This is a genomic window from Mesonia maritima, assembly GCF_042433895.1.
Classification (GTDB): Bacteria; Bacteroidota; Bacteroidia; order Flavobacteriales; family Flavobacteriaceae; genus Mesonia; species Mesonia maritima.
This window is the reverse complement of sequence record NZ_JBHLUA010000005.1, coordinates 1-213,304: the sequence shown is the minus strand read 5'-3', so window position 1 is coordinate 213,304 and position 213,304 is coordinate 1. Positions and strand designations below refer to the sequence as shown.

The following is a 213,304-nucleotide window of genomic DNA, read 5'->3' as shown; positions in this document are numbered from 1 at the left end:
TCTGCTGTTACCGTTCGACTTGCATGTGTTAGGCCTGCCGCTAGCGTTCATCCTGAGCCAGGATCAAACTCTTCATCGTTGTTTCATTATAATTTTACAATACTCTACAACAACTTTGGAATTTTCATACTTATTTCGAAAAATAAGCACGACTCAAAATTTTACTATTTAGCCTTAATCTAATTCTGTCAATTCAATATCTCAATGAACTTATCTAATCCAAATTTTCAATTCAGAAAATCTGTCTTTTCGTTAAAACAAAAGGAGTCGAACCTCTTAAACAATCCTCTCAAATCGTCCGCCGCCAGGCGCTTTACTTCAATACTTCCTTAGAACTCTAACCGCCTCTCTGCGATTGCGGGTGCAAATGTAATACTTATTTTTATTTCAACAAGCTTTTTGTTTTATTTTTTTAAAAGTTTTTTTTAACCCCTCTAAAACAAAAAATCACCCTTTCTATGAACTTCTACAACAACCGCTCAGCGCAATTGCGGGTGCAAATATACAACTTGTTTAAAGTTCTGTGCAAGCTTTTTTAAAGAAAATTTAAATAATCTTAAAGATAAAATTTAACCGATTTATAATCAAATAAATAAGAGTTTAATTTTTTATTAAAAAATGAAAATGATTTTATTTTTATACTTTTAGATAAAAAACATGAATTATCCTTGGCATCTTTACTTAATGGGATTAATGTATATTGTAGCTGGTTTTTTTCACTTTATTAAACCGAAAGCTTATATGAGAATTATACCCCGCTACCTTCCATCTCATAAATTGCTAGTATATATTAGTGGAATTATAGAAATAGTATTAGGAATTGCAGTTTGCTTTAAACTCACAAAAAATATAGCCATAATTGGGTTAACATTTATGTTACTCGTTTTCCTTTTAGTTCATATTTATATGTTAAGTTCAGAAAAAGCAGGATTGAATCTTCCAAAATGGCTTTTGTGGTTTCGGCTATTGCTTCAATTTGTTTTAATTTGGTGGGCGCTTTTCTATTTACAATATTAATTTATGAGTGATTTATTTGCGAGAAAAATAGAAATGGAATATGCTGAAGTTTTTCATTATCCTGAATTTTTCAGTAAAAAGGAAGCTGATAATTATTTTAAAAACCTTCAGAAAAATATTCCGTGGCAACAAGATACTATTAAAGTTTTTGGAAAAACACATTTACAACCACGCTTAACCGCATTTTTTGCTTCAAATAATTTAAACTACTCCTATTCTAATATCACGATGAAACCTCATCATTTTTCAGAAAAACTAAAAGAGATAAAACATAAAATTGAAACTGAAACTCAACATTATTTCACAAGTTGTTTGGCCAATCTTTACCGTGACGGAAAAGACAGCAATGGTTGGCATGCCGATGATGAAAAAGAATTAGGTAAAAATCCGGTGATTGCTTCGGTTAGTTTTGGCACAGAACGTGTTTTTAAATTCAGAAAAAAAGAAGATCATAAAATTCAGCATAAAATGATTTTAGAGCACGGAAGTCTTTTAATTATGAAAGGCGAAACCCAGCATTTTTGGCAACACCAAATTCCTAAAACTCAAAAAAAGATCGGCGAAAGAATAAATTTAACTTTTCGAAATATTATATGAGCACAAAAAATTTCACTCCACGAGAATTAGATAGAATTATAGAAATGGCTTGGGAAGATAGGACTCCTTTTGAAGCGATTGAATTTCAATTCGGAACTTCAGAAAAAGAAGTCATTAAAATTATGCAAACGCAATTGAAACCTTCCAGTTTTAAAATGTGGCGAAAACGCGTTCAAGGAAGAGCAACTAAACATGTAAAATTGCGAAAAAATGTTAGCGGAACCTTTAAATCTTCGCGACAAAAACATATTTCTCAAAATAAAATCGCTAAACGTTAAATACTAATTTTTCAAAATTTCGGATAACTACAAAAATTAAAATATGCGTACTACTTTCTTAATCATAATTACGTTCGTTTTTTCATCGTTACTGAATGCGCAAGAAAATTTTATTGCGAATGATTTACGCGTTAACAAATTTGTAGAAGGAACGTTGCTAAAGCCAAAAAATACTGAAAATCCACCTTTGGTTATTTTTATAAACGAATCTGGACCTACTAATAGAGACGGAAACCAATTGTTGACCAAAAATAATTCCATTAAAAAACTTGCCGAAGCTTTAGCTGAAAATAATATCGCTAGTTTTCGGTATGACAAACGCACACTAAAAATTTCAGAATTAAATATAAAAGAGCGTGAATTACGTTTCGATCAATTTATAGACGATGCAAAAAGCGTTATCGATTATTTTAAAAAGAAAAATAGTTTTGCTGAAATAATTATCGCAGGTCACGAGCAAGGTTCATTAATAGGAATGATCGCAGCCAAAGGAAATGTAGATAAATTTATTAGCATTGCCGGAGCAGCTAACCCAATAGACGAACAACTTTTAGCACAAATTAAATTGCAAGCGCCCGGTTTGTATAATGATGCTGAAAAAGCTTTTTCAGATTTAAAAAAACACGGAAGAACTCGCAATTACAACAACGCTTTACGTTCAATTTTTAGACCAGACGCGCAAGCTTTTATGGCAAGTTGGATGAACTATAATCCTTCTGAAGAAATAAAAAAACTAAACATTCCTATTTTATTAATTCACGGAAGCGAAGATTTACAAGTGAATCCAGAAGCCATTAAAGAATTAGAAAAAGCTTCGCCTTCAGCAAAAGGAAACTTGATTAAAAATATGAATCATGTTTTTAGAATAATTGAAGAAAATGACGATTTAACCAATCAAAAAACCTACAATCAACCTAACCTTCCTATTGCTGAAGAATTAGTTTCTGCTATCACTTCTTTTATAAAAAGCTAGCGATCCTTTCATTATTTCTATATTTGCCATTCAAACAAAGAAATGAAATGGATTACAAAATCGTATTCTCAGATATAGATGGCACATTGCTAAATAAAGAAAGAGAATTATCTCCGGAAACAATTCAAGCCATAAAAAAATATAAAGATGAAATTCCCTTTGTATTAATTTCCGCTCGAATGCCTTCAGCGATGTTTCACTTACAGAAACAATTAGGAATTGAAAATCAACCCATAATTTGCTACAACGGCGGTTATGTGTTAGTCGATAATTCTATTATTAGTTCTACGGCAATCGATGTTTCTACTATAAAAAATATAGCCGATTTCAATCAGCAAACAAAAGTACATTTAAGCCTTTATCACGCCGATGAATGGCACGTTCCAGAATACGACTATTGGGCAAAACGCGAAGAAAACAACACAAAAGTCACTCCAAGCGTTACAAAAGTGAATAAAGTAATAGACGATTGGAACAAACGCGAACTCGGAGCGCACAAAATAATGTGCATGGGCGAAGAAAATGATGTGGAAAAAATGTATAATCATTTGCAAGAAAACTACGGAAACGATTTGCATTTATACCGCTCAAAATCTACTTACATTGAAATCGCGAATAAAAATATCTCTAAGCTCACCGCGATAAATCATTTATTAGAAAACCACTTTAATTTATCGTTAGAAGAAAGTATTGCTTTTGGTGATAATTATAATGATGTTGAAATGATAAATGGCGTAGGAATGGGAATTGCCGTTGGAAATGCGCGCGACGAAGTAAAAGAAGTTGCCAACAAAATTACCGATAAAAGTATTGAAAACGGAGTCGCAAAAAGTCTTCACCAAATATTTAACGCTTAAAATTTTATGGAAAACTCTCCTTATTTCAGCAACGATGCAATTGTATTTGGACTGCTAATGATTTTATTAGCCTTTGTATTTTATACTTCATCCATAAAAAAAGGCTTCTGGAAAAAGTTTTACAAATTCGTTCCCGCTTTATTAATGTGTTATTTACTTCCTGCGATTTTAAATTCCACCGGAATAATTAGCACCGAAAATTCGCAACTTTATTTTGTAGCTAGCCGATATCTTTTACCAGCTTCTTTAGTTTTAATGACATTGAGCATCGATTTAAAAGCGATTTTTAATTTAGGTCCCAAAGCGCTTATTATGTTTTTTACCGGAACGGTTGGTATTGTTATCGGCGGTCCGTTAGCCATTTTAATAATTTCTGTTTTCTCACCGGAAACTGTTGGCGGCGCTGGACCCGATGCTACGTGGCGCGGTTTGGCAACACTCGCCGGAAGTTGGATTGGCGGTGGTGCAAACCAAGCGGCAATGCTTGAAATTTTTAAATACAACCCTGAAAAATACGGCGGAATGGTTTTCGTAGATATTGTTGTTGCCAATATTTGGATGGCAATAATTCTACTCGGTATCGGAAGAACAAAAGCTATCGATAAGTGGCTGAAAGCCGATTCTTCAGCGATCACGAAATTGAAAAATAAAGTATCTGATTATACTGAAAGTATTTCCAAAAAACCTTCTTTAGCCGATTATATGATAATGCTGGGAATCGGTTTAGGCGCAACTGGGATTGCTCATTGGGGAGCCGATGGAATTTCAGCTTTTTTAACCTCTAATTTTGAAGTTTTTAATGATAAATCTTCCGCGTTAACTTCATTTACTTCCACATTTTTCTGGATGATAAGTATTGCTACTTTTATCGGGATTTTACTTTCTTTCACCAAAGCCAGACAATATGAAGGTGCCGGAGCGAGTAAAATAGGAAGTGTTTTTATTTACATTCTCGTAGCTACAATTGGTATGAAAATGGATTTAACGATGATTTTCGATAATCCCGGCTTAATTGCAATTGGTTTAGTTTGGATGTCCATTCACGCCGGTTTACTTATTTTGGTAGCAAAATTAATTAAAGCACCTTATTTTTTCTTAGCCGTGGGAAGTCAAGCCAATGTGGGCGGCGCTGCTTCTGCTCCTGTTGTAGCTTCAGCATTTCATCCATCGCTTACTACCGTTGGTGTTTTATTAGCGGTTTTAGGTTACGTTGTTGGGACTTGGTCTGCTTACGCTTGCGCAATTTTAATGGAAATTGCTTCGGCGAGTTAGTTTAATTTATCTGAAAAAGTTTCATCTTTGCATCCTTATTTTATTTCTATGAAAAAGATCCTATTTATAATTTCTATTTTTTGTCTTATTTCCTGCGGAAAAGACGCAAATTTTACCTTAACCGGAAAAGTTGATGGTTTAAAAAAAGGAACGCTTTACCTGCAACGTTTAAATGATACGATTGTTGAAGATATCGATTCTATTGAAATTAATGGTGATAGCGATTATGAACTTCAGGCAAAATTAAAAGAACCTGAACTTCTTTTTTTATATCTCGATAAAGTTGATGGACAGAAAAATGATGATATTATTGAATTTTTTGCGGAAGAAGGAGAAATGGAAATTAATACTTCTTTGAAAAATTTCACCACAGGTGCGAAAATTACCGGTTCTAAAAATCAAGAAAAGTTCGATGAATATAATGCGATTATGAAAAAGTTCAATAATCAACATTTAGATCTTATCAAAGAAAATTTTGAAGCGCAAAAAGAAAATAATGAAGAAGAGGTTTTAATCACAAACAAAAAGTATGAAAGCCTTTTACGAAGAAAATATTTGTACACCGTAAATTTTGCGATTACTAATAAAGATTTAGAGGTTGCTCCTTTTTTAGCTATTTCAGAAGTTTTTGATGCGAACATAAAATATTTAGATACTATTTATAATTCGCTTAATAAAGATGTAAGAAAATCACGCTACGGGAAACAATTAAAAGATCTTTTAAAAGAACGTAAAAAATTAGAAAAACTTGATAAAAAAGTTGAAAAGCAAAAGAAATAAGTTTGCTTAAAAAGTTGATTGCTACTAAAAAAGGCTTGCTAAAATTAGCAAGCCTTTTATTTTATCAGATTATTGTTAGAATCTTAAAGCGTATTCAACTTTTCAATTAAACCTGTTGCTTTTTGCTCTAATTCTCTATTGAGTTGCTGAAGGTGTTTTCCTCTATTTTCTTGAGAACGATCATTTATTTTTACAATCATTTCATCATAAGTTGCTACTGCTTCATCTACAATTTCATCAATCGTTTTAGGGTCAGCTTTTGGATTTGCCATTTGGTGAATGTAAGCGGCTTCAATAATATCGCCCATTACATAGTTTAAATCTCTTTTTAAATGCTTAATGCTTGCCATAGTTTTACTAAAAATTATTCGGCAAAATTACACTAAATTTCAGTATAAAAAGGGAAAATCTAAACTTTTAATTAATTAACTCAGGTAACGCCACGAGCTATGAGGTATTCTAAGGAAAACCTCTTCATTTTGAAAGCAAACTTCTAAATAATAAACGCTTTGGCGATGCATATAAATTAAAATCAGCAAATTACTCTGCTTGCAATTCTTTTACCTTTTGAAGGGCTTTTTCCATATGGTCTGAAGAACTTAAATTATGAAATTTAAATTGAATAATTCCTTTTTTATCAACCACAAACGTATCGCGACCAGGAATTATTCCTAATAAATGACCTTTAACGCCAAATTTTTGCCGGATATCTTCGGTGGGATCTGAAAGAAAAGTAAAAGGTAAATTGTATTTCTCGCTAAATTTCTGGTGCGATTCTACCGAATCTGAACTTATCCCAATTACTTCTGCTCCCAGTTTTTGAAACTCTTTATAATGATCTCTAAAACTACAGGCTTCTTTGGTACAACCGGGTGTGAAATTTTTAGGATAGAAATAAATCACTAAAATATTCTCACCAACTTTTTTATCAGATTTAAATAAATTTCCGTGGTGATCGGTTAAGGTAAAATTCGGTATTCTATCTCCAACTTTTAATTCCATAAATTATCCGCTATAAGTTACAAAATTTCTAGGCGTTTCATATAAAGTTACTTGTAAGTCCAAATCTAAAGCCAATTTTTTTCGTAATTTTTCCCAAATAACCACAGAAATATTTTCAGCAGTCGGGTTTAGATTTTTAAAATCTTCAACTTCAATATTTAAATTTTTATGATCAAAAGCTGTTTCAATTTCTTCAGCAATTAATTCTTTTAAATATTTCATATCGATTACAAACCCGGTTTCAGGATTAATTTCTCCCGTAACTGAAACAATTAATTCGTAATTATGGCCGTGATAATGAGGATTACTGCATTTCCCAAATACTTCTTCATTTTTTTCATCACTCCAATCTTTTCTATGCAAACGGTGTGCCGCATTAAAATGAGCTTTTCTATTTACCGTAACTTTTTTGCTCATTTACGAAATGGTTTGGTAATGTTTATCGAAAATTATTTTAAACCAAGCGGTATATTTTTCAGGATGTTCTACTAAATCTTTTTTCACCAATTCAGGATGCATCCATTTCCAATCGGCAACTTCATCAGGGTTAATAGCTGGTTTTCCATTATAATTTCCTACCAAAATATAATCGAATTCATGTTCGCTTAAGCCATTTTCAAAAGGAGCTTTATAAATAAAAGAAATCGTTTCTTCCAAATCGGTGGTAAAACCCATTTCTTCCATTAAGCGTCTTTTTCCTGCTTCAATATTAGTTTCATTTTCGCGTTGGTGACTGCAACAGGTATTTGTCCATAAACCTGGCGAATGATATTTTCCTAAAGCGCGTTGCTGAAGCATCATTTCCCCCTTTTCATTATATACAAAAACCGAAAATGCACGATGAAGAAGCGCTTTTTCATGCGCTTCAATTTTTTCCATTAAGCCAATTTGCTCATCGTTTTCATTAACCAGAATAACTTTTTCTTCCATAGAACTCAAAAGTACAAAAAAGGGAGACATTTCATAGAAATATGACAAAACCATCTTATAAATTTTCTAAACAGACTTCAACTTGAAAACTTTGAACAAGCTCTTAAAAAGAATACATTTGCAAAATGAAATTGAAAGACGAAATAAATAAAAGAAGAACCTTCGGTATTGTTTCTCACCCAGATGCCGGAAAAACAACGTTAACAGAAAAGTTATTACTTTTTGGAGGTGCCATTCAAGAAGCCGGTGCTGTAAAATCTAACAAAGTAAAAAAAGGAGCCACAAGTGACTTTATGGAAATTGAGCGCCAACGTGGAATTTCGGTAGCAACTTCTGTTCTTGCTTTTGAATATAAAGACATTAAAATAAATATTCTCGATACGCCGGGACACAAAGATTTTGCTGAAGATACGTTTAGAACATTAACCGCGGTAGATAGCGTAATTGTTGTGATTGATGTTGCCAAAGGTGTTGAGGAACAAACTGAAAAATTAGTAGAGGTTTGTAGAATGCGAAACATCCCGATGATTGTTTTTATCAATAAATTAGATCGAGAAGGAAAAGATGCGTTCGATTTATTAGATGAAATTGAACAAAAATTGAATCTTACCGTAACGCCTTTAAGTTATCCTATTGGAATGGGTTACGATTTCAAAGGAATTTACAATATTTGGGAACAAAATGTAAATCTTTTTACCGGCGATCCACGTAAAGATATTGAAGATACCGTTGAAATTTCAGATTTAAATACGCCAGAATTAGATGAATTAATCGGTTCAGATTCAGCAAACGATTTACGGGAAGAATTAGAATTAGCTCAAGGCGTGTATCCTAAATTCGATCAGCAAGCGTATAAAGAAGGTAGACTACAACCAGTATTTTTTGGTTCTGCATTAAATAATTTCGGTGTTCGTGAATTGTTAGATTGTTTTATCAGCATCGCTCCTGCTCCACTTCCAAAAGAAAGTGAAGAACGAACCGTAAAACCTACTGAAGAAAAGTTCACTGGTTTTGTGTTTAAAATTCACGCGAATATGGATCCAAAACACCGTGACCGTTTAGCGTTCGTAAAAATTGTTTCAGGTAAATTTGAAAGAAATGTACCTTATTTACATGTTCGTCACAATAAAAAATTGAGATTTAGCAGTCCGAATGCTTTTTTCGCTGAAAAGAAAGAAATTGTAGATGTTTCTTACCCAGGCGACATTGTTGGTTTGCACGACACCGGAAACTTTAAAATTGGTGATACCTTAACGGAAGGAGAAGAAATTCATTACCGTGGGATTCCTAACTTCTCACCCGAGCATTTTAGATATATTAATAATGCTGACCCGATGAAATCTAAACAATTGGAAAAAGGAATCGACCAATTAATGGATGAAGGTGTTGCACAATTATTCCGACTGGAATTAAATAACCGAAAAATAATCGGAACCGTTGGTGCTCTACAATACGAAGTAATTCAATACCGATTAGAACACGAATATGGCGCAAAATGTACGTATGAAAATTTAAATGTTCATAAAGCCTGCTGGATAGAACCTGAAGATGAAAAAAGTGATGGATTTCAAGATTTTAAACGGGTAAAAGCAAAATTTTTGGCAAAAGATAAACGAGGACAATTAGTATTTTTAGCTGATTCACAATTCTCATTACAAATGACGCAACAGAAATATAAAACTATTAAATTTCATTTTACTTCGGAATTTTAACAATATTACTTTTACAAATAAAAAATCCGAAGTTTTTGCTTCGGATTTATTTTTGGAGAATTTATTTTACAATAATTTGCTTCGTCTCAAACCCCTTTTCGGTTTCTAATCTAACTAAATAAACTCCATTTAAATTTATTACTCTATATTCGTTTTTTTCAGTAGGCATAAATTCTCTTACGAGTTTTCCCTGTAAATTATAAATGGAAATAGCTTTTAAAAATAAATTAGAGTCATTTTTTATGGTGAAATAATCTTTTACAGGATTTGGATATAAAGCTATAGCAAATTTATTAGATTTTTTTAAACTCAATTGTTGATTGTTGTAAACTGCGAAATCCCCATTGTTAAGCATTAAAATTAAGCTTTGAGAACCATTTGAATTATTGGTTATTGTATAAGCTATTGGTGTATTGATATGGTTTGTAAAAAAAGAAAAATAATTCTGTTCAAAATTCTGGTTCTCTTCTTTATTACATTCTATTAAAGTTTGATTCCATTCTTCCATTAGAAATTCGTTATTACCCACATATTGAATTTCTTCAAAAGAATCTAATACATTGCAAACCTGTGTATATAATATATCACCATTAAACCACAAATTTATTTCATCTAACGCAGAATCTGCATTATCATCTTGCGGAATAGAAATATTATTATTAGAAATTGTAAGTTCTTCTAAATGCCAAGTACTTTCCGCTAAACCTTGCTGTTGTGCAGAAGCAAAAAAACAAACGGAAAATAGAAATAAGGGAATTAAATTTTTCAAAATATTTTTTAAAATATGTCTAAATAATTATGTTAAAATACATAAAAAAATCCGAAGCTAAAAACTTCGGATTTTTTTTATGAATACTTTTAATAATTATGCTTGACCGGTAGGTCCAAAATTTAAGGGCATATTGGGTTTATCGTAATCTTTAATTTCACCATGCGCTTGTTCAAATTTATAAATATTTCCACCTAAAGCTTTTAGCAAACGCTTTGCATGCTGTGGCGTTAAAATAATTCTAGATTTAACTTTGCTTTTTGGCGCGCCCGGCATAATATTTACAAAATCCACTACAAACTCTGAAGCAGAATGATTAATGATGGCAAGGTTACTATATTCGCCCTGCGCAGTTGCTTCATCTAATTCAATATTAAGTTGCTTTTGTTTTGACTTTTTATTTTTTTCTTCACTCATAAAAATAAGTTTTATACGTAATATAGAAAAAAACGCCGTGATTTTCATCACAGCGTTTTAAATATTTAGTTATAATTTACTTCTTGTTTTTCTTCCATCATTTCTTCGAATTCTTCTTTAGAACCTACGATAATATCATCGTATTCACGCATTCCCGTTCCTGCCGGAATTTTATGACCTACAATTACATTTTCTTTAAGTCCTTCTAGCGTATCAACTTTTCCGCTAACCGCCGCTTCATTAAGCACTTTGGTAGTTTCCTGGAAGGAAGCCGCAGAAATAAATGATTTGGTTTGAAGTGAAGCTCTCGTTATACCTTGTAAAATTGGTGTCGCTGTAGCTGGTTGAGCATCTCTTGCTGTTGCAAGCGCTTTATCTTCTCTACGTAAGATTGAATTTTCATCTCTCAACTCACGGGCAGTTACAATTTTACCAGGTTTTAAGTTTTCACTATTGCCAGCATCTTCGATTACTTTCATTCCGAAAATATCATCATTTTCTTCGATGAAATCTGATTTATGAACCAATTGATTTTCTAAGAAAATAGTATCTCCCGGATCTTGAATTTTAACTTTACGCATCATTTGTCTTACAACAACTTCAAAATGCTTGTCGTTAATTTTCACCCCTTGTAATCGATATACTTCCTGAACTTCATTTACTAAATACTGTTGAACCGCACTTGGCCCTTTAATATTCAAGATATCTTCTGGCGTAATTGATCCGTCAGAAAGTGGCATTCCTGCACGAACATAATCGTTTTCTTGAACTAAGATTTGGTTTGAAAGTTTTACTAAATACTTCTTAACCTCACCTAATTTAGATTCTACGATGATTTCGCGGTTACCACGTTTAATTTTTCCGAAAGAAACAACTCCATCAATTTCACTTACTACAGCTGGATTTGAAGGATTACGTGCTTCGAATAATTCGGTTACACGAGGAAGACCTCCGGTAATATCTCCGGCTTTAGATGATTTACGAGGAATTTTTACTAAAATCTTACCGATCTTAATTTTCTCACTATCGTCTACCATTAAGTGAGCTCCAACAGGTAAGTTATACGAACGAATTACTTCGTCACCTTTACCCATAATTAATAATGTTGGAATCTTTTTCTTATTTCTTGATTCAGAAATTACTTTCTCTTGGAAACCGGTTTGTTCATCAGTTTCAACTTGATAAGTAACTCCTTGTTCAATATTTTCGAATTTAATTTTTCCTGCAAATTCAGAAATAATTACTCCGTTATAAGGATCCCACTGACAAACTGTTGTTCCTTCTTTTATTTTATCACCAGGTTTCACAAATAATTGCGCTCCGTAAGGAATTACATTATTACTTAATACAATTCCAGTTTTTGGATCAACTATTTTAATTTCAGATGTTCTTGAAATTACGATTTCTGCTTCGTTCCCTTCAGCATTTTCACCTTTTACAGTTTTTAAATCGTCGATTTCAGCAACACCATCAAACTTGGCCACAACTTTATTTTCTTCTGAAATGTTTCCGGCAATACCACCTACGTGGAACGTACGAAGTGTAAGCTGTGTTCCTGGCTCACCAATAGATTGAGCGGCAACAACTCCTACTGCTTCTCCTCGCTGAACTGTTTTCCCAGTGGCAAGGTTTCTACCGTAACATTTTACACAAATTCCTTTTTTAGCTTCACAGGTTAATGCTGAACGAACTTCTACAGCATCTAAAGCAGAGTTTTCAACTTTAGAAACGATTTTTTCATCAATTTCATCTCCCGCTTCCGCAAAAACTTCTTGTGAAATTGGATCGATAATATCGTTTAACGCCGTTCTACCTAAGATACGTTCTCCTAACGATTCAACTTCTTCTTCATTTTTCTTTAAGGCTTTAATTTCGATACCTCGTAATGTTCCACAATCTTCTTCACCTACAATTACATCTTGAGAAACATCTACTAGACGACGTGTTAAATAACCAGCATCGGCAGTTTTTAATGCGGTATCGGCAAGACCTTTACGCGCACCGTGAGTTGAAATAAAGTATTCAAGAATTGAAAGTCCTTCTTTAAAGTTAGAAAGAATTGGGTTTTCAATAATTTCTCCACCTCCAGAATTCGATTTTTTAGGTTTCGCCATTAATCCACGCATACCGGTTAACTGACGAATTTGTTCTTTCGAACCACGCGCTCCGGAATCAAGCATCATATAAACCGAGTTGAATCCTTGCTGATCTTCTCGAATTCGCTTCATCGCTAATTCGGTAAGGTTAGCATTAGTAGCTGTCCAAATATCAATTACCTGATTGTAACGCTCGTTGTTGGTAATAAGACCCATATTATAATTGGCCATAATACCTTCAACTTGTTCGTTAGCTTCATCGATCATTTCGTATTTCTCTTTAGGAATGATAATATCTCCTAGTGAGAATGAAAGACCACCTCTAAAGGCAAAACCATATCCTAAACTTTTAATTTTATCTAGGAATTCACCTGTTTCTGGTACGCTGGTTACTTTTAAGATTCTACCAATAATATCTCTTAAAGTTTTCTTTGTTAAAACCTCATTTATATAACCTGCTTGTTCTGGAACTTCTTCGTTGAATAGAACTCTACCAACCGTAGTTTCGATAATTTGAGTTACTAATTCACCCTTATCATTGAAATCTTTCGCACGTACTTTAATCATCGCGTTTAAGTCAACACGTTTTTCGTTGTACGCAATATTTACTTCTTCAAAAGAATAGAACGTTAAACCTTCACCCTTCATTGGTTTTTCCGGAGTAGATTTTCTCATCTTGGTCATATAATATAAACCAAGTACCATATCTTGAGAAGGTACTGTTACCGGAGAACCGTTAGCGGGATTTAGAATATTATGAGAAGCCAGCATTAATAACTGTGCTTCTAAAATAGCTTCAGGACCTAAAGGTAAGTGAACCGCCATTTGGTCACCATCGAAATCGGCGTTAAATGCAGTACAAACCAATGGGTGTAACTGAATTGCTTTCCCTTCGATTAATTTAGGTTGAAAAGCTTGAATTCCTAAACGGTGAAGCGTTGGAGCACGGTTTAGTAATACAGGATGTCCTTTTAAAACATTTTCTAAAATATCCCAAACTACCGGCTCTTTTTTATCGATTATTTTCTTTGCAGATTTAACCGTTTTCACAATTCCTCTTTCAATTAATTTTCTAATTACAAAAGGCTTGTAAAGTTCCGCAGCCATATTTTTTGGAAGACCACATTCATATAATTTCATTTCCGGTCCTACAACAATTACTGAACGCGCTGAATAATCTACACGTTTACCCAATAAGTTCTGACGGAAACGTCCTTGTTTTCCTTTTAAGGAATCTGAAAGTGATTTTAACGGACGGTTAGAATCTGTTTTTACTGCTGAAGATTTTCTGGTATTATCAAATAATGAATCTACCGACTCTTGAAGCATACGTTTTTCGTTACGTAAAATTACTTCAGGAGCTTTAATCTCCATTAATCTTTTAAGACGGTTGTTACGAATAATTACACGTCTGTAAAGATCATTTAAATCTGAAGTCGCAAAACGACCGCCATCTAATGGGACTAATGGACGTAATTCTGGTGGAATTACCGGAACTACTTTCATAATCATCCACGATGGCTTATTTTCTTTATCTTTGTTAGCATCACGGAAAGCTTCAACAACTTGTAAACGTTTTAGCGCTTCAGTTTTACGTTGTTTTGAAGTTTCGTTATTTGCTTTATGTCTTAATTCATAAGAAAGTTCATCTAAATCTAAACGATTTAAGATTTCAATTAGACATTCAGCTCCCATTTTAGCGATAAACTTATTTGGGTCTGAATCTTCTAAGTACATATTTTCCTGCGGAAGACTATCTAGAACGTTTAAATATTCTTCTTCAGTTAAGAAATCCATTTTCTTTAATGGCTCTCCTTCTTCATTTTTTGCTATACCTGCTTGGATTACTACGTAACGTTCGTAGTAAATAATCATATCTAGTTTCTTAGAAGGTATTCCTAATAAATATCCAATTTTATTTGGAAGAGAACGGAAATACCAAATATGTGCAACAGGAACCACTAAATTGATGTGACCTACACGATCTCTACGCACTTTCTTTTCGGTTACTTCTACTCCACAACGATCACATACAATTCCTTTATATCGAATTCTTTTATATTTACCGCAAGCACATTCGTAGTCTTTTACAGGACCAAAAATACGTTCACAAAACAGTCCGTCGCGTTCTGGTTTATGAGTACGGTAATTAATAGTTTCAGGCTTTAATACCTCTCCTCTCGATTCAGCCAATATCGATTCTGGGGAAGCTAAGCCTATAGAGATTTTATTAAATCTCTTTTGTGTATTCTTATCATTATTTCTTGCCATAATAAATGGTACTAAAGAATTATTCTAAAATTTAGCGATAACTTTTTATCTCCGGCTATAGCTATACAGCCGGAGATAAAGTTATTACTCTTCAAGTTTTATGTCTAATCCAAGACCTTTCAATTCGTGCATTAACACGTTAAAAGATTCTGGTAAGCCAGGTTCTGGCATTGGTTCACCTTTTACGATAGATTCGTAAGTTTTTGCTCTACCGATTACATCATCGGACTTAACAGTTAAGATTTCACGAAGTGTAGCAGAAGCTCCATAAGCCTCAAGTGCCCAAACTTCCATCTCACCAAATCGCTGACCTCCGAACTGAGCTTTACCTCCTAAAGGTTGTTGGGTAATTAATGAATAAGGACCAATAGAACGCGCGTGCATTTTATCTTCAATCATGTGTCCTAGCTTCAACATATAAATTACACCAACTGTTGCAGGTTGATCGAATTGATCTCCAGTTCCACCGTCATATAAATAAGTATGACCGTATCTTGGAATTCCAGCTTCATCAGTTAAATCATTAATTTGGTCGATTGTTGCTCCATCAAAAATTGGAGTCGCATACTTTTTACCAAGTTTTTGACCTGCCCAACCTAATACGGTTTCGTAAATCTGACCAATGTTCATACGTGATGGTACACCTAGTGGATTTAATACGATATCTACAGGAGTTCCATCTTCTAAGAATGGCATATCTTCTTGACGAACAATACGAGCAACAATACCCTTGTTACCGTGACGTCCTGCCATTTTATCTCCAACTTTAAGTTTACGTTTTTTAGCAATGTAAACTTTTGCAAGTTTGATGATTCCTGAAGGAAGTTCATCTCCAACTGTAATGGTGAATTTCTCTCTTCTTAAATTACCTTGAAGATCGTTTTCCTTAATTTTATAATTATGAATTAAATCTGCAACTAATGAATTTAGATGATCATCTGTTGTCCACGTGCCTTGCGTAAGGTGTGTATAATCATCAACAGAATTTAACATTTTTAAAGTGTACTTTTTACCTTTTGGTAAAACATCTTCACCTAAATCATTCTTAACACCTTGAGCCGTTTTACCACCAATAATCGCAAAAAGTTTATCGATTAATTCCGTTTTTAAAGCTTCAAACTTTACACGGTAACTATCTTCTAGTTTTGCGATTTCTTCTTTATCTTGCGCGCGTTTACGCTTATCTTTTACTGCTCTGGCAAAAAGTTTTTTGTTAATTACAACACCTTCTAACGATGGTGAAGCTTTTAAAGAAGCATCTTTTACATCTCCAGCTTTATCACCGAAAATTGCACGAAGTAATTTTTCTTCTGGTGTTGGATCAGATTCTCCTTTAGGTGTAATCTTACCAATTAAAATATCACCTGGTTTTACTTCAGCTCCAATTCTAATCATTCCGTGTTCGTCAAGATCTTTTGTAGCATCTTCAGAAACATTCGGAATATCATTAGTCAATTCTTCGTTACCTAATTTGGTATCTCTAACTTCTAATGAATATTCGTCGATATGAATAGAGGTGAAAATATCTTCACGTACAACTTTTTCAGAAATTACAATCGCATCCTCAAAGTTATACCCTTTCCAAGGCATAAACGCAACTTTCATATTACGACCTAAAGCTAACTCTCCAGCTTCGGTTGCATAACCTTGACAAAGAACCTGTCCTTTTTTAACGCGATCTCCTACTCTCACAATCGGTTTTAAGTTAACAGAAGTACCTTGGTTGGTTTTTCTGAACTTAATAAGATCATAAGTTTTAGAATCTGAATCGAAACTTACCATTCTTTCTTCCTCGGTACGATCGTACTTAATGGTAATTTGTCTTGCATCTACATATTCTACTGTTCCGTCTCCTTCAGCATTCATCAATACACGAGAATCAGAAGCAACTTGACGCTCTAGACCTGTTCCAACAATTGGAGAATCAACACGTAACAAAGGTACTGCCTGACGCATCATGTTTGATCCCATCAACGCACGGTTCGCATCATCATGTTCTAAGAACGGAATTAATGAAGCCGAAATTGAAGAAATTTGGTTTGGTGCTACATCGGTAAAATGAACCTCTTTAGGATCTACAACCGGGAAGTCACCTTCCATTCTTGCAATAACTTTATCGGTATCAATTGTCCCATCATCTTTAGAAGGAATATTCGCTTGAGCGATTAACTTTCCTTCTTCTTCTTCAGCAGAGAAATAAACCGGTTCGTTTTCTAAATCTAATTTTCCGTTTTCAACTTTACGGTAAGGCGTTTCAATAAAGCCCATTCCGTTTACCTTCGCATATACCGAAAGAGAAGAAATTAAACCAATGTTTGGTCCCTCTGGTGTTTCAATAGGACAAAGTCTTCCATAGTGAGTATAGTGAACATCACGAACTTCGAATCCTGCTCTTTCTCTAGATAAACCTCCAGGTCCTAATGCAGAAAGACGACGTTTGTGCGTGATTTCCGCTAGCGGGTTGGTTTGATCCATAAATTGAGATAACTGGTTGGTACCAAAAAACGAATTAATTACGGAAGAAAGTGTCTTCGCGTTAATCAAATCGATTGGAGTAAATACCTCGTTATCTCTTACATTCATTCGTTCACGAATAGTTCTCGCCATACGTGCAAGACCTACACCAAATTGCTGAGATAATTGCTCTCCTACTGTTCTAACACGACGGTTAGAAAGGTGATCAATATCATCAATCTCCGCTTTTGAGTTAATTAACTCAATTAAATATTTTATAATGGTAATAATATCTTCTTTGGTAAGCACTTGCTTATCCATTTCGATATTAAGACCAAGTTTTTTATTCATACGGTAACGACCAACTTCACCTAAATTATAACGTTGATCTGAGAAGAATAATTTATCGATAATTCCTCTTGCTGTTTCCTCATCTGGCGGCTCAGCGTTACGTAACTGTCTGTAAATATGCTCTACAGCTTCTTTTTCTGAATTGGTTGGATCTTTTTGCAATGTATTGTGAATAATTGCATAATCTCCTGTAGAGTTATCCTCTTTATGAAGAAGAATTGTTTTCGTTCCGGTTTCTAAAATTTCTTCGATGTGATCTTTTTCTAATTCAGTATCACGATCAAGAACGATTTCATTACGTTCAATAGAAACCACTTCTCCGGTATCTTCATCTACAAAATCTTCATACCACGTATTAAGAACACGAGCAGCAAGCTTACGTCCTAATACTTTTTTAAGACCGGATTTTGAAACTTTAACCTCTTCAGCAAGGTCAAATATTTCAAGAATATCTTTATCTCTTTCAAATCCAATTGCACGGAAAAGTGTAGTTACCGGCAATTTTTTCTTACGATCGATATAGGCGTACATTACACTATTGATATCGGTCGCAAATTCAATCCAAGATCCTTTAAAAGGAATTACTCGGGCTGAATATAATTTTGTTCCATTAGCATGGAACGACTGTCCAAAGAAAACTCCTGGTGAACGGTGCAACTGCGAAACCACTACTCGTTCTGCTCCATTTATACAAAAAGTTCCACTTGGCGTCATATAAGGAATAGTACCCAAGTAAACATCCTGCACGATAGTTTCAAAATCTTCGTGTTCAGGATCTGTACAATAAAGCTTAAGTCTTGCTTTAAGCGGTACGCTATAGGTTAATCCTCGTTCAATACATTCTTGAATTGAGTAGCGTGGAGGATCAACAAAATAATCTAAAAACTCTAATACGAATTGGTTACGGGTGTCCGTAATTGGGAAATTTTCTTTGAAGGTATTATAAAGTCCTTCATTTCCCCTTTCTTCTGATTTGGTTTCTAATTGAAAGAAATCCTGAAATGATTTTATCTGGATATCGAGAAAATCCGGATAATCAGGTCTGTTCTTTACAGAAGAGAAATTCAATCTTTCAGTTTGCGTTTCTAACATCTATGGACGGAATTTGAGGTTTTCAAAACACTGAAAAACCAGGGTTCTGAAAGCATAATTAACTTATATAAAATGTGTGTAAATACACGTTGCGCATAAATACGCAAAATGGTTTAGACCTTCAGGAGTACTTCCTGAGGTCTAAACCTAAATAATATTGCTTGGTAAGCTTACTTAAGCTCAACCTCAGCTCCTGCTTCTTCTAACTGTGATTTAAGTGCTTCAGCTTCGTCTTTTGCAACTCCTTCTTTAACTGGTTTTGGAGCTCCGTCTACTAATTCTTTAGCATCTTTAAGTCCTAGACCTGTAAGTTCTTTAACAAGTTTTACAACTGCTAATTTAGAACCACCTGGAGCTTTAAGAATTACGTCGAATTCTGTTTGCTCTTCAGCTTCTTCACCTCCACCGGCAGCAGCGCCACCAGCAACAGCTACTGCAGCAGCTGCAGGCTCTATACCATATTCTTCTTTTAAAATATCAGCTAACTCATTAACTTCTTTTACTGTTAAGTTAACTAATTGTTCTGCGAAATCTTTTAAATCTGCCATTTTCTATCGTTTTAAAATGTGTAATTTAATTTATAATTGTTAAAAAGTGCGTACGTAATTTATGCTTCTTTTTCAGAAAGCGTTTTTAAGATACCTGAAAGTTTACTTCCACCAGACTTAAGTGCTGAAATAACATTTTTAGTTGGTGATTGAAGTAATCCAATAATATCTCCGATAACCTCTTCTTTAGATTTGATGTTAGATAATGCTTCTAAATAATCATCTCCAACATAAATAGCTTCATCTATAAAAGCTCCTTTAAGAAGTGGTTTTTCGTTTTTCTTTCTAAACTCTTTAATTACTTTAGCTGGCGCATTACCAGTTTCAGCAATCATAATAGAGGTATTGCCTTTTAAAGTTGATGGTAACTCACCGAAATCTTTTTCGGCTGCTTCCATCGCTTTTGCTAACAAAGTATTTTTAACTACCGATAACTTCACATTAGCTTTGAAACAAGCTCTACGTAAATTAGAAGTTGTTCCTGCATCTAAACCAGAAATATCTGCTAAATAAATCGTTGAAGTGTCAGCTAACTGGGCAGTTAAATCTTTTATTACTTGTGATTTTTCTTCTCTTGTCATAATAACTTAATTATTGCTCAGTAAACTTTTTAGTGTCAATTGCCACACTCGGGCTCATGGTACTAGACATATGAATGCTCTTTATGTAAATACCTTTTGCAGCCTGAGGCTTCAACTTTACTAGCGTAGTTAATAATTCTCTTGCGTTACCTGCGATTTTCTCTGCGTCGAATGATGCTTTACCAATTGCCGCGTGTACAATTCCGGTTTTATCAACTTTAAAGTCAATTTTACCAGCTTTTACATCAGAAACAGCTTTAGAAATATCCATTGTTACTGTTCCTGTTTTTGGGTTAGGCATTAAACCTCTAGGTCCTAAAATTCTACCTAATGGTCCTAATTTACCCATTACGCTTGGCATGGTAATAATTACATCTACATCTGTCCAACCTCCTTTAATTTTTTCGAGGTACTCATCTAATCCTACGTAATCTGCTCCTGCATCTTTAGCTTCTTGTTCTTTATCTGGAGTTACAAGTGCTAATACCTTTACATCTTTACCTGTTCCGTGTGGTAATGTAACTACACCTCTAACCATTTGGTTAGCTTTACGCGGGTCTACATTTAAACGAACTGCTAAATCTACGGAAGGATCAAAATTTACGTTAGATATATCTTTTACTAAAGCAGAAGCTTCTGCAACGGTATATAATTTAGAATTATCTACTTTTGCTTGCACTTCCTTTTGCTTTTTTGTCAACTTTGCCATTCTTAATTTCTTTTTGGATTAAAACGGTGCATCACCTTTGATAGTTACTCCCATTGAACGAGCTGTACCTGCAACCATTTTCATAGCTGATTCTACAGTAAATGCATTTAAGTCTTGCATTTTATCTTCGGCGATAGCTCTTACTTGATCCCAAGAAACACTAGCTATTTTCTTACGGTTAGGTTCACCTGATCCCTTCTTAGTTTTAGCTGCTTCTAATATTTGAACGGCCGCGGGTGGAGTTTTTATAACAAAGTCGAAAGACTTATCTTTATAAACTGTAATCACAACCGGCAATACTTTTCCTGCCTTATCTTGAGTACGACCATTGAATTGCTTACAGAATTCCATGATATTTACTCCGGCAGCACCTAAAGCAGGTCCAACTGGTGGTGAAGGATTAGCCGCACCTCCGCGTACTTGTAGTTTTACAACCTTACTTACTTCTTTTGCCATTTTTTAATTTTTAATTTGAATTATTTTTAAAAGTGGAAGCATTAAGAATAATTCTAATTATATAAGCGTAACAACTTAAACTTTCTCTACTTGCATGTAACTAAGCTCTAACGGTGTTTTTCTTCCGAAAATCTTAACCATTACCTCAAGCTTACGTTTCTCTTCATTTACTTTTTCTACAGTACCATTAAAACCATTAAAAGGACCATCGATCACTTTTATCGTTTCACCTACCGTATAAGGAATAGCAACATTATCAGTCTTCACAGACAACTCATCAACTTTCCCTAGCATTCTGTTAACTTCAGATTTCCTTAAGGGAACAGGATCTCCTCCTTTTGTTTCACCAAGAAATCCAATTACTCCATTTATTCCTTTTATGATGTGAGGAATTTCTCCTCCTAAATTCGCCTTTACCATAACGTAACCTGGAAAATAAACACGTTCTTTATTTATTTTTTTCCCGTTACGAATTTGAATAACTTTCTCTGTAGGAACTAATATATCTTCTACATAATCTTCAAGACCCTGATGAGCTATTTCTTTCTCAATATAGTCTTTGATTTTATTTTCCTGACCGCTAACAGAGCGGACTACATACCATTTTTTCAATTTATCTTCAGCCATTGCAATTAAGTTTTAGGATTTTACCCAGATGAAGTATTCTTCGACTAACTCACCGAAAACCGTGTCTACTCCCCAAATTGCTAAAGAAAAAATAATTGAAAACACAAGAACTAAAACCGATAATCTTTGCGCTTCAGCAAATGAAGGCCAAGTTACGTGGTTTTTTAATTCATCGTATGATTGTGATATATAATTTACAATTCCTGCCATCGTTATTCTGTATTTGCACGGGTTGAGAGGCTCGAACTCCCGACACCTGGTTTTGGAGACCAGTGCTCTACCAACTGAGCTAAACCCGTAGATACAAGTCAAGGTATTCCGTTCTCACGGAACACCTTAACTTTGGTATATTAATTGACTATTTTTTTAGTCTAAAATTTCAGTAACCTGTCCAGCACCTACTGTTCTACCTCCTTCACGAATCGCGAAACGTAAACCTACATTCATCGCAATTGTTTGGATAAGCTCTACAGTAATTGTTAAGTTATCACCTGGCATTACCATTTCTACTCCATCAGGAAGATTAATCGTACCTGTTACATCAGTAGTACGTACGTAAAACTGGGGGCGGTAGTTATTATGGAATGGTGTGTGACGACCACCTTCTTCTTTTTTCAAGATATAAACCTCTGCTTTAAATTTAGCGTGAGGAGTTACAGAACCTGGCTTACAGATAACCATACCTCTTGAAATTTGAGATTTCTCAATACCTCTTAACAAGATACCAACGTTATCTCCAGCTTCACCTCTATCAAGAATCTTACGGAACATCTCAACCCCTGTAATTGTAGAGGTTAATTTCTCAGCTCCCATTCCGATAATTTCTACAGGATCTCCAGTATTAGCTACACCAGTTTCAATACGACCAGTTGCAACTGTACCACGTCCAGTAATTGAGAATACATCTTCGATAGGCATTAAGAATTCCTTATCAACATCACGTTGAGGCAATTCAATCCACTCATCTACTGCTTCCATAAGATCTAAAACAGTTTTAGACCATTTTTCTTCACCTTCTAAAGCACCTAAAGCTGACCCAGAAATTACAGGAGCATTATCTCCATCATACTCGTAGAAAGAAAGTAAATCTCTAACTTCCATTTCAACAAGCTCTAATAATTCCTCATCATCTACTAAGTCTACTTTATTCAAGAAAGTAACAATTCTAGGAATACCTACCTGACGACCTAATAAGATATGCTCACGAGTTTGTGGCATTGGACCATCTGTAGCCGCAACTACAAGAATAGCACCGTCCATCTGAGCAGCACCAGTAACCATATTCTTCACATAATCGGCGTGACCTGGACAGTCAACGTGCGCATAGTGACGATTTGCAGTTTGGTATTCTACGTGAGAAGAGTTAATTGTAATACCTCTTTCTTTTTCTTCCGGAGCATTATCAATTTGATCAAATGCACTAGCTTCTGAATATCCAGCATCAGCCATTACTTTTGTAATTGCTGCTGTTAAAGTCGTTTTTCCGTGATCTACGTGTCCAATCGTACCAATATTCAAGTGCGGTTTGGAACGATCATAAGTTTCCTTTGCCATAATTAATACTTATTTAATCTTAGTTATATATTAGTGTTCAATTTTATTCAATACAAAAAACCTAAAGCTCAAGAGAGCCAGGTTTTTAAACTATCTGCAACGAAATCACTCCTTCAAAATAGAGCCAACGACGAGATTTGAACTCGTGACCTCTTCCTTACCAAGGAAACGCTCTACCCCTGAGCTACGTCGGCGTAAAACTCTTAAACTCTCTAAAGAATTTAAAGAGCGGGAGACCGGGTTCGAACCGGCGACATTCAGCTTGGAAGGCTGACGCTCTACCAACTGAGCTACTCCCGCATTACCTGGAATTATATTCCGTAAATTAATGAATCACCGCGCTAATGCTCAGCGACCTTAAAGCGTTAACTTTAATACAATTTCTATTTAAGAAATTATTGTGGGGAGAGCAGGATTCGAACCTGCGAAGTCTAAAGACAACAGATTTACAGTCTGTCCTCGTTGGCCGCTTGAGTATCTCCCCAAATTTGATTATTCATCAATCAAATCAAAATTTCATAGAACAGAGCCGATGGAGGGACTCGAACCCACGACCTGCTGATTACAAATCAGCTGCTCTAGCCAGCTGAGCTACATCGGCTTTTTAGTTCAACTTTTCACTAAAAAAAGCCCGTTATCGATAACGGACTGCAAATATAAGACTGTTTATTATTTCTACAAAACTTTTTTATTTTTTTTTCAAAAAAAGTTTTCTAAGCGTAGGCTCTTATCTTCTCTTTTCGCTTTTGAAGCTGTCTAAGAAGTGTGTTAACTCCCTCATCTACACCTTCTTCAAATTTTTTATTCGTTTTTTTAACTACTAATTCATTTCCTGGAACACTTATTAAAATTTCTGTTATTTTATTTTCCGGCTCATTGGTATTCTCCAATTTTAGGAATACATCAGCATAAATAATCTTATCGAAACGGTTTTCAAGCTTATTCAATTTTTGCTCTACAAAATTGATTAATTTTTGGTCTGCATTGAAATTTACGGATTGAACAGTTACTTTCATAAAATTTAGTGTTTAGTTAATATTCAGGTTAAGGTTAATTTTTATTCCGCGGGTGTGAATTTTTATATACTTTACTTAAAGCTGCCATGCTATTATGTGTGTACACTTGCGTGGAAGCTAAACTAGCGTGACCTAACAACACTTTTACATCATTTAAATTTGCTCCTTCATCAAGCAGATGCGTCGCAAAGGTGTGTCTAATAATATGTGGACTCCTTTTTGTTTTAGTTGAAACCTTACTAAAATAATTTGTTATGGTTCGGTAAACAAGCGTCTCATATATTTTAGAACCTTTGCTGGTTATTAATAAGAACGTTTCATCTTCAATTTTATTGAGTTCATTTCGCTTTTTTATATATTTTTTTAGGGTTTCAATTACAAAAGGAAGTAAGGGAAGAATTCTTTCTTTGTTTCTTTTTCCTAAAATTTTTACAGTCTCTTGAGCAATGGAAATATTCTGGAGTTTTATATTTATTAATTCTGCACGTCGCATCCCCGTTGTATAAAGCAACTCGATGATAAGTTTATCACGTAAGGCTTCAAAATTATCTTCATTTAATAAGGCTAAACCTTCTTCTAACTCTTTTTGAGAAAACGGAACTTGAATTTTCTTTTCGGTTTTTAATGCTTTGTGTTTTGCTAAAGGTGTTTGTTCAATTTGATGCGTTCTCAGCAAAAATTTATAATATGCTTTTAAGGAAGATATCTTTCGATTTATACTTCGGCTATTAATTCCTTTTTCAGATAAGTGAATAACCCAAGAACGGATAATAGAATAATTTACTGTGGTTAAATCTTGAACTTCAAAATTAGCTTGAACAAATTTAGCAAAATTTTCGAGGTCTTTTTGATAGGCGAGAATGGTATGTTCGGAATATTTTTTTTCGAACCGAAGGTATTCTATGAATTGAGAAAATGGCATAAAAAAACTGTTGACTAACAAAGTTACTAAACTTTATCAATCAACAGTTATCTATTTCTCAACTCCTTAATTAGATGTTTTCTTGATCTCTTAAGTGCTGAATGTACTGCGCTTTCTGAACCTTTGCTCTTTTTGCTACAGAAGGCTTCGTAAAAGTTTGGCGCTCACGTAACTGACGCATTGTTTTTGTACGGTCGAATTTACGTTTAAAACGCTTTAACGCTCGTTCTATGTTTTCTCCGTCTTTAACTGGTATAACTAACATGTGTTCATCACCTCCTTTCTTTTGCAATTGCAAGCGGCAAAAATAATACTAATTTTCAAATTTGCAACTTGACTCTAAATTATTTTTCATAAAACTAAAACAGCTCGTGTTCAGGCAATTAAAGACGAGCTGTTAAAAAATATTCCTGAAAAATTACTTTGTTGATTATCATTTTAGCGATAAAAATTGCCAATTTTCGCTAAAAAAATAATCTAAAAAATTACTTCGCCGCTGGTTTGTATTCTTTTTTGTCGATTATCATTTTAGCGATAATTTCTCTCAAAATTTCAGAAGTTCCTCCGCCGATAGGTCCTAAACGACTATCGCGTAACATTCTTGCTAACGGATAATCTTCCATATAACCATAACCGCCTAAAAATTGAAGGCAATCGTAAATGGCTTGATCGGCAATTTTAGTCGACATTAATTTAGACATACTCGCTTCTTTCACAACATATTCGCCTTCATTTAAACGCTTTGCTATCGAGTAGTTAAACTCTTTACACATTTCCACTTCACTAGCAATATCTGCAGCTTTGTGACGTAAAGCCTGAAATTTATCGATGGTTTTACCAAAAGCCGTACGATCTGCCATATATTCTAACGCGTATTTTAAAGCATATTCTGCTCTCGCGTGGGAATTAATTCCCATAATTAAACGCTCTAATGCAAAATGTTGCATTATATATGGAAAACCTTGCCCTTCTTCGCCCATTAAATTTTCAGCAGGAACCTCAACATCCGTAAACGCTATTTCTGCAGTATCTGAAGCGCGCCAACCTAATTTATCTAATTTTGTTGCTGAAATTCCTTTCATATCTCTATCGAGAACAAAGATGCTCATTCCTTTATTTCCTAATTCAGGATTAGTTTTTGCAGCTACTACCAAATAATCTGAATAAACACCATTAGTTATAAATGTTTTTGAACCATTTATAATGTATTTATCGCCTTTTTTAATTGCAGTACTTTTCATTCCCGCAACATCTGAACCGCCAAAAGGCTCGGTTATACAAAGACAACCAATTTTTTCACCCGTAATACTTGGCGCTAAATATTTCTCTTTAATTCTATGGTCACCTTCTTTGTTAAGGTGCGTCATTGCTAAATATGCGTGCGCCCACATTGCAGCTGCAAAACCGCCTGAATTTATTTTTTGAAGTTCTTCTAAGAAAATAACCGTGTAGAAAATATCTAAATCTAAACCGCCGTATTCTTCAGGATAATTAAGACCGAAATAGCCCATTTCTCCGAATTTCTCCCAGATGAAACGTTCTATGGTGCCGGTTTTTTCCCATTTATCTATATGAGGAACGACTTCCTTTTGAAGAAATTCCTGAAGGCTTTTTCTAAAAAGCTCGTGTTCTTCTGTAAAATACATGCTGTTCATTATTTTTCTTTTAAGCGATTATTTATTGAAACTGAAAATATAATAATTTTCCGTTTTATATTGTCAATTTCTACTTGATTTGCAAATATAATTTTATTCTATCTATTTTATGGCTTGGAAAGTCATCTATTTTTGCCAATTCCTCAAAAGTATCGATTCCTTCATTTAAAATTCGATAATCAATAATTTCCCTTGCAAGCTCATAATTAAAATAGATTATTTCTGAAAGCTGAATAAGTGTAGCTTTATTAATATCGATTTTTTGAATCTCTGGCGGATTTTTAACTGTAAATTTCTCTAAGACTTTTTGCTCGGTTTTATAATCTAAACCATAAATATCTTTTAATTGAATATCATCTACAAAACCACCTATTTTAGTTCGGTAGCGAATAATTCTCGTAGAATACGCCTCTCCTATTCCATTAATTTTTTGTAATTCTTTTTTAGTTGCAGAATTTAAATCTTTTTTCTCCCTGAAAGAAAGTTCTGTTTTTTCAGCAGTCTTTGTTTTTTCTCTCTTTCGTTTTTCTATTACCCAATCTGGAAATTTGAAATAAGGAGAAATTTCATTTAATAAAGAATCTGAAACGCCGGTTACTTTTTTAAAATCAGCTTTAGAATTTATCCATTTATCTTTTTCGCGGAATTCATGCAAACGATCAATTTCTGCTGGAGTCATTCCTAAAACGTAGCCTTTATAATCAGTAATGAAATTGGGGTTGAAAGGATAAATTTTATACGTTTCCTTTTCTTTCTTCTTCAACTTTAAAGAATCAATATAATGCTGAAAGGAAACCAACGAATCTTCATTAGTTGAAAATATATTAAAACTGGAAGAATTATTTACATAATACATTCCGTAGAATAAAATGAGAATAATAATTACCAATAAAAAAATCCCATTTCGCTGACTTTTGTTGAAAGCAAAATGGGATTTTCTATAATTCATACTTTATTTTTTAAGACATCTTTGTAGCCTTTTCTTTTTTAAACAATTCTCCGTTTTTAAGTTTTTTGAAGTATTCTTTTAAATCTTCTCTAACTTCACCAGACATTATGTAAAGTCCAATAATATTAGGGAATGACATCGCGAGAATCATCATATCTGAAAAATCTAAAACAGCTCCTAAACTAATAGAAGAACCTACTACAACGAAAATACAGAAAATTAATTTATACAACATTTCCGATTTTTTACTCTTTCCGAATAAATACGTCCACGCTCTCATTCCGTAGTAAGACCAAGAAATCATCGTTGAAAAAGCAAATAAGAAAACCGCTGCTGCAAGTACATAAGGGAACCAAGAAATTACACTCGCAAATGCTGCAGAAGTTAATTCTACACCACCAACTCCTTCAACTTCGTGCATTCCGGTAAAAATTAATACCAACGCCGTAAGTGTACAAACAACTACGGTATCGATAAATGGCTCTAGTAAAGCAACAAAACCTTCTGATGGCGGATGATTTGTTTTCGCCGCACTATGCGCAATTGCCGCTGAACCAACACCCGCTTCGTTTGAAAACGCTGCACGTTGGAAACCTACAATTAACACACCTAAAATTCCTCCTTTTAAAGCATTTGGAGAGAAAGCTCCATTAAAGATCGCTGAAAATGCTGGACCAATATTTTCAATATTAAAAGCAATTACAGTTAACGAACCTAAAACGTAAACAATTGCCATAAAAGGAACTACTTTTCCAGTTACTTTTGCAATACTGTTAATTCCACCGATAATTACGACTCCAACTAATACTGCTACAACTAATCCGAAAAGAAATCCGTTTCCTTCTAGCATTGGAAATTGACCTGATAAAATTTCAAACGATTGGTTAGATTGGAACATATTTCCACCACCAAAAGAAGCTCCTACACCTAAAATCGCGAAGAAACCTGCAAGAAATTTACCAAGACCTTTCATGTTACGTTTTTCTAATCCGTAACGTAAATAATTCATCGGTCCACCAAAAATTCTTCCTTCAGCATCTATAAATCTATATTTTACCCCTAAAGTACATTCAACGAATTTAGAAGACATACCAAGTAAACCGGCAATAATCATCCAAAAAGTTGCTCCGGCTCCACCAAGTGAAATAGCTACGGCAACTCCCGCAATATTCCCTAAACCAACGGTTGCAGAAACTGCAGTTGCTAAAGCTTGAAAGTGAGTAATTGTTCCCGGTGCATTTGGATCGTCATATTTTCCTTTTGCTAAATCTAAAGAGTGTCTAAATCCGCGAATATTAATAAAGCCCATTCTTAACGTAAAGAAGAATGCTCCTAAAATTAACCAAACCACAATAAATGGAATTGCGTTTTTCTTGAGGTCTCCATTTGGGTGTGTTAAGGGTACAGGATTTTCATATTTAATTTCAGCTAAATAATGCGCTCCTTGTTCAATAACATCTTCGGTATTGTTCGGGTTAAAAATTACACCACCTTCTTTTACTAAATATTTTAATTCTCCTCCGGCTAACGCATAAACGGTTTCTTCTTCACCCGTATCTTTAGAAACAATTGCTATTTCTTCCCCTTTACTAACTTTAGAACCTTCTGGTTTTAACCAGCGTTTTAAGGTAGAAACACTTTCGGTTTTCGCGGTCCATTCTGGAATAGGAACTAATTTTTCTTCAGCATATACTACAGGATCATAAATTCCTAGTGCGGCAAAAGGATCCCAAAATAAAATTGCTCCCATATTTTCCACAATAGGAGCAAAAAAGCCGTTAAAATTTTCTGTGATCGATTCTGCTTCAATTCGATAAGACTTTGTAATGGTATTTTGATTGGCATCGGTAATCACCACATCATAAGGAACTCCTTCTATTAAACCTGTGGCTTTATTCGATTTTAAGGAGGTCTCAGGATTAGTCCATTTATAAGTATAAGGTGGAACTCCTCCGGTCACTTTTAAATCAATAAATCCGTCATTAATTAAACTAGATGGATTTCCTAACTCAGCTTCTACCTCTAATTCCTGATTATTGTTTTCATTTTCTTGGCCGTAAAGACCGATAATTGCTGCAAATAATAGCAGTGTTGAAAGTAAATACTTCCTCCTCATAAGTTACCTTTATTTTGTTACAATTGAATATTTAAGTTAATTGATGGCCCAATATCTTAAAAAATTGGGCTTTTTCAAAGAGTTAGAGGTTAAAATGTAAAGAAGATGTTAAAAAATCGGATATTTGTATTATAAATCAAAAACTGAGGTTCGTTTTGTGTACACCAAATCTTTTAAACGTAACCAAAACGCTAAGGTTAAATAGAAGGCGAAACCAATACCAAAAGTGGCAAAAGAAAGATAAATAAAAAAAAGACGTACACTTTTTACGCGCATTCCTAAACGATCGGCTAATCGTGAACTTACGTAAAAACCATTCCGCTCAAAATAATAGCGAATTCGATACACCAATTTTAGCATAACACAAAAATAGCTTAATCCCTCGTTTTCTGCAAGAGCGAAAGTCCTAATTTACAATGTAAACAACGATTTTTGTCGCAGTAATTTGGTTTAAGTTGTAATAAAGCTTGTGATTCTAAAGCATTTGTCGCGGTTTTCTTTCTAAGTGAATTAAACTTTTTTATAACTGAATTTTTCTCAGCAGGAAGTTCTCGCATCAACTCAACAAGTTCTTCAGAATTATTTTTCCCTATATATTTCTGATAACAAAATTTAAGCGGAACAAGCGTATTTATAATTACTAAATTGATGAAATTTTTAGAAACTTTTTTCGATTTCTCTTTACTTTCTTTCCCGAAAGAATAATGTGATTTCCAATACGCTGAAGTTTCCACTTCTAAGAGCTGATAAATTTTATCTAAAGAATTTTCTTGAATAATTTTACTGAATAAATGCTGTGCGTTTCCATAGAACATTGCTAATTGCGATAAACGGATGGTAGGAAAATTAGACGGTCGCAATCTAAAATATTCCACTTGTATATGCGAATGTTTTTTTAAATGAAATTTTCGCTTTAAATATTTATATTCTTTTCGAAGTTGGTTATAATACGCATCTTCTTTTTCTTCTTCTAACATATTTGCCTGACCAAAAAAGATCGCTTCTAACTGAAAAACATCCTCAGTTTTTTGAACTGCTGAAAACGGAATACTTCCCGCCATTTCCAAAAAAGCATTTCCGTTTTTATTTAAGCCGAAGTTTTTGGCCAATAACTGGAATAAAACCGCTTCCCAATTGGTGTTACTTTCGGCAAGCAATTTTAAAATTCGCTCCGATTTTTCTTCCAAGCGTTCTATAAAAAGGCGCTCTAACCAATGCTGAAGTAAAAAATCTGGAAATTCATGAAACTCATTTTCACAATTTATCCACCTATAATTACTTTGCAATAAATTTTTATAATTGGAAATAAATTTAGGCGGAACATAATTTTTCAGTTCTAAACAAGGAATTTCAGTATTATTTTTTCTGTAAATTTCAACATCATGTTTCCAAACCACGTGCAAAATCACATTATCATAATTTGTATCTTTTTCATGATGATGCGCATACCAATCGCTCGATTTTAAATGAATTTCTACATTTCCTGCCCAAACTTGTTCGTCAATTTTTAGTTTGGCGTTAAAAAAATCTGGACCCGATTCACTTTCATTATGTTGCCCGACCGATAAAAGCTGAATATTTTCTCCGGCACTCGTTTCAGCATTCAAAAAATCGAACTTTTTAAACTTCCAACAGTAATGTAAAAAAGCTTCTTGCATTAATTTTTGATTAATGCTTTTACCTGCGGAAGAATTTTTGTCACCCAACGCTTATACATTTCACCGCTTGGATGCAAACCGTCATCGGCTACTAAAGTAGAATCAGTTTCGGCTTCCAGAGAAATATCGGTTATGTTATAAAATGGAATACCAAAATCTCGACAAGTTGCTTTACAAACTTTATTAAATTCAGCTACTTCTTTACTAATATTTTGCTTATCAGATTTGAGACCAAAAGGCGTGACACCATAATCGGGAATGCTTAGCACAAAAACGCCTTCCTTTCCGAATTTGGAATGGGTAATGGCTTCTTCTAAAATTCGCTCTAATTCTTCCTGATAAGTTTCAATAGATTTTCCTTGATATTGATTGTTTACACCGATTAACACCGAAACTAAATCGTATTTTTCATTACTTAATTCCTTATTCATCGCCGAAAGTAATTCGTCGGTTCGCCAACCGGTTTTGGCTATTATTTTTGGAGATTGAATTGAAAAGCCATCTTCCCGCAAGGCTTCAGCTAACTGAATCGGCCAGCGTTTTTCTTCGGCTACACGTTCGCCAATAGTATAAGAATCACCTAAGGCTAAATAACTTAACGATTTTTTATTTTCTGAAATTTCTGAAATCGACCCGCAACTCGAGAAAAAAATTATTGCGAAAGCCAATAAAAGCCAATTCTTCATCTTAAAATTTTAAAAAGTGAAAACTAAAGTTACTTATTTTGGCGGAAACAAGACTGGCAATTTATATTCCATTTTATTTTCTGGTAAACCTAAAGTCTTTTACAAGTAAAATAAAATTACCAGTAATTTTCTAAAAATCGTTAAATATTAAAAACAAAAAAATCCCACCGAAATTTCGATAGGATTTTTAATTAATTTTTAGTTTGCGTTAGTCTAAAAATCCTTGTTTTTTCATCCATTCGTCATTATAGATTTTTCCGACATAACGACTTCCGTGATCGTGAAATAATACCACCACAACATCATCTTTTTTGAAATGTTCTTTTAGTTGCAATAAACCTTTCATCGCGGCTCCTGCAGAATTTCCTAAAAACATTCCTTCTTCTTTTGCTAAACGTCGTGTATAAACCGCCGCATCTTTATCGGTTACTTTGGTGAACCCATCGATGATATCAAAATTCACATTTTTTGGAAGAATATCTTCGCCAATTCCTTCGGTTACGTAAGGATAAATTTCATTTTCATCAAACTCGCCCGTTTCGTGATATTTTTTAAAAACTGAACCATACGTATCGATTCCCCAAATTTTAATGTTGGGATTCTTTTCTTTTAAATATTTCCCGACACCGGAAATCGTTCCGCCGGTTCCAACACCAACCACAAAATGAGTGATTTTCCCGTCGGTTTGTTCCCAAATTTCGGGTCCGGTACTTTCGTAATGCGCTTTTGCATTCGATAAATTATCATACTGATTTACATACCAAGAATTTGGTGTTTCTTCAGCTAAACGTTTTGAAGTTGAGTAATATGATCTTGGATCTTCGGGTTCTACATCGGTTGGGCAAACTATAACTTCGCTTCCAACAGCCCGTAAAATATCAATTTTCTCTTTACTTTGTTTATCGGCAATTACGCAAACCATTTTGTAGCCTTTAATAATCGCGGCTAAAGCTAAGCCCATTCCCGTATTTCCTGAAGTTCCTTCTATGATTGTTCCACCGGGTTTTATGAGTCCTTCTTTTTCGGCATCTTCAATCATTTTTACCGCCATACGATCTTTTACCGAATTCCCCGGATTAAAGGTTTCATATTTAGCAAGTACTAAAGCAGGAATATCTTCAACGAGTTTATTAATTTTCACCAGCGGCGTGTTTCCGATAGTTCCTAAAATATTTTCTTTATAATCCATAGTTATTTTTTTCGTGTGCTGAAAATAGAGCTGCAAATATAGAAAAGTAATTTAGGATAACAGAATTCGGGTTAGCGATGGAAACTGCATCTTTTTTTATTAAAACGGAAAAAAATACACAAGCTTCTATTAACTATAAAATTTGAGTGGGTTTTTTGTTTTCATCTATCGCTACAAAAGTAAATTCACCGGAAACTGCCTTCTCTCGATGATCTTCATACATTTGTTCAATAAAAATATCTACCCTTACTTTTATGCTTGTATTTCCTAGATAAGTTACTCGACCTGATAGTTCTACAATAGTTCCGGCTGGAATTGGTTTTTTAAAATCGATACGATCACTACTTACTGTTACCATAGGTTGACGACTAAAACGTGTAGCAGTTATAAAAGCCGTTTCGTCCATTAATTGCATTGCAGTACCACCAAAAAGTGTATCGTAATGATTTGTGGTACTTGGAAAAACTGCTTTAAAAATTGTAGTTTTTGATTTTTTTATTTTCTCTTCTAATGTCATTTTTGAATTTTTATTCAAATCGAATTGATTTTGCTGGTGTTATTTTAGTAATAATATATGAAGGAATAAGCAACATTAATAAACATAATAATAGCGTCCCGAAATTGATTAAAAGTACATACTCCCAATTGATGTAAACCGGAGCTTCGGTAACGTAATACGTTTCTGGATTTAGCGGAATGAGCTTAAAATATTTTTGTAAAAAAAGCAACCCAAGGCCGATTAAATTTCCCCAAAAAAGTCCTTTAATAATGAGGTAACCGGCATTGTAAAGAAATATTTTCCGGACGCTCCAATCGGTGCTTCCGAGCGCTTTTAGCATGCCGATCATTTGGGTTCGTTCAAGAATTAAAACGAGTAATGCGGTAATCATATTAATTCCGGAAACGATAATCATAATCCCAATAATAAGGGCAATATTAAAATCGAATAAAGAAAGCCATTCAAAAATTGAAGGATAAGCTTGCTTTATGGTTTTAGCATCAAGAAAGGAATCAATATGTTGGTAAACTTCGCCGCCTTTCTCATCTATTTGTGTGAAATCGTCTATAAAAACTTCAAAATTACCGACTTCATTTTTTTCCCATTTATTAAGATTTTTTATTTGATTGATGTCTGCGATGAGATAAGTTTCATCAAATTCTTGAAATCCTGAATTAAAAATACCTGAAATGATAAAATCTCTAGGTCGAGGACGTTCTTGATAACCATCGTTCATAAAATAGACAATCACTTTATCACCTAATTGAAATCCTAGACGATTTGCTAAATAGTGTGAAATCAAAATTTCTTTGCTGTAGCCTTTTTTGTTATAAGTCGGCAACTTCCCTTCTACTAAATATTCTTCTAAGTAATCCCAACGATAATCTGGCCCAACGCCTTTCACCACAATTCCTTCAAAATCTGTTTCGGTTCGAATAACACCATATTTTGTAGCTACGGCTTGAATGTGATTTATGCCTTCAACTTCATTAAATTCAGGATAAAAATCTTGATCGGTAGAAATCGGAACCATCGAAATTTGCGAATTGTTATTATCTAAATTCCCGATGGAAATATGCCCGTTAAAAGCGGCAATTTTATCTCTAATCTTTTGTTGAAGACCAACGCCGGTGGCAACCGAAACGAGCATCATAATCACGCCAATAGCAATTGCGGTAACCGCAATTTTTATTATTGGTGCCGAAATACTACTTTTATAATCTTTTGCGCTGATGAGGCGTTTAGAAATAAAAAATTCGAAATTCAAAAGTGATTATGTTTTACACGTTGTTCAAAAATACATTTTTTATTCTGGTTTTGGCTATCGTTTCGTGCCAAGCGCAAACAAAAAAAGAAAATAAATCGGCTAATTTTTCAAAAAAAGCTAAAAAAATTATAGTTGGTGCCAATCAAACCGAAGCCTATTTGCCATTACTGAATAGAAAAAATGTCGCTATTGTGGGCAACCAAACCTCGGTAATCTTTAAAGAAAATGGCGATTATACGCATTTGGTAGATTCACTTTTAAAACGGAATGTAAACATTCAAAAAGTTTTTTCTCCTGAACACGGCTTTCGCGGAAAGGCAGATGCCGGCGAAAAAGTAGTTGATGGTATCGATAAAAAAACCGGACTTCCGCTTGTTTCGCTCTACGGAAGTAATAAAAAGCCAAGTGCAGAACAATTAAAAGGAATTGATTTTTTAATTTTTGATATTCAAGATGTTGGCGTTCGTTTTTACACCTATATTTCTACTCTTCATTATGTCATGGAAGCCTGCGCTGAAGAAAGTATTCCAGTGTTAATTTTAGATCGACCAAACCCGAATGGACATTATATTGACGGACCGATTTTAGAAAAAGAATATAAAAGTTTTGTTGGGATGCATCCGGTACCGATTGTCCACGGAATGACGATTGGCGAATATGCACAAATGATTAATGGTGAAAAATGGTTGAAAAATGAAGCAATTTGTGATTTAATGGTCATAAAAATGAAAAATTACGCTCATCAAAAAACTTATTCATTACCCATAAAACCTTCTCCTAATTTACCGAATGATCAAGCGATTAACCTCTACCCGAGTTTATGTTTTTTTGAAGGAACAAACGTAAATGCCGGTCGCGGAACCGATTTACAATTTCAAGTATTTGGATCTCCAGATTTACCAGCTTCATTTTTTGAGTATAGCTATATTCCAAAACCAAATGAAGGCGCAAAATATCCTAAAAATGAAGGGCAAACTTGCTACGGAATGAATTTATCTTCTGCAGAAAAATTTTCAGCAATTAATTTATCGTGGTTACTAAAAGCTTACGAACACACTACAAATAAGAAAGAATTCTTTAATAATTTCTTTGAAAAATTGGCGGGAACAGCAAAACTTCAGCAACAGATTGAAGCCGGAATGAGTGAAAAAGAAATTAAAGCCACTTGGAAAAATGGCTTGGAGAATTACCTAGAAATGCGGAAAAAATACCTGCTATATTAATTTTATATTAATTCACGTTAGGCTACGCAACTATTCTTAACTTTGGATATCTTCAAATAAAAGACACCATGAAAATAAAATACTGGGCAATATTTTTCAATTTATTGCTTGTTACTTGTTAACCCGAAATTGAAAACAACAAACGTGTTTTAATTGAAGGAAAAGTTGTTAATTCAACAGGAGAACCTATTTCTGATATTAGTATAACCAGCTTTATTGAGAACCAAAAATTAGGAGAAGATTTTACGAATAGTAATGGGGAATTTTCTTTCGCGTCGTTTGAAAGTTTTGATGGTGATTATAAAATTAAAGTTAACTCCTATACTTCAGATTATTCTTCAGCAACTATTCAGCGTGCTTATGTGGATACACCACAAAAAGAAATCTATCAACTCGGTCAAATTGAATTAAAACCGCTAAGTTTTCTCAATTTAAAAATCACAAAAACTTCTTCTGAAGATCATCAATTAAACTGGCGATTACAGTATTTTATTACGCAATGCAGATACACTTTTGATTTTACTTCACTAGAACCTAATTCACTTTATTGTTTTGAAGCACGATCTTATGATTTTACACAAAACGCTGCTGAACCCGATTTTTCCAAACGTTTTAAAACTTTACGGGATGTAAGTGTGAAGTTTCTATATAAAATTGATGACGGAAATGAGCAAACTATTGAAATACCAATGAACGAAAAAACTGTAGATTATGAATTCACCTATTAATATTTTCATTTTTGTAGTTTTTTTCGGGATTTCAGCTCATTTATTTTCACAGGAAGAAAATAATAAATTCCCACAAGACGATCATTACATAGTTTTTAAATTTGGATATACTCAGCCTATTGCTGTAGGAGATAATTTTGCGAGCAAGACTTTTACGAACATTACCGGCATTGATGCAGAAGTTTTTTTCAATTTATCAGACGGGCAATTTCTACTAGGGTTACATTACGGAAACACCTATAATAGGATAAAAAATAATGAATTAGTAGGTGGACAAAATAAGACAAATACTTTTTTTATAGGTCCCTTACTAGGATATCAATTTTATCCCAGAAACGATTTTAGGTTTATGATTAGCGCAGGAGTCGGGGCGGTTAAGTATAAAAATTTTCTAAATGATGATTTTAGAATTGTTGCAGATACCGGGACAACCGTATGGTTTAATCCTGAATTTAGCTATCATTTTTGGAAAGTACTTGGCGTTTATTTCTCGCCTAATTTTAGAAAAGATTTTCTATCGATTGAAGCACCGGAACCAATTCAAGGTTTCTTTAATTCAACAAATTACATTAATCTCAAGTTAGGAATTCGCTTGTTACTATAAAATTTAAGGCAAACGTTTTTTCATTTCTTCTACAATATTATAAGCAGCTGGACAAATGGCAACATTTTTTAAAGTTAAATGTGAAATCTGCTGAAATTTTTTTCGATCGGTATGTGGGAATTCTGCGCAAGCTTTTGGTCGTACATCATAAATTAAACATTTATTATCGTGCCCTAAAAATGTACACGGAACTTGCTGCAACACATAATCATTTTCTTCATCAATTCGCAAATATTCATCTATAAACGCTTGCGGTTTCATTTTTAAAAATTTCGCAATACGTTCAATATCTTTATTCGTAAATAATGGTCCGGTAGTTTTACAACAATTCGCGCAGTCTAAACAATCGGTTCGCTCAAACTCATCGTCGTGCAATTCCTGCATTAACACATCTAAATTTTTAGGAGGCTTCTTTTTTAGCTTCGAAAAAAACTTTTTATTCGACTTATGTTTATCTTTGGCAAGTGCCGGCAACTGTGCAAGAAATTCTTCCATAGGGCAAAGATAACAATTAGAAACCGATTTATATTTTGAACTCACCCGACATTTTTGGCAAAGCCGTAGCCGATTATTTTCATAATAACGACCCGAAAAATATTACGGTAATTTCTGAAGATTTTGACGATGATGAAATTCCAACCGATTATTTATTCAGAAATTTTGAGCAAATGCCAACTTTAGAACAAAAAGCTCTCGAATTAGCTAGCGGAAAAATACTCGATGTGGGTTGTTGCGCGGGAAGCCACGCATTGTATCTTCAAGAAAAAGGAAAAAATGTAAAAGCGATTGATATTTCACCAAAAGCTATAGAAATTGCTCGCTTACGCGGAATTAAAAATGCTGAAGTAGAAAATTTTTTCAACCTAAATAATCAACTACTTCAGGACAAGTCCACGAGATATTCTACGGAAAATCCTTTAAAATTTGAAGGCAAGTCTCTTGATAATAAATCCTTTGGCGGTACAAATGAAAAATTTGATACGATTCTTATGTTAATGAACGGAATCGGTATTGTAGGAAAATTAAAAAACCTCACCGAATTTTTCACTCACTTAAAAACAATTTTATCGGCTAACGGAAAAGTTTTGTTAGATTCTTCTGACTTAAATTATTTATTCGATCGTGACGAAGATGGCGGAATTTGGGTAAACCCCGAAGAATATTATGGCGAGTTAACATATCAATTAACCTATAAAGGCGAAACCTCAACTCCATTCGATTGGCTTTATATCGATTTTGAATCTTTACAATTGGCAGCAGAAATGAATGGTTTTTCGTGTTCGTTAATTCAAAAAGGAGAACATTACGATTATTTAGCAATGCTAAAACTTTCCTAAAAACGCTTTTTTATAAAACGATTTCCTGTTAGTTTGATAAACTAATTCAACTAAAATTCTACTTATGAAACAAATTAAATACACTTTTTATCTTTTAAGTCTAATTCTATTTATAGGTTGTAGCAGTGATGATAGTGGGGATTCAAGTGGGATTCCCGATAATGATTTAGGTTTAGGGCAATCTGCTCACGATTTATTAGCGAACGACATTTTTTCGACTATGGAAATTGAAGTAGTTTATCCTGAAGGTTTTCAGCCGGAAAATGAAAGTTTACAAAATTTAAAAAGCTTTTTGCAGCAACGCACCTACAAAACTTCTATTGATATAAATACGCGGGAAATTGAATTAAATTCTGAAGGTCCATATAGCATTGAACAAATTCGTTCTATCGAAAATAATGTACGAACTTCTTTTAATACCGAAGATAAAATTAGCGTTTTTATAATATTCGCTAACGGAAAAAAACAAGGTGATGAAGGTACGAGCAATACCTTAGGAACTGCTTACCAAAATACTTCTATAGTTATTTTTCAAGAAACCATTATTAGTTTTACAAACGCTCCCGGCGCGCCAAGTAAAACCAGTATAGAAACCACTACTTTAACACACGAATTCGGACATCTCTTAGGTTTAGTTGGAATTGGTTCTGAACAACAAAATGAACACGAAGATCCAAATGCTGAAGCTCATTGTATAACAGAGAATTGCTTAATGCGAGCTGAAGCAGAATTTTCTAGCGGAATTATGGGAATGTTTGGGGATAATATTCCAGATTTAGGCAGCGAATGCATTCTAGATTTACAAGCTAACGGCGGAAGGTAATTTCCGGTTTAAAACTTATTATTCAACTTTTTTAAAAGCGAATTAATGAAAATTAGTTCGCTTTTTTTCCATCAATGTAAGTCGCTAAAACTTTTACATTAGGAATATCTTTTTCGGGAATCGTCATAATATCACGATCTAACACAACAAAATCGGCATATTTTCCTACTTCAATACTGCCTTTTTCTTTTTCTTCAAAATTTGCGTAAGCTGCCCAAATTGTCATTCCGCGTAAAGCTTCTTCTCTACTCAAGGCTTGCGATTTTTGAAAACCATCTTCTGGATAACCCGAAGTATCTTTTCGACTAATAGCCGCGTAAAAAGTAAGTAACGGATTTACATTTTCAATTGGGAAATCGGTTCCTAAGGCTATTTTTCCTGTTTGTTTCAATAAGCGTTTGTAAGCATAAGCATTTTTTAAACGTTCTTTCCCTAATCTTAAATTTGCCCAATACATATCGCTTGTCGCGTGCGTCGGTTGAACTGAAGGAAAAATATTATTACTGAAATACTTAAAATCTGGTTCATCTATAATTTGTGCGTGTTCTATGCGCCATCTTCGGTCGTTTTGCTTTTTCAGCACAGAATCATACGTTCTTAAAACCATTGCATTTGCAGAATCACCAATAGCGTGCATATTCATCTGAAAGTCAGACTTACTAATTTTTCCGGCTAAGGTTTTAAATTTCTTCGGATTAATTAACAACGAGCCGAAATGTTTATCTTTATCTGTATACGATTTTTTTAACGCCGCGCCACGAGATCCTAACGCACCATCTGCATAAACTTTAAATGAGCGAACATTTAATTTAGGCGTTTTATAAATTCCTTTCTTTAAATAATATTCTACATTTTTAGAAGAGTTAGCCACCATCGCATAAATTCGCATATTCAATTCATTGGCTTTTTGTAAAGAATCTATTAATTCAATGGTTTCGCGTTCTAAACCGGCATCATCGACGGTGGTTAAACCGTAATCTAAACAAATTTTTTCTGCTGCTTTTAAAGCTGAAATTTTTTCTTTTGGTGTAGGATTTGGAATTATTTTATTCATCAGCGTCATCGCGTTATCAATTAAAACACCCGTTAATTTTCCATTTTCCTGAATAATTTCTCCGCCTTCAATTTTGGTTTGTGTAGAAATTCCTGCTTTTTGAAGCGCAATTTTATTTGCTAATAAAACGTGGCCATCGATTCTATTAATGATTATTGGCGTGTTTGGAAATAATCTATTTAGCGTATCATTGGTAGGGAATTCTTGTTTTTCCCAATCGTTTTGATCCCAACCTCTACCGGTAATAAAATTTGAATTATTTTTCTTCTGAAATGTTTGTATTCGTTCTACAACTTCAGCAAAACTTTTTGTTCCTGTGAGATCAACTTTTTGTTGCTGCAAACCCAATCCATAAAAATGTGCATGCGCGTCTATAAAACCCGGGAAAACAAATTTCCCGTCAACATCATAAGTTTTTTCGGGTGTATAACGTAATTCTAATTTTCCGAATTCTCCTATTTCAAGAATTTTTCCATCATTTACTACAAAGGATTGCCGAATTGAAAAATTTTCATCTACCGTATAAATTTTTGCGTTCATCACCAGTAAATCGACTTCCTTTTTCTCTTTACATGCAAAAAGAAAAAAACCGACTAATATTAAGAGTAAAATTCGTTTCATATATTTTAATTTATGTAAAAATAAAAAAAGCGCTGAAGCTAACTTCAACGCTTTTAAGAAATGTGATTTTTTATTACCAATCGAATTGATACGTTGCGCCGGCAAGAACTTGAATATCTTGTACCGAATACCCCATCCAACGTTGGTAATTACCTTCGAGTAAATTATTTCCGCGTAAAAAGAAACCTAATCGGTTATTTAATTGGTAGCCAACATTTAGGTTTAAATCTACAAAACCATCTAAGGTAACGGTACTTGTTTCATTAATTGAAGTCGTGTTGTAACTAAATAAATCTTTTCGTTCCCCTACATAAAATAGACTTGCGCCGGCGTTCCATTTTTCGGTGATTTGATAATCTGCGATAAGCGAACCTTGCAATTGTGGTAAATTCCAAGCTTCACTTTCAGAATCTACGCTATAGGTGTTTAAGGTAGCATTTACTTTAATTTGTAAATCATCTTTTACCGCCATTTGTAATTCTCCAAAAACGCCAAAAGTTGTTAAATCGTCATAGGCTAAACCAAAGGAATTAAAATATTCAAAATTGTTCGCTTCCGCGGAAGCTTGATATGAATTATGAATAAAAAATGCTCTGTTTTTTTCAGCTGAATAATCGGCTCTAATATCGTAACTGATATTATCGGTGAATTTTCCTTTTCCTCCTACAAAAATATTGTATTGTTTATCGGTTGGCGCAATAGTTAAAGTCGGAGAAATAAATGGATTTTTTTGCGCAAAATTATAGTAGGTATTTTGCTTCAATTCTCCTTCTACTCCAGCATAAGCGATGAAATAATCACCGGCAATTCTGTAGCTTCCTGTGACTTTTGGATAGACAAAAAATTTGTTTTTATCATTTTCAGCATCCATACTGTAAACTGCTTGCGCTCCAACATCAAAAGAAATATCGCCCGCAGTTAATTGAATACTCGGATGAATTCCTAAATTTAAAAAACTGTATTTTTTTTCAGCAGGATTATACAGCGATTGGTCAAATTTTCCGCTTACATAATCTACAGAAAATTCGGTGTTGAAAAAACTTTCTTCTCCTACCGGAAATTGAAATTCCGGAGTTACCAATAAATGATTTTCTCCGCTACTGTAATTATCACCAAAGCGACGATAAGTTAATTCTCCTTTATCGAAAACGCCTTGTTCTACATCTATATTTGCGCCAACATTTACCGCGTAAAATGTATGTTGCGGATCGATGCTAGCATAATCTCCATCGGTAATCGGCAAATAATTTGGCGCGCCGTACCAATTATAAACTTGATGTTCTAGACCTAAATCTGCTCCCCACGTAAAACCACGCGCTTGGCTGTCGTAAGAAAGATCTAAATCGGTATTATAAAATTTATCATCTAAAACCGCATTTTCGATTCCGCCTTGTGATGAATTATGATTGAAGCCAATCCCGAATTCTTGATTGTTTTGTAAATAAACGGTGCTGTAAAATTCAGCGATTATATTTCCATAATTTCCGAAACCTAAAGCCGCGTAATTATTGTACAAATAAGGTCTCGCTTTTTGTTGAACTCCCGCCGCTTTACCTTTTGCTGGTGTAAAAGTAGAGGCTACCGGAAATGAAAAAATATCGTAGGTAACTTGTTTCTTTTTTCGTTCTAACGAATCATTTATCTTGGGCGTTTGTTTCACCTTAAACGCGTCACTAACCGACGGCGAATAAGGTTTTACAATAATGAGTCTTTCAGTATCGATTTCATTGTCTTCTTCATCTTTTTGAGCAAAAAGTGTTGCTGAAGTTAGACAAAAAGTCACTAAAAAAATGGATTTATAAAATGAAGTAAATTGCATAGAATAACAATTAAATGTTCAAAAATTGGGGTTTAGTTTTGTTCAGCATCAACAGAAGCGTTTGTTTTGGCTTCTTCTTCTTTAATACGTGCTAATTCGGTTTTCGCTTCGGAAACAATTTCCGGATAATCGGAAACACTCTTAATTATATTTTCGAGAATTACCGTAGCTTGATAAGGATCTTCTAAATCATAATAATTTTTAGACATCAGTAATAATCCTTTTAAAGAGAATTTTTTATACCCTGAATATTCTTTGGCGATCACTTGGACAGATTTATTTGAAACTTCGTAATTTCCGTCTTTTCGCTTAAAGTAAGCATCGTAATATTGTGCTTCTGCGGCTAAGGCTCCTTTCGCTATTCTTAAAACTTCGGCATAAGCTTTTTTAGCGCGTTCTTCATTTCCGGTTTGCATAGCAGCACGTGCAATAAATACTTGCGCATCACTTTTAACGTCATCTTCAATTTTGGTATCGGCTAAAACTTTTTCAGCATAAGTAATGGTTTGTTGATAATTTTCTTGCTGATAATAAGCTTTCATTAAATTAGATCGCGCAAAAGTGATATTCTGTGGAAAATCGGCTTCACTTTCTAAACGTTTTAAAACCGGAATGGCTTCCTGATAATTTTCCTTCTCTAATAAAATTTGTGATAAACGCGCTAAAGCTTGCTCTGTAAATTCGCTTCGTGGTTGTTCAATTGCATAACGATAATGTGGAATCGCATCGGTTTTATCGCCATTTTTATATTGCAATTGCGCTAAATAAAAATGTGACGCTAACGCGTGTAAACCATTCGGGAAATCATTTAAATATTTTTTGAATCCTTTTATTGCCGCATCGCTGTTGTTATTGATGAATTTCTGTTCAGCGGCTTCAAAAGTTGCGTTATCAATATCTGAATCGGCTACTTCCACAAAATCTAAGGTACTTACCCAAGAAGCGTATTCATCGGTTCTGCCAAGATCTACATAAATTCCTCGGGCAGTTTTTACGGCTTGCGATGCTTCTTCTGTATTTGGATAATCTGCAACTACTTTTTTAAATTTCGCGAGCGCTTCGTTGCTTTGATCGTTGTTATAATAAATTAGACCTTGTTTTAGTAAAGCTTTTGAAACGAACGAACTCATTGGCACGTTATTAACCAAATTCTGATAAGCACCTAAAGCTTTTTCGGGCTGATTTTCAGCCACGTAAGTATTTCCTAATTCATATAAAGCATCGTCACGATAAATAGATTTTGGATACCGGTTTAGAAAACTTTTTAAATCTTCAATTTTACGATCGTTTTTATCGACAAATCCGTAGCTGATTGCTTTTTGGAAATAGGCATAATCGCTATCGATTCCTTCCATTTTAATGGCTTCATTGTAAGATTCCATCGCAGTCCAATAATCGCTAGTTGCAAAATAGCTGTCGCCTAAACGCAAATACGCATCATTTAATTGCGCTTTATTATTTTTTGAATTTGCTGTGCTGGTATAATTTTTAAAATTAGTTACCGCGTTGGCATATTCACGTTTTTTAAAATACGCATAACCAATATTATAATCGATATCTTTATATTCTGAAGTGCTTTTTGCAGCGCTCATTCCTTTAAATTCTTTGTAACCGATAAGCGCTTCTTGATAGTCTTCTAAATTATACGAAGTTTCGGCTTTCCAAAACGTTGCTTTTGCTGTAAACGTTTGGTCGTTACGCTCTGAAAGTGATTTGTTAAACATAGCGAGCGCATCTTGATATTTTCCTTCATTATATAATTCTACACCGCGATAATAAGCTACTTTTTGATAAACAATTTTATCTTTATATTGATTGCTTCCTTCTAATAAATCGAGCGCTTTTTTGTAATTTTTCGAAGTAATATAAGAATCGACCAACAATGCAGAAATAGTTTCCTTTTCTTTTGAATTGGGATATTTATCTAAAAAGTCGGTTAATACTTCAGGAATACTTTTATAGTTATTACCGATTTCGTAGCTCAATTTGGCATAATTTAATGCGGCATCTTCCTGAATTTTTTTATCAAAATCCATTTCAGAAGCATTTTTAAACGCGTTTAAAGCTTGCTGTTTTTGGTCTAATTTTACGTAAGATTCAGCTAAATGATAATACGCGTTTTGCGCTACAAAATTTTGACCGCCAATTATTTTATTGAATTCTGAAATAGCGTTTTGGTATTCGCCTTGTTTATAATACGCATAACCAAGTTGGTAATAATCGGTATTGTTCCATTTCCCCTGTTTTCCTTGGTATTCTTTTAAATACGGAATTGCTTCTTCGTATTGTTTTAAATTGAAATAACTTTCCCCAATAATTTTATTTAATTCTGAACGCTCTACTCTATTTGAACGCTCTAATTGTTCTTTTGCCAACTCGATAGCTTTTTCGAACTTTCCGAGTTTAAAATTCATATCACTCTGAAAGTAAGACAGGTTTTTATTGTTTCTACCATCGGTTTTTACTTCTTCAAACATTTGGTTGGCTTCATCGTATTCATCGCCTTCGTAAGCGATAAATCCTAAATAATATTTTGCCTGCGAACCGTATTCTTGCGAATCTCTAACGCGATTAAAATATTTTTTGGCTTCCTCTTTTTGTCCGTTTTTAAAAGCTGCGTAACCGTTGTTAAAATAAAATTCTTGTAATTCGGCTTTGGAAAGTGAATTTTGGTCAACTTCTGCATACCATTTTTTAGCGTACGCATAATCGCCATTTTCAAAATAATAATTTGCTACATTGATATAAGCTGAATTTCTTCTGGTACTTGTAGGATAATTTTGAACAAATTCTTGCATTAATTCATCTGCATTCGGCTGGTTTAAGCGAACCGCACAATTTGCGATATAATACGCACAATCTGATTCTACCGTTTTAGCATCTTCACTATTTTTTACTTCTTTAAATAGTTTTTGAGCAGCTTTATATTGCTGATTATTATAGAGTTTTACCGCGCGATTATATTCAACTAAATCGTTGGTATATTGTGCAGATTCTTGCGCAAACCCTGAAAAATTAAACACTACTAAAAATAATAGTGCAAAACTGATTTTTTGTACCATAAAAACAAATCGATTTATTTTAACAAATCAAATATAAATTAATCTACCTTCTCATAACGCAACAAAGTTGTGATAATTATGTTAATTGAAAAGGGGGTGTTTATTTTTTTCAATCAACTTTCAAAAAAATAAATTTGAAATTAGTCATGTTGTTTTGAGTTTAAAAATAATAAAGTACCTTTAAACCTTAAAAGTTTAATTATGGCAGAAACCGTTCTAGCGCTAAGCAATGCTGCAATTTATCAGCGGGAAAGTTTAATTCTTTCTGAAGTTGATGTGGAAGTGAAAAAAGGTGATTTTGTGTATCTTATCGGGAAAACCGGAACTGGAAAAAGTAGCTTTATGAAAACACTGTACGGTGATATTCCGTTAAAAGAAGGCGAAGGAAGTATTGTTGGTTTTGATCTGCGAAAATTAAAAGAGAAAAAAATACCTTACCTCCGCAGAAAACTTGGTGTTGTTTTTCAGGATTTTAAATTATTAAATGATAGAACGGTAAAAGATAATTTAATATTCGTTTTACGCGCAACGGGTTGGAAAGACAAATCTGAAATGAACCATAGAATTGATAAGGTGCTGGATAAAGTGGGGATGAAAACCAAAAACTTTAAATATCCGTATCAACTTTCTGGTGGGGAACAACAACGTATAGCCATTGCTCGCGCGTTATTAAACGATCCGGAATTAATTCTTGCCGACGAGCCGACGGGAAATCTCGACCCGCAAACTTCTGTTGAAGTAATGGAGGTTTTACAGGAAATAAATAAAAACGGCAATACTATTTTAATGGCAACACACGATTATGCTCTGCTTTTAAAATACCCTTCTAAAACTTTAAAGTGTGACGGTCAAAAAGTTTTTGAAGTCATACAGAAAAGTGCTTAAAATGAAAATTTTCTATGGATGTTTTATGCCTTGGTTATTATGATAAATTTTCAAGATTTTTTATTGGTATAAAAAACGAGTTAGAAAAAAACAATCCTGATCTTCATTTTCATATTGCAAGCATTTATTTAAGTGGCTTTCTCTATTCTTATTTTCGAGGAATTTCGTCTTCTGCATTATCATTTAAGGCTTGGTATCTTACTTTTCTTCACCGAAAAAAGTATCAAAAAATAATTTCTTCTGGAAAATATTATAAAGAATTCGACCTTAATAAGCTTGTAAAATTATATGCTACTAATAATAGGAAAAATTACTTACTTCTTTCTTTAGCTTATATTGATATTTTAGAAAAGAAATTAGAAAAAGTAGATTTATTATTACTTATTGGAGACTTAAGACTTCCGGTAGAAATAGCTAAAATTTTAGCGCAAAGAAATAATATCCCTACATATTATATTGAACAAGGTCCTTATCATACAACTTTTTTTGATAAAAAAGGTGTGAATGCTAATGCATCGATAAGAGGTTTTAAAATTTATAATAAAGAGGATCTTAAGGAAAAAGAAAAATTTGTAGCGAGTTTTATGAATCGAGATAAGAATGAAAAATATGCTCGATCACCATTTTATCGCGGTATCGATTATGTGGTAGAATTCTTATTTAAACATACTTTTATTTTGCCTCCAGATTTAAAAATTGATAATCCGGTGCTTAATTTTCATTCTAAAAAATTAAGGTCAAAATGTATTCATTCAACTGATAAGAAAATTGAAAAGTATGTTTTTTTATTAATTTGTCAAGTTCCTTTTGATGTAAATATGACGCATCATAGTCCGTTTTACAAAAATCATTTTCAACTATTAAAAGATGTTCATATAAATTTGCCTGAAAACTGTAGTTTAGTAGTAAGAGAACATCCTGTTTATAAGAAAAAATATGGGAAGGAGTTTTATGAATACATTTTAGAGAATAAAAATATTTCGCTAGATATTCATACAAATTTTCAAGAGGCTCTCCAGACTTCAGAAGTAATAATTGTAAATAATTCTACAGTAGGAATAGAAGCAATTGCGCAAGGTAAAACTGTCATAACCTTAGCAAATTCTTATTACGATAGTAGTAATATTTGTTTAAAATTAGAAAAAAAGGAAAATTTAAAATTGTTACTGCAAGAATCTTTATCATATAAAATTAATAATCAAAATATTACAAACTTTTTATATGAATTTTTTAAAAATTGTCTTATAAAAGGTTTTATCACTAATAAAAATTTACAAGCTGCAAAAAAAATAGCCATTAAACTTACTCATGGTTTTACCACTTAACTAAAATATCATGCCATTTTTTTCTGTTGTTATTCCATTATTTAATAAAGAAAATCATATTTATGATACGCTAACTTATATTCTGAATCAAACTTTTCCTGATTTTGAAGTTATTGTTGTAAATGACGGGTCTACGGATAATAGTTCGAATATTGTAGAGAATTTTTCAGATAGCAGAATTCGCTTGTTTCATCAAGAAAATCAAGGAGCTTCGGTAGCGAGAAATTTTGGTATTTCTAGAGCACAAAGTAAATATATTGCTTTAATCGATGCCGATGATATTTGGTATTCTACCCATTTAGAAGAATTTTACAAGAGTATTCAAACATATCCTAACGCTGCGGTTTTTTGTAATGCTTATCAATTAAAATTGAGTGAAAGTTTTACCCAAAACGCCTCTTATAATTTGCAGAATTTAAAGGAAATTCAACTAGTAGAAGATTATTTTAAAGCAAGTATGCTTCATCCCTTAATTATGACCTCGGGTGTGGCTTTTACAAAAAAAGATTTTCTGGAAGTTGGATGTTTTAAACCTGAAATAATCTCTGGCCAAGATATTGATTTATGGATCCGTTTTGCTTTACAAAAGACGATTGTTTTTAATCCTAAAATCACTGCTTGCTATGACAGAACTGTACCAAATAGTTTATCTAAAAAACACCTTAGAAAGGTAAAATATGAGTTTTTAAATAGTTATAAAACTGAAGAAAAAACTAATCCTTCCTTTAAAAAATATTTAGATATAAATCGGTATTCAGTAGCTATACAATGTAAATATTATAATGATAGAGAAGTTTTCAACCTTTTAAAAAATGAAATAGATTACAGCTCACTTAATAAAAAACAGGTTATTTTATTGAATACGCCTTCCTTTTTAGTTCGATATCTTAAAAAATTTCATTCCTATTTAATTAAAAAGAATATTCATTTAACGACTTTTAAAAGTTAAAAAGTCTTTATAATCTCTAATATAATCTTCTTCCTTATAAATTTCAGAAACTAGCGCGAGACAAACAGCTCCAGAAGAAAAATTCTCGAGTTCACGCCAAATTCCCTGCGGAATAAAAAGTGCTTTATCGGGTTTATTTAAACTTATAATTTTTCTTTCATTTCCGTCGTCTAAAACAACATCGAAACTTCCGCTTAACGCAATTAATGATTGCTGTAGATTTATATGAGCGTGACCCCCACGTGTAGCGTCACTTGGAACATCGTAGAGGTAATAAACTCGTTCAATTTTATATGGTAAAACTTCTTTTTCTATAACCGATAGATTTCCTCTACCGTCTGGATCAGAAATTTTGGGTATTTTAATTTCTTGTATATCGTTTAAAGTTTTTTTCATGTCGATAAAATTTCGTCCCATTGTTGGGCGATTAAATCTAAACTTAAATGTTTTACGCTAGCTTTTGCATTTTCTTTGCAAGTTAAATAAAGTTTTTCGTCTTTAATCATTTGATTCATTGCAGAAGCGAGTTTCGCAGAATTGTGATTTTCAACTAAAAGTCCATTTTTTTTATGCTGAATTATTTCTCCAGGTCCACTTTCGCAATCTACCGAAATTACAGGAGTTCCAACTGAAAGTGATTCGATTAAAACACGTGGAAAACCTTCATATTTACTGGTTAAAACGGTAAATTTTGCTTGCTTTAAATACGGATAAACTTGTGGCGTGTAACTTACAAATTCTACATTTTGGATTAATTCTAAAGCTTTAACTTTAGACTGAAGAAAACTTAAATCTGGACCGCTACCTAAAAGTTTCAATTTAATATTTAACGCCGGAAGCTCAGATTCTGCATAGGCTTCCAGAAGTAAACTAATATTTTTAACTTCGTCTACTAACCTTCCAAGAAACAAAATATAATTTCCTTCTATATTGAGGTTTCCTTTTTCTAAACTTTCAATAGGATTATAGATTGTAAAAGCTTTTTCAGTATTAAATTTTTCAGAAATTCTTTTTTCAATAGACTTAGAAACCGCAACAATTTTACTGACTTTTTCTACAATTTGATTGGAAGCATATTTGCTTAGCCACGATTTATTTTCAGCAAAATAATTTTCTATAAAATAACTTCTTACAACATAAATAAGACGCTGATTTTTATAAATATAATTAAGGTAATAAAGTTCTTTTAGTGGATTGTTTTTTACTCTATTATCAATTATATAATCGAATTTTTGCTGAAGCAAGTACTTTCTTAATACATTGAATCTCAAAAATCGACTAACAATAGTGTTACTTTTCCTTTTCTTTTCGCCAAGATTGAGCAATTTCCCTTTAAAATTGTAAGATATTTTGTCGGTAAGAATAGCTAAATGTACTTCATAACCTAATTTATCTAGCATTTGCGTTAATAAAGCGGTAGATCGTTCTGCTCCTCCTTCTGCTAACGAAATCGATACAATGCATATCTTTTTTTTAGGAGAAAAATTTGCCATTAGTTTTATAGTAAAATATCTTTATCTTGCCAAAGATAACACATTATATGAAGATTTTATTAGTTGGCGAATATAGTAGACTCCACAATTCTCTAAAGGAAGGTTTACAAAAACTTGGTCACGAAGTAACTATAATTGCTACCGGCGATTACTTTAAAAATTTTCCGGCAGATATAAAACTTTCACGAAAATATGATACCGGTTTTTTAAAGAAAATTAAGGTGTTATTCTTTATTTTATTCAGAATTGATATTACCCAACAAGCAATTACAAATCAATTTTTTAAGCACAAAAATAATCTTATTGGTTATGATGCTGTTCAATTAATAAATGAGCGCCCGTTTAATATCATGGGAAAGAACGCTTACCTCATAATCGATTTTTTGAAGAAGAACAATAAAACAGTGCATCTTTTAGCCTGCGGAACCGATTATATAAGCGTGAAATTTGCTCTCGATAAAAAATACAGGTATTCCATTTTGACTCCTTATTTTAATGGAAAAATTAATAAAAGCGCTTACCGGAATATTTTAAATTATACTTCTGAAAAAAGCTTTCAGCATCATCAAGAAGTATTTAAAAAAATTGATTCGGTAACAGCCTCAGATATCGATTATGTTTTACCCTATCAAAATCATTCAAAATTTTTAGGTTTAATTCCGAACCCGATTAATACTGAAAAATTAAAATTTATACCCTTTACTAAGCTCGAGAAGATTATCATATTTCACGGAATTAACCGAAATAATTATTATAAAAAAGGAAACGATATTTTTGAAAAAGCGCTTCAAAAAATTAAAGAAAAATATAGCAATAAGGTAGAGATTCTAAGCGTTAGCAATTTACCTTATTCAGAATATATTGAAAAATATAATCAAGCGCATGTTTTATTAGATCAAATTTACGCTTACGATCAAGGTTACAACGCTTTAGAAGCAATGGCAAAAGGAAAAGTAGTTTTTACCGGAGCTGAAAAAGAATTTCTAAAATATTATAATTTACAGGAAAATGAAGTTTGTATAAATGCGCTACCAGATATAAATTATTTAATTGAAAAGTTGTCTTGGTTAATTGAAAATCCTTCAGAAATTAAAAAAATTGGAGAAAACGCAAGAAAATTTATTGAAGAACATCACGATTATAAAAAAATTGCTTCAAAATATATAGACATATGGATGACAAATTGAAGCAAATAAATCTATTTATTCCCGGAGCGGCAAAATCTGGTACAACTTCTTTACATAGCTTATTAGACTTGCATCCTGAAATTAATATGTCAACAAATAAGGAACCTCACTTCTTTACTTTTCCGAAAGAAAAATTTAAAAATAGCGAGGAATATTTGGCTAATTTCGACTTTTCAAAAAAATACTCTTATCGAGGAGAATCGAGTACAGGCTATTTTTATTTTAAAAATTTTAAAGAAAATATAAAAGCTGCGGCTCACCCGAATTCTAAATTCATTTTAATATTTAGAAACCCTATTGATAGAACTTTTTCGCATTACAATTATTTAAAAAGTTTAGGTAGTGAAGATTTAGATCTAAAAGCTGCTGTTTTAAAAGATCACCAAAAAGAACCAACTCCAGACGATTTACTACCAGAACTTATTGTGAAAAATTATTACCAGTATAGTTTATATGGAAAATGGCTTACTGAGTTTTACAAGCATTTTAAAGCTGAAAACATAAAAGTTATTCTATTTGAAGATCTTAAAGAAAATCCGCTAAAGACAGTTAATAGTTGCCTTCGGTTTTTGAAACTTGAAGAAGTAACTGAAATTCCTGAAATAAAATCGAATAAAACGGTAAAAATCCTATTTCCTAAACTTTACAGAAGCATTAGAATTTTTGCTTTCAACAAAAGTAAGTTTAGAGATGGTGTTAAATTTTTACTACCTGTAAAATTCAGAAGAAAATATAAGAAAAAAATTACTGAGGTTTTTCTCAACTTAATGAAAACAAATAAAAGTCTACCAAAAGCTACTGAAACCGAACGAAAATGGTTATATAATCTTTATAAAAATGATGTAAAGCAATTAAAAAAGATTACCGGAATAAGCTATAATCAATGGAAAGATTTTAACGAAGATTAATGAATTTTTTTAAAACTTCCATATTATCCGGAATAAATAACGTCATAACAATGGCATTAGGTTTAGTGACCAATAATTTCATCGCGCGGTTTGCCGGTGCTGAAGGATTTGCCATTATTGGTCAACTTAAAGATTTCTTGAAAATCAGTTTATCTTTAGGTCAATTAGGATTCGATAAGGGAATTATTAAATATACTTCAGTTCATAAAAATTCTAATAAAAAACTGGCAAACTATCTGAGTACCATTTTTATTAGTCAACTAGCAATTGCCGGTTTCATTGCCTTAATCACCATTATTTTTAATCAAGAACTTCTAACTTATTTAACAGGTTTAAAAAACTACTATAATTATTTCGTTTTAATTGGTTTAAGCATTCTTCCAATGGTATTTTACACCTCTGGAATGTCTGTATTAAATGGTCTGCACGAAATTAAAAAGTTTACTTTAATTTCTATAGTGGCAAATATAATTGGATCTACAGTTGCGATATTGCTTATTTATAAATACGAACTAAAAGGTGTCTTAATTAATCTAGCCTTATTTCAATTTATAAATTTTTCTATATTTATATTATTTGTTCTTAGAAAACCATTTAAGACAAATTGGTTTAAAAATAAATTTCATAAAAAAGAATTTCGGGATCTTACACGCTTTTCGTTAATGAGTATTTGTGGAGTTTTAGTACTTTCTATAACATTAATCGCTATACGAAAATACCTGACTACATATTTAGGATTGGAATATACCGGTTATTGGGAAGGACTTTGGCGACTTTCAACCATTTTTACTACTATGCTTACTTCAGCATTCGGGTTTTATTTACTTCCTACTTTTTCTAAACTTTATACCAAACATTTACGAAAAGAAATTTTTAATATCTGGAAACTAACCATTCCCATTTCTATTCTAGCAGGAATTCTACTTATTATACTCAGAGAATTCGTAATTACGTTGGTATATACCAAAGAATTTTTAATTATTTCGAGCTTACTAATTTTTCAAGTTCTAGGTGATATTATTAAAATTAACAGCTGGATTCTGGGAAATCTAATCTTAGCAAAAGTTCATGTAAAAACCTTTATTAGCGTACAAATTTGCTGGAGTGTTGTGTTTTTTACATTAAGTATAGTTTTAACGCAACAACTTGGTTTTATTGGTATTGCCGTAGCATATTTAATTACCTATTTGCTTCATTTTATCTTTATGAATTTATACTTCAGAAAATTATTATGGAGAAAATTACCACGCATTTAATACTGAAATAACTTTTTTCACCTGATTATTAGTCATCACAGAACTCATCGGTAAACTCACAACCTCTTGATGAATTGCTTCCGTAACAGGAAAAGAAAAATCAGAAAATTCGGGAAAAGCCTTTTGTTTATGTGGCGGGAGTGGATAGTGAATTAAAAAACCTATCCCATTTTCTTGTAAATATTCACAGAATTCTTTTCTATTTTTTACCCGAACTACAAACAAATGAAAAACATGATTTTTACTTCCATTCCAAAATGGCAACTGAATTTTTTCATTTTTAATTTCCGTTAAATAACGATTAGCAACTGCTCTTCGCTGTTTGTTATCTTTTTCTAAATAAGGCAATTTTTCGGATAAAAAACCAGCTTGTAATTCATCTAGACGTGAATTTACACCTATAAAATCGTTTACGTATTTTGAAGAAGTACCGTAATTTCGAAGTTTAGAAACTATTTCAGCTAACACCTTATCGTTTGTAGTTATCGTGCCGCCATCGCCTAAAGCACCTAAATTTTTACTAGGGTAAAAACTAAATCCGGCAGCATCGGCTAAACTTCCCGCTTTGTTACCATTTTCATCTTCTGCTCCATGAGCTTGAGCAGCGTCGGCGATTAAAAGTAAATTATTTTCATCTGCAATTCTTCGTAAGCTTTTCATATCGGCTAATTGACCATATAAATGTGTCACCAAAATAGATTTTATTGAAGCATTTAGATGCTCCTCTACTTCTAACGGATCTAAATTAAAAGTATCTTCATCCGGTTCTACCAATACTGGTTCCAGTCCAGCAAGTTTAATGGCTAGGATAGTCGCTATATAGGTATTGGCAGCAACAATAACTTTATCTCCTTCTTGCAACTTTCCTAATTCTATATAAGCTTTTAAAATTAAAGTCAAGGCATCTAAGCCATTCCCTACGCCTATACAATGATTCACTCCGCAATACTTAGCAAAAGCTTCCTCAAATTCTTTTACAGCATTCCCCAATACATAATAACCAGAATCTAAAAATTTTTGAAAACTTTCTTTAAAAGCTTTTTCGTAAGGCTTATTAATTTTATGAAGGTCTAGAAATGGAATCATGACTATAAATAAATATCTTGTAAACGTTCAAAATTACTCGTTTTCAGTTCATAAAACTCATGCGCGACACTTCTTGCGCCGAAACATTCTTTCCAATACGATAAACCTTTATTCAGTTTTAAGCCTTGTTGTTCGTTAGAAGTGCCAAAATCGAAGTAGTTTTTGTGTTTGAATTCTTTTTCTATTAAATGCTGGAATAAAAAATCTAGTGTTCCTAATTCTTGTTTTTGATGATTTGCTGAAATATATTGTACGTGAGCTACATTTTCAGTTTCAAAAATAGTCGCTCCGCCCACAATTTTTTCATTCAAATACACATTAAACTGATGAATGTCTTTCGGAAATTTTTCTGCTAATAATTTTATTTCTTCTTCAGAATGAACTGGTTTTGCATTATGAGTTTGCTCTAAATTTGGAGTTAGAATTTCATTCCAGAAATTACTAAATTGAGATTCCTTTTTTATGATTAAGCCATTTTTCTTTGCTTTTTTTACGCCTTCTAATCGGTTCGATTGAATTTTTTGTGGATTTTTAAGCTGAATTGCTGAAGAAATATCACATCTAACTCGTTCAGCTTTTAGTAGAAATAATAAGTATGTAATTTCATCTGCGGGATAGGTTACATAAATCTGAGGAATTAATTTTAACTGCAAAGTTTCAATATCATTTTCCTTTAAAAATTGAAGAATCGACTGAAAAACTAAAAGCACTTTTTCAAATTTTATTTTTTTCGATAAAATAAGTCCGCCATAAGTTAAGCCTTGATGCGAATAGAGTTTATTCTCCACTTTGTTAGCTGGCAATAAAGCTAATAATTTTTCACCTTCGTAGATCATCAACGAAAAATCTTGAAAACTATCTTGATGATAATCCATAAAATCACGATCAAAAAGAAACGTTGCGTTTTTAGCTTGTTTTACAAAAGTATTCCAATCATTTTTACTAGTTGATCGATATTTTTCTACTACGATTTCTGTCATCAGGTTAATCTCTTATATCTATTAAAAATAATTTTTAATTTCAATTATCAATTATTTTATTCTTTTTTGGTAGTACTCCTCTATTTTTAATAAATAATGCAATTACAAAAATTATCATAAATTCAAACGGATAACTATATTGACTATTGGTACCATATGTAACCATAGCTTGTAGAAAAGAAGGAACAACCACCATAGTTGATAAAATAAAAATCAAGGTTATTTTTCTTTTATAAACCGCAACTATACAAGAAAATAGAAATATTGCTCCAAAAACAAAATATAATCCGCAAAGAATATTTTTTTGAACTTGCCAGATTTGCATGAAAATTTTCTTAGCCCAAGTAAAACGAAATAATTCCGGATTCCATCGAATACAAGGTTTCCAAAAATCCACCCACGAACGGAAAATCACTTGTTTTGCATATTCTAGAGGATTGGCTTTAATGGTGGCTTTGGCATATTTTCCTAATTCATGAGTGAATTCTGGAAAGGTAAGTCCGTATTTATCAAAAACATGACCTTCGCCATAAGCATTCCAGATACTCATAGCGACATCTCGTTCTTCGGCAATAGTTTTATCCCTATATTTTGCATATGGTTGGGAAATCCATTGAAATTCTTCAGGAGCTTTTTCAGCAAAATACACACAATTCTGAGTAAGGTTTAAGCCTAAATAAGTTGTTGAAACAAAGTAGCCTGTAGTAATTTTATTTACATAAGACCAACCAAAATAAAAGAGTAATGGAAATAACAATAAAATTAATTTTTTATTAATTAAGTTTCTTAAACTGAAACTTTTGAGCGTGAAAAGTCCATAGATTAAAAATGGTAAGTAAGCAAAAAATGGTTTAACCAATACCATAAGTCCTAAAATGGCCCCAATAAAAAATTCGGTCTTATAGCTTTTATTATTTTCATATTTCGGTTTAGTTATTAAATAAAGTACGACAGTCATTAAAAAAAATGCAAAACTTTCAACTAAAATAGAGGTTTCATAAAAAAATACACTTAAGATAGACTGCATTAATAAAATAATACAAAAGCTAGTTTTTTTATTAAATTTTAAATTTAAAAGTATTTTGTATTGAAATAATGCTCCAATACTCCCTAGTACAAACTGAATAATAACAATTAATTTTAAACGTAAAAAGCCCATAATCATCAGCAATGGATAACCTGGACTGCGTTTACCATCATAATTTTCAAAAGAAAAATTAACCAAATGAGAAGCCATCTTGTAAAAACCCCCTGAATTAGGAAACGTACTCGCAGCCGGATAAAAGACAACAAACATAATAACCCGAGCCAGAAGACCAATTACCAATAAGTAAATTAAGTTATGATCTTCAAAAAATCTTTTCTTTAAAGAATTAAAGTTACTCTTCATAACCATCATAATTTAAGGGTTCTTTATCTGACAGCGATTCATTAAATTAATTATACTCATATATAAACATAACGTTTGATTCTTAGATTTAAAACAAATACACAATTTAATATCTAACACATATTTAGATTCGTTTGCAAAAATATTTTACTATTTTCTATTGAAAATTATTACATATTTTTTATAGGAAGTCAACCAATACTTTTTCAAGAAACACAAAACCGTAAAAATCATTAAAAATTCAAAAGGAAAACTAAAACGAGCATTAGTACCATAGGTCACTAAAGCTTGCAAAATCGAAGCAGAAAAAACAACCATTATCATTACGAATTCTGATGTGATTTTTTTACTTTGTAAAGCTTGAATTGAATAAAACGGAATTAAAAACAAAAAAATTACTCTAAAAAACCATAATAAACATTCTTGAAAATACCAAATAGCTAAAAATAATTTGTTACCATATTTGAAATTAAATTCGTGGTAATTCCAATAAATTTGAGGTTTCCAAAAATCTAACCAAGAATAAAAGACTACTTGATATAAATAATCTTTTGGGTTTTCCTTTATTGTTAATTTTGCAAATTTTCCTAATTCATTAGAAAAGTCATTAAAATTTAAATTGTATTTATCATAAGCTCCATCTTCGTAAGCATACCAAATAGTCATCGCTAGATTCTTTCCTTCTTGCTTAGATTTTTCTCTATATTTCACGTAAGGTTCGCTAATCCAGTTATATCTATCCGGCCCTTTTTCAGCAAAACGAACACAATTTTGCGCCATATTTAAGCCTAAAAAAGTTGTAGATACAAAATAACCGGTATTTAATTTATTTACGTAAGACCAGCCAAAATAAGCTATTAAAGGAAATAATAGCAAAATGAGTTTTTTATTTATTATTTTTTTTATTTTAAAGTCTCTTAAAATAAACAGTGCGTAAAATAAGAAAGGTAAAAAGGCATAAAATGGTTTTACTAAAGTGAGCAATCCTAGTAAAAACCCTGTAACCATTTCAGTTTTATAGTTGGTAGGTTTATCGTAAAATTTTATAAATCTATAGATTATCAAAGAGATTAAAAAAAGTACTAAACTTTCTACCAAAATTGCAGTTTCAAAAAAAATGACATTTAAGAGTGTACTCATGAAAACACTTATCCCAAAACTGAATTTCTCTGAAAATTTTAATTTCAACAATGATTTATACCACAAAATAGAAGTTAAAATCCCTAATAAAAATTGATAAAAAACTACTGCATATAAATTCCCGAATCCTAAAGTGATTAATAGTGGATAACCCGGACTCCTTTTTCCTGAATAGCCCGAAAGATTAAAATCCATAATTCGTTCAGCTAAGGTTATGTAGCCTGAACTATCTGGAAAAATGGTAATATGAGTATAAAACCCTAGGAAAATTAGAAGCCTTACCAAAAATCCAATTCCTACTAAATAATAAAGATATTTTTTACCGGTATCTGACATACAATTTTATAATCTGAAATGGGACCATAGCAAATTCATTTGACTTTATTTTTGTATTTTCTTTTTCAACCCATTCATATAAAGGAACTTCCATCGTTTTTTCTTCAAAGTGAGCATCGTTTTTTCGATAACGCAGCAATAATTCTACATCAAATAACCAGCGTGTATAAAAAGGATTCTCGAATAATTTTTTTGCTAAGGAAGTTTCTATAATTTTCGCGCCACATTGTGTGTCATATATCGGGATCTTCAAAACAAACTGACTAATAATTGTAGCAAAAATTCTCCCTAAATAATGCCGCAATAAGGAGCGTTTCACTTTATTACCCAAAAGTTTAATTCGCGTTCCCATAATGAATTTAATTTCATCTCGACGCAAAATTATTTCAAGCAATTTTGTCATTTCAGAAATCGGCGTGGCTAAATCTGCATCTAAATAACCCAAGTAATTATAGTTGTTATTAGCTGTTAAGACTCCATTACGAATACTTTCTGCTTTTCCTAAATTCTTAGCATTTGCTAATACATTTACATTTTCAAATTTTACTGAAAATTCCTCTAAAATTAAACGGGTATTGTCGGCACTAAAATCATCTATCAACAAGAAATCAATGTCGCCGTATGCACGAAACGCTTTTTCAAATTCCTTTATGTTTATGCGATTTTCTTCATTGTAAAAAGGAATTATAAATAAAACTTTATTGTTTTGGATCATAAACTACATTACTAAGTAGAATAAAAATTATAAGAAAATTTTCACTTTTTCAAAGATAGAATTTTTAACATCCGAATAACACTTACAAATAAAAAAATCCCGAACAACTGCTCGGGATTTTTAAAATTGAAAATTTATTTTCTTAAATAATCTTATTACGCTTACGTTCGTTTTCAGTAAGATAAACTTTTCGAATTCGTAAGTGATTTGGAGTCACCTCAACATATTCATCTTTCTGAATATATTCTAAGGCTTCTTCTAAACTGAATTTAATTGCCGGAACAATTTTCGCTTTATCATCTGCTCCAGAAGAACGTACGTTCGAAAGTTTTTTAGTTTTGGTAATATTTACCGTCATATCATCTTGACGAGAGTTTTCACCAATTACTTGTCCTTCGTAAATATCTTCACCCGGATCTACGAAAAATTTTCCGCGATCTTGTAATTTATCAATTGAATAAGGAATTGCGGTTCCTTTTTCCATAGAAACTAACGAACCGTTTAAACGCTGTGGAATATCTCCTTTTAAAGGTTGATATTCTTTAAAACGGTGCGCCATAATTGCTTCTCCTGCAGTTGCTGTAAGCAATTGGTTACGTAAACCGATAATTCCGCGTGACGGTATCATAAATTGACAAACCATTCGATCGCCACGAGCTTCCATACTTAGCATTTCACCTTTTCGCATAGTTACCATTTCTACGGCTTTTCCTGAAACGTCTTCCGGTAAATCAATGGTTAACTCTTCAACAGGTTCACATTTTACGCCATCTATTTCACGTATAATAACTTGCGGCTGACCGATTTGTAATTCGTAACCTTCTCTTCTCATCGTTTCAATTAAAACTGATAAGTGAAGTACGCCACGACCAAATACATTAAATTTATCTGCGCTGTCGGTTTCTTCTACACGAAGTGCTAAATTCTTTTCTAATTCTTTAAAAAGACGATCTTTAATATGTCGTGAAGTCACAAACTTCCCGTCTTTTCCAAAGAAAGGCGAATCGTTAATGGTGAATAACATACTCATTGTCGGCTCATCAATCGCAATGGTTTTTAAACCTTCAGGGTTTTCGATATCAGCAATCGTATCACCAATCTCGAAACCTTCTAAACCAACAATCGCACAAATATCTCCGGCTATAACTTCTTCTACTTTTCTTCTTCCTAAACCTTCAAAAACGTGCAATTCTTTAATTTTCGCTTTTTTGATGCTTTTATCGCGTTTTACTAACGAAACTTGCATTCCTTCTTTTAGAATTCCACGTTGTAATCTTCCGATTGCAATACGACCTGTAAACGATGAAAAGTCTAATGAAGTAATTAACATTTGCGGTGTTCCTTCAGAATCTACTTTAGGACCCGGAATATGTTCGATAACCATATCTAATAATGGCTCGATATTTTTGGTTTCATTTTTCCAATCGTCGCTCATCCAGTTATTTTTAGCTGAACCGTAAACGGTTGGAAAATCTAACTGCCATTCTTCTGCGCCAAGCTCAAACATTAAGTCAAAAACTTTTTCGTGAACTTCGTCTGGAGTACAGTTTTCTTTATCTACTTTATTGATAACCACGCAAGGTTTTAAACCTAAATCGATTGCTTTTTGAAGTACAAAACGCGTTTGTGGCATTGGTCCTTCAAAAGCATCAACTAATAGTAAAACTCCGTCTGCCATGTTTAAAACACGCTCTACTTCTCCACCAAAATCGGCGTGACCAGGAGTATCAATAATATTAATTTTTGTGTCTTTGTAGGTTACCGATACGTTTTTGGAAGTAATGGTAATTCCACGTTCGCGCTCTAAATCGTTATTATCTAAAATAAGATCTCCTGTGTTTTCGTTGTCACGAAACAGGCGGCAGTGGTACATAATTTTATCAACCAAAGTAGTTTTACCGTGGTCAACGTGTGCAATAATTGCGATATTTCTTATAGCTGTCATAAAAGCCTTATTTAAAAGGCTGCAAATGTAGGCTTTATTTTCTGTTTACAATACTATATTTTTTATTTTCTGAAAATGATTTACACAAATTTATTTTCGAACTTAAAAAGATAACTATTATTTGATTTTCAATTTATTACATCAAAATTTTTTAAGCCTTTTTGAAGAAGTAACAGCTTTTTATATATTTGCACGTGGTATATTTTGAAATATTTAAATTCTATGAATAAATACGTAAAGAAAATTCCTACTAAAATTTTACGAATAATTCCTATTTCAATCGCTATAATAGCTTTACTTGTAAGACAAGCTGAATTTTTTTCGCATATGACAATGTTAGTAATCACACTTGCCTTAATCCCACTTCCTCTAGTTGTTTTATTTGAATTAAAGAGAAGAAGAAAAACTGAAGTAACCGAATTTTAAATTTACTATCTTAAATAATGAAAAGAGCTATTTATATAATTGGAGGAATGTTTTTAATTTTATTCTTGTTAGTTATTTTCTTTATTTATAGATATAATTTATTTTATGGTGAAACTACTTTCCAAAAATCTGTAATGCTTGGCTGTATTCAAAAAACTAACAAGAAAATAAATAATACGGATGCTAAAAAATTTGCGAATGCTATGCAGATTATTTATTCGATAACTATACCGAAGAAGAAATTCAAGATAATATAGATGAAATAGTACTAAGAAATGTTGAACAACTTAAAGAATGTAATACTGCACATCAACAAACTATTATTATTAAAAATTAATTCAATTTAGATTATTTTTTCTCTAGTTTTCTTATAAGTTTCCCAATTGAACTTTTCTAAAAACTCAATTCCTTTTTCTGCCCCTAGTAAAAATAACTCTTTTTGTCGCGCTTGCTTCATATCAAAATTTAGCCAATTAAAATCTTCATCGGCTTCGATATTGCAAATTAGTTGTTTATAATCTGGATTTCGATGAATAAAATCATAATCATGAATTTGCCGCATCGTACTTATGATTGCCCAAGAATAACTAAAAAACGAATCGGTTTCGCTATAACTTTTTCGGTAGGTGCTTAATCGAACGCCAAACGTGGGTCGCGAAGGAACGCCCGGACGATGAAAAATATTTATCGGAAAGTTAGATAACAAACCGCCATCTACAAATTTTACCGAAGGCGGAATTTCACCGTAATATCCTGCCATTTCTTGCCACAATTTAGTGGCGTTTTCCCCGGAATTCGGAATATTTTTTTTCACATAAGGTTCGTAGAAAAAAGGAATAGACATCGAAGCTCTTACAAATTCTGCGGGAGAAACATTTTCAACATTTTGCCAATACAAATCTGCCATTCGCGGCAAATCTACTTTAGTATGCGTAGTAATTTCAGAAGTGATTATTGCTAATCGCGCCGGGGTTATAATTGCGTTTTCATCAATTCTATTTTTTAAAGTTGAAGTCGATTTTCGATGATCGTATAAATCTTTTAAATTGAAAATTTTATGTTGCTCCAACATTTTCTTGAACCAATTTTCGAAGCTGTTACCCGGATTTAGACCTAATTTATTTTTTATAGAATGGTAAATTTTGCATCCGTTCCAAAGCAAATCCCAAAAAAGACCGGTTTTTCCTTCAATTCTTTTCTGAATTAATTTTTTAATTCCGCTTGGTCCATCTACAAAATCAAATAAGTTTTTTTCGCTTAAAATCGTTAAAATTGAAATCGCTACCGGGTCGCCAATTTTCTTTACAGAAGCCATTAATAATGTACTAATTGCCCCAGCTGAAGTTCCGCCTAAACTATAAAACCGAATTCCGGCTTGTTCTAAAATATAGACGTAACCTACCAAACCAATTCCTAAAACGCCGCCGCCTTCTTGAACTAAATCTACATATTGATTACCTTCTTCATCTACAATATCAGAAAAAATCTTACCTTCTTCCCTTAGTTTTCGAGCTCTTTGAACAAGTTCTGTAAGCTGCTCACCTTCTAAAAATTCTTTTGCCATTTTTTAAAAATATTTCCCTAGTAAATCGACCAATATTCCGGCAAATTTTTCTGAATTTTCTACAATTTTATTTACCTTATTATTTCTAGAAGTACTTGATTTTACAATTTTCATCAGTTCAGAAAAACGTTCAACATCAGCTTTTTCAGGAAAAATTTCTTGAATTTCTTTAGTGGTTAAACTAGTAATTGAAGCTAATTTTATAGCTAATGCTGCATCGGTTTTTTCAGCGGCGCTTATGGAAGCTTTTGCTACTTTTTTATCAAAATCTTCCCAATCAATTTTTGTAGTTTTCTTTGCCATAATACTATAATTTAGCTAAAATTTCTTCTAATTTTTCTTTATACGCTTCAATTTTCTCTTCTGCTTCTTGCGCAGTTTCTGCTCCGCTTAAAAGTTGTTCGGTTAACTGTTCGGTTTCATTTAAAAATTCTTCATTTTCATCTTCAGAAATCCCAACCATATTCATGTAACGTCGTCTGTTTTCTTCTACTTTAGAAGCGGAATATAAATAGGAAGTCAGACTTTGATTTATACTTTTTGCGTTAGAATATTTTGCTCGAATGGTACTTGTTAACTTATTTTCCAGTTGATTTAAAGGCGTGATTAATTCTTGATATTTTAAATTGATTTGTTGCTGAAGTTTTGGCGCAGTTCTCACAATAAATTGCAATCGGTCTTCTTCATTGCCTGAAGTTACAACTTGCTGCCAGACATTTTCTATAGCAGGTTCTTTAAAAAAATTCGTGGCAAATAACGGAAGCCATTCGTTATCTATAAATTCTCGAACTTCTTCACGTTCATTTTTAAAAAATAAATGTATCAGATTAAGATGTGAATTTTCTAAAGCTTGAAGCTCATTTCCTAAACTCTGTGACAATTCTGGAGCTTCTTTTGGTACGCTTACGCAGGAGTTCAAGAAAAAAATTGCTAGAAAAAAACCGAGATATTTCATACCTTTTATTTAAGGATTTAAGATAATAAAAAATCAGCTGAAGAAAGGTTTAGAGCATCCTAAAAAATTGGTGCCTTTTGTAAATAATGTATCTTTGTATTTCAAAAATATATGCTATGAATCTTAAACAAATTCCGCAATTAAAACATACAAATTCTGGTAACTTTTTTCTTTTAGCTGGTCCGTGTGCCATAGAAAATGAAGATATGGCTTTACGTATCGCAGAACGTGTGGTAGAAATTACCGACAAACTTGAAATTCCTTATATTTTTAAAGGAAGTTTTAAAAAAGCTAACCGAAGTAGAATAGATAGTTTTACTGGAATTGGTGATGAAAAAGCATTAAAAATTCTTCGGAAAGTTTCAGAAACCTTTAATATTCCAACTGTCACTGATATTCACGAAAGCAGTGATGCGCAACTCGCTGCAGAATATGTAGATGTTTTGCAAATTCCTGCATTTTTAGTCCGCCAAACCGATTTGGTAGTTGCCGCAGCAGAAACCGGAAAAGTAGTTAACTTGAAAAAAGGACAATTTATGAGTCCTGAAAGTATGAAACACGCGGTTAAAAAAGTAACCGATTGTAATAATGAACAAGTTATGGTTACCGATCGCGGGACGATGTTCGGTTATCAAGATATGATAGTAGATTTCCGAGGTATTCCTACCATGCGTGAATTTGCGCCTACTGTTTTAGACGTAACGCATTCCTTACAACAACCTAACCAAAGTAGCGGTGTTACTGGTGGAAGACCCGATATGATTGAAACGATTGCTCGCGCAGGCGTGGTAAATAACGTTGATGGTTTATTTATTGAAACACATTTTGATCCTGCAAACGCAAAAAGTGACGGTGCCAATATGCTTGATCTTCAATATTTAGAAAAACTTTTGAGTAATTTGGTAGCAATTCGTAAAACGGTAAATAGTTTTTAATTCTTATTCTTTACCATCCACAAAATCTTGCAAGTAGGCGAAACGTGGGGTTAATTTTCCGTTGAAAGTCATTTTTGCACGTGCTAATACTCCGTCGCGATCATTATTATAAAATGAGGGAATTACGTGTTCTAAAAACATTTCACCAAAACCTTCACTCGCGTCTTTAGGCAATTCGCAAGGCAAATTATCTACAGCCATTACGGTAATTGCGTTTTCAGCATCGTAAGCTACTTCTTTTTCCGTTTGTGGATCATAGCCATAAAATGGATTTTCGATGGTTGAAGGACGAATTGTTGAAGCTACCGGCCCATCAATATCGCAACTTACATCTGCGATTAAATTTATGTTGAATTCCGGTTTCTTTGCATCTTCGCGTGTAAATAAATATGGCGCTCCATCTCCATAAAAATGACCGGCGATAAACATATCTGAAACTTCTGCAAAACGCATAAAGTCAGATTCATATTCTTCAGGATGGTTATAGAAATCGTATTTATCGACAGATTTTTGATCTTTTCTTTTGTTGTAATCTAACACATCTATTTGGCAGAATACGGGTTCTTCAAAATTATTTACTAAATAATCTTGGACGTTTATTTCTTTAATTTCTAAATGTTCTAAAATTTCTTTTGCTCCGTTGGCTACTTTTCCGCTACCGGTTAAAAGAATTTTTATTGATGGTAATTTTATTTTCTTAAGCTCTTTCACTACACTTTTATAATCTGCCAGAGTTTCAACTTTTGGTAAATCGAATAATTTATCGCGAAGCCCTAAAGCTCTGAAACCGTTGTAAGCACCTACAATTCCTGCATAACGTCCAAAACCTATTAATCTGTTTCCTTTAGGATCTGTAATGGTTTCATGATCGTATAATTCTATATTTTTCTTTAAAATTGCTTGTAAAAGCTCTCGGTTATAGGGTTGTTTTTTGATGGTGTGAGAAAAGAAAAAATATTTTTTATTAGGGATTAATGCTGAAATAGGAACTTCTTTTACGCCCAATAAAACATCGCAGTCTGACAAATCTTCAGTAACCGTGAAACCCTCTTTTCTATAAGCTTCGTCTGAAAATATTCGGATTGGTGATGATTCTACGATTACTTCTGTTTTGGGGAATTTTTGAACTAATTCGCTTAATTTTTCGGGTGAGAAAACGACTCTTCTATCGGGTGGAGTTTTTCTTTCTTTAATTATTCCTAATTTCATACAAATGGTATAGCTTTTGAAGTTAGATTACTGTGTAAATATATGATTTTCTTTGTAGCTTTGCACTTGCGTTAGGGATAGAAGTGAAAATCCCGGAATCTCGGTAGAGATGAGGAATTGTAACGGATAGCCCGCCGGATGCTTGAAAAAGCAGACGGAACGCCCAAAATTTTTTAAAAGTTCTTTTTTTACTGGGGTCGATTTGGTTTTGACAGCGAGTCTAATTGAATGGTAAGCACGCCGAGCGCTGGGATATAGCTCGTAAATCTCATATTTCAGACTTTTTTAAACGGCGAGAATAACTACGCCTTGGCTGCGTAATCTGAATTATAGTAGGATACCTTAGTCCCTGTAAGACAGGGAGCCAAGATGTCTCGTGAGCGCCTTGATTTACGGCACTCACAGTTGAGGCACCGATAAAGTAAATATAGAAACTGCAGGGTCTTGATGCAGTTTTGAAATTTAAGTGAGAATACGTGTAAGATTGGTGGTTTTCGGCCGGTCTTGCATCGACAACCAAACGAAGACTAAGCGTGTAGAAAGCTATTGAATTGCTTGTTTGGACGGGAGTTCGAGTCTCCCCGACTCCACTATAGAAAACGCCACTATTTTAAAATAGTGGCGTTTTTTGTTTAAAATCACTTCATATTTATTAAACTATTAGAAATCACGCTTTATAATAATTTTCTAAAACCGTGCAATTTGAAATCATTTTTTCTACTTTAGAAAACTCATAATTTTTAACTAATAAATTATATGAAAAAAATTACTCTACTATTTCTTTCCTTGCTTGTATTTTCAAGCGGATTATTATACGCAACCGACGAAATCACTTTTAAACTCGAGAAAAAACAAAAATTAATCGGCACATTTTCCGGCGATATTAATCAAGAGTTTTCTGTGCACATGATTATTTTTAAAGATAAAAATAAGGATGACTACCGTATTAAACCTTTTTTTATAGATCAGAATCAACAAATTAAGGCTTTAGACGAAGTAAGTTTTATGGAAGAACCAACTATTGTTTCTTATCATTTTGAACAAGAAAGTTCAAACTTATCGCTCTTAGTTAGCGCCGAAGGTGAAGATGAAAACGAACTGCATATTATTGACATCAATACGCAAAATAACTTTCAAAAACGTAGTAAGCAGCCTTTTAAAAATAGTTATTTGATAGTTCGCTTAACTGATAAAAGTATTTTAATAAATAGAGAAGATGATAACCCGGAATTAAAATTAGTAACGATTAAAAACAGTGATACAAGTTCTGAAGTTAATTATAATTTTGAAGGCGAAAATTTAGAAGATTTCGAAACTATTTTTGACAAGAAACCGGAAGTCATAAACACAAAAGAGTTTGTAGAAAACGGATCTGTGAACGAGTCTAAATTATACTTCAGTAATAATAAACTTGTTTTTGACTATACCTCTGAAGACATTTATAAAACGCTTCAATTAAATCCAGATAAAAAAGAAGAACCTCATTTTCAAAATATTGAAATTAGTGGTTTTGATAAAGTAAAAGACGTAAACTCTTACATTTATAAAGACAAAAGCTTTCTATTTATAAACGATAAAGAAGATATTAGTTTACAATCTTATGATGTTAATACGGGTAGTAAATTGATGGATAATAGCCTTAGAAAAAGTTTACAAAATACTATTGATAAAGATATTTTAGACGATTTCATTAAAGATTCTTCACGTAATCGTAATGGTTTAACAGGAACAGTAAATACTACCGAAGATAAAAAAATGCTTGTTACCATAGATTATGTAGATACTCGTACTTATAATTATAACTACAATTGGTGGTTCCATCATTGGTTTATACATCAACAAATGATGTTTCAACAGCAAATGATGCAACAACATCAACAAATGCAAATGATGAATTACGGTCCTAATGTTTCTTCTTATTCTGATAATGAAAATATTTATACCAAGAAAGAACATAAATCAATTCAACTTTTAATTGATACAGACTTTTCAGTTTCTACAGATGAAGCCAAACCAGAGCGAAAGAAAATAGATAAAGAAATTTATATTAAGCCTTTAGACGATAATAGAAAAATTAAAGAAGCTACACTAGCTTTTACTCAGAACTCAACGCGCTACCTCTATTATTCTAAAGAAACCGATTCTTTTCACATTAAAAGTGAAAATTTAAAAGAGTAAAAAAAAGCCCTTCAAATTTTGAAGGGCTTTTTAATAAAATGAATAACTCCATTTCTTAATTCGTATATTTAATTAAGTACTTTTTCAATAATAATTAATTTTGCAGATCGATTAATTCTAGCAATGCTATTCCCATTTCATCTACTATATTTCCTGAGTTAGAAAGTATAAAAATGCCTTTTTGATTGGTTTCATCTAAAGCTATAAAGCTTGAAAATCCATAGGTTGCTCCATTATGCCATACAATTTCATTTGCGTTAAATTGCATTAAATGCCAGCCTAAAGCAGTTTCTTGATTTCTTCTTTTATGTATTTTAGCTAAAATATCTTTTAAATTATTAGCGTTTATTCCTAGATTAGCTTTTAAATAACTCATCATATCTTTTGCTGTAGATCGAATCGCCCCAGCACCTTCGAGCGTTTTAAAATCCCAATGTGGGGTTAATTGCCCTTCAATATTATAGCCTTTTAGAAAGTTTTTTTGTTGAACTTCTGATAATTTAATCTCAGTATTATTCATACCTAATTCTTCTGTAATATATTTCTTCACAAGTTCTTTATAAGTCATTTTAGAATGTGTAGCTAAAATTTCTCCTAATAAACCCATTCCTAAGTTAGAATATTCATAGTTTGACGTTCCTACTTTTACAGTTTGTAAATAATCGTAAAGGTTTTCTAAACTATAATTAGCATAAGGATTTAACGGATTTTTTATTGTTTTTTCTAAATTTTCCGGGAGTCTTGGTAAACCTGAAGTATGTGTTGCAAGATCTTCTAAGGTAATTTCTTTTCCGTTTGGCTTGATGAGTTTTGGAATTGAATCTGGTAAATAGTTCGATATTGGATCGTCATAATTCATCTCTCCATTTTCTACCATTATTGCTAAAATAGTAGCGGTAAAGGTTTTGGTGACAGAACCAATTTCGTAAATGGAATTTATGTTGAAAGCATCACTATTTTTATTTTTTCCGAACTTTAAAAATTTTTCTTCTCCATTATCATAAATACCAATAATTAAACTGGAATTTTTATTTTTTTCAACATAAGGCGCTGCAATTTCTTCAATGGTGGTCGATTTGGTAATTTCAGGATAATTAATTTTAGTCGCTTCAGGCGAATAAAGACTTAAACCGAGAATTTCATTTTTATCACTAAAGGTAAAACTGATTACCAACTCTTCGGCATTTATTTCAAAAACTACCAGCACATCTATTTCATAAGGACTTTTAATTTCTGAAGATTTCCGATTCACGATTTTACCTAAATCAGTATAGAGTCCGCTGAACATTTGAGTGGTGGTTGTTTCATTAAAAACCGTTCCCAAATGATCAGAAAAATCTTTTCTAATCGCTTGGTAATTCTGCTGATTATAATTTTCAATTAAATCGTTTATTATTTTATTAAATTCTGAATTTATCTCTTGAGCATTTACTTTATTTGAAGAAAATAAGAGCATAAAAGCAACAGCAAGGAGGAGAAAATATTTTTTTTTCATTACAGTAAAATTTAGATTATAAACATAATGACTAAATTTTAATCATAATGTTACAAATCATTAGATTATTATGAAAAAAGCCCCAGAATAAAAATTATTCTGAGGCTTTGTATGTAGTTATAATTTTTTAATTACTTAACGGTATCTTTTTTATCATATTCCCATTGAGTGATTCCGCCTTCTAAATCATAGATTTTTTTAAAACCTGCTTTCTTTAAAATTTCTGCGCATTTTTCACTTCTTCCGCCAGAATGACAATAAACCGCAACAGGCTTATTTTTATCTAAACTTTCTAATTTTTCTAAGAAATTTTCATCGTAGACAATATTTTGAGCTCCTATTAAATGACCAGATTCAAATTCTTTTTCAGTTCTAACATCTACTAATTGGGTTTTTTCTTGTTGCATTAATTCTTCCATTTCATCGGAAGAAACCATTTGAATAGTAGATAAATCTTCTTGTTGTTTTTCTTTACAACCCACAACAAAAATTAGCAATATTAAAAAACAAGTTAACTTTTTAATCATTCTTAAGAAGTTTGTTTTTCGCCTTCCCATTTTGAAAATCCTCCTATTAAATTATAGGTATTTTCAAAACCCATTTGATTTAAAATTTGACAAGCTTGTGAACTTCTTCCTCCGGAACGGCAATAAATGTAATAATTTTTAGATTTATCAAGTTTTTCAACTTCATCCATAAAAACTTGTGGTTGCTGAATATCGATTAGTTTTGCGTCTTTTATATATCCCTCGTCATATTCTTCTGGTGTTCTAACGTCTAATATTTCAGCATTTTCATCAGTAGAAATTAATTTTCTCCACTCTTCTTGATTGATATCTTTCATAAGTATATTTTTCTATATAGATACAAAAGTAAAATATTTAAATTATTTTATGCTACAACCTATTGCTTTTGTGGTTTTAGGTTTTACTTCTTTTCCGTTTAACAAAGCATCTACAGCATTTTGCACGAAATGTTGATTTACGGCGCTTTCATCTTGATAATTATCGTCTATCGCACCAATATATCGAACTATCGCTTCACCATTTTCCTTTTCTAAAATATAAACGTGAGGGGTTTTGGTGGCGCCAAATTTAGGATAAACTTGTTGTCCTTCATCTATTAAATAGGGAAATGTAAAACCTTTTTGGCGTGCACGAAGTTGCATATTTGCAAAACTATCTTCTTCGTTTTTTGTGGGATCGTTAGGGTTTATGGCAATAACGGGGTAACCTTTGTTTTTGAATTTTTTATCGAGCTTAATAATTCGGTCTTCATAAGCTTTTGCATACGGACAATGATTGGTCGTAAAAGTAACTATAAATCCTTTGGCATTGGGGAAATCGGAAAGCGAGAGCATTTTCCCATCAATATTTTTTAAACTGAAGTCTTCAGCTACATCACCAATTTTGTAACCATTTTCAGAAGAATTGGAGTTTTCATTTTCGTCGAATACAGTATTAAAGCTAAAAGCTGTAATTACAACTACTACAGCTGAGGTGGTAAGTATTTTTAGGGTTCTCATAAGCTACATCATTTGTTCTACTTCATCTAATAACTCTTCATAATTTCTAAACGGTCTCGCTATAAATTTAGAATTATCGTTTTTATATATTTTGGTTGCGGGAATCGCGCCTTGCCAATTTTTATCAACTTTAGGAATCCAGGCGTTACTATTGGGATCGTCCAGTAAAATCACCTTTTCCTTTATATTGTGTTTTTGCAGAAATGGCTTTAACTGCGATTCTTTCATATTTGGTAAATCGAGACTCACTAAAATTAATTCAATGTTTTTTTCTTCACTCAATTTCAATAAATATGGTAATTCTTCTACACAAGGTTTACACCAAGTTGCCCAAAAATTCACCACATAAAGTTTGTCGTCTTTTTTATGAAGAAAACTTTCTAATTCAGAAAAATTATAAGTTTCGATGCTAAAGTCTTCGTTTTGTTTTTTCTTCTCACTATCGGACTTACAATTTACCAATGTAAAAAGCAGCATTAAACTCCACAAAATTTTCATTCTTAGTCGCTATTTAAAGACTAAAATTAATTAATATTTTGTCTCGGAAGTAGCTTTTAACAGGAGTTTAATCTTTATCTGCTTTTAGACTATATCAATTTAAAACAAAAAGGAAATATTAACATTCATTTAATAAAAACAAGCAGAAATTGAATTACATTTGTACATACAAATATTGTTTATACAATGAAGATTGAAGAAATTTTAAAAACCAGCGCAAAATTATCTGACCAGAAGAAACTTGTTATTCTTTTACAAATAATTGCTAACGAGTCTTCTTCGCAAATAAATTCGGCTTTAAAGCCTTTTGAAGTTTCGATACAACAATTTAATGTATTGCGAATTTTAAGAGGTCAAAAAGGAAAACCGGCCAACTTGCAAACTATTCAAGATCGAATGGTAAATAAAATGAGTAACACTACGCGACTTGTAGATAAATTAATTGAGAAGAATTTAGTAGATCGATGCATTTGTGAAGAAAACAGGAGAAAAGTAGAAATTTTCATCACCGAAAAAGGACTGAAATTATTAGCGGAAATCGACCCGTTAATTGAAGATAAAGAAAAAGAGATCACACAAAATCTTAACCAAAACGAAATCACACAACTCAACAGTTTACTAGAAAAATTAAACGATAAATAATTATGGAAAAATATTTAGAAAACCTCAACTGGAGATACGCCACAAAACGTTACGACGAAAGCAAAAAGTTAAGTGAAGAAAATTTAGAAAACCTAAAAGAAGCGTTGCGCTTGTCGGCTTCATCTTACGGTTTACAGCCCTACAAAATTTTGGTAATCGAAGATGAAGAAATAAGAAAAAAACTTCGGAAAGAAGCTTGGGATCAACCGCAAATTACAGAAGCTTCCCAATTGCTAATTTTCGCCGCTTATACTGAATTTAATCAGGAACATTTAGATAAATTTATTTCTAACACGGCGAAAACAAGAAGAATGGAAGAAAAAGAGCTGGAAGGTTATAAAAACATGATCGAAAATACCACTTTACAACTTCCAAAAGAGCAACAACAAATTTGGGCAGCAAAACAAGCGTACATCGCATTAGGAAATTTATTGAGTGCCGCTGCAACATTTAGAATTGACGCCAGCCCAATGGAAGGTTTTAGCGCAGAAGGTTTCGATAAAATTTTAAACCTAAAAGAAAAAGGTTTAACAACTGCTGTAATTGCTGCTGTAGGTTACCGCAGTATGGAAGATGATTATCAACACTTAGCGAAAGTAAGAAAATCGAAAGAAGAATTATTCACAACTATTTAAATAAACAAAAAATGAAAACAACAATTTTAAAAGGCTTTGGAGCTACCGCATTAATTTTTGCATTAATTGCTTTTAAATCAAACACAGTGGAAAAGAAAAAAATCGATGTAAACGAAAGTAAAGTTGAATGGACCGGAGAAAAACTCACAGGTTCTCATAACGGAACTATTCAATTTAAAGATGGTTATTTACTTATGGACGGTGAAAAAATTACAGGCGGAAAATTCACTATCGATATGAGCACAATTACGGTAACCGATCTTTCAGGAGAAGGAAAACAAAAATTAGAAGGTCACTTAAATTCTGATGATTTCTTTGGCGTAAATAATTATGATACTGCAACTTTAGAGATTAAAAACGCTGCTAAAAAAGGAAATGTTTACGGAATTACCGGAGATCTTACCATTAAAGGAAAAACAAACCCAATTACATTCGACCTTAAAATGGAAGGAGATTCAGCAACAACAACCTTAACTGTAGATCGTACAAAATACGGAATTCGTTATGGATCAGGAAGTTTCTTCGATAATTTAGGAGACAACACGATTTATGATGAATTTAAATTAGACGTTTCGTTAAAGTTCTAATTGAATCGACTATTAATAGAATTCAACTAAAACTGCTTCAAAGTCAAGTTAAACCTTGTACTTTTGGAGCAGTTTTTTAATTTATAGCATGGAAGAAATTTTAGTAATCGATAATTACGACTCGTTTGTGTACAATTTGGTACATTATTTAGAAGCTTTCGATAAACACGTAACGGTCGTGAGAAACGATAAAATCTCGTTAGATGACATTGAGGATTTCCAGAAGATTATTCTTTCGCCCGGTCCCGGCGTTCCGCGAGAAACTAAAAATTTAATTTCCATTATAAAAAAATACGGCGCCACAAAATCTATTTTAGGAGTTTGCTTAGGTCAGCAAGCAATTGCAGAAGCCTACGGCGGAAAACTTGAAAATTTAGAAAGCGTTTATCACGGTGTTGCTTCAAGGTTACACGTAAAAGTTTCAGATGAAGAACTTTTTAAAAATTTACCTGCGCAATTTTCAGTAGGACGCTATCATTCTTGGGTTGCTTCTCAAAAATTACCCGATTGTCTTGAAGTTACTGCAACCGATGAAAACGGAATTGTAATGGCGTTACGACACAGATTTTTTGATGTAAAAGGCGTTCAATTTCATCCAGAATCTATTCTTACAGAATTCGGTAAAGAACTTATAGAAAACTGGCTTACTTCAACTTCCGTAAAAAAGCAAGTTTTATGAAAATGAGCGATTCAAAATATATAAAAGAAGCGCTAGAATTTCATGAATTTGAATTCGGAAAATTTTATTTCTTCAAAAGATTTATTGTCGCTGAAATTGCTGACGACGTAACTTATACCTGGGAAAATGCCAAAGAGGTTTTAGCAGTTGTAGATTCTATTTACCCGCAAGATTTTGCTCCGTATTATGTTTCTAACAAAATTAACAGCTATGCCATAGATCCTACCATTTGGGTTAATGTACGTCGTTCTCATAGAAAAGTAAAAGCCTATTTTATTATTGAAAAAACACGTATGGCTAAACTAAATTTTCTCTTCGAACAAAAATTCTTTGAAGGCGTGATAAAAAAATTTCCAAGTTTAGAAGATGCAATTGAATGCATTAAAAATTCTTAACAGGATTTTACAATCTCGTTAGTAAAAATTAATTCAACTTCTATTTATCTTTAAATAAAAAAATTATGGGAGGAATTGAAGACAACCACAAAAAGAGAAAAGATTCTGATAAACCTTTAAATGAAATTGGGAATCGAAACGAGAAAACCAACAAAGTAGATTACAATGAAAAGACGATAAAAAAACAGGAAAACAAAAAATAATTCTTTTCAAGAAATTCATAAAAAGCTTCAATTCGTTGGAGCTTTTTTTATTTCAACAACCTATAAATATTAGTTAATCATTCAAATTATACCTCAAAAAAACTGTATTTTAAAGAAATAATCAAATTTCAATAAAAATGGATCAGGAAAAATTAGATCAAATGCGATCTACACTTAACAAACTAGAAGACATTAAAAACAGTCAAGAAAGTATTATCGATAAAATAAATCATGTAATTACCGATTTATTTCAGCATCCCGATAAAGAATTAGAAAAAACAATGGACAAAGCGCATCAAAAAGCTTCAGACAATGTCGATGCAATTCGTGAAGCGATGGAAGATTATGAAATGCGCATAAATAAATTAGAAAATCAATAAACAAGCATCTTCATAGAATTTAATCTTTTACATTAAAATTAACTTTATTGCTTTCTTCAAAACTTAACTTTAAATAAAAAAGTTGCAGGATGGAATATCTTAATAGAGAAAAGATAGAAGATTTAGAAAAATTATTTCGCGTAAACCTAATTAACAGTTTAAGCGGTTACAAATCGGCTAACTTAATTGCCACAAAATCTAAAGATGAAATTACGAACGTGGCAATTTTTAGTTCGGTTATACATTTAGGAAGCAATCCGCCCTTGCTCGGTTTTATTTTACGACCCACTTCTGTCGACAGAAACACCTACGATAATTTGGTTTCTACGCAGCAATTTACGGTAAATCACGTCCATAAAGATATTATAGAAGAAGCACATCATACTTCCGCAAAATACGACGGAACCGTTTCTGAATTCAACAAAACCAATTTAACTGAAGAATATAAAAAGAACTTTTACCCGCCATTTGTAAAAGAAGCAAAAATTCAAATCGGTTGTAAAATGGTCAATTATTATTTCATAAAAGAAAACGACTGCCGACTTATAATTGGAGAAATAGAACATCTTTTTTTCGATGAAAACATTCAGCAAGAAGACGGTTGGCTTAATCTCGAAAAAGCAGAAAGTGTTGCCATAAATGGTTTAGATGGTTATGCAGAAACACATCTTTTAGACCGCTTTGCTTACGCGCGACCCGATGAAAAAGTTACTTCTATTTCGAACGAAAAAAAATAGCACTTCAATATTAAAGTAAACCACAGAATATTTAAATCTTGATTATCCAGTTGTAGTAAAAAATGCCTGAAAAACAAAAGCAATCCTGTAATGTAGTTTGGTTTAGAAACGATTTGCGAATTCATGATAATTCATCGCTCACCAATGCAATGAAAACTTCTAAAAAAGTAATTGCGGTTTATTGTTTCGACCCAAGAAATTTTGAAGAAACTGAATTCGGCTTTAAAAAAACAGAGAAATTTAGAGCGCAATTTTTACTAGAAACCGTAAAAAACCTTCAGCAGAATTTAAAAGAAAAGCTGAATGTAGATTTATTTTTATATCACGATTATCCTGAAAAAGTTTTTAAATCTTTAGCTGAAAAATATTCAATTGAAGAAATTTTTCTACAAAAAGAGTGGACGCAAGAAGAAATCTATATTCAGCAAAAAGTTGCAGAAATTCTACCGAAAGTAAAATTTAAGGAAAGCTATAATCAGTTTTTATTTCACCCGGAAGATATTCCGTACGAGAATTTTCAAAACATTCCTGAAGTATTTACCAACTTTAGAAAAAAATGCGAATATCACGTAAATGTCCGTCCGCCAGAAAGTTTACCTCAACCTCAAGATGAAAATTTTCTCGGAGAAAACACAACTACAATTCCAACCTTAGAAAATTTAAGTTTACAAAATTTTCAAATAGATTCGCGAAGCGCTTTTACGTTTAAAGGTGGCGAAGATGAAGCGCTAAAAAGAATTCAGCATTATTTTTGGAAAACGTGTCAACTGCAACATTATAAAGAAACGCGCAACCAACTTTTAGGAGCAGATTACAGTTCTAAACTTTCGGCTTGGTTAGCAAACGGAAGTATTTCAGCAAAAACAATTTATTGGGAAGTTAAAAAATTTGAAAAGCAAATTGAAAAAAATGACAGTACGTATTGGTTAATTTTCGAATTAATTTGGCGCGATTTTTTTAAATATATTTCCTTAAAACACGGCAATAAAATTTTTCAGCTCAGCGGAATTTTAAACAAAAAACTCGATTGGAATTACGATAAAAAAACGCTCCAAAATTGGATTAACGGAGAAACAAAAGAGCCTTTTGTAAATGCAAATATGAAAGAAATTGCCACAACTGGTTTTATGAGCAATCGCGGCAGGCAAAATGTAAACAGTTTTTGGGCGAAAGAATTAAAACAAGATTGGCGAATTGGCGCCGCGTATTTTGAAAGTTTATTGGTCGATTATGATGTCCACAGCAATTGGGGAAACTGGATGTATAATAGTGGCGTGGGTAACGATCCACGCGATCGAAAATTTAATATTCAAAGTCAAGCAAAACGCTACGATCCTAACCAGAAATATCAACAAACTTGGTTAGGCGGACAAAAAGAATTGTTTTAATATGAAAAAACTTCGGCTTCTCCTTGGCGATCAACTAAACCACAAACATTCTTGGTTTTCTTCAACCGATAAAAATACCATTTATTTTTTAGCAGAAATGCGTCAAGAAACCGATTATGTAACGCATCACATTCAGAAAATTGTAGCGTTTTTTGCTTCAATGCGGAATTTTTATCAGCACTTAAAAGAAAAAGGACATCAAGTAATTTATTATGAAATTGATGCTAAAGAAAACAAACAAGATTTAGTTGAAAATCTTCAGCAACTCATCAATAAATATGAAATTGAAAAGTTTGAATATCAATTGCCCGATGAATATCGTTTAGATGAACAACTTAAAGATTTCTGTACCGATTTAGAAATTGAAACTGAAGTTTTCGACACCGAACATTTTTATACTTCCCGAACCGATTTAACTGAATTTTACAAAGGAAAAAAAGAAATGACCATGGAATATTTTTACCGCGATATGCGAAAAAAATATTCTATTTTAATGCAAAATGAAAAAAATCCTGAAGGCGGAAAATGGAATTTCGATAAAAGCAATCGCAAAAAATGGAAAGGAAAACCGGAGATTCCACACGAAAAAGGTTTTAGAAAAGATGTGTCAACAATCGTGAAACAAATTGAAGCGCAAAAAATTAAAACCATTGGAGCGATTCAAGAAAAAAATTTTAACTGGCCAACTTCTCGTCCCGATTCTCTAAAAGTACTGAATTATTTTTGTAAAAACCTTCTACCCTATTTTGGCGATTATCAAGATGCGATGCATACCGAACAATTTTATCTTTTTCATTCCCGGCTTTCTTTCGCGATGAATTCTAAAATGCTTTCGCCTCAAGAAGTGATCGAAAAAGTAATTAATACGTATCATGAAAATAAAGAAGAAATCGATATTTCTCAAGTTGAAGGTTTTGTTCGGCAAATTTTAGGTTGGCGTGAGTATATGCGCGGAATTTATTGGAAAGAAATGCCGGGTTACCGAAGAAGTAACAAACTGGATAATCAAAATTCATTGCCTGATTTTTATTGGAATGCTAACACAAAAATGAATTGTTTGCATCACGCTATCAAGCAAAGTTTAGAGGAAGCTTACGCGCATCACATTCAGCGATTAATGATCACGGGGAATTTTGCTTTACTCACGCAAGTACATCCCGACGAAGTTGACGCTTGGTATTTAGGAATTTATATTGACGCGATACAATGGGTAGAAATGCCCAACACCCGCGGAATGAGCCAATTTGCCGATGGTGGAATTGTCGCTACAAAACCCTATGTTTCCAGTGGAAGTTACATTAATAAAATGAGCAATTATTGTAAAGACTGTCATTATAATGTCAATAAAAAAGAAGGCGAAAACGCTTGTCCATTCAATTCACTTTACTGGAATTTTCTAGCGGAAAAAAGAGCGCATTTTAAAGATAATCAACGAATGAATATGATGATGAGCGTACTTGACAAAATGAATAGTGAAACCTTAAAGAAACATCAAAAAAGAGCACAAAAAATTATCGAAAATCCAAATCATTATTAAAACTTAGTTAATTCAGCGTTAAAGAATATCGTGGCAAAAAGCGATTTTACTACTTTTATTTCGACTAATCAAAACAAAAATTGTCATGAGAGATTTAATTTGGCTTATTGTCGTAATTCTTATTATTGGTTGGCTAATCGGGTATTTTGGTTTTGGCGAAGCGGTAGGAAGTTTAATTCATATTCTTTTAGTTCTTGCCATTATCGGAATTCTTTATAGATTAGCAACAGGTAGAAGACCTTAAATTTATAATTAACTAAAATCAAAAATTATGAAAAAATTATTTTTAATCCTATTTTGTATGGGAACGTTAGCTACAACTTTTACAAGCTGTAGAGAAGAAAGCACAGGTGATAAAGTTGAAGATGCTGCAGAAGACGTTGCAGATGATGTAGAAGATGCAGTAGATTAATTTCTATCGCTTTATAATCAAATCATAAACCTCTTGAGAATATCAAGAGGTTTTTTTATTTTTAACGCTCAAATCTTTTTTCATGAAAAGTAAATCGCTATTGCTTTTGTGTTGTCTTTCTTTATTTATTTTTAGTTGTAAGAATAAATCAACTCCTTCTTCCGAAGCGGAAGAAAAAACTCCCCAAAAAGAAAATATTCTACAAAAAGTTGCAAACGCCCACGGAATAGAAAACTGGTCTAAAATTAAAGAACTTCAATACACATTTAACGTAGATCGAGATAGTAGTCATTATGAACGTTCGTGGAAATGGCAACCGAAAGAAAATAAAGTTGAAATGCTTAGTTCTACCGATACGGTAAGTTACACCAGAACAACGATGGATAGTTTGGCTACAAAAGCAGATCAAGCTTTTATAAATGATAAATACTGGTTGCTTTTTCCTTATCAATTAGTTTGGGACGAAGGTTTTTCGCATTCCGTAAAAAAAGATATCTCGGCGCCCATAAGTCAACAAAAGCTTGCTGAAATTACTATTGAATATAACAATGAAAAAGGCTATACGCCGGGCGATACTTATAAAATTTATGTGGATAAAAACTATATAATTCAAGAATGGGCTTTTTATCCAAAAGGAAAAAACGAACCAGCTTTAGTAAGTACGTGGGAAGATTACCAAACGTTAAACGGATTAAAAATTGCGAAAATGCATAAAAATGAATCGGGCTCTTTTAAACTTTACTTTTCAAATCTTGAAATACAATAATTCATTCTAAAACCAACTCACTTATTATTCCTAAATTTGTAGGAAATCTATTTTTGAAGATTATAAAATGACAACAGCTACATACGAAAACACTTTGGCTTTCGCTAAAGAACAAGATCAAAACGACCCTTTACACAAATTCAGAAAAGAATTTCATATTCCTACTGATAAAAACGGGAAAGAACACGTTTATCTCTGCGGAAATTCACTTGGCTTACAACCAAAAAACACCCAAAAATATATTCAAGAAGAATTAAATGATTGGAGCAAATTTGGTGTAGAAGGTCACACCGAAGCAAAACACCCTTGGATGCCTTACCACGAATTTTTAACCGAAAAAATGGCAAAAATTGTTGGTGCAAAACCAAGTGAAGTGGTAATGATGAATACGCTTACTACCAATCTTCATTTAATGATGGTTTCGTTTTACAGACCAACTTCAAAAAAATATAAAATTGTTATCGAGAGTGACGCGTTTCCTTCAGATAAATATGCAGTAGAATCGCAATTAGATTTTCACGGATTTGATAAAAAAGAAGGTTTAATTTTATGGAAGCCAAGAAAAGGTGAAGAACTTTGCCGTTTTGAAGATCTTGAAAAAATTATGGAAGAACACGGCGATGAAATTGCTTTATTACTCATCGGTTCTACAAATTATTACACAGGTCAATCATTTCCTATAAAAAAAATAACTGAACTCGGTCATCAACACAATGCTAAAGTAGGAATTGATCTTGCGCACGGTGCGGGAAATATTCAACCAAATTTGCACGAAAACGGACCCGATTTTGCGGTTTGGTGTTCGTATAAATATTTAAATAGCGGTCCAGGAAGTTTGGGCGGCTGTTTTGTCCACGAGCGTCACGCTAACGATTCTAACTTAAAACGTTTTGCGGGTTGGTGGGGACATAACAAGCAAACTCGTTTTAATATGCGCCAAGAATTTGATCCAATTCCCGGGGCTGAAGGTTGGCAATTAAGTAATCCACCAATTTTATCGATGGCGGCAATTCGAGCTTCCTTAGATTTATTTGATGAAGCCGGATTTGATAACATCAGAAAAAAATCGGTTGAATTAACTGGATATTTAGAATTTCTGCTGCAAGAAATTGAAGGCGATCAAATTGAAATTATCACGCCTAGAAATCCTGAAGAAAGAGGTTGCCAACTTTCTATAAAAGTTAAAAATGCTAATAAAGAATTATTCAATAAGTTAATGAATGCCGGCGTAATAGCTGACTGGCGAGAACCTAACGTGATTAGAATTGCCCCTGCTCCTATTTATAATTCTTATGAAGATGTCTATAATATGGTTTCAATTTTAAAAGAATTACTCTAATGGAAAAGCAAGAAAAAATCTTAATTATTGGCGCAGGTTTATGTGGTTCTTTACTTGCATTACGATTAGCACAACGAGGCTATGAAATTGATTTAGTTGAAAAAAGACCAGATTTAAGAAAAACCGATATCGCAGCCGGCAGATCTATAAACCTAGCTTTTTCAAACCGCGGAATTAAAGCTATGAAATTAGTCGGTTTAGAGAAAAAAGCACTCGATATTTGTATTCCGATGAATGGGAGAATGATTCACAATACTGAAAGTGAAACTTTTTTATCACCTTACAGTGGTTTAGAAGAAGAATATATAAATTCCATTTCCAGAACAGATCTTAACGCGTTGTTACTTGATGAAGCTGAAAAAATGCCTAACGTAACAATTAGCTTTAATAAAGAATGTAAAAAAGTTAATTTAAAAGAAGGAAGCGCAGAATTTCAAGATTATAATACCAAAGAAAAAATTACCAAAACCGGTTCAATTGTTATTGGTACCGATGGCGCAGGTTCTTCTTTACGAAAAAGTATGATGGAAGACCACGGATTTTTATTCAGTTTTAGTCAAGATTATTTGCAACATGGCTATAAAGAGTTATCCATTTTAGCTGATAAAAACGGCGATTTTCAACTTTATAAAAACGCTTTACATATTTGGCCGAGAGGAGAAAATATGGTAATTGCGTTACCAAATTTAGATGGAAGCTTTACCGTAACGCTTTTCCTTTCTTATGAAGAAGGCGAATACAACTTCAAAAATTTAACTTCAGCAGAAAAAGTAGAAGAATATTTTGAAAAAAATTATCCCGATGCCTTAAAACTAATGCCAAATTTAGCTGAAGAGTTTTTTGAAAACCCCACCGGACCGTTAGGAACCGTAAAATGTTCACCTTGGCATAGCTACGGAAAAACACTTTTAATGGGTGATGCCGCGCACGCGATTGTTCCATTTTATGGACAAGGAATGAACGCTTCTTTTGAAGATGTAGTGGTTTTCGATGAAATTTTGAATAATCATACCGGCGATTGGAACGAAACTTTTAAACGCTACCAAAAAGAGCGTAAAAAAGATACCGACGCCATCGCAGATTTAGCGATCGATAATTTTTACGAAATGAAAGAACACACTGCAGCGCCAATTTTTCAGCAAAAAAGAAAATTAGAAACCGCCTTGGAAGAAGAATTTCCGGCAGAATATTCTTCAAAATATCGCTTGGTAACTTTTCAAGAAGAAATCGGTTATCAAGAAGCGATGCAACGTGGTCGAGCACAAGATAAAGCAATGTTGAAATTAATTGCCGAAGGTAAAATTTCAGACGATATTTCAATGAAAGAAAAATTAAAACTAGTAAAAAAAGAAACGCAACATATTTTAGAAAACGACGAATTAACTTCGTTGTAAAAAACAAGATTTAGTTTTACTATTTTTTTGTAGTAAACTACCTCGTGGCAAGCCCACGAGGCATTTGCTAGAAACAAATTTTCAATTTCAAGGCAAGCCTTAAGGTATTAAACCCTTTGGTAGCGCCAATCAACTAAAACCAAAAGAATGACAAATCAAGAAATAGCAGAAATTTTAGACCAAGCTGCCAGGCAGGCAAAACCTACCAAACAAATGGCAGAAGCGCACAAAGTTTCACTAGATGCAGCTTATGATATTCAACGAATTTCCATCGGAAAAAGAATAGATCGCGGAGAACAAGTAACCGGTTTTAAACTTGGTTTTACCAGCCGTGCAAAAATGGAACAAATGGGCGTTCACGACCTTATTTGGGGAATTTTAACTGACGAAATGAAAATTAATCCTGATGAAGAAGTAGATTTAAATCGCTGGATTCATCCACGTGCCGAACCGGAAATCGCTTTCAGAATTAGTAAAGACATTGAAGAGTCAATCAGTTTAAACGACATTCCTAATTATATCGATAAAATGGCTCCGGCCTTAGAAATTATTGATTCTCGCTATGAGAATTTTAAATTTTCGTTGGAAGATGTGGTGGCAGATAATTGCTCTTCTACCGGTTATGTAATTGGCGATTGGCAAGATTTAAAAACTGAAATTAGCGATCTTTCTATCGATTTAAATATTAATAAAGAAGCCGTTCAACAAGGAAAAACAGCCGCTATTTTAAACAATCCCCTTCAATCTGTTGTAGAATTAAGTAGATTGGCTTCCAAAGCAGATTTAGTAGTTAAAAAAGGACAGGTAGTGTTAGCTGGCGCGGCAACGGCTGCTGTTTACCTTGATAAAAACCAAACTATTGAAGCAAATATTGAAGCGTTAGGAAGCGTTTCATTCAAAACAAAATAATTTTGAGAACTGAAAAAAATAACTCTCAAATCTAGTATATAAAAACCGAAGTATGAGTACAGGAAAAGTAATTGAAGGAAAAGCAAAACCAAGAGGAAAATTTCCGCACGTAAAACGCGTAGGCGATTTTATCTATGTTTCAGGAACGAGCTCAAGAAGACCCGATAATTCTTTTGAAGGTGTTGAAGTTGATGAGTTTGGAACCACAAATCTTGACATCCGTAAACAAACCGCCGCGGTATTAGAAAATATTGACAGTATTTTAAAAGAAGAAGGCGCGAGTCTAAAAGATGTAGTCGATGTCACTACTTTTCTGGTTAATATGAACGATTTTAAAGGCTATAATGAAACCTATGGAGAATTTTTTGAACCAGAAACCGGCCCAACAAGAACAACTGTAGCGGTTCATCAATTGCCTCATCCGCATTTATTAATTGAAATAAAAGCTATTGCCTATAAAAAACAAGCTTACGCCGGACATTAATTTTTCTACGTAAGAAAATATATAAAATCCCGTAGGAAATTTTCTTACGGGATTTTTTTAATAGAACTGTTTCCAAATAAAATTCACGACTTCCGTAGAATAATTAAACGGAATTATATATAGCAAGCACAGAAAATGGAAAAAAGAAAAAATTCCTACTAATATAAAATTCATTTTATTTCTATAACCTATAATAAACGAGCTTAAAATTAGAATTGATATAATAGTAATTATCAAAAATCGATTAGGAACAATGTAATAACCTCCACTACAAAGTTTAGGCTGAAAAATTACGGGAAATAAAATTGAACCAATACCTGCCAAAAAAGTTATCCATACACTATCAAATAAAACCTGGTTTTCTGACTTCCTTCTTAAATAGAAAAGCCACAACAAAATAAAAACATATACAAGTAACGTTGCATAAATTGACGCTGAATAAATTTCATTCAGAAAATAAAAATCTGCAATGAATGTTAATAAAATAGTGAGTAGAATTATTAGAAAAGACGCTAATAAATTTACTTTTAACCAATATAAAAAATGAATTAAAAAATCTTTCATCTTCTAAAAATAAAAAAATTCTAATTAGCATAAGTAATTAGAAACTTACTACTTTCAACTATTGAAATTAATGAATTATAAAATGAAGCATCATAATTCATGAAATTCTATATTTGTAAAAAACGAACACAAAATGCAACGCATTAAAAATTATATAAACGGAAAATTTCAAGAACCTAAAGCTGATAATTGGCTAGATAATTACAATCCATCAAATGGCGAGGTTTACAGTAAAATTCCGAATAGCGATGAAAAAGATATAGAAGAAGCTGTAATTGCTGCAAAAAAAGCTTTTCCGGCTTGGTCAAATTCAACTTTAGAAGATCGGAGTCAAGTGTTGCATAAAATTGCCGATGGAATTGAAAAACGTTTAGTCGAGTTAGCCGAAGCCGAATCTAAAGACAACGGGAAACCACTTTCGCTCGCCTTAACCGTAGATATTCCACGTGCAATGAGCAACTTCCGTTTTTATGCCAACGCATTAACCCAATTTTCCAGCGAAGCGCACGAATCGGTAGGAAAAAACACCATAAATTTTACCTTGCGAAAACCACTAGGCATCGTCGGTTGTATTTCTCCTTGGAATCTCCCACTCTATTTGTTCAGTTGGAAAATTGCACCCGCTTTAGCCGCAGGAAATTGCGTCGTAGCAAAACCTAGCGAAGTTACGCCAATGACGGCTTTTTTATTAGGTGAAATTTGCCAAGAAGCTGGTTTGCCTGAAGGTGTTTTAAATATTGTTCACGGGTTAGGCGCAAATTGTGGACAAGCAATTGTAGAACATCCACAAGTAAAAGCAATTTCATTTACTGGCGGAACAAAAACCGGCGAACATATTGCTCGAACTGCCGCGCCAATGTTTAAAAAATTATCCTTAGAATTAGGCGGAAAAAACCCAAACCTCATCTTTGCCGATTGCAATTATGAAAAAATGCTGAAAACTACAGTAAAATCTTCTTTTGCCAATCAAGGCCAAATCTGTTTATGCGGATCACGAATTTTTGTGGAAGAAAAAATCTATGAAAAGTTTAAAGAAGATTTTGTCGCTGAAGTAAAAAAATTAAAAATAGGAATTCCTTCTGATGCAAAAACCGATATTGGCGCGTTAGTTTCCAAAGAACATTTAGAAAAAGTAAAAAAATACATCGACGAAGCTCCTTCTCAAGACGCAAAAATTTTATGTGGCGGAAATTTGGTAGAAATTAAAAATCACGAAAAAGGGTATTATTTAGAACCTACGGTTATTGAGGTGAAATCGAATCATTGTAAATTAAATCAAGAAGAAATTTTTGGTCCGGTTGTTACGATTATGCCTTTTAAAACTGAAAACCAAGCCTTAGAGTTTGCGAATGATGTTCGGTATGGTTTATCTTCCACGATTTGGACCTCGAATATAGATCGCGCAATGCGTTTAAGCAATTCTATTGAAGCTGGAATTGTTTGGGTAAATACGTGGTTAAATAGAGATTTAAGAACACCATTTGGCGGTGCAAAAGATAGTGGCGTAGGTCGCGAAGGCGGTTTTGAAGCGCTCAAATTTTTTACAGAACCAAAAAATGTTTGCATTAGTTACGAAGCTTACTAAAATTTAAAAAGATGAAAAGAAAATTACGCATAAACGGTCATTCACATTTATTGCCTTATCCAGAAGAAATTCCGCAATTCATGAAAGACAAAGAAATTTTCTGGGTAGATGAAGAGCGAAAATTTATGCTTCAAAAAAATTGGCGAAGACCCGTAACCGATTCCAGCTTTTTCCTAAAAGAGAAATTGGAATGGATGGAGCGTTTTGAAATAGATCACGCAGTTGTTTTAAACCTTTCGCAACTTTATGGAAACGGACTTCGCGTGGAAGAAATGAAAAAAGCCTTGCGTTTTCAAAATGATTTTAATGCAAAAGTTCAGCACGATCATCCTTCAAAATTCACTTGTGGTTTTGTAGTTCACCCGGGATTTGTACAAAGTGCGTTATGGGAAATTGAGCGTTGTGTAGAAGAATTAGATATGCGTTTATTGTGTTTACCAACACATTATATGGATACTATCGGAACTTGGCGTTGCATTTTTGATGAAGAAAATGAGCCGATTTTCGAAATGGCAAGCAAATATAATTTAGCTGTAGAAATTCATCCCTACGATGGCGAGAAGTTCATAAATCTTGAAAATACCGCTTGGCGTTTTCATTTAATTTGGATGTTAGCGCAATGTGCAGATGCTTATCATTTTTTAACTTTAAACGGCTATCCAGACAAATTTCCGAATATGCGTGTTTGTTTTGCACACGGCGGACAATTAGCGCAAATTAATTTAGGGAGAAGAATTCAAGGGTTTGATGGACGACCCGATTTATTTAAAGGAAAAACACATCCTAGAAAATCGGTTGGTCATAAAAATATTTTCTTCGATACATTAGTTCACGATACCGGTTCTTTAAAATTATTGGTAGAGAATCAGAAACCACGACAAATAATTATGGGCTTAGACGATCCCTATCCATTAGGCGAAATGGAAAATGAGCCACAATCATCTTACCCAGGAAAAATTTTAGATTTAGCGGTTGATCGAAATATTATTACGCCTGAGCAATATGATGATATTTGGGAAAATAACGTTATAAAATGGCTGTGTGGCGATGATAAAGCGGAAGAAGAAAAATTATTAAATCGAATTTTATCCTAATGAATTTTTTACCCGAAGAAATTGAAACCTACGCTGAAAATCATTCGCAAAAAGAGCCGGAATTACTAGCGAAATTAAGTCGCGAAACGCATCAAAAAGTTTTACAACCCAGAATGTTGAGCGAACACTTTCAAGGAAGAGTGTTGAGTATGATTTCAAAATTAATTCAACCAAAAACTATTTTAGAAATTGGGACTTATACTGGTTACTCCGCTTTATGTTTAGCGGAAGGAATGCAAAAAAACGGAAAACTAATTACGATTGATAAAAATGAAGAATTAGAAGATTTTCAGAAAAAATATTTTGACCAATCGGAATGGAAAAATCAAATTCAGCAAAAAGTTGGTAACGCGCTAAATATTATTCCGAAGCTAGAAGAAAAATTCGATTTGGTTTTTATTGATGCCGACAAACAAAATTATCCTAACTATTTTGAATTAATTCTACCGAAAATGAACAGTGGCGGTATTATTCTTTCTGACAATGTGTTATGGAGTGGAAAAGTTGTAAAACCGCTTAAAGATAACGATAAAGACACCGCGGCTCTTTTACATTATAATAAACTAATTAATGAAGATGAGCGCGTAGAAAGTGTTTTACTTCCTATTCGAGATGGATTAACCTTAACAAGAGTAAAGTAAACTACCTCGGCGTAAGCCAACGAAGAATCTGTTAGGAATAATAAATAGAAACAAATTTTCAATTTCAAGGCAAGTCTAGGGATGTTAAACCCTTCGGTGGCGCCAATAAATTACATTTCTTCAATAGGATCTTCAGGATTATTTCTGAAATGGTTTTTATCTCGTACAAAATGCTGAACAATGTAGTAGCAAATCACTGCGCAAATAACTCCAATTATTGCACCAGCAAACAAATCACTCGGGTAGTGAACACCTACATAAATTCGACTTGAAGCAAATAAAAGTGGCCAAAGATATAAAACATAAATCCATTTGAATCGATGGCGTAAAACCAAGACTATAAAAGTAGTTATTGCTGTGGAAGTTGAAGTATGCCCAGAAACAAAACTATAATAGGTTGGCTCTTGAAGAATTCTAATAATATCTTGTAATTCTACTACATTGTTGGGTCTCACTCTGGCCACGGAAGCTTTTATTAAACGAGTTAAGCCAAAAGTCATTAAAAAACTTAGCAAATAACCGCCTAAAACAATTAACGCCGATTTCTTGGAATAAGCTTTAACAATTAAAAATACAATTAAAATATATAACGGAATCCAAGTTTCTTCTTGCGTAATTTGAATCCAAAAAGCATCGAAACGCTCAAGGCCTAAACCGTTCAGATAAATAAATAATTCTCTATCCCACTCTTTTAACTGTTCAAACATTAAGGCTTACGCTTTATAGAACCGGTAATTTCTTCGATATCATCTTTTACTTTGCTTACTTCTTCTTTAATATCTTTTCCGCCGCCATGTTCAATATGACGTTCAGCACTTTTACTGATCTCAGATTTAATATCGTTTGTAGCATTTTTTAAGGTTCTCATGCCTTTTCCCAATCCTCTTGCAATTTCAGGGATTTTATCTGCACCAAATACCATCACCAAAATAAAGATAATGAAAGCTACTTCTGGTGTTCCTATAAAAAGTGGAAGAATTATCATAAAGCAAATATAACTAGTTAAATAATCATAAAAAAAGCTGACTCGTTAAAGTCAGCTTAAAAATATATGTTAATTTTTTTAATTTAGTCTTTTGCTTGATTTTCTTTGAATTTTTCAAAATCATTTGGCGTATCTTCTTGTGGCCAGTTGTTGTTTGCCGTATTTACATCAGCAGTTTCCATGTCTGGATCTACCGTAACTTTTACAAGTTCTTTGTCGGTCGCCATTACTCTACTTACTTCAGCATCATTTTTTCTCCAAATTTGTGCAGGATATGTTACACGCTCGGTAGAACCATCTTTATATTCATATTCAACAATTAATGGCATTACTAATCCGCCTGGTTTTTCGAAGGTAATTTCGTAGAAATGATTAGGTACTTTCATGGAAGCACGCTCTGTTTCAGAAAAATTATCCATCATATATTCTTTTAATGTGGGTGCATTTTCTAGCGGACTTTTATTTTTCATTTCTTCCTTAAACTCTTCGCTTCCTTCTTCAACTACATAAACCGCATCTACTTGACTTGGATCTGAAACGCCGTAACGCGCTAAAATTTCTTTTCCTTTTGCCGTTGGCTCGTCGGTTACAAAATAAGATTTTACATCTTTTACCCCAATATCTACATAATCTGTGGTGTAGAACCAACCTCTCCAGAACCAATCTAAATCTACCGAAGAAGCATCTTCCATTGTTCTAAAGAAATCTTCTGGTGTTGGGTGTTTAAACATCCATCTACGTGAATAAGTTTTAAATGCGTAATCGAAAATTTCTTTCCCCATTACTGTTTCACGCAAAATATTTAAAGCCGTTGCGGGTTTTCCGTAGGCGTTATTTCCTAATTGATAAACATTTTCAGGATTACTCATAATTGGAGCGATATGATCTTGGCTTCCTTTCATATAGCTCGTAATTTTTGTAGGCTCTCCTCGTCGAGAAGGGTAATTATCTAGCGGAGCAATTGCTTCGGGATATTTTTTTCCGAATTCTTGTTCTGCCATATATTCTACAAAACTATTTAAGCCTTCGTCCATCCAACCCCATTGACGCTCGTCACTATTTACAATCATCGGAAAGAAATTATGCCCAACTTCATGAATAATTACGCTAATCATTCCGAATTTAGTTCTATCGGTATACGTTCCGTCTTCATTTGGTCTTCCGTAATTCCAGCAAATCATTGGGTATTCCATTCCTTGATTTTTGGCGTGGACAGAAATTGCTTTATGATAAGGATAATCGAATGTATGAGCACTATACGATTTTAACGTATGCGCAACTGCTTTTGTTGAATACTCTTCCCAAAGTGGATTTCCTTCTTTTGGATACAAGGAAACTGCCATTACTTCACGATCACCAATTTTTACATTTTGCATATCCCAGATATATTTTCTAGAACTGGTAAAAGCAAAATCACGTACCATTTCTGCTTCAAACTCCCAAGTTTTGGTTTCGTTTGAGAAATCCTTTTCAGCTTCTATAGCTTCTTCTTCGGTTACAATTAAAACTGGCTTATCGAACGATTCTTTCGCTTGTTCATAACGATTCATCATTTTTTTAGAAAAAACATCTTTTCTATTCTGAAGTTTTCCGGTTGCGTCTAAAATATGATCGGCAGGAACAGTTATTTTTACTTTATAATCTCCAAATGGAAGCGCAAACTCTCCGCTTCCCCAAAATTGTTGATTTTGCCAACCTTCTACATCGTTATAAACTGCCATTCTCGGAAAAAACTGAGCGATTACATAGGCGTAATTTCCATCTTCAGGAAAATATTCATAACCTGATCTTCCGCGATTTACTACGTGATCGTTAATATTATACCACCATTTTATAGAAAATTCAAAATCATCTCCGCTTTCTAAAGGTTCTGGTAAATCTACACGCATCATGGTTTGGTGAATGGTATATTTAAGCGGTTTTCCTTTTTTAGAAACTTCTTCAATATTAAATCCACCGTCAAAAGGTTCAGTCATATGATCTGAAACAAAACTATCGGGTCTGCTTATCGGCGCCATTCCGTTTCCGTTTCGCAAAGGAGATTTACTGTCTTTTGCTCGAACATTTTGGTCTAATTGAACCCACAAATACGTTAATTCTTCAGGGGAATTATTGGTATAGGTGATGGTTTCGTAACCTGAAAGTTTTTGTTCCTTATCATTTAAAGTAACTTCCATTTCATAATCTGCGGTATTTTGGTAATACGCAGGTCCCGGAGCTCCCGATGCCGTTCTATACTGATTTGGAGTAGAAAACTCTTGATATAATTGCTGAAATTTATTTTGATTTACGTGTCCTTTTTCAGGTTCTTTGGCTGTTTCTTCTTCTTTTTCTTGAGCGAAAACTGCTAAAGAAAATAAAGCGAACAATAGATTTACACTAATTTTAAATTTACTCATGAGGTTGATTCTATTATAAATTTATATTTAAAAACTGATGCTTCCTTCCGTGTTATCTTTAAGAAGCATTTTACTTTTGGTTTCGCTACCTTTAGTTATGTGAACTAAATTTTTTTGTTCTTCAAATAAATCTAATAATAACGAATTTGAAACCGAGATGGTTTTAAATTCGTTTACATTAGGAATTTCAAAATAACAAATTATGAGATCATCTTCATAGCGTTTTCCGATGAAATTCATTTTTAATTCCTGATTTTCAATAGAAAACTTCAATTTCTCACTAAAATATCTAGTAATATATTTGTTAACTCGTGGATTTTTTTCGCCTTTAATTAAAGCTAAATCTTTACTATAGCGCTTTTGCAATAAATTTTGAAAATCGTCTACAAATATGCGCGTGATAATTTGCAAACTCTTTTGCTCTGAAGCATAATTTACTTCGGTTACGCTTAAATAAAATTTATGCGCAGAAGTAAAAGCCATAGTTGGCAAAATAAGAAGTAAGAAAATAAATTTTTGAATTTTCATGCGCTATTGCTTGTTTTTCAACTTTCTATATATTTGACTACAATTTTAGCCAACCGTTTAAAAGGTTTGCAATAATACACAAAATCTATCTTGAACGTAAAGGAAATTAGTTAGTCTTCCCAGTTTTTGAACTTTTTATAAGCATTAGCTTCAGCTCTAAAAAATTCGACTAGCGCTAATTTATCGTTTTCAACCAATGTTTTATAAGATTTATCTTTCATAGTGAATAAAATAAAATCTTCATGGTATTCTTCGGGAATTTCTAATTCTTTGCTATAGAAACTCGGCGGAAATTGATGCAACCCCTTTTGAAGCCAACGTTGCTCTATTTCATAATCGCGCTGTCTGTAAAGCATCGCTAATCTACCTGAAATAAGATTGATGATATGATCTACAGAAACTAAACCGGCGCCGGTAGTTGCAGTATGAATTCTTCGTTGCGCTGTAGTTAATTTTGGAGCTGGCAGAGGCAAGCCTACCGATCGCGGATCAAAAACGAAAGTTTCCATTTTTCCGGAATCTTTGTTTAAATCTCCGGTTAAATCGATACTACTTATGTTAACTTCGTTTAGCTGATTAATTTCTAAGAACAGAAAAATTTTATTTACTTCATTTCGAAGCATTTTTTGAGTAACCGTAACTTGATAAGGTTGATATTGAACCGAGGAAAATATAATTTTATCTCCTTCTTTTGCTTCAATCTTAAAACGTCCATCAACTAAATTCGTGCTTCCTATTTCTTGCGTTAGATTGACGATATTTACTTGCGTAGTTTCTATGGAATCGGCATAAATTATTCCTCTAAATTCTTGACCTAAGCAAACCATACTATTAAATAATATGAAAAGGAAGAAATATTTCTGAAGGTTTACTCCCATTTTTTGAAACTAAAATACGCTTGTTTTTTGCTCGTTAAATATTCAATAAATTCAAGTTTATTTGCCGTGGCTACAAATGTTTTAAAAGCGCTATCTTCTGCACAAAAATAAAGGAAATCATCAATATATTTTTCAGGAATAGTTAAATCGCTTACCAAAAATTTAATCGAGACCATATTTTTTGCTTTATAAACAAGCGCATCGAGTTCTGCATATTCTTTCATACGTTTTAGCATAGCTAATCTTCCCGATAAAGCATCGATTAACAATCCTACAGGACCGCCGCTTTGCGCGGTATATAATCTTCTATCTTCCACACTCATTATTGGTGCGGGATTTTGCAAACCAACTGAAGTAGGATCGAAAACATAAACATTCATATTTGCTGCGTCTCTTTTAAGGTCACCCGTTAAATCAATATTACTAATTTTCACTTCGTTAAGTTGATTTACTTCTAAGAACAGAAAAATTTTATTCTCTTCATTTTGAAGCATTTTTTGAGTAACGGTAATTTGATAAGGTTGATATTGAACTGAAGAAAATACAATTTCATCACCTTCTTTTGCTTCAATTTGAAAACGACCATCGGTTAAATTCGTGCTTCCTGTTTCCTGCGTTAAATTGACGATATTTACTTGCGTAGTTTCAATAGAATCGGCATAAATTATTCCTTTAAAAAATTCTTCTTGCGAAAAGCCGAAAGCTGAAATAAATAGAAAAAAGAAAACGTAAATGTGTTTCATAAACTGAATATCTTACCTAAAAGACGATTTCAATTTATGGCTGTTGCATTTTATAGCTTTTGCTTTTTTCAATTAAAAACTCAATCAATTTTAGTTCGTTCCCTTTTTGTAACATTTCGTTGGTGAGCCCATTTTCTTCAGCATAATAAATGAAGTCGTTTATATTCTCGCGTTTAATGTTTAGATTTTCGCGAAAAAATTCATCGTTATACATTTTTCTAACTTCAACATCTACATCTTCTTTGTGCTGCGGTTGTTTTTTATCTTGATAAAATAAACCTCTAAAAATATTCGCAAAATTTAATCCGTTGGTGAGGTACGATTTATCCATCGCAACATTTTCAACTTTAGAATATTTATCGGGACGAAACTCGTAGTCTGTGGTATGAACCATTTTTTCAGAACTTTGTTCAATATAATTTACCTTAGTAGTTTTTATTTTCTGAACATCTACCGAAACATCTCCCGATAAGTTATAAGGTCTTACGGTAACTTCTTCCAATTCAGTTATCGCTTCGTTTACGGTAATAGACATTTTTTTATTTTTTATAATACTCTCATCTACAATCACCGTGAATTCTTGATATTGTAAAGCTGAAAAAATAAGTTTATCATTCTCTTTTACTGGCAACATAAATTCTCCGTATTTATTGGTAATTGTGCCTTCCATACTATTAATGTTATAGACATTAATTCCTTCCGCGGTCATATCGGCTTCCACATTTACTTTTCCTTCAATAAGAACACGGTTTTGGGTTTGTGCAAAAACAGATACGCTGAACAATAAAACACTTAGAATTGTAAGAAATCTTTTCATGATTGAATTTTTAGTTAAATTACCAATAACTTATCTTATAAAAAACCTAAAACGCGTGTAAACTTTTGTTAAAGAAAAGCTTTACAATAAATTTACAAAAAATACCATTATGAACTGCATAATTGCCAGCACATCGACCGTTCACGGAAGTGATTATTTGGCCTATTTAAAAGAGCCTTTACTTGAATTATTTAAAAATGTGAATGAAATTTTATTTATTCCATTTGCTCGACCGGGCGGAATATCGCACGAAAAATATACCGAAAAAGCTAAAAAAGGTTTGGCTTTTCTGAACAAAGAAGTTGTGGGTTTACACGAAAAAGAAAATTTTAAAAAAGCTATTGAAGAAGCCGAAGCAATTTTTACCGGCGGCGGAAATACGTTTGTATTAGTTTCTCAACTTTATACGCACGATCTTATAAAACCCCTACAAAATGTAATTTCTAACGGAATTCCTTATCTAGGAACCAGCGCGGGAAGCAACATTTGCGGAAAAAACATGCGAACCACCAACGATATGCCAATTGTGTATCCGCCAAACTTCAATACCCTAGAAATATTACCGTTCAATATTAATGCACATTATCTAGATCCCGATCCAACTTCAACGCACAAAGGCGAAACACGCGAAACCAGAATTAAAGAATTCCATTCGTACAATGCAATTCCGGTGGTTGGTTTACGGGAAGGAAGTTGGTTAAAAGTTACCGATGACGATATTATTTTGAAAGGAGAATTAAAAGCAAGAATTTTTGAATGTGAAGAAAGCCCGTATGAAATTGCTCCTGAAACTTCTTTAAAAGACCTTCATTAATGGATTATCAAGCCATACTAAATGTAATTGAAAAAGAGCTCGAAAATTTTCATCCCGGCGGAAAAGTCCCAGATTATATTCCCGAGCTTTCTTCGGTTTCGCCCGATAAATTCGGAATGCATCTTTACGGAATAAGCGGTGGTCATTATTGTTTTGGAGATAGCGAAGAAAAATTTTCAATACAGAGTATTTCTAAAGTTTTCACTTTAGCGCTAGCAAAAAAAATTGGTAAAAAAATTTGGCGCCGTGTAGATGTCGAGCCTTCTGGAGATCCATTTAATTCGCTTACGCAGTTAGAGAAAGAAAAAGGAATTCCTAGAAATCCTTTTATTAACGCAGGTTCGTTAGTAGTTGCCGATATATTAATTACGCATTTAGAAAACCCTAAAAAAGATTTACTGGATTTTGTTCGGTTAATTACAAACGACCAAAGCATTGAGTATGATTTTGCCGTAGCGGCTTCAGAAAAAAAACACGGTTATCGAAACATCGCGTTGGTAAATTATATGAAAGCCTTAGGAAATATAGACAATGATGTAGATGAAATATTAGATTTTTATTTTCACCAATGTTCAATTAGCATGTCCACTAAGCAACTAGCAAAAGCATTTATGATTTTTGCCAATGAAGGAAGAATTCTAGAAACCAACGAACGGGTTTTAAAACCCAATAGCGTAAAACGGATAAACGCAATTATGCAGACTTGCGGATTTTACGATGAAGCAGGCGAATTTAGTTTTCGAGTAGGCTTGCCGGGAAAAAGTGGTGTTGGTGGTGGAATTGTAGCTTTGCATCCGCAACAATATTCTGTAGCTGTTTGGAGTCCGTTATTAAATGAAAAAGGAAATTCAGAAAAAGGAATGCGCGCGTTAGAAGAACTCACCACACTCACCGGATTATCAATATTTTAAAACAAAAAAAGCTCGTTAAAATTAACGAGCTTTTTTAGAGCGGGAGACCGGGTTCGAACCGGCGACATTCAGCTTGGAAGGCTGACGCTCTACCAACTGAGCTACTCCCGCATTGCGAAAGCAAATATAAAACTTCTTCTTTTTCTTTTCCAAATAAAAAGCTAATTTTTATTAAAAAGCTCGAAAAGCAACCTAAAAGCCTATGGAGATTTAAGAAATAAGTTCTATTTTTAGCTTTTATTCAACACCAAAAGAATCAACATAATTATGAGCAATAAAAGCGGAAAAATACAAGATATAATCGATAGAAAATTTCTAGAAGAACGCAAAGTTTTTCTATGGGGAGAAGTTGATGATAAAAGTGCAAAACACGTGATGGAGCGTTTGCTTTATTTAGATGCTGAAGGGAAAAAGGATATTGAATTTTTCATTAACAGTCCGGGAGGTTATGTTACGGCAGGTTTTTCGATTTACGACACGATGCGTTCTTTAAAAAGTGACGTTTCTACTATTTGTACAGGTTTAGCCGCGTCTATGGGGTCAATTTTACTTTCAGCAGGAACAAAAGGAAAACGTTTTATTCAGCCTCACGCGAAAGTAATGATTCACCAACCTAGTGGGGGAGCGAGAGGACAAGCTTCTAATATTGAAATTCAGGCGCAAGAAATTTTGAAAACCAAAGAATTAAGTGCTAAAATTCTTGCTGAAAACTGCGGACAATCGGTTGAAAAAGTAATGAAAGATTTCAACAGAGATTATTGGATGGATGCACAAGAATCACTGGATTACGGAATTGTAGACGAAATTTATAAAAAATAAACTCCGATGGAAAAACCTATAAAGCATAAAGAAAATCACACCAATGGTTTGTTTTATATGGAAGATGAGAACGGAATTATCTGTGAACTCACGTATGTAAAAAAAGATAATAATGTTCTTGTTATAGATCATACCCAAACAAAACCGGAATTGGAAGGGAAAGGTTTGGCCTCGAAATTATTGGATCATACTGTAAATTACGCACGTGCAAACGGTTTTAAAATTGATCCACTTTGTCCGTTTGCTGAAGTGAAATTTGATGAAATTGAAGCGTACCAAGACGTAAGAATCTAATGAAATTAGAAAGTATAAAACAAGTTTCAGTAGAAGATATTTTACCGATACGGCAAGAAGTACTCCGCCCCGGAAAGGCTGTTGAAACTTGTTTTTTTGAAAATGATAAAGCTGAAGAAAGTGTTCATTTCGGCTATTTTTTAGATGAAAAAATTGCGGGAATCGCTTCTGTTTTAAAAGACAGCTCACAAGAATTCGCTGAAAAAAATCAATTTCGATTACGAGGAATGGCAGTTCTTCCTTCTTATAGAAATTATGCTATTGGTAAAAAACTTCTTCAGCATTCAGAAAAATATTGCATCGAAAAAAATGCAGATTTGCTTTGGTTTAACGCACGTGAGAAAATAGTTCCGTTTTATAAAAAATATGCCTTTCAGATAAAAGGTTCAATTTTTGAAATTCCCACGGTAGGACCGCATCAACTCATGGTTAAATTTTTTAAATAAATGAAGCGAGAAGAATTTATAAAATCGTCGGTAGCATTTTCGATGCTAAGTTTGTTGCCTATAAATTCTATAGCTTCAGTGTTTAATTCTACAACAGAATTTCCGGAAAATGAATTATTAGGAATCGCCCGTCCGGTTTTAAAAGGAGATGGTTTTTCATTGAGAGAAGAAGCGGCTTCTGCGTTTGAAAAAATGAAAGAAAAAGCTGCAAATGAAGGAATAGATATAAAAGTAGTTTCAAGCTACCGAAGCTTTGCGCATCAAAAAAGAATTTGGCAGCGAAAATATAAACGCTACATCGACCAAAATTTATCCCCTGAAGTTGCCATTTCAAAAATAATCGCCTATTCTACAATTCCGGGAACTTCTCGCCACCATTGGGGAACTGAGATTGATATTATTGATGGAAACAGTAAACATCCAAAACATGTACTTCAGCCTAAAAACTTTTATGAAAACGGTCCGTATACTAAGCTAAAAAATTGGATGGATAAAAATAGTGAAGAATTTGGCTTTCACCTTGTTTATACAAATAATGAAGACAGAAAAGGTTTTAAACACGAACCTTGGCATTTTTCGTATAAACCAACATCGCAACACATGCTAAAAGAATATTTAAAATTGAATATAAAAGAAAAATTAAAGCACTTAAATTTAATTGGAAGTGAGCATTTTTCAGATACATTTATTCAACAATATATTCAAGAAAACATTTGTTCGATAAACCCTGCACTTTTACCCTAACAAATAATAATTCTAAATTAATTTTAGCATAAAATTATAATTTTAAGTAATTTAAGTTTATATTTTTACGCCAAATTTTTTCTATGTCCAAAAAAGCCCTTTTACTTATCTTAGACGGTTGGGGGATTACACAAAACCCAGAAGTTTCGGCAATAGCAAAAGCAAAAACTCCCTTTGTAGATTTTTTGTTGGAAAATTATCCGAACGCTCAACTTTGCACCGACGGAATGAATGTGGGTTTACCTGACGGACAAATGGGAAATAGTGAAGTTGGTCATATGAATCTTGGCGCAGGAAGAATTGTTTATCAAGATTTAGCCAAAATTAATAAAGCTGTAGAAAATGATTCGCTTGGCAGTGAACCTGTTTTAGAGCAAGCGTTTAATTATGCTAAAACAAATAATAAACCTATTCATTTTTTAGGTTTAACTAGTAACGGCGGGGTTCATTCGCATATTACTCATTTAAAAGGTCTGTTGAAAGCTGCAAATGAATTCGGAATTACTGAAAAATATGTGCACGCCTTTACAGATGGTCGTGATGTCGACCCAAAATCGGGTAAAGGTTTTATTCAAGAATTAAACAAGACACTTCAAGAAACCAACGGAAAGTTAGCTTCCGTAATTGGACGCTACTTTGCAATGGATAGAGATAAACGCTGGGAAAGAACGCAAAAAGCATACGATTTATTAGTTCACGGAAAAGGTGAAAAAACCAAAAATGCGGTAGAAGCGATTCAAAAAAGTTATGATAATAATGTAACTGATGAATTTTTGGAACCTTTAACCATGGTAGAAGATGACAAGCCTGTAGCTAATATTAAAAAAGGAGATGTGGTTATTTTCTTTAATTTTAGAACAGATCGTGGTCGTCAACTTACGCAGGTACTTTCTCAGGAAGATGTTGTAGAATATGAGATGAAAAAAATTCCATTGTATTTTGTTACCTTAACAACCTACGACGAAACTTTCACAAACATAAATGTAGTTTTCAGAAAAGATAATATAAAAGCTACTTTAGGGGAAGTTTTAGAATATACGGGAAAAACTCAATTAAGAGCTGCTGAAACTGAAAAATATCCACACGTAACTTTTTTCTTTTCCGGCGGAAGAGAAAAACCTTTTAAAGGTGAAAAAAGAATTTTAGTTCACTCTCCAAAAGTACCCACTTACGATTTACAACCGGAAATGAGCGCAGTAGAATTAACCGATAAATTAATTCCGGAAATTGAGAATGAAGAATTCGATTTTTTCTGTATAAATTATGCAAATCCAGATATGGTTGGGCATACAGGAAATTTTGAAGCTGCGGTAAAAGCCTGTGAGACTGTAGATTCTTGTGTAAAAAGAATTGTAGAAGCGGCTCAAGAAAATTATCAAATTCTTATTTTAGCCGATCACGGAAATAGTGAAAAAATGATAAATGAAGACGGAAGCCCAAATACTGCGCACACTACAAATCCTGTCCCTGTAATTTTAGTCGATAAAAACCGACAAAAGATTAATAATGGCATTTTAGGAGATGTTGCTCCTACTCTATTAGAACTTATGGATATAGAAAAGCCAGAATTAATGACTCAAAAATCACTTTTATAATGAAAAAATTCACTATCTTGTTGGTAATCTTTGCGTTATCAAGCAATATATTTCAACTAAAAGCACAAGAAAAAGACAGTTTAACACCAAATAATAAAAAATATACTGGCGTAATAACTAAAGAGGATTTTGAAGAAGGATATACAAAAAGTTGGTTTGTAAAAGCTTATGAAAATTATAAACCAAATGAAGAAATATTAAATCAGTTAAAAGAACCAATACAAAATTATACAATTAAAGCTTTTATGGGAACTTGGTGCCCCGATAGTAGAAGAGAAACACCAAAATTATTTAAATTGCTCGATTTAGCTGAATTTAATCGAGATAATTTAACGGTGTATGCAATGGATAGAAAGAAATCTACTGAAGAAAATTATGAGAAAAATTTAAATGTGCATCATGTTCCAACTATTATATTTTTCAATAAAGACGGAAAAGAAGTAAATAGATTTGTAGAGTTTCCTCAAGAAACATTTGAAGAAGATATTCTAAAAATTGTTTCAGAAGAAGAATATAAAAACCCCTACGAAGAGTAAAACCCTATTGGAAACCGTAGATAATAAAAGTTAATGATTATACCCAAATCAAAAGAAGAAATTGAATTAATGCGCGAAAGCGCTCTTATAGTATCAAAAACATTAGGAATGCTCGCCAAGGAAGTAAAACCTGGCGTTACCACATTGCATCTTGATAAATTAGCCGAAGAGTTTATTAGAGATCATGAAGCCGTTCCTGCATTTTTAGGATTATATGATTTCCCGAATTCTCTATGTATGAGCCCAAATGCTCAAGTTGTACATGGAATACCCAACGAGAAACCGCTAGAAGATGGCGATATAATTTCTATTGACTGCGGAACAATAAAAAATGGGTTTTACGGTGATCACGCCTATACTTTTGAAGTAGGAGAAGTTAATGAAGAAACTAAAAAACTCCTACAAGTCACCAAAGAATCACTTTACGAAGGGATTCGACAATTTAAAATAGGAAACCGCGTGGGTGATGTTGGGTTTGCAATTCAACAGCACGCTGAGAACCACGGTTACGGTGTTGTTCGAGAACTTGTTGGTCATGGCTTAGGCAAAACCATGCACGAAGATCCAGAAATGCCAAATTATGGCAAAAGAGGTCGAGGCAAAAAATTTGTAGAAGGTATGGTTGTGGCGATTGAGCCGATGATTAATCAAGGAACCAAACGAATAAAACAACTTCGTGATGGATGGACCATTCTCACACAAGATGGTAAACCCAGCGCACATTTTGAACATGATGTGGCTTTGGTAGATGGTAGCCCCCAATTGCTATCTACCTTTGATTATATTTATGAATCATTGGGAATTAAAAGCGAAGAAGAAAATGAGTTTAAAAAAGTATGAGTCATTCTATGAGAACAATAACCTAGTTGAAGAGTGGCGATTTTATTATGAAGACAACTGGGAAAAAGGATATGAACTAGCATTATCTAACAAAGGTCGGGTAATGAACTATGTGAAAAGTAAAAATGGTTCTATCTTAAAAGGAAGTCAGATAAACGGTTACAAAGTAGTTAATACACGATTAAAATCTGACAAGCGTCAAAATTTTTATGTACACAAATTAATTGCAAAGGCTTTCTTAGATAAGCCTGAAGATGCAATTTTTGTAATTCATAAAAATTACGATAAGCTCGACAATAACCTTAGTAATTTAGCTTGGGTTAACCGTAAACAATGGGAAGATCACCAAAATAAGAACCCCAAGGTGATTGCCAAAAGAACAAGCGGACAAAGAACTTACACGAAGCTTACCTATGCTGAAGCCACAATTTTAAAAAGAAAACTTCTAGACCCAAATAGAAGAACTCGTTTAAAAGTATTGGCTAAACAATTTGGTGTTTCAGAAATGCAACTTCACCGTATAAAAACTGGTGAAAATTGGGGCGATATTAAAGTATGATCAAGAAAATTTTCAAAAAATTTCTTAATACTATTCCCCGTCCTCTGCTTATTAAAGCAAGCTATTATATAAAGCCGGCTTTGGCGTTTGCTTTACGAGGAAAAAAATACACAGATCCCATAGATGGCAAAAGCTATAAAAAGTTTTTGCCTTATGGGTATCAAAAAACCCGTGAGAATGTCTTGGCGCCAGGAACTCTTTCCTTGGAGCGTCATAGATTATTATGGGTTTATTTAGAACGTGAAACCGACTTTTTTACTTCAACTAAAAAAATACTCCATTTTGCTCCGGAACAAGCATTTTATAAGCGTTTTAAAAAATTACAAAACTTAGATTATACGACTACAGACCTTAATTCACCATTAGCTGATGTAAAAGCAGATATTTGTAATCTTCCATTTAAAGATAATACATACGATGTAATATTTTGTAATCACGTTTTAGAGCATATTCCTGATGATACAAAGGCGACGAAAGAGCTTTATAGGGTTTTAGCTCCAAACGGAATGGCTATTTTGCAAGTTCCGCAGGATTTAGATAGAGAAAAAACATTTCAAGATGATTCAATAACAGATCCTAAAGAACGAGCAAAAGTTTTTGGTCAATATGATCACGTGAGAATTTATGGGAGAGATTATTTTCAAAAATTAAAATCGGTAGGTTTTGAAGTTGAAGCGATAGATTATACTAAAAAATTATCGGTTTCAGAAATTGATAAATTCCGTTTGGCAAAAGGAGAAATTCTTCCTGTTTGCTATAAGCGCTAACTTATTTTTCCAATAAATTCTTTTCAAAACCCGTGCTAGTAAAAGTTTTTAAATTTCCATTATCGTCGTAAATGAAATAAGCTTCAATTTCTGGGAGTTTTTCAACTAATAGAATACTTTTTTCTGAACCCATTGCCATAAAAGCTGTTGCATAACCATCGGCTTCAGCGCAAGTTTTTGCAAGAACAGACGCGCTTAAAATGTCGCTTTTTTCTGAAAAACCGGTTTTTGGATTAATGGTATGCACAAATCGCTGTCCTGTTACGGAATCTATTCTAAACTTTCTATAATTACCTGAAGTTGCCAGCGCTGTATTGTTTAAACTTACAATTTTAGCGATGCTTCGCTCGGTTTCGTCTTGCTGCGGATCGTCTATTCCTACTCTCCATAATTGCTCGTTTTCCAGATTTTTACCCGATGCTCTAATTTCTCCGCCTACTTCAACTAAATAATTTTTCACCTTTTCATTTTCAAACATCTTAGACAATCTGTCTACTGCGTAGCCTTTTCCAATAGCATTAAATTCTAGATAAATTTGCGGATTTTCCTTCTTAATGTAATTATTTTCGGTTAAATTTATTTTTTCTAAACCTACATAATTCATTAATGAATCGTGTGTCTTTTCTGTAGGAAGTGAAATTTTATCGGCTCCGAATCCATAAAAATTAACCAAATTACCCACTGTAGGATCGAAATAACCTTTTGTTTTTTTATTAATTTTTTTTGAAAGTTGAAAAACCTCTCTAAACATATGATCAACTTGAATAGTGGAGTCTCCTTTATTTATTTTTGAAATATCTGAATTGGCTAAATAGGTGCTCATCGATTTATTTACCGCTTCAAAAACCGAATCGACTTTAGTTTCGACATCAAAATCTATAGTTGAAAAATATTTAATATGAAAAGTGGTTCCTAACGCATTTCCCGAAACGGTGGTTACTTCACTTTTATCTTCAGTACAAGAAAAAATAAGTGCGGTAAGAAAAAGTGTAAAGATTATTTTTTTCATAAATTAAATTTCTTTTAAACCTTTATAATTAATTACATAATCTTCGGCATCATTTACCGGCTGATCATAATCAGTTGAGTTTGCAATTCCAACTCCGGCATAATAGGTTTTGGCATTAAATTTTTGCGCGTGATCTTTTATGGTATTCATAAATTTGAGATCAAATATTTCAGGGTTTTCAGGATATTTAATTGCGCGCACAATTATAAAATGGAGCTTTTTATTTTTTAAAGCGACAAATTGCGGATCTTTTTTAAGCTTACTATTTACCGCAAGAAATTCAAAATCATCTTCTTGTAATTTCTTACCAACGGTGTTCATTGCAAGATTATGCAAGGTTTGTTCATCAAGTTCTGCCATAGCACAAAAATACAAATTCGTTTATTAGTTTCAATTAAAACAAAAAATATAAAATTTACATCCATTTACATTGTGACGACGCTTATTTGCAGATCAATTAATAAAAAAAGCCGATGAAAATTCATCGGCTTTTTTTATTAATTGATATTTATTTAATTCTATCCTCCAAAATCATCAAATCTGATATTTTCATCAGGAATTCCGAAGTCTTCTCCCATTTTTTGAACAGCTTTGTTCATTAATGGTGGACCACAGAAATACAATTCAATTTCTTCTGGCTCGTCGTGCTTAGATAAATAATTATCGATTACCACATTGTGAACGAAACCGACAAATCCATCTCCTTCTTCATCGTGAATATCTTTTTTAACTTTCCAATTATCTTCTTCCATTGGTTCAGATAACGCCATATAGAATTTAAAGTTCGGAAATTCACGTTCTAATTCTCTAAAATGTTCGATATAAAACAATTCTCTTTTTGAACGACCACCATACCAATACGTAACTTTTCTTCCCGTTTGAAGTGTTTTAAATAAATGATATAAGTGTGATCGCATTGGTGCCATTCCTGCTCCACCTCCTACATATAACATTTCTGCTTCGCTAGGATTGATAAAGAATTCACCATAAGGACCGGAAATTGTAACTTTATCTCCTTTCTTTCTAGAGAAAATATAAGATGAAGCAATTCCAGGATTTACATCCATCCATGTATTTTTAGCACGATCCCAAGGCGGAGTTGCAATACGAACATTTAGCATAACTTCGCGGCCTTCAGCAGGATAAGAAGCCATCGAATAAGCTCTTTCCACTGTTTCAGGATTTTTCATTACTAATGGCCATAATTTAAAATTATCCCATTCTTTCTTAAATTTATCTGGCTCTCCAGGATGTTCTTCTGGATGCGCTTTAATATCGATATCTTCAAACTTGATTTCGCATTTAGGAACTTCAATTTGTATATAACCACCAGCTTTGTAGTCCATATCTTCTGGAAGTTCAACTACAAATTCTTTAATAAAAGAAGCAACATTCCAATTTCGAACAACGGTAGCTTCCCATTTTTTAATTCCGAATACTTCTTCTGGAATTTCAATATCCATATCTTGCTTCACCTTAACTTGGCAACCTAAACGCCATCCTTCAGCAATTTCTTTACGTGTAAAATGAGGCTCTTCTGTTGGTAAAATTGTTCCACCACCTTCTTTTACGATACATTTACATTGAATACAGGTTCCACCTCCACCACAAGCGGATGGTAAAAACAATTTGTTATCTCCTAAGGTTGATAATAGTGTTCCACCAGAACCAACTTCTAAATCTTTTTCCCCATTTACATTAATTTTTACCGGTCCAGAAGGTATAAGTTTGGCTTTTGCGCCTAAAAGAACTCCAACCAATAAAAGTATTAAGGCTAAAAATACAATTACACTTGCAACTACTACTGTCATAATGCTTTGTTTTCGACTATAATTTGATTCCCATAAAACTCATAAAACCAATTGCCATCAACCCAGTGATGATAAATGTTATTCCTAATCCTTTTAATGGAGCGGGAACGTTTGAGTATGCTATTTTTTCTCTAATGGCTGCAATGGCTAAAATGGCTAAGAACCATCCGATACCGCTTCCAAAACCGTAAGTTACTGCTTCGCCAATTCCATCGAAATTCTTTTGTTGCATAAATAAAGAACCTCCTAAAATTGCACAGTTTACGGCAATAAGTGGTAAGAATATTCCTAAAGCACCGTATAAAGCCGGAGCAAACTTTTCTACAACCATTTCAACAAGTTGCACCATTGAGGCGATTACTGCGATAAACATGATGAAACTTAAAAAGCTTAAATCTACATCAGCATAAGCAGGATCTAACCATTGTAATGCGCCTGGTCTTAATAAATATTGATCCATTAAAAAGTTAATAGGAACTGTGATCGCTAATACGAAAATTACAGCTGCTCCTAAACCAACCGCTGTTTTAACGGTTTTAGAAACTGCTAAATAAGAACACATTCCTAAGAAGTATGCGAAAATCATGTTTTCAATAAAAATACTTCGAACAAATAAGTTTAAATACTCTTGCATAATTTATAATTTTAAGCAGTTTCTATGCTTCTTCGATTAATTTTCTATTTCTTGAACGTTGCACCCAAATGATTACGCCTACAATAATTAATGCCATTGGGGCAAGTAACATTAAACCGTTATTTTCATAACCTAACGAATATAACCCAGTAGATTCTGCTAAGGTTGCGCCTTTGTGGCCTAATACTTCAAATCCGAATAATTTACCTGAACCTAACAATTCTCTAAAAAAGGCTACAATAATTAAAATTAAACCGTAACCAGCAGCGTTTCCGATACCATCTAAAAATGATTTGTAAACTCCGTTTCCTAAAGCAAAAGCTTCTAAACGTCCCATTACAATACAGTTAGTAATAATTAAACCAACAAATACGGAAAGTTGTTTACTAACATCATAAGCGTAGGCTTTTAAAACTTGATCTACAAGAATTACCAAAGCTGCTACGACTACTAATTGAACGATAATCCTAATTCGGCTAGGAATCAAATTCCGCATCATGGAAATAATCATATTACTAAAAGCCATTACCACCATTACTGCTAACGACATTACAATTGCAGCTTGTAATTGAACAGTAATTGCTAATGCTGAACAAATTCCTAACACCTGAACGGTAATTGGGTTATCATCATTTAAAGGATCTGATAATAACTTTCTATTTTGTTTCGATAAAAAATGTTCTTTCTCTTCTGAGTTAGAGAGAAAAAGAATCATTTCTTTTTTCTTTGCTTCTTTTGCTGAAGCTTGATCTGTGTTATTTTCTTTAGCCATAAAAATTTTATTTTACTGCTACTTTCATATCAGTTTGTTCTTCAAAATAAGGTAAATAATGTTTCAATCGTTCTGAAATCATATTTGTTACCCCGTCACCTGTAATAGTAGCGCCTGAAATTGCATCTACAGCATTATCATCTTTATCGTTACCACCACCGTAACCTTTTACTACAGAAACGCCAACTAAATTCCCTGCACTATCAAAGATTTTTTCATCTTCAAAACGTTGCTGAAACCACGCTTTTGTAATCTCTCCACCTAAACCGGTAGTTTCTCCTTTATGATCAAAAACTACACCTTTTACGGTATTCACATCATCTTTTAAAGATATATATCCCCAAATCGCATCCCAAAGACCACTTCCTCTTAAAGGAATAATATAGTATTTTTCACCTTCAACTTCGGCTACATATAAAGGGTAAATTTGCTTATCTACAGGTCGCTTTAATTCTTTCGCTAAATCCACTTTAAAAGCGTCTACACTTTCATCTGCAGTTCCATCTGCTCTTAAAGCGATTTCTTGCTTTATGTACTTGTCAAAATTTTCTTTCGCTTCTGCACGTTCTACTTCTACACCTACTGTTCGTAAGATATTCTGCATCTTTTCTTGACGAACATTTTCATTCTGTATAGGTTGTAAAGATGTAGCGGTAAAAGCTAATACTGATGCCACTACCAAAACCATTACAATAGCAAAAATGAATGTGTATGCGTTACTATTTCTATTCATTATATAGCTGTTTTTACTTGTGCTTTAACTCTTTTCTTACGCTTATTAATGTTAGCTTGAATTACATAATGATCGATTGTTGGAGAAAAAACATTCATTAATAAGATTGCTAACATAATTCCTTCAGGATAGGCAGGATTAAAAATTCTAATCATAACTGCAAAAAACCCTATCAAAAATCCGTAAATCCACTTTCCTTTAAACGTTTGCGCTGCGGAAACAGGATCGGTTGCCATAAATACAATTCCGAAGGCTAAACCACCAATAATTAAGTGATTGTACCAAGGGAAATTCATTAAATCGTTATCTGGAAATGAACCTCCTAATAAATTAAATATAAAGGCCATACAAGCTGCTCCAATAAAACCGCTTACGATAATTCTCCAACTTCCTACTTTAGTTAGAATTAGTAATAATGCTCCAGCCAAAATACAAATCGTAGAGGTTTCTGCAATTGAACCCGGTATTAAACCTGAAAACATATCCATTGAAGAATAAGGAACATCGTTACCAGCAGCTAATTTCCCTAAAATCGTTTCTCCGGAAACCGCATCTAATTCATAAGCGTTACTTACCCAAACTGAGTTTCCAGACATATAGGTAGGATATGCAAAAAATGCAAAAGCTCTTGCTGTTAATGCAGGGTTTAAAATGTTCATTCCTGTCCCTCCAAAAGCTTCTTTCCCGATTAAAACGGCAAAAACTACAGAAACTGCAACCATCCATAAAGGAATGTCGACTGGCATAATCATAGGAATTAGTAAACCGGTTACTAAATAACCTTCGTTTACTTCGTGACCTCTAAAAACCGCAAAGGCAAATTCAATTCCCAAACCAACTCCGTAAGAAACTGCAATCATCGGAACTATTTTCATAGCACCGTGACCAATTGCTTCCCAAAAACCAACTTGATCTTGAATTTGATGTAAATATTGGTAACCCGTGTTCCACATTCCGAAGATAAGAGCCGGAATTAATGCGATTACCACAGTAATCATTACCCTTTTTAAATCTACCGCATCTCTAACGTGTGCTCCTTTTTTTGTGGTATGATTTGGCACAAATAAAAAAGTATCTAACGCATTGATTGCGGGAGCGAATTTTTCGTATTTTTTTCCTTTGGAAAATGGCTCTTTTATTCTATCGAGCCGTTGGCGTATCCACTTCATAATATATGATGATCCTTTTATCCTACTTCAGTAATCATTAAATCTAAACCTAAGCGAATAATTTCTTGCGCTTCGATTTTTGAGGTATTCACATAATCTACTAATGCAAAATCTTCTGGAATAACTTCATATATCCCTAGATTTTCCATTTTCTCGATGTTTCCGGTCATACAAGCTTTCAAAAGTTGCATCGGATAAATATTTAAAGGCATTACTTCTTCCATTTCACCGGTTACCACTAATGCTCTTTCTTCTCCGTTTAAATTGGTATTAACCTCGTATTTTTTGTTTGGGAACATCCACGAAAGCGACGTTCGAGACATCGATGGAATTCCGTTATACGTAAAAGGCAACCAACCAAACATTCTGTAATTATTTCCTTCAGGAATTAAGGTTAATGTATTATCGTAAAAACTTACGTATTGGTTGTTTGAAAGTTGCAACCCGGTTAATACATCTCCCGAAATAATACGTGTTTCTTCATCGTTTACCGTTCCGATTAAATCAGAAATATTGGCACCGATAAAGGTTTTGTAATATTTTCTATCTTTTGCAGCGCTTCCGGCAACAGCGATTGTGCGTTCTGCTCGATATTGACCTGTTAGAAAAACATTCCCGATAATTGAAACATCTTCCGCTCCCAGTGTCCAAACACGATCACCCATATTAATAGGCTCGGTTTCTTGAATATGAACCCCTACATTTCCTGCAGGATGCGGTCCAGAAACGCTTAATAATTCAACTCCCTGAATATCTTTCAAAAAAGATGAAGAACCTTTCTTTACGGCTAAATAGACTTTTCCAGAGGTTAATTTTTTTAAAGCATTGATTCCTTCTTGAAAAGCGTCTTTTTTATCTTTCAGAATAAATTCTAAATCTGCCGCTAATGGAGCAGAATTAAAAGCTGAAATATAAATTGCTTTCGGCTCATCTTCAGGATCTGCAACGATATCGTAAGGTCTTTGCTTTAAAAATGCTCCACAACCACTTTCAAAAACACGTTTTTTCACTTCTTCATTACTTGCCGAAGAAGCGTTCATTTTCCCGTAGTCTTTATAGTTGTTTTCTGGATCTGCTTCAATAACAACTTCTAGAATTCTTCGCTTATCACCACGAACAATTTCTTTAAGCGTTCCACTTACCGGAGCGGTAAAACGAACATCTTCGTTGTATTTTGAATAGAAAATTTCTTCACCGGCAAGAATTTTAGTACCTTCTTTTTTAATAAGCATTTTAGGTACCACCGAGTGAAAATCTGGAGGTTTTATCGCAAAGGTCTTAGATCGAGGAGCTTCAACAAGTACTTGCTCTGCTTCACCCTTGAGTCGCAAATCAAGACCTTTTTTAACTTTAATGTCTTTTGACATAATATTATTATCAGTTAATATTCGCGGTTGCAAATTTAGTAATTAAATCATCATGTTTTAGCGAACTCAAATCGAAGTTATTTATTTATATTAATTCTAAATAAACTTCTTCTATTCAACTAAAATGAAAGTGATTTTAACTAGAGATTTTGTGTATATTTAACCCGAATTTTTTAGTGAACTTATGCGATATTTTTTAGCTCTTTTTTTACTTGCGTGCTTTTCTAATCTTGAAGCACAAGTCTACGAAACTACTCCACCGGAATACATTAGAACGATTGAATTTCAAGGCGAATCTGAATTTAGCGGAACGCCAATTATTCAATTAGGTTCTCCAATTACAATCGAATTTGACGATTTAGTGGGCGATGAAGCCGATTATTATTACACAATTGAGCATTATAATTTTGACTGGACTCCTTCGAATTTATCGAAAAATGAATATATGGATGGTTTTGATGATCTTCGAATTTTAAATTATCAGAACTCGTTTAACACGCTTCAAATTTATTCGCATTACCGATTAACTATTCCGAATAGAAATACACGCGGTTTAAAAGTTAGCGGAAATTATATGTTGCGCATCTTTAATGAAAATGACGAATTGGTTTTCTCGCGCAAATTTATGGTTTATGAAGATATTGCAATTGTAAGAGCACAAGTAAAACGATCTCGCGACTTAAAATTTATTGACACCAAACAGGTTATTAATTTTTCAGTAGATGGCACCGATAATTTGGTGTTTAGAAATCCCGATAAAAATTTAAAAACTTTATTGATTAAGAATAACAACCTTTCGAATTCTATTTACGATTTAAAACCGCAATATTCGTTGGGCAACGAGTTTATTTACAGATACGACCAACCTGCAGCATTTTGGGGCGGAAATGAATATTTAAATTTCGACAATAAAGATGTTCGTTCTGCGACAATGAATATTAGAAGTATTCAATTAATCGATATTTACAACACCTATTTATATACCGATGGCGTTCGTGCTTTTGAACCTTACACCTATAATCCTGATATTAACGGACATTTTGTAGTGCGAACGCTGCAAGGAGAAGATCCTGATATTGAAGCTGAATATACGTGGGTTCATTTTGGACTTCAAAATTTTCAAGACTTAAACGGCGGCGAACTTCACATTTACGGGAATTTTAATAATTTCACTTTAGATGAATCTACCAAACTAACGTATAATTCAAAAAAAGAAATTTACGAAACGAAGCGTTTATTTAAACAAGGGTTTTACAATTATAAATATGTATTACTTCAAAAAGACGGTACAATTGACGAAGGTTTTATAAGCGGAAATTTCGACGAAACCGAAAACCAATATACCGTATTGGTTTATTACCGCGACATTGGTGGTAGATACGATAGAATAATTGGTGTTGGAAGCGCTAATAGCCGAAATATTTCTAATTAAATTTAGATGAAACGCGATAGATATGATCGGAAATTTAGAGGAAAAGTTTGCCTGAATTGTGAAACTAACTTAGACCTCAGCGATCGGTATTGCCCAAATTGCGGTCAATTAAATTCTACCAAGAAACTTTCTTTCAACGACTTTTTTTATGAATTCTTCGGAAGCATTTTCGCTTACGATTCTCGACTTTATCGAACGTTAAATGTTTTAATTTTTAGACCTGGAAGAATTTCAACAGAATATATTCAAGGAAAACGTGCTCGTTACGCAAACCCATTTCGATTTTATTTAAGTGTTTCTATTATATTTTTTATTCTCTACGGACTTGTAAATCAATTTTCAACAGAAAATTTATCGCCTGTACAATTTCAACGAGATAAAGAAGAAAACACTATTACTGAAGTTGATTCTACCGACTTAAAACCTGAAAGTGAAATAACCCATTTAGACTTTTTCAAACGTAGTTTAGAAAAAATAGAAATATATAATTCCTACTCGAAAAAACACCCCGAAACATTCGTACACGAAGCGTTAAAAGATTTAAAACACGAAAATAATTTTTACAATCAATGGCTCTATAAACGCGTATTGGTTATTGAAGAAATTACAGAAAACCCTACAGCCTTTATTAATTACGTAATGGGCAAATTACCTTTTGTGATTTTCTTTTTCATTCCTGTTTTTACGTTGGTTCTTTGGCTAACTTATGGAAGGCTAAATTTCACCTATATGGAACATTTAGTATTCTCGTTTCACACCCAAACAATGCTTTTCTTTATGATGACGTTTGGGTTGATTTTAACATCGCTATTTAGTACAGCTTTTATTAGAAGTGTGGTAATTTTATTGTTCCTTTTTTACCTTTACAAGGCGTTAAGAAATTTCTACAAACAGAAAAGGTGGAAAACAATACTTAAATTCGTGTTTTTGAATGTTATATTTATTATCTTAGCTTTTATTACGACCATATTGGAAGTAATATTTTCATTAGTGATTTATTAATATATGATTCAACAGGTTACAAGAGGCATAAAAATTTCAGTTAAAACTAGTTTTCAAGGGACGTTCTTGAAAAACTACAAAATTCATTTTGCCTTTGGTTACCATATTACTATAGAAAACCAAAGCAATGATTCCGTGCAGTTAAATTCTCGTTTCTGGAAAATTAAAGACGCGCTTAGCAAGGATGAAATTGTAAAAGGCGAAGGCGTTATCGGGAAAAAACCAGTTTTAAAACCCGGTGAATCACATACCTATAGTAGTGGCTGTTTGTTAACTTCACCATTTGGTGCCATGAGCGGTCATTATAGTATGATTAATTTTACTTCCACTCGAAAATTTCGTGTGGCTATACCGAGTTTTAAATTAAGCGCTCCTTTCGCGTTGAATTAATTTATTAAAAATATTCTTTATAATCTTTATTTTTAAGTAAATCTCTATAACGCATTTCTACGCGATTTTCTGAATATATAAGTTGGGTAATACTAGTTGTTTTTAACAAACCGCGATCGATAATTAAGCCTAAATTTTTATCTTCCTTTTTCGTATTTTGATGAAAATCCCACATTACATCGGGATCTTCCACTTCAGTGCTTTTTTCTTCTAAGAAATCTTTAAACCATTCCTCTCTAGCCTTTTTCATTTCTTCATCATACGTCATCGAAGCAGACCAAATATGGGGTTCATTTTCCAACTTATTAAAATAAACTTTCGTTTCATCCCAAATTAATTCATAAACCTCAAGTCCGGCTTTCCACACAATCATAATCATGGTAAAAGGCTCAATTCCTTCAAAATTATAGCTTTCAGATTTATTTAAAACATCATCGGCTAAGAGAAATTCTTTTACTACCACACCTCGACTTGTCGTGTAAGACTCTTTTCGTTGATGCGGTTTAAAAGCTCCATTCATTAAACAGATTAATCGTTTTTTTCCACTTGCGCCTATCCAAGTTCCTCCGGCCACCTCATCTTTTGGGTAAAGCAACTTTACACCCTTTTCTTCTACAACTTTTGGCGGAAGCGTTTTTCGGTTGGCAGATTCGTCTCGATTAGAAGTAACCACAAAGCCTTTTTCTTCTTTTAAAAGTGGAATAAACGTAATTGTACACATATTGTATTTGCTAAGATTTTCCGTATTATATTTAACTTCACACAATTTAATAAAACCTTAGTCAAATACGAAAGTGCAGTTGGTTAATTTTCTCTATCTTTACGGAAAATAAATTAAAAACGTTAAAATATTATAAAATTATGGGGAAAGGATTTTTTCACGTTCCGCCGGCGGTTAACGAACCAGTAAAAAGTTACGCGCCCGGAACCCCGGAAAGAGAAGAAGTTTTATTGACATATAAAGATTTGTATAACACAAAAGTAGATGTTCCTTTATATATAGGTTCCGAGGAAATTAGAACTAAAAAAACAGCGACCATGCATCCGCCACACGATCATCAACATGATTTAGGCGTTTATCATTTAGCTGAAAAAAAACACATTGAAAAAGCAATTTCTGAAGCTTTAGAAGCTCGCAAGAAATGGGCTAAATTAGAATGGGAACAACGCGCAGCTGTTTTCTTAAAAGCAGCTGATTTAATTTCTGGACCTTACCGTTACAAATTAAATGCGGCGACCATGATAGGTCAATCTAAAAATATTTATCAAGCTGAAATTGATTCGGCTTGTGAAATTGCAGATTTTCTACGTTTCAATGTAGAATATATGTCTGAAATTTATGACGATCAGCCAGAGTCTGACGAAAGCGCGTGGAACCGTGTAGAGCATAGACCACTTGAAGGTTTTGTTTACGCCGTTACGCCATTTAACTTTACTGCAATTGCAGGGAATTTACCTTCTGCTCCTGCTTTAATGGGAAATGTTGCTATTTGGAAACCAAGTGACAGTCAGGTATTTTCAGCTAAAATTTTAATGGATGTTTTTCAAGAAGCTGGCGTTCCTTCAGGAGTTATTAATATGGTAATGGGCGATCCTGAAATGATTACCGATACGGTATTAAAAAGTCCGGATTTCGCAGGAATTCACTACACAGGAAGTACTGAAGTTTTTAAAAATATTTGGACGAAAATTGGAAACAATATTCATACCTATAAAACGTACCCAAGAATTGTAGGAGAAACCGGAGGTAAAGATTTTATTATCGCGCATCCTACTTCAATTCCTAAGCAAGTTTCTACAGCTATTTCTAGAGGTGCTTTTGAATATCAAGGACAAAAATGTAGTGCGGCTTCTAGAGTTTACCTACCAAAAAGTCTTTGGCCAACGATTAGAGAACAAATTGAAGAAGATATTGCTTCCTTTAAAATGGGTTCTCCTGAAGATATGAGCAATTTTATTAACGCGGTAATTCATGAACGCTCGTTCGATAAATTGGCGAAGTATATAGATCAGGCTAAAAAAGATAAAAAAGCGGAAGTAATTATTGGAGGAAACTACGATAAATCGAAAGGTTATTTTGTAGAACCTACTGTAATTTTAACTACAGATCCGCATTATACTACTATGGAAACTGAATTATTTGGCCCTGTAGTTACGATTTATGTATATGATGATAACAAATGGGAAGAAACTTTAGAAATACTAGATAATACAAGTCCATTTGCATTAACAGGAGCTGTATTTTCTCAAGATCGCTATGCGGCAGCACAAGCTACCGATAGATTGCAAAATTCTGCAGGTAACTTCTACATTAATGATAAACCTACCGGAGCTGTTGTGGGAAGACAACCTTTTGGTGGCGCAAGATCTAGTGGAACAAACGACAAAGCAGGTTCTAAATTAAACTTGCAACGTTGGGTATCACAACGGTTAATTAAAGAAACTTTTGTTCCGGCAACCGATTACAGATATCCTTTTATGGGTGAGTAATTTTGTTGAAAAATTAGTTGAATAAAAAAATCCTCGTAATGTTACGAGGATTTTTTTTAGCCTTTATATTTCATAGGTAAGTGAACTACTTTTTTTGTATCGAAAAATTCTTCATCAAAATAATCTGATAATTCATAAATTTTTGCGGTCTGGTATTTTGCTAATTCTTCAGAAAGATCGCCACCTTTTAAATAGAGAATTCCGTTTTTAAGTTCGTGTTCGCTTTTCTTTTTTATTTTTCCTTTTACCCAACGTACAAAAGTTTCCATTTGTGCTACTGCTCTGCTCACAATAAAATCGTATTGTTCATCGATTTCTTCAACTCTACAATTTGACGTTTTTACATTTTGCAATTCAAGACCTTCGGCAACTTCATTTACAACTTTTATTTTTTTTCCGATACTATCGACTAAATGAAAATTAGTTTCAGGAAAAAGAATTGCTAATGGAATTCCCGGGAATCCACCTCCAGTACCAACATCTAATATGGAACTTCCCGGTTTAAATGATTGAACTTTTGCAATCCCCAAGGAATGAAGAACGTGACGAAGGTAAATTTCATCGATATCTTTTCTGGAAACCACATTAATTTTAAGATTCCAATCTTTATATAAATCTTTTAACTTTTTAAATTGAAGTTGTTGCGCTTCGGTTAAATCGGGGAAATATTTTTCTATCTCTTGCAAAGCAATTTGTTTTTAGGCAAAAATAGGATATTCAGCTAAAAAATAGAACAAGTTTAATCTTCTTCTTTTTGTTTTGCAAGTTCTTTTTGTTTTGCCAATTCTTTTTGGCGTCTAATGATTTCTTGGTGACTTAATTCTCCTCTAAAATTTCGCTCTCGTTCATCTAAATCTTTAAAAACCTCATCACGACCATACATTGTAATTACATCATTTATTTTAACCATCGTTTTCCCGATAGGCGCTCCAATATAATCTTCACCTTCACGTTCGATCCCTAAAACATTTATTCCTTCTTTCCGCAGTTCTAATTCTTGTAAAGTTTTATTAGCCAACCAACTATCTTCTCTAACTTTTAATTCTGAAATTTGGTATTCGCCAGAAAGGTGCAAAATCGCAGCATAATCTTTCACATCAATATCGGTATATTTCGTTAAGGCTTTGTCAATTATTCTAGATAGCCAACGATTTACAAAATCACTTTGGATTGCCCACCACAAAGCTGTTAACCCGACTACAATAAAAATTACACTGTATAGTAACGAATTATTACTATCGGGAATTAAAAATGTTAGCATTAATGAGGAAATGGTAGTGACGATTCCCGCATTTCCTACCAACATTAAAATATAAATAATTCTTCTTCGTACAGGATGATTAATTACTTTTTCTGACTCTTGTGTGGTAAAACCGGTTCCTGTATAGACCGAACGTGCTTGAAATTTAGCTGCTTCTGTAGACAAACCGGTATGCATTAACGCAATGGCAGCAACTTTAGTAATAAGTGCTGAAATGGTAATGATTACAAATAGTGAAATAGCGGCTATCATAGATTACAATTTAATACTGAAAACTTCGTTTAAAGAATGATATAAATCACTTCTTCAAAAAAATCTTTTACCTAATTTTGTGGTTAATGTAAACTTTTTTTGAATTATTTCGTACATTAAGAAAAAGAAAAATAGTTCAGTTGGTAAGTTTTAAGGAATTCTGATAAAAGAAGCTTATTAATTATTAAATTTGAACTTTTACCTCATTAAGCAAATGAAAGAACATACTATAAGATTTTCGAGAGTAGATTCAGCTAAATTTTTTAGGACATTAAATAAACGCGTTAATACTTATTTTAAAGATAACGACCTTTCCCGAACCGGGAATTGGAAATTACACCTCAAGACTATTGTAATGTTTTCACTTTTCCTAACGCCATATTTTTTAATTTTAACGTTAGATATTTCGCAATGGTGGATGCTTCTTCTTACCATAGTTATGGGAGTTGGCATGGCCGGAGTTGGAATGAATGTGATGCACGACGGAAATCACGGTTCCTATTCTTCAAAAAAATGGGTGAATAAAATTATGGGCGGAAGCATGTACATTCTTGCAGGAAACGTTTATAATTGGCAAGTGCAACACAACGTTCTTCACCATACGTATACAAATATTCATGGACACGATGAAGATTTAGAAGCGGGAAGAATTATCCGTTTTAGTGAACATTCTAAATGGCGAAAATTCCATAAATTTCAGCATTATTATTCTGTTTTTCTTTATGGTTTACTCACCTTTAATTGGGTACTCACAACAGATTTTAAACAAACAAGACGCTATTTAAAAAAGAAATTAGCCTACGGAAAGTTACCAAGTCCGCTAAAACAATGGAGTACTTTAGCGGTAACAAAAGCTTTATATATTGCTATTTGGATTATAATTCCTATGCTCATTCTAAGTATTGCTTGGTGGAAAATTCTACTTGGCTTTTTCATCATGCATTATACCGCGGGAATTATTTTAAGTATCATTTTTCAATTAGCGCACGTGGTAAAAGAAACTGAAATGCCACTACCCGATGAAAAAGGCTCAATGAAAAATACATGGGCAATTCACCAATTATTTACTACCGTTAATTTTTCAACCAAAAACAGAATTGTAAATTGGTTTACCGGCGGATTAAATCATCAAGTTGAACATCATATTTTTCCGAATATAAGTCATATTCACTACCATAAAATATCAAAAATTGTACGTGAAACCGCACAAGAATTCAACTTACCGTACAACGAGTATAAAACAACACGATCTGCCATTATCGCTCATTTTCAACATTTAAAAGAAATGGGAAGTAAACCGGCAATTTCACTATAAAATAACCTCAACATTTCATGCAACTACAATTATCTGACCGAATAAATAATCTTGAAACTTCCGCAACCCTAGCAATGGCAGCAAAAGCCAGAGCTTTAAAAGCTGAAGGAAAAGATATTATTAGTTTAAGTTTAGGTGAACCTGATTTTAATACGCCCGATTTTATTAAAGACGCGGCTATTCAAGCAATAAATGATAATTACAATTCATATACGCCGGTCGACGGTTATGTTGAGTTAAAAGAAGCGATTATTGAAAAATTTAAACGCGATAATAATCTAACCTACGATTTATCACAAATAGTTGTTTCCACAGGGGCTAAACAATCTTTAGCAAATGTGGCGCTAGTTTGTATAAATCCAGGAGATGAAGTTATTTTACCTTGCCCATATTGGGTAAGTTATCGTGATATTGTAAAAATTGCTGAAGGTGTTCCGGTAGAAGTAAAAACTTCTATTGAAAATGATTTTAAAATGACACCCGAACAATTGGAAAATGCGATTACGCCAAAAACTAAAATGCTTTGGTTTAGCTCACCTTGTAATCCTAGTGGTTCTTCTTACAGTGAAAAAGAATTAAGAGCTTTAGCCGATGTTTTAAAAAAACACCCAAATATTGTAGTGGTCAGTGATGAGATTTATGAGCATATAAATTTCGTCGGGAAACATGCTTCAATGGCACAATTCGAAGATATGTATGATCGAACTGTAACTGTAAATGGTGTTTCCAAAGCCTTTGCGATGACAGGTTGGCGAATAGGATATATTGGAGCTCCAACAGCAATTGCCCGAGCTTGTACAAAAATGCAAGGACAAATTACAAGTGGAGCAAATTGCATTGCGCAACGTGCCGTAATTACTGCTTTAAAAGCACCGGTTAGTAAAATTCAATTTATGATCGATAAATTCAAAGAACGTCGATCGCTAATTTTAGATTTACTTAATGAAGTTGAAGGATTTAAATGTAATCGACCAGAAGGTGCATTTTACGTATTCCCAAATGTTTCAGCTTTTTTCGGAAAAACTTTTAAAGGAAGAAAAATTGAAAATGCGACCGATTTATCGATGTATTTATTAGAAGAAGCACACGTTGCAACGGTAACTGGAGAAGCTTTTGGAAATGAGGATTGTCTGCGATTATCGTATGCCGCAAGTGAAACCGAAATTAAAGAAGCTGTAAAACGAATAAAAGAAGCTTTACAATAAAATTCAAAAAAATATTTGAATTAAAATAAAAGTCCTGATGAAAGTCAGGACTTTTTTATTTTCTATCTATTTCTCCAAAAGAAAGGCGTTAATAAAATTAAAACCGTAAATAATTCTAAACGACCAATTAACATTAAAAACGCACACCACCATTTTCCGGGCGCTGGCAAAGCATCAAAATTATTTACTGGACTTAACGCACCAAATGCCGGACCGATATTCCCTAACGAGGAAGCCGCTCCACCTATAGCTGTAGGAAAATCTAGCCCTAAATAAGCTAATACAATGGCGCCAATAATAAACGCGAGCATATAAAGGATAAAAAAGCCAAGAATATTAAATACAATATTTTCACGAATCATTTTTCCGTTGAAACGAACCGGTAATATCGCGTTAGGATGTAGCGCTCTTTTAAATTCCGTAATTCCGTTTCGAATCATAATAATATGACGTACAACTTTTACACCTCCAGCGGTTGAACCTGCAGAACCGCCGAGAAAAAACATTCCGAAGAAAAAAATCGTTAAAAAGGGTGTCCACATAGTGAAATCGGCAGAAACAAAACCTGTAGTTGTAATGACCGACAATACTTGAAAAAGTGCATGCCGAAAGGCACTTTCAGCTTCTCCTAAAACCATCGGGTGTTTTATCGAACTTAATCCTACATCGGCTTCAAAATAAATTAATAGCGAAGCGATTACAGTAAAAGAACCTATAAAAATTGCGTACCATTTAAATTCTTCATCTCTCAATAGGCGACCAAATTTTCCTTTAAAAGCAAAATAACTCATCACAAAATTCATTCCCGCTAAAAACATAAAGAGAATGATAATGTATTGTATTAATGGCTGATCATTCCAATACGCAATACTCGCATTTTTAGTTGAAAAACCGCCCGTAGAAAGTGTGCTTAACGCATGATTTACCGCATCGAAAAAATCCATTCCGGCGACTTTCAATAAAATTGTTTCAGCAAAAGTATAACCTACATAAATAAACCATAATCTTTTTGCGGTATCGGCAATTCTCGGTTTTAATTTATCTGCACTTGGTCCCGGAGCTTCGGCGGCGAAAAGTTGCATACCACCTATTCCTAACATTGGTAAAATTGCAACAGCTAGAACGATAATTCCCATTCCGCCAATCCAATGGGTTAAGCTTCTCCACAATAAAATTCCTTTGGGAATAACTTCAATATCGTTTAGAATAGTTGCGCCGGTTGTAGTGTAACCCGACATGGTTTCAAAAAAAGCATCGGTTACTTCAGGAATTGCTTCAGAAAATAAATACGGAAGCATTCCGCTTACCGCCATAAAAATCCACCCTAATGAAACGATAAGATAACCTTCGCGTTGCTTCATTAGTTTTTGGTGATTTCGCGTCACAAACATTAATAAAACTCCAGAAAACATGGTAGTTAACGAAGCTGCTGTAATTTGCATTGTTACGCCATCTTGGTAATACCAACTAACTAAAGCCGCAATAAGCATAAAACCGCCATTACAAAGTAACAGCAATCCCATAATATGAATAATGATGCGAAAATTTAGTTTGGGCATTATAAAAAGAGTTTTTCAACTTTTCTGATAGATCGCGGAAGACAACAAACCACCACGCGATCGCCAGGTTGAATTAAAAAATCACCTAATGCGATTACTCCTTCTCCTTCTCGAATAACTCCACCGATAATTGCAGAACGCGGTAAATCTATATTGATAATTTTTTTGTTGGCAACTTTAGAATTTTTATGGACGATAAACTCTAAAAGTTCAGCATTCATATTATTTAGTTTTGTCATCGCTACAACGTCACCTTTTCTGATGTAACGAAAAATATTATTTGCCGCGAGTAATTTTTTGTTGATAAGCGTATTAATCCCGATAGAATGACTTAACTGAAAATAGTCCATATTTTCTACCAACGAAATGGTTTTTCGAACACTTTTCGATTTTGCTACCAAACAGGAAATAATGTTTGTTTCAGAATTTCCCGTAAGCGCGATAAACGCATCCATGTCATGAATGTTCTCTTCTTCCATGAGTTCAACATTTCTTCCGTCGCCATTAATTACCAACACTTTTGGAAGTTCATCAGCAAGTTCGTAGGCTTTCTCACGATCGGTTTCAATAAGTTTTACATTGAATTTCGCTTCGCTTAAATCTTTTGCAGTTCGTCGACCGATTTTACTTCCGCCGAGAATCATTACGGTTTTTATTTCCTGCTTAACTTTTCCGGTAAGTTTATATAATTCTTCTACACCATCTTCCGTAGTAATAAAATACACTTGGTCGCCTTCTTTAAACTGCGTATCTCCGCGGGGAATTAACGTGTATTGTGTTCCATATCGTTGAATTGCGATCGGCACAAAATGAAGTTCGGGGAAAATTTCAGCAGCTTCTTGAACAGTTTTCCGAACAAAAGAAGCATTTCTAGAAAGTTTAAAACCTACCATTGTTAACGCTCCTTCATCAAACTGAAAGGTATCGTTAAACGCAGATTGATTCAGTAAAAGTTCAATTTCTTTTGCCGCTAAAGCTTCAGGAGAAATTAATTCATCTATCCCAAATTTTTTAAAGCCAATCTCACTTTTATGTTCAAGAAATTCGGTATTAGAAATTCTGGCAACCGTTCTTTTTGCGCCTAATTGTTTAGCTAAAACACAAACGGTAATATTAGTGGTTTCGCTAGAAGTTACACTAATCACGAGGTCTGAGCCTTTAACTTGAGAATCGTTCAGAATTTTTATAGAAGTTGCGTCGCCTTTTATAGTTTGGATATCTAAATGCGTATCGGCATACTCAAGATTTTTCTTATTATTATCTATTAAGGTAATATCTTGAGATTCAAAAGAAAGTAATTTTGCTAAATGAAAACCGACTTCACCAGCGCCCGCAATAATAATCTTCATAATAAAGATGAAATTTTCAACAGCGACAAAGATAGGTTATTTTAATAGAATTAGATAAGTAACTAAACTGCAATTTTTTAGCTCTAAATCTAGAATCTAGACTATAAAATGTATCTTTGCGAAAAATTTTGCAATGGCGAAAAAGGTTATTCCTTACAAAGACTCTAAGCTTACAAAGAAGAAGCAAGTAGAGCAAATGTTCGATAATATTTCTGAAAATTACGACGGCTTAAACCGTGTAATTTCCTTTGGAATTGATACTTCTTGGCGAAAAAAAGTTATAAAATTAGTAACTGATACCTACCCGAAAAATGCGCTAGATATCGCTACTGGAACGGGAGATTTGGCGATTAGTTTAGCCGAAGCAGGAATTGAAGAAGTGGTCGGTTTAGATATTTCTCAAGGAATGCTGAATATCGGGAAAGAAAAAATCGCGAAAAAGAACCTTACAAAAAAAATTGAAATGGTTCAAGGAGATTCTGAAGCGTTACCATTTGGCGACAATACTTTTGATGCAATTACCGTAGCGTTTGGCGTTCGGAATTTCGAAAATCTTGAAAAAGGTTTAGCTGAAATTCGTCGCGTATTAAAACCTACCGGTGTTTTTGTGGTTTTAGAAACCTCGGTTCCTTCCAAAACTCCTTATAAACAAGGTTACAATTTATATTCAAAATTTATTCTTCCGGTAATTGGTAAGTTATTTTCAAAAGACAAAGTTGCTTACAAATATTTAAGTGATAGTGCTGCTGTTTTTCCATACGGAAAAAAGTTCAACAATATTTTACAAAAAGTTGGGTTTACTAGTATAGAAGATAAGCCACAAACGCTTGGCGTAGCAACAATTTATACAGCATCAAAATAAGTGTATGAAAAGAATATTTTTTATTTTAAGTTTTTTTATAACGCTGCAAGGTATTCACGCACAAGGATTTTTTAGAGACGGATCGAAAATTAGAAACCTAGATAATTTTGACAAACAACGTTGGTCTTGGGGTTATTTTTTAGGTACAAATATGTACGATTTTAAATTTGACTATAAAGATAGAACTCAAGATATTCTTGTTGAAAAAAGTATAGGTTTCAACGTCGGTTTAATAGGAAATTTACGAATTAACAATTATATAGATTTACGTTTAGAACCTGGGGTAATGTTTGCCAATAGAAATTTAACCTTTCCCGACATTCCTGAAGATAATTTTCGAGAAGTAAAATCTACTTACGTTCATGTTCCACTTTTAGTGAAATTTTCAACAAAGCGTTTAAATAACTTTAAACCTTTTGTAGTTGGCGGTGTTTCAACTTCTATTAACTTATCGAGTAATGAAGACAACCCAGACGATAACAGCGTTGGTGAATTTAGAATGAATACCAACACGTATTATTATGAAGTAGGCTTCGGAATAGATTTTTACCTCTTCTATTTTAAATTTACGCCTTCAATTCGAGCGATTTTCGCAATAAACGATGAATTAAAAAGAGACGTAGATCCGAATAGCCCATATACTGGAAATATTGATAAAATGGCAACGCGTGGAGTTTTCATCAATTTTACTTTTCAATAATTTTACAATTAACTATTTCGTTTAAATTCACTTAAAAGAATAGCGGTTGCGGTGGCTACATTTAAACTTTCAGTTTTTTGGTTTTCGCCAAACTGCGGAATGCTTATTTTTTGAGAAATTAAACGTTCGATTGCTGAAGAAATTCCGTTTGCTTCATTTCCTAAAACCACAATTCCTTTAGGAGAAAAAGATTTTTTGTAAATATTTTCGCCATTCATAAATGCGCCATAAACCGGTAAATTCGATTTTTCAATAAATGTTTTTAAATCGGTATAAATAATATTAACACGTGCAATTGAACCCATTGTTGCTTGCACTACTTTCGGGTTATAGCAATCTACCGTATCTTGAGAACAAATTAAATGAGAAACGCCAAACCAATCGCACAATCTAATAATGGTTCCTAAATTTCCCGGATCACGAATTCCATCTAAAGCAACTGCAAAATCTAAATCGGCAGAAATTGTATGCTGCGGAATTTTAAATAACGCGAGAGCAGTTTGCGGTGTAGAAAGATTCGATATTTTTTTTAATATTTCCGGCGAAATAATTTCCAGTTTATCTTTGGCGGTAAAAAACATATCAACTTCAGAAAAAATCATTTCCAATTCAAAATCAGATTTCAAAAGCTCTTTTATTACTTTTATTCCTTCAGCCACAAAAAGATTATTTTTATTGCGGTACTTTTTTTGCGATAGGCTGTTTATTAACTTTATTTGGCTTTTGCTAATCATAAAATGATGTATTTTTGACTCGAAAATTTTCCTATTTGAGAACTGTTGCTACAAAAATATCATTAATTCTTTTGGTAGGAATTATATTTGGATGTAATGCGGTAAAAAGAGTTGATGAAGATGAACATTTACTCGCAGAACATACAATTTTCGAGAACGATAAAGAAATTTCTAAAAAAGAAGTTTACGATCAACTCGCGCAACGGCCCAATGTAAAGTTGCCGCTTATTAATGTTCCGCTGCGATTGCATATTTACAACATCGCAAAACCCCAACCCGATTCTGCTTTTTACGCTTGGCTTCATCGAAAACCGAAACGAGAAGAACGACTCATAAATTTTTTATCTAAAAAACAAGTGGAACGTTTAGGGAACAGTTATGTAAGTTTTAATGAATTTTTAAAGGAAACCGGTGAAGCACCTGTTATTTTAAATGAAGAAAAAGCTGAAAAATCTGCCATACAATTAAAAGCTTGGTATTGGAATAATGGTTGGTTTAATGCTGAAACCGATTATAAAATCACGAAACAGGAAAACAAACACGCCACAGTAGATTATTTTGTAAACACGCATCAGCCTTATATTTTAGATTCAATTGAATCTCGAATTTCTTCAAAAGACGCAGATTCTATTTATCGAAAAAACCAAAAAGAAAGTTTAGTAATTTCTGGAGAACAATTTAAAACCGCCAATTTTGAAGATGAACGGGAACGCATTACAAGTCTTTTCAGAAATAACGGACTCTATCATTTTGAACAAGATTACATTTCTTTTGATGCCGATACCATAAACACTAATCACAAAGTAAATATTGATTTAGTAATTTCAGATCGCGAAATTCAGAAGCAAGATACAAGTTATACTGTTCCGTTTAAAATTCACTCAATAAGTGAAGTTAATATTTTTACCGATTACGAATACGCCAACCGAAACAGACCTTTAACAGATTCTGCACAAGTAAATAATTATAATTTGTACAGTTTCGATGAAATGAAATACCAACCTGAGGTAATTACCGATGCGGTTTTCATAAAAAAAGGAAACGTTTACCGAGATAAAGATCGCTCGCTTACCTATAAACGGATGGGCGAATTACGCACATTTAAATACCCGACAATTCAATATATGCCAGATCCTCGGGATACAACGGGAACAAAATTAATTAGTAATATTTTTTTAACGCCAAAACCAAAATTTGGAGTCACTTATAATTTTGATGTTTCGCGGAGTAATATTCAAGATTTCGGAATTGGTTTTGGAGGTTCACTTTTAATTAGAAATGTATTTGGCGGCGCCGAAATTTTTGAAGTCGCAGGACGTACGAGTATTGGTTCATCAAAAGATGCAGCCGATAGCGAAGACCGTTTTTTTAATATTTCTGAAGTTGGAGCCGATGTAAACTTAACTTTTCCTGAAATTGCATTCCTATTTAATACCGACGGAATAATTCCTAAATCGATGTCGCCGTTTACCACATTAAGTGTAGGAGTTAGCACGCAAAATAATATTGGGTTAGACAAACAAAACGTTACCGGAAAATATTCGTATCGCTGGTATCCTTCAGATGAGTTAACGCATCGTTTTGAATTATTGGATTTACAATACGTGCGAAACCTCAACTCCGGAAATTATTTTAATGTTTACCGAAATTCTTACAGTAGACTAAATGAAGTTGCACAAAATAATCGTGATCAAGTAAATCCTAATTATTTCGAAGCGCCAGATCCTTCGAGTACCGATGAACCCGATTTATCAATTCCCTCGGGAACAAAAGCATTTATTAATGATTTCAATAACAATACTTTTTCCTTAAGCCGCGAAGAAAATAGAATTACAAGAAATATAATTGAACGTCGAAATAGACTTACGGAAGACAACCTTATTGTCGCTTCAAATTTTAATTTTATAAAAAACACGAGAGAAAATATTTATGATGAAGAATTCTCTCAATTCCGATTTAAAATTGAAGGCGCCGGAAATACCTTATCGCTATTAGCTCCCTTATTAAATCTTGAAAAAAACAGTCAAGGAAATTATAACTTATTCGGTGTACAATTTTCTCAATACGTGAAACTGGAAACCGATTTTATAAAACATTGGGATTTAGGACAAAAAAACATTTTTGCCATTCGAGCATTAGGCGGAATTGCAGTTCCCTACGGAAATTCTAACAGTATTCCATTTGCGCGTAGTTTTTTTGCAGGCGGTGCAAATGACAATCGCGGTTGGCAAGCTTACGATTTAGGTCCCGGAAGCAGCGGTGGCGTGAACGAATTTAATGAAGCGAATATGAAAATTACTTTTAACACCGAATACCGCTTCAATCTTTTTGGTGCGCTAAATAGTGCTGTTTTTATAGATGTAGGAAATATTTGGAACATTTGGGATAACGTAGAAGATGAAGCTTCCGTTTTTTCATCATTTTCAGATTTAAAAGAATTATCTATTAGTTCTGGTTTTGGTTTGCGCTACGATCTCGATTTTTTTGTTATTCGCTTAGATGTAGGCTTTAAAACCTATAATCCTGCTGCTTCAGACAAACAATGGTTCAGAAATTATAACTTCGGAAACGCTGTTTATAATGTTGGTATTAATTATCCCTTCTAAGCAGTTTTATTTTATTAATTTTGTAACCTAAATATTAAATTCAGAGCATGAGTCACAATATAAAACCCGGCGTAGCTACCGGAAAGGAAGTTCAAGAAATTTTCAACCACGCAAAAGAAAATAATTATGCTTTACCGGCAGTAAACGTAGTGGGTTCAGATAGTATAAATGCTGTTTTAGAAACCGCTGCAGAATTAAATTCACCTGTAATAATTCAGTTTTCAAACGGTGGCGCTAATTTTAACGCAGGAAAAGGCTTAGATAATACAAATCAAAAAGCAGCAATTTTAGGCGGTGTTGCAGGAGCAAAACACATTCATACGTTAGCTGAAGCTTACGGAGCTACTGTAATTTTGCATACAGACCATTGCGCGAAAAAATTATTACCGTGGATTGATGGCTTATTAACTGAAGGAGAAAAATATTTTAAAGAAACTGGAAAACCACTTTACAGTTCACATATGATTGATTTAAGTGAAGAACCGCTTGAAGAAAACATCGAAATCTGTAAAGAATATTTAGCTCGCATGAGCAAAATGGGGATGACGTTAGAAATAGAGTTAGGAATTACCGGTGGTGAAGAAGATGGCGTAGATAATACCGATGTAGATTCTTCTAAACTTTACACGCAACCCGAAGAAGTAGCTTACGCTTATGAAGAATTAAGTAAAGTAAGCGATCAGTTTACCATTGCGGCAGCTTTTGGAAATGTTCACGGGGTTTATAAACCCGGAAATGTAAAATTAACTCCAAAAATTCTAAAAAATTCTCAGGAATATATTACTGAAAAATATGGCGTAGAACATAATCATATCGATTTTGTTTTTCACGGCGGGAGCGGTTCTACCGTAGAAGAAATTCGCGAAGCAATTGGCTATGGCGTTATTAAAATGAATATCGACACCGATTTGCAATATGCGTTTTTAGAAGGTGTTCGCGATTATATGAAAGAATATAAAGATTATTTAGAAACCCAGATCGGGAATCCCGATGGTGAAGACGCACCGAATAAAAAATATTACGATCCAAGAAAATGGTTACGAGAAGGTGAACAAACTTTTAAAGCAAGATTAAAGAAAGCTTTTGAAGATCTTAACAACGTAAACACTTTATAATTTTCTCGTATTTACTTATCAATTAGTATTATTAAACACCACATATTATGGCTGCTTGGTTTAAAAGAACAAAAAAAGGAATACAAACTGCAACGGAAGATAAAAAAGATGTACCTAAAGGTTTATGGTACAAATCACCTACAGGAAAAATTGTTGATGCAGAACAATTAGAAAAAAACTTTTACGTAAGCCCTGAAGATGGTTATCACGTAAGAATTGGGAGCAACGAGTATTTCGAAATTTTATTCGACGATAACAAGTACAAAGAGCTTGATAAAAATTTATCAGCTAAAGATCCGCTTAAATTCGAAGATAAAAAGAAATATCCAGATCGTTTAAAAGAAGCGCAAGATAAAACAGGTTTAAAAGACGCTATTAGAACTGCGGTAGGAAAATCGAAAGGAAAAGAGTTAGTGATCGCCTGTATGGATTTTAGATTTATCGGAGGTTCTATGGGTTCTGTAGTTGGTGAAAAAATTGCCCGTGCTGCAGATTATTCCTTGAAGAATAAAGTTCCATTTATGATTATTTCAAAATCTGGAGGTGCCAGAATGATGGAAGCTGTACTTTCCTTAATGCAATTGGCTAAAACTTCCGTAAAATTAGCACAATTAAGCGATGCGGGAATTCCGTATATTTCGTTATGTACAGATCCAACAACCGGAGGGACAACCGCTTCTTTTGCTATGTTAGGCGATATTAATATTTCTGAACCTGGAGCTTTAATTGGTTTTGCGGGTCCTCGTGTAGTTCGTGACACCACCGGAAAAGAATTACCTGATGGTTTCCAAACAGCAGAATTTTTAGAAGAACACGGCTTTTTAGATTTTATTACGCCTAGAAAAGAATTGAAAAATAAAGTAAATCTTTATTTAGATCTTATTCAAAATCAAGAATTAAGAGCTTAAAATAAGTAAGTTTACACCTATTCAACTATAAAATAAGCTGCAGACAGCAGCTTATTTTATATTACTTGTAATTTAAAAATAGTTGATTGGACACTACTAATTTATTTTTTTCTTTAGAAAAATAGTGACGCCCAATCCCAAAAAATCACCGGTCATTTTAAAATTTCCGCGCGTGGGTTTTGACTCCTCCAAATTACCGAACTGATACTCCCCTTTTAAATAGGGAACTAAAGATTTTTTATAGACAAATCCAATTTGATACAATACTTTTTCAGAGATAATATAAAGGCCCGGACCAATTCGTAAACTTGGATAAATAAAGAAACCAGAAGTATTCTCGTATAATACAAAAACTTGTCGTTCTTCCTTCAAAAATTCATCCCCATAACTATAAGATAATTCTGTACCTCCTTTACTTATTAAGGTAAAATCAAATCCCCCATTAGTATAGAAAAAGAGACTATTACCCAATTGAATTTTTTTCTCAGTTAATATAGGGATAGTAAATAATAATTTCCCATAATTCTTTGGTCACTAAGTAAAATAAGTATAGCCATAATTTTCCGGTAAATCTCTCTCTAAAATACCAAATCTCAAATTATAGAAAGGAGCTAAATCCAGATAAATACCTGAACGAAAAATCCATTCCTTTTGGTGATTAAAAATATATTCAAAACCAATTCGACCAGTCAAAACTGGTTGACTTTCTAAGTCATAAGAACCAAATTGCCGTTCAACAACTCCAGCACGGTAAAGCGTTCCGCTTAAATGATAACCCCAATGTTTAAATCCTTTAAATTTAGGAAGGTCGTTGCGTGGGGATTGAGCCCAAGTAACCTGAAAAAAAATAGCAAGCAAAATACTTACCCTTAGCTTAAGACCTCCTACCACGATAATATTTTAATTGAATTGGAAAATTATGGGTTTCTTCAAATGCTATTAAAAGAGCTTGTGAGTTAAAACCACTTCTTTCTTCTATATTATTCAATTCTTCTTCGTCGAGATAATTGTATTCTTCCATAAAATCATCTTCATGCGTCTCAACTTGTGCTTCTAGCATTTGAACATTTGTCTCATATTCTTCAATCGATGGGAAAGACATCATAGTAACGGTTTGGGTTGAATTTACTATTGCAGAAGAAAAGTTATTTCCAGTATTTAAATTAAAAGTAACCAATTTCACCGAATTTGGGCTTAAATTAAATTCAAATGCCGATTCATCATTTGCCTCCAATTCATCTTCCCTAGAACAGGAAATAAAAACAATTGTAAACATAAACAAGCTCATTCCAAATTTTAAAACATTTTTCATAATTAAAACAGTAATAAATATTAATTACCAAAAACCACGAATTAAGGTCACTATGATTTGGCTTGCAGATTCTCTGCTTAACGCCCTACTTATTTTTAATTTAAATTTTAAAGGTTTTTAAATGAATAAAACCCCTAAGCGGAACTGCACGAAACCAAAAAATAAGTTAAAATAAAAAATTTGTTAAATATATATAATATATCACTACAAAAAGCATAAAGTGTAAATTATTAACAAAAAATAAAGTAAATTTTTATTTATACCTTATTCAAAATCAAGAATTAAGAGCTTAACAAAGAATTATAAATCATAAGAAAAAAAGGCTATCTAATAAGGTAGATAGCCTTTTTTATTTTTGTTTAAAATGAAATTAAGCCTAAAAGATTTAATGATATTGTAAAAATAGTATTTTCTAAACTTGAGAAAGTCTCACCATAGCGTGGGCAAAGAAGTTTACACCAGTAAAAAAATCAATAAATTTTGATAACAATAGAACTAATTTGCTCGAAGATTCTTAATTTCTTCTCTTAAAAAAGCTATTTCTTTGTCTTTATCGTCTATTATTTTTTCATAAAGTGCTCTGGTAGTGATATATAAACCTTCAATTACTTTTTGATCAAGGTCGTCTTCTGTGTCTAATAATGTGATGGTCTTTTTAGTATGTTCTACGAGCAAATCGTGCATACTAACTTCTAAGATATCGGCAATGGCTTTTAATCGCTGGGTTGAAATATTTATTAACTCATTTTCTATTTTCGCATAATTACTTTGCGAAATGTACAGTTGCATTGCCATATATTCTTGTGAATAGCCTAACTCTTGCCTAAATTTCCTGATACATTTGCCAGTTCCAGTCATTATATAACTAATTTCAGTTACTAAGTTACTATTTTTGATTTAAAAAAAATCATTTTTATACAGTTTTAAGAATATGTTTGCTGGAATATTAATTTAAAACAATTTTTAAAATGAAAACAAAATTTTTAATTATTTTAGCTGTTATTGGTTTATTAATTGGTTGTTCAAAGGATGAAAGTCCGTTTACAGAAAACCCTGAAAACTCAATAATACTTGAAAATGAAGAAAGTCTTAATTCTTCAAACATTACTTATTCTACGACCTCTCAATGGGAATTAGCCGCAAATCCATCAAACCCATTAGATTACGTAGGAGCAGAACACAACCAAGCTCTTGAGAGTTTTAGAAACAATATCTATGTTACAGAATCTTTAGATGATGTTTATAAAGTAGTAGAAATTCATTTTAATGAAAAATATCCTGAATCCGGCAATTTTGCTTCTGTAGATTTTCTTGAACCCGTTATTAATGAAGCCATGAATGATTACGAAAATGGTTTTGAAGATTATATTGAGCAATTAGAAATTTCTTCTCTTCAAAAGTCAAAACTTGTAGAAATATTTTCTATAATAGATAATTATGATGGTTATAACGCTGAATCATTAATTAATGAAATAAAAAATGTAGAAAATGAAATGTTAAGGATACCATTAGAAGAAAAGTCTGTTGTTTTAATTGCTGGATCAGTAAGCAGGTTTTCTATGTTGTATTGGGATGCTCAATACCCTGTTACTCAAGGATGGAAATTAAGAAAGTGGCTTACAGTTACTGCTGATGTAATAGGTGGTGTAGCAGGAGCAGTTGCAGGAAGTTCAACAGTTATTGGTGGTATAGCAGGCGGTATTAAAGGTGCAGGTGCTGCGAGTGCCGCATTTGATAAAGCATGGGACGTATTGTCAAAATAAAATAAGTATTAAATACTATGAAAAAAATCCTTATTCCTTTTTTTTTGAGTTTGACGGTTTTTGCTCAGGACGAAAACAGCAAGAAATCCGAAAACGGTACTGTAGCACTTACTGCAAATGCGGGTTTAGCTTTGGCAGATGATCATTATGGTCAAGCTTTTAATTTTGAAGTAACCAAAAGTTTTCAGGATAGTAGCCTAACCTTAGGTTTAAACTTTAGCTATGCTGATATTCAAAGAGAAAACGAAACAGATTACAATATTTTTAAATACGCGTTGTTAGCAGGGACAGAATTTGCTAAAAGCAAGACCTTTAAATTTAATATAATTTACGGTCTTTCATTATTACAATTTGAAAATTATGATAAGGAAGATACTGCTATAGGTGTAGATGCAGGTATATCAATGTCTTATAATTTAACAGGCCCACTTTATTTTAATTTAGGTGCTGCAACAACTTTTAATAAAGAAACCAACATTTTTATGCAGTCTTTTCTTGGGTTCAAGGTTGTCTTTTAAAAAAACATTAATTTAAGAAGGCTGCTCTTTTAAGGTAGCCTTTTTTTAGTTTAACCTTTATCAATCCAAAAGTAAATTACTTTTTATCGTTTTTATGATCATCCTGAACTACCTCATCACGATAACGACAACAGGGATGAACACTATTATAAGCTTCATCTGTTGCTATCATATCTTCCACATCGTGACCAACCGCTATAATACTTTTTTTAATATCTTCTAAACTGGTTTTTTTCTGGTTATAAATTAGTTTTAATTCGTGTGTTTCAACATTCCAGTCGGCTATTTTTACTCCTTTTGCCTTTATACTTGCTTTTTCTATTCGCTCTTTACACATTTGGCAAACGCCATCTACTTGTAAAGTGGCTTTAGCATTTCTATTTTGAGCTGCACAGAATGTTGTGGTTAATACAAATATGAATAAGAATAAATTTTTCATTTTTTAAATTTATAAGTTAAAATTAATTAATTCGATACCGTAAACCGGCATAATATAAACTTCCAAAAATTGGACCGTATACGAATGTACTATCAAAATTTGAACCAAATGGATTTTCAGCTCCTAAAATCGGGTTAGATTGCCGAACATTTGTAATGTTTTCTCCTCCAATATAAACTTCAAATTTTGGTGAAAAAACCTTCGTAATCTGAGCATTTACTGTATTTACTTCAGGTGAATATTCTCCTAATTGATATTGTGGAGCATTACTTGCTGTTGATGCAAAACGTTGTTTACCCAGCCAATTATAAGTGACATCAAATTTCCAGCGACTATTATTTTTTACAGGTGTTGCATAAGAAGCATTTGCGAAAAAACGATGTTGTGCTGTTAGGGGTTTTATTTTTTCTCCGGTTTGATATTTAGTTTTTACATTATAATATTTATAGGCAAGACGGGTATCAAATCCTTTTAGAAGATTATAATTCAATTCAGTCTGAAAGCTATTGGCAAAACTTTCATTTTTTAAATTATAAAAGCTGATTTCTCTTGGGTTTTCCCAATCTACCACCACTTGGTTTTGAAAATCTGTTCGGTAAAAATCAAAGGCTATATCTCCTTTTTGTCCGAATAAATTAAAACCTTGCAGGTATGAAACACCGTAATTCCATGCAATTTCAGGATCTAAACCGTAAATTTCACCTTCATTACTTTCCACAATATTAATTGTTCTTGCGGTAGCAAATAAATTCTGATTTTCAGCAAAAATATTAGCCGAACGTTTTCCGCGACCAAAAGAAGCTCTAAAAGCAGATTTTCCCCAAGGTGTATAACGCATGTGAAATCTTGGTGTTACAAATAATCCTAACCGATTGTGATTATCTATTCTAGCTCCCGCAGTTAAATTTAGTTTTTCCAAGTTATCAAATTGATATTCAAAAAATCCTCCCACAGAATTATCTATTCGTTCAAAATTCTGCGTTTGCAACAATTCATCATAAGCATCGTATGTAAAACTAATTCCGGTTTTAATTTTATGTCTAGAGTCGCTAATGATAGAATTGTAAATAAGATTAGAATACACACTATTGTGTTCAATATTATATCTTCTTAATCCGAAATAAGAATCTTGTTGATGACCACTTACTGCAAATTGAACACCTAAAGTTTGCCACGGTAAATCTGGATTTACATAACCTAATTTCCCGGAAATATCGTAGCGTCTGGTTTCTATCTCGCTTCCCCAAGTATTTGTTGTTAATTTATCGGTTTCTGGATCAAAATTTAATTCGCCTGTTTGTTTATAATCATCTAAAAAACGAAGATTAATAAAGCCCACTAAACCATTTTCATTATCGGTATACTGCCAACGATTCATTACATTTATTTGTTCGTACAAAGGCATATCTAGAAAACCATCATTATTTACATCGTGTTTTTCTTGATGCATATTTCCATGTACATATAAACCTGTACTCCACTTTTTACTAACATTGGTATTGTAATGTACATTTCCTTCTACTCTCGTGCTGCTAGCGCCATATAAGTTAACAAAAAGCTTATCATCTTTTAAGGGCTTTTGAAGTTCTGCATTAATTTGCCCGGCAATACTTTCGTAACCATTTACTACGCTTCCGGCGCCTTTAGTGATTTGTATACTTTCTACCCAAGTTCCCGGTGTAAACGATAACCCATAAGCTTGCGCAGCACCGCGGACTGTTGGAATATTTTCCATCGCTATTAAAATGTACGGACTTGTTAAGCCTAACATTTTTATTTGACGTGTTCCTGAAATGGCATCTGCAAAGTTTACATCAATAGAGGGATTGGTTTCAAAACTTTCCGACAAATTACAGCAAGCTGCTTTTAATAATTCATCGCTACTAACGTTTATTGTATTTTGTGCCTCAAGATAAGAACGAGAAGTAGCTTGTTTTCGTGAGACTACTTTCACCTCATCTAACGAACTTTTTGGCGTTAACTTATGGATTATTTTTTTAGAAGGATTTTTTACACTTATCGTATCGGTTTCAAATCCTACATAACTAATCACCAATTTCTGATAATCTTTTTTATAAGGAATTGAAAATTTTCCGTCAAAATCGGTTACCGTTCCCACATCGGTATTTAACCAATAAACATTGGCTCCTAATAAAGGTAAGGATTTATTTTCGTCATTTTTTTCGAATAGGGTTCCTTCAACTTTTTCTTGTGAAAAACTCATTAAAGAAACACTAAGAAATAATATATTAAAAAGGTATTTCATATTCAATGTTTATAAAATATTGTTGAACTGAATTGTATAGCACTGCAACAATTCTTTCAAATAAATCATACTAATCATCTACAAAAAGTAAATGCAAACATTAAATAAGAAAGACTTGATAATACTGAAGTAAATTCTTTTGAGAAAGTAAAGGCGGCTCGTAGAGAACAAGTTTTTTTTCTTGATTATTTTTTCTCAAAAAACCACTAAAAACTTGGGTTGCAGTTATTACCTGCTTTTTGTGAAGTTTTATTTTTTCAGACCCATATTTTTTAAGGCCTAAATTTTCGTGTCCATAAATAACATCACTAGTTTTTTTACAACAATTTTCAGCAACTTTTTGTGAGTGTTCTTTTTCAGCATGCAGAGTTGTGCAAGTTGTTTTTTTGCATTGTTTTAATTCCACAAAAATACTCGTCTCTATTAGAGAGTCACCACAAAAGCGCTTATTAACTGTAAATGAACTTGTAGAGACAAGCACACAAACAGCCAAAATTGAAACTAAAACAGTACGTAGCCAATTATTTTTCACGGGGTAAAAGTAATAAATAAATACAACTGTTTAAAATGCTAATCTTATTATTTATAACTTGCTAGCCATAAAAAATGTAACTTATTTAAAGTAATAATTAGAAAAATAAATACTATATTTGCCGCTCGATAGAAAAACTATCTATACATAATAATCATTGAAATAATATTGGAATGTATTTAACAAAAGAAGAAAAAGAACAATTGTTCGAAAAACACGGTAAAGGTAAAAACGATACCGGTTCAGCAGAAGGGCAAATCGCATTATTTACAAAACGAATTGCACACATTTCTGATCACTTAAAAAACAATAAAAAAGACTTCAATTCAGAAAGATCTCTTGTAGCTCTAGTAGGAAAAAGAAGAAGCCTTCTTGATTATCTTATGAAAAAAGACATTATAAGATATCGTGAGATTGTAAAAGAATTAGGATTAAGAAAATAAGAAATTAGGGGCTTTTATGCCCCTTTTTTTTGTTATAAATGTCACCCTTAGCAAAAGGGTAGTTTTTCATTGGTCACCTACAACACTACACAACAACACAACGACCATTGTTTAATTAGATTAAAAAAATTATGATTCCACAAACATTTAAAGAGGTTATCGATTTAGGAGATGGAAGAACCATTTCACTCGAAACCGGAAAATTAGCAAAACAAGCCCACGGGTCTGTTGTTGTACAAATGGGTGACGCTATGTTGCTTTGTACGGTTGTATCTTCTTACAAACCGAGCACGATGGATTTCTTTCCATTAACGGTAGATTACCGCGAAAAATTTGCTGCAGCAGGAAGATATCCTGGCGGATTTTTTAAGAGAGAAGCCAGACCAAGTAACGAAGAAATTTTAACCATGCGTTTGGTAGACCGTGTTTTGCGTCCACTTTTTCCAAGCGATTACAGGTTCGAAACACAAGTAATGATTCAGCTAATGTCGCATGATGATGAAGTTATGCCAGACGCTTTAGCCGGGTTAGCCGCTTCAGCAGCAATTCAGTTATCAGATATTCCATTTGAATATCCTATTTCTGAAGTTCGTGTAGCACGCGTAAATGGTGAATTCATTATTAATCCTAGTCGTTCGCAAGTAGAAGAAGCCGATATCGATATGATGGTTGGTGCTTCAGAAGATAGTGTTTCTATGGTTGAAGGAGAAATGGATGAAATTTCTGAAGAAGAAATGGCAGAAGCTATCAAGTTTGCTCACGAAGCGATTAAAAAGCAATGTGAAGCTCAACGTAAATTAGCAGAAGCTTTCGGAAAAAAAGAAACACGTGAATACGAAAAAGAACGTAATGATGAAGCTATTGAACAAAAAGTACATGAAGCTGCTTATCAAAAAGTTTATGACATCGCTAAAGGCGGTCACGGAAAAAAAGAACGCAGCGACGCTTTTTCAAATTTAAAAGAAGAAGTACAAGCTTTATTTTCAGAAGAAGAATTAGAAGAAAATGGCGACTTAGTTAAAAAATATTACGCAAAAACTCAAAAAGCAGCCATTCGCGACTTAACTTTAAAAGAAGGAATTCGTCTAGATGGAAGAAAAACCGATGAAGTTCGTCCAATTTGGTGCGAAGTAGATTATTTACCTTCTACACACGGTTCTTCAATTTTCACAAGAGGAGAAACACAAGCTTTAGCAACCGTAACTTTAGGAACTTCAAGAGAAGCCAATCAAGTAGATTTACCAACTTACCAAGGTGAGGAAACATTTTATTTACACTACAACTTCCCTCCTTTTTCAACTGGAGAAGCTTACCCAATTAGAGGAACTTCAAGAAGAGAAATTGGTCACGGAAACTTAGCGCAACGTGCGTTAAAAGGAATGATTCCAGAAGATTGTCCTTATACTGTTCGTGTAGTTTCAGAAGTATTAGAATCTAACGGTTCATCTTCCATGGCAACGGTTTGTGCAGGAACTATGGGATTAATGGATGCTGGTATTCAATTAAAAAAGCCGGTTTCTGGTATCGCGATGGGATTAATTTCTCAAGGTGATGATTATGCTGTTCTTTCTGATATTTTAGGAGATGAAGATGCTTTAGGAGATATGGACTTCAAAGTAACCGGTACCGAAGATGGAATTACCGCTTGCCAAATGGATATTAAAATTAAAGGACTTTCTTACGAAATTTTAGTAAACGCGCTAAAACAAGCAAGAGAAGGAAGACTCCATATTTTAGGAAAAATAACCGATACGATTGCTGAACCAAATAAGCAAGTTAAAGCCCACGCGCCAAAAATTATTACCAGAAGAATTCCTGGTGAATATATTGGAGCGCTTATTGGTCCTGGCGGAAAAGTAATTCAAGAATTACAGAAAACTACAGGAACCGAAATCGTAATTAATGAAGACCCTGAAACTGAACAAGGAATTGTAGAAATTTTAGGAACCAGTCAAGAAGGAATCGATAAAGTTCTTGCTAAAATAGATTCAATTACATTTAAGCCAGAAAAAGGAAGCGTTTACGAAGTAAAAGTAATTAAGCTTTTAGATTTTGGAGCCGTTGTAGAATATGTTGAAGCTCCAGGAAATGAAGTATTGTTACATATTTCTGAACTAGCTTGGGAACGCACAAATAATGTTACCGATGTTCTAAAGCTTGGTGATGTTATTGATGTTAAGTATTTTGGAGTAGATCCAAAAACTAGAAAAGAAAAAGTTTCTAGAAAAGCCTTACTTCCAAGACCACCAAGAGAAGACAAAAAAGATTCTTCTAAAGAAAATAATGATAAAAAAGAGTAGTTTTTTAAACTCTTTTAAATTTTCAAAAAAGCCCTGATTTATTTATCAGGGCTTTTTTTATTTCAACACATTAACAATTCTTTAACTGACAGACTTGCGAGAAGTTGACGCTTTGTCACATTTCTAAAAAATTACTAAAATCTCAAAAATCAGTATCCTATAGGTATTTTATTAAAAAAATGTAAAACACACAGCTAAAACACTTCATAATTGTTAAATTGTTGATTCACTAAAAACCAACAACTTTATAAGCTATTTCTGCATAGAACTTGCACCTTATAGAGTAGAAAAATTAAACTGATAATCAATAAATTGAAAAAATGAAAGTATTAGTTATTGGAGCAGGAAATATGGGATTAACCTATTCTGAAGGAATGGCCAAATCACCATTGCTTAGTAAACATAACCTAAGAATTTATGATACTGATCCAGAAAAAATTTTAGCCTTAGAAGAAGTTTCACATTTCGATGTATACGATAAGTTAGAAGATTGTTTACCAAATGCAGATGTTGTTTTCATCGCGGTAAAACCTTATCATAGTGACGATCTTTTTGAAGAATTAAAACCTATGATTAACGATCAACAAATATTTGTGTCGTTAATGGCAGGAGTAACCATAGACTCTATTAAAGAACGTCTTGGAGCTAAAAAAGTAGTACGAACGATGCCTAATCTCCCCGCACAAGTGGGTAAAGGCGTTACGTCTTATACTGAATCTGAAGACGTATCGAAAGTAGAATTAATTATGATTCGTAGTCTTTTAGATACAACAGGAGAATCTATTCACGTAGATGGTGAAAACTTTATCGATGCATCCACAGGAATCTCAGGAAGTGGACCCGCTTATGTATTTTATTTTATGCAATCTATGCTGGAAGCTGCCTTAAAAATGGGCTTCTCAGATTACGATTCTAAAGTTCTTGTAAGCAATACATTTGAAGGAGCGGTAGAATTATTTAATAAGTCTGACCTTTCTCCAGAATCTTGGATGGATCGTGTAGCCTCTAAAGGAGGAACCACAAGAGCCGCTTTAGACTCTATGGAAGATAACAACGTAAAAGAATTAATTAAAGATGCGGCTTACGCAGCATTTGACCGAGCAGTTGAGCTTGGAGAAAAATAAATTAACCAACAAAACCAAATTATGCCAATTAAAAGAATTGTAGTAAAAGTTGGTACCAATGTATTAACCAACAAAGATAACAGAATTTTAGGTCCTGTTTTAAAAGAATTAGTACGCCAGATTGCCGTTCTATATGAACGCGACATTATGGTGGTATTAGTATCTTCAGGTTCAGCAATTGCAGGAAAAGAAGTGTTAGGCGAATGTTCTATCGAAGATAAGTCTACGAGAAGACAAGTTTATTCTTCTGTCGGGCAACCTAGAATGATGCGTCATTATTATAGTATTTTCCATGATTACGGAATGCGTTGCGCTCAGGTTTTAGCGACAAAACGTGATTTTACGCCTGGAAAATACAGAGAAAATATGATTAACTGTTACGAAGGTCTTCTTTCTGAAGGAATTATTCCAATCGCCAATGAAGACGACGCTGTTTCTTTAACAATGTCTATGTTCTCAGATAATGATGAATTAGCGAGTTTAGTTGCTGAATTAATCGATGCGGATCGATTAATTATTTTAACGGATACAGACGGACTTTATACAGGTCACCCAGACGATGAAAATTCAGAAAAATTAGATGAAGTAAAAGTCACCCAAAACGTTGAAAAATACGTTCAAGCTTCTGACAAAAAAGAAGGTGAAGGTCGTGGCGGAATGGAGTCTAAATTAAAAATTGCCAAAGGCACGGCAGGAAAAGACATACCTACTTATATCGCAAACGGAAAAAGAGAAAATGTAATTGTAGACATTATTAACGATATGGATGTAGGAACTAAATTTATTTCATAAAAAATTAAGTTTAATTTTAAAAACAACACATGAAACTTTTAAGTTCAAAAATAAAAGATCAAGTACTCGAATCGATGATGAAAATTATTGATCGGGAACGCGACAATATTATAAAAGAAAATAAAAAAGATCTCGAAGCTTTTAATCGTGACGATCAAGCGCTTTATGACCGATTAGTGGTAAATGAAGCAAAAGTTGACGGAATGATTCAAGCCATAAAAGAGGTGAAAGAACAAGACGATCCAGTTGGAAACGAGATTTCTGATATCACCTTAGATAGCGGTTTAAAAATTACCAATAGAACTGCTCCCTTCGGAACGATTATGATTATTTATGAATCTCGTCCAGATGTAACTATTGAAGCGGCTGTTCTTGCTTTTAAAGCTAATAACAAAATTTTACTGAAAGGTGGAAAAGAAGCCATTAACAGTAATTTAATTTTAGAAAAATGTTGGCACGAAGCTCTAGAAGAAAACGGCTTATCGAAAGATTGGATTAAACTACTCCATTTAAAACGTGAAGAAACCCAAGATTTCTTAAAAAATCCTACTGAAAAATTAGATTTAATTGTTCCTCGTGGAAGCGAGCGTCTTATTAAATTTGTAAAAGATAATGCGACTTGCGCAGTTTTAATTAGCGGTAGAGGAAATAATTTCTTATATGTTTCTAAAGATGCCGATTGGGAAAAAGCTGTAAAAGTTATCGTTAATGCAAAAACCGATAAAATTTCTGGTTGTAATGCATTAGATAAAGTCTTAATTGACAAAAATATCCCGAATTATGAAGCCAAATTAAAAGAGCTTCAAGAAGTGATGAAGAAAGTAAATGTGGATATTTTAGTTGATGAAAAAGTTGGAAAAACTCTTGCTGATGAAGAAAAAATTCCAAATGAAGACACATGGTACGAAGAGTTTTTAGCCCTTAAAATTTTATTAGCTGAAGTTGACGGACTTGACCAAGCTATTGAAATGATTAACAAATATTCTGGTGGTCACTCCGCTTCTATTCTAACGGAAAATAAAGAAAAAGCTTCTAAATTTATGGAGCAAGTAGATAGTGCGGCAGTTTACCATAACGCTTCTACTCGATTTACGGACGGTGGGCAAATGGGCGTTGGCGCAGAATTGGCAATTAGTACCGATAAACTCCACCACCGCGGTCCATTAGGATTAAAACAATTAGTGACCAATAAATATTATGTATTTGGTGACGGTCATATAAGAGAATAATTTCCTAAATTCAACAAATTAAAAAAACCTGTTTTCTAATTGGAAACAGGTTTTTTTTGTAAAAGAAAAAGCCGTTTTGCAACGACTTTTTCACCCCAAATAATAAAAATGTTTAACTAAAAATAAACAACTAACAATTTTCAACTGAATTAAATTCAAAGTTCAACTGAAAATATATGGAACAGGATTTTTCTCTTGTCCTGTATTTTCTTTTTGCAAAGGTTTAAATTCAATTACTTCTTCTGTAGAACATTTTAAAGAGTTACTCAGTATAACTAAAAACTCCTTTTCAGAATAAAGATGCTCTACTTTACCGCAACATGTACTTACTTTTAAAGGAAAACCTAACCGCACAATTAACTCTTCATCTATCGCTCCTAAAAAAGCAGCCAATTCTCGTTCTTCCCTTATTTCAATTCTTTCAATCTCATTTTTAAGGTGAATATCGAGATATAAAGGATATTCCACCGTTAAACAAGTTCTATCTTCCTCTTGACAATTTTTATAGGCATTCATCAAACCAGAAAGATTTATAGCTGCAAGTTCTGAAACTCCTTTTTCAACTATTTCTTTACTTTCAAAAGACCAGTGCATTAAAAGAGAATTGAATAAGCTTGTTCTCATATTATCCTTTTAACTGATCAAGTTACATAAATAAAACAACAGTAATTAAAAAACTCCTACCAAAAGATTAATTTTTTTCTAAATTTACTGCGAAAATAAAATTGGAGATGGCAAAAAATTTAAATGACAACGTATGCAAAGAATCAATTTTCGCAAAGATTTACGATACTTATTCAGATCATATATATAATTTTTTGTACTTCAAATTCGGAGAGCGTTTAAATCCTGAAGATAAAATGCAGGAAGCTTTCATTAAACTTTGGAAGAATTGTAAAAAAGTTCCGCCAGAGAAAGCCAAGAGTTTTCTATTTACCGTGGCAAACAATTTAATGCTGAATGAAGCCAAGCATGAAAAAGTGGTTTTAAAATATCAAAAACAAAAACGAGCGAATGTAGATAATCAAGATCCGCAGTTTTTGTTAGAAGAAGAGCAATACCTAAAAAAATATGAAAAAGCTTTAGCTTCACTTACTGAAGCTCAACGAACTGCATTTTTAATGAATCGTGTTGAAGGAAAAAAACATAAAGAAATTGCTGAAGAATTGGGAATTTCACGAAAAGCTGTAGAAAAAAGAATCTACTCTGCCCTTAAAAAACTTAGAAAAGATATTAAAGAATTGTAAACAAGGGTAGGAAAAAAAGAGAGTTAATTGTTTTAGAAGCAGAGAAAGAAAAGAAATGAACAAAGAGAAACTTATACAAAAATGGTTAGATAACGAGCTGAACGAAGCCGAATTTAACCAATTGCAACAATTAGAGGAGTTTCAAGATTATAAAAAAATCGCTGAAACCGCTAAGCAATTTAAAGCGCCTAACTTCGATAAAAAAGAAAGTTTTGCAGCTATTAAATCTAAATTGGTGCAACCTAAAACCAAAACTTCTTGGACAAAACATATTGCAAGAATAGCCGCCATATTTGTTATTGGTTTTGCTACTTATTTTGCGATTACGTATAATTCTGCTACAGAAATTCAAACAATGGCAGGCGTTACTGAAGAAATAACCTTACCCGATGAATCACATATTGAATTAAACGCGGCTTCAACATTATCTTACAATAAATCAAATTGGGAAGACAAGCGTTTAATCAACTTAAAAGGTGAAGCATATTTTGAAGTAGCAAAAGGAAAAACATTTACCGTAGAAACTTCTTTAGGAAATATTAGCGTTTTAGGAACCAAATTTAATATTAGACAACGCGGAGATTTTTTAGAAGTTACCTGCTATGAAGGTCTGGTAAAAGTTGTTACTCCTTTCGAAGAACTTAAATTACCCGTAGGAGAAAGTTTTCAGTTAATCGGAAAAACCAGTTTAAAGCAATCTATTTCCAGCGCAAAACCAAGTTGGCTAGAAGGCGTGAGCAGTTTTAGAAGTGTTCCTTTACAACAAGTTATAGAAGAATTAGAACACCAATACAACATTACTATTACGCTAAAAAAACTTACTTTTGATACAGATGAGTTGTTTACCGGAAGCTTTGTACATAATGATTTAAAAACGGCATTAAAATCGATTACCGTTCCTTTTAATCTTACGTATGAGCAAAACAACACTACTGTAATCTTAAGTGAACGTGAGTAAAAAATTAGGCTGTATACTTTTTATTTTTATTTTTTCATGGGGAAGCGTTTCTGCGCAATCTCAAGAAAAAAAAATTCCACTAACGCAAGTATTGCAGCAAATTGAAACACGTTTTAATATTAAATTCTCGTACGCCAATAGAGATGTAAAATCTTTTCAAGTCGTTCCGCCACCAGCAGATTTATCGTTTAATGAAACGATGAGCTATTTAAATAATCAAACCGATTTACTTTTTCAGGCAATCGATAGTAATATTATTGCTATTCAAAAAAAAAAGAAAAAACCTTTCAAACAGATTGAAAAGCTAGAAGAAGTAATGCTCAGCAACTATCTGGCGAAAGGAATCAACAAAAAAAATAATGGCGTTTTTGAAATTAATTATAAAAACTTCGGAATTCTTCCCGGCTTAATTGAACCTGACGCCTTACAGACTTTACAAGCTTTACCTGGTGTAGAAAGCGTAAATGAAACGGTTTCTAACATCAACGTTCGTGGTGGAACGAATGACCAAAATTTAATTCTTTGGGATGGAATTAGAATGTATCAATACGGGCATTTTTTTGGGTTAATTTCTTCCTTTAATCCGTATCAAACCAAAAAAGTTACGCTTATAAAAAACGGAACCAATCCCGCATACGGAAATAGTGTTTCTAGTGTAGTTTCTATGGAAACCGAAGAAAACCTCAACAAAGATTTTTATGCGGAAACCGGAATAAATTTTTTAAGCACGCACGGTTTTATCGATACGCCTCTAGGAAAAAAATCTTCTATTCAAGCTTCGGCTCGCGTTTCTATTAATGGTTTTTTTATTACGCCGACCTATTACAAATATTTCGATCGCGCTTTTCAAGATACCGAAATTACTTCTACTTCGGCACAAACTTTAAATACCGATCAAAAATTCAATTTTCACGATGCTAGCTTACGTTGGCTATACAATTTTTCATCGCAAGATAAACTTCGTGTGAATTTAATTTATACTTCTAACGATTTGCAATTCAATGAAAACGCTTTTATTGGCGGTGAAGTCGTTTCCAGAGAAAGTGGTTTATCACAAAAAAGTATCGGTTTTGGTGTTTTTCACAACAGAACGTGGAGCAATTCTTTTGAAACTTCTACGCAATTTTATTATTCAAATTATAATTTAGAAGGAGAAAACGCCAATATTTTTCAAGAACAACGTGTACTTCAAGAAAATAATATAGCTGAAGTTGGACTCAAATTAAATAGCTTGCTCAATTTCAATAAATATTTTCAATTTCAAAACGGTTACGAATTTATTGGCACAAATGTTACCGATACCGAAAATCTCACCAATCCCGTTATTTCTGATGAAGACAAAGAGAAGTTAAATACGCACGCTTTATTTACTTCCATAAAATATCGGTCCGATAATAAACAAACTAGAGTCGAAGCCGGTGCACGAATTAATTATTTCGATAAGTTTAATTTATTTTTAGCTGAACCCAGAATTAGTTTCAATCAGCAATTTTTAGATTTTTTCACCTTAGAAATTTTAGGAGAATTAAAAAGCCAAACTACAACACAAGTTATCGATTTTCAAACCGATTTTTTAGGCATTGAAAAACGGAGATGGCAATTGGCAAATCAGCAAGACATTCCTATTTTAAAAAGTAAACAATTATCGCTCGGGTTACGCTATTACCGAAATAAATGGTTGTTAAGTGCGGAAGCTTATGCGAAAAATGTGAGCGATATTTCCTCCCAAAGTCAAGGTTTTCAGAATCAATATCAATATGCGCAAATTATTGGCGATTATACCATTCGCGGGATCGATTTTTTGGTTAACAAACGCTTTGACAATTTGAGTGCCTGGGTAAGTTATTCGCTTACCAATAATAATTATGAATTTGGGGAATTAAGCACAACTAAATTTCCGAATAATGTTGAAATTGTAAATTCACTTTCTGTGGCAGCTTCATATAATTTTAATCAATTTAAATTTTCTGCAGGAATAAATTGGCGCTCTGGAAAACCATTTACGCCTTTAACCCAAAATGGAATTGAAAATAATATTTTTGAATTTGAAAACGCTAACAGTAGCAATCTTAAAAATTACCTTCGCGTAGATATTTCAGCTAGTAAAGAATTCAGTTTAACTGATAAACTTAACGCTTATATGGGTGTTTCCATTTGGAATTTACTCGATAGAGAAAATATTATAAACGCCTATTACGAGCGCTCTTCAACAAACAAAATAGAATTAGTTAAACAACAAGCACTTGGCTTAACGCCTAATTTTGTGTTCCGCGTAAAATTTTAAATTTTCCGTAAGACCTCTTTTTAAAGGAAGATTTTTTCAGTTTAAATATCTATCTTCGAACACAGAAAAATTTCTAATGAATAACTTTTGGCGAAAAATTGTAAACAAGTTCATCTTAACTCAGGACGATTTAAGAGACGATGCAAGCGTTTCTGAATTCAGGTTTGCAAAGGCGTTTCGTAAACTCAAAATTTCGCTTTTACAACTCGCTAAAGAAATTGTATTTATTACCTGCGGAATTTTTGCAGCAGCATTCGGTTTAGAAAGTTTTTTATTACCCAATAATTTTATTGATGGTGGCGCAACCGGGATCGCTTTATTATCTTCTGGATTAACAGATTTACCACTTCATTGGTTAATTTTAATTGTAAATATTCCCTTTGTAATTTTAGGTTTTAATATTGTAGGAAAACAATTTGCGGTGAAAACCGCTCTTGCAATATGCGTTTTGGCCTTGGTAATTGCAAATGTTCATTTTCCTGAAGTTACCGACGATAAATTATTAGTAGCTGTTTTTGGCGGATTTTTCTTGGGCGCGGGAATTGGTTTTTCTGTAAGAGGCGGAGCCGTAATCGACGGAACCGAAGTCCTTGCTATTTATTTAAGTAGAAAATTTGGCGTTACCATCGGCGATATTATTATTGCGATTAACGTAATTATTTTCTCTACCGCGGCTTGGTTACTTTCTATTGAAGCGGCTTTATATTCTATGATCACTTATTTTGCCGCTTCCAAAACACTCGATTTTGTTGTTGAAGGAATTGAAGAATATATTGCCGTAAATATTGTATCGGTTCATAGTGAAGAAATACGAAAAATGATTATTGAAAAAATGCGACGTGGCGTTACGATTTATAAAGGAGAACGCGGTGTAAAGCATTTAGAAGGCGACGACAGAATTGATGTAATTTACACGGTAATCACTCGTTTAGAACTCAACCGTTTAAATACCGAAATCTTAAAAATAGATTCGAATGCGTTTGTGGTAATGACGCCCGTAAAAGACACAAAAGGCGGAATGATAAAACGCCGTCCTTTGCATTAAAATACTTCTTATTTACATTTGCTCAGGAACATCAATTCCTAATAAACTGAAAGCACTTTTTATAGTATTGGCTACTGTTTTTGCTAACTGAACTCTAAAGATTTTTTCTTCGGAATCATCCACGCCTAAAATTGAAATATTTTGATAGAATGAATTAAATACTTTCACTAGCTCGTAGGTATAATTCGCAATTAACGCCGGACTATGTTGTGCTGCAGCTTGTTGAACAATTTCTGGGTAAAGTGCTAATTGTTTAATGAGTTCGCGCTCTTTTTCGTGTAATTTGTAGCTTTCAATATCTTGTTGATAATCGAAAGTTGCCTTACGTAAAATCGATTGAATTCGCGCGTAGGTATATTGAATAAACGGACCGGTATTTCCTTGAAAATCTACCGATTCTTCTGGATTAAATAAAATGCGTTTTTTAGGATCTACTTTTAAAATATAATATTTTAAGGCTCCTAAACCGATTGTTTTATAAAGCGCTTCTTTTTCTTCTTTAGAATAGCCTTCCAGTTTTCCTAATTCTTCTGAAATTTCTTTAGCAGTTTGGGTCATTTCAGTCATCAAATCATCGGCATCTACTACAGTTCCTTCGCGGCTTTTCATTTTTCCACTAGGTAAATCTACCATTCCATAACTTAAATGATACAGATGATTTGCCCATTCATAACCCAACTTTTTCAAGATTAAGAACAAAACTTTAAAATGATAATCTTGTTCGTTTCCAACCGTATAAACCATTCCGTTGATGTCAAAATCTTTTACACGTTGTATAGCCGTTCCGATATCTTGTGTCATATAAACAGCGGTTCCATCGGCACGCAACACAATTTTTTCATCCAAACCATCATCGGTTAAATCTATCCAAACGCTGCCATCGTCTTTTCGGTAAAAAACACCTTTTTCTAGTCCGTCGTTAACGACTTCTTTTCCTAATAAATAGGTATTGCTTTCGTAATAATTTTTGTCGAAATCTACGCCCAATTCTCGATAGGTTTCTTTAAAACCATCGTAAACCCATTGATTCATTTTTTTCCAAAGCGCAACTACTTCTTCATCGCCGGCTTCCCATTGCAAAAGCATTTTTTTTGCTTCTAGCAATAAAGGCGCTTCTTGCTTGGCATCATCTTCAGTAACACCTTGCTTTTTTAATTCCTCAATTTGGGTTTTATATTCTTTATCAAATTTTACATAGTAATTTCCGACAAGTTTATCTCCTTTTAAACCTGTAGATTCTGGCGTTTCTCCTTCACCAAATTTTTGCCACGCCAACATACTTTTACAAATATGAATTCCACGATCGTTAATAATTTGCGTTTTGTAAACGGTATTTCCGGCAGCTTTTAAAATTTCAGCTACTGAATAACCTAATAAATTATTTCTTATATGTCCTAAATGAAGCGGTTTGTTAGTGTTTGGCGAAGAATATTCTACCATAATTTTTGGCGAATTTTCATCAGATTTTACGCTTCCATAAGTAGCATCATCTTTTATAAGATTAAAACTTTTCAGAAAATAAGCATCGCTCAATACGATATTCAGAAAACCTTTTACCACATTAAAATTTGCAACCTCAGCTACATTTTCTTTTAAATGATTTCCAATAGCTTCGCCCAACGCAACAGGATTGGTTTTCACTTGCCGCAACATCGGGAAAACCACCACGGTAATATCGCCTTCAAATTCTTTGCGCGTGGCTTGAAATTCTACTTCTTCAATGCTAACTGAATGTAATTTTTCTACGGCTTCTTTTACTTTTTGCGTAAGGATTTCTTGAATATTCATTGCTAAAAAATTTGAAGCACAAAGATAATTTAAAATTTAGAGTTGCCTAACTTCCGCGGAAGCTTTCCTTATAAAAGCTCGGTTTTCAACAAATATTTTCAAGAAAACAGTTATTTTTAATAAAAAAAGAAATGCTACTGAATGTTTCCTATAATAATGCTGAAATAAAAGAGAAAATTAACACTGAAGTCGGTAAAGCCTTCACCTTGGTTGAACGAATAAAAATGGACGGAATCGGTAGCGGTAAACTTTTTATTACCACCACAAGTATCGAAATTCATAACCTTTTAATTCTGGATAAATACATTAATACTTGCGGAATTGAAATGCGGCCCGACGGTATTATTGTAACGTTTAGATCGCTTTTAGAAACCTACGCTTTAATAATTCCGTATTACAAATTAAAACTTTACAAAGGTCGGGCCGAAGAATATTCAATTTATCGCGATAACTATTTTATTAAAATAAAAGCAGATACAAAAAACGTTCATAATTTCATGAAAAAGTTACTCGATTATAAAGCTGAACATTGGACTTCTAGAGAAAACAATTTATAAACATTTCAGCCTTTATAAGCGTTTCTTTTAACTGCCGAATAACATTCATTTAAACAAAACCTTACTTTCAGCAATAGATTTCAAATCATATTTGCCGCAAAAACAAATGGATTTATTTATTTATGTTTTTGCCGCATTATTTTCGGTAATTAATCCTTTAGGAACCGTTCCTGTCTTCGTGGGTTTAACTAAAGAAGATCCCGCAGCCGAGCGTTCGCGCACTTCTTTGCTCGCTGCCATTAATACGTTTGTAATATTATCAATCGCTTTTTTCACTGGGAAATATATTTTAAATTTCTTTGGAATTAGCATTGAATCCTTAAGAATTGCTGGCGGATTAATTATTGTTTCTTCAGGTTTTGCTTTGCTTACCGGTTCGTTTAATAAACACAAAGGAATGGATCGCGAAAAAGTAAAAAACGATGTAAAAGAACGCGATGGTGTTTCGCTTACGCCATTAGCAATTCCAATGTTAGCAGGACCAGGCTCAATTTCTTTGTTAATTGGTTTACAGGAAGAATACGGAATTATTACCGAACGTTTAGTAATTGTTGGCGCGATTGCCGCAGTTTGTATCGCTACTTTTTTAATGCTGAAAAGTGCTCATTTTATTGTAAAATATTTAGGTGCTTCAGGAATTAATGCGATTTCTCGTATAATCGGTTTTATTGTTATCGCTATCGGGATCGAATATATTAGTTCTTCGGTAATGACGGTTTTAGGAATTGCTTTTGCTTAATTAGCGTTTTTTAAAAGCCAAACCGGAAACGAAGCACAAAATCCCAAAGGCAATCATAGAAAACGACTGAATATTATCATATTCCGGAGCTATTTTTTCTGAACCATTTTTCAATGAAATATGTGGAAACAAAACCGTATAAATTCCGTAGCCAATTAAACCTAATCCAACAACAAGTAAAGCGATTTTAAGCGTATTTTTCATTTTCTGCGGTAAACTTCAAATTTGTATTGAAAGATATATATTTTAACCGTAACTTCAAGTAAAATTCTGTTATGAAAATTTTACTGACCGGCGCTAACGGATATATTGGAATGCGTTTGCTTCCGCTTTTATTAGAAATGAATCATGAAGTGGTTTGCGCTGTAAGAAGCGCCGACAGACTTTCTGTAGATGAGGATGTTAGAAAAGAAATTGAAATCGTAGAAATTGATTTCTTAGAGTCGGTAGATAAAACTATTTTACCAAAAGATATTGATGCGGCGTATTATTTAATTCATTCGATGACGGCTTCTACTTCAGATTTTGATGAAAAAGAAGCGCAAGCCGCTAAAAATTTTAATGAATATGTAGCAGATCTCAATTTGAAACAAGTCATTTTCCTAACAGGAATGATCAATGAAAATAATACTTCTAAACATTTAAGTTCCCGCGAAAAAGTAGGAACAATTTTAAGTGAAGGAAATTTTCACCTCACCTGTTTACAAGCCGGAATTATTGTCGGTTCAGGCAGTTCTTCTTTTGAAATTATTCGCGATCTCTGCGAAAAATTACCCTTTATGATAACTCCACGTTGGGTAAATACCAAAACGCAACCCATCGCAATTAAAAATGTATTGCAGTTTTTAACTGGTGTTTTAGGTAATGAAAAATGTTATGATGAAAATTTCGACATCGGCGGTCCCGAAGTATTGACTTATAAAAAAATGATGCTTCAATATTCACAGATTAGGAATTTGAGTCTCCATATTATAGGTGTTCCGTTTTTATCGCCAAAATTATCTTCCTATTGGTTATATTTTGTGACTTCCACTTCGTATAAACTCGCTTCAAATTTAGTCGATAGTATGAAAGTAGAAGTGATTTCTAAAGATAATAGATTACAAAAAATGCTCGAGATAAATCCCATTTCTTATGCAGAAGCGATTAAATTAGCATTCGATAAAATTGAACAAAATCAAGTAGTTTCCAGTTGGAAAGATTCAAAAGTAAGTGGCCGTTTTACGAACGATTTAAACAAATATGTAAAAGTTCCCACGCATGGATGTCTGTTAGATAAGCAACAACAAAAAGCTGAAAATCCCGAAAAATCTTTAGAAAAAATTTGGAGTATTGGCGGCAGAAATGGCTGGTATTACGCCAATTCCCTTTGGAAATTTAGAGGTTTTCTAGACAAACTTTTTGGCGGTGTTGGTCTGCGACGCGGACGAACACACATTAACCGAATTAACACCGGTGATTCGCTCGATTTTTGGCGCGTCTTGTTAGCCGATAAAGAAAAAAAACGTTTGCTTTTATTTGCTGAAATGCGCATTCCCGGCGAAGCTTGGTTAGAATTCTGCATCGATAAAAAAGGAATTGTTCACCAAACAGCAACCTTTAGACCTCGCGGACTTTCGGGTAGGTTATATTGGTATAGTATGCTTCCGTTTCATTATTTTATTTTTAGAGGAATGTTGAATGAAATTGCGAAAGCTTAATGGTAAAAAAGCTTGTTAATTACATACAAAGCCAAAAACTACTAAGTTTATCCATCTTAATTATTTGTAGTTTTTCAGTTTACATTTTTATTCAACCGGAAAATTTTTACACACAAATTGAAAGTTATTCTATTGTAATTCGAGAATATTTCGGCAGTTTTTATTTATGGTTAGGATTATTAGCCGTTTTATTTTTAATAATTATCGCCTTCTCTCCTATCGGAAAACTTCGACTGGGCAGTAAAACTCCAGAATACAAAACTTTTTCTTGGTTAGCAATGCTTTACAGCGCAGGAATGGGCGCGGGAATTTTATTACGTGCCGTACAAGAACCGGTTTTTATGCAGCAAAATCCGCCGATTTCTACGGAAAACTCAGCTGAAATTATTTCGTTAGAATATACATTTTATCAATGGGGATTTACCGCTTGGGCGTTTTATGGATTTTTCGCTTTGGTGATTGGCTATTATTTATTTGTTCGAAAAAAATCAGTTTTATTAAGTTCGGCTTTTAAACATTCAGAAACCAGCTATATTTTAAAAAGTGTAGACTTACTCACTATTTTAACGACCGTTGTAGGAATTGTCGCTGCAATTGGTTTAGGAACAACACAAATTAAAGGCGGAATTCAACATTTATTTCAGTTTAACCAGCAATATTATCTTGAATTTGAGGTGACTTTTTTAATTTTTTTATTCGGATTTCTTTCGGCTTATCGAGGCATAAAAAAAGGAATTCAGCAAATTTCGAATATCAATATTTATGTAACCTTAATTCTACTTTTTTTCATTTTTTTTCAAAGTGATATGATACATATTCTGAAGAATTTCGGACTTGCTTTCTATCATTATGTTGTAGATTTTATTCCGTTGAGTTTAGCCTTAGGAAAATACAATCCGGGAGAAAATTTTTTAACCGATTGGACCTATTATTATTGGGCGTTTTGGTTAGCTTGGGCGCCTTTTACCGGAATATTTATCGCCAGAATTTCACGCGGAAGAACCATTAAACAAATGATTTTAGGATCACTTTTTATTCCGTCACTCGGAAGCTTTTTTTGGTTTAGCGTTTTCGGGACTTCTTCTTTTCAGCTTATTGAAAAAATGACCAATTACAATAACGAATTCGGCAATGTATTCACTTCAATTTTTGTATTCTTAGAAAACTATCCGTTCGCAACCATAACTTCAGTAATCACGATTATTTTATTGATCGGTTTTTTAGTAACCTCAGTAGATTCGGCAATTTATGTATTAAGTATGTTTACCGATAAAGGAAAAGAAAACCCAAAAAAATCACATCGATTTATTTGGGCTTTTTTATTGTTTTTGTGTACTGAAGCAATTTTATTACTCGGAACGTTTAGTGCGGCAAAAAATGTACTTACGGCGATGCAAAAGTTATTGATTATTACTTCGCTTCCGTTTGCGTTGCTTAGCGTTTTAATTGCCGTAGGATTGATAAAAGATTATCGAGAAAATAAAAATTAATCTTCTTTTGGTAAAAACACTTCTGCCATCATACAACGAGCGCTTCCGCCACCAAGCGTTTCAATAGTATGTAAATCACTACTTAAAATTTCACAATGCTTTTCGATTTTAGCCACTTGATCTGTAGTTAAACTTTGATGTGCTCTTTCGCTCATCACTAAAAATTTCTTTTGAAAAGCTCCTTCTACTTGCAACATATTTCCAGCAAATTCATGCATTTGCTCTTCAGAAATCGTTATGATTTCTTTATTATCGTCTTGCAGACTTTTTACTACCGCTTTTCGCTGCTTTTTATCGTCTATCGTGTCTAAACAAATCACCGCAAAATCTTCAGCTAAACACATCATTACATTTGTGTGATAAATTGCTTTGCGTTCTCCGTTTACCGTTTGATTTGCGGTAAAAATAATGGGCATATATTCAAACTCTTCGCAGAATTCTATGAGCAATTGCTCGTCTGCTCGTGCCGACAATGCGCAATAGGCTTTTTCATTGGCACGATCTAACAATAAACTCCCGGTTCCTTCTAGATAAACTTCTTCCTCTTCAGCCTCAGTATAATCTACAATATTTTTAATTGTAAAACCTTTTTCTTCTAAGGTAGCTAAAATATCTTCTCTACGTTCTCGACGTCTGTTTTTAGCGAACATCGGGTATAAAGCTACATTTCCATTTTCGTGGAAAGAAACCCAATTATTCGGAAAAATAGAATCTGGTGTGTTATTTTCTTTTAGATCATCTATAACAACAACATTTACTCCCACATTTTGAAGTTTTGAAACAAAGGCATCAAATTCTTCCTGCGCTTTTTTGGTAATCGCATCTACTTCGCCATCAATATTTTTCTGAAAATAATTGTTGATTGCGGTTTCTTCGTTCATTCTGAAAGCAACCGGACGAATCATTAAAATAGTATTGGTGATTTGTTTCATTTTCTTCTTTTTAAATTTTGATGTGATTCTGAAATAATTTCAGCAGAAAGCCAGTAAAATTTATTCTCTAATTAAGGGTAACGTTGAACAACGTAAAAGTCCTTCTTGTTTAGCGATTTCAGCGTAAGGAACTTCTTCTACAGTAATTCCGTTTTCACGCAACCACGTATTTAAACGTGTAAAATTTTTCTCAGAAATTACTACATCTTCAGCAATTGAAAAAACATTGCTGTTCATATTATACATTTCTTCCTTCGTAATCTCGAAGACGTTTTCCTTTCCGAAGAAATTTACCAACCATTCATATTCCTCTTTCTCTAGAAATCCGTTTTTATGAATAATGGCTTTATTTTTTCCAACGGGTTGAAAACAACAATCTAAATGCAAAGCGTTGTTTTTCGCGTCGTCATTATCTTTTCTTAGGTTAAAAGATTTTACTTTTTTATGCGGAAATAATTCTTGTATAGCTTCAACAGCTTTTGTATTTGTTCTCGCTGTAATGTAATTTGAATAGTCTTCACCGCGATATGTTCCGACGAAAATATAATCGCCATGCGGCATGACATCGCCCCCTTCTACGTGAACTTCGTCTGGAAATTTCACTACATTTTCCTGTTTCACTTGATTGATTACATGCTGAATTGCATCTATTTCACGTTCACGATCGGGTAAAATATTGGCTTTAATGAATTTATCTTCAATCACAAAACCGATATCTCGCGTAAAAATCTGATTGTATTCTTCAATCACTTTTGGACGATAGACTTCTACATCATATTTTTTTAAAACCTCTTCCACCGCCTTCATCTCTTTAACCATATCTTTTTCCTCTGGATAAGTTCCAGCTTTTATATGTTCTGCAGACTTAGGGTCGTACGCATCTTCTAATTCAGGTTGTTCGCCAATCTCTCTCGCAATACCTAAAATCACAGCTTTTAAGCGTGAAGTTTCGTTGTTTATATGAAGTGAAAGCATTTGTTTATTTTTTTGCAAATATAAAAAAGCTTCATATCTCTATGAAGCTTTTTTATAGATTGATAATGAATAAAATTATCTATTATTAATGTCTTTAAATTCTCTATGGTTTTCTCCAATGTAAACCTGACGAGGACGTCCAATTGGTTCTTTACGTAAACGCATTTCTCTCCATTGTGCGATCCACCCTGGTAATCTTCCTAAAGCGAACATTACAGTAAACATTTCAGTAGGAATGCCTAAAGCTCTGTAAATTATTCCAGAGTAGAAATCTACGTTTGGATATAATTTTCTATCTACAAAGTAGCTGTCTTCTAAAGCTTCTTTCTCTAATCCTTTTGCGATATCTAATACTGGATCTTCAATACCAAGGCTATTTAAAACATCATCTGCTGATTTTTTAATGATTTTAGCTCGTGGATCGAAATTTTTGTACACACGGTGACCGAAGCCCATTAAGCGGAACGGATCTTCCTTGTCTTTCGCTTTTTGCATGTATTTTTTTGTATCGCCACCATCTTGTTTAATTCCTTCCAACATTTCAATCACCGCTTGATTTGCACCACCGTGAAGTGGACCCCAAAGTGCAGAAATACCGGCAGAAATAGAAGCAAATAATCCTGCGTGAGAAGAACCAACTATTCTTACCGTAGAGGTAGAACAATTTTGCTCGTGATCCGCGTGAAGAATTAATAATTTATTTAAAGCTTCTGATACTACTTTATTTACCTCATAGTTTTCAGAAGGTTTTTTAAACATCATTTTTAAGATGTTATCTACATAAGTAAGAGAACTATCACCATAATCTAATGGTTGACCGTTTCTTTTTCGAAGTGTCCAAGCAACAAGAACCGGGAATTTAGCCAGTAACTTAATAATTGCGTTGTACATATCTTCTTCAGAATCTACATTTACAGCGCTTGGATTAAAAGCGATTAATGCACTTGTTAAAGAAGAAAGAACTCCCATTGGGTGAGCAGATTTTGGAAAACCGTCTAGGATCTTCTTCATCTCTTCATCTACATGAGATTCTTTTTTAATATCAGCATATAATTTATCTAGCTGTTGTTGGGTTGGTAGTTCACCGAAAATTAATAAATATGCTACTTCTAAAAAACTTGCTTTTTCAGCTAAATCTTCAATTGCATAACCTCTATAACGAAGAATTCCTTCTTCACCATTTAAAAAGGTAATCGCACTTTCACAAGAACCGGTATTCTTAAAACCGGGATCTAGTGTAATTAAACCTCCAGATTCTCCGCGAAGCTTTTTGATATCGATTGCAATTTCTTTCTCTGTTCCTTCTACGACAGGAAATTCATATTTTTTCCCGTCAATTTCTATAGTAGCGCTTTTTGACATGTGTATATTTTGAGTTTTAATTTTTTTAAGTGTCGCTAATTTACAAAAATTACTGTTAAATTGAAGTTAACAAGCTGTTGAAATTTCAGCAGAAAGCCCCGATTAACGTTAAGGTTTTCTAATAAAACCATTAAAAAAATTTATGATATAAAAAAAGCACAAACCGAAGTTGTGCTTTTTAAAATTTAAAAATATATTCTATTTATATTTTGAACGCATCACGTTGCGGATAATAAGCAATATCACCTAATTGTTCTTCAATACGTAATAATTGATTGTATTTTGCCATACGATCACTTCTGGAAGCTGAACCGGTTTTAATTTGACCTGTATTTAAGGCAACCGCTAAATCTGCAATCGTATTATCTTCAGTTTCTCCAGAACGATGTGACATTACAGAAGTATAACCCGCATTGTGAGCCATATTTACTGCCGCGATTGTTTCAGAAAGTGTCCCGATTTGGTTTACTTTAATTAAAATTGAATTGGCAACTTTATTTTTGATTCCTTTTTGAAGACGTTCTACATTGGTTACAAATAAATCGTCGCCGACTAATTGAACTTTGCGTCCTAATTTTTCAGTTAAATATTGCCAACCGTCCCAATCGTTTTCGTCCATTCCATCTTCAATAGAAATGATGGGGTAATTATCGGCAAGTTCAGCTAAATAATCTGCTTGTTCTTGACTGTTTCTAATTTTTCCTTGTTCTCCTTCAAAAATGGAATAATCATATTTTCCATCTTTATAGAATTCTGCGGCGGCACAATCTAAAGCAATCATAATTTCTTTTCCGAATTTATAACCAGCTTCTTCTACGGCTAATTTTATAGAATCGAGCGCATCTTCAGTTCCGTTTAATGTAGGTGCAAAACCGCCTTCATCTCCCACAGCAGTGCTTAAATTTCGTTTTTTTAATACCTTTTTTAGATAATGAAAAATTTCGCTTCCCATTTGCAATGCTTCGGAAAAACTTTCAGCTTTTACCGGCATTATCATAAATTCTTGAAAAGCGATTGGTGCATCAGAATGTGAACCGCCGTTGATAATATTCATCATAGGAACAGGTAACGTTTTTGCACTTACGCCACCAATATATCTGTAAAGTGGTAAATTTAATTCACCTGCTGCCGCTTTTGCTACTGCTAAGGAAACTCCTAAAATAGCATTTGCTCCTAAATTAGATTTATTTGGAGTTCCATCCAGTTCTAACATTAAGTTATCAATACTTTCCTGTTCAAAAACGGAATGGCCTAATAATTTTTCAGCAATAATACTGTTTACATTTTCTACAGCTTTTTTTACGCCTTTTCCCATATAGGCATTTCCGCCATCGCGTAATTCTACTGCCTCGTGTTCTCCGGTTGAAGCTCCTGAAGGAACTGCCGCTCTTCCTAGAAAACCATTTTCTGTAATAACATCAACTTCTACTGTTGGATTTCCTCTTGAATCAAAAATTTGTCGTGCGTGAATATCTATGATTAAACTCATAATTTTGGTATATTAAATGGATCGCAAGATACAAATTAACTGAATTATAGTTTGCGCTTGCTTGTTAGTTTAAATTTAAAAACCCTTGAAGTTAATCAAGGGTTAGGAATTTTAAGATTTTGTTTTCTCTATATTCTGAATAAAATCATCGAATAGATAACTGGCATCGTGCGGCCCCGGACTTGCTTCGGGGTGATACTGAACAGAAAAACAGTTTTTATTTTTCATTCGTAATCCTGCAACCGTATGATCGTTTAAATGCGTGTGTGTTATTTCAACTTCTTTATTGTTTTCCAGATTTTCTCTACTCACAGCAAAACCATGATTTTGAGAAGTAATTTCTCCTCTTCCAGTTAGCAAATTTTTAATCGGGTGATTAATTCCTCGGTGACCGTGGTGCATTTTATAAGTAGAAATTCCGTTGGCTAAAGCAATAATTTGATGTCCTAAACAGATTCCGAATAAGGGTTTATCTTCTTCAATTATTTTTTTTGCTAATTGAATTGCTTCCGTTAAAGGTTCCGGATCTCCAGGACCATTTGACAAGAAATAACCATCTGGATTAAATTCACTCATTTGCTCATAAGTAGCATTATAAGGAAACACTTTTATGGAGCAATCGCGTTTTGCTAAATTTCTTAAAATATTGGTTTTAATTCCAATATCTAAGGCTGCAATTTTATACTTCGCGTTTTCATCACCAAAGAAATAAGGTTCTTTCGTGGAAACTTTTGAAGCTAACTCAAGTCCTGCCATATCAGGGATTAAAGCTAATTCTTTCTTCAGTCCTTCAATATCATCAACTTTCGTTGAAATAGCTGCATTCATTGCTCCATTTTTTCTAATATATGAAACCAATGCGCGTGTGTCTACATCAGAAATAGCTAAGAGATTATATTTTTTAAGAAATTCTTCTAACGAAAGATCTGATTTAACTCTTGAATAATTATAACTGAAATTCTTACAGATTAAACCTGCAATTTTAATATTGTCGGATTCTATTTCTTCACTAAATGTACCGTAATTTCCGATGTGTGCATTGGTCGTAATCATTAATTGACCATAATAGGAAGGATCGGTAAATATTTCTTGGTAACCGGTCATTCCGGTATTAAAACAAACTTCTCCAAAAGAAGTTCCTTCTTGGTTACCAACAACTTTTCCGTGGAAAATAGTTCCATCTTCTAGTAATAGAATTGCTTTTTTTCGAACGTTATATTTCATGGTAGATGTAAAATTATACGATAAATTAAAAAAAAAGGATAAACTTTAAAAGCTTATCCTTTTTTTACAAAATTATTCAATAAGAAAATTTATTCTATTCATCATCTTTTGATGATTTTTCTTCTTTAGTTTCTGTAGAAGTTTCATTAGCTGTAGCGGTAGATTCAGATTTACTCTTTTTTCCACCTCTTCGGCTACGACGCGTAGATTTTTTCTTCGTAGAATCAGTATTATAAATTTCGTTGAAATCTACTAATTCAATAAGTGCCATCTCTGCGTTATCTCCAAGTCTGTTTCCTAATTTAATAATACGTGTGTAACCTCCTGGACGATCTCCTACTTTTGGAGCTACTTCTCTAAAAAGTTCACTCACAGCATATTTATCACGAAGTTTAGAAAAAACTAGTCTTCTGTTATGTGTGGTATCTACTTTAGATTTTGTTACTAGAGGTTCTACAAATTGCTTTAAAGCTTTTGCTTTAGCAAGTGTAGTATTAATACGTTTATGTTGAATTAAAGAAGCTGACATGTTAGCAAGCATTGCTTTTCTATGCGCAGTCTTTCTACTTAAATGATTAAATTTCTTTCCGTGTCTCATGACTTTTTATTTAACATCATCTTGCTTCCGAACCCTTTCGGGGAGCAAAATATGATGAATTAATCTTTATCTAATTTGTATTTTGAAAGATCCATTCCGAAATTTAATCCTTTAACGTTTACTAATTCTTCTAGTTCAGTTAAAGATTTTTTTCCGAAGTTACGGAACTTCATCAAGTCGTTTTTATTATACGATACTAAGTCTCCTAAAGTATCTACTTCTGCAGCTTTTAAACAGTTTAATGCTCTTACTGAAAGATCTAAATCGACTAATTTAGTTTTCAATAATTGTCTCATGTGAAGAGATTCTTCATCATAAGTTTCTGTTTGTGCAATTTCATCTGCCTCTAATGTTATTCTTTCATCAGAGAATAACATAAAGTGGTGAATCAATATTTTTGCTGCTTCAGTTAAAGCGTCTTTAGGATGTATAGAACCATCGGTAATGATTTCGAAAACTAATTTTTCATAATCGGTTTTCTGCTCTACACGAAAGTTTTCTATACTATACTTTACATTTTTTATTGGTGTGTAAATAGAATCTGTAAAGATAGTACCTAAAGCAGCATTAGATTTTTTGTTTTCTTCAGCAGGAACATAACCACGACCTTTGTCAATAGTAAGTTCCATATTAAAATTTACACTTTTTTCTAAGTTGCAAAGTACTAAATCTGGATTTAGTACTTGGAAACCTGAAATAAACTTTTGTAAATCTCCAGCTGTTATTTGTTCTTTACCAGACAATGAAGCGGTAACGGTTTCGTTATCTACTTCTTCAATTTGTCTTTTAAATCGAACTTGCTTGAGGTTCAAAATAATCTCTGTTACATCTTCAACTACGCCAGCGATGGTAGAAAATTCGTGATCTACACCTTCGATTCTAACGGATGTAATCGCAAATCCTTCTAAAGAAGACAACAGAACTCTTCGCAAAGCGTTACCAACAGTCAATCCATAACCAGGTTCTAAAGGGCGGAATTCAAATTTCCCTTCAAACTCTGTTGAATCGATCATGATAACTTTATCGGGCTTCTGAAAATTAAGTATTGCCATATTGTGAGTCTGTCTGTTAAAATTATTTCGAATATAATTCGACGATAAATTGTTCGTTTATGTTTTCTGGAATTTGAATTCTAGAAGGAGTGCTTACAAAAGTTCCTTCTTTTTTATCGTTATTCCAAGTAATCCATTCGTATACACTATTGGCATTCTCTAAAGAACTTTGAATTGCCGTTAATGATTTTGATTTTTCTCTTACTCCAACAACATCTCCTTCTTTTAACTGGTAAGATGGAATATTTACAATTTCTCCATTTACAGTAATATGTCTATGAGAAACTAATTGTCTCGCTCCTCTTCTAGAAGGAGATAATCCCATTCTAAAAGCTACATTATCTAAACGAGATTCACATAATTGTAGTAAAACCTCACCGGTAATTCCTTGAGCACGGGTTGCTTTCTTAAACATGTTTCTGAATTGACGCTCTAAAATACCATAAGTATATTTAGCTTTCTGCTTTTCCATAAGCTGAACAGCGTATTCAGATTTTTTACCTCTTCTTCTATTGTTTCCGTGTTGACCAGGAGGATAATTTCTTTTTTCAAAAGACTTATCGTCTCCAAAAATAGCTTCACCGAATTTACGGGCTATTTTAGTTTTTGGACCAGTATATCTTGCCATTTAATTTAATTTTTAAAAGGTGATTATGAATTAAGGTCTAATTTATTAATCCTTCGATAATCGTAATACCTTTTAGTTTATACGTTTACTTATACTCTTCGTCTTTTCGGAGGACGACATCCGTTGTGTGGAATTGGAGTGATATCGATAATTTCTGTTACTTCAACACCACCATTGTGGATAGATCGAATTGCAGATTCTCTACCATTTCCAGGTCCTTTCACAAAGACTTTTACTTTTCTCAACCCTGCTTCTTGCGCTACTTTTGTAGCATCTTCCGCAGCTAATTGAGCAGCGTAAGGAGTGTTCTTTTTACTTCCTCTAAAGCCCATCTTCCCGGCTGAAGACCAAGAAATAACATCTCCATTTTTATTTGTCAAACAAACAATGATATTGTTGAAAGAAGCAGTAATATGCGCTTCTCCAAAAGAATCAACGTTTACTTTACGTTTTTTTGTTGTCGATTTTGCCATAATTACTTATTATTTAGTTGCTTTCTTCTTGTTAGCAACTGTTTTTCTTCTTCCTTTACGCGTTCTAGAGTTATTCTTAGTACGTTGACCTCTTAATGGAAGTCCTGTTCTATGACGAATTCCTCGGTAACAACCAATATCCATTAAACGCTTAATGCTTAATTGAACTTCAGAACGAAGCTCTCCTTCGATTGTGTAATTACCTACAGCTTCACGGATTCTACCAATCTCATCGTCTGTCCAATCAGAAACCTTTGTACTTTCATCTACTTTGGCATTTTTAAGGATTTCTTGAGCCCTGCTTTTGCCAATTCCGAAGATATAGGTCAATGCTATAACTCCTCGCTTTTGTTTTGGTATATCAACACCTGCAATTCTTGCCATAATTAGCCTTGTCTTTGTTTAAATCTAGGATTCTTTTTGTTAATAACGTAAAGTCTACCTTTTCTGCGTACAATTTTGCAGTCGGCGCTTCGTTTTTTTACTGATGCTCTTACTTTCATCTTTATAATTTTTTCTAATAAAATGTAACGTATTTATGTACGTTAGCAGTTTTTTTTAAATTTTTTCGGATTGCAAAAGTAATGAAAAAATTCTAAATAACTACATTTTAATGATTTATTAGTATCTATATGTAATTCGAGCCTTTGTTAAATCGTAAGGACTCATTTCTAATTTCACTTTATCTCCTGGTAAAAGTTTAATATAGTGCATACGCATTTTACCAGAAATATGTGCTGTCACCACGTGACCATTTTCTAATTCTACTCTAAACATTGCGTTAGATAATGCTTCGATTATCGTTCCGTCTTGTTCTATCGCGGGTTGTTTTGCCATAATTAAGCTACTGCTTTTCGATTTCTACCAGTTTTCATTAATCCGTCGTAATGTCTATTCAATAAATATGAATTGACTTGTTGCATTGTATCGATCGCTACACCTACCATAATTAATAATGAGGTTCCTCCAAAGAATAACGCCCAACCTTGCTGAACTCCAATAGATACAATAATAGCCGGAAATATTGCAATTAAAGCTAAGAAAACAGAACCTGGTAAAGTTATTTGAGACATAATTCTATCTAAATATTCAGCTGTTTCTGTTCCTGGTCTAATTCCTGGTATAAAACCTCCGCTACGTTTTAAATCATCGGCCATTTTATTTGTAGGAACCGTAATCGCAGTATAAAAATAAGTGAATATGATAATTAATAATGCGAAAACAAGGTTATACCAAAAGCCGAATATATTATTAAAAGCCCCTGCAATTCCTTGAGCTGTTTCAGAATCTGAAAGACCAGCTAAAGCGGCAGGAATAAACATTATTGCTTGCGCGAAAATAATAGGCATTACTCCTGATGCATTAAGCTTTAAAGGAATAAACTGTCGAGCGCCACCAAAAATATTTTTTTCATAACCTCCAGCTGCATTTCTTCTTGCATACTGAACAGGAATTTGACGAACCGCCATTACAAGCATTACTGAACCAAAAATAATAGCAAACCAAATTACAAGTTCGATAAGAATCATGATCATTCCTCCGTTAGATTCTGACACTCTTGAAACCCATTCTTGTAAAAATGCTTGTGGTAAAGTAGCGATAATCCCAACCATAATTAAAAGTGAGATACCATTACCAATACCTTTATCTGTAATACGTTCACCTAACCACATAGCAAATATAGTACCTGTAGTTAAAATGATTACAGATGAAACAATAAACGACAGAGAATCGCCCATTAAAAATGCGCTTTGCGGTAAAGTTGAAAATAAATTATAAATATAACCTGGTCCTTGAACCAAGGTAATCGCAATAGTTAACCAACGTGTGATTTGATTAATTTTCTTTCTTCCGCTTTCTCCCTCTTTTTGAAGTTTTTGAAGATAAGGAACCGCAATACCCATTAATTGCACCACAATCGATGCAGAAATGTATGGCATAATTCCTAATGCAAATATAGATGCGTTTGCAAAAGCTCCTCCTGTAAATGCATTAAGTAAACCTAAAAGACCACCATCGGTTTGAGTTGATAAATCAGCTAATTGCGCTGCATCAATACCGGGAAGTACAATTTGAGTTCCAAATCTATACACTAATAAGAGCCCAAGCGTAACTAAAATACGATTTTTGAGCTCTTCTATCTTCCAAATGTTTTTTATTGTTTCAATAAATTTCATGCTAATTTCATTATAAGGTTACTGCTTCTCCTCCTGCAGCCTCAATAGCTTCTTTAGCAGAGGCAGTAAATTTATGAGCAGATACCTTTAATTTTGTTTTAAGTTCTCCTCTTCCTAAAATTTTAACAAGCTCATTTTTTCTAGCTAAACGATTTTCTACCAATGTATCGAAATCTACAGTATCTTTTATTTTACCATTATCAGCTAATTGCTGAAGAGTATCTAAATTAATACCTTGATATTCTTTACGGTTGATATTATTAAAACCGAATTTAGGAACTCGTCTTTGAAGTGGCATTTGACCTCCTTCAAAACCGATTTTCTTAGAGTAACCTGAACGAGATTTAGCACCTTTATGTCCACGAGTAGAAGTTCCACCTTTTCCAGATCCTTCTCCACGCCCAATGCGCTTACTGTTTCCTCGTACTGAACCTTCTGCAGGTTTTAAGTTATATAATTCCATTGCTTATCTTATTTTGTTTCTTCTACAGAAACTAAATGTTTCACTTTGTTTACCATTCCAAGGATATTAGGGGTATCGTTATGCTCAACGCTTTGCCCTATTTTTCTCAATCCTAATGCTTCTAGAGTAAGCTTTTGGTTTTTAGTACGATTAATCGCACTTCTTACTTTAGTTACTTTTATCTTTCCCATGTTTCCTTGAATTATTATCCGTTAAAAACCTTATCTAATGAAATACCTCTTTGCTTAGCAACAGTATCTGCACTACGCAATTGAAGAAGAGCATCGAAAGTTGCTTTCACTACGTTGTGAGGGTTAGAAGATCCTTGGTTTTTAGACAATACGTCATGTACTCCAACAGATTCTAATACTGAACGAATAGCACCACCAGCAATTACTCCAGTACCAGTTGAAGCAGGTATTAACAATACTCTTGCTCCTCCAAATTTACCTTTTTGCTCGTGAGGCAACGTTCCTTTATGTAAAGGAATACGAACTAAATTCTTCTTTGCGTCTTCTACTGCTTTTGCAATAGCCTCTGCAACTTCTTTAGATTTACCTAAACCTTGACCTACAACACCATTTTCATCTCCTACAACTACAATAGCAGAAAATCCAAAAGCTCTACCACCTTTTGTAACTTTAGTTACACGTTGTACTCCAACTAAACGATCTTTTAAGTCTAAGCCACTCGGCTTTACACGTTCTACGTTTTTATAATCTTGATACATATCTTTTTAGAATTTAAGTCCTCCTTCGCGAGCACCTTCTGCTAATGATTTAACTCTACCGTGATATAAATACCCACCTCTATCGAAAGTTATTGTATTGATACCATTTTGCGTTGCTTTTTCAGCAATTAATTTCCCAACGGCTGTAGCAACATCAGATTTTGTTCCTTCTGCGCTAATGCCTTTATCTCTAGAAGAAGCAGCTACCAATGTTTTTCCTTCAACATCATCTATAATTTGAGCATAAATTTCTTTATTACTTCTAAATACAGATAATCTAGGTCTTTCTGAGGTACCGGTAAGATCCTTACGGATTCTTCTTCTAATTTTATTTCTTCTTTTTACTTTTGAAAATGCCATAACTACACTTTATTAAGCTGATTTACCTGCTTTTCTTCGTAATTGCTCTCCTACAAACTTGATTCCTTTTCCTTTGTAAGGTTCAGGTTTACGGAAGCCTCGAATTTTCGCAGCAACTTGTCCTACTAATTGCTTATCGTGAGAAGTTAATTTAACGACTGGGTTTTTACCTTTCTCACTTATGGTTTCTACCTTAACTTCAGGAGCCAAATCTACCACAATGTTATGAGAATAACCAATTGCTAAATCTAATTTCTGCCCTTGGTTTGTCGCTCTGTAACCAACACCTACTAATTCAAGTTGTTTTGTATATCCTTGAGATACACCTTGAATCATATTGTTAATTAAAGCTCTATATAACCCATGCTTAGCTTTAAAAGCCTTTTTTTCTGAAGGTCTTTCTAATACTATAGTATCGTCTTCAACTTGAATATCGATATCGCTGAACTCTTGTGTTAGCTCTCCTAATTTTCCTTTAACCGTTACGATTCCATCTTTAACGCTTACATTAACGCCTTCTGGAATGGTTACGGGACTTTTACCTATTCTTGACATTGTTTTCGTCTTTTAAGTATTAGTAAACGTAGCAAAGTACTTCACCACCAACTTTTTCTTTACGAGCTTGCTTATCTGTCATTACTCCGTGAGAAGTAGAAACAATAGCAACTCCTAAACCGTTAAGAATTCGTGGTAATTCTTCTGCACCTGCGTATTTACGTAAACCAGGTTTACTTATTCGTTGAATTTCTTTAATTACAGACTCTTTAGTTTCTTTATCATACTTAAGAGCTATTTTAATGCTACCTTGAGCGGTCTCATCTTCAAATTTGTAACTAAGAATGTATCCTTGATCGAATAATATCTTTGTAATTTGTTTCTTCAAATTAGAAGCAGGAACTTCCACCACTCTGTGATTTGCTGCTACCGCATTTCTAATTCTTGTTAAATAATCTGCAATAGGATCTGTATTCATCTATCTTAATTTATGGTTGTGGTTTTCATAATGAACCTTCAACCTATTTATAATTTACCAACTGGCTTTTTTAACTCCAGGGATTAATCCTTTATTTGCCATCTCTCTGAACATTACACGAGAAATTCCAAATTGTCTCATATACCCTTTAGGTCTACCTGTTAATTTACAACGATTGTGTAAACGAACCGGAGAAGAATTTTTTGGTAATTTTTGTAATGCTTCATAGTCTCCAGCTTCTTTTAAAGCTTTTCTCTTTTCAGCATACTTGTCTACCAATTTTTGTCTTTTTACCTCACGGGCTTTCATTGATTCTTTAGCCATAATTAATTCTTTTTAAAAGGTAATCCTAGTTCAGTTAACAATGATTTTGCTTCCTTATCAGTATTAGCGGTAGTAACAAATGTAATATCCATCCCGTTAATTCTGTTCACTCTATCGATATTGATTTCTGGGAAAATAATTTGTTCTGTTACCCCTAAATTATAATTTCCTCTTCCATCAAAACCTGTAGCGTTAATTCCATTAAAATCACGTACTCTAGGAAGTGCCGCTGTAATTAAACGGTCTAAAAATTCGTACATACGTTCTCCGCGAAGAGTAACTTTTGCACCAATTGGCATTCCTTTACGTAATTTAAATGAAGCAACATCTTTTTTAGATATAGTTGATACCGCTTTTTGACCAGTAATTGTAGATAATTCTTCTACAGCGTGGTCAATAAGTTTTTTATCAGCTACTGCAGCCCCAACACCTCTACTAAGAACTATCTTAGTAAGTTTCGGAACCTCCATTTTATTTTCGTAGCTAAATTCTTCTGTAAGAGCTGAAATGACCTTGTCTTTATACTCTTGTTTAAGTCTTGGTACGTAACTCATAACTAAATTACTTCATTAGATTTTTTAGAAAATCTCACTTTTTTATCGCCTTCCATTTTATACCCAACACGAGTTGTGTTTCCATCTTTATCAACTAAAGATAAGTTTGAGATATGAATTGGAGCTTCTTTCTTCGCTATTCCTCCCTGTGGATTAGATGCACTTGGTTTCTCATGTTTAGAGATCATATTTACACCTTCCACAATTGCTTTATTCTTTTCAATTAATACTGTTTGAACTTTGCCTTCTTGACCTTTATGATCTCCAGCTATTACTTTAACAGTATCTCCTGATTTTATTTTAAGCTTTGCCATCTTAATCTGTATTAAAGCACTTCTGGTGCTAATGATACAATCTTCATAAATTGTTTATCACGAAGTTCTCTTGCTACAGGACCAAATACACGTGTACCTCTCATTTCTCCGGTTGGGTTCAACAGAACACAAGCGTTATCATCGAAACGGATGTACGAACCGTCTGGTCTGCGTACTTCTTTTTTGGTACGAACAACAACTGCTGTTGAAACTGCACCTTTTTTAATGTTCCCATTAGGTGTAGCTTCTTTTACGCTGACAACAATTTTGTCTCCAACAGAAGCGTATCTCTTTTTTGTACCTCCTAATACACGAATTGCTAAAACTTCTTTAGCGCCGGTATTGTCTGCTACTCTTAATCTAGACTCTTGTTGTACCATAATTACTTCGCTCTTTCAATTATTTCTACTAATCTCCAACTTTTAGTTTTACTTAAAGGTCGTGTTTCCATGATCTTTACAGTATCCCCTTCGTTGCAGTCATTTTTCTCGTCGTGTGCTACGTATTTTTTCGTTTTCAAAACGAATTTTCCATACATAGGGTGTTTCATTTTCTTTACTTCAGAAACAACAATAGATTTCTCCATTCTGTTACTAGTAACAACACCTATACGTTCTTTTCTTAAGTTTCTTTTTTCCATCTTACTTCAGCAGAATTATTCTAATTCTCTTTTTGTCAGTTCTGTTGCTAATCGCGCATTAGTCCTTCTTACAGTTCTTAACTGCGCAGGATTATCTAAAGGCGTAATTGCATGAGCCATCTTTAAATCTGTGTAAGTTTGCTTTGTTTTAGCAATTTCTTCTTGCAATTCAGCTACCGATAATTTTTCTATTTCTGATTGTTTCATAATTTCAAAAATTATTCTTGATAATCCCTAGCTACAATAAATTTAGTTCTCACAGGAAGTTTTTGTGCTGCAAGGCGTAAAGCTTCTTTTGCTGTTGCCAACGACACACCTCCTAATTCAAAAAGGATTCTTCCTGGTTTCACTACTGCTGCCCAATATTCTACGTTACCTTTACCTTTACCCATACGAACCTCAAGAGGTTTTTTAGTAATTGGCTTGTCTGGGAAAATTTTAATCCAAAGTGAACCTTCCCTTTTCATATAACGAGTTGCAGCAATACGTGCTGCTTCTATTTGTCTTGCAGTAACAAAACTAGAATCTAACGATTTGATCCCGAACGTTCCGTTTGAAAGTCTATGCCCTCTTTGAGCGTTTCCTTTCATACGGCCTTTTTGCTGCTTACGGTATTTTGTTCTTTTAGGCTGTAACATTTCTTTTTCTTTAAAAAATTACTTTCTACGACGTGATTTGTTACCACCTCGTCCAGATCCAGATTTTCCTCCTTGCTTTTTAGATAAACCAACAAGCGGAGAAAGCTCTCTTTTTCCGTACACCTCACCTTTCATGATCCACACTTTAACACCCAATCTACCATAAGTAGTATGAGCTTCAACTAAAGCGTAATCAATATCGGCTCTAAAGGTTGATAATGGAATTCTCCCATCTTTATATCCTTCTGAACGCGCCATCTCAGCACCATTTAAACGGCCTGAAATCTGAATTTTTATTCCTTCTGCGTTCATTCGCATTGCAGCAGCAATAGCCATTTTAATTGCACGACGATAAGAAATACGATTTTCTATTTGTCTTGCAACACTCGCTGCCACTAGATGAGCGTCTAATTCAGGTCTTTTAATTTCAAAAATATTAACCTGAACTTCCTTACCTGTAATCTTTTTAAGCTCTTCTTTTAACTTGTCTACCTCCTGGCCGCCTTTACCAATAATAATGCCCGGACGAGCGGTGGTGATAGTAACGGTTACAAGTTTAAGCGTACGCTCAATGATTACTCTAGATACACTAGCTTTTGAAAGACGTGCATGGATATACTTTCTAATCTTATCATCTTCGGCAAGTTTATTACCGTAATCATCTCCTCCGTACCAGTTAGATTCCCATCCTTTAATGATACCAAGTCTGTTTCCGATTGGATTTGTTTTTTGTCCCATACTCCTACTTAGCTTTGTGTATTGTTTTTAGAATCTAACACCAATGTAACATGGTTAGATCTTTTTCTAATTCTATGTGCTCTTCCTTGTGGAGCAGGACGAAGTCTTTTTAACATACTTCCACCATCCACACGAATTTCTTTAATAAACAGCTCAGCTTCTTCAACACTAGCATCTTCATTTTTCATTTGCCAGTTAGCAATTGCTGAAAGCAACAACTTTTCTAATCTACCCGATGCTTCTTTAGAGCTGAATTTTAAAATTTGAAGCGCTTTCTCTACACCTTCACCTCTTACCAAATCTGCGACTAAACGCATTTTTCTTGGTGAAGTAGGGCAGTTATTTAGCTTTGCAAAAGCTATTTGCTTTTTAGCCTCTTTTATTTGCTCTGCTCTTTCTCTTTTACGAACTCCCATAGCTTCAATTATTTTTTACCTTTATTTTTTGCACCAGCGTGACCTCTAAAAGATCTTGTTGGTGAAAATTCTCCTAATTTATGACCCACCATGTTCTCGGTTACATATACAGGAACAAATTGTTTCCCGTTATGAACACCGATTGTTTGCCCAACAAAATCTGGAGTTATCATAGAAGCTCGTGACCAAGTTTTGATTACAGACTTCTTTCCAGACTCAACATTCTGAGCAACTTTTTTCTCTAATTTATAGTGAACGTAAGGTCCTTTTTTTAATGAACGTGCCATATCTTAATTATTTCTTTCTACGTTCTACAATATACTTATTACTCGATTTGGTTTTAGAACGAGTTCTGAAACCTTTTGCAGGAAGACCTTTTCTTGATCTTGGATGACCTCCAGAAGCACGACCTTCTCCACCACCCATTGGGTGATCAACAGGGTTCATAACTACTGGTCTAGTTCTAGGTCTTCTACCTAACCAACGTTTTCTACCCGCCTTACCTGAAATCATTAACTGATGATCACTGTTAGAAACAGCACCAATAGTCGCCATACATTCAGCTAAAATCATACGAGTTTCCCCCGATGGTAATTTAATTGTAGCGTATTTTCCTTCTCTTGCCATTAATTGAGCAAAAGCTCCAGCACTTCTTGCCATAACCGCTCCTTGACCAGGACGCAATTCAACACAAGAAACCACTGTTCCTAATGGAATTTGAGATAATGGCATTGCATTACCAATTTCTGTTGCAATATCTGACTTACCAGATACAAGATTCTGCCCTACCTGAAGCCCATTTTGAGCAATCACGTAACGCTTTTCTCCATCCTGATAATTCAATAACGCAATGAAAGCTGTTCTGTTTGGATCGTACTCTATTGAAGCTACGGTTCCAGGAACACCTTGCTTATCACGTTTAAAATCGATAACACGGTAACGTTTCTTATGACCTCCACCTAAATAGCGCATGGTCATTTTTCCTTGACTGTTTCTACCTCCAGATCTTTTTTTCGGAGCGAGTAAACTCTTCTCCGGCTTATCAGTTGTAATAGCGTCATACCCATTCACAACTCTAAATCGCTGACCAGGAGTAATTGGTTTTAATTTTCTAACCGACATTTCTACTTCTTCTCTTAAAGATTAGTATATAAATCTATAGTTTCTCCTTCCGCCACCTGTACAATTGCTTTTTTATAAGCGTTTGTTTTACCAGTAACAATCCCAGTTTTCGTATAACGACTCTTGCGATTTGGACGGACATTCATTGTACGAACTTTTTCAACTGAAACACCATAAGCAGACTCAACTGCGTCTTTTATTTCAATCTTGTTCGCCTTATTATCTACTACAAATGCAAAACGATTATTTATTTCACTGTCATTGGTAGCTTTTTCCGTAATAATAGGTTTTCTTAAGATACTCATAATGCTTATTTACTCAAATTCGATTCAATTCCTTCTAAAGCACCTTCCAAAAGAACAACATTTTTAGCGTTAAGTATTTTGTAAGTACTTAATTCTGAATTAGTTATGACTTCTGAGGTCTTTAAATTGCGTGATGACAAATATACATTTTTATTTGACTCACCCAACACGATTAATGATTTTTTACTTTCAATACCTAAACCTTTTAAAACATCAATGAAGTTTTTTGTTTTAGGAGTATCAAAATTAAAATCTTCAACAACAACGATAGCGTTATCTTTAGCCTTTTGACTTAAAGCTGATTTTCTCGCTAAACGTTTAAGATTTTTATTTAATTTGAAACCGTAATTTCTTGGACGTGGTCCAAAAACACGACCTCCACCTTTGAAGATTGGAGATTTAATACTACCAGCTCTCGCGGTACCGGTTCCTTTTTGTTTTTTAATCTTTCTAGTACTACCTTTTATTTCAGCACGCTCTTTTGCTTTGTGAGTTCCTTGACGTTGATTGGCAAGGTACTGTTTCACATCAAGGTAAACAGCGTGATCATTAGGTTCTATTCCAAAAACAGCATCAGAAAGGTCTGCCTTTCTTCCTGTTTCTTTTCCTTTAATATCTAATACTGCTACTTTCATTACTTCTGTATAGTTACGTAAGCGTTTTTGTGACCTGGAACACATCCTTTCACCACAAGTAGATTTTTATCTGCTACTACCTTTAACACTTTTAGATTTTGTACTTTCACTTTCTCTCCGCCCATTTGACCTGCCATACGCATACCTTTAAATATACGCGCAGGATATGAGGCAGCACCCACAGAACCAGGAGCTCTCAACATGCTTTGTTGACCGTGTGTTTTAGAAGAACCTCTAAAACCGTGTCTTTTAACAACACCTTGAAAACCTTTTCCTTTAGATGTTCCCGATACATCGACAAATTCACCTTCAGCAAAATGTTCTACTGTAATTTCATCACCTAATTTGTGATCCCCATCAAAACCTTGAAATTCGACAACTTTACGTTTGGCAGCAGTACCAGCTTTCTTAAAGTGACCTTTAGCAGCATTTACAGTACTTTTGTCTGTTTTGTCATCGAAACCAAGTTGAAGTGCTTCATACCCGTCAACCTCGTTGGTTCTGACTTGGGTAATTACGCATGGCCCAGCTTGAATAACGGTACAAGGAATGTTTTTTCCGTTCTCGTCAAAAATGCTGGTCATACCTATTTTTTTTCCTATTAACCCAGACATATTTATTAATTATTAATTAAACTTATTTACTTAAAAAAAGGGTTAGAAAAATACTCTAACCCTAACCCTATGTATTTTTCTTTTCCGTTTTTCCCTTGCTCGCAGCTTGGGACATGTGATTGAATTTAAAATCCAGTAAGTGATTAAACTTTAATCTCAACTTCTACTCCACTTGGCAATTCAAGCTTCATTAACGCATCAATTGTTTTTGAAGATGAGCTATAAATATCAAGTAATCTCTTATAAGAACTTAATTGAAATTGCTCTCTTGCTTTTTTATTTACGTGTGGAGAACGAAGTACTGTAAAAATCTTTTTGTGAGTTGGTAGAGGGATTGGACCTGTAACTACCGCTCCTGTTGTTTTTACAGTTTTTACAATTTTTTCAGCAGATTTATCTACCAAGTTATAATCGTAAGATTTTAATTTTATTCTAATTTTCTGACTCATGTTCCTTGTTATTAATCGTTAGCTCCTTTAGCTGCTTTAATTACTTCTTCTGATATGTTTGAAGGAGTTTCAGCATAGTGAGAAAATTCCATTGTAGAAGTTGCACGACCTGAAGAAAGCGTTCTTAAGGTTGTTACGTATCCAAACATTTCTGCTAATGGCACATCTGCTTTAATAACTTTTGCACCAGATCTGTCTGACATACTGTTTACTTGCCCTCTTCTTTTGTTAAGGTCACCTACAATATCTCCCATATTTTCTTCAGGAGTTACTACTTCATTCTTCATAATTGGCTCTAAGATTACTGCTCCAGCTTTTTTAGCAGCAGCTTTGAATCCCATTTTTGCAGCCAACTCGAATGATAATTGATCTGAATCTACCGGGTGAAAAGATCCATCTTTTAATGTCACTTTTAAGGTATCCATATAGAAACCAGCTAAAGGTCCATTTTTCATAGCTTGTTCAAATCCTTTCTGAACAGAAGGAATGAATTCTTTTGGAATACGACCACCTTTAATTTCATCTACGAATTGAAGTCCTTTTCCTTCGAAATCTTCATCTACAGGACCCATTTCGAATACAATGTCTGCGAATTTACCACGACCACCAGATTGTTTTTTATAAACTTCTCTGTGTTCAGCGTTTTTAGTTACCGCTTCTTTATATTCTACTTGTGGTTCACCTTCGTTAACTTCAACTTTAAATTCTCGTTTTAAACGATCTACAAGAATCTCGATATGAAGCTCTCCCATTCCTGAAATCACTGTTTGACCTGAAGCCTCATCAGTTTTTACTTGGAATGTTGGATCTTCTTCAGCTAATTTAGCTAAAGCCATACCCATTTTATCAACATCTGCTTTAGTTTTTGGCTCAACCGCGATACCAATTACTGGCTCAGGAAAAGTCATAGATTCTAAAACAATAGGATGATTCATATCTGTTAACGTATCTCCCGTTTTAATATCTTTAAAACCAACAGCCGCTCCAATATCTCCAGCTTCAATTTTATCAATCGGCTCCTGTTTATTAGAGTGCATTTGATACATTCTAGAAATACGTTCTTTCTTACCAGAACGGTTATTAAGAACATAAGAACCTGCTTCTAAAGCACCTGAATAAGTTCTAAAAAATGCTAAACGACCAACGAAGGGATCTGTAGCAATTTTAAATGCTAAAGCAGAGAACGGAGAATCTACGTGAGGTTTACGAGATTCCTCCTCACCTGTTTCCGGATTTGTACCGACGATAGCTTCAACATCTACAGGAGAAGGCAAATAACGCATCACAGCATCAAGCATCGCCTGAACACCTTTATTTTTAAATGCAGAACCGCACATCATTGGAATAATAGACATATCAATTGTTGCCGCTCTTAACGCTGCAATAATCTCATCTGGAGTAATTGAATTTTCATCTTCAAAGAACTTTTCCATCAAGGCTTCATCATACTCAGCAACAGCTTCAACAAGCTCAGCACGGTATTTATTAACCTCGTCCATTAATTCTTCAGGAATATCAATCTCTTCATAAGTCATTCCGTGATCTTCTTCATTCCAAATAATTGCTTTTTTGGAAATAAGATCAACAACTCCTTTAAAGTCTATTTCATCACCGATTGGAACTTGTAATGGCACTGGGTTTCCACCTAGCATTTCTCTAACTTGTTTACACACATTAAAGAAGTCAGCTCCCTGACGGTCCATTTTATTCACAAATCCTAAACGTGGTACTTTATATTTATCAGCCTGTCTCCAAACGGTTTCAGACTGGGGCTCAACACCATCTACAGCACTAAACAATGCAACCACACCATCTAAAACACGAAGCGAACGCTCTACCTCTACGGTAAAATCAACGTGACCCGGAGTATCAATAATATTTACTGTAAACTCCTGATCTCTATACATCCACTTGCAATGAGTAGCAGCAGAAGTAATTGTAATACCTCTTTCCTGCTCTTGCTCCATCCAGTCCATTGTTGCAGCACCATCGTGAACTTCCCCTATTTTATGACTGATTCCAGTATAATAAAGGATACGCTCTGTTGTGGTAGTTTTACCAGCATCAATATGCGCTGCAATTCCTATATTTCTTGTAAATTTTAAATCTCTTTGTGCCATTTTATTTAGAATCTAAAGTGTGAGAATGCTTTATTGGCTTCTGCCATTTTATGTGTATCTACACGCTTCTTAACCGCAGCTCCTTCTTCTTTCGCAGCAGCTAAAACTTCCGCAGCTAATTTTGCCGCCATAGCTTTTTCATTACGTTTACGAGCGAATGATATTAACCACTTCATTGCGGTAGAAACTTTTCTATCTGGTCTAATCTGCATCGGAATCTGAAAAGTAGCTCCACCTACACGTCTACTTCTCACTTCTACGTGAGGCATAACGTTAGATAACGCATCTTTCCAAATTTCTAAACCAGTTTTTTCATCGTCTTCTTTTTTCTCTTCTACGATATCTATTGCATCATAAAAGATTTTAAAAGCAACAGATTTTTTACCATCCCACATCATCATGTTAACAAAACGCGTCACTAACTGATCATTAAACTTTGGATCTGGTAAAAGAGGTCTCTTTTTTGCCTGTCTTTTTCTCATGTCTTCTCTTTAAAAGTTGTTAATTACTTCTTAGGGCGTTTTGCTCCGTATTTAGATCTACGTTGTGTTCTTCCTTCAACACCCGCGGTATCTAACGCACCACGAACAATATGATATCTAACACCTGGTAAATCTTTTACCCTTCCACCTCTTACCAATACTATCGAGTGCTCTTGCAGATTGTGTCCTTCTCCAGGGATGTAAGCGTTCACCTCTTTACCATTTGTCAACCTTACCCTTGCAACTTTACGCATCGCTGAGTTTGGTTTTTTAGGCGTAGTGGTGTAAACACGCGTACACACTCCTCGTCTCTGAGGACACGAATCTAAAGCAGCCGATTTACTCTTCTTGGTCATTTTGGCTCTTCCTTTTCGTACTAATTGTGAAATTGTTGGCATAATTTCTTTTACACTATAATTACATTAAATAATAAATACCCTAATTTTAGGGTTTGCAAATGTAGAAATTTATTTAAAGTATTCAAATTATAATTAATTAATTTTCAGCAATGTTTAAAATTATTTGTTTCTTTCCGCAAGAATTCAGATTTAACCACGTTTAGATTTAAGATATTTTTGTGTTTTGAAAAAGCTCCTTTCTTCATTATTCATTATTCTTTCCTTCTTATTATATACTCAAAAAATAATAGGGCAAGAATTATATTTATCTATTAAGGGAAGTTCTAAAGAAGAAACCAGCGAAATAGATTCGATTGCTTACCAACCAAAACACGATAACTTTAATAGTTTACTTAAAGAAACTGACTCTTTATTTTATTTTATTCAAAAACAAGGTTACGTAAATGCCACCCGAAATAAATTAAAAAAAGAAAACGATTCAACTTTTACGACTCGATTTAGTCTAGGTAAAAAAATTAAAACCATAAAAATTTTCTACGACGACCAAAAGATCACAAAATCGATATTAGAAAAAATCTCATCAGACATTCATTCAAATTATTTTGTGATTCCATTTAAAGGAATAGAAAAAAAACTTCAATTTTTAAATAAAGAAATTGCAGATCAAGGAAAACCTTTTTACAGTTTTCAACTTTCAGAATTAAGAATTGAAAAAAATGAACTCAGCGCGTTTTTAAAATCTAACACTTCTCAAAACCGAACTATTGACTCCATCGCAATTAAAGGTTATGAAAAATTTCCTCGATCTTTCATAAAGAATTTTTTACGTATAAAAAAAGGAAAGGTTTTTAATAAATCGGAAATTGATAAAAAAATTAAACGCTTAAGTAATCTACGATTCGTAAACTCAATTCGCGATCCTGAGGTACTTTTTACAAAAGACACCACTACTTTATATTTTTACCTCGAAAAAAGAAACAGCAATATTTTTGATGGATTTCTCGGTTTTGCCACAAATGAAGAAACCAACAACTTAGAAGTCAATGGATTTCTTAACCTTCAACTCATTAATAATTTAAATTTTGGGGAAAGTTTAAATATTGAATACAAAAGTGACGGAAATAAACAGCAACGATTTCGAGTTCAAGCGATTTTACCATATTTATTCAACACCCCTTTTGGTACGGAACTAGAATTAGAATTATTCAGAAAAGATTCAACATTCACCACAAGCGACCAAAGCGCAAAACTTACCTATCAATTAAATTCACAAATTATCCTAAAAGCAGGTTATAAAGGAAGCACTTCAAATTATTTATTAGAAGATGCGCCAGTTACCGGAACCGTAAATGAAGATTTTAATGCAAATTATTTTTTAGTCGGTGGAACATTTCAAGACCTAAACGATTATCAACAAATTATTCCGATTAAATCATATTTAAATATTGAAACAAATTTCGGAAAAAGAGAAAGGGAATCTAACTCTACAAACCAAGTAAGAATACAAAGTCGGGGATTTTATAATTTTTTCCTAAACAATAGAAATATAATTTACTTCGGAAACGAAACGGGATATTTGAATTCCGACGATTATCTTACCAATGAATTATTTCGTTTTGGAGGAATTCAAAATTTACGTGGTTTCCAAGAAAACGGACTTTTTGCATCTTTTTATAGTGCATTTCAAACGGAATATCGCTATCTTTTATCACCTACCCTTTATATGCATTCTATTATTGACTTCGCAACTTTACAAAATAAAGTAATAGAAAGCAATTCGAATAATCTCTACGGAATAGGATTCGGATTAGCGCTTAAAACACAAGCCGGACTTTTAAAATTAAACTTCGCAAACGGAAAAACTGAAGAGCAAAATTTCGAATTCAGAAATACAAAAATTCACTTAAGTTTAAGTGCCTTTTTTTGATATTACAATGCTCACAACTAACGATCTCGTAAAAAAAAAGTAAATTTTACTACAAAATAGTTGTGTAATTAACTTTTAATTAGGATTTTTGGCTTTGGCTAATTCAAATAAATTATAAAAATGAGAACAAAGTTTAGTGGAATTTTAACGCTGTTACTAGCGTTTGTCGTGCAAATATCCTTTGCACAAGAAAAAACAGTTACCGGTACGGTAACAGATCCGGACGGATTACCCTTACCCGGTGTTAACATTGTAATTGAAGACACTTCAACCGGAACACAAACAGATTTTGATGGAAATTACAGCATTCAAGTTTCAGAAGGAGAAACTTTAGTATTTTCTTATGTTGGTTTTGTAAAACAAGAGATTAAAGTCGGAAATTCGAACTCATATAATGTTAGCATGAGTTCTGACAACACTTTGGATGAAGTCGTAGTTCAAGCATATAGAACTTCTTCTGAGAAAAAGTCAAATATTGCTTCATCTACAGTAACTTCTTCAACCATCGAAAATAGACCGAATGCTAACGTTATTCAAACTTTGCAAGGCCAAGTTGCAGGTTTAAATATACAGACTGGCTCCGGTCAGCCAGGGGCGAACAGTACTGTAATCTTAAGAGGGGCAGGCTCTATCAATGGGTCTATAGAACCTCTTTATATAATAGACGGGGTGCCGCAAAACGGTGATAATTTTAGAAGTTTAAACCCTAATGAAATTGCTAGTGTATCAGTATTAAAAGATGCTGGTGCTACTGCGATTTATGGTAACAGAGGTGCAAATGGTGTTATAATCGTTGAAACAAAACGCGGGAGTTACAACTCTTCTTTAGAAATTAACTATATTGGAGCAACTGGATTTACCGAACTACAAGGGAATGACTATGATTTAATGAACTCTCAGCAGTTATTGACATTAGAAAATAAAAGAGGTTTAGGACTTGGAGCTACACTTACCGAAGAGGAGATAGCTAATTATGAGGTTAACACGGATTGGAATGATTATTTTTTTCGAACTGGTATTAGTCAAAGCCACACTTTAAACCTAAGTTCAGGTTCTAAGAACCTAGCTTCGTTTACTTCACTAGGTTATTTTAATCAGGAAGGAATTCTTAAAACAACCGACTTAAACCGGTTCACTTTTAGAAATAATCTACAAGGCAAATCTGACAATGATAAATTTAATTACTCAACTAATTTAACTATCAACTGGTCAAGAAGAAATGAAGCGACAAATGTCGGTACTGGAGGAGTAAATCAAAATTATGTTTTAGGAGCAAATAATAGTGCGCCATACCTTTCTCCATCATTATATGAAAATAGTGATCAGTTGTTCTCTCTCTACCAGGAAGACGGAACGCTGTTATATACTCCTTTAATGCTTATTGATAAACTTAATAATTTTTCAAATCAGTATGATGAATTGAAATCTATTGCTAATATTTCAGGAAGCTATAAAATTACTGATAATATAACTGCATCAGCCAACCTTGGTTTAGATTATACTCAGACTGTTAGAAACGTTTTTCAATCTTCGGGAGCATTTAACTCTTTATTGTTTCTTGAATCTGACCAAGAATTTGGCGGGCTTGATGCTAATAGCATGTCTAGACAATTAATTGCTAATGTGAATTCACAACTCAAGTATGAAAATACTTTTAACCAGAAACATAATGTAGAGTTAAGTTTATTTACTGAATATGTAAAAGCGCACTTACGAGGTTTTGGTTTTACTCAAAATGGATTAAACCCAAAAACATCTGCACCTTATGCAGGAACCGGTTATATAGGATATGATAATACGCCGTACTATGTCCCTGATGTCAATGCAAATAAAGTAGATTCAGGATTATTTTCTTATTTCGCATATGGTGACTATGATTATAACTCTATGTTTGGTCTTAGCGGAACAGTAAGACGAGATGCTTCATATAGATTCAACACTACAAATAGATGGGGAACCTTCTGGTCAGTTGCAGGACGTTGGAATATATCTGAAATGGATTTTATGGATAACTCTGCTTTTAACATGTTGAAATTAAGAGCTTCTTATGGTAAAACTGGAAATCAAAACATTGCTGGCGAAAGTTTGTTTACATTACCAAATGCAACACGAGAACTTTATTCAGCAACTACAGGATACAATAACCAAAATACTATTGGCATTAGCCAATTAGGAGTGGCAACACTGAAATGGGAAGAAATCTACCAAGCAAATATTGGTTTAGATTTTGAAGTTTTTGATCGAAGATTGAGAGGTAGTGTAGATGTATATGAAAAAAGAACCGAAGACCTTTATCAAGGCGTTCAAATTTCAGCGATAAATGCGATTACTTCAATTAATAAAAATTTCGGAACTCTTAAGAATACAGGTATTGAATTTAATATAAATGCAGATGTTATTAAAACGGAAGACTTTCGACTAACTTTAAAAGCCAACGGGGCATATAATAAGAATAAAATTGAAGACATGCCTGGCCCTGACGGAAATAGTTGGGATGGTGAATCTCTCACAATTAATCAGGAAGGTAAAATGTTAAATGAATATTATGCAATACCTTATGCAGGTGTAAATCCAACTAATGGAAACTTACTGTTTTATGATATTAATGGTAATTTAACAGAGAACCCAGATCCTACAGCTGATAGACGATTTACAGGAAAAAATCTTTTTCCAAGTATGCAAGGCGGGTTTGGTTTTGACTTAGATTATAAAAACTTTTTTGTATCTTCTTTATTCACATATGTAACAGATGTTTGGAGATATGATTATGATTATTCGGGTCTAATTGACAGAAGTAATATTGGAGTTTTTAATCTTTCAAATGACATCCAGAGAGCATGGACTCCTGAAAATACTAGAACCGATATTCCTAGTCTATCTGCTACAAATATTGGGTTAGATACGAATAGTGATAGATTTTTAAAAGATGCTTCCTATGTCAGAATGCGTTATCTAACATTAGGTTATAATTTTACACCAGAGATATTAAAAGACACTTTCTTTGGCCAAGCAAGAATATATGTTCAAGGTGAAAATCTAGTAACATGGACAAAATGGAGAGGTTGGGATGCTGAAAGTAACAGAGCTTCTGATCAATACCAGTATCCAACGCCACGAATTTATACTTTAGGAATAGAATTAAAATTTTAAAAAAATTATGAAAAAAATACTTATTTTTATAATAGGAATCTCACTATTCTCTTGTCAAGATGCTATTGACATAGAACAAGCTGGGGAGTTAACAGAAGATGTTGCTATCGAGAATGTAACAGATATGCAAAATAACCTTAATTTTGTATATAGTGCAGTAAATAATTCAACTCAAATTTCTCTTTCCTCTATTTGGACAGATGAAGTTGGAATTGGTTTTGCAAATGGCGGTCAAGGATTAGATGGAGATTATTTATTTCAGATGAACGCTGGATCTAATTTTGCGAGTGGTATATGGAATAGTTCTTATGATCTTATTAATTTTGCCAACAGGCTTATTAAAAGTTCCGAATCAATTTCTCCTGAAGAGGGAGAAGAAGAACAAGCTTATCTTAATATTCTTGCTCAAGCAAGAGCATTAAGAGCTTGGGCACATTTTCAGCTTTTAACGTATTTTTCAGAAGACATTACAGATGACAATTCTGCAGGGGTCTTATTAGTGGATTTTGTTCCAAAAACTAATGATAATTTACCAAGAAGTTCTACAGGAGAAGTTTTTGATTTTATCATAAAAGATTTAGATTTCGCAGAAACAAATCTCTCTGAAACTATGACCAATCCAATCTATTTATCTCAAGATTTCATAACAGCATTTAGAGCAAGAATGGCTCTTTACAGAGAAAATTACACGGAAGCACAGGGATATGCTCAACAATTAATTGATCAAATTCCTTTATCACAACCAAGTACTTATAGAGATATTTGGAGAGATGAAGCTGCAGGTGAAGTCATTTTTAAACTCGAGAGAACAACAAATGATGGTCGTATTGCAAGTTTATGGCAATCAGTAAGTAATAGAATTGATGGCTCATCGTTTTATGAAGTTGGTCGAGCTTTATTTAATTTACTTGATGAAAATGATGTACGTTACGATGTTCTAATTGGTGATGAGTCTATAGTAGATCCTACTTATTTTGCTAGTAATAACTATTTAGAAAGTGATATTTTATTGATTAATAAATATCCTGGCTCTGAAGGATTAAATAGATTAAATGACTTAAAAATATTCAGAGTTTCTGAAATGTATTTTATTAAAGCTGAAGCTCAAATAAATAACGAAAATCTTTCTGAAGCAGCTTCTACAATCCAAGAAATACGCGAAGCACGCTATACATCAAACACTCCCTCTTTACCTAGCTATTCAAATTCAACTGAAGCTTGGGCTGATTTACTAGAAGAAAGGAGAATTGAGTTAGCATTTGAAGGACACCGTTACATTGATTTAAGAAGAATAGGACCTAAAGCAAATGTTACTGTAGACCGTGACCCTAAGGATTGCGATTTCAGTGGAATTTGCTCTATACCTAATAATGATTATAGATTTATTTTACCAATTCCGGCTACTGAGATACAAGCGAATGATGAATTATCTCAAGATGACCAAAATCCTGGATATTAAAAAAAAACTTATGAAAAAAATAATTTTATTACTACCGATACTTATCATAATATTTTCTTGTGAGCAAGACAAATTGATATATAATGGAGATGATTTTGTAGGGTTTCGATTGACCTCTAATCAATACAGTGTCATAGAATCAAGAGAAGGAGCTTTAACTTTAGCTCTTTCTAGTGAAGCAAAATCTGATTTGACAATTAATTTAGAAGTTAATGACAGTACAGCTGTAAGAGATATGGATTATACTATACCTAATTCTGTTGTTATTCCAAGTGGTCAAAAATCTGTAGAAATTCCAATTACAACTGTTAATGATGAGGACGAAAATGGTTTAAGAGTTTTTGAATTAATAATTACTTCCGTTTCTGATTCAAATATTAAAATAGGAATAGAAGATGAAGGATCATATTCTAAAGTAGTACGTATTATTGATGATGACTGTCCAACACGCTATGTTGATTTTATTGGCAATATTAGAGTAAAAGATTCTGATAGCGGTTCTACAGTGGAAGGGACTGCTGATGCTACACAAGATGGTGAATGTGACTTATTAGTGATTAATGCTCATCTTCTTCCCAGTCTATCTGAACAAGATTCTAATAAACAATTTGCATTAGAATTATTTCCCGCACCAGGAACAGAAGGAAAATTTGGTGATGTAAATGTTCCTCAAACTATTGTTTTAAGAGATGCTCAAGAAGACTTTGAAATCGAAGATGGAGTATTTGTTAACTTGGATTTGGCTTATTCAGGTTCTGGAACTTACAATGCTGAAGAAGGTATTATAGAAATTCAATATGATGCTGTTGCTATAAATCAAAGTTCAGGTGAGCCAATAGGTAATTTTTGGAATGGCACCACTACTATTACAACCAACAATCAGTAATTACTATATTACAAGAAAAATAAATAAAGAAAGGTTGGTTAAAACTAGCCTTTCTTTATTTATTTTCTTATTTTTAATTAAAACTTAAAAAAATGAAAAAGAAAATTATTTTAATTATAATACTAAATATATCATTTTTTGGCTTTTCTCAAACAGCAATACAAAAAAAAGAAATAGTTTCAAAGTATAGTTCAGAAAAAATAAATGAGATTAAAGCATTTATGAAAAAGGAAGCCAAAGAAAATGAAACTAAAATAAATAAATTAATAAATTCAGGGAAAGCAAAAAGAAAGATAACATTAAAAAATGGTAATACTGCTACCTTAAGAAGCATAGTAAAAGATAGCATACCCATTTATTACACTCTCCATAATGCCGATGCAGCTAAATCTACTAGAACCTATTTCCTTAATTCGGGAGGTGCGCTAAATTTAGACTTGGATGGTCAAAATATGACCGTTGGGGTATGGGATGAAGAAACTGTTCTAGAAACGCATCAAGCTTTTATCAAAAATGGAACATCAAGGATTTCAATAGAAGAACCTGGCACAACGGATGGTTTTCATGCTACTCATGTAGCAGGAACTATCGCAGCTAGTGGAGAATTCAATAGTCAAGCAAAAGGAATGGCTCCAGAATGTAATATTTTAAGCTATGATTGGAATAATGACGATTTCGAAGTTCTAAGTGAGGGAGGCAACGGATTATTGATTTCTAATCATTCCTACGGAACCCCGGTGTCAGAAAGCCCAGCTTGGTATATGGGTGCATATTCTTCTGCCTCTAGATCATGGGATCAAATAACTAGAACTGAACAATACCTTTTAACAGTAATAGCAGCTGGTAATGACGGTAATGTAACAAACCCTTCACCTTTGCAAACTGGTTATGATAAACTTACGGGAAATGCAGTATCTAAAAATAATCTAGTTGTAGCTAATGCTTTTGATGCTCCTATTGGACAATCTACTGGGACCATCATTGGTGAAGTAAATATTAATCCTTCTAGTAGTCAAGGACCAACAGATGATGGTAGAATTAAACCTGATATTACTGGAAATGGAACAGATCTTCTATCAACTGCTAACTTCTCTAATAGTTCTTATGATAAGAGTTCAGGAACCTCAATGGCCAGCCCTAACGTAGCAGGAACACTTATCTTACTCCAACAATATTACAATAGATTAAATGGTAATTTTATGTATGCTTCTACTTTGAAAGGTTTAGCCTGTCATACTGCGGATGATATTTTAATCGATGGACCAGATGCAATATCTGGATGGGGATTATTAAATGCTTTAAAAGCTGCTAATACCATCACTAAAGATTTTAGTGGAAATGGATCATCAATAATTCAGGAAAATACAATGACAAATAGTAATATTCTCGAATTTGAAGTTCAGGCATCTGGAACTGAAAATTTAGAAGCTACAATTTGTTGGACAGATATTCCAGGTACTGCAACTACTTCTTTAAATTCTAATACACCTGCGTTAGTAAACGATTTAGATATAAGGATAATTAAAAATAGTAATAACACAGAATATTTCCCATGGAAATTAAATTTGGCTAATTTAAATTCTCCTGCAATTAAAGGGGATAATAACGTTGACAATGTAGAGAAAGTAAGTGTAGATAATGCTAATGGAGGTGATACTTATACAATCAGAGTTAGTCATAAAGGTAACTTGACTGGAGGTTTTCAAACTTATAGCTTAATTGTTACTGGAATAGATGCTACCGCTTCAACTATAGGTTCTAAAAAGAATCAATTTTCTATCTGGCCAAACCCGGCTGATAACTCTGTGAACTTTACAAGTCCAAATGGATTTACAGATGCGACAATTGAAATTTATGATTTAAATGGTCGTATTGTAAAAACGTTTAATGATATTAACACTAGTAAAACTTTCTCTGGAGATTTAACAGGAATGGCTGCCGGAGTTTATGTTGCTAAATTAAATGATGGTATCAACGGAACTATTCAAAAAAGAATCATAAAGAAATAAATCTTTTTTTAGAAATAAATTGAAGGGCAATCATATGATTGCCCTTTTTTAATTTAATTTTGTCATATGAAAAATATCATTTACGGAATACATAGTACTGCTGAAGCTTTAAAACAAGAGGAATCGATAGATAAACTTTTCGTTCAGAAAAATTTATCAAGTCAAAACGCTAAAGAAGTAGTGAGATTGGCAAAAGAAAAAAAAGTTCAAGTTTCTTATGTGCCTATTGAAAAGCTAAACAAACTTACGCAGGAAAATCATCAGGGTATTGTCGCAAAAATATCTCCTATTCAGCTTTATTCAATCGAAAATCTTGTAGAAAGTGCTTTCAAAAAGACCTCATCTCCCCTATTCCTTCTTTTAGATCAAGTTTCTGATGTTCGAAATTTAGGTGCAATTATTAGAACCGCGGAGTGTACAGGTGTAAATGGAATTATCCTTTCAAAACAAGGAAGCGCTGCGCTGAATGATCAAACCGTAAAAACTTCAACAGGTGCTATTTTTAATGTTCCAATTTGTAAAGTAGATCACCTTAAAGACGCTATATTTTTTCTTTCATCTTATGATGTTAAAACAATTGCAGCTACTGAAAAAAGTAATGATTTAATTTATGATGTAGATCTAAAAGGTGCGATTGCACTAATTATGGGAAGTGAAGGAAAAGGAATTACTCCTTCCATTTTAAAAATGGTAAATCATCGTGCTAAACTACCTTTACTTGGCGATATTGAATCTTTAAACGTATCTGTGGCTTGTGGAGCTATTTTATTTGAAGCTGTAAGACAGCGCCTATAATTTATTTTTTTCCGGCTTCTCCTTATTATTTTTTACTGTATAATTTAACTGAATAGAATTATTTGCATTTTCTTCCGAGTCTAAATCTTCATTATTTTCTAATTCCGAAGAAGGCACAAAATTTCCATTTTCATCGAAATGTTTCATAAATTCATCTTCCTCTTCATCATATTCTTTTTTCTGCCACGAATAAATAGGTTTTGGAAGTTGATAATTTTTATAGAAAATCGCTAACAATATTCCTGATAAAAATCCGGAAAGATGCCCTTCCCACGACATAGTTTTATCGATTGGGAACATTCCCCAAACTAAACTTCCATACACAAACACCACAATAAGTGAAAGTGCGGTCAATCGGTAATTTTTAGACCAAATTCCTTTAAAAAATAAAAAGCTAGTTAATAAATAGACTACTCCACTTGCGCCGAAATGAACTGAATTTCCTCTACCTAATAACCAAGTTAATAATCCGGTAAATAAAGTTCCATATAATAAAACTTTCCAAGAAATTTTTTCATAGAAATAAAAAAGTGCGGTGGAAAGTATTAAAAGTGGAATTGTGTTACTATATAAATGCTCAATATTAGCGTGAATTAACGGACTAAAAATTATTCCGCGTAAACCGATTAAATCTCGAGGCTGAATTCCTAAATAATTAAAATTAAAACCAAACCGAACTTCTAACCAAAAGACAATCCAAATTATTATCACAAATAATAGTGGATAAGCAATTGTTGATGATTTAAATTCTAATTTTTTCATAGTGAAATATTATAATTTTCTTTTCAAATTCTTATCCAAAATTCCTTATAATGCAAAATTGTCACACACAAATTTTATCTTTGTTTTATGAATAAACCATTAGCCGAACGCCTTAGACCGCAAAACCTGGAAAGCTATCTTAGCCAACAACATTTGGTTGGTAAAAACGGTTCACTTTACAGTCAAATAAAAAACGGAATAATTCCTTCATTAATATTTTGGGGTCCTCCGGGTGTGGGAAAAACGACCTTAGCGAATATCATCGCGAATGAATCTGATCGTCCTTTTTTCACCTTAAGTGCGATAAGTAGCGGCGTAAAAGATGTTCGCGAAGTAATTGAAAAGGCAAAAAAACAAGATGGATTATTCACTACGAAAAATCCAATTTTATTTATTGATGAAATTCATCGTTTCAGTAAATCACAGCAAGATTCTCTGTTGGGTGCGGTAGAAAAAGGATGGATTACGTTGATTGGCGCAACCACAGAAAACCCCAGTTTTGAAGTTATTCCCGCATTGCTTTCACGCTGTCAGGTTTATGTTTTAAATGAATTCAGTAAAGATGATTTGCTAGCGTTGTTAAAAAAGGCGATTGACGAAGATGAAATTATTTCGAAAAAGAAAATCGAGCTGAAAGAAACCGATTCTTTACTACGAATTAGTGGCGGAGATGCTCGAAAATTACTGAATATTTTTGAATTGCTCATTACTTCAGAAACTGAGGATGAAATTAGTATTACCAATGATTTAGTTGAACAAAAAGTTCAGCAAAACACGGTTCGTTATGATAAAACCGGCGAGCAGCATTATGACATTATTTCCGCTTTTATAAAATCTATCCGTGGAAGCGACCCAAACGCTGCGGTTTATTGGTTAGCAAGAATGATTGAAGGTGGCGAGGATGTAAAATTTATTGCCAGAAGACTCCTCATTTTAGCTAGTGAAGATATTGGAAATGCAAATCCTACCGCTATAATTATGGCCAATAATACTTTTCAAGCGGTTACCACTATTGGTTATCCGGAAGCGCGAATAATTTTGAGCCAATGTGCAATTTACTTAGCTACTTCTCCAAAAAGCAATGCGAGTTATATGGCAATAAATAAAGCGCAAAAATTGGTAAAGCAAACCGGAGATCTTTCGGTTCCATTATCAATTAGAAATGCGCCGACAAAACTCATGAAAGAGCTGAACTACGGAAAAGATTATAAATACGCGCACAACTATGAAGATGGTTTTGTTGAACACGAATTTTTACCGAAAGAAATTGAAGGACATACACTTTACGAACCCGGAAATAATAAACGGGAACAATCCATTAGGGATTTTTTAAAAAGCAAATGGAAGAAATATAAATATTAATCTACTCCTTTTCTGGTAAACTCTATATGTTTTAATTGTTCACTTTCTTTGTCGAAATATTCTACTAGTAAATTTCCAGCATCTGTAAAAGTAGCAGTTCCGTTAATTTCATCGGAATTATAAAGAATTGTATTGGTATTGGTGTAATGTAAATGTGCTATTCTTTTTCCGCTATTTTTCTCTTTAAGTAAAAAACCTGCACTTATTGCTTCAATTTCATAAGGAGTTTCTCCTCGCATAAAAGTAAAATGACTGGCTTTATCTAATGCTGTCGACTTTTCAGGTGTTTTACTTTTAGCTGCATTTCTTTTTTCGTAAAAACCTTGTTTTCCGTTGTATCTATGAACGTAACTACCAAAAGATTCAAAGGCTTCTTTTAAAGCATCTTTATATGCCTTTTCAAAATCTTTGAGTTTACTAGAAGCTACAAGTGATTTAAAAATTACATTTCCTTCGCAATCTTTTAAAATTAATTGTGTTTCAGTTTTCATTGAAAAAAACTCCATTGGAGTTCCGGTAACATCGGCGTATAATCCTAAACAACGATCTAGTTCTAACCCGGAAAGTTTTGGATCGGTTTCTATGTAAGTCTCAAAACCACGCTGATTTAATAAATGTTTGGTGAGTGAATTCAATAAGAATTTATTTTTTTCATTTCCCAGAAAATCATAATCTAACGGCACAACCACATATTGGTAATCATCTAATTGATTGGTGTTTTGCGCATTTATTTTATTAATTATACTGAATAATATAAAACTAATTAAAACTATTTTTTTCATGGTATTGAATTAGAATATCGTGGTTAATTTTTTTAAAGTATTAATCGCTGTTCGCGAACTATGTTCTAAATAATTTGGCGTAAAATAGATGGTTTTCATTCCTATTTTTTCGGCTCCTTCAATATCGGCTTCCAGATTATCACCAATCATCACACTCTTTACATTTTCAGTATTTGCTTTTTTTAAGGCTTTTTCAAAAATAATAGGATGGGGTTTTTTTACACCCGCGTTTTCTGAAGTAGTAACTGTTTCAAAATAATGATCGATTTGAGCATTTTTCATTTTTAAATGCTGAACTTCCTCAAAACCATTGGTGATAATATGTAATCGGTATTTTTCAGCTAAATAATCGAGTGTTGAAATCGCGTCTTCAAAAAGGTGATTATTATCGGGCAAATGAAGAATGTAATCATCAGCCAACTTCTCAATAAGTTGTGTAGATGATTTATAGTTTAAAGCTTCAAAAGTTTCTGAAATTCGCTTAAACCGTAAATCTTCTTTCGTGATTTTATCTTCTCTGTAAAGTTTCCAATACGATTCATTTAACGGAACATAAATTTTCAGAAAATCTGTTATATTCAAATCCACTTCATTTTTCAGCAAAATTTTTTCAAACGCTAGAGCAGAATTTCTTTCAAAATCCCAAAGTGTATGATCTAAGTCAAAAAATATATCGGTTATATTAGTCATCTTTATTTAAACGATAAATGAGTTCTAAATATTTTTCATTGTCTTGTTCGTCTTCAAAATCTGAATTTTTAAAAATCAACACAAGATTCCCTCCTACTTTTTGAACTTCTTCTTTTATATTTTCCAGCGTGGTTTTTACTTCAAAATAAGATAATTTCTCCAACACTTGACTGTTAAATGCTATCGGCTCAATTACCAACGGCGAAATTCTTTCAAAATTAATATCGTAAAATAAAAATGGCGTACAAGTTCCTGCTCGAAATCCGATTACATCGTTAAATGCCATTGAAAAATCTCTTGCAATTTCCAACTTATCGAAATTATTGTAAAGTTCTGGCAAATTTAAATCGTAATCATTAATTAATGTTGCTTTTAGCGGTCGATTTACGATTGCTTCCCATCGTTTTTTTTCAGTTCGTAAAACTTTTAAGCTTCTAATCGCTTCATAACCCGGAATTAAACCAATATTCCCATAATCTGCCATCGATTTAATTAGGGCATGATATTTTGTTTTATGATAACTTATATTCTTGTTGTAAATGGAATAATTACTAAGCTGAAAAAAGAAATTCCATTTTAAATTTTCTTGTTTAGAGTACGCTATTAAATCATCATAAATATCGAACGGATCTTTTTGCAAATATGACAAGACTTTAATCCGCTCAATAAAACCATTTAAATTAAACTGAAAAAAATCACGCAAACTTGCGCCAATACTTCTAACAATTCCTTTTTTCTTATATTTAAAAGCCTGTGAAACGGCTAATACATTTTTATTCTGAAAATTTTTATGCGGAAAATTAACCTCAGGAAATCGTTCTTTCAATAAAGCTTTAAACTTAAAAGCCCAAATATCTACCAAAGGTTTATCGACAATGTCTTCTTTCACCAAAAAACTTTCTGAAGAAGGATAACGCCCGTTTTCATCTTTTACGTGCGGAAGATATTCTTCATATCTACTCAATAAATAGAAAGAAGCTGAAAAAATATCGAAGGGTAAATCGCTGTGTTCTGAAACACGGAAAAAACAAACGGTTTCCTCCCACTCGGTTAGTTTTATTTCGGTATCGCTAAACCCTTGTTCTAATAATAATTCGGTTTGCTGAATGAAAAGCTCATTTCCCATTTTTTGCTTTCCGTAGGAAAGTTTCATGCCTTCATGCGCGATAAACTCTTCAATTTTAGAAGTGAATTTTATTTCTAACCCAAGAATACGCGTACAAATTTGCTTAAACGTATAGTTTATTCTCGGCGTAAGGGTTTTGGTATAAATTAACAACATAAAATTGACCGCTTATAAAATTCCTTCATCAGCGAAGCTAAAGTATGATTTTTGGGTTACAATAAGATGATCTAAAACTTTAATATCTAAACTTTCTCCGCCATGAATTAATTTCTGCGTTAATTGCTTATCTGCTTGACTAGGTTTTAGTGTTCCTGAAGGATGATTATGCACTAAAATTATTGCCGTAGCACCTAACTCTAACGCACTTTTAAACACTAAACGGGCATCTACCAAAGTACCGGTAATTCCGCCTTTACTTAGTTGGGATTTTTGTAAGATTTTATTAGAATTATCTAAATAAATTATCCAAAATTCTTCGTGCGGTAAATCGCCTAAAATAGGTTGCATTACTTCAAAAACACTTTGGCTAGAGGTTATTTTTTTCTGAATGCTTACTTCTTCTCCACCGCGTCTTCTTCCTAATTCCATAGCCGCGACTATAGAAATAGCTTTAGCTTCGCCAATTCCTTTAAATTTTACCAATTGTTTTACAGAACGTTTTCCTAAATCGTTTAATTTATTATCTGAAGTCGATAAAATACGTTTAGAAAGTTCTACAGCACTTTCCGATCTATTTCCTGAACCGATAAGAATAGCTATAAGTTCTGCATCGCTTAATGCTAATTTACCTTTTTGTAAAAGCTTTTCGCGAGGTCGATCACCTTCTGCCCAGTTTTTTATTGAAAAAGAACTTTTCTGTTCTTCCATGGAAATTGTTTTCTTAAAGGTAACCATTTTCGAAAAAAGGAAATCGACTTATATCCAATCTTTTAATTTATCGAAATCCAATCCGCCGTAATTCCCACTGCTCATTAAAACAACTACGCTATTAACGAAACTGTCTTCTTTTAAATATTCCTGAAATAAATGTGCGTTTACGTAAACTTTTAAATTAGGATGCTCAAAAGCTTCTTGAATTTCTTCTTCTGAAAGTGATTCTAATTGTTTTATATCTAATGCTTCTGGCGAATAAAATACGATTGCTTCATCTGCATCGTCTAAGCTTCCTTTGTATTGTTTTAAAAAGTCTTTGGTTAAACTACTATAAGTATGCAATTCTAAACAAGCGATTATTCTATGTTTGTCTGGAAATTGTTTTCGAACTGCAGTAGTTGTTGCTTTTACTTTTGATGGACTATGAGCGTAATCTTTATAAACTATAGTTCCGCGTCGATCAACAATTTTTTCCAGTCTTTTTGAAGCGCCTTTAAAACTTGCAATGGCTTCGTAGAAATCTACCTCATCAATTCCCATATGTTGACAAACCCATTTCGCGCCGGCTAAATTGTTTAAGTTATGTTGACCAAAAATTTCAATAGGCATTTCACCTTCTGGTGTTTCCAAATAGGTAATTCCATCGTTTATTGAATATTCCGGGGTTTTGTAAGCGTGTTTTCTAGTCGGTTTGGTAGCGGCTTCTGCAATTTCTTTAACGAGCGCGTCTTCTTCATTATAAACTAAAATGCTTCCATTTACCATTTCTTCCGTAAAAATCTTGAATTGATCTACGTAATTTTCAAAACTCGGAAATACATTTACGTGATCCCACGCAATTCCACTAATTAAAGCAATATTAGGTTGGTAAAGATGAAATTTTGGTCGTCTGTCAATAGCAGAAGAAAGATATTCATCGCCTTCTAGCAACATAAAATCATTCTCTTTTGTAAGATGAACCATATTATCGAAGCCGTCTAATTGCGCGCCAACCATAAAATCTACTTCTTTTCCGTGATAATGTAACACGTGCAAAATCATTGAAGTGATAGTGGTTTTTCCATGCGAACCCGCGATAACGACACGTGTTTTATCTTTACTCTGTTCGTATAGAAATTCGGGGTAAGAATAAATGGTAAGATTTTTTTCTTGTGCTCTTAATAGTTCGGGATTATCTTCTTTGGCATGCATTCCTAAAATTACCGCATCTAAATCATCGGTTATTTTCTCTGGAAACCAGCCCATTTTTTCGGGTAACAAACCTGCTTTATCCAACCTACTTTTTGAAGGTTCAAAAATAGTATCGTCGCTTCCTGTAATTTGATCTCCTTTTTCCTTTAAGGCCAGTGCTAAATTGTGCATAGCGCTTCCACCAATAGCTATAAAATGTATTTTCATAGTTACAAATATAAGAGGTTGCTTTTGAATGAACTTACATCGCCTGAATTTTTGTCTTTTCTTCGAATGCTTTTTCAAAATCATTATTTAGTTCTAAAGACTTATTAATCCATTTTTCAGCTTGCTTTTTATCGCCTAAATTTTTGTAGAGTTGCGCTTTTCTATAAAAAGCATAATGCAACGGAACGCCATCTACCGGAGAGAAGTTTTTAATGTATTGTTGTAAATAAAAAATTCCGCGTTGATTTTGAATATTATATTCCGCAGCGACTTTTCCCGTTAAATAATTTAATTGATTTCTATTAAAATTTTGACAACCGATCGCGGTTTTTTCAGCATCTAAATTATCTATTTTATGTAAGGAAAAATTTTGCAAATCTTGCTGACAGGCTTCTGCGTTATTTAATTCCATTGCTTTTAAATAGTAGCTTCGTGCAATTTTGGATTGGTTATCGTGTTCTGCAATATATCCTTTCGCAAAATAACCGTTTATCGGACTAATTTCTAATAATTGATCTGCATAAGTGGTAGCGGTTTCAAAACTTCCGCCGATAAAACCGGGCAATTTCACGTACAATTCAACTAATGCCCAACGCGCTTCGATATGATTTTTATCTAATTCTGCTGCTCTTTTAAAGTATTTTTTGATGTCTGAAATATAAAATGCTGCTTCAATTTTCGTCACCGATAAAGCTTTAAGTCCTAAAGTTCCGCCATATTTAAAATTCAAATTGGCATTTTCCGGAAATCGCTCTACCAATTCTTCGTAAATTTCTAGAGCTTCATCTAAGTTTTCTTGATAAACTGCGATATCTGCTAAATATTCCTGTGCTTTATAATAATTGGTATCGTTTTTTTCTACTTCAACTAAATAAAATTTTGCCTTCGTTAATTTTTCTTGCTGAAAGTAGGCTTGCCCTTTTTCAAAATTAGATTGACTGAAAACGCAAATAGGGAATAATAAAAGGAACAGAATTTTCTTCATAGATGGATAATATAGTTCTAAAAAGGCAAAAATAATGCCCCAATCTATATAAATCATAAAGATTTGATAAAATCATTATCTTTAACAAAAACCAAGACATATGAAATTTCGCTTCTTATCTTGCATTTTATGTATGCTGGCTACTCAATTTATATTCAGTCAGCAAAAATTTGAAAAATTATGAAGTAGGCAAGTAAAATTTCAGAAATATATTCAATCTATCAAGAAAAAGTATAAGTAGAATTAATCCTCTTCCGGAGGATAATTTTCTAAAGCTTTTTCTGCAATCTCTCTAAAAAATTCACTTCGCTCTTGCGGTGACCAATTTTCGTTGAAGCGGCTTTCGACTACCGCTTGCCAAAATAATTCGTTGGTTACAGCATCTGCAAAATCTATGGTAATACTTAAGAAAAGTTGATCTCCACCGACCGGAATTCCGCCAGACACGCCACCGCCAACTGCTCCGCCTCCACCGCCGAGACCGATCCCAATAGATGAATTGCTTGCTTTGTTAAAAGGTTCAGCAAAAATATTTATTTTAAAATCAGGAGTTTCACTTTTATTGAAGTTGTTTTCTTGTAAAACCGTATCTAACGCAGCAATCATACGATCTTGATCTAATTCGCTTAAACCAGACTCCATATCGGCATAAAATCCGTAGGTATTAAATTTCGAAAAATCGACCTCTTGATCGTAATCAAAATAAGCTTTTGTCCCGCCACAAGAAATAAGTAAAAAGGCTAAAATTATTCCTATATATATTTTCATTTTTCTATAATTTTCACCTAAAATTACTAAAAACAAAAACAGCTTAATCTTTTATAACCAATTCTTAACATTTAAAATTTATCTTCAGGATCTTTATTTAAATTTTTCCATAATTTATCCTTCAATTCCTGAATACCTTGTTGTGCTACGGAAGAAATAAACATATACGGAAGTCCTTTAAATTCTTCTTTTAGTTGCATATTCAATTCTTCTTTTAATTCGGCATCGAGCATATCACTTTTTGAAATTGCGATAAATCGATCTTTATCCAACAATTCAGGATTGTAGCGTCGAAGTTCATCTAAGAGAATTTCATACTGCTTTTTAATATTATCTGCATCACAAGGAATAAGAAATAATAGAGTTGAATTTCTTTCGATATGGCGTAAAAATCGATATCCTAAACCTTTTCCTTCGGCGGCGCCTTCAATAATTCCAGGAATATCTGCCATTACAAAAGTTTGGAAGTCACGATATTTTACAATTCCTAAATTTGGTTTTAATGTAGTGAATTCATAATTAGCTATTTTTGGCTTTGCAGCTGTAATTACTGAAAGTAACGTAGATTTTCCTGCATTGGGAAAACCAACTAAGCCAACATCTGCCAAGACTTTTAATTCTAAGGTGATATCGCGTTCTTCGCCTTCTATTCCGGGTTGTGAATAACGAGGCGTTTGATGCGTGGAAGTTTTAAAGTGCCAGTTTCCACGACCGCCCATTCCGCCTTTGGCAATAATTATTTCTTGATCGTGTTCGGTAATCTCATCGATAATCTCGTTTGTATCCGTATCGCGAACTACCGTACCTAATGGAACGTCGATATAAGCATCTTCTCCATCGGCTCCGGTGCTTCGCTGCTTACCACCATCTTTACCATGTTCCGCCTTTATGTGGCGTTTAAAATTGAACTCATATAATGTCCAAAGGTTTTCGTTTCCCCGTAAAATTACGTGTCCGCCACGACCACCATCACCACCATCTGGACCGCCTTTTTCAATATATTTTTCACGGTGTAAATGCGCCGAACCTTTTCCGCCTTTTCCGGAAGAAACGTGCAGTTTTACGTAATCTATAAAATTTCCTTCTTTCATTATCTATACTTATTCGCTATTCAAATAAATTGAATATCTGCGTTTTATAATTGATCTATTACTTTGCTTAAGCGTTGGGTAATTTCGTCGATACTTCCTACACCATCGACACCAAAGTATTTATCTTGTGCTTGATAATAGGACTTTAATATAGCGGTCTCTTCGTAATAAACTTTTATTCTATTTCTAATTACGCCTTCATCGGCATCGTCTTTTCTCCCTGAAGTTTTACCACGTTCAAGCAATCTTTTTACCAAAATTTCGTCTTCTACTTCTAAGGCGATCATCGCATTTACGCTAGTATTTTTACTAACTAACAATTCATCTAATGCTTTGGCTTGCGCTGAAGTTCTAGGAAAACCGTCGAAAATAATTCCTTTTGCATTCGGGTGTTTTTCAACCTCATCATTTAGCATGTCGATTGTCACCTCATCTGGCACTAATTGACCTTTATCGATAAACAATTTTGCCTTTTTACCGAGTTCGGTTTCATTTTTTATATTATAACGAAAAACATCTCCGGTAGAAATGTGTACCAAGTCGTATTTTTGTTTTAAAATTTCGGCTTGCGTTCCTTTTCCGGCTCCCGGAGGGCCAAACAATACAATGTTTGTCATGTTAATTTTCTTTAAGTTGATATATTTCTGGTAAATTTCTTCCTAATCCGTTGTAATCTAAGCCAAATCCTACAATAAATTTATTGGGAATTTCTAAGCCGATATAATCAATTTTATGGGCTTTTTGATAGGCTTCCGGTTTAAAAAATAAGGTAGCGATTTTATAATTGGCTACGGCTTCTTTTTCTAAAATTTTAACGATTTCTGAAATGGTATTTCCGGTATCTACAATATCTTCTACTACGATAACGGTTTTCCCTTTCAGGTTTTCTACTCCGATTAAATTCTGAATTTTACCGGTAGTTTTAGTTCCTTCGTAAGATATTAATTTGGTGAATTCTACTTCACAATTGCCTTGAAATCGTTTGGTGAGTTCGGCGGTAAATAAATATGCGCCATTTAAAACTCCCAAAAAAACAGGTTGCTTTGCTGCTAAATCTTCATTTATTTTTTCAGCGACTTTTTCGATAGTATTTTCAATTTCTTGAGCAGAAAGAAAAGGTTTAAACGTTAAGTCATGAAGTTGTAGCATTCTTTTTTATTTTTTAATAATTTGCAAAGATAAGGAATACAGATTTAAAGCCTATTATTTCGGTAATTCTCTTGGAAAGATTTATTTTTGTGGAATTCTGTTTTGCGCTAGGGGTAGCAGCGGCATCCTTTTGTGTAGTTTTTACGGAACAAAAGATATAGCGAATAACCCGACCCGAAAGGGAAGCGCCCAAAAATTATAAAGATAAATTTATGCATAATTACTTTTCATCAGCTTTTAAATTAGGAATTTTAGGCGGCGGACAATTAGGAAAAATGATGTTGTACGACACGAGAAAATACGACATCCAAACCTATGTGGTAGACCCAAATCCGGAAGCGCCTTGTAAAATTGCTTGCAATCATTTTGAAAAAGGTGATTTAATGGATTTTGATACCGTCGTGAATTTTGGAAGAAAAGTAGATTTACTGACGTTTGAGATTGAAACGGTAAATGTTGAAGCGTTAGAACAATTAGAAAAAGAAGGGAAAAAAGTATTTCCTTCGGCTGAAACATTACGTAAAATTCAGGATAAAGGAGTTCAAAAAGAGTTTTATAAAGCTAATGATATTCCGACAGCTCAATTTGTGAAATATGAAACAAAAGCTGAATTAACCGAAGCAATTATTAGAAAAGAGCGGCAATTTCCGTTTGTTTGGAAAAGCACCACCGGCGGTTATGACGGCAAAGGCGTTCGTGTAATTAAAGAGCAAGAAGATTTAATTCCTGTTGAAGAAGTCCCTTGCATTGTTGAAGAAATGATTCGGTTTAAAAACGAATTGGCGGTAATTGTTGCCAGAAGCGTTTCGGGTGAAGTAAAAACTTATCCGGTTGTAGAAATGGAATTCCATCCGGAAGCAAATCAAGTTGAATATGTAATTTGCCCTGCAAGAATTGAAGCTAAAGTTGCTCAAAAAGCACGCGAAGTAGCTACCAAAGTTTCACGAACGTTTGAACATGTTGGTTTATTGGCGGTAGAATTATTTCAAACCCAAGACGATGAAATTTTGGTAAATGAAGTTGCTCCACGACCTCACAACAGCGGTCATTATAGTATTGAAGCAAGTTTCACGAATCAATTTGAACAACATTTACGAGCGATTTTAGATCTTCCGCTAGGAAATACCGATAGTAAAGTCGGTGGCGTAATGGTGAATTTGGTAGGCGACGAAAATCACGAAGGAAATGTCTATTACCAAAACATCGAAAAAATTATGCAGATGGATGGCGTAACGCCTCATATCTACGGAAAAAAACAAACGCGTCCGTTTCGAAAAATGGGTCACGTAACGATTGTAAATAAAGATTTAAGTGAAGCTCGAAAAATTGCTGAGAAAGTTAAAAATGAAATTAAAGTAATTAGTAGAGATTAGCAAAATAAATTTTAGTACTGAATAAAAGCGTTTTTTTTAAATCAAGCTAAAGGTTAAAAACCGATAACAAAAAACTAAAACATATGAGTAAAGTTGGCGTAATTATGGGAAGCACGAGCGATTTACCTGTAATGCAAGAAGCAATCGATATTTTAAGAGGATTTGATTTAGAAGTTGAAGTCGATATTGTTTCGGCGCATCGCACTCCAGAAAAATTATTTGACTACGGAAAAAATGCACACGAGCGCGGAATTAACGTAATTATTGCCGGCGCCGGTGGCGCTGCGCATCTTCCGGGAATGGTAGCTTCTCTTTCGCCACTTCCTGTAATTGGCGTTCCGGTGAAATCGAGAAATTCTATCGATGGTTGGGATTCTGTTCTTTCTATTTTACAAATGCCAGGTGGCGTTCCTGTTGCGACTGTTGCGTTAGACGGTGCAAAAAATGCGGGAATTCTTGCTGCGCAAATTATTGGCGCTTCCGATAAATGTGTTCGTGATAAAATATTAGTTTATAAAGAAGGATTGAAAGAAAAAGTAATAAAAGGCGCTGAAGAAGTGCGGAAAAAATAGTCCTTTTTTAATATTTATAATTTTTAAAACCTACTCAAAATGAGTAGGTTTTTTCATTTTAACATACAGTTTTCAGAAAAAAAATTGCATCTTTAAAACAGTTATTTTTAAGGTTTACAGTTATGTGCAAAAATCGTCTTCTTTTTGGGCTGTTGGTAGTTTTATATTTTCCGCTTTCAGCTCAAACGCTGTCTGGAATAATTCTTTCTAATGAAACTGAAAAAGGTATTCCAAATGCTACGGTCGAAATTTCTCAGAATTACGGTGTCATCACAAATCAAAACGGAAATTTCGAAATTGAGGTAGATAAATTTTCGTCAACTGATTCTTTACGTTTTTCTTCACTAGGTTATCAATCTTTAAAAATTGCAATAAAAGATTTTAAAAAAGACACAATTATTCATCTGAATAAAAAAGTTGATCAGTTAGACGATGTCTATTTAGTTAATAAAAATATTGAAGCACAAAAAATTATAGAGAAGGCAAAACAAAATATCAATAAAAATTACAGCTTAGATTCCCTAGAATTTAAGATTAGACATAAGCTGACAGAAAAATATATTTTTAATGATTTCGATTTAAAATTGAAGAAAATAAATCTAATTCCTAAAAGCCAACGCGTAAAATTTACTACCGATATCAAAAAGATAATTGATGAAATTAAGAATACCGAACACATATTAGAAAAATTTAATAGTTTTAGCTACAAACAATTTCCTCATTCCAAACCCAAAATAGAGCGGATTGAAGAAAGTTATAGCGTTACTAAACATAATCCTACGCTCGTGAATTCCTGGTATTATGCCTTAGATAAAGTAATAAAAAGTTATATTGATATTAATAAAGAATATCAAGTAAAATCTGGGATTATTTCATTTGATAGAGATTATAAATTACAAGTAGATAGTACGAAGCTTTATTATCAACTTACTTGGCCAAAACAATATTTTTTAAATCCTGCCGAATATGATTTTTTAAAAAATTCTGAAGATTATTCTTTCGAAATTAAAGAAGTTATTCAATTTAATGAAAACTGGTACTACCAAATAGCGTTTAAACCGAATAAAGCGAAAGCGAAATTTCAAGGAACTTTATACATCTCAACTTCAGATTATGGAATTTTAAAAGGCGAATATGAATTAGGGGAAGGCGAAAAATTAAGTTCATTCAATTTAAAATTTCCTATAGGTGCGAAATTAGAAGAAAATATAGCTTCAGGGAGTTTTATGTATACAAAATTAACTTCAGGCAAATATTCTCCCAAATATTATTTAAAAAAAACAGGTGAATATAATTATCTCCACAGAGATTATCGTTTAAAATTAAAAGATTCAAATTGGTTAACGCCGAGTAAAAAAATCACTTCAAATTTGCTAATCGACGGGCAAAAAATCACAGAAAATCAATATTATTTTTCAGATAAAGATTAAAGCCTATCGAATTTTCAGATAAAATTCGATAGGGAATTCAATCAAAGTTTTAACGTTCATTTTTAATAATTCTAAGGAGTTAACAATTTGAGGCTTTGTATCTTTACAATCCTAAAATTGAAACGATTTATGAGTCAAGAAAATCCATTATTGCAGGAATTCGACACTGCACCTTTTTCAAAAATAAAGACCGAACATTATAAACCCGCTATTGAAGAAGCCATAAAAATAGCACGCGAAGAGATTCAACAAATTACAGCTACCGAAGAAACACCAACATTTGAAAACACAATTGTGGCGTTAGAACATTCTGGTGAAAAATTAAGTCGCGTGGCAGGAATTTTCTTTAATATTAATTCTGCTGAAACGAATGATGAAATTCAAAAAATCGCGCAAGAAGTGTCGCCTTGGTTAAGCGAATTTAATAATGATTTACTGCTGAATGAAGCACTTTTTAAACGCGTAAAACACGTTTTTGATGAGCGAAAAAAACTCGATCTAACTGAAGAACAAAAAACCTTACTCGATAAACATTACAAAGCTTTTAGTAGAAACGGTGCTAATTTATCGGAAGATAAAAAGAACGAACTCCGAAAAATTGATTTAGAACTCGCAAAACTTTCATTGACTTTTGGTGAAAACGTCTTAGCAGAAACCAATCGCTACGAATTGCATGTTACCGATAAAAATGAATTAGACGGGCTTCCGGAAAGTGAACTTGAAAACGCCGAAGAATTAGCGAAAAAGAAAGGAAAAGAAGGTTATATTTTTACGCTTCATTTCCCGAGTTATATTCCGTTTATGAAATACGCTAAAAATCGTGAACTACGAAAAAAATTAGCGATTGCTTTTGGCGCTAAAGCTTTTCAGAATGATAAATATGATAATCAAGAAATTGTTTTAAAAATCGCTAAACTTCGTCATCAACGAGCAAATTTACTTGGTTTTAAAACCCACGCCCATTTCGTTTTAGAAGAACGTATGGCAAAAAGTCCTGAAAAAGTAAATGAATTTTTAGAAGAAATGCTGGAAAAAGCAAAACCAGCAGCCGAAAAAGAATTTCAAGAACTCGAAAATTTTGCGAAAGAACTTGACGGAATCGACCGATTGGAGAAATGGGATAGCGCGTATTATTCGGAAAAATTGAAACAGAAATTATTTCAACTGGATGATGAACAACTAAAGCCTTATTTTAAACTCGACAATGTAATTCACGGTGTATTTTTAATTGCAAAAAAACTTTACGGAATTCATTTTAAAGAAGTTTTTAACGTTGATAAATATCACGATGAAGTAAAAACTTATGAGATTTACGATGAAAATGGCGACTACCAAGCACTTTTTTATGCCGATTTTCATCCGCGAGAAGGAAAGCGAAACGGCGCTTGGATGACCATTTACAAAGAGCAACAGGTAAAAGATGGCAAAAATGAGCGTCCGCATGTTTCTAACGTTTGCAATTTCACGCGCCCGACTTCCAAAAAACCTTCGTTACTTACATTTAATGAAGTTACGACTTTGTTCCACGAATTTGGTCACGCACTTCATGGAATTCTAGCAAATTCTACTTATTCCAGTTTGTCTGGACCTTCTGTTTATTGGGATTTTGTGGAACTTCCGAGTCAATTAATGGAAAATTGGTGTTACGAAAAAGAAGCCTTAGAACTTTTTGCGCGTCATTACGAAACCGATGAAGTAATCCCGATGGAATTAATCGAAAAAATAAAAAAATCAGCTAATTTTCACGAAGGAATGCAAACCGTTCGTCAAATAAGTTTTGGAATGTTAGATATGGCTTGGCACGCCGCCGATCCGACTTCAATAAATGATGTAAAAAAACACGAATTAGAAGCCTTTGAAGCTACACGACTTTATCCCGATGTACCGGAAAATTGTATGAGTACTTCTTTCGGGCATATTTTTCAGGGTGGTTATTCTGCTGGATATTATTCTTATAAATGGGCAGAAGTTCTAGATGCTGATGCATTTGCTTATTTTAAAGAAAAAGGAATTTTTAGCGAAGAAGTGGCTACGAAATTTAAAGAAAATGTGTTAACCAAAGGTGGAACTGAAGATCCAATGGTTTTATATAAACGCTTCCGTGGAAAAGAACCCGATGCAGACGCTTTACTAAAACGCGCCGGTTTAATTTAATTGGGTTTTCTTTAAGAAAAAAGGCTGTCTAAAAAAATAAGTTTTCGTCAACCTGAACTCGTTTCAGGTTCTCATTAAAAATTGTTAAGTAACAAGATGAGATTCTGAAATAAATTCAGAATGACATTTTTCAATACTTTCTAGACAGCCTTTCTAATTTTAAATTAAGGTCGCTCTGCTGAAGCGTCTCTTGCTAAGTCGGCTTCATCTTCTTTTTGCTCTAATTGCGAATCGAAATAATATAATGATTCTTGCGTAGCTTTTGCACCGCCCGCAATTTTTAATTTATCTAATAAATCTAGTACAAGCGCTTCTTCTTCAATTTGTTCTTTTACAAACCATTGACCAAAATTCCATGTTGCCCAATCTTTTTCTTCTTGCGCTAACGAAACGATTTCGTAAATAGCGTTGGTGTTATCAATTTCATGTTGAAATATTTTCTCAAAACAATCCTGTAAATTTTTAGGATCTTCGCTTGGCGCTTCAATAGCTGAAATTGTTGCTCTCCCTCCACGCTCCATAATGTATTGCATTACTTTCATCATGTGGTTGCGTTCTTCTTGCGAATGACGAAATAAAAAGTTAGCAATACCGGCAAAACCTTCGCTATCTGCCCAAGCTCCATACGCTAAATAAACTTGCGCCGCGTTTGCTTCCTTGGTAAGTTGCTTATTAAGAATTTTCTCAATTTTCTTAGATAATCTATTTGTTTCCATAACTAAATTTTAGCTTCAAGATACTTAAAAGATTATCTATTTTCAATTAAAATTTACTTAATCTTATTCGGGTTTTGTTTTACAAAAGAAGCCCAACCGCTATAATTTTTTCCGCTTTCTACACGACCTTGATTATAAAAATGACAAACCGCGGCTGCCAATCCATCGGTAGAATCTAAGTTTTTGGGAAGTGATTTTAGTTTTAACATACTTTGCAACATTCTGGCAACTTGTTCTTTACTTGCATTTCCGTTTCCGGTGATGGCCATTTTTATTTTTTTGGGAGAATACTCGGTTACCGGAACTTCGCGACTTAAACCGGCGGCCATCGCAACGCCTTGCGCTCTACCGAGCTTCAACATCGATTGAACATTTTTTCCGAAGAAGGGAGCTTCAATCGCAATTTCGTCTGGGTGAAAGGTTTCAATTAATTCAACAGTGCGTTCAAAAATGAGTTTCAGTTTTACGTAATGATCGGTATATTTTTTCAGCATTAACTCATTTAGCTGCATAAATTCCATTTGCTTTCCGACCACTTTTATGAGTCCGTAACCCATAACGGTAGTTCCGGGATCTATTCCGAGGAAAATTTTTTCGTTTACTGATGTATTTCTATTCTGATTCAATTTGAAGTGGTAATTTAAAGTTGGTCGCGACTGGGATTCCTCTTTTTCGAGCCGGATAAATTTTTGGTAGTGTAATAACCGATGAATCTAACCAAGTTCTGAATTGCGGCAGTTTTTCAATTAATGTTTGGTTCATCGTTACTGAATCTAGCGAGGGTTTTCCTTTGGCTGAAATTGATAAATGTAAAACCAATTTTTCTTGAATGGAATCGTTTACAATTACTGTTTTTTGGGCTAAAAAAGTATAAATATGCGATGAAAAAGTTTTCTCGAAACAATGTTGACGTTCTTGATCTGAATATTGCTCGCAACTTGCAAAAGCAGGATAGGTTTCGATTTCATTCCAGTTGATTTCTTTTACTTCTTCCTGAAAAATATCGTCTGAGCAAACCCGTTTGGTTTCGAAGTTTTTACAGCTTATTAGCAATATCGCAAAAATGCCTAAGGTGATTCTAGCCATAGCGTAAATGTACGTAAATCACTCCAAAACTAGCGAAAATTCCTTTTTTAATCGGTTTTTGAATCGGAAAAGTGAATTTCCTTTTTTAAATCTTGCGCTCTTCGTTCAGCTAAAATTGTGTAAACTTCAGCTCTGGGATGTTTCTCGAATTTTTTCAGGAATAATTCGTAATAATTTAAGCGTGTTTTTAACTCTTTATAATAATTATCGGCTGATACCGCTAATTCAAACTGAGAACGGATTTTCTTAGGATTTTCTTCCAACGCAAGTTTAAAATAATTGATGGCTTTTTTATAATCCTTTTTCATTTTATAAGTTAAGCCTAACGATTGATAATGTTCATCTAAAGGCGTTTTCGAGAGCAATAACGCCATTAATAAATGTTTTTCAGCTTCATTATAATTTTCTAATAAGTTGTAGAGCTTTCCTAATTGTAGATGAACTTTTGCATTATCAGGATTAATTTTTATGACTTCAAGAAATCGATCTATAGCTTTTCGATAGTTTTTAATTTGATAATAACTGTAGCCTAATTTTTCGTATAAAAATTCTGAACCTTCTCCTTTTTCGTTTAATTCTTCAAAAACGCTTATCGCCTCTCTATATTTTTGCTGCGTATAAAAATTTTGCGCTCGCAAACTTAACATTTTACTGTTATCGGGATTTTCATTTAAAGCAATTAAGCTAAGCGAATCCACCACATTATATTTCTTATTTTTAAATTGATGTACAGCGATTTTGTAAAGTGCTTTCTGATGAGTAGCGTCGTAACGTAGCACTTTTTGAAAATAATTTTGCGCTTGTTTGTTTTCTAATTTTTGATTGTTTAAACCACGTTGATAATAAAAATCTGGATTGGTAGGAAATCGTTTAATTAATTCTGCAAACAAACTGTCTGACCTTTTATAATTTTTAGTTCTGTATAATAATTTCCCGTAACGCGCAGCGGCGATTACTAATTTTTTATCGAGCGCTAAAGCTTTTTTATAATGAATAATGGCTTTCGATAAATTTCCTCTAGCTTCTTGCGCTTGCGCAATTTTCTGATGAATTTTAGAAGTTAACTGTGATTCTTTTTCATATAAATTAATGGCTTCTTGATATTTTCCAATTTGGTATAAACTATCGGCATCACGAAGCGCCGAATGCTGAGCTTCGGCGCTTAAGGCTAAAAAAATAAATAATATTTTTAAACTAAACTTCATTTACTTTTCTACTTGAAAAATAATAGGAAGCGTATAAACTACCGAAACAGGTTTTCCGTCAACTTCACCAGGTTTCATTTGCGGTAATTGGTTAATTGCTTTTTCTGCTTCTTCACTTAATTCGGGTTTTGCAGCTCTAGCTTTTACCGTTTTAATTTTTCCGTTTTCATCAATTGTAAATTTTACATAAATGCGATTAGTTCCGTCTTGCGCATAAGGTTTTACTTTTTTGGTATCAAATTTAGAATTTACAAATTCAGATACTTTTTCTGCCATACATTTTTTTGCGGCTTCTCCTTCTAAACCTTCACAGCCTGGAAAAATAGGAATAGTTTCAACTTCGGAAAAAGGAATTCCTTCGTTTTGGATTGATGATGATTTTTCAAAATCAAATACTTTTTGATTTTCACCATCAGTAATTACCAATTTATGCATATTCGAATCTTCAATTATCTTTTTTGACAACTCTCTTAAACGTCTGTTTTCATCATCTGTTAAATTATTAATATCTCCTACTTCGATTACACCATAATTTTCAGTTTCGTTGGGTAACAGCAACTCTGGTAATTCTGGTGAAGTTGGTGGAGTGGGTGGAATTGGTGGTTTTTCCACACTTTCGACATCTTGATTCTTTTCTACATTATCTTCAGAACAAGAAACATAAGTCAACATTCCTAATATTAAAGGAATTAGTAAAAAATATTTGAGTTTTGCGCATTTTGATGATTTTGATTTTTGTAACATAACGATTCGTTTTTTGATTAATGAATGATTAAAAAATTGATTGATGAATGATATTTTCTCCGTATTGAAAATGGAATTCAACAGATTTTCATAATAATTTCGGGTTGATGAAAGCCGCGAAACTTCTTTATCTGCAATGAATTCGTGAAGAATTTTAAGTTGATGTTGATAACCGTAAACAGCAGGATGAAACCAAAAAATAATTTTTAAAAGTTCCATAAAAAGCAAATCGAACGTGTGATTTTGTTTTACGTGCACTAATTCGTGTTGAAGAATTTGTTCTTTTTCTGCCGATTGAATGTTTTCACCTATAAAAATTTGATTTAGAAATGTAAAAGCAAGTCGGCTATTCGGGATTTGCCAATATGAAATTTTCTGAAAAATAGTTATGGTTCCTTTCTCTTTAAATTTTCTAAACGCTAGAATTTTTCTTACCAATAAAAAAATGCTAAATGCTATACCTAAAATATATATACCAATTAAAATATGTAAAAAATTAAGTGAAGACCAGAAAGTTTCACGTTCTACTATAGTAGTTTCGGGAAGTTTTTCAGCAGAAAAATTTCCTATAAAAACACTTGGTAAATGAATAACGGCTTGGGAAATTTTAATTTTCTCCTGAAAAAAATCAAACGAAAGAAACGGAAGTATCAAAGCTAAAACAGGCGTGAATAATAAATAAAATCGATTAGTTTGAAAAAATGTTTCCCGCTTAAAGAACAGCAAATAAGCTGCGAAAAATAAGAATAAAAATACCGTAAATTGAATGATATAATTCTCCATAACTATTCCTTTTTATTAATTTCTTTTAAAATTTCTTCCAGCTCTTTTAGACTTACATCATTCTTTTTTACAAAAAAGGATAGCATACTTTTCATAGAACCATCAAAATAATTATTCATTAATTTGGTTAAGGAAAATTTACTATAGCGTTCTTTTTCAATCAGCGGAAAATAAATATGACCTCGTCCTTGTTTTTTGTAACCCACAAAACCTTTGCTTTCTAAAATTCTAACAATGGTAGAAATGGTGTTATAAGCCGGTTTAGGTTCGGGAATTTCATCGATAAGCATTGCTACATTGGCGTGTTTTAATTTCCACAACAATTGCATGACTTCCTCTTCTGCTTTGGTTAATTCTTTCATTTTTCAACTAAGAGTTTAGTTTTACTATTCAAATATAACTAAAATTATAGTTTAAACTAATAAATTAGTTATAAATTAATTCAAAATAACCTACATTAGTCATAAAAAAATGGATATCGTATTAGTAATTATTGGCGCTTTACTTTGTATCACAGGAATTATAGGAAGCATTTTACCCGTTCTCCCCGGTCCGCCAATTAGTTGGTTAGGACTTTTAGTTCTTCACTTAACAAATGGTGTAAAAATGAATTATACTTTGCTAGGAATTACCTTAGCTGTTGCCATTTTAATTTTTGTTTTAGATTATATAATTCCCGCTGCAGGCACAAAACGTTTTGGCGGAAGTAAAGCCGGGGCAATCGGAACAACTGTCGGGTTGGTTGTCGGAATTTTTATTCCCATTCCGCTGGGGATATTAATTGGTCCGTTTGTAGGTGCTTTTATTGGTGAATTATTTTTTAATAAGAGTAATTCTAAAGTTGCTTTAAAAGCAGCGTTCGGTTCATTTATCGGCTTTTTGGCTTCTACATTTATGAAGTTTTTCGCCGCTTGTATTTATCTGGGAATTTTTATTTATGTAACTTTCGAATATCGTGAAGCATTATTTTAAACTAACAAAATATGAATTTAATTGAAATTGCAGAAAAACTAAAAGAAGCTGAAAATTCTAAAAGACCTTGCGCTCCAATTCGAGAACATTTGACTGAAAAAGATTTAGATTCGGCTTATAAAATTCAGCAACTAAATATTGAAAAAGAAGTAAAAAACGGAAAAAAAATTGTCGGTAAAAAAATAGGATTAACTTCTTTAAAAGTTCAAGAACAATTAGGAGTAAATCAACCTGACTTTGGAATTTTATTAGATTCCATGGAAATTCCTGCTAATGAAGAAGTCGATTTCAGCAAATTTATGCAACCCAAAGTGGAAGCTGAAATAGCGTTTATACTTAAAAATGATTTAATAGGAACTAATAATACTATTGCCGATATTGAAAAAGCAATCGATTACGCCGTAATGGCAATTGAAGTTGTGGGAAGCAGAATAGAAAATTGGAACATTAAAATTACCGATACAATTGCAGATAACGCTTCTTCAAGTCATTTCTTATTAGGTACGCAACGCGTGGCTTTAGATCAATTAGACCTTATTAATAATAAAATGGAACTTTATATTAATGAAGAAAAAGTTTCTGAAGGCGATGGAACTTCTTGTTTAGGAAATCCTTTAAAAGCGGTAGTTTGGTTAGCGAATAAAATGGCATCGATTAACAATCCGCTTCGCAAAGGAGAAATTATACTTTCCGGAGCATTAGGTCCGATGGCTGAATTTAAAAAAGGTGATGTAATTTCAGCAAGTATTGAAGGTTTAGGTGATCTTCAATTTTCAACAAAATAATTAATTCTGAAAAAATAAAAAGTAGAATGGTGATTAAAGCCATTCTACTTTATGTTCGATAGGTTCTCTTTTTCCTTCTGGTAATTCTTCATCGAAATATCCCATATAGAAAAAGCCTAAGCATTTTTCTCCTTCAGCTAAATTGAAAAATTCATCTGCATATTTTATTAACGAAGGTGAACTCCAATACGAGCCAATTTTTAAATCGGTAGCTACTAACCACATATTTTGTACAGCCATAGCGGTTGAAGCAATTTCTTCCCATTCTGGTAAGCGTTCTTTCTCGTCTCGCTTCATGCAAATTGCAATTACGCAGGCAGATTGTTCGAATTTCTGAGTTATTTTATTCTTTTTAAAAGCTGAAAAATTATTAGTCGTTTCTTCATATTTATCAGCTAAAAATTCACCGAATTCTAATTTCTTCTCTTGTAAAACTTTGAAACGCCAAGGCTCGGTTTTTTTATGCGTAGGAGCCCAATTTGCAGCTTCTAAAATTTTAATGATATCATTTTCTGAAATAGGTTTATCATTATATTGTACAGGAAAAACCGACCTGCGTTTTTCTATAATATCTTCTATCATACTAAACTTTAAATACTTTTAAAATTACTTGTTTAATTCGCTCTCTATCATCATCTGTTAAATTTGAACCAGATGGCAAACACAAACCATTTTCAAATAAATTCTCTGCAACATTTCCTCCATAATAAGGAGCATTTTTAAATACCGGTTGTAAATGCATAGGCTTCCACAACGGTCTGCATTCTATATTTTCTTCTTCCATCGCTAGTCGAAGTTGTTCTCTGTCAACTCCATTTGTTTTTTCTTTATCAATTAAAATTGCAGATAACCAATGATTAGAGTAAAAATCTTCATTAGGTTCTTTAAAAACAGTTACCCCTTCTATATTAGAAAATAATTCTTGATAGAACAAATTCATTTTTCTTCTTAATTGAATATGTTCATCTAAAACTAACATTTGTCCACGTCCAATTCCCGCAGAAATATTACTCAATCTATAATTATATCCGATTTCACTATGTTGGTAATGCGGCGCGTTATCTCTTGCTTGCGTAGCATAGTAAACTGTTTTTTCTTTATCCTTAACAGAAGGGCAAACTAAAGCTCCGCCACCACTTGTAGTTATTATCTTATTTCCATTGAATGAAAGAACTCCAAATTTACCAAACGTTCCACAGCTTTTATTCTGGTAAGTAGATCCTAAAGCCTCTGCTGCATCTTCAACTATAGGAATATTGTATTTATTAGCAACTTTAGTAAGTTCTTCAATTTTACAAGGCATTCCATATAGATGAACGATAATAATTGCCTTAACCTTTTTTCCTTGCTGAATTCTATTTTCTAAGGCTTTCTCAAGTGAAACAGGACAAATATTCCACGTCTCTTTTTCACTATCCACAAAAACAGGCTGAGCTCCCAAATAAGTAATAGGGTTTGCTGAAGCTGAAAATGTAAAACTCTGACATATGACTTCGTCTCCAATACTTATTCCAAGTTGAAGTAAAGCCAAATGAAGAGCTGCAGTTCCGCTACTTAGAGCTGCTACTTCTTTATTAGCAGATAATTTATTTCTTAGATCTTGCTCAAACCCATTCACATTCGGACCTAAAGGAGCAATCCAATTCTCCTGGAAAGCTTCATTTACAAACTTCTGCTCTTCTCCTCCCATATGTGGAGATGACAACCATATTTTAGCCTTACTCATATACTTAATTTAATTTCAAAAATAAAGTTTTTCTTCCGAACCTAATTTAGTCTTCTTATAAAAAATCTATCTAAACAAAAAAGCCCCCTTCATCTAGTTGACGAAGGGGGCTTTATAAAAAAGGCGGCGACATACTCTCCCACAATAAGTAGTACCATCTGCGCTAATGAGCTTAACTTCTCTGTTCGGAATGGGAAGAGGT

General features: G+C 33.3%; 227 protein-coding genes, 6 tRNA genes, 2 rRNA genes and 1 other RNA gene. 93 read left to right on the top strand and 143 right to left on the bottom strand.

Annotated features, from left to right (window positions below; all coding sequences use genetic code 11):
- Positions 1–79, bottom strand: a 16S ribosomal RNA gene (locus tag ACFFGL_RS04405); the annotation flags it as partial.
- A 578-nt stretch (positions 80–657) separates the two neighbouring features.
- Here ACFFGL_RS04405 and ACFFGL_RS04400 point away from each other — a divergent pair.
- The 7 genes from ACFFGL_RS04400 to ACFFGL_RS04370 are packed head-to-tail and all read left to right on the top strand — an operon-like array spanning position 658 to position 5,774.
- A complete protein-coding gene (locus ACFFGL_RS04400; protein ID WP_309728260.1) occupies positions 658–1,017 on the top strand; it encodes a DoxX family protein in 360 nt (119 codons plus the stop codon).
- A 3-nt stretch (positions 1,018–1,020) separates the two neighbouring features.
- Entirely contained in the window at positions 1,021–1,614 is a 594-nt protein-coding gene (locus ACFFGL_RS04395) for an alpha-ketoglutarate-dependent dioxygenase AlkB family protein (protein ID WP_309728262.1), read from the top strand.
- Entirely contained in the window at positions 1,611–1,892 is a 282-nt protein-coding gene (locus tag ACFFGL_RS04390) for a TIGR03643 family protein (protein WP_309728264.1), read from the top strand. Before ACFFGL_RS04395 ends, ACFFGL_RS04390 begins: the two co-directional genes overlap by 4 nt.
- 43 nt (positions 1,893–1,935) lie before the next feature.
- Positions 1,936–2,865, top strand: coding sequence for an alpha/beta hydrolase family protein (locus ACFFGL_RS04385; RefSeq protein WP_309728266.1), 930 nt, complete (start codon positions 1,936–1,938; stop codon positions 2,863–2,865).
- Positions 2,866–2,912: 47 nt separating this feature from the next.
- Positions 2,913–3,722, top strand: coding sequence for a Cof-type HAD-IIB family hydrolase (locus ACFFGL_RS04380; RefSeq protein WP_309728268.1), 810 nt, complete (start codon positions 2,913–2,915; stop codon positions 3,720–3,722).
- Between the two features lie 6 nt (positions 3,723–3,728).
- Positions 3,729–4,994 carry a DUF819 family protein gene (locus ACFFGL_RS04375; RefSeq protein ID WP_309728270.1) on the top strand — a complete coding sequence of 422 codons (1,266 nt, stop codon included), beginning with the start codon at positions 3,729–3,731 and terminating at the stop codon, positions 4,992–4,994.
- A 48-nt stretch (positions 4,995–5,042) separates the two neighbouring features.
- Positions 5,043–5,774, top strand: coding sequence for a DUF4369 domain-containing protein (locus tag ACFFGL_RS04370; protein ID WP_309728272.1), 732 nt, complete (start codon positions 5,043–5,045; stop codon positions 5,772–5,774).
- 83 nt (positions 5,775–5,857) lie between these two features.
- Here ACFFGL_RS04370 and ACFFGL_RS04365 read toward each other — a convergent pair whose 3' ends face one another.
- From ACFFGL_RS04365 to idi, 4 genes are all read right to left on the bottom strand, one after another.
- A complete protein-coding gene (locus ACFFGL_RS04365; protein WP_309728274.1) occupies positions 5,858–6,124 on the bottom strand; it encodes a hypothetical protein in 267 nt (88 codons plus the stop codon).
- 190 nt (positions 6,125–6,314) lie between these two features.
- Entirely contained in the window at positions 6,315–6,776 is a 462-nt protein-coding gene (locus tag ACFFGL_RS04360; RefSeq protein ID WP_309728276.1) for a peroxiredoxin, read from the bottom strand.
- Between the two features lie 3 nt (positions 6,777–6,779).
- Positions 6,780–7,193: a 6-pyruvoyl trahydropterin synthase family protein gene (locus ACFFGL_RS04355; RefSeq protein ID WP_309728277.1), complete on the bottom strand. Its 414-nt coding sequence runs from the start codon at positions 7,191–7,193 to the stop codon at positions 6,780–6,782.
- On the bottom strand, positions 7,194–7,760 hold the full coding sequence (gene idi / locus ACFFGL_RS04350) for an isopentenyl-diphosphate Delta-isomerase (RefSeq protein ID WP_309728279.1): 567 nt from the start codon (positions 7,758–7,760) through the stop codon (positions 7,194–7,196).
- Between the two features lie 71 nt (positions 7,761–7,831).
- Here idi and ACFFGL_RS04345 point away from each other — a divergent pair, with 71 nt between their 5' ends.
- Entirely contained in the window at positions 7,832–9,418 is a 1,587-nt protein-coding gene (locus ACFFGL_RS04345; RefSeq protein ID WP_309728281.1) for a peptide chain release factor 3, read from the top strand.
- A gap of 61 nt (positions 9,419–9,479) precedes the next feature.
- Here the strand turns inward: ACFFGL_RS04345 and ACFFGL_RS04340 are convergent, their stop codons facing one another.
- From ACFFGL_RS04340 to ACFFGL_RS04205, 28 genes are all read right to left on the bottom strand, one after another.
- A complete protein-coding gene (locus ACFFGL_RS04340) occupies positions 9,480–10,187 on the bottom strand; it encodes a T9SS type A sorting domain-containing protein (protein WP_309728283.1) in 708 nt (235 codons plus the stop codon).
- Between the two features lie 96 nt (positions 10,188–10,283).
- Positions 10,284–10,604 carry a DUF3467 domain-containing protein gene (locus ACFFGL_RS04335; RefSeq protein ID WP_309728284.1) on the bottom strand — a complete coding sequence of 107 codons (321 nt, stop codon included), beginning with the start codon at positions 10,602–10,604 and terminating at the stop codon, positions 10,284–10,286.
- 65 nt (positions 10,605–10,669) lie between these two features.
- Positions 10,670–14,971: a DNA-directed RNA polymerase subunit beta' gene (rpoC, locus tag ACFFGL_RS04330; RefSeq protein ID WP_309728286.1), complete on the bottom strand. Its 4,302-nt coding sequence runs from the start codon at positions 14,969–14,971 to the stop codon at positions 10,670–10,672.
- Positions 14,972–15,055: 84 nt separating this feature from the next.
- Complete coding sequence (rpoB, locus tag ACFFGL_RS04325; protein ID WP_309728288.1) at positions 15,056–18,868, bottom strand: DNA-directed RNA polymerase subunit beta; 3,813 nt, start codon at positions 18,866–18,868, stop codon at positions 15,056–15,058.
- Positions 18,869–19,038: 170 nt separating this feature from the next.
- The gene (gene rplL / locus ACFFGL_RS04320) at positions 19,039–19,416 is read right to left on the bottom strand and encodes a 50S ribosomal protein L7/L12 (protein WP_309728290.1); all 378 of its coding nucleotides are present in this window, start codon (positions 19,414–19,416) and stop codon (positions 19,039–19,041) included.
- 59 nt (positions 19,417–19,475) lie between these two features.
- Positions 19,476–19,997 (bottom strand): 50S ribosomal protein L10, encoded by a 522-nt coding sequence (gene rplJ, locus ACFFGL_RS04315; RefSeq protein WP_309728291.1) that lies wholly within the window; start codon positions 19,995–19,997, stop codon positions 19,476–19,478.
- 10 nt (positions 19,998–20,007) lie between these two features.
- A complete protein-coding gene (gene rplA / locus ACFFGL_RS04310) occupies positions 20,008–20,706 on the bottom strand; it encodes a 50S ribosomal protein L1 (RefSeq protein ID WP_309728293.1) in 699 nt (232 codons plus the stop codon).
- 18 nt (positions 20,707–20,724) lie between these two features.
- On the bottom strand, positions 20,725–21,162 hold the full coding sequence (gene rplK, locus ACFFGL_RS04305; RefSeq protein ID WP_309728294.1) for a 50S ribosomal protein L11: 438 nt from the start codon (positions 21,160–21,162) through the stop codon (positions 20,725–20,727).
- A 75-nt stretch (positions 21,163–21,237) separates the two neighbouring features.
- Positions 21,238–21,789, bottom strand: a complete 552-nt coding sequence (gene nusG, locus ACFFGL_RS04300) for a transcription termination/antitermination protein NusG (RefSeq protein ID WP_309728296.1) — start codon at positions 21,787–21,789, stop codon at positions 21,238–21,240.
- Positions 21,790–21,801: 12 nt separating this feature from the next.
- Complete coding sequence (secE, locus tag ACFFGL_RS04295; protein WP_309728298.1) at positions 21,802–21,999, bottom strand: preprotein translocase subunit SecE; 198 nt, start codon at positions 21,997–21,999, stop codon at positions 21,802–21,804.
- 16 nt (positions 22,000–22,015) lie between these two features.
- Positions 22,016–22,088 (bottom strand) — tRNA-Trp (locus ACFFGL_RS04290).
- 67 nt (positions 22,089–22,155) lie between these two features.
- Positions 22,156–23,343, bottom strand: coding sequence for an elongation factor Tu (gene tuf, locus ACFFGL_RS04285; protein WP_309728300.1), 1,188 nt, complete (start codon positions 23,341–23,343; stop codon positions 22,156–22,158).
- A 122-nt stretch (positions 23,344–23,465) separates the two neighbouring features.
- Positions 23,466–23,537: transfer RNA gene (locus ACFFGL_RS04280), tRNA-Thr, on the bottom strand.
- 33 nt (positions 23,538–23,570) lie between these two features.
- Positions 23,571–23,643: transfer RNA gene (locus tag ACFFGL_RS04275), tRNA-Gly, on the bottom strand.
- Positions 23,644–23,744: 101 nt separating this feature from the next.
- Positions 23,745–23,827: transfer RNA gene (locus ACFFGL_RS04270), tRNA-Tyr, on the bottom strand.
- 43 nt (positions 23,828–23,870) lie between these two features.
- Positions 23,871–23,944, bottom strand: a tRNA-Thr gene (locus ACFFGL_RS04265).
- Positions 23,945–24,056: 112 nt separating this feature from the next.
- Positions 24,057–24,359 carry a ribosome hibernation-promoting factor, HPF/YfiA family gene (hpf, locus tag ACFFGL_RS04260; RefSeq protein ID WP_309728302.1) on the bottom strand — a complete coding sequence of 101 codons (303 nt, stop codon included), beginning with the start codon at positions 24,357–24,359 and terminating at the stop codon, positions 24,057–24,059.
- A 34-nt stretch (positions 24,360–24,393) separates the two neighbouring features.
- The gene (locus ACFFGL_RS04255; protein WP_309728304.1) at positions 24,394–25,281 is read right to left on the bottom strand and encodes a tyrosine-type recombinase/integrase; all 888 of its coding nucleotides are present in this window, start codon (positions 25,279–25,281) and stop codon (positions 24,394–24,396) included.
- 70 nt (positions 25,282–25,351) lie between these two features.
- Positions 25,352–25,546, bottom strand: a complete 195-nt coding sequence (gene rpsU / locus ACFFGL_RS04250; RefSeq protein ID WP_309728306.1) for a 30S ribosomal protein S21 — start codon at positions 25,544–25,546, stop codon at positions 25,352–25,354.
- Between the two features lie 220 nt (positions 25,547–25,766).
- The gene (locus tag ACFFGL_RS04245; RefSeq protein ID WP_309728308.1) at positions 25,767–26,936 is read right to left on the bottom strand and encodes an acyl-CoA dehydrogenase family protein; all 1,170 of its coding nucleotides are present in this window, start codon (positions 26,934–26,936) and stop codon (positions 25,767–25,769) included.
- 70 nt (positions 26,937–27,006) lie between these two features.
- Positions 27,007–27,885, bottom strand: a complete 879-nt coding sequence (locus ACFFGL_RS04240) for a ComEA family DNA-binding protein (RefSeq protein WP_309728310.1) — start codon at positions 27,883–27,885, stop codon at positions 27,007–27,009.
- Positions 27,886–27,895: 10 nt separating this feature from the next.
- A complete protein-coding gene (locus tag ACFFGL_RS04235; protein WP_309728312.1) occupies positions 27,896–30,001 on the bottom strand; it encodes an amino acid carrier protein in 2,106 nt (701 codons plus the stop codon).
- A gap of 129 nt (positions 30,002–30,130) precedes the next feature.
- Complete coding sequence (locus tag ACFFGL_RS04230) at positions 30,131–30,361, bottom strand: PspC domain-containing protein (RefSeq protein ID WP_309728314.1); 231 nt, start codon at positions 30,359–30,361, stop codon at positions 30,131–30,133.
- A gap of 14 nt (positions 30,362–30,375) precedes the next feature.
- Entirely contained in the window at positions 30,376–31,659 is a 1,284-nt protein-coding gene (locus ACFFGL_RS04225) for a DUF2851 family protein (RefSeq protein ID WP_309728316.1), read from the bottom strand.
- Entirely contained in the window at positions 31,659–32,345 is a 687-nt protein-coding gene (locus ACFFGL_RS04220) for an SGNH/GDSL hydrolase family protein (RefSeq protein ID WP_309728317.1), read from the bottom strand. Before ACFFGL_RS04220 ends, ACFFGL_RS04225 begins: the two co-directional genes overlap by 1 nt.
- Positions 32,346–32,553: 208 nt before the next feature.
- Positions 32,554–33,534 (bottom strand): PLP-dependent cysteine synthase family protein, encoded by a 981-nt coding sequence (locus ACFFGL_RS04215; RefSeq protein WP_309728319.1) that lies wholly within the window; start codon positions 33,532–33,534, stop codon positions 32,554–32,556.
- A 133-nt stretch (positions 33,535–33,667) separates the two neighbouring features.
- Complete coding sequence (locus ACFFGL_RS04210) at positions 33,668–34,051, bottom strand: acyl-CoA thioesterase (protein WP_309728320.1); 384 nt, start codon at positions 34,049–34,051, stop codon at positions 33,668–33,670.
- A 10-nt stretch (positions 34,052–34,061) separates the two neighbouring features.
- Entirely contained in the window at positions 34,062–35,300 is a 1,239-nt protein-coding gene (locus tag ACFFGL_RS04205; RefSeq protein WP_309728322.1) for an ABC transporter permease, read from the bottom strand.
- Between the two features lie 8 nt (positions 35,301–35,308).
- Between ACFFGL_RS04205 and ACFFGL_RS04200 the strand changes: the two genes are divergently transcribed.
- The 3 genes from ACFFGL_RS04200 to ACFFGL_RS04190 all read left to right on the top strand — a co-directional run bounded on the left by ACFFGL_RS04200 (position 35,309) and on the right by ACFFGL_RS04190 (position 37,855).
- A complete protein-coding gene (locus tag ACFFGL_RS04200) occupies positions 35,309–36,523 on the top strand; it encodes an exo-beta-N-acetylmuramidase NamZ family protein (protein ID WP_309728323.1) in 1,215 nt (404 codons plus the stop codon).
- 362 nt (positions 36,524–36,885) lie between these two features.
- Positions 36,886–37,251, top strand: a complete 366-nt coding sequence (locus ACFFGL_RS04195; protein ID WP_309728325.1) for a hypothetical protein — start codon at positions 36,886–36,888, stop codon at positions 37,249–37,251.
- Complete coding sequence (locus ACFFGL_RS04190) at positions 37,235–37,855, top strand: hypothetical protein (RefSeq protein ID WP_309728326.1); 621 nt, start codon at positions 37,235–37,237, stop codon at positions 37,853–37,855. Before ACFFGL_RS04195 ends, ACFFGL_RS04190 begins: the two co-directional genes overlap by 17 nt.
- A gap of 3 nt (positions 37,856–37,858) precedes the next feature.
- Here ACFFGL_RS04190 and ACFFGL_RS04185 read toward each other — a convergent pair whose 3' ends face one another.
- Positions 37,859–38,350 carry a YkgJ family cysteine cluster protein gene (locus ACFFGL_RS04185; RefSeq protein ID WP_309728328.1) on the bottom strand — a complete coding sequence of 164 codons (492 nt, stop codon included), beginning with the start codon at positions 38,348–38,350 and terminating at the stop codon, positions 37,859–37,861.
- Positions 38,351–38,382: 32 nt separating this feature from the next.
- Here ACFFGL_RS04185 and ACFFGL_RS04180 point away from each other — a divergent pair, with 32 nt between their 5' ends.
- Both ACFFGL_RS04180 and ACFFGL_RS04175 read left to right on the top strand, forming a co-directional pair.
- Positions 38,383–39,192, top strand: coding sequence for a class I SAM-dependent methyltransferase (locus ACFFGL_RS04180; RefSeq protein ID WP_309728744.1), 810 nt, complete (start codon positions 38,383–38,385; stop codon positions 39,190–39,192).
- Positions 39,193–39,256: 64 nt separating this feature from the next.
- Entirely contained in the window at positions 39,257–40,015 is a 759-nt protein-coding gene (locus tag ACFFGL_RS04175; protein ID WP_309728330.1) for a hypothetical protein, read from the top strand.
- A 52-nt stretch (positions 40,016–40,067) separates the two neighbouring features.
- Here the strand turns inward: ACFFGL_RS04175 and ACFFGL_RS04170 are convergent, their stop codons facing one another.
- From ACFFGL_RS04170 to ACFFGL_RS04160, 3 genes are all read right to left on the bottom strand, one after another.
- Positions 40,068–41,690: an amidohydrolase gene (locus ACFFGL_RS04170; RefSeq protein WP_309728331.1), complete on the bottom strand. Its 1,623-nt coding sequence runs from the start codon at positions 41,688–41,690 to the stop codon at positions 40,068–40,070.
- Between the two features lie 73 nt (positions 41,691–41,763).
- A complete protein-coding gene (locus ACFFGL_RS04165) occupies positions 41,764–43,509 on the bottom strand; it encodes a TonB-dependent receptor (RefSeq protein WP_309728332.1) in 1,746 nt (581 codons plus the stop codon).
- 32 nt (positions 43,510–43,541) lie between these two features.
- Entirely contained in the window at positions 43,542–46,571 is a 3,030-nt protein-coding gene (locus tag ACFFGL_RS04160) for a tetratricopeptide repeat protein (protein WP_309728334.1), read from the bottom strand.
- A gap of 201 nt (positions 46,572–46,772) precedes the next feature.
- On the opposite strand from ACFFGL_RS04160, the gene ACFFGL_RS04155 reads away from it, so the two are divergent.
- Genes ACFFGL_RS04155 through ACFFGL_RS04145 form a run of 3 tightly spaced genes read left to right on the top strand, consistent with a single transcriptional unit; the run spans position 46,773 to position 49,730 of the window.
- Positions 46,773–47,456, top strand: coding sequence for a cell division ATP-binding protein FtsE (locus ACFFGL_RS04155; RefSeq protein ID WP_309728335.1), 684 nt, complete (start codon positions 46,773–46,775; stop codon positions 47,454–47,456).
- 14 nt (positions 47,457–47,470) lie between these two features.
- Entirely contained in the window at positions 47,471–48,781 is a 1,311-nt protein-coding gene (locus ACFFGL_RS04150) for a capsular polysaccharide export protein, LipB/KpsS family (protein ID WP_309728337.1), read from the top strand.
- A gap of 10 nt (positions 48,782–48,791) precedes the next feature.
- Positions 48,792–49,730 (top strand): glycosyltransferase family 2 protein, encoded by a 939-nt coding sequence (locus tag ACFFGL_RS04145; RefSeq protein ID WP_309728339.1) that lies wholly within the window; start codon positions 48,792–48,794, stop codon positions 49,728–49,730.
- On the opposite strand, the gene ACFFGL_RS04140 is transcribed toward ACFFGL_RS04145, so the two are convergent.
- Positions 49,710–50,126 carry a sugar 3,4-ketoisomerase gene (locus tag ACFFGL_RS04140; protein WP_309728341.1) on the bottom strand — a complete coding sequence of 139 codons (417 nt, stop codon included), beginning with the start codon at positions 50,124–50,126 and terminating at the stop codon, positions 49,710–49,712. The genes ACFFGL_RS04145 and ACFFGL_RS04140 overlap by 21 nt on opposite strands.
- The gene (locus tag ACFFGL_RS04135; RefSeq protein WP_309728343.1) at positions 50,123–51,223 is read right to left on the bottom strand and encodes a glycosyltransferase; all 1,101 of its coding nucleotides are present in this window, start codon (positions 51,221–51,223) and stop codon (positions 50,123–50,125) included. Before ACFFGL_RS04135 ends, ACFFGL_RS04140 begins: the two co-directional genes overlap by 4 nt.
- Positions 51,224–51,270: 47 nt before the next feature.
- Between ACFFGL_RS04135 and ACFFGL_RS04130 the strand changes: the two genes are divergently transcribed.
- The 3 genes from ACFFGL_RS04130 to ACFFGL_RS04120 are packed head-to-tail and all read left to right on the top strand — an operon-like array spanning position 51,271 to position 54,574.
- Positions 51,271–52,410, top strand: coding sequence for a glycosyltransferase (locus ACFFGL_RS04130; RefSeq protein ID WP_309728345.1), 1,140 nt, complete (start codon positions 51,271–51,273; stop codon positions 52,408–52,410).
- On the top strand, positions 52,395–53,318 hold the full coding sequence (locus ACFFGL_RS04125; protein WP_309728347.1) for a sulfotransferase family protein: 924 nt from the start codon (positions 52,395–52,397) through the stop codon (positions 53,316–53,318). The genes ACFFGL_RS04130 and ACFFGL_RS04125 overlap by 16 nt, the downstream gene beginning before the upstream one ends.
- The gene (locus tag ACFFGL_RS04120) at positions 53,318–54,574 is read left to right on the top strand and encodes an O-antigen translocase (protein WP_309728348.1); all 1,257 of its coding nucleotides are present in this window, start codon (positions 53,318–53,320) and stop codon (positions 54,572–54,574) included. The genes ACFFGL_RS04125 and ACFFGL_RS04120 overlap by 1 nt, the downstream gene beginning before the upstream one ends.
- Here the strand turns inward: ACFFGL_RS04120 and ACFFGL_RS04115 are convergent.
- From ACFFGL_RS04115 to typA, 6 genes are all read right to left on the bottom strand, one after another.
- Entirely contained in the window at positions 54,560–55,660 is a 1,101-nt protein-coding gene (locus ACFFGL_RS04115; RefSeq protein ID WP_309728350.1) for a DegT/DnrJ/EryC1/StrS family aminotransferase, read from the bottom strand. The two genes, ACFFGL_RS04120 and ACFFGL_RS04115, sit on opposite strands and share 15 nt — an antisense overlap.
- Positions 55,661–55,662: 2 nt before the next feature.
- Positions 55,663–56,640, bottom strand: coding sequence for a GNAT family N-acetyltransferase (locus ACFFGL_RS04110; RefSeq protein WP_309728352.1), 978 nt, complete (start codon positions 56,638–56,640; stop codon positions 55,663–55,665).
- A 40-nt stretch (positions 56,641–56,680) separates the two neighbouring features.
- A complete protein-coding gene (locus tag ACFFGL_RS04105) occupies positions 56,681–57,967 on the bottom strand; it encodes a hypothetical protein (protein WP_378927989.1) in 1,287 nt (428 codons plus the stop codon).
- 213 nt (positions 57,968–58,180) lie between these two features.
- Positions 58,181–59,506 carry a phospholipid carrier-dependent glycosyltransferase gene (locus tag ACFFGL_RS04100; protein WP_309728356.1) on the bottom strand — a complete coding sequence of 442 codons (1,326 nt, stop codon included), beginning with the start codon at positions 59,504–59,506 and terminating at the stop codon, positions 58,181–58,183.
- Positions 59,490–60,221, bottom strand: a complete 732-nt coding sequence (locus tag ACFFGL_RS04095) for a glycosyltransferase (protein ID WP_309728358.1) — start codon at positions 60,219–60,221, stop codon at positions 59,490–59,492. The genes ACFFGL_RS04100 and ACFFGL_RS04095 overlap by 17 nt, the downstream gene beginning before the upstream one ends.
- A 142-nt stretch (positions 60,222–60,363) precedes the next feature.
- On the bottom strand, positions 60,364–62,166 hold the full coding sequence (gene typA, locus ACFFGL_RS04090) for a translational GTPase TypA (RefSeq protein WP_309728360.1): 1,803 nt from the start codon (positions 62,164–62,166) through the stop codon (positions 60,364–60,366).
- Between the two features lie 222 nt (positions 62,167–62,388).
- On the opposite strand from typA, the gene ACFFGL_RS04085 reads away from it, so the two are divergent.
- A complete protein-coding gene (locus ACFFGL_RS04085; protein WP_309728362.1) occupies positions 62,389–62,592 on the top strand; it encodes a hypothetical protein in 204 nt (67 codons plus the stop codon).
- A gap of 17 nt (positions 62,593–62,609) precedes the next feature.
- A complete protein-coding gene (locus ACFFGL_RS04080; protein WP_309728363.1) occupies positions 62,610–62,849 on the top strand; it encodes a hypothetical protein in 240 nt (79 codons plus the stop codon).
- A gap of 86 nt (positions 62,850–62,935) precedes the next feature.
- Here ACFFGL_RS04080 and ACFFGL_RS04075 read toward each other — a convergent pair whose 3' ends face one another.
- Genes ACFFGL_RS04075 through ACFFGL_RS04065 form a run of 3 tightly spaced genes read right to left on the bottom strand, consistent with a single transcriptional unit; the run spans position 62,936 to position 65,111 of the window.
- Positions 62,936–64,156, bottom strand: a complete 1,221-nt coding sequence (locus ACFFGL_RS04075) for a patatin-like phospholipase family protein (RefSeq protein ID WP_309728364.1) — start codon at positions 64,154–64,156, stop codon at positions 62,936–62,938.
- A gap of 3 nt (positions 64,157–64,159) precedes the next feature.
- Positions 64,160–64,459 (bottom strand): hypothetical protein, encoded by a 300-nt coding sequence (locus tag ACFFGL_RS04070; RefSeq protein WP_309728366.1) that lies wholly within the window; start codon positions 64,457–64,459, stop codon positions 64,160–64,162.
- 4 nt (positions 64,460–64,463) lie between these two features.
- A complete protein-coding gene (locus ACFFGL_RS04065; protein ID WP_309728368.1) occupies positions 64,464–65,111 on the bottom strand; it encodes a hypothetical protein in 648 nt (215 codons plus the stop codon).
- Between the two features lie 116 nt (positions 65,112–65,227).
- Between ACFFGL_RS04065 and kdsA the strand changes: the two genes are divergently transcribed.
- On the top strand, positions 65,228–66,046 hold the full coding sequence (kdsA, locus tag ACFFGL_RS04060; RefSeq protein ID WP_309728370.1) for a 3-deoxy-8-phosphooctulonate synthase: 819 nt from the start codon (positions 65,228–65,230) through the stop codon (positions 66,044–66,046).
- Between the two features lie 3 nt (positions 66,047–66,049).
- Here the strand turns inward: kdsA and ACFFGL_RS04055 are convergent, their stop codons facing one another.
- Positions 66,050–67,255: an NAD(P)-dependent oxidoreductase gene (locus ACFFGL_RS04055; RefSeq protein ID WP_309728372.1), complete on the bottom strand. Its 1,206-nt coding sequence runs from the start codon at positions 67,253–67,255 to the stop codon at positions 66,050–66,052.
- Between the two features lie 193 nt (positions 67,256–67,448).
- Between ACFFGL_RS04055 and ssrA the strand changes: the two genes are divergently transcribed.
- Positions 67,449–67,848: a transfer-messenger RNA gene (gene ssrA / locus ACFFGL_RS04050) on the top strand.
- A 163-nt stretch (positions 67,849–68,011) separates the two neighbouring features.
- Positions 68,012–69,433 carry a hypothetical protein gene (locus ACFFGL_RS04045; RefSeq protein WP_309728374.1) on the top strand — a complete coding sequence of 474 codons (1,422 nt, stop codon included), beginning with the start codon at positions 68,012–68,014 and terminating at the stop codon, positions 69,431–69,433.
- A 94-nt stretch (positions 69,434–69,527) separates the two neighbouring features.
- Here ACFFGL_RS04045 and ACFFGL_RS04040 read toward each other — a convergent pair whose 3' ends face one another.
- The 5 genes from ACFFGL_RS04040 to ACFFGL_RS04020 form a co-directional block, all read right to left on the bottom strand.
- On the bottom strand, positions 69,528–70,928 hold the full coding sequence (locus ACFFGL_RS04040) for a serine hydrolase (RefSeq protein ID WP_309728376.1): 1,401 nt from the start codon (positions 70,926–70,928) through the stop codon (positions 69,528–69,530).
- Positions 70,929–71,059: 131 nt separating this feature from the next.
- Complete coding sequence (locus tag ACFFGL_RS04035; RefSeq protein WP_309728378.1) at positions 71,060–71,455, bottom strand: rhodanese-like domain-containing protein; 396 nt, start codon at positions 71,453–71,455, stop codon at positions 71,060–71,062.
- A 2-nt stretch (positions 71,456–71,457) separates the two neighbouring features.
- Positions 71,458–71,772 (bottom strand): rhodanese-like domain-containing protein, encoded by a 315-nt coding sequence (locus ACFFGL_RS04030; RefSeq protein WP_309728380.1) that lies wholly within the window; start codon positions 71,770–71,772, stop codon positions 71,458–71,460.
- A 42-nt stretch (positions 71,773–71,814) separates the two neighbouring features.
- Entirely contained in the window at positions 71,815–72,453 is a 639-nt protein-coding gene (locus ACFFGL_RS04025; protein WP_309728382.1) for a thioredoxin family protein, read from the bottom strand.
- 3 nt (positions 72,454–72,456) lie between these two features.
- On the bottom strand, positions 72,457–72,951 hold the full coding sequence (locus ACFFGL_RS04020; protein WP_309728384.1) for a TlpA disulfide reductase family protein: 495 nt from the start codon (positions 72,949–72,951) through the stop codon (positions 72,457–72,459).
- Between the two features lie 186 nt (positions 72,952–73,137).
- On the opposite strand from ACFFGL_RS04020, the gene ACFFGL_RS04015 reads away from it, so the two are divergent.
- The 19 genes from ACFFGL_RS04015 (at position 73,138) to ACFFGL_RS03925 (ending at position 89,322) form a co-directional block, all read left to right on the top strand.
- Positions 73,138–73,593 (top strand): MarR family winged helix-turn-helix transcriptional regulator, encoded by a 456-nt coding sequence (locus ACFFGL_RS04015; RefSeq protein WP_309728386.1) that lies wholly within the window; start codon positions 73,138–73,140, stop codon positions 73,591–73,593.
- A gap of 2 nt (positions 73,594–73,595) precedes the next feature.
- Positions 73,596–74,228 carry an NAD(P)H-dependent oxidoreductase gene (locus ACFFGL_RS04010; RefSeq protein ID WP_309728388.1) on the top strand — a complete coding sequence of 211 codons (633 nt, stop codon included), beginning with the start codon at positions 73,596–73,598 and terminating at the stop codon, positions 74,226–74,228.
- A gap of 11 nt (positions 74,229–74,239) precedes the next feature.
- The gene (locus tag ACFFGL_RS04005) at positions 74,240–74,815 is read left to right on the top strand and encodes a YceI family protein (RefSeq protein ID WP_309728390.1); all 576 of its coding nucleotides are present in this window, start codon (positions 74,240–74,242) and stop codon (positions 74,813–74,815) included.
- 88 nt (positions 74,816–74,903) lie between these two features.
- Positions 74,904–75,494 (top strand): anthranilate synthase component II, encoded by a 591-nt coding sequence (locus ACFFGL_RS04000; protein WP_309728392.1) that lies wholly within the window; start codon positions 74,904–74,906, stop codon positions 75,492–75,494.
- Positions 75,491–75,889 (top strand): hypothetical protein, encoded by a 399-nt coding sequence (locus ACFFGL_RS03995; protein ID WP_309728394.1) that lies wholly within the window; start codon positions 75,491–75,493, stop codon positions 75,887–75,889. Before ACFFGL_RS04000 ends, ACFFGL_RS03995 begins: the two co-directional genes overlap by 4 nt.
- A gap of 65 nt (positions 75,890–75,954) precedes the next feature.
- Positions 75,955–76,092: a hypothetical protein gene (locus ACFFGL_RS03990; protein WP_309728396.1), complete on the top strand. Its 138-nt coding sequence runs from the start codon at positions 75,955–75,957 to the stop codon at positions 76,090–76,092.
- Positions 76,093–76,229: 137 nt separating this feature from the next.
- Positions 76,230–76,472 (top strand): hypothetical protein, encoded by a 243-nt coding sequence (locus ACFFGL_RS03985; protein ID WP_309728398.1) that lies wholly within the window; start codon positions 76,230–76,232, stop codon positions 76,470–76,472.
- Between the two features lie 89 nt (positions 76,473–76,561).
- Positions 76,562–77,209 (top strand): flavin reductase family protein, encoded by a 648-nt coding sequence (locus ACFFGL_RS03980; protein WP_309728400.1) that lies wholly within the window; start codon positions 76,562–76,564, stop codon positions 77,207–77,209.
- A 62-nt stretch (positions 77,210–77,271) separates the two neighbouring features.
- Entirely contained in the window at positions 77,272–78,597 is a 1,326-nt protein-coding gene (locus ACFFGL_RS03975; protein ID WP_309728401.1) for a DASH family cryptochrome, read from the top strand.
- 1 nt (position 78,598) lies between these two features.
- A complete protein-coding gene (locus tag ACFFGL_RS03970) occupies positions 78,599–80,134 on the top strand; it encodes a cryptochrome/photolyase family protein (protein ID WP_309728402.1) in 1,536 nt (511 codons plus the stop codon).
- Between the two features lie 85 nt (positions 80,135–80,219).
- Positions 80,220–80,378: a lmo0937 family membrane protein gene (locus ACFFGL_RS03965; RefSeq protein ID WP_027886202.1), complete on the top strand. Its 159-nt coding sequence runs from the start codon at positions 80,220–80,222 to the stop codon at positions 80,376–80,378.
- A 250-nt stretch (positions 80,379–80,628) separates the two neighbouring features.
- Positions 80,629–81,312 (top strand): hypothetical protein, encoded by a 684-nt coding sequence (locus ACFFGL_RS03960; protein ID WP_309728403.1) that lies wholly within the window; start codon positions 80,629–80,631, stop codon positions 81,310–81,312.
- Positions 81,313–81,379: 67 nt separating this feature from the next.
- Positions 81,380–82,651, top strand: coding sequence for a kynureninase (kynU, locus tag ACFFGL_RS03955; protein ID WP_309728404.1), 1,272 nt, complete (start codon positions 81,380–81,382; stop codon positions 82,649–82,651).
- Positions 82,651–84,045, top strand: a complete 1,395-nt coding sequence (locus ACFFGL_RS03950; RefSeq protein ID WP_309728406.1) for an FAD-dependent oxidoreductase — start codon at positions 82,651–82,653, stop codon at positions 84,043–84,045. Before kynU ends, ACFFGL_RS03950 begins: the two co-directional genes overlap by 1 nt.
- Positions 84,046–84,192: 147 nt before the next feature.
- Positions 84,193–84,954 (top strand): 2-keto-4-pentenoate hydratase, encoded by a 762-nt coding sequence (locus ACFFGL_RS03945; protein WP_309728408.1) that lies wholly within the window; start codon positions 84,193–84,195, stop codon positions 84,952–84,954.
- 52 nt (positions 84,955–85,006) lie between these two features.
- A complete protein-coding gene (locus ACFFGL_RS03940) occupies positions 85,007–85,438 on the top strand; it encodes a RidA family protein (RefSeq protein WP_309728410.1) in 432 nt (143 codons plus the stop codon).
- A gap of 697 nt (positions 85,439–86,135) precedes the next feature.
- Positions 86,136–87,587 (top strand): aldehyde dehydrogenase, encoded by a 1,452-nt coding sequence (locus tag ACFFGL_RS03935; RefSeq protein WP_309728411.1) that lies wholly within the window; start codon positions 86,136–86,138, stop codon positions 87,585–87,587.
- 11 nt (positions 87,588–87,598) lie between these two features.
- A complete protein-coding gene (locus ACFFGL_RS03930; RefSeq protein WP_309728413.1) occupies positions 87,599–88,681 on the top strand; it encodes an amidohydrolase family protein in 1,083 nt (360 codons plus the stop codon).
- Positions 88,681–89,322, top strand: coding sequence for an O-methyltransferase (locus ACFFGL_RS03925; RefSeq protein WP_309728415.1), 642 nt, complete (start codon positions 88,681–88,683; stop codon positions 89,320–89,322). The genes ACFFGL_RS03930 and ACFFGL_RS03925 overlap by 1 nt, the downstream gene beginning before the upstream one ends.
- Positions 89,323–89,432: 110 nt before the next feature.
- Here the strand turns inward: ACFFGL_RS03925 and ACFFGL_RS03920 are convergent, their stop codons facing one another.
- The 7 genes from ACFFGL_RS03920 to ACFFGL_RS03890 all read right to left on the bottom strand — a co-directional run bounded on the left by ACFFGL_RS03920 (position 89,433) and on the right by ACFFGL_RS03890 (position 95,672).
- Positions 89,433–90,029, bottom strand: a complete 597-nt coding sequence (locus ACFFGL_RS03920; RefSeq protein ID WP_309728417.1) for a phosphatase PAP2 family protein — start codon at positions 90,027–90,029, stop codon at positions 89,433–89,435.
- The gene (locus tag ACFFGL_RS03915; RefSeq protein ID WP_309728419.1) at positions 90,029–90,307 is read right to left on the bottom strand and encodes a Sec-independent protein translocase subunit TatA/TatB; all 279 of its coding nucleotides are present in this window, start codon (positions 90,305–90,307) and stop codon (positions 90,029–90,031) included. The genes ACFFGL_RS03920 and ACFFGL_RS03915 overlap by 1 nt, the downstream gene beginning before the upstream one ends.
- Positions 90,308–90,390: 83 nt before the next feature.
- Positions 90,391–92,706 (bottom strand): M1 family metallopeptidase, encoded by a 2,316-nt coding sequence (locus ACFFGL_RS03910; protein WP_309728420.1) that lies wholly within the window; start codon positions 92,704–92,706, stop codon positions 90,391–90,393.
- Positions 92,707–92,733: 27 nt separating this feature from the next.
- Complete coding sequence (locus ACFFGL_RS03905; protein ID WP_309728422.1) at positions 92,734–93,234, bottom strand: DUF6702 family protein; 501 nt, start codon at positions 93,232–93,234, stop codon at positions 92,734–92,736.
- A gap of 110 nt (positions 93,235–93,344) precedes the next feature.
- Positions 93,345–94,112 carry a peptidase associated/transthyretin-like domain-containing protein gene (locus tag ACFFGL_RS03900; protein ID WP_309728424.1) on the bottom strand — a complete coding sequence of 256 codons (768 nt, stop codon included), beginning with the start codon at positions 94,110–94,112 and terminating at the stop codon, positions 93,345–93,347.
- The gene (locus tag ACFFGL_RS03895) at positions 94,103–94,855 is read right to left on the bottom strand and encodes a peptidase associated/transthyretin-like domain-containing protein (RefSeq protein ID WP_309728426.1); all 753 of its coding nucleotides are present in this window, start codon (positions 94,853–94,855) and stop codon (positions 94,103–94,105) included. The genes ACFFGL_RS03900 and ACFFGL_RS03895 overlap by 10 nt, the downstream gene beginning before the upstream one ends.
- 34 nt (positions 94,856–94,889) lie before the next feature.
- Positions 94,890–95,672 (bottom strand): carboxypeptidase-like regulatory domain-containing protein, encoded by a 783-nt coding sequence (locus ACFFGL_RS03890; RefSeq protein WP_309728427.1) that lies wholly within the window; start codon positions 95,670–95,672, stop codon positions 94,890–94,892.
- Between the two features lie 106 nt (positions 95,673–95,778).
- Between ACFFGL_RS03890 and pepE the strand changes: the two genes are divergently transcribed.
- Entirely contained in the window at positions 95,779–96,486 is a 708-nt protein-coding gene (pepE, locus tag ACFFGL_RS03885) for a dipeptidase PepE (protein ID WP_309728746.1), read from the top strand.
- Positions 96,486–97,397, top strand: coding sequence for a glutaminase (locus ACFFGL_RS03880; protein ID WP_309728429.1), 912 nt, complete (start codon positions 96,486–96,488; stop codon positions 97,395–97,397). The genes pepE and ACFFGL_RS03880 overlap by 1 nt, the downstream gene beginning before the upstream one ends.
- Positions 97,398–97,435: 38 nt before the next feature.
- Here ACFFGL_RS03880 and ACFFGL_RS03875 read toward each other — a convergent pair.
- Positions 97,436–97,508 (bottom strand) — tRNA-Gly (locus tag ACFFGL_RS03875).
- A 156-nt stretch (positions 97,509–97,664) separates the two neighbouring features.
- Between ACFFGL_RS03875 and ACFFGL_RS03870 the strand changes: the two genes are divergently transcribed.
- From ACFFGL_RS03870 to ACFFGL_RS03830, 9 genes are all read left to right on the top strand, one after another.
- Positions 97,665–98,216, top strand: a complete 552-nt coding sequence (locus ACFFGL_RS03870; protein WP_309728430.1) for a ClpP family protease — start codon at positions 97,665–97,667, stop codon at positions 98,214–98,216.
- A gap of 6 nt (positions 98,217–98,222) precedes the next feature.
- Positions 98,223–98,510 (top strand): GNAT family N-acetyltransferase, encoded by a 288-nt coding sequence (locus tag ACFFGL_RS03865; RefSeq protein WP_309728432.1) that lies wholly within the window; start codon positions 98,223–98,225, stop codon positions 98,508–98,510.
- The gene (locus tag ACFFGL_RS03860) at positions 98,510–98,956 is read left to right on the top strand and encodes a GNAT family N-acetyltransferase (RefSeq protein ID WP_309728434.1); all 447 of its coding nucleotides are present in this window, start codon (positions 98,510–98,512) and stop codon (positions 98,954–98,956) included. The genes ACFFGL_RS03865 and ACFFGL_RS03860 overlap by 1 nt, the downstream gene beginning before the upstream one ends.
- The gene (locus tag ACFFGL_RS03855) at positions 98,957–99,700 is read left to right on the top strand and encodes a M15 family metallopeptidase (protein ID WP_309728436.1); all 744 of its coding nucleotides are present in this window, start codon (positions 98,957–98,959) and stop codon (positions 99,698–99,700) included.
- An 83-nt stretch (positions 99,701–99,783) separates the two neighbouring features.
- Positions 99,784–101,295 carry a 2,3-bisphosphoglycerate-independent phosphoglycerate mutase gene (gene gpmI, locus ACFFGL_RS03850; RefSeq protein ID WP_309728438.1) on the top strand — a complete coding sequence of 504 codons (1,512 nt, stop codon included), beginning with the start codon at positions 99,784–99,786 and terminating at the stop codon, positions 101,293–101,295.
- Positions 101,295–101,831: a TlpA family protein disulfide reductase gene (locus tag ACFFGL_RS03845; RefSeq protein ID WP_309728440.1), complete on the top strand. Its 537-nt coding sequence runs from the start codon at positions 101,295–101,297 to the stop codon at positions 101,829–101,831. The genes gpmI and ACFFGL_RS03845 overlap by 1 nt, the downstream gene beginning before the upstream one ends.
- A gap of 33 nt (positions 101,832–101,864) precedes the next feature.
- The gene (gene map / locus ACFFGL_RS03840) at positions 101,865–102,671 is read left to right on the top strand and encodes a type I methionyl aminopeptidase (protein WP_309728442.1); all 807 of its coding nucleotides are present in this window, start codon (positions 101,865–101,867) and stop codon (positions 102,669–102,671) included.
- Positions 102,652–103,230: an HNH endonuclease gene (locus ACFFGL_RS03835; protein ID WP_309728444.1), complete on the top strand. Its 579-nt coding sequence runs from the start codon at positions 102,652–102,654 to the stop codon at positions 103,228–103,230. The genes map and ACFFGL_RS03835 overlap by 20 nt, the downstream gene beginning before the upstream one ends.
- A complete protein-coding gene (locus tag ACFFGL_RS03830; protein WP_309728748.1) occupies positions 103,230–103,997 on the top strand; it encodes a class I SAM-dependent methyltransferase in 768 nt (255 codons plus the stop codon). The genes ACFFGL_RS03835 and ACFFGL_RS03830 overlap by 1 nt, the downstream gene beginning before the upstream one ends.
- A gap of 1 nt (position 103,998) precedes the next feature.
- On the opposite strand, the gene ACFFGL_RS03825 is transcribed toward ACFFGL_RS03830, so the two are convergent.
- The 8 genes from ACFFGL_RS03825 to ACFFGL_RS03790 form a co-directional block, all read right to left on the bottom strand.
- A complete protein-coding gene (locus ACFFGL_RS03825) occupies positions 103,999–105,006 on the bottom strand; it encodes an FAD:protein FMN transferase (protein WP_309728445.1) in 1,008 nt (335 codons plus the stop codon).
- Positions 105,007–105,009: 3 nt separating this feature from the next.
- Positions 105,010–105,366 carry a Na(+)-translocating NADH-quinone reductase subunit F gene (locus ACFFGL_RS03820; RefSeq protein ID WP_309728447.1) on the bottom strand — a complete coding sequence of 119 codons (357 nt, stop codon included), beginning with the start codon at positions 105,364–105,366 and terminating at the stop codon, positions 105,010–105,012.
- Positions 105,367–105,524: 158 nt separating this feature from the next.
- Positions 105,525–106,817 (bottom strand): NADH:ubiquinone reductase (Na(+)-transporting) subunit F, encoded by a 1,293-nt coding sequence (gene nqrF / locus ACFFGL_RS03815; protein ID WP_309728449.1) that lies wholly within the window; start codon positions 106,815–106,817, stop codon positions 105,525–105,527.
- 16 nt (positions 106,818–106,833) lie between these two features.
- On the bottom strand, positions 106,834–107,451 hold the full coding sequence (gene nqrE, locus ACFFGL_RS03810; protein ID WP_309728451.1) for an NADH:ubiquinone reductase (Na(+)-transporting) subunit E: 618 nt from the start codon (positions 107,449–107,451) through the stop codon (positions 106,834–106,836).
- 22 nt (positions 107,452–107,473) lie between these two features.
- On the bottom strand, positions 107,474–108,223 hold the full coding sequence (locus tag ACFFGL_RS03805; RefSeq protein WP_309728453.1) for an NADH:ubiquinone reductase (Na(+)-transporting) subunit D: 750 nt from the start codon (positions 108,221–108,223) through the stop codon (positions 107,474–107,476).
- A gap of 7 nt (positions 108,224–108,230) precedes the next feature.
- A complete protein-coding gene (locus ACFFGL_RS03800) occupies positions 108,231–108,956 on the bottom strand; it encodes a Na(+)-translocating NADH-quinone reductase subunit C (RefSeq protein WP_309728455.1) in 726 nt (241 codons plus the stop codon).
- Positions 108,956–110,125 (bottom strand): NADH:ubiquinone reductase (Na(+)-transporting) subunit B, encoded by a 1,170-nt coding sequence (locus ACFFGL_RS03795; protein WP_309728457.1) that lies wholly within the window; start codon positions 110,123–110,125, stop codon positions 108,956–108,958. Before ACFFGL_RS03795 ends, ACFFGL_RS03800 begins: the two co-directional genes overlap by 1 nt.
- A 17-nt stretch (positions 110,126–110,142) precedes the next feature.
- Positions 110,143–111,492: a Na(+)-translocating NADH-quinone reductase subunit A gene (locus tag ACFFGL_RS03790; protein WP_309728459.1), complete on the bottom strand. Its 1,350-nt coding sequence runs from the start codon at positions 111,490–111,492 to the stop codon at positions 110,143–110,145.
- A gap of 184 nt (positions 111,493–111,676) precedes the next feature.
- Here ACFFGL_RS03790 and ACFFGL_RS03785 point away from each other — a divergent pair, with 184 nt between their 5' ends.
- The 3 genes from ACFFGL_RS03785 to apaG are packed head-to-tail and all read left to right on the top strand — an operon-like array spanning position 111,677 to position 114,316.
- Positions 111,677–112,924 (top strand): type IX secretion system plug protein, encoded by a 1,248-nt coding sequence (locus ACFFGL_RS03785; protein WP_309728460.1) that lies wholly within the window; start codon positions 111,677–111,679, stop codon positions 112,922–112,924.
- 6 nt (positions 112,925–112,930) lie between these two features.
- On the top strand, positions 112,931–113,926 hold the full coding sequence (locus tag ACFFGL_RS03780; protein ID WP_309728462.1) for a DUF3667 domain-containing protein: 996 nt from the start codon (positions 112,931–112,933) through the stop codon (positions 113,924–113,926).
- 3 nt (positions 113,927–113,929) lie between these two features.
- Positions 113,930–114,316 carry a Co2+/Mg2+ efflux protein ApaG gene (gene apaG / locus ACFFGL_RS03775; RefSeq protein ID WP_309728464.1) on the top strand — a complete coding sequence of 129 codons (387 nt, stop codon included), beginning with the start codon at positions 113,930–113,932 and terminating at the stop codon, positions 114,314–114,316.
- 4 nt (positions 114,317–114,320) lie between these two features.
- Here the strand turns inward: apaG and ACFFGL_RS03770 are convergent, their stop codons facing one another.
- Positions 114,321–115,037 carry an NRDE family protein gene (locus ACFFGL_RS03770; protein ID WP_309728466.1) on the bottom strand — a complete coding sequence of 239 codons (717 nt, stop codon included), beginning with the start codon at positions 115,035–115,037 and terminating at the stop codon, positions 114,321–114,323.
- 140 nt (positions 115,038–115,177) lie between these two features.
- Here ACFFGL_RS03770 and pruA point away from each other — a divergent pair, with 140 nt between their 5' ends.
- Positions 115,178–116,806: an L-glutamate gamma-semialdehyde dehydrogenase gene (gene pruA / locus ACFFGL_RS03765; RefSeq protein ID WP_309728468.1), complete on the top strand. Its 1,629-nt coding sequence runs from the start codon at positions 115,178–115,180 to the stop codon at positions 116,804–116,806.
- A gap of 56 nt (positions 116,807–116,862) precedes the next feature.
- Here the strand turns inward: pruA and rsmG are convergent, their stop codons facing one another.
- A complete protein-coding gene (gene rsmG, locus ACFFGL_RS03760; protein ID WP_309728470.1) occupies positions 116,863–117,492 on the bottom strand; it encodes a 16S rRNA (guanine(527)-N(7))-methyltransferase RsmG in 630 nt (209 codons plus the stop codon).
- 53 nt (positions 117,493–117,545) lie between these two features.
- Entirely contained in the window at positions 117,546–118,319 is a 774-nt protein-coding gene (locus ACFFGL_RS03755) for a TrkA C-terminal domain-containing protein (protein WP_309728471.1), read from the bottom strand.
- A gap of 214 nt (positions 118,320–118,533) precedes the next feature.
- Here ACFFGL_RS03755 and ACFFGL_RS03750 point away from each other — a divergent pair, with 214 nt between their 5' ends.
- Both ACFFGL_RS03750 and ACFFGL_RS03745 read left to right on the top strand, forming a co-directional pair.
- Positions 118,534–119,634, top strand: coding sequence for a fatty acid desaturase family protein (locus ACFFGL_RS03750; protein WP_309728473.1), 1,101 nt, complete (start codon positions 118,534–118,536; stop codon positions 119,632–119,634).
- A gap of 17 nt (positions 119,635–119,651) precedes the next feature.
- On the top strand, positions 119,652–120,839 hold the full coding sequence (locus tag ACFFGL_RS03745) for a pyridoxal phosphate-dependent aminotransferase (RefSeq protein ID WP_309728475.1): 1,188 nt from the start codon (positions 119,652–119,654) through the stop codon (positions 120,837–120,839).
- A gap of 62 nt (positions 120,840–120,901) precedes the next feature.
- Here the strand turns inward: ACFFGL_RS03745 and ACFFGL_RS03740 are convergent, their stop codons facing one another.
- Together ACFFGL_RS03740 and trkA are read right to left on the bottom strand one after the other, a co-directional pair.
- Positions 120,902–122,398: a TrkH family potassium uptake protein gene (locus ACFFGL_RS03740; protein ID WP_309728477.1), complete on the bottom strand. Its 1,497-nt coding sequence runs from the start codon at positions 122,396–122,398 to the stop codon at positions 120,902–120,904.
- Positions 122,398–123,747 (bottom strand): Trk system potassium transporter TrkA, encoded by a 1,350-nt coding sequence (trkA, locus tag ACFFGL_RS03735; protein WP_309728479.1) that lies wholly within the window; start codon positions 123,745–123,747, stop codon positions 122,398–122,400. Before trkA ends, ACFFGL_RS03740 begins: the two co-directional genes overlap by 1 nt.
- Before the next feature lie 133 nt (positions 123,748–123,880).
- Between trkA and ubiE the strand changes: the two genes are divergently transcribed.
- Both ubiE and porT read left to right on the top strand, forming a co-directional pair.
- A complete protein-coding gene (gene ubiE / locus ACFFGL_RS03730; RefSeq protein WP_309728481.1) occupies positions 123,881–124,609 on the top strand; it encodes a bifunctional demethylmenaquinone methyltransferase/2-methoxy-6-polyprenyl-1,4-benzoquinol methylase UbiE in 729 nt (242 codons plus the stop codon).
- Between the two features lie 4 nt (positions 124,610–124,613).
- On the top strand, positions 124,614–125,309 hold the full coding sequence (gene porT / locus ACFFGL_RS03725; protein WP_309728483.1) for a type IX secretion/gliding motility protein PorT/SprT: 696 nt from the start codon (positions 124,614–124,616) through the stop codon (positions 125,307–125,309).
- Between the two features lie 8 nt (positions 125,310–125,317).
- Here the strand turns inward: porT and ACFFGL_RS03720 are convergent, their stop codons facing one another.
- Positions 125,318–126,043, bottom strand: coding sequence for a TrmH family RNA methyltransferase (locus ACFFGL_RS03720; protein ID WP_309728485.1), 726 nt, complete (start codon positions 126,041–126,043; stop codon positions 125,318–125,320).
- 35 nt (positions 126,044–126,078) lie between these two features.
- Here ACFFGL_RS03720 and tamL point away from each other — a divergent pair, with 35 nt between their 5' ends.
- Genes tamL through accD form a run of 3 tightly spaced genes read left to right on the top strand, consistent with a single transcriptional unit; the run spans position 126,079 to position 130,672 of the window.
- Positions 126,079–128,649 (top strand): translocation and assembly module lipoprotein TamL, encoded by a 2,571-nt coding sequence (gene tamL, locus ACFFGL_RS03715; RefSeq protein WP_309728487.1) that lies wholly within the window; start codon positions 126,079–126,081, stop codon positions 128,647–128,649.
- A 47-nt stretch (positions 128,650–128,696) separates the two neighbouring features.
- Complete coding sequence (fbaA, locus tag ACFFGL_RS03710) at positions 128,697–129,764, top strand: class II fructose-bisphosphate aldolase (RefSeq protein ID WP_309728489.1); 1,068 nt, start codon at positions 128,697–128,699, stop codon at positions 129,762–129,764.
- A 47-nt stretch (positions 129,765–129,811) separates the two neighbouring features.
- On the top strand, positions 129,812–130,672 hold the full coding sequence (accD, locus tag ACFFGL_RS03705) for an acetyl-CoA carboxylase, carboxyltransferase subunit beta (protein ID WP_309728490.1): 861 nt from the start codon (positions 129,812–129,814) through the stop codon (positions 130,670–130,672).
- Between the two features lie 96 nt (positions 130,673–130,768).
- On the opposite strand, the gene ACFFGL_RS03700 is transcribed toward accD, so the two are convergent.
- The 4 genes from ACFFGL_RS03700 to ACFFGL_RS03685 all read right to left on the bottom strand — a co-directional run bounded on the left by ACFFGL_RS03700 (position 130,769) and on the right by ACFFGL_RS03685 (position 132,842).
- Positions 130,769–131,143 (bottom strand): hypothetical protein, encoded by a 375-nt coding sequence (locus tag ACFFGL_RS03700; protein WP_309728492.1) that lies wholly within the window; start codon positions 131,141–131,143, stop codon positions 130,769–130,771.
- Between the two features lie 63 nt (positions 131,144–131,206).
- Positions 131,207–131,563, bottom strand: coding sequence for a hypothetical protein (locus tag ACFFGL_RS03695; RefSeq protein ID WP_309728494.1), 357 nt, complete (start codon positions 131,561–131,563; stop codon positions 131,207–131,209).
- On the bottom strand, positions 131,547–131,984 hold the full coding sequence (locus ACFFGL_RS03690; RefSeq protein ID WP_309728496.1) for a hypothetical protein: 438 nt from the start codon (positions 131,982–131,984) through the stop codon (positions 131,547–131,549). The genes ACFFGL_RS03695 and ACFFGL_RS03690 overlap by 17 nt, the downstream gene beginning before the upstream one ends.
- A gap of 495 nt (positions 131,985–132,479) precedes the next feature.
- Positions 132,480–132,842, bottom strand: a complete 363-nt coding sequence (locus ACFFGL_RS03685) for a helix-turn-helix domain-containing protein (RefSeq protein ID WP_309728497.1) — start codon at positions 132,840–132,842, stop codon at positions 132,480–132,482.
- A 110-nt stretch (positions 132,843–132,952) separates the two neighbouring features.
- Between ACFFGL_RS03685 and ACFFGL_RS03680 the strand changes: the two genes are divergently transcribed.
- Positions 132,953–133,747, top strand: coding sequence for a hypothetical protein (locus ACFFGL_RS03680; RefSeq protein WP_309728499.1), 795 nt, complete (start codon positions 132,953–132,955; stop codon positions 133,745–133,747).
- A gap of 17 nt (positions 133,748–133,764) precedes the next feature.
- Positions 133,765–134,265: a hypothetical protein gene (locus ACFFGL_RS03675; protein WP_309728501.1), complete on the top strand. Its 501-nt coding sequence runs from the start codon at positions 133,765–133,767 to the stop codon at positions 134,263–134,265.
- Positions 134,266–134,341: 76 nt separating this feature from the next.
- On the opposite strand, the gene ACFFGL_RS03670 is transcribed toward ACFFGL_RS03675, so the two are convergent.
- From ACFFGL_RS03670 to ACFFGL_RS03660, 3 genes are all read right to left on the bottom strand, one after another.
- Positions 134,342–134,704 carry a heavy-metal-associated domain-containing protein gene (locus ACFFGL_RS03670; RefSeq protein WP_309728503.1) on the bottom strand — a complete coding sequence of 121 codons (363 nt, stop codon included), beginning with the start codon at positions 134,702–134,704 and terminating at the stop codon, positions 134,342–134,344.
- A 22-nt stretch (positions 134,705–134,726) separates the two neighbouring features.
- Positions 134,727–136,970: a TonB-dependent receptor gene (locus ACFFGL_RS03665; RefSeq protein WP_309728504.1), complete on the bottom strand. Its 2,244-nt coding sequence runs from the start codon at positions 136,968–136,970 to the stop codon at positions 134,727–134,729.
- A gap of 100 nt (positions 136,971–137,070) precedes the next feature.
- Positions 137,071–137,502 (bottom strand): HYC_CC_PP family protein, encoded by a 432-nt coding sequence (locus tag ACFFGL_RS03660; RefSeq protein WP_309728506.1) that lies wholly within the window; start codon positions 137,500–137,502, stop codon positions 137,071–137,073.
- A gap of 173 nt (positions 137,503–137,675) precedes the next feature.
- Between ACFFGL_RS03660 and rpsO the strand changes: the two genes are divergently transcribed.
- The 5 genes from rpsO (at position 137,676) to ACFFGL_RS03635 (ending at position 143,390) form a co-directional block, all read left to right on the top strand.
- Positions 137,676–137,945, top strand: a complete 270-nt coding sequence (gene rpsO, locus ACFFGL_RS03655) for a 30S ribosomal protein S15 (RefSeq protein ID WP_309728508.1) — start codon at positions 137,676–137,678, stop codon at positions 137,943–137,945.
- 131 nt (positions 137,946–138,076) lie between these two features.
- The gene (locus ACFFGL_RS03650) at positions 138,077–140,245 is read left to right on the top strand and encodes a polyribonucleotide nucleotidyltransferase (RefSeq protein ID WP_309728510.1); all 2,169 of its coding nucleotides are present in this window, start codon (positions 138,077–138,079) and stop codon (positions 140,243–140,245) included.
- A 320-nt stretch (positions 140,246–140,565) separates the two neighbouring features.
- Positions 140,566–141,369 (top strand): pyrroline-5-carboxylate reductase, encoded by an 804-nt coding sequence (gene proC, locus ACFFGL_RS03645; protein WP_309728511.1) that lies wholly within the window; start codon positions 140,566–140,568, stop codon positions 141,367–141,369.
- 21 nt (positions 141,370–141,390) lie between these two features.
- Complete coding sequence (gene proB, locus ACFFGL_RS03640) at positions 141,391–142,161, top strand: glutamate 5-kinase (RefSeq protein WP_309728513.1); 771 nt, start codon at positions 141,391–141,393, stop codon at positions 142,159–142,161.
- 29 nt (positions 142,162–142,190) lie between these two features.
- Positions 142,191–143,390, top strand: a complete 1,200-nt coding sequence (locus ACFFGL_RS03635; RefSeq protein ID WP_309728515.1) for a glutamate-5-semialdehyde dehydrogenase — start codon at positions 142,191–142,193, stop codon at positions 143,388–143,390.
- Between the two features lie 162 nt (positions 143,391–143,552).
- Here the strand turns inward: ACFFGL_RS03635 and ACFFGL_RS03630 are convergent, their stop codons facing one another.
- Positions 143,553–144,014, bottom strand: a complete 462-nt coding sequence (locus tag ACFFGL_RS03630; protein ID WP_309728517.1) for a hypothetical protein — start codon at positions 144,012–144,014, stop codon at positions 143,553–143,555.
- A gap of 107 nt (positions 144,015–144,121) precedes the next feature.
- Here ACFFGL_RS03630 and ACFFGL_RS03625 point away from each other — a divergent pair, with 107 nt between their 5' ends.
- From ACFFGL_RS03625 to ACFFGL_RS03610, 4 genes are all read left to right on the top strand, one after another.
- Positions 144,122–144,637: an RNA polymerase sigma factor gene (locus tag ACFFGL_RS03625; protein WP_309728519.1), complete on the top strand. Its 516-nt coding sequence runs from the start codon at positions 144,122–144,124 to the stop codon at positions 144,635–144,637.
- Between the two features lie 55 nt (positions 144,638–144,692).
- Complete coding sequence (locus tag ACFFGL_RS03620; protein WP_309728521.1) at positions 144,693–145,595, top strand: FecR family protein; 903 nt, start codon at positions 144,693–144,695, stop codon at positions 145,593–145,595.
- The gene (locus tag ACFFGL_RS03615) at positions 145,588–147,879 is read left to right on the top strand and encodes a TonB-dependent receptor plug domain-containing protein (protein ID WP_378927960.1); all 2,292 of its coding nucleotides are present in this window, start codon (positions 145,588–145,590) and stop codon (positions 147,877–147,879) included. Before ACFFGL_RS03620 ends, ACFFGL_RS03615 begins: the two co-directional genes overlap by 8 nt.
- A gap of 76 nt (positions 147,880–147,955) precedes the next feature.
- Positions 147,956–148,924, top strand: coding sequence for a YitT family protein (locus ACFFGL_RS03610; RefSeq protein WP_309728525.1), 969 nt, complete (start codon positions 147,956–147,958; stop codon positions 148,922–148,924).
- Positions 148,925–148,936: 12 nt separating this feature from the next.
- On the opposite strand, the gene argS is transcribed toward ACFFGL_RS03610, so the two are convergent.
- Positions 148,937–150,712, bottom strand: a complete 1,776-nt coding sequence (argS, locus tag ACFFGL_RS03605) for an arginine--tRNA ligase (protein ID WP_309728527.1) — start codon at positions 150,710–150,712, stop codon at positions 148,937–148,939.
- A 131-nt stretch (positions 150,713–150,843) separates the two neighbouring features.
- Between argS and ACFFGL_RS03600 the strand changes: the two genes are divergently transcribed.
- Positions 150,844–151,269: a hypothetical protein gene (locus ACFFGL_RS03600; RefSeq protein WP_309728529.1), complete on the top strand. Its 426-nt coding sequence runs from the start codon at positions 150,844–150,846 to the stop codon at positions 151,267–151,269.
- A gap of 106 nt (positions 151,270–151,375) precedes the next feature.
- Positions 151,376–152,008 (top strand): MarC family protein, encoded by a 633-nt coding sequence (locus tag ACFFGL_RS03595; RefSeq protein ID WP_309728531.1) that lies wholly within the window; start codon positions 151,376–151,378, stop codon positions 152,006–152,008.
- Here ACFFGL_RS03595 and ACFFGL_RS03590 read toward each other — a convergent pair whose 3' ends face one another.
- Positions 152,009–152,212 (bottom strand): hypothetical protein, encoded by a 204-nt coding sequence (locus tag ACFFGL_RS03590; RefSeq protein WP_309728532.1) that lies wholly within the window; start codon positions 152,210–152,212, stop codon positions 152,009–152,011.
- 71 nt (positions 152,213–152,283) lie between these two features.
- On the opposite strand from ACFFGL_RS03590, the gene ACFFGL_RS03585 reads away from it, so the two are divergent.
- Positions 152,284–153,708 carry an SDR family oxidoreductase gene (locus ACFFGL_RS03585; protein ID WP_309728534.1) on the top strand — a complete coding sequence of 475 codons (1,425 nt, stop codon included), beginning with the start codon at positions 152,284–152,286 and terminating at the stop codon, positions 153,706–153,708.
- Entirely contained in the window at positions 153,708–155,198 is a 1,491-nt protein-coding gene (locus ACFFGL_RS03580) for a BCCT family transporter (RefSeq protein WP_309728536.1), read from the top strand. The genes ACFFGL_RS03585 and ACFFGL_RS03580 overlap by 1 nt, the downstream gene beginning before the upstream one ends.
- Here ACFFGL_RS03580 and ctlX read toward each other — a convergent pair.
- The 37 genes from ctlX to rpsL all read right to left on the bottom strand — a co-directional run bounded on the left by ctlX (position 155,195) and on the right by rpsL (position 178,383).
- On the bottom strand, positions 155,195–156,130 hold the full coding sequence (gene ctlX / locus ACFFGL_RS03575) for a citrulline utilization hydrolase CtlX (protein ID WP_309728538.1): 936 nt from the start codon (positions 156,128–156,130) through the stop codon (positions 155,195–155,197). The genes ACFFGL_RS03580 and ctlX overlap by 4 nt on opposite strands.
- A 60-nt stretch (positions 156,131–156,190) precedes the next feature.
- Positions 156,191–157,105: a dimethylarginine dimethylaminohydrolase family protein gene (locus ACFFGL_RS03570; RefSeq protein WP_309728540.1), complete on the bottom strand. Its 915-nt coding sequence runs from the start codon at positions 157,103–157,105 to the stop codon at positions 156,191–156,193.
- 75 nt (positions 157,106–157,180) lie between these two features.
- Complete coding sequence (locus tag ACFFGL_RS03565; protein ID WP_309728542.1) at positions 157,181–158,467, bottom strand: citrate synthase; 1,287 nt, start codon at positions 158,465–158,467, stop codon at positions 157,181–157,183.
- 202 nt (positions 158,468–158,669) lie between these two features.
- Positions 158,670–159,956, bottom strand: coding sequence for a phosphopyruvate hydratase (gene eno, locus ACFFGL_RS03560; RefSeq protein ID WP_309728545.1), 1,287 nt, complete (start codon positions 159,954–159,956; stop codon positions 158,670–158,672).
- A 111-nt stretch (positions 159,957–160,067) separates the two neighbouring features.
- Positions 160,068–161,180, bottom strand: coding sequence for a glutamine-hydrolyzing carbamoyl-phosphate synthase small subunit (gene carA, locus ACFFGL_RS03555; protein ID WP_309728547.1), 1,113 nt, complete (start codon positions 161,178–161,180; stop codon positions 160,068–160,070).
- Between the two features lie 94 nt (positions 161,181–161,274).
- Positions 161,275–161,778, bottom strand: a complete 504-nt coding sequence (gene rplQ, locus ACFFGL_RS03550) for a 50S ribosomal protein L17 (protein ID WP_309728549.1) — start codon at positions 161,776–161,778, stop codon at positions 161,275–161,277.
- Between the two features lie 59 nt (positions 161,779–161,837).
- Positions 161,838–162,830 (bottom strand): DNA-directed RNA polymerase subunit alpha, encoded by a 993-nt coding sequence (locus tag ACFFGL_RS03545; protein ID WP_309728551.1) that lies wholly within the window; start codon positions 162,828–162,830, stop codon positions 161,838–161,840.
- A gap of 22 nt (positions 162,831–162,852) precedes the next feature.
- On the bottom strand, positions 162,853–163,458 hold the full coding sequence (gene rpsD / locus ACFFGL_RS03540) for a 30S ribosomal protein S4 (protein WP_309728553.1): 606 nt from the start codon (positions 163,456–163,458) through the stop codon (positions 162,853–162,855).
- A gap of 89 nt (positions 163,459–163,547) precedes the next feature.
- On the bottom strand, positions 163,548–163,931 hold the full coding sequence (gene rpsK, locus ACFFGL_RS03535) for a 30S ribosomal protein S11 (protein WP_309728554.1): 384 nt from the start codon (positions 163,929–163,931) through the stop codon (positions 163,548–163,550).
- A 9-nt stretch (positions 163,932–163,940) separates the two neighbouring features.
- Positions 163,941–164,315, bottom strand: a complete 375-nt coding sequence (gene rpsM / locus ACFFGL_RS03530) for a 30S ribosomal protein S13 (protein ID WP_309728556.1) — start codon at positions 164,313–164,315, stop codon at positions 163,941–163,943.
- Between the two features lie 2 nt (positions 164,316–164,317).
- Complete coding sequence (gene ykgO, locus ACFFGL_RS03525; RefSeq protein WP_013305171.1) at positions 164,318–164,434, bottom strand: type B 50S ribosomal protein L36; 117 nt, start codon at positions 164,432–164,434, stop codon at positions 164,318–164,320.
- Positions 164,435–164,552: 118 nt separating this feature from the next.
- Positions 164,553–164,768 carry a translation initiation factor IF-1 gene (gene infA, locus ACFFGL_RS03520; RefSeq protein WP_014031991.1) on the bottom strand — a complete coding sequence of 72 codons (216 nt, stop codon included), beginning with the start codon at positions 164,766–164,768 and terminating at the stop codon, positions 164,553–164,555.
- 2 nt (positions 164,769–164,770) lie between these two features.
- Positions 164,771–166,108, bottom strand: a complete 1,338-nt coding sequence (gene secY, locus ACFFGL_RS03515; RefSeq protein ID WP_309728633.1) for a preprotein translocase subunit SecY — start codon at positions 166,106–166,108, stop codon at positions 164,771–164,773.
- 10 nt (positions 166,109–166,118) lie between these two features.
- Entirely contained in the window at positions 166,119–166,571 is a 453-nt protein-coding gene (gene rplO / locus ACFFGL_RS03510) for a 50S ribosomal protein L15 (protein ID WP_309728635.1), read from the bottom strand.
- A gap of 8 nt (positions 166,572–166,579) precedes the next feature.
- Positions 166,580–166,762, bottom strand: coding sequence for a 50S ribosomal protein L30 (rpmD, locus tag ACFFGL_RS03505; protein ID WP_309728637.1), 183 nt, complete (start codon positions 166,760–166,762; stop codon positions 166,580–166,582).
- A 14-nt stretch (positions 166,763–166,776) separates the two neighbouring features.
- Entirely contained in the window at positions 166,777–167,301 is a 525-nt protein-coding gene (rpsE, locus tag ACFFGL_RS03500; protein WP_309728639.1) for a 30S ribosomal protein S5, read from the bottom strand.
- 6 nt (positions 167,302–167,307) lie between these two features.
- Entirely contained in the window at positions 167,308–167,661 is a 354-nt protein-coding gene (gene rplR / locus ACFFGL_RS03495; RefSeq protein ID WP_309728641.1) for a 50S ribosomal protein L18, read from the bottom strand.
- A gap of 12 nt (positions 167,662–167,673) precedes the next feature.
- Positions 167,674–168,216, bottom strand: coding sequence for a 50S ribosomal protein L6 (gene rplF / locus ACFFGL_RS03490; RefSeq protein ID WP_309728643.1), 543 nt, complete (start codon positions 168,214–168,216; stop codon positions 167,674–167,676).
- A 19-nt stretch (positions 168,217–168,235) separates the two neighbouring features.
- On the bottom strand, positions 168,236–168,634 hold the full coding sequence (gene rpsH, locus ACFFGL_RS03485; RefSeq protein WP_309728645.1) for a 30S ribosomal protein S8: 399 nt from the start codon (positions 168,632–168,634) through the stop codon (positions 168,236–168,238).
- A 54-nt stretch (positions 168,635–168,688) separates the two neighbouring features.
- Positions 168,689–168,958 carry a 30S ribosomal protein S14 gene (gene rpsN / locus ACFFGL_RS03480; RefSeq protein WP_309728647.1) on the bottom strand — a complete coding sequence of 90 codons (270 nt, stop codon included), beginning with the start codon at positions 168,956–168,958 and terminating at the stop codon, positions 168,689–168,691.
- Between the two features lie 2 nt (positions 168,959–168,960).
- Positions 168,961–169,512, bottom strand: a complete 552-nt coding sequence (gene rplE, locus ACFFGL_RS03475; RefSeq protein WP_309728649.1) for a 50S ribosomal protein L5 — start codon at positions 169,510–169,512, stop codon at positions 168,961–168,963.
- A 2-nt stretch (positions 169,513–169,514) separates the two neighbouring features.
- On the bottom strand, positions 169,515–169,826 hold the full coding sequence (gene rplX, locus ACFFGL_RS03470) for a 50S ribosomal protein L24 (RefSeq protein WP_309728651.1): 312 nt from the start codon (positions 169,824–169,826) through the stop codon (positions 169,515–169,517).
- Positions 169,827–169,837: 11 nt separating this feature from the next.
- Positions 169,838–170,206, bottom strand: coding sequence for a 50S ribosomal protein L14 (gene rplN / locus ACFFGL_RS03465; protein ID WP_121667792.1), 369 nt, complete (start codon positions 170,204–170,206; stop codon positions 169,838–169,840).
- 2 nt (positions 170,207–170,208) lie between these two features.
- On the bottom strand, positions 170,209–170,466 hold the full coding sequence (rpsQ, locus tag ACFFGL_RS03460) for a 30S ribosomal protein S17 (RefSeq protein ID WP_309728655.1): 258 nt from the start codon (positions 170,464–170,466) through the stop codon (positions 170,209–170,211).
- Between the two features lie 15 nt (positions 170,467–170,481).
- Positions 170,482–170,673, bottom strand: a complete 192-nt coding sequence (rpmC, locus tag ACFFGL_RS03455) for a 50S ribosomal protein L29 (RefSeq protein ID WP_309728657.1) — start codon at positions 170,671–170,673, stop codon at positions 170,482–170,484.
- A gap of 11 nt (positions 170,674–170,684) precedes the next feature.
- Positions 170,685–171,104 carry a 50S ribosomal protein L16 gene (gene rplP / locus ACFFGL_RS03450; RefSeq protein WP_309728659.1) on the bottom strand — a complete coding sequence of 140 codons (420 nt, stop codon included), beginning with the start codon at positions 171,102–171,104 and terminating at the stop codon, positions 170,685–170,687.
- 18 nt (positions 171,105–171,122) lie between these two features.
- The gene (gene rpsC / locus ACFFGL_RS03445) at positions 171,123–171,842 is read right to left on the bottom strand and encodes a 30S ribosomal protein S3 (RefSeq protein ID WP_309728661.1); all 720 of its coding nucleotides are present in this window, start codon (positions 171,840–171,842) and stop codon (positions 171,123–171,125) included.
- 8 nt (positions 171,843–171,850) lie between these two features.
- Positions 171,851–172,258 (bottom strand): 50S ribosomal protein L22, encoded by a 408-nt coding sequence (rplV, locus tag ACFFGL_RS03440; RefSeq protein WP_309728663.1) that lies wholly within the window; start codon positions 172,256–172,258, stop codon positions 171,851–171,853.
- Positions 172,259–172,266: 8 nt separating this feature from the next.
- Entirely contained in the window at positions 172,267–172,545 is a 279-nt protein-coding gene (gene rpsS, locus ACFFGL_RS03435) for a 30S ribosomal protein S19 (RefSeq protein WP_111127716.1), read from the bottom strand.
- Between the two features lie 7 nt (positions 172,546–172,552).
- Positions 172,553–173,380 carry a 50S ribosomal protein L2 gene (rplB, locus tag ACFFGL_RS03430; RefSeq protein ID WP_309728666.1) on the bottom strand — a complete coding sequence of 276 codons (828 nt, stop codon included), beginning with the start codon at positions 173,378–173,380 and terminating at the stop codon, positions 172,553–172,555.
- Positions 173,381–173,394: 14 nt separating this feature from the next.
- Positions 173,395–173,685 (bottom strand): 50S ribosomal protein L23, encoded by a 291-nt coding sequence (rplW, locus tag ACFFGL_RS03425; RefSeq protein ID WP_309728668.1) that lies wholly within the window; start codon positions 173,683–173,685, stop codon positions 173,395–173,397.
- Between the two features lie 5 nt (positions 173,686–173,690).
- Positions 173,691–174,320, bottom strand: a complete 630-nt coding sequence (gene rplD / locus ACFFGL_RS03420; protein WP_309728670.1) for a 50S ribosomal protein L4 — start codon at positions 174,318–174,320, stop codon at positions 173,691–173,693.
- Positions 174,320–174,934, bottom strand: coding sequence for a 50S ribosomal protein L3 (rplC, locus tag ACFFGL_RS03415; RefSeq protein ID WP_309728672.1), 615 nt, complete (start codon positions 174,932–174,934; stop codon positions 174,320–174,322). The genes rplD and rplC overlap by 1 nt, the downstream gene beginning before the upstream one ends.
- A 143-nt stretch (positions 174,935–175,077) precedes the next feature.
- Positions 175,078–175,383: a 30S ribosomal protein S10 gene (rpsJ, locus tag ACFFGL_RS03410; protein WP_111541895.1), complete on the bottom strand. Its 306-nt coding sequence runs from the start codon at positions 175,381–175,383 to the stop codon at positions 175,078–175,080.
- A gap of 11 nt (positions 175,384–175,394) precedes the next feature.
- Positions 175,395–177,503, bottom strand: coding sequence for an elongation factor G (fusA, locus tag ACFFGL_RS03405; protein WP_309728679.1), 2,109 nt, complete (start codon positions 177,501–177,503; stop codon positions 175,395–175,397).
- Positions 177,504–177,508: 5 nt separating this feature from the next.
- A complete protein-coding gene (gene rpsG, locus ACFFGL_RS03400; RefSeq protein ID WP_309728681.1) occupies positions 177,509–177,985 on the bottom strand; it encodes a 30S ribosomal protein S7 in 477 nt (158 codons plus the stop codon).
- A 23-nt stretch (positions 177,986–178,008) separates the two neighbouring features.
- Entirely contained in the window at positions 178,009–178,383 is a 375-nt protein-coding gene (gene rpsL, locus ACFFGL_RS03395; protein ID WP_121667779.1) for a 30S ribosomal protein S12, read from the bottom strand.
- A 184-nt stretch (positions 178,384–178,567) separates the two neighbouring features.
- Between rpsL and ACFFGL_RS03390 the strand changes: the two genes are divergently transcribed.
- The 6 genes from ACFFGL_RS03390 to rlmB all read left to right on the top strand — a co-directional run bounded on the left by ACFFGL_RS03390 (position 178,568) and on the right by rlmB (position 188,570).
- The gene (locus tag ACFFGL_RS03390; RefSeq protein WP_309728684.1) at positions 178,568–180,271 is read left to right on the top strand and encodes a POTRA domain-containing protein; all 1,704 of its coding nucleotides are present in this window, start codon (positions 178,568–178,570) and stop codon (positions 180,269–180,271) included.
- Positions 180,272–180,391: 120 nt separating this feature from the next.
- Positions 180,392–183,421 (top strand): SusC/RagA family TonB-linked outer membrane protein, encoded by a 3,030-nt coding sequence (locus tag ACFFGL_RS03385; protein WP_309728686.1) that lies wholly within the window; start codon positions 180,392–180,394, stop codon positions 183,419–183,421.
- Positions 183,422–183,428: 7 nt separating this feature from the next.
- Entirely contained in the window at positions 183,429–184,880 is a 1,452-nt protein-coding gene (locus ACFFGL_RS03380) for a RagB/SusD family nutrient uptake outer membrane protein (protein ID WP_309728688.1), read from the top strand.
- Positions 184,881–184,890: 10 nt separating this feature from the next.
- Positions 184,891–185,766 carry a hypothetical protein gene (locus ACFFGL_RS03375; protein WP_309728689.1) on the top strand — a complete coding sequence of 292 codons (876 nt, stop codon included), beginning with the start codon at positions 184,891–184,893 and terminating at the stop codon, positions 185,764–185,766.
- Between the two features lie 92 nt (positions 185,767–185,858).
- Positions 185,859–187,775, top strand: a complete 1,917-nt coding sequence (locus ACFFGL_RS03370; RefSeq protein WP_309728691.1) for a S8 family serine peptidase — start codon at positions 185,859–185,861, stop codon at positions 187,773–187,775.
- A gap of 66 nt (positions 187,776–187,841) precedes the next feature.
- Positions 187,842–188,570 carry a 23S rRNA (guanosine(2251)-2'-O)-methyltransferase RlmB gene (rlmB, locus tag ACFFGL_RS03365; RefSeq protein ID WP_309728693.1) on the top strand — a complete coding sequence of 243 codons (729 nt, stop codon included), beginning with the start codon at positions 187,842–187,844 and terminating at the stop codon, positions 188,568–188,570.
- Here rlmB and ACFFGL_RS03360 read toward each other — a convergent pair.
- Positions 188,565–189,332, bottom strand: a complete 768-nt coding sequence (locus ACFFGL_RS03360) for a rhomboid family intramembrane serine protease (protein ID WP_309728695.1) — start codon at positions 189,330–189,332, stop codon at positions 188,565–188,567. The two genes, rlmB and ACFFGL_RS03360, sit on opposite strands and share 6 nt — an antisense overlap.
- Positions 189,333–189,419: 87 nt before the next feature.
- Here ACFFGL_RS03360 and ACFFGL_RS03355 point away from each other — a divergent pair, with 87 nt between their 5' ends.
- Positions 189,420–190,694 (top strand): replication-associated recombination protein A, encoded by a 1,275-nt coding sequence (locus tag ACFFGL_RS03355; RefSeq protein WP_309728697.1) that lies wholly within the window; start codon positions 189,420–189,422, stop codon positions 190,692–190,694.
- Here the strand turns inward: ACFFGL_RS03355 and ACFFGL_RS03350 are convergent.
- The 10 genes from ACFFGL_RS03350 to ACFFGL_RS03305 form a co-directional block, all read right to left on the bottom strand.
- Complete coding sequence (locus tag ACFFGL_RS03350; RefSeq protein WP_309728699.1) at positions 190,691–191,476, bottom strand: hypothetical protein; 786 nt, start codon at positions 191,474–191,476, stop codon at positions 190,691–190,693. The two genes, ACFFGL_RS03355 and ACFFGL_RS03350, sit on opposite strands and share 4 nt — an antisense overlap.
- A 9-nt stretch (positions 191,477–191,485) precedes the next feature.
- Entirely contained in the window at positions 191,486–192,166 is a 681-nt protein-coding gene (locus tag ACFFGL_RS03345; protein ID WP_309728701.1) for a YjjG family noncanonical pyrimidine nucleotidase, read from the bottom strand.
- A complete protein-coding gene (locus ACFFGL_RS03340; protein ID WP_309728703.1) occupies positions 192,159–193,448 on the bottom strand; it encodes a polysaccharide deacetylase family protein in 1,290 nt (429 codons plus the stop codon). The genes ACFFGL_RS03345 and ACFFGL_RS03340 overlap by 8 nt, the downstream gene beginning before the upstream one ends.
- A 12-nt stretch (positions 193,449–193,460) precedes the next feature.
- Positions 193,461–194,159 carry a RadC family protein gene (gene radC, locus ACFFGL_RS03335; protein WP_309728705.1) on the bottom strand — a complete coding sequence of 233 codons (699 nt, stop codon included), beginning with the start codon at positions 194,157–194,159 and terminating at the stop codon, positions 193,461–193,463.
- Between the two features lie 48 nt (positions 194,160–194,207).
- Positions 194,208–195,563 (bottom strand): UDP-N-acetylmuramate--L-alanine ligase, encoded by a 1,356-nt coding sequence (locus ACFFGL_RS03330; RefSeq protein WP_309728707.1) that lies wholly within the window; start codon positions 195,561–195,563, stop codon positions 194,208–194,210.
- Between the two features lie 34 nt (positions 195,564–195,597).
- Positions 195,598–196,548: a tetratricopeptide repeat protein gene (locus ACFFGL_RS03325; protein WP_309728709.1), complete on the bottom strand. Its 951-nt coding sequence runs from the start codon at positions 196,546–196,548 to the stop codon at positions 195,598–195,600.
- Between the two features lie 243 nt (positions 196,549–196,791).
- Complete coding sequence (locus ACFFGL_RS03320) at positions 196,792–197,316, bottom strand: DUF4136 domain-containing protein (RefSeq protein WP_309728711.1); 525 nt, start codon at positions 197,314–197,316, stop codon at positions 196,792–196,794.
- 71 nt (positions 197,317–197,387) lie between these two features.
- Positions 197,388–198,407 carry a GTPase ObgE gene (gene obgE, locus ACFFGL_RS03315; protein ID WP_309728713.1) on the bottom strand — a complete coding sequence of 340 codons (1,020 nt, stop codon included), beginning with the start codon at positions 198,405–198,407 and terminating at the stop codon, positions 197,388–197,390.
- A gap of 44 nt (positions 198,408–198,451) precedes the next feature.
- Entirely contained in the window at positions 198,452–199,024 is a 573-nt protein-coding gene (locus tag ACFFGL_RS03310; protein WP_309728715.1) for an adenylate kinase, read from the bottom strand.
- A 1-nt stretch (position 199,025) separates the two neighbouring features.
- Positions 199,026–199,556, bottom strand: a complete 531-nt coding sequence (locus tag ACFFGL_RS03305) for a phosphoribosyltransferase (protein WP_309728717.1) — start codon at positions 199,554–199,556, stop codon at positions 199,026–199,028.
- A gap of 212 nt (positions 199,557–199,768) precedes the next feature.
- Between ACFFGL_RS03305 and ACFFGL_RS03300 the strand changes: the two genes are divergently transcribed.
- The 4 genes from ACFFGL_RS03300 to ACFFGL_RS03285 all read left to right on the top strand — a co-directional run bounded on the left by ACFFGL_RS03300 (position 199,769) and on the right by ACFFGL_RS03285 (position 205,085).
- A complete protein-coding gene (locus ACFFGL_RS03300) occupies positions 199,769–200,929 on the top strand; it encodes a 5-(carboxyamino)imidazole ribonucleotide synthase (protein WP_309728719.1) in 1,161 nt (386 codons plus the stop codon).
- 83 nt (positions 200,930–201,012) lie between these two features.
- The gene (gene purE / locus ACFFGL_RS03295; protein WP_309728722.1) at positions 201,013–201,501 is read left to right on the top strand and encodes a 5-(carboxyamino)imidazole ribonucleotide mutase; all 489 of its coding nucleotides are present in this window, start codon (positions 201,013–201,015) and stop codon (positions 201,499–201,501) included.
- A gap of 122 nt (positions 201,502–201,623) precedes the next feature.
- On the top strand, positions 201,624–202,931 hold the full coding sequence (locus tag ACFFGL_RS03290) for a carboxypeptidase-like regulatory domain-containing protein (protein ID WP_309728724.1): 1,308 nt from the start codon (positions 201,624–201,626) through the stop codon (positions 202,929–202,931).
- 129 nt (positions 202,932–203,060) lie between these two features.
- Positions 203,061–205,085 (top strand): M3 family metallopeptidase, encoded by a 2,025-nt coding sequence (locus tag ACFFGL_RS03285; protein ID WP_309728726.1) that lies wholly within the window; start codon positions 203,061–203,063, stop codon positions 205,083–205,085.
- Between the two features lie 164 nt (positions 205,086–205,249).
- Here ACFFGL_RS03285 and ACFFGL_RS03280 read toward each other — a convergent pair whose 3' ends face one another.
- Genes ACFFGL_RS03280 through ACFFGL_RS03255 form a run of 6 tightly spaced genes read right to left on the bottom strand, consistent with a single transcriptional unit; the run spans position 205,250 to position 209,981 of the window.
- Positions 205,250–205,801: a ferritin gene (locus tag ACFFGL_RS03280; RefSeq protein ID WP_309728728.1), complete on the bottom strand. Its 552-nt coding sequence runs from the start codon at positions 205,799–205,801 to the stop codon at positions 205,250–205,252.
- 53 nt (positions 205,802–205,854) lie between these two features.
- The gene (ruvC, locus tag ACFFGL_RS03275; protein ID WP_309728730.1) at positions 205,855–206,427 is read right to left on the bottom strand and encodes a crossover junction endodeoxyribonuclease RuvC; all 573 of its coding nucleotides are present in this window, start codon (positions 206,425–206,427) and stop codon (positions 205,855–205,857) included.
- Entirely contained in the window at positions 206,414–206,887 is a 474-nt protein-coding gene (locus ACFFGL_RS03270; RefSeq protein ID WP_309728731.1) for a hypothetical protein, read from the bottom strand. Before ACFFGL_RS03270 ends, ruvC begins: the two co-directional genes overlap by 14 nt.
- A 47-nt stretch (positions 206,888–206,934) precedes the next feature.
- Positions 206,935–208,092: a tetratricopeptide repeat protein gene (locus ACFFGL_RS03265; RefSeq protein ID WP_309728732.1), complete on the bottom strand. Its 1,158-nt coding sequence runs from the start codon at positions 208,090–208,092 to the stop codon at positions 206,935–206,937.
- Positions 208,093–209,619, bottom strand: a complete 1,527-nt coding sequence (locus ACFFGL_RS03260; protein WP_309728734.1) for a M56 family metallopeptidase — start codon at positions 209,617–209,619, stop codon at positions 208,093–208,095.
- A gap of 2 nt (positions 209,620–209,621) precedes the next feature.
- Entirely contained in the window at positions 209,622–209,981 is a 360-nt protein-coding gene (locus ACFFGL_RS03255; RefSeq protein ID WP_309728735.1) for a BlaI/MecI/CopY family transcriptional regulator, read from the bottom strand.
- Positions 209,982–210,090: 109 nt separating this feature from the next.
- On the opposite strand from ACFFGL_RS03255, the gene ACFFGL_RS03250 reads away from it, so the two are divergent.
- Positions 210,091–210,591 (top strand): DUF456 domain-containing protein, encoded by a 501-nt coding sequence (locus ACFFGL_RS03250; RefSeq protein ID WP_309728737.1) that lies wholly within the window; start codon positions 210,091–210,093, stop codon positions 210,589–210,591.
- A gap of 11 nt (positions 210,592–210,602) precedes the next feature.
- Positions 210,603–211,376 (top strand): 2-keto-4-pentenoate hydratase, encoded by a 774-nt coding sequence (locus tag ACFFGL_RS03245; RefSeq protein WP_309728739.1) that lies wholly within the window; start codon positions 210,603–210,605, stop codon positions 211,374–211,376.
- Positions 211,377–211,409: 33 nt separating this feature from the next.
- Here ACFFGL_RS03245 and ACFFGL_RS03240 read toward each other — a convergent pair whose 3' ends face one another.
- From ACFFGL_RS03240 to rrf, 3 genes are all read right to left on the bottom strand, one after another.
- Positions 211,410–211,958 (bottom strand): nitroreductase family protein, encoded by a 549-nt coding sequence (locus ACFFGL_RS03240; RefSeq protein ID WP_309728741.1) that lies wholly within the window; start codon positions 211,956–211,958, stop codon positions 211,410–211,412.
- Position 211,959: 1 nt separating this feature from the next.
- A complete protein-coding gene (locus ACFFGL_RS03235; RefSeq protein ID WP_309728743.1) occupies positions 211,960–213,102 on the bottom strand; it encodes a DegT/DnrJ/EryC1/StrS family aminotransferase in 1,143 nt (380 codons plus the stop codon).
- Positions 213,103–213,220: 118 nt separating this feature from the next.
- A 5S ribosomal RNA gene (gene rrf, locus ACFFGL_RS03230) occupies positions 213,221–213,304 on the bottom strand; the annotation flags it as partial.

Bases quoted from the DNA above. Each gene is read 5' to 3' on its own strand.
- rpsN (WP_309728647.1), bottom strand. From the start codon at position 168,958: ATGGCTAAAGAATCAATGAAAGCCCGTGAGGTAAAAAGACAAAAATTG.
- ACFFGL_RS03845 (WP_309728440.1), top strand. From the start codon at position 101,295: ATGAAAAAATTCACTATCTTGTTGGTAATCTTTGCGTTATCAAGCAAT.
- ACFFGL_RS03600 (WP_309728529.1), top strand. From the start codon at position 150,844: ATGCTACTGAATGTTTCCTATAATAATGCTGAAATAAAAGAGAAAATT.
- rplX (WP_309728651.1), bottom strand. From the start codon at position 169,826: ATGGCAAAGCTTAAAATAAAATCAGGAGATACTGTTAAAGTAATAGCT.
- ACFFGL_RS03355 (WP_309728697.1), top strand. From the start codon at position 189,420: ATGAATAAACCATTAGCCGAACGCCTTAGACCGCAAAACCTGGAAAGC.
- ACFFGL_RS03980 (WP_309728400.1), top strand. From the start codon at position 76,562: ATGGAATATCTTAATAGAGAAAAGATAGAAGATTTAGAAAAATTATTT.
- ACFFGL_RS04375 (WP_309728270.1), top strand. From the start codon at position 3,729: ATGGAAAACTCTCCTTATTTCAGCAACGATGCAATTGTATTTGGACTG.
- gpmI (WP_309728438.1), top strand. From the start codon at position 99,784: ATGTCCAAAAAAGCCCTTTTACTTATCTTAGACGGTTGGGGGATTACA.
- ACFFGL_RS03380 (WP_309728688.1), top strand. From the start codon at position 183,429: ATGAAAAAAATACTTATTTTTATAATAGGAATCTCACTATTCTCTTGT.
- rplC (WP_309728672.1), bottom strand. From the start codon at position 174,934: ATGTCTGGGTTAATAGGAAAAAAAATAGGTATGACCAGCATTTTTGAC.
- rplW (WP_309728668.1), bottom strand. From the start codon at position 173,685: ATGAGTATCTTAAGAAAACCTATTATTACGGAAAAAGCTACCAATGAC.
- ACFFGL_RS03790 (WP_309728459.1), bottom strand. From the start codon at position 111,492: ATGTCAAAAGACATTAAAGTTAAAAAAGGTCTTGATTTGCGACTCAAG.
- ACFFGL_RS04240 (WP_309728310.1), bottom strand. From the start codon at position 27,885: ATGAATTATAGAAAATCCCATTTTGCTTTCAACAAAAGTCAGCGAAAT.
- ACFFGL_RS04380 (WP_309728268.1), top strand. From the start codon at position 2,913: ATGGATTACAAAATCGTATTCTCAGATATAGATGGCACATTGCTAAAT.
- ACFFGL_RS04110 (WP_309728352.1), bottom strand. From the start codon at position 56,640: ATGACAGAAATCGTAGTAGAAAAATATCGATCAACTAGTAAAAATGAT.
- ACFFGL_RS03565 (WP_309728542.1), bottom strand. From the start codon at position 158,467: ATGTCAAAAAGCGCTACTATAGAAATTGACGGGAAAAAATATGAATTT.
- rplL (WP_309728290.1), bottom strand. From the start codon at position 19,416: ATGGCAGATTTAAAAGATTTCGCAGAACAATTAGTTAACTTAACAGTA.
- carA (WP_309728547.1), bottom strand. From the start codon at position 161,180: ATGAAATATAACGTTCGAAAAAAAGCAATTCTATTACTAGAAGATGGA.
- ACFFGL_RS03360 (WP_309728695.1), bottom strand. From the start codon at position 189,332: ATGAAAAAATTAGAATTTAAATCATCAACAATTGCTTATCCACTATTA.
- ACFFGL_RS03370 (WP_309728691.1), top strand. From the start codon at position 185,859: ATGAAAAAGAAAATTATTTTAATTATAATACTAAATATATCATTTTTT.
- trkA (WP_309728479.1), bottom strand. From the start codon at position 123,747: ATGAAGATTATTATTGCGGGCGCTGGTGAAGTCGGTTTTCATTTAGCA.
- ACFFGL_RS04190 (WP_309728326.1), top strand. From the start codon at position 37,235: ATGAATTCACCTATTAATATTTTCATTTTTGTAGTTTTTTTCGGGATT.
- ACFFGL_RS03270 (WP_309728731.1), bottom strand. From the start codon at position 206,887: ATGGCTAGAATCACCTTAGGCATTTTTGCGATATTGCTAATAAGCTGT.
- rpsK (WP_309728554.1), bottom strand. From the start codon at position 163,931: ATGGCAAAATCGACAACAAAAAAACGTAAAGTAAACGTTGATTCTTTT.
- ACFFGL_RS04005 (WP_309728390.1), top strand. From the start codon at position 74,240: ATGAAAACAACAATTTTAAAAGGCTTTGGAGCTACCGCATTAATTTTT.
- rpsE (WP_309728639.1), bottom strand. From the start codon at position 167,301: ATGTATCAAGATTATAAAAACGTAGAACGTGTAAAGCCGAGTGGCTTA.
- ACFFGL_RS04055 (WP_309728372.1), bottom strand. From the start codon at position 67,255: ATGAAATTAGGAATAATTAAAGAAAGAAAAACTCCACCCGATAGAAGA.
- ACFFGL_RS03930 (WP_309728413.1), top strand. From the start codon at position 87,599: ATGAAAAGAAAATTACGCATAAACGGTCATTCACATTTATTGCCTTAT.
- proC (WP_309728511.1), top strand. From the start codon at position 140,566: ATGAAAGTATTAGTTATTGGAGCAGGAAATATGGGATTAACCTATTCT.
- kdsA (WP_309728370.1), top strand. From the start codon at position 65,228: ATGAATCTTAAACAAATTCCGCAATTAAAACATACAAATTCTGGTAAC.
- ACFFGL_RS04175 (WP_309728330.1), top strand. From the start codon at position 39,257: ATGAAACAAATTAAATACACTTTTTATCTTTTAAGTCTAATTCTATTT.
- rpsU (WP_309728306.1), bottom strand. From the start codon at position 25,546: ATGTTAGTTATACCAGTTAAAGACGGAGAAAACATAGAACGAGCGTTA.
- ACFFGL_RS03960 (WP_309728403.1), top strand. From the start codon at position 80,629: ATGAAAAGTAAATCGCTATTGCTTTTGTGTTGTCTTTCTTTATTTATT.
- rplA (WP_309728293.1), bottom strand. From the start codon at position 20,706: ATGGCAAAGTTGACAAAAAAGCAAAAGGAAGTGCAAGCAAAAGTAGAT.
- rplN (WP_121667792.1), bottom strand. From the start codon at position 170,206: ATGGTACAACAAGAGTCTAGATTAAGAGTAGCAGACAATACCGGCGCT.
- ACFFGL_RS03685 (WP_309728497.1), bottom strand. From the start codon at position 132,842: ATGACTGGAACTGGCAAATGTATCAGGAAATTTAGGCAAGAGTTAGGC.
- ACFFGL_RS04150 (WP_309728337.1), top strand. From the start codon at position 47,471: ATGGATGTTTTATGCCTTGGTTATTATGATAAATTTTCAAGATTTTTT.
- tuf (WP_309728300.1), bottom strand. From the start codon at position 23,343: ATGGCAAAGGAAACTTATGATCGTTCCAAACCGCACTTGAATATTGGT.
- ACFFGL_RS04355 (WP_309728277.1), bottom strand. From the start codon at position 7,193: ATGAGCAAAAAAGTTACGGTAAATAGAAAAGCTCATTTTAATGCGGCA.
- ACFFGL_RS04395 (WP_309728262.1), top strand. From the start codon at position 1,021: ATGAGTGATTTATTTGCGAGAAAAATAGAAATGGAATATGCTGAAGTT.
- rpsG (WP_309728681.1), bottom strand. From the start codon at position 177,985: ATGAGAAAAAGACAGGCAAAAAAGAGACCTCTTTTACCAGATCCAAAG.
- rpsM (WP_309728556.1), bottom strand. From the start codon at position 164,315: ATGGCAAGAATTGCAGGTGTTGATATACCAAAACAAAAGCGAGGAGTT.
- ykgO (WP_013305171.1), bottom strand. From the start codon at position 164,434: ATGAAAGTAAGAGCATCAGTAAAAAAACGAAGCGCCGACTGCAAAATT.
- hpf (WP_309728302.1), bottom strand. From the start codon at position 24,359: ATGAAAGTAACTGTTCAATCCGTAAATTTCAATGCAGACCAAAAATTA.
- rplP (WP_309728659.1), bottom strand. From the start codon at position 171,104: ATGTTACAGCCTAAAAGAACAAAATACCGTAAGCAGCAAAAAGGCCGT.
- rpsO (WP_309728508.1), top strand. From the start codon at position 137,676: ATGTATTTAACAAAAGAAGAAAAAGAACAATTGTTCGAAAAACACGGT.
- nqrE (WP_309728451.1), bottom strand. From the start codon at position 107,451: ATGCAAGAGTATTTAAACTTATTTGTTCGAAGTATTTTTATTGAAAAC.
- nqrF (WP_309728449.1), bottom strand. From the start codon at position 106,817: ATGACAGTAGTAGTTGCAAGTGTAATTGTATTTTTAGCCTTAATACTT.
- ACFFGL_RS03670 (WP_309728503.1), bottom strand. From the start codon at position 134,704: ATGAAAAATTTATTCTTATTCATATTTGTATTAACCACAACATTCTGT.
- ACFFGL_RS04185 (WP_309728328.1), bottom strand. From the start codon at position 38,350: ATGGAAGAATTTCTTGCACAGTTGCCGGCACTTGCCAAAGATAAACAT.
- purE (WP_309728722.1), top strand. From the start codon at position 201,013: ATGAGTAAAGTTGGCGTAATTATGGGAAGCACGAGCGATTTACCTGTA.
- ACFFGL_RS04215 (WP_309728319.1), bottom strand. From the start codon at position 33,534: ATGGATTATAAAGAAAATATTTTAGGAACTATCGGAAACACGCCGCTG.
- ACFFGL_RS04400 (WP_309728260.1), top strand. From the start codon at position 658: ATGAATTATCCTTGGCATCTTTACTTAATGGGATTAATGTATATTGTA.
- ACFFGL_RS04070 (WP_309728366.1), bottom strand. From the start codon at position 64,459: ATGGCAAAGAAAACTACAAAAATTGATTGGGAAGATTTTGATAAAAAA.
- ACFFGL_RS03240 (WP_309728741.1), bottom strand. From the start codon at position 211,958: ATGATAGAAGATATTATAGAAAAACGCAGGTCGGTTTTTCCTGTACAA.
- ACFFGL_RS03770 (WP_309728466.1), bottom strand. From the start codon at position 115,037: ATGTGTACAATTACGTTTATTCCACTTTTAAAAGAAGAAAAAGGCTTT.
- ACFFGL_RS03385 (WP_309728686.1), top strand. From the start codon at position 180,392: ATGAGAACAAAGTTTAGTGGAATTTTAACGCTGTTACTAGCGTTTGTC.
- map (WP_309728442.1), top strand. From the start codon at position 101,865: ATGATTATACCCAAATCAAAAGAAGAAATTGAATTAATGCGCGAAAGC.
- rpoB (WP_309728288.1), bottom strand. From the start codon at position 18,868: ATGTTAGAAACGCAAACTGAAAGATTGAATTTCTCTTCTGTAAAGAAC.
- ACFFGL_RS03820 (WP_309728447.1), bottom strand. From the start codon at position 105,366: ATGGCAGAACTTGATGAACAAACCTTGCATAATCTTGCAATGAACACC.
- ACFFGL_RS04225 (WP_309728316.1), bottom strand. From the start codon at position 31,659: ATGCAAGAAGCTTTTTTACATTACTGTTGGAAGTTTAAAAAGTTCGAT.
- ACFFGL_RS03910 (WP_309728420.1), bottom strand. From the start codon at position 92,706: ATGAGTAAATTTAAAATTAGTGTAAATCTATTGTTCGCTTTATTTTCT.
- ACFFGL_RS04125 (WP_309728347.1), top strand. From the start codon at position 52,395: ATGGATGACAAATTGAAGCAAATAAATCTATTTATTCCCGGAGCGGCA.
- ACFFGL_RS04095 (WP_309728358.1), bottom strand. From the start codon at position 60,221: ATGATCCAAAACAATAAAGTTTTATTTATAATTCCTTTTTACAATGAA.
- ACFFGL_RS03300 (WP_309728719.1), top strand. From the start codon at position 199,769: ATGCATAATTACTTTTCATCAGCTTTTAAATTAGGAATTTTAGGCGGC.
- ACFFGL_RS03915 (WP_309728419.1), bottom strand. From the start codon at position 90,307: ATGATAATTCTTCCACTTTTTATAGGAACACCAGAAGTAGCTTTCATT.
- ACFFGL_RS03785 (WP_309728460.1), top strand. From the start codon at position 111,677: ATGCGATATTTTTTAGCTCTTTTTTTACTTGCGTGCTTTTCTAATCTT.
- ACFFGL_RS04360 (WP_309728276.1), bottom strand. From the start codon at position 6,776: ATGGAATTAAAAGTTGGAGATAGAATACCGAATTTTACCTTAACCGAT.
- ACFFGL_RS04040 (WP_309728376.1), bottom strand. From the start codon at position 70,928: ATGAAAAAAAAATATTTTCTCCTCCTTGCTGTTGCTTTTATGCTCTTA.
- ACFFGL_RS04010 (WP_309728388.1), top strand. From the start codon at position 73,596: ATGGAAAAATATTTAGAAAACCTCAACTGGAGATACGCCACAAAACGT.
- ACFFGL_RS03290 (WP_309728724.1), top strand. From the start codon at position 201,624: ATGTGCAAAAATCGTCTTCTTTTTGGGCTGTTGGTAGTTTTATATTTT.
- rplE (WP_309728649.1), bottom strand. From the start codon at position 169,512: ATGAGTTACGTACCAAGACTTAAACAAGAGTATAAAGACAAGGTCATT.
- ACFFGL_RS03965 (WP_027886202.1), top strand. From the start codon at position 80,220: ATGAGAGATTTAATTTGGCTTATTGTCGTAATTCTTATTATTGGTTGG.
- ACFFGL_RS03650 (WP_309728510.1), top strand. From the start codon at position 138,077: ATGATTCCACAAACATTTAAAGAGGTTATCGATTTAGGAGATGGAAGA.
- rplO (WP_309728635.1), bottom strand. From the start codon at position 166,571: ATGGAATTATATAACTTAAAACCTGCAGAAGGTTCAGTACGAGGAAAC.
- ACFFGL_RS04120 (WP_309728348.1), top strand. From the start codon at position 53,318: ATGAATTTTTTTAAAACTTCCATATTATCCGGAATAAATAACGTCATA.
- ACFFGL_RS03995 (WP_309728394.1), top strand. From the start codon at position 75,491: ATGAAAATGAGCGATTCAAAATATATAAAAGAAGCGCTAGAATTTCAT.
- ACFFGL_RS03250 (WP_309728737.1), top strand. From the start codon at position 210,091: ATGGATATCGTATTAGTAATTATTGGCGCTTTACTTTGTATCACAGGA.
- secE (WP_309728298.1), bottom strand. From the start codon at position 21,999: ATGGCAGGAATTGTAAATTATATATCACAATCATACGATGAATTAAAA.
- ACFFGL_RS04390 (WP_309728264.1), top strand. From the start codon at position 1,611: ATGAGCACAAAAAATTTCACTCCACGAGAATTAGATAGAATTATAGAA.
- ACFFGL_RS03280 (WP_309728728.1), bottom strand. From the start codon at position 205,801: ATGGAAACAAATAGATTATCTAAGAAAATTGAGAAAATTCTTAATAAG.
- fusA (WP_309728679.1), bottom strand. From the start codon at position 177,503: ATGGCACAAAGAGATTTAAAATTTACAAGAAATATAGGAATTGCAGCG.
- ACFFGL_RS04140 (WP_309728341.1), bottom strand. From the start codon at position 50,126: ATGAAAAAAACTTTAAACGATATACAAGAAATTAAAATACCCAAAATT.
- ACFFGL_RS03580 (WP_309728536.1), top strand. From the start codon at position 153,708: ATGGTAAAAAAGCTTGTTAATTACATACAAAGCCAAAAACTACTAAGT.
- fbaA (WP_309728489.1), top strand. From the start codon at position 128,697: ATGAGTCACAATATAAAACCCGGCGTAGCTACCGGAAAGGAAGTTCAA.
- ACFFGL_RS04165 (WP_309728332.1), bottom strand. From the start codon at position 43,509: ATGCAATTTACTTCATTTTATAAATCCATTTTTTTAGTGACTTTTTGT.
- radC (WP_309728705.1), bottom strand. From the start codon at position 194,159: ATGGAAGAACAGAAAAGTTCTTTTTCAATAAAAAACTGGGCAGAAGGT.
- ACFFGL_RS03900 (WP_309728424.1), bottom strand. From the start codon at position 94,112: ATGGGAGTAAACCTTCAGAAATATTTCTTCCTTTTCATATTATTTAAT.
- rpsS (WP_111127716.1), bottom strand. From the start codon at position 172,545: ATGGCACGTTCATTAAAAAAAGGACCTTACGTTCACTATAAATTAGAG.
- ctlX (WP_309728538.1), bottom strand. From the start codon at position 156,130: ATGAAACAAATCACCAATACTATTTTAATGATTCGTCCGGTTGCTTTC.
- idi (WP_309728279.1), bottom strand. From the start codon at position 7,760: ATGGTTTTGTCATATTTCTATGAAATGTCTCCCTTTTTTGTACTTTTG.
- rpoC (WP_309728286.1), bottom strand. From the start codon at position 14,971: ATGGCAAGAAATAATGATAAGAATACACAAAAGAGATTTAATAAAATC.
- kynU (WP_309728404.1), top strand. From the start codon at position 81,380: ATGACAACAGCTACATACGAAAACACTTTGGCTTTCGCTAAAGAACAA.
- ACFFGL_RS03925 (WP_309728415.1), top strand. From the start codon at position 88,681: ATGAATTTTTTACCCGAAGAAATTGAAACCTACGCTGAAAATCATTCG.
- ACFFGL_RS03935 (WP_309728411.1), top strand. From the start codon at position 86,136: ATGCAACGCATTAAAAATTATATAAACGGAAAATTTCAAGAACCTAAA.
- ACFFGL_RS03675 (WP_309728501.1), top strand. From the start codon at position 133,765: ATGAAAAAAATCCTTATTCCTTTTTTTTTGAGTTTGACGGTTTTTGCT.
- ACFFGL_RS03245 (WP_309728739.1), top strand. From the start codon at position 210,603: ATGAATTTAATTGAAATTGCAGAAAAACTAAAAGAAGCTGAAAATTCT.
- ACFFGL_RS04000 (WP_309728392.1), top strand. From the start codon at position 74,904: ATGGAAGAAATTTTAGTAATCGATAATTACGACTCGTTTGTGTACAAT.
- ACFFGL_RS03945 (WP_309728408.1), top strand. From the start codon at position 84,193: ATGACAAATCAAGAAATAGCAGAAATTTTAGACCAAGCTGCCAGGCAG.
- ACFFGL_RS03720 (WP_309728485.1), bottom strand. From the start codon at position 126,043: ATGATTAGCAAAAGCCAAATAAAGTTAATAAACAGCCTATCGCAAAAA.
- ACFFGL_RS04370 (WP_309728272.1), top strand. From the start codon at position 5,043: ATGAAAAAGATCCTATTTATAATTTCTATTTTTTGTCTTATTTCCTGC.
- ACFFGL_RS04210 (WP_309728320.1), bottom strand. From the start codon at position 34,051: ATGACATTAGAAGAGAAAATAAAAAAATCAAAAACTACAATTTTTAAA.
- ACFFGL_RS03690 (WP_309728496.1), bottom strand. From the start codon at position 131,984: ATGAAAAATGTTTTAAAATTTGGAATGAGCTTGTTTATGTTTACAATT.
- ACFFGL_RS03595 (WP_309728531.1), top strand. From the start codon at position 151,376: ATGGATTTATTTATTTATGTTTTTGCCGCATTATTTTCGGTAATTAAT.
- ACFFGL_RS03750 (WP_309728473.1), top strand. From the start codon at position 118,534: ATGAAAGAACATACTATAAGATTTTCGAGAGTAGATTCAGCTAAATTT.
- argS (WP_309728527.1), bottom strand. From the start codon at position 150,712: ATGAATATTCAAGAAATCCTTACGCAAAAAGTAAAAGAAGCCGTAGAA.
- ACFFGL_RS03805 (WP_309728453.1), bottom strand. From the start codon at position 108,223: ATGGCTAAAGAAAATAACACAGATCAAGCTTCAGCAAAAGAAGCAAAG.
- ACFFGL_RS03795 (WP_309728457.1), bottom strand. From the start codon at position 110,125: ATGAAGTGGATACGCCAACGGCTCGATAGAATAAAAGAGCCATTTTCC.
- ACFFGL_RS04335 (WP_309728284.1), bottom strand. From the start codon at position 10,604: ATGAGTGAAGAAAAAAATAAAAAGTCAAAACAAAAGCAACTTAATATT.
- rplV (WP_309728663.1), bottom strand. From the start codon at position 172,258: ATGGGAGTTCGTAAAAGAGAAAGAGCAGAGCAAATAAAAGAGGCTAAA.
- rlmB (WP_309728693.1), top strand. From the start codon at position 187,842: ATGAAAAATATCATTTACGGAATACATAGTACTGCTGAAGCTTTAAAA.
- ACFFGL_RS03680 (WP_309728499.1), top strand. From the start codon at position 132,953: ATGAAAACAAAATTTTTAATTATTTTAGCTGTTATTGGTTTATTAATT.
- nusG (WP_309728296.1), bottom strand. From the start codon at position 21,789: ATGGCTGAAGATAAATTGAAAAAATGGTATGTAGTCCGCTCTGTTAGC.
- ACFFGL_RS03585 (WP_309728534.1), top strand. From the start codon at position 152,284: ATGAAAATTTTACTGACCGGCGCTAACGGATATATTGGAATGCGTTTG.
- apaG (WP_309728464.1), top strand. From the start codon at position 113,930: ATGATTCAACAGGTTACAAGAGGCATAAAAATTTCAGTTAAAACTAGT.
- ubiE (WP_309728481.1), top strand. From the start codon at position 123,881: ATGGCGAAAAAGGTTATTCCTTACAAAGACTCTAAGCTTACAAAGAAG.
- ACFFGL_RS03345 (WP_309728701.1), bottom strand. From the start codon at position 192,166: ATGACTAATATAACCGATATATTTTTTGACTTAGATCATACACTTTGG.
- rplQ (WP_309728549.1), bottom strand. From the start codon at position 161,778: ATGAGACACGGAAAGAAATTTAATCATTTAAGTAGAAAGACTGCGCAT.
- ACFFGL_RS03940 (WP_309728410.1), top strand. From the start codon at position 85,007: ATGAGTACAGGAAAAGTAATTGAAGGAAAAGCAAAACCAAGAGGAAAA.
- ACFFGL_RS04025 (WP_309728382.1), bottom strand. From the start codon at position 72,453: ATGAGAACCCTAAAAATACTTACCACCTCAGCTGTAGTAGTTGTAATT.
- porT (WP_309728483.1), top strand. From the start codon at position 124,614: ATGAAAAGAATATTTTTTATTTTAAGTTTTTTTATAACGCTGCAAGGT.
- ACFFGL_RS03285 (WP_309728726.1), top strand. From the start codon at position 203,061: ATGAGTCAAGAAAATCCATTATTGCAGGAATTCGACACTGCACCTTTT.
- ACFFGL_RS03610 (WP_309728525.1), top strand. From the start codon at position 147,956: ATGAATAACTTTTGGCGAAAAATTGTAAACAAGTTCATCTTAACTCAG.
- ACFFGL_RS03320 (WP_309728711.1), bottom strand. From the start codon at position 197,316: ATGAAAATATATATAGGAATAATTTTAGCCTTTTTACTTATTTCTTGT.
- ACFFGL_RS03905 (WP_309728422.1), bottom strand. From the start codon at position 93,234: ATGAAAATTCAAAAATTTATTTTCTTACTTCTTATTTTGCCAACTATG.
- ACFFGL_RS04135 (WP_309728343.1), bottom strand. From the start codon at position 51,223: ATGGCAAATTTTTCTCCTAAAAAAAAGATATGCATTGTATCGATTTCG.
- ACFFGL_RS03330 (WP_309728707.1), bottom strand. From the start codon at position 195,563: ATGAAAATACATTTTATAGCTATTGGTGGAAGCGCTATGCACAATTTA.
- ACFFGL_RS03375 (WP_309728689.1), top strand. From the start codon at position 184,891: ATGAAAAAAATAATTTTATTACTACCGATACTTATCATAATATTTTCT.
- rplB (WP_309728666.1), bottom strand. From the start codon at position 173,380: ATGTCGGTTAGAAAATTAAAACCAATTACTCCTGGTCAGCGATTTAGA.
- rpmC (WP_309728657.1), bottom strand. From the start codon at position 170,673: ATGAAACAATCAGAAATAGAAAAATTATCGGTAGCTGAATTGCAAGAA.
- ACFFGL_RS03310 (WP_309728715.1), bottom strand. From the start codon at position 199,024: ATGACAAACATTGTATTGTTTGGCCCTCCGGGAGCCGGAAAAGGAACG.
- rpmD (WP_309728637.1), bottom strand. From the start codon at position 166,762: ATGGGAAAGATAAAAGTAACTAAAGTAAGAAGTGCGATTAATCGTACT.
- ACFFGL_RS04085 (WP_309728362.1), top strand. From the start codon at position 62,389: ATGAATAAATACGTAAAGAAAATTCCTACTAAAATTTTACGAATAATT.
- ACFFGL_RS04160 (WP_309728334.1), bottom strand. From the start codon at position 46,571: ATGGTACAAAAAATCAGTTTTGCACTATTATTTTTAGTAGTGTTTAAT.
- ACFFGL_RS04235 (WP_309728312.1), bottom strand. From the start codon at position 30,001: ATGAGGAGGAAGTATTTACTTTCAACACTGCTATTATTTGCAGCAATT.
- ACFFGL_RS03255 (WP_309728735.1), bottom strand. From the start codon at position 209,981: ATGAAAGAATTAACCAAAGCAGAAGAGGAAGTCATGCAATTGTTGTGG.
- ACFFGL_RS03350 (WP_309728699.1), bottom strand. From the start codon at position 191,476: ATGAAAAAAATAGTTTTAATTAGTTTTATATTATTCAGTATAATTAAT.
- obgE (WP_309728713.1), bottom strand. From the start codon at position 198,407: ATGAAAGAAGGAAATTTTATAGATTACGTAAAACTGCACGTTTCTTCC.
- ACFFGL_RS03880 (WP_309728429.1), top strand. From the start codon at position 96,486: ATGGATTATCAAGCCATACTAAATGTAATTGAAAAAGAGCTCGAAAAT.
- ACFFGL_RS03570 (WP_309728540.1), bottom strand. From the start codon at position 157,105: ATGCTTTCACTTCATATAAACAACGAAACTTCACGCTTAAAAGCTGTG.
- rplF (WP_309728643.1), bottom strand. From the start codon at position 168,216: ATGTCAAGAATAGGTAAAAGTCCCGTAACCATTCCAGAAGGCGTTAAT.
- rpsC (WP_309728661.1), bottom strand. From the start codon at position 171,842: ATGGGACAAAAAACAAATCCAATCGGAAACAGACTTGGTATCATTAAA.
- ACFFGL_RS04115 (WP_309728350.1), bottom strand. From the start codon at position 55,660: ATGATTCCATTTCTAGACCTTCATAAAATTAATAAGCCTTACGAAAAA.
- infA (WP_014031991.1), bottom strand. From the start codon at position 164,768: ATGGCAAAACAACCCGCGATAGAACAAGACGGAACGATAATCGAAGCA.
- ACFFGL_RS03835 (WP_309728444.1), top strand. From the start codon at position 102,652: ATGAGTTTAAAAAAGTATGAGTCATTCTATGAGAACAATAACCTAGTT.
- ACFFGL_RS04075 (WP_309728364.1), bottom strand. From the start codon at position 64,156: ATGGCAAAAGAATTTTTAGAAGGTGAGCAGCTTACAGAACTTGTTCAA.
- rpsD (WP_309728553.1), bottom strand. From the start codon at position 163,458: ATGGCAAGATATACTGGTCCAAAAACTAAAATAGCCCGTAAATTCGGT.
- ACFFGL_RS03975 (WP_309728401.1), top strand. From the start codon at position 77,272: ATGCCTGAAAAACAAAAGCAATCCTGTAATGTAGTTTGGTTTAGAAAC.
- proB (WP_309728513.1), top strand. From the start codon at position 141,391: ATGCCAATTAAAAGAATTGTAGTAAAAGTTGGTACCAATGTATTAACC.
- ACFFGL_RS04020 (WP_309728384.1), bottom strand. From the start codon at position 72,951: ATGAAAATTTTGTGGAGTTTAATGCTGCTTTTTACATTGGTAAATTGT.
- ACFFGL_RS04245 (WP_309728308.1), bottom strand. From the start codon at position 26,936: ATGAACAGCATGTATTTTACAGAAGAACACGAGCTTTTTAGAAAAAGC.
- ACFFGL_RS03545 (WP_309728551.1), bottom strand. From the start codon at position 162,830: ATGGCAATACTTAATTTTCAGAAGCCCGATAAAGTTATCATGATCGAT.
- rpsL (WP_121667779.1), bottom strand. From the start codon at position 178,383: ATGCCAACAATTTCACAATTAGTACGAAAAGGAAGAGCCAAAATGACC.
- ACFFGL_RS03855 (WP_309728436.1), top strand. From the start codon at position 98,957: ATGAAGCGAGAAGAATTTATAAAATCGTCGGTAGCATTTTCGATGCTA.
- ACFFGL_RS03260 (WP_309728734.1), bottom strand. From the start codon at position 209,619: ATGGAGAATTATATCATTCAATTTACGGTATTTTTATTCTTATTTTTC.
- eno (WP_309728545.1), bottom strand. From the start codon at position 159,956: ATGAGTTTAATCATAGATATTCACGCACGACAAATTTTTGATTCAAGA.
- rpsQ (WP_309728655.1), bottom strand. From the start codon at position 170,466: ATGGAAAAAAGAAACTTAAGAAAAGAACGTATAGGTGTTGTTACTAGT.
- ACFFGL_RS04230 (WP_309728314.1), bottom strand. From the start codon at position 30,361: ATGCTAAAATTGGTGTATCGAATTCGCTATTATTTTGAGCGGAATGGT.
- ACFFGL_RS04385 (WP_309728266.1), top strand. From the start codon at position 1,936: ATGCGTACTACTTTCTTAATCATAATTACGTTCGTTTTTTCATCGTTA.
- ACFFGL_RS03950 (WP_309728406.1), top strand. From the start codon at position 82,651: ATGGAAAAGCAAGAAAAAATCTTAATTATTGGCGCAGGTTTATGTGGT.
- ACFFGL_RS03870 (WP_309728430.1), top strand. From the start codon at position 97,665: ATGAGCAATAAAAGCGGAAAAATACAAGATATAATCGATAGAAAATTT.
- pruA (WP_309728468.1), top strand. From the start codon at position 115,178: ATGGGGAAAGGATTTTTTCACGTTCCGCCGGCGGTTAACGAACCAGTA.
- rpsH (WP_309728645.1), bottom strand. From the start codon at position 168,634: ATGAATACAGATCCTATTGCAGATTATTTAACAAGAATTAGAAATGCG.
- rplD (WP_309728670.1), bottom strand. From the start codon at position 174,320: ATGAAAGTAGCAGTATTAGATATTAAAGGAAAAGAAACAGGAAGAAAG.
- secY (WP_309728633.1), bottom strand. From the start codon at position 166,108: ATGAAATTTATTGAAACAATAAAAAACATTTGGAAGATAGAAGAGCTC.
- ACFFGL_RS04365 (WP_309728274.1), bottom strand. From the start codon at position 6,124: ATGGCAAGCATTAAGCATTTAAAAAGAGATTTAAACTATGTAATGGGC.
- ACFFGL_RS03235 (WP_309728743.1), bottom strand. From the start codon at position 213,102: ATGAGTAAGGCTAAAATATGGTTGTCATCTCCACATATGGGAGGAGAA.
- ACFFGL_RS03780 (WP_309728462.1), top strand. From the start codon at position 112,931: ATGAAACGCGATAGATATGATCGGAAATTTAGAGGAAAAGTTTGCCTG.
- ACFFGL_RS04345 (WP_309728281.1), top strand. From the start codon at position 7,832: ATGAAATTGAAAGACGAAATAAATAAAAGAAGAACCTTCGGTATTGTT.
- ACFFGL_RS04035 (WP_309728378.1), bottom strand. From the start codon at position 71,455: ATGATTAAAAAGTTAACTTGTTTTTTAATATTGCTAATTTTTGTTGTG.
- ACFFGL_RS03630 (WP_309728517.1), bottom strand. From the start codon at position 144,014: ATGAGAACAAGCTTATTCAATTCTCTTTTAATGCACTGGTCTTTTGAA.
- rplJ (WP_309728291.1), bottom strand. From the start codon at position 19,997: ATGACAAGAGAAGAAAAATCACAAGTAATAAAAGATTTAACTGCCCAG.
- rplK (WP_309728294.1), bottom strand. From the start codon at position 21,162: ATGGCAAAAGAAGTAAGTAAGGTTGTAAAACTACAAGTACGCGGAGGT.
- ACFFGL_RS04155 (WP_309728335.1), top strand. From the start codon at position 46,773: ATGGCAGAAACCGTTCTAGCGCTAAGCAATGCTGCAATTTATCAGCGG.
- ACFFGL_RS03665 (WP_309728504.1), bottom strand. From the start codon at position 136,970: ATGAAATACCTTTTTAATATATTATTTCTTAGTGTTTCTTTAATGAGT.
- ACFFGL_RS04130 (WP_309728345.1), top strand. From the start codon at position 51,271: ATGAAGATTTTATTAGTTGGCGAATATAGTAGACTCCACAATTCTCTA.
- ACFFGL_RS03890 (WP_309728427.1), bottom strand. From the start codon at position 95,672: ATGAAAAGATTTCTTACAATTCTAAGTGTTTTATTGTTCAGCGTATCT.
- ACFFGL_RS04045 (WP_309728374.1), top strand. From the start codon at position 68,012: ATGAAAAAAATTACTCTACTATTTCTTTCCTTGCTTGTATTTTCAAGC.
- ACFFGL_RS03970 (WP_309728402.1), top strand. From the start codon at position 78,599: ATGAAAAAACTTCGGCTTCTCCTTGGCGATCAACTAAACCACAAACAT.
- accD (WP_309728490.1), top strand. From the start codon at position 129,812: ATGGCTGCTTGGTTTAAAAGAACAAAAAAAGGAATACAAACTGCAACG.
- ACFFGL_RS03860 (WP_309728434.1), top strand. From the start codon at position 98,510: ATGAAATTAGAAAGTATAAAACAAGTTTCAGTAGAAGATATTTTACCG.
- ACFFGL_RS03755 (WP_309728471.1), bottom strand. From the start codon at position 118,319: ATGATAGCCGCTATTTCACTATTTGTAATCATTACCATTTCAGCACTT.
- ACFFGL_RS03800 (WP_309728455.1), bottom strand. From the start codon at position 108,956: ATGAATAGAAATAGTAACGCATACACATTCATTTTTGCTATTGTAATG.
- ACFFGL_RS04030 (WP_309728380.1), bottom strand. From the start codon at position 71,772: ATGAAAGATATCAATCAAGAAGAGTGGAGAAAATTAATTTCTACTGAT.
- ACFFGL_RS03265 (WP_309728732.1), bottom strand. From the start codon at position 208,092: ATGAAGTTTAGTTTAAAAATATTATTTATTTTTTTAGCCTTAAGCGCC.
- ACFFGL_RS04200 (WP_309728323.1), top strand. From the start codon at position 35,309: ATGTTTTACACGTTGTTCAAAAATACATTTTTTATTCTGGTTTTGGCT.
- ACFFGL_RS03305 (WP_309728717.1), bottom strand. From the start codon at position 199,556: ATGCTACAACTTCATGACTTAACGTTTAAACCTTTTCTTTCTGCTCAA.
- ACFFGL_RS03635 (WP_309728515.1), top strand. From the start codon at position 142,191: ATGAAACTTTTAAGTTCAAAAATAAAAGATCAAGTACTCGAATCGATG.
- ACFFGL_RS03740 (WP_309728477.1), bottom strand. From the start codon at position 122,398: ATGCCCAAACTAAATTTTCGCATCATTATTCATATTATGGGATTGCTG.
- ACFFGL_RS04080 (WP_309728363.1), top strand. From the start codon at position 62,610: ATGAAAAGAGCTATTTATATAATTGGAGGAATGTTTTTAATTTTATTC.
- ACFFGL_RS03745 (WP_309728475.1), top strand. From the start codon at position 119,652: ATGCAACTACAATTATCTGACCGAATAAATAATCTTGAAACTTCCGCA.
- ACFFGL_RS03325 (WP_309728709.1), bottom strand. From the start codon at position 196,548: ATGAAGAAAATTCTGTTCCTTTTATTATTCCCTATTTGCGTTTTCAGT.
- ACFFGL_RS04170 (WP_309728331.1), bottom strand. From the start codon at position 41,690: ATGAAACGAATTTTACTCTTAATATTAGTCGGTTTTTTTCTTTTTGCA.
- typA (WP_309728360.1), bottom strand. From the start codon at position 62,166: ATGACAGCTATAAGAAATATCGCAATTATTGCACACGTTGACCACGGT.
- ACFFGL_RS03340 (WP_309728703.1), bottom strand. From the start codon at position 193,448: ATGTTGTTAATTTATACCAAAACCCTTACGCCGAGAATAAACTATACG.
- ACFFGL_RS04145 (WP_309728339.1), top strand. From the start codon at position 48,792: ATGCCATTTTTTTCTGTTGTTATTCCATTATTTAATAAAGAAAATCAT.
- ACFFGL_RS03990 (WP_309728396.1), top strand. From the start codon at position 75,955: ATGGGAGGAATTGAAGACAACCACAAAAAGAGAAAAGATTCTGATAAA.
- rplR (WP_309728641.1), bottom strand. From the start codon at position 167,661: ATGGCATTTTCAAAAGTAAAAAGAAGAAATAAAATTAGAAGAAGAATC.
- ACFFGL_RS03625 (WP_309728519.1), top strand. From the start codon at position 144,122: ATGGCAAAAAATTTAAATGACAACGTATGCAAAGAATCAATTTTCGCA.
- ACFFGL_RS04100 (WP_309728356.1), bottom strand. From the start codon at position 59,506: ATGTCAGATACCGGTAAAAAATATCTTTATTATTTAGTAGGAATTGGA.
- ACFFGL_RS04015 (WP_309728386.1), top strand. From the start codon at position 73,138: ATGAAGATTGAAGAAATTTTAAAAACCAGCGCAAAATTATCTGACCAG.
- ACFFGL_RS03620 (WP_309728521.1), top strand. From the start codon at position 144,693: ATGAACAAAGAGAAACTTATACAAAAATGGTTAGATAACGAGCTGAAC.
- ACFFGL_RS04255 (WP_309728304.1), bottom strand. From the start codon at position 25,281: ATGCCATTTTCTCAATTCATAGAATACCTTCGGTTCGAAAAAAAATAT.
- ACFFGL_RS04220 (WP_309728317.1), bottom strand. From the start codon at position 32,345: ATGAAGAATTGGCTTTTATTGGCTTTCGCAATAATTTTTTTCTCGAGT.
- ACFFGL_RS03895 (WP_309728426.1), bottom strand. From the start codon at position 94,855: ATGAAACACATTTACGTTTTCTTTTTTCTATTTATTTCAGCTTTCGGC.
- ACFFGL_RS03825 (WP_309728445.1), bottom strand. From the start codon at position 105,006: ATGAAAAAAATAATCTTTACACTTTTTCTTACCGCACTTATTTTTTCT.
- ACFFGL_RS03920 (WP_309728417.1), bottom strand. From the start codon at position 90,029: ATGTTTGAACAGTTAAAAGAGTGGGATAGAGAATTATTTATTTATCTG.
- ACFFGL_RS03865 (WP_309728432.1), top strand. From the start codon at position 98,223: ATGGAAAAACCTATAAAGCATAAAGAAAATCACACCAATGGTTTGTTT.
- ACFFGL_RS03985 (WP_309728398.1), top strand. From the start codon at position 76,230: ATGGATCAGGAAAAATTAGATCAAATGCGATCTACACTTAACAAACTA.
- rpsJ (WP_111541895.1), bottom strand. From the start codon at position 175,383: ATGAGTCAGAAAATTAGAATAAAATTAAAATCTTACGATTATAACTTG.
- ACFFGL_RS04065 (WP_309728368.1), bottom strand. From the start codon at position 65,111: ATGAAATATCTCGGTTTTTTTCTAGCAATTTTTTTCTTGAACTCCTGC.
- ACFFGL_RS03590 (WP_309728532.1), bottom strand. From the start codon at position 152,212: ATGAAAAATACGCTTAAAATCGCTTTACTTGTTGTTGGATTAGGTTTA.